Genomic DNA, 230,686 nt, shown 5'->3' with positions numbered 1-230,686 from the left:
CGCTCATCGCGCATTGCTCGGTGCGCGCGCTCGAACGCTCGGCCGGGCGCGTCTCGGGCGTGGTCACGAGCCGCGGACGCATCGCCTGCGATGCCGTGATTCTCGCGGGCGGCGCGTGGTCGAGTCTCTTCTGCGCGAACGAAGGCGTGCGCCTGCCGCAACTGAAAGTGCTCGGCACCGTGCTGCGCACCTCGCCCGTCGAGAACGGGCCGCCGACATGCGGCTGGCTCGGCGACATCGGTTATCGCAAGCGCGCGGACGGCGGCTACACGATCGGCTATAGCGGACATCGCTACACGCCGGTGAGCCCCGATGGCTTCAAATATCTGCGCGAATACACGCCGCTGCTCAAGCAGAACTGGCGCACGATCCGGCCGCGTTTCGATTCGGCGGCATGGCGCGAGTTTCGCGATCGTCCGGGCTGGAACGCCGAACAGACGAGCCCGTTCGAACGCACGCGCACGATGGACCCGTCGCCTTCGCAACGCGGCGTGCAGGCCGCGATGGCGAGCATGCGCCGGCTCTATCCCGCATTCAACGACGCGCGCATCGTGCAGGAATGGGCCTGTTATATGGACGTGACGCCCGACATCATTCCGTATATCGGCGCGGCGGCAAGCGTGCCGGGACTCACGGTGGCGACGGGTTTCTCGGGTCACGGATTCGGCATCGGACCCGCAGCGGGACGCGCGGCCGCCGACGTTGCCATCGGCCGCGATGCAGGCATCGACCTCGCGCCGTTCTCGCTCGACCGCTTCGCGCCGGGCATGCCAATCGTGCCAGGCGGAGAGATCTGAACGCGTGCGCGATTCGCACCACGCCATGCCATTCATTACATGAGATTGCATGGCCTTCCTTCGACGGCGTCGCTGCATGCGACGCCGTTTTTTTCCTGCGACAAATGCGCCATCTTCGCCCCGATGGCCGCATTCATCGAAAAGACCCTGAAAACACGATCTAAACGCAAATCGGCAAATCATACCCGCCCGCTTTATTTCGGCATCCAGATTAATTTCCCGATGTGACGCGTTGTGTCACTTTCATAGCCGTTTTGCAATCGAGCGTTTCGCGTTATGTGCGGCCACTATGGTGGACGCATTTAATTTATTGCTCTATACTCGGTTCGTCTTAATTACAAAACGCAACATCTCTTGCGATTCGCGCTGCAACGTCGTGCAAATTTCACGCTTGCAGCAGGCTCGCACCATCAAACGGAACCTCCGGTTCCAGCGGCACGCAAATTGCTACCGCACTCTTGCCGTTGCAAGCATCGAACGGCGCCCATGCTCTGGCACGCACAACGCGCAGCCGGGCTGAACATGACAACCAGACGAACGCCATAGCGTTCATTCGACGGCCGGCAGCGCACTGAACGCGCGCCGGTACAGACTGTTTCCGTCAGTTCAATCGCGGCCATGCCGGGATCACGAACTTCCTTCGCAGCGCCATTGCGGCGCTCTCGCGGCGTGCCTGCGCGCGCCGTTTCGTCTACAAGGAGGCGTATCTTCATGACTCGACGCACTGTCCAACTCGTGGGCAGCCTCATAGCGATAGCCGTCATTGCGTGGGCCCTCGCCCGCGGCATCGGCGCCGATACGTTCCGCAGCCATGCGGGCGATCTCGCGTACTACACGGGCCAGCACATGCTGCTCGTGGTCTGGTCGATGGCGCTCGCCATCCTCGTCGGCGTGCCCGCCGGCGTGCTGCTCAGCCGCCCGCGCTTTCAGCGCCAGGCCGAACGCTTCATGCAGATCTTCAACATCGGCAACACGATTCCTTCGCTCGCCGTGCTCGCGATCGCGCTCGGCATCTTCGGTATCGGCGATATTCCGGCCATCGTCGCGCTGTTTCTCGCCTCGCTGCTGCCGATCACGCGCAACACCTATGAAGGCGTGAAGAACGTGCCTGCCTCGCTGCGCGAAGCCGCAAAAGGCATCGGCATGACGGGCTGGCAATCGCTCACGCGCGTCGAACTGCCGAATGCGGTGCCGATCATCGTGGGCGGCGTGCGTACCGCGCTCGCCATCAACGTGGGCACGGCGCCGCTCGCCTACCTCATCGGCGCGGACAGCCTCGGCTCGCTGATCTTCCCCGGCATCTATCTCGACAATCAGCCCTTGCTGCTGCTGGGCGCCGCAATCACGGCGATTCTCGCGCTCGCGCTCGACGGCATTGTCGCGACGGGCAGCCGTCAATGGATGCTGCGCCACGGAGGTCTCGCATGATGTTTCGCAGTACGATACGACGTCTCGCGAGCGCCTTCGCCATCGGCACGCTGTGCTTCGCGGCCAGTACCTCCGCGTTCGCGGCCAGGATCGTGCTCGGCGCGAAGAACTTCACCGAGCAATACGTGCTGGCCGAAGTCACGGCGCAATATCTGCGCTCGCGCGGCTATGACGTGGAAGTGCGTTCGGGCCTCGGCAGCACGCTCATGCGCAGCGCGCTGGAGAACGGCCAGTTCGACATGGTGTGGGATTACACGGGCACGGCGGCGCTGGTCTACGACAAGCTTACCGACAAGCTCGGCCCCGAAGCCATGTACCAGCGCGTGAAGGAACTCGACGAACCGCGCGGGCTCATCTGGCTCAATGCGTCCACGCTCAACGACACCTACGCGCTCGGCCTGCCCAGCGAATTCGCGCAGCAGACGGGCATCAAGACCATCTCGCAGCTCGCCGATTATCTGAAGACGAATCCCAAGGCGAAGCACATGGTGTTCGGTATGGACGCCGAATTCGCGAATCGCCCCGACGGCCTGAAGCCGCTGCTCGACACCTACGACATGCACTTCAAGCGCTCGCAGATGAAGCAGATGGACCCCGGTCTCGTCTACACGGCGCTGCATAACAACCAGATCAAGATCGGTCTCGTCTACACGACCGATGGCCGCGTGAAGGGCTTCGGCATCATTCCGCTCGAAGACGACAAGCGTTTCTTCCCGCCGTACAACGCCGTGCCGATCGTGCGCAAGGCCACGCTCGAACACAATCCGAAGCTCGCGGCGCAACTCAACGCGCTCTCGGCGGCGCTCAATAACGACGTGATGCAGGACATGAACAAGGCGGTGGACCTCGACGGCAAGTCGCCGCGCGACGTAGCCGATGCGTTCCTGCGCGCCCACCCGTTGCCTTGAAGGAGCACGCATGAACCTATTCGACTATCTCGCGTCGAGCTGGCCCGACCTGCTCCAGCTCACGCTACAACACATCTGGCTCGTCGGCATCGCCGTGGGCTGCGCGATTATCGCGGGCGTGCCGCTCGGCGTGCTCGTGAGCCGTCACGAATGGCTCGCGGGACCGCTGCTCGGCCTCGCCACCGTCGTGCTCACGCTGCCGTCCATCGCGCTGTTCGGCCTGATGATCCCGTTCTTTTCGCGCTTCGGCCAAGGCATCGGCGCGGTGCCCGCGATCACGGCGGTGTTCCTCTACTCGCTGCTGCCGATCATGCGCAACACCTATCTCGCGCTGCGCAACGTGGAGCCGGGCATCAAGGAAGCCGGCACCGGCATCGGCATGACCTCGTGGCAGCGGCTGCGCCTCGTCGACCTGCCGCTCGCGGTGCCCGTGATTCTCGCGGGCGTGCGCACCGCGGTCGTGATGAACATCGGCGTGATGACGATCGCCGCCGTCATTGGCGCGGGCGGACTCGGCACGCTGATCCTGCGCGCCATCGGCCAGAGCAGCATGATGAAACTGCTGGTCGGCGCCGTGCTGGTCAGTATCGTGGCGATCGTCGCCGACCTGCTGTTGCAGGCCCTGCAACGCGCGCTCACACCGAAAGGAGTACAGAAGACATGATCGAACTCGACAAACTGACCAAGACCTTCGCACAGAAAGGCGGCCAGCCCGTGAAGGCCGTGGACTCCGTGAGCCTCTCGGTGCCTGAGGGCGAAATCTGCGTGTTTCTCGGCCCGTCGGGCTGCGGCAAGACCACCACGCTCAAGATGATCAACCGCCTGATCGAGCCGACTTCGGGGCGCGTGCTGATCAACGGCGAGGACACGACCGGCCTGAACGAAGTCGATCTGCGCCGCCATATCGGCTATGTGATTCAGCAGATCGGCCTGTTCCCGAACATGACGATCGAGGAAAACATCACGGTCGTGCCGCGTCTGCTCGGCTGGGACAAGAAGCGTTGCGCCGAGCGCGCGACCGAACTCATGTCGATGGTCGCGCTCGATCCGAAGCTGTATTTGAAGCGTTATCCGCGCGAATTGTCGGGCGGTCAGCAACAGCGTATCGGCGTGATTCGCGCGCTGGCCGCCGATCCGCCCGTGCTGCTGATGGACGAGCCGTTCGGCGCGGTCGATCCGATCAATCGCGAAACCATCCAGAACGAGTTCTTCCAGATGCAGCGGCAACTGAAGAAGACCGTGATCATGGTGAGTCACGACATCGACGAAGCGATCAAGCTCGGCGACCGCATCGCCGTGTTCCGTCGCGGCCAGCTCGTGCAATACGATCATCCCGATACGCTGCTCGCGCGGCCGCGCGACGAGTTCGTCGCACAGTTCGTGGGCCAGGACAGCACGCTCAAGCGCCTGCTGCTCGTGAAGGCCGGCGACGCCGCCACGCAGCCCGAAACGGCGCGCGTCGACACGCCGCTCACGCACGCCTTCTCGGTGATGGACGAAGCCGACACGCGCTATCTCACGGTGCTCGACGATGCGCGCCATGCGCTCGGCTATGTCACGCGCCGCGCGGCCCGTGGCGCCGATGGCGCGTGCGGCGAGCGCGTCACGCCGTTCGCGGCGTCGGTCTCGGCCGAAGACAATCTGCGCGTGGTGCTCTCGAAGATGTATCAGTTCAGCGCTTCGTGGATGCCGGTGCTCGACGCCGACGGCGGCTATGTCGGCGAGATCACGCAGGACTCGATCGCCGAATATCTCAGCTCGGGCCGTTCGCGCCAGCAAACGGGCCAGGCGCCGGGTTCGTCCGTCAAGGCCGCTGCCACGGCCTGACGCGACTGCGCTCGCGTTCGCGTTCGCGAGGCATCATGAAAAAGGGCTCGGTCGTGTCATGCGAACGAGCCCTTTCTTTTTTGGGGCGCTACAAAGCGAACGCGTTAGCGCGGGCCACCGCCGCCAGGACCACCGCCTGGGCCTCCGCCCGGTCCGCCGCCGGGACCGCCCGGGCCGCCGCCATAGCCGCCAGGGCCGCCGGGGCCGCCGCCTGGTGGCGGTCCCCACCAGCAGCCGCCAAGCGCGGCGGTGAGGAACAGCGCGGTCAACATCGTGATCAGCTTCTTCATGGGCTCTCCTGTGGCGAAGGTCGAGCGGCGCGCGCACGCCACGCATCGACCAGGGACAAGCGCATGAGCAACGCGCATGCCTGCCGCCTGGCCTCACACGCGATCAGCGATACGCGGCCGGCTCATTCGTACGACAAACATTCGACGCGCACGAAGGCCCAGCGTTCATTTTCTTAAGCGTTTCCTAAGCTCGTTGCCCGCACAATCGCGGCTCGCCCACCGCGCCGTCACGCGCGCCCGAGCCCTACGCATGCAACGCCTTTATCACCATCGCGGCCACGCCATCGACGTCAGCGTCGAAACCGTCTGCCGCACGCCGGACGGCGCCGCCACGGCGCTCGACCATATCGCCGTCCTCCTGATTTCCGCAGACGAATCGCGCGAGCTGCCGTTCGCGCGCTTGCGCATCGACCGCACGTCGGGCCGCGCGTTCGAGTCCGCGGCCGACGCGCTGATGGGCGGCTACAGCGTGGGCCGTGGCATCGTCGACAAACTCATCGACGACGGCGAACGCCACGCGCAAGACATCGCCAGCGACGCCACCTGAACGCCTACGCCACCAGATAGCGCTGCACCAGACGCACCCAGGCAGCCGCGCCGAGTGGCAAGACGCGATCGTTGAAATCGTAGCCGGGGTTGTGCACCATGCAGCCGCCGAACTCGCCTTCGCCGTTGCCGAGCAGCAGATAGCAGCCCGGCACCGCGTTGAGCATCCACGCGAAATCCTCGCTGCCGTTCAGGCCTTTCGGCGCCTGCACCACCACGTTTTCCGCGCCGACCAGCTCCGCGCAAACCTGTTGCGCGAGCAACGTTTCATCGGGCGTGTTCACCATCGGCGGCGTGAGCTGGCGATAGTCGATCTGCGCCTCCACGCCATGCGCCTGCGCCGTCAACGCGATGATCTCGCGCACGCGCTGCTCCACCAGTTCACGCGTGTCCGGGCGCGCCGCACGAATGTTCACGCCGAGCGTGACGGTTTCGGGAATCACGTTATGCGTGGCGCCGCCGCGAATGAAACCGACCGACACCACGGCCGTGTCGTCGGGCGCGACGTTGCGCGCGACCACGGTCTGCAAGGCCGTGATCAACGCGGCGGCGGCCACGACCGGGTCCTTCACGCGATGCGGCATCGCGCCGTGTCCGCCCACGCCCTTGAGCGTGACGTCGGCGACATCGGAAGACAAACTCACCGGCCCCGCCAGCACGCGGAACGTGCCCGCCGGCACGCCCGGCATGTTGTGCAGCGCGTACACGGCGTCGCAGGGAAAGCGCTCGAACAGGCCGTCGTCGATCATGGCCTTCGCGCCGCAGAGGTTCTCCTCGTCGGGCTGAAAGATCAGGTTCAGCGTGCCGTCGAAATCGCGCTTGTCGGCCAGCGCCTTCGCCGCTGCGAGCAGGATCGCCGTATGGCCGTCGTGGCCGCACGCGTGCATCTTGCCCGCGTTCTGGCTCGCATACGGCAGCCCCGTGTTCTCGACGATGGGCAAGGCGTCCATATCCGCGCGGATGCCCAGCCGCTTCGTGCCGTTGCCAAGCTTCAGTTGCCCGACCACGCCGCTGCGCCCGATGCCCGTATGCACCTCGTAGCCCCATTGTTCGAGCAGCATCGCCACGAGCTTCGCGGTCGATCCGACTTCGAAACCTAGTTCGGGCTGCGAATGAATCTGGCGTCGCATGCCGATGAAGGTTTCGGCGTCGATGTCGATCTCGGGCAGCAGCGTCGGCAAAAGCTGAAACGGCGTGAGTGTAGGTTCGCGCTTCATGTCGATGTCATCCTCTCTGGTTCTTTGGCCGTGTCGGCTCGGGTTGTATTGGATGTTGCGCGCTCAGGCAACGCGGCGCTCGCGGATGCGCCATACCGCGAACAGCGTCACGCATCCGCACGCGACCATGTACAGCGCCGGCGAAAGCGGATTGCCGGTCTTCGCGATCAGCCAGGTGACGATGAACTGCGAGCTGCCGCCGAACACCGTCACGCCCACGCTATAGATCACCGAAAGACCGCTCGCGCGCACAGACGCGGGCAGCATCTCCATGAGCACGAGCAGCATCGGCGTGGAGCCGAGGTTGGCGCAGGCCGTCATGACGACCGAGAGCAGCAGCACGAGCGGCACGCTCGGAAAGCGCGTCATCAGCCAGAATGCGGGCACCACGACGACGATGTTGAATACGATCGAAGCGATCACGAGCGGCTTGCGGCGCGTGAGGCGGTCGGCGAGACGTCCGGATACGAGCGACGCAATCAGCATCGTGATGCCCGTCGCGCAGCCCGAGAGCAGCGACAGCGACGGCGGCATCTTGAGCACGCGAATCATGTAGGTCGGCATGAAAAACACCACGAGATACATGCCGACCGTACCCGCCGTTACCGCGAGTATGCCGAGCCCCACCTTCGCGCCGTGCTCGCGCATGAGCGTGCCGAGCGGACTGGGCGCATCCGGTTCGGCTTCGTGCGTTTCGTCGAGTTTGGCGCGGATATAGAGCCCGACGGGCGCGATCGCGAGGCCGCCGAGAAACGGCAGGCGCCAGCCCCAGCTTTCGAGCGACGACGGCGTGAGCGTGGCGTACAGCGCGGCGCCCGTGAGCGCGCCGAGCAGTGCCGAGATCCCCTGGCTGCCCAGTTGCCAGCTCACGCGAAAGCCGCGCTGGTTGACCGCGCCCGACTCCATCAGCATCGATGTAGATGCGCCGACTTCACCGCCGAGCGAAAAGCCCTGCAACAAGCGGCCCGCAAGCAGCACCAGCGAACCCCACACGCCCGCCTGCGCGTAAGTGGGCGCGAGCGCGATGCAGAGCGTGCCGCCCACCATCAGCGCGATGGTGAGCGTCATGGCGGCCTTGCGGCCGCGCCGGTCGGCGTAGCTGCCGATAATGAGGCCGCCGAGCGGGCGCATCACGAAGCCGATGCCGAACGTGGCAACCGCGAGCAGCAGCGAACCGTAGGGACTATCGGAGGGGAAAAAGAGCCGGCCAATCAGCAGCGCAAAGAAACTGTAGACCGTGAAGTCGTACATTTCGAGCGCGTTGCCGATCGAGCAGGCGGCGATCAGGCGGAACTGGCTGGCGCGCGTTTGCGTGCGCGCGGGCGGCTGGAGGGCGGGCGCGTCGTCGGCGCTGCTGAGCGTTACGTCATTCATGGCGAATCTCCGCGGGCTGGACCGAACGGCGCGTTCGGGGCGGCGCGCTGTGCGCGCGGCCAGCCGCGCATCAGGCGATTCGATATTCAGCCCAAGCGGCTTTTTGAAAGAAGTGAGAAATTTTCATCGTGATAACCAGATGGAATCGATTGAATAACTGGTTTGGTGGCGGTGTGGTTGGGAACTGGTAATTGGTGAGCGATCGCGCGCAAGTCAATAGAGGCTTTTCTTCCAACGGCGATCCGCTGTTGTCGACACCGCACGTTCTGGAGAACGACCTCGTGATATTTTTTCTTCAGGCGCTTCACCTACAATATTATTTCGCGAACCGGCCACAACCCCCGATCTTCCCGGCTGCAAACGCAATATTTTTGCATTTTCACTGCACTTGATGGATTTCTCGATGGCTGCTCAACTCGACGACTATGACCGGAAATTGCTTGCAGAAGTCCAAAACGATGCGCGCATTCCACAAAACGAATTAGGCGCGCGCGTCAACCTGTCGACTGCGGCAGTCAATCGGCGTTTGAAGCGTCTGTCCGATGACAAGGTCATTGAGCGGTACACCGCAGTCGTCAAATCCGATGCGGTGGGTTATCCGCTGATGATTATCGTGACGGTTGAGATCGAGCGGGAACAGATCGACCTGCTCGATGCAATGAAGCGAACGTTCGGAGCCTGCCCGCAAATCCAGCAGTGTTATTACATTGCGGGCGAATGGGATTTCGTACTGGTGCTCGTCGTGCGCGATATGGACCAATACGACGAGCTGACTCGCGAACTGTTCTTCGGCAATAACAACGTGAAGCGCTTCAAGACGCTTGTCGTCATGGACCGGGTGAAGGCCGGACTTAATGTGCCGCTTGGTATCGAGCCCTAAGTTTGGCGCACAAGCGCGAGCGGGAAGCCATGTTGGCTGCACCGCCCCGCTCTACACGACGCAACGAGTTAGCGTGTGGTGGAAGAAGGCGGCAGCCACGCAGCCTGTCTCGCGAGGACCGACTCGGCAGCCTCGCCGACGCACGCCTCGTAGACCGAGGGTGCAGTCGCGCCTTCGGTGCTGATGAGCAACACGCGCGACTGCGCATCGAGTCCGGCTTCCGCCTTCAACGCGGGTTGACGTAGCAGCGCGTGGAGGCCGGCAAGGCCCGCCGCGCCAGATTCGCCGATGACGAGCGGAGGATCGAAAACGTTGCCGGCCGCGGCCACACGCATTGCCTGAACAGCCTCGGAGTCGTCGATCGTCATGAAATGATCGGCGCCCTTCTCCAGCATTTTCCACGCGAGCGGCGATGCTTCGCCGCACGCGAGTCCCGCCATAATCGAGTCGACGGAGCCCGTTGCCTTTTTCAGTCGACCCGCGACGGCGCTTTGATACAGACAGTCCGCCTCCTGCGGCTCGACGACGACAAAGCGCGGGCGCCTGAGTTGATGAAACTCCCAAAGCTGTCCCACGATGCCGGCCGCGAGACCACCGACACCTCCTTGCACGAAAACATGCGTGAATGCGCAGTGGTCCGGGGTGCACTTCGCCTGTTCGATGACTTCCGCCGCGATGATCCCGTAGCCCTGCATCACGTCGCGCGGGACGTCCTCGTATCCCTCGTATGACGTGTCGGATACGACATGCCAGCCATTCTGTGCAGCCAGTCGTGCGGCTTCTTCGACCGATTGATCGTAGTTGCCCGCACTACGCACGATCCGTGCGCCGTACGCGGCGATAGCCTGCTCACGCTCGGCAATGACGTTCGCATGAATCACGATTACGCATCCACATCCTATGGCTTGCGCGGCGGCGGCGAGTGCTTTGCCGTGGTTGCCGTCAGTTGCACTAATCACCGTGAAGTGCGCAAGCAAATCACGGTGTCGCCCCGCGAACAGATCATCTGCGCTCAACGCATGCTCCGGCCAGCGACGTTTGATCAACCGTACCAGCGCGATCGGCGCGCCGAGCGCCTTGAAGCTCCCGAGCGGTGAACGGGTCGATTCATCTTTGAGGCTGATATGTGCAACGCCGAACTGCTGCGCGAGTCCCGGCAGCGTCCACAAGGGCGTGCCGGCCATGTTGATACCGGGCCAAAAGGCAAGCCACTCCCGACTTTCATTGACCGCTGCGATATTCAATATCTCCTTCAGTCGATCAGGATAAGGCGAATGTGCAATGTGTCTGTTCGATGTAAACATCATAAAGCTCTTTATCTAAAAGATTAGATGGGCTGGTGATCGAAACGATCGTTCAGTGTTCCGGCGAAGACCATCCGAACGGCATACGTAAATGGTAATGCGCCCAGCTCTCTCGTTTTTATCGAAACAGAAACAGACAATGCAAATTCGTATCGAATGGCGGACGAAATGCGAGATTTCTTTCAGCGGTGAAGGAATGCAGTTATGGAGCAGTCCGATGCCGGCTTGCCGCAGGCGGACCCGCGTCGCCCGAGGTGAATAAATTTGCAGCAGCGAGCGCTATTTAGAGAAAAATTCGCGAAATCACCTTTGACGCCCATATTGGATATCAGGACGCATCGATAGACTTCTTCCACGCCTCGTAAAGCGCTCGCGAGTAGTTCTTCGCTTTACCCTGGGTCGATCGGAAGTCAACCATCACTGAACCTCAAGTGGAGATCAATATGATTGTTGTGCGTGGCAAGTCAAGTCTGGTCGCCGTCGTGGCGCTTATGTTCTCGGCGATCGCGACGACGTCGAATGCCGATGAAATTGTCAGGATTGGACACTTCGCTCCATTGACCGGCATGAGCGCCCATGTGGGCAAGGACGACCAAAATGGTGCGCGTCTCGCGATCGAGGAGATCAACGCGAAGCAACTGGTGATCGCAGGCAAGAAGGTCAAATTCGAACTCGATGCTCAGGACGACGCAGCGGACCCCAAGACGGGCACCGTCGTTGCCCAGAAGCTGGTCGACGACGGTGTGGTCGCGGTCATTGGCAGCGACATGTCGAGCACAACCATTCCCGCCGCCAAGATCTTTAGCGATGCAGGAATCGTTCAAATTTCACCGGGCGCAACCAATCCGGCCTATACCTTGCTCGGTTACAAGACTGCGTTCCGCGTGGTCGGTACTGATGCGCAGCAGGGACCGGCACTCGCGAACTACGCGTTGACGGCGCTGAAAGCGCGGACTGTGGCAATCGTGGACGACTCGACGGCCTATGGCCAAGGGCTCGCCAGCGAGTTTGAGAAAGGAGCGAGGAAGCAAGGCGCGACCGTGCTTTCGCACGACGCGACGAACGACAAGGCCGTGGACTTCCGCTCGATCCTCACCAGGATCAAGGGCGAGCATCCTGACGTCATCATGTACGGCGGCGAAGACGCAACGGGCGGCCCGTTCGCGAAGCAAGCGGCGAAACTCGGCATTCACGCGCGAATTCTCGCGGGCGATGGCGTGTGTACGGAGTCGCTGGCAGAACTGGCCGGTACGGCAACCGATAACGTTATCTGCTCTGAAGCCGGAATGGCGCTTTCGAAGATGCCGGGAGGGGCGGCATTTAGCGAGAAATACAAAAAGCGCTACGGGCAACCTATCCAGATTTACGCACCGTATTCATACGACTCCGTGTACATCCTTGTGGACGCGATGAAACGCGCCAACTCGACCGCCCCCGCAAAGATTCTTGCTGCAATGCCATCGACCGATTACGAGGGTGTGATCGGCCAAACGGCATTCGACTCGAAAGGTGATTTGGAGCATGGTGTGATCTCGCTCTTTTACTACAAGAAGGGCGAAAAAACACTCATCGACATTATGAAAATGTAAGGACGGCGCTGTTTCGGATTCGCTGCGATATCGTCGCGCAGAACGCGGCGAACTCGCTCAGCCGGAAACTGATGTCGCTCAGGCCACTTCTTCGCCGAGCGTAAACTGCGCTGCCGTCGCTGCGAGCATGCGTGCCTGGTCTTCAAGCGAACTCGCAGCGGCGGCGGCTTCTTCGACCAAGGCCGCATTCTGTTGAGTGGCGTTGTCCATGTTATTCACCGCGATGCTGACCTGACTCAGCCCGTGACTCTGCTCCTGCGTGGCCGCGGCGATTTCCGACATGATCGCGTTCGTACGCGCGACCGCATCGATCAATTCGGTCATGGTGTCGCCAGCTTCGTTGACCTGTTTCGCACCATCGTCGATACGCGTCGTCGACTTTGCGATCAACTCGCGAATTTCCTTCGCGGCTGCGGAAGATCGCTGGGCGAGCGTGCGGACTTCGCCCGCCACGACCGCGAAGCCACGCCCCTGATCGCCGGCACGCGCGGCTTCGACTGCGGCGTTGAGCGCGAGAATATTGGTCTGGAAGGCAATGCCTTCGATGATCGCGGTGATTTCAGCCACCGACGCGGAACTTTGGCTGATGTCGCCCATTGTCTTGACGACGCGCGACACAACCTCATGCCCGCGCCGCGCAATGTTCGATGCCGTCGACGACAGCTCGCTTGCGCGCTGCACGTTGTCGGCGTTTTGACGGACCGTGCTCGTCAACTCATCGGTGCTCGTTGCCGTTTCCTGAAGCGATGCCGCTTGCGACTCCGTGCGCGCCGAAAGGTCCGCGTTGCCGGCGGCGATCTGACGCGTTGCGCTTGCGATCGCGTTGCTGCCTTCGCTCAGCGTGCGTACCGTCTGCCGAAGATTCGTCTGCATTTCCACGAGACCGCCGAGCATACGCCCCATTTCGTCGTGCGTGCGGACCTCGATCTTGCGGCTGAGATTGCCTTGCGCAATCTGTCCGAAATGCGCCACCGCATCGTTCACCGGGACGAGAATTGCCTTGCGCAGAAAATACCAGCTACCGACCGCAGCGCACAGGCCCGCGAGGATCGCGCCAATGCTGGCCGCGACGAATAGATGATAGTGACGCTCCGTGGTCTCGTACTCTTCCTTCGACTGCTTGAACTGATAAGTCTTCAGCGCGTTCGCCGCCTCCTGCATGGTCGTGTAGATCTTGCCCACACTGAACATCAGCTTGAGGATTTCGTCGCGATCGCCGCGCTGCGTGGCGTCGCGAAAACGTGCGAGTTCGGCTTCCGTTGCCTGGTATTGCTGCGTGACGCTCGATGCCAGTTGGTCCTCTTCTGCATCGCGCGGCAAAGAAAGATATTTTTGCCAGGCGGCTTCCGCGGCGTCCCGAACTTCCTTTTCCTTGCCGTACATGTTCTGTGCGTCTTGCGAGCCGGGATTGATCGCCGCGCGATCGAGCGACGTGCGCTGACGGCCCACCATGATCGTCATCTCACCCACGGCGATCGACTTCGGCAGTTGTTCGGAGTACGTATGCCGGTTCGCGTTGTTGCTGGCGACCATGCCAACAAGCCCAAACGCGCCGATGACAATCAGCAGAACGCCAAGAAAGGACATCGCCGCAATGAGGCGGCCATTAATCGAAAGATGGGTGCGTAGCATCGTCATGAGAGGACTGTCGTTGGTCTGTCAATCAGGCAGGGTCAGTTCGGTACATTCTTAATGAATATCGGCAACATCACACACACCTTTAGTCGTTTTACAGATTAATTCGGTGTCGCCAGCGACATTTCCACCACAACTTAATACGCATACCTGATTAAATGGTTGAGCACGAGAAGTCTGCACCATGATCTATCATTTGACCCGTGACGGCACTGTGTCGTCACGGGTCAAAAGTCGGTGAGCGCATGTCGCTCTCACCGGGTCAAACGCTTTCGCAAACGCGTTACGGGTTCTCCGCGCGTATGGGCTGCGCTGATGCCTTGACCGCTTCGCGTACCTTCGCGACCTGATCCGCCGTGACCGCCGGCGCGTGATTGCCCCAGCTCGATCGCACGAAAGTCAGCACGTCGGCGACATCGCGGTTAGTCAACCGATCCGAGAAGCCCGGCATGCCGTAGTGTGTCGGCGCCGATTTAGTCCACGGCATTTCGCCACCTTGCAGCACGAGATGAATCAACGAAGTCGGATCATCCGAATTCACCGCCGACGAAAGCGCAAGTGCCGGGAAAGTGCCCGAATATCCCACGCCGGTCGTGCGATGGCACGCAGCACAGTTGTCAACGTAGGTCAGCGCGCCATTGCTGCGATCGGTGCCCGCGCGCAACGCGGTGGCGGCGGCCGGATTGGGCAGCAACGCACTGCCTGCGGCGTCAGCCGGCGCGAGCGTCTTCAGATACGCGGCAATCGCGAAGAGATCCGCATCGCTCATATGCTGCGTGCTGTTCTCGACCACTTCCGTCATGCCGCCGAAGGCCGCCGAATGCGCCGTGCGTCCGCCCTTCAGGAACGCGACGATATCCGCCTCGCTCCACGTGCCGAGACCGTCCTTGCTGTCGCCGCGCAGGTTCTTCGCGAGATAGCCGTCGATCACGCCGCCCGAGAGGAACGTGTGGCCGTCGTCAGTCAGCGACTTCTCCTGCAAGCCAACGCCGCGCGGCGTGTGGCACGCGCTGCAATGCGCGAGACCTTCCACCAGATAGCGGCCGCGTACGATCGGATCGTTCGGCAGCGGGCGGTCGTCCGTGATCGCGTCCGGCGCGAACGCCATGCGCCAGAAACGCAGCGGCCAGCGCATCGAAAGCGGCCACATGATATCGGTCGACCGGTTCGGCTGCGCGACCGGCTGCACGCCATGCATGAAGTACGCGTAGAGCGCCTTCACGTCCGAGGGCTTGACCTTCGCGTAGGAGACGTACGGCATGGCGGGATAAAGCGACGAGCCATTCTTCGCCACGCCGCGACGCACGGCATCGTCGAACTCCTGGAACGTGTAGTCGCCAATGCCCGTCGCCTTGTCCGGCGTGATATTGGTCGAATAGATCTTGCCGATCGGCGAATCGATACCCAGACCGCCCGCGAAGGGCTTGCCGTTCTTCGCGGTGTGGCACGCGATACAGTCCGCCGCCGCCGCGAGATAGCGGCCCTTCTCGATGAGCGCCTTGTCGGCGTCGCTCATCGCGGCCGTCGCTTGCGGTTGCGCGGCCTGCGTTGCCACGCGCGGCGCTGAAGCCGGCTCCTGTGCGAACGCGTAAGCGGCCCACGCCGCGCCCGCGACCATCGCCGAGGACAGCGCGGCCATCGTGATTTTCTTCATCGTCATCGCGCGCTCCTCAAGCCTGAACCAGCGGAGCCGGATTCTTCAGATACTGCTCACGGATCGCCTTCGCCGAGTGATACGCGAGCGCCGCCACGATGCCAGTCGGGTTGTAACCCATGTTCTGCGGGAACGCCGAAGCGCCCAGCACGAACACGTTGTGCACGTCCCAGCTTTGCAGATACTTGTTGACCACACTGGTCGCCGGCGACGAGCCCATCACCGCGCCGCCCGTCGTGTGCGTCGACTGATACACGCGCGTGTCGTAGTGCTGCCCCTTCTTGCGGATCGCGCGGTAATGCTTCTCGGGGTTCATCGCCTTCGCGACTTCTTCCATGCGCGTGCCGATGTAGTCGAGCATGTTGTACTCGTTGTCGTGCCAGTCGAATGTCATGCGCAGCAGCGGCAGGCCGTGCGCGTCGCGATACGTGGGATCGAGGTCGAGATAGGCGTCGCGATACGGCATCACCGAACCCGAAATGCCGATCGTCATGTAGCGCTGATACGCGTCGCTCACGCCCGCCTTCCAGCCGCTGCCCCACGTGGGCGTGCCCGGCACCGTCGCGGCCTGATTGATCGGCCGGCCGCCCGTGCGCACGTGGCGAATGCTCGCGCCGCCCACGAAGCCGAGCGGGCCATGATCGAACTGGTCGCCGTTGAAGTCGTCCATACCCACGCCGCCCGCGCCGGTCCCGATAAACGGATTGAGCTGCGTGCCCTTCGGCAGCAGCACGTTGATGCCGCCGTTCATCTGGTACGCGTAGTTGCGGCCCACGACGCCTTCGCCCGTCTTCGGGTCGTACGGCTTGCCGATACCCGAGAGCAGCAGCAGACGCACGTTGTGCATCTGGAACGCCGCGACGATCACGATGTCCGCAGGCTGCTCGACTTCGCGGCCTTGTGCGTCGATGTAGGTCACGCCCGTCGCGCGCTTGCCTTCGGAATCGAGCAGCACCTTCGTCACGTACGACTTGGTACGGAGTTCGAAGTTATTTTTCTTCAGCAGCACAGGCAGAATGGTGGTCTGCGGCGAGGCCTTCGAATACATGTAGCAGCCGAAGTCTTCGCAGAAGCCGCAGAAGTTGCACGGTCCGAGACGCACGCCATACGGGTTCGTGTACGGCGTGGACGCGTTCGCCGCCGGCGCCGGATACGGATGGAAACCGAGATCGCGCGCGGCCTTCTCGAACAACGTCGCGCCCAGACCGTTCTTCAGCGCGGGCGTCGGGAATTCGTTCTTGCGCGCGCCTTCGAGCGGATTGCCGCCCGGCTGGATCTTGCCGTTGAGATTACCCGCCGTGCCCGACGTGCCGAACACCTTCTCCGCGAAGTCGAAGAACGGCTCCATCTCGTCGTAAGTCACGCCGAAGTCCTGCACCTGCATGCCTTCGGGAATGAACTTCTTGCCGTAGCGCTCCTCGTAGCGCGTACGCAGTTCCAGTTCCTCAGGCAGCATGCGGTAGTGCATGCCGTTCCAGTGGAAGCCCGCGCCGCCCACGCCATTGCCGAGCAGAAACGAGTGATGCTGACGATACGGCACCGCGAGATCGTCCACGCCGTGACGGATCGTGACGGTTTCCTTCGACAGATCCTGGAACAGCTCGCCGCGCACGGCGTACTTGAGTTCGTCGACGACTTTCGGATACGCCGCATCGGTGGGCGTGTCGCGCATCGCGCCGCGTTCGAGCGCGACCACGTCGAGGCCCGCGTCCGTGAGTTCCTGCGCCATGATCGCGCCGGTCCAGCCGAAGCCGACGATCACGCAATCGACCTTGTTCTTCTTGATCGTCATGACTTACCCCCGACGGCCGTTGATCGAAACGGGACCGTACGGGTACTTGACGCCCGGCTGATCGATCCAGTCCATGAAGTCCGCGCGCGCGCCAGGAAAACCAACCATCTTCCAGCCGACCATGCCCTGATTGCCGCCGTAGATCGGATCGGCCAGAAAGCCTTCCTTGGTGTTGCCGAGCAGTGTCGCGAAGAAGGTCTTCGAGGGCACGCTGTCAAATGCGGGTTTACCGTGTTCCAGTTCGTGGAGCACGGCTTCCTGGGTCGCGACGTCGAGCTCTGCGAAGACCTTTCCGCCGTGCTGCTGCTTGCAATACGCGTTGCAGGCTTCGATGCCGTGACGATAGACCTCGCGCGGCGACAGGTTGATCTGATAGCCCATCTCGGGCACGGAGTCGGGATGAAACGGCCCTTGCATGTACCAAAGCTTGCCGTGACCGTAGGGCGTGTCCATCTGCTTGTCGATGTATTCGGGCACGCCGGCTTGCAACGCCCCCGCTCCGAGGCCGTCCGCGGGAATCAGCCGATCGACGGCAGCGCCGATAAAGCGCCATTCGTCCTCGGTGAAATATTGCGGGGCGTAAGGCGCCGCTGCGCCTTGTGACGAAACTGTGCCCGACGAGGGTGCGTCACCACAGGCCGACTCGGAGAGCGCCGTGGCCGTCGCGACGGAAGTGACCGGGACAACCGCCAGCATCTGCCGCAAGAAGCGGCGACGCGGTTCGTGATTATTTGACATCTGTGATTCCTGCTTATTGGAATGCCAGCATCGGACAAGCAAATGCGGCTGTGGGGACGTACCAGGCTGAGTTTTGCGCGCTCATCCCCAACACAATTTTTTCGGACTACTGATTACACGCGCGCGTAGCGCCGACCCAACAGATGTCGGCCGAGGAGACAAATACAACGAATCCGCGAGATGCCGGGTCGATTGACCGAACGACCGAAGGCATCTGCTCCATTGTTAATTGTTAACAATGGAGCAGATGGTAGCGCGACGCTAGGTCGCAGGTCAATTAAGCGTCCCAGATTTCGTGTACATTTTTGTTAATTGTTGACAATTCGCCGACTCAGGACCTAGACTCCCGACACGGGAAGGAGCGCCGCGTGCAAAAAATCGCCGGTATTAACAAAAAAGCATTGGGGCACCAGGCGGCCGACTGGATCCGCAACGCGATTGCGGCGGGTAGCATCGCGCCCGGAACACGACTGACGGAGATCGGCCTTGCCGAACAGATCGGGCTCTCGCGCTCGACCGTGCGCTCCGCGATGGAGCGCCTTTCCGGCGAAGGCCTGCTCGTGCAACATCCGTATTCCGGCTGGGAGGTCATGTCTCTGACCGTGAAGGATGCGGAGGATCTCTACGCCGTTCGCAGCACACTAGAGGCGTTGGCCGCACGTCTTGCGGCCGAAAACCTGGACGACGCGGGCCGCGAGGTACTCGAGAATTCACTGGCGGCACTCCTCGCCGCCGTGGAATCCGGCGACCGCGACGCCATCGCGCATGCGGATCTCGAAGTGCATACCGTCATTGTCGATTTGTCGGGCAATGCACGCCTCAGCAACCACTATGCGCAGGTAGTCGATCTCGCGCGCGTCTACATCCGCTGGACGAACACCATGCATGCCGGAAGCCTGGACCGCATGCTCAGAGATCACCGCGAACTGGTCGCGCTGATCGTCGCTCGCGATGCGGCTGCAGCAGAGAAACTCGCCTTCGAACACGTGTCTCGCAGCGGCAAGTCTCTCGTTGAGGCCATGAACGGTTCGCCCGAGTTTTCGATCAACTACGATTGATAAGCGACCTTCAAGGGATTCCAGCGGCCCGGAGTTCGTCGAATGTCTATCAGCCACATGTGCATCGGCCACGGGGCGCACTAATCACACTCTGCCAGCCGCCCTGCTTTCGATGCTGGCTCGGTTCATGGAAAGCGCATCGGGCGGCAGAGTCTTTGGCGCACAATGACACCCTCTACATTCAAGCCGCGATCTCATCGAGCTTGCGTCCACGTGTTTCGAGCGCGAATACACCGACCACCATCGCGCCGAGCAGCGAGACCAGCGCGAAGTAACCAAACACCGCTTCGACACGCAGATACGTTAGCAACGCGCCAATCACCAGCGGTCCGATCACCGACGCAATGCGCGTAATCGCCGATGCCGCGCCCGCGCCGGTCGCGCGAATGCGAGTGGGATAGACCTCGGGCGCATAAACGTAGATACCGCACTGCACGATCGCAATCATCGCGACGCTCACCGAGGCCAGCACAAGCACCTCGACAGCGCTCACGCGCGTGCCGCTCAGGGCCAGCCAGAACATGGGCAGCGCCGCGCCCAGGAAAGCGATCGCGAACGTCTTCCTGCGGCCGAGCCAGTCGATCGCGAAAGTGCCGATGAACGTCCCGAGCAGCGTCGCGATCATGCTCACCATGCCGTAGCGCAGCGCGACCTCCAGCGGCAAGTGATAAACGGTGCGATACAGCGACGGCAGCCACACCAGAATCCCGTAAGTCGTCAGGCTGCCGCAGCCCGCCATCAGCCAGACCACCAGCGTGCGTCGCGCCAAGCCGCGCGCGAACAGCGCCCGGAACGATTCCTTGCGCTCGGGCGTGCCGGTCACGGCGATGTCGAGCGTGCTTGCGTCCAGCCGCTGCGCGCCGGATGCGGTGCGCTCCATCGCGTCGACGATGACGCGCGCTTCGTCGGCGCGGCCGTTGATCGCGAGCCAGCGCGGCGACTCCGGCGCCACGCGCGGCAGGATCGCCGCCAGCACGATCGGCAAGCCGCCCACGAGAAACATCACCTGCCAGCCGTAGGCCGGAATCAGCCAGAGCGCCGCGACGGCTGCCACGAGATTGCCGAGCGCGAACGTGGATTGCAGCACGAAGATCACGCGTCCGCGAATGCGCGCGGGACACACTTCGTTCATGTAGGTCGCCGAAACCGGCGACTCGCCGCCCAGGCCGATGCCCTGCAGAAAGCGCAGCGCAATGAACACCGCATAGCCGGGCGCGAAGGCCGACGCCACGCTGCCGAGCGCCAGCAGCACGAGCAGCCAGCGCAGCACGCGCAGGCGTCCGAAACGCTCGGCGGCGGCGCTGAACAGCAGTGCGCCGATCGTCTGCCCCACATAGCCGCTCGACACCAGCAAGCCCGCTTCGGTGGGCGTGAGATGCCAGAGGCCCATCAGGACCGGCATCACGAACGCGATAGTCAGCGCGTCGAAGGCGTCGGTCATATGCACGAGGCCGATCATGCCGAGCACGCGCGTATGCCAGCGCGTGAACGGCAGACGTTCGATGCGCGCGGAGATCAGCGCGGCTTCATGCCGACCGGCGACGTGCGCGTCGTCGATCGTCTCGTACTCATTCGCAAGACGTGTCAGTTCCATCGTGTCCTCGAAGGAAACGTTTCTGGGTGAAAGGGACAGGAAACAACGGGGAAACAGCAGGAAAACAGCGGGACATCGCGCGCATCAGCGCGCGATGCGTGAAGGGTCAGACGTGATCAGGCGAGATCGAGCACCAGCGTGCCGCTTTGCGCCCCTGACACGCAGATCATCATCGCGTCGTTCGCGGCGCGTTCGGACTGCGTGAGCACGCTGTCGCGATGATCGACACAGCCGCCGAGCACGCGCGTCTGGCACGCGCCGCAAAGCCCTTCGCGACAGCTGTATTCGACGTCGACATCGGCGTCGAGCAACGCGTCGAGCAAGGGCTTGCCAGCCGGTACGAACAACGTCCGGCCGCTGCGCGCGAGTTCCACCGTGTAGCCGGTGCGCTGCGCGCTCTCGACCGGCGCGCTTGCCGCGAAGCGCTCGATGTGCACGTTGTCGATGCCCGCCTCGGCGCACGCCGACTGGAACGCATCGAGCATCGCGCCGGGACCGCAGCAATACGCGTGCACGTCGCTGGGCTGGCGCGCGAGGCAAGCGGCGAGATCGAACGGACGGCCGCCGTGTTCGTCGTCGAAATGCAGCTGCACGTCGCCGCCCAGCGCGGCCAGTTCGTCGAGAAACGCGGCTTGTGCACGGCTGCGCGCGCAATAGACGAACTGCACCGCGCGCCCGCGTTCACGCAACTTGCGGTACATGCACAGCATCGGGGTCACGCCGATGCCGCCCGCAACCAGCAGCGTCGATGACGCCGCTTCGTCGAGCGCGAAGTTGTTGCGCGGCGCGCCAATCGACAGCGTCGCGCCGCAGCGCAGTTCCTCGTGCAGCCAGCGCGAACCGCCGCGGCTCTTTTCGTCGTGCAGCACGCCGATCACATAGCGGCCTTGATCCTCGGGCGCGTTGACGAGCGAGTAGCTGCGCGTGAGGCCGTTGGGCAAATGCACGTCGAGATGCGCGCCGGGCGTGAAAGGCGGAAAAACCTCGCCTTCCACGGGCACCAGTTCGATGCTCGCAATGCGCTGCGCCTCGTGGCGCAGCGTGCGCACGCGCGCCTGCAAGCGCGCGTTCGTGCCCGTGCCCGCGCCGTGAGTGGAGTCGTTCATCATGTGACGAGGCTTCCGGAGAATCACAAAGGGAGCGGCGTCAGGCCGCTTCGCTGTTCGGAGCGGCGTCGGCGTCCGCGTCGGCAGCGGCGGCGTCTGCGTTGGCGCGCACGCCATGCACGGAGAAGAACCGCGCGCGCTCGACCTTCTGCCCGATCGCCGCTTCATACGCCTCGCGCACGGCCTCCGGCTGACCATACTGGCCGATGAAGTCGCGCAGATACGCACCCAGCAGCGGATGCGCGGCCAGCGCCTCGCGCGTCAAGCCGTTCATCATTTCGTCACGGCACGCCGACGGCAAAAATACGTTGTGGTTCGCCTGCGGATCGGTGATGAGCCCCTTCGGCGTCTTGCCCTCGGCCACCGCTTCGAGTTCCTCGAAAAAGCGCCGACGCAGCATCACGATGCCGCGATCGCTCGCGCCGAGCGTTTCCTTCGTGCGGTCGGTGATCGCGCCCTGCCCGACCCACGCAGCGAAATCCTGATTCGCAACATGCGTGGTGATCCACTCGCCCTGCTCGTCGTACAGCGGCCCGTACCACGCGGGAATATGTTCCTGCACGTAGGGCTCGCGCTCCTTCGGCACCTTGTTGAGCACCCAGAGAATGCTGAGCGTGTTCGTGTCGTCGATAGGCACGCGCCATTCGAAGTGATGCCCGAGATAGAAAGCATTCGGCCAGAGCGTCACGCGGCCCGTGGTCCACATCGGGTTCGCTTCGTTTTCATGCGCACGCAGCCGCTTGTAGACGAAGCCGTGCTCGAACTCCTCGTACAGCGTGCGCAGATGCGTCGGCACGTGTTCGGCGTGGCTGTCCTGCTGGCGCGAGGTCCAGTTGTTGTGAGTCCACTCGAAATGGATCGGGTCGATGGAGTTTTCCTGGCACTGGAACCAGTTGCACGGAATCTCGGCCATCACGACCTGGGCGAAACCGTTCGCGTAGTTGAACGGCTCCCAGTCGGGCAATTCCGGTGCGGGCGCGGCGCCCATGTACGCCCAGATCATGCCCGCCTTCGCGCGCACTTCGTAGGCCGTGATCTTCGTTTTCTGGCGCAGGCGCGCGTCGACGTCGACGATTTCCTCGAACGGCTGATGCGTGCATTGCCCGCTCGCATCGAATTCCCAGCCGTGATACGCGCAGCGCAAGCCGCACTGCTCGACGAAGCCGAATGCGAGATCGGCATTGCGATGCGGGCAGCGGCGCTGCACCAGCCCGAACGTGCCGCTCAGATCCTTGAACAGCACGAGGTCTTCGCCGAAGAGACGAATGGGGCGAACCGCCTTGTCGTCGAATTCCGCCACGCCGGCGATCGGATGCCAGTAGCGGCGCAGGTAGTCGCCCATCGGCGTGCCCGGTCCCACCTCGGTCAGCAAGCGGTTTTTTTCAGCGCTCAACATGTCTTGTGTCCTCACTCGTTGGAAACGCGGCGTCATGCGAAAGCAGTGCATGGCCGTCGATGAATGCATTTTTCGCGACGCCCTCCACGCCCACAACTGCCTCAAAATCCAAAAAAGTCGCCGATCGTCTCAACCGTCATCGCGAGGCCCGGGTCGCGCCGAGTCCTGTCGGCGGATGCATTTTTTGCTTGATGTCAAAAAACTCTCGCCGCAGAATATCGGTTCATTTATGTTCTATATGTTCATTTTTGAACACATCAACGAGCCCGACGGACGAGACAGACATGCTGAAAATTGGAGTGGTGGGTGGCGGAATTGGCGGACTGGCGGCGGCGATCGCCCTGCACCGCGCGGGACATCGCGTGACGGTGTTCGAGCAGGCGGAGCGCTTTGGGCGCGTGGGCGCCGACATCAATCTCACGCCGAACGCGGTGCGCGCGCTCGACGGGCTCGGCGTGGGCGAGCAGTTGCGCGAGACCGCCGCGCGGCCCAATGCCCGCATCAGCCGCACGTGGGACACCGGCGAGGAAACCTCGCGGCTCGCCATGTCGGACGAAGCCGAGCGCCAGTACGGCGCGCCGCAATTGACGATGCACCGCGCCGACGTGATGAGCGCGCTCGAAGCCGCGCTCGCGCCCGGCGTGCTGCACCTTGGCCAGCGCACGGTCTCGTTCGCGCAGGACGCCGACGCGGCCACGATCACGCTCGCGGACGGCACGTCGCACGCATTCGACCTCGTGATCGGCGCGGACGGCATCCACTCGGGCGTGCGCCGCCATCTGTTCGGTGCGGAGCATCCGCAGTTCACGGGCATCGTCTCGTATCGCGCGGTCGTGCCCGCCGAGCGCCTGAGCGGCATCGACACCGGTGCGTTCGTGAAATGGTGGGGACCGAGCGACGACTTGCAGATCGTCACGTTCCCGCTCAACCGGGGCCGCGACGTATTCATTTTCGCGACCACGTCGCAAAGCGACTGGACCAACGAGTCGTGGACGCTGCCCGGCGACCCCGACGCGCTGCGCCGCGCCTATGCCGCGTTTCACCCCGAAGCGCGCGCGCTGCTCGACGCCTGCGACACGGTTCTCGCCTCGGCGTTGTATATTCGCGATCCGTTGCCGCAGTGGAGCGGTGCGCGCATGACGCTGCTCGGCGACGCCTGCCACCCGATGATGCCGTTCATGGCGCAAGGCGCGGGCATGGCGATCGAGGATGCCGTGGTGCTCTCGCGCGCGTTGACCGACGTGGCGCCCGCCGGACTCGACGACGCGCTCGCGCGCTACGCGCGTGCGCGGCAGGAACGCACGGCGCGCGTGCAGATCGGCTCGCGCGGCAACAACTGGCTCAAGACCGGCGGCAACGCCGACTGGGTCTATGGTTACGACGCGTGGACGGTGCCGCTGCATTGAGCCAATAGCCGCCACGCCTTTCAACAGGATCAGATGAATACGGATACGTCTTCACCCCCGTCCGCCGATGCGGCCAGTTCACCCGTCGAGCGGGCGTTTCGCCTGCTGCGCTACATCGCGGAAGGCGGCTCGACCGCCAACCTCAGCGACGTCGCGCGGCAGATCGGCGTGAACCGGGTGACCGTGATGCGGCTCATCGAGTCGCTCAAGGCCGCGGAACTGATCCAGGAGCATCCGGCGGGCGGCTCGCATCGGCTCGGAATGCCGTTCCTGACGCTCGCCGCGAGCGCGCTCGGCGCCTCGGATCTCACGGCGCGCGCGCGGCAGATCCTGCCGGTGCTCGTCGAACAGACCGGGCTTTCGGCGTTTCTCGCGGTGCTCGAAGGCGCGGAGATCGTCTATCTGCTTTGCGAAACGCCCGATACGCCGCTCGTGACCCGCATTCGCGCGGGCAGCCGCATTCCCGCGCATCACGCGACGCCGGGGCTCGCCATGCTCGCGTGTCTGCCCAAGGGCGCGGTGCAAGCGCGCTATGAACAACATCCGTCCAACGAGCGCCCTGCTGACTGGGCGACGCTGGACGCCACGCTCGACGTCATCCGCACGAACGGCTGCGCCTGGAGCTTTTCCGGGCTCGAAGCAGGCGTCGACTCCTGCGCGGCAGCCGTGTGCGACAGCCGCGGCGGAGTGCTTGCCGCACTCAGCATCGCGGGACCCAATACCGCATTCTCCGTCGATGAAAGCCTGCGCATGCGCGTGGAAACCAGCGTGAAGAATGCTGCACTCACGCTTTCTCGTTCCTGCCTTTAACTCGCACGGCCGCCCTTTCTTCATGATTGCAGACCCGCCCGCACGGGATGCCGATAGAACGCGCTCATGAGGCGCAAACGCAACCTGCTAAACTAGCTGATTGCCGGCCTTTATGTCTTTTTGTGCATGTCTATCGTCAAGAGCAGTTCGAAGGGTGGCCTCGTCTACTCCACAGATGGCGGACGGATGTGTCCCGAGTGCCGGCGCACGGTCGCGCAATGTGTATGCAAGACGATTGCCCAGACACAAGCACCGGGGGACAGCGTCGCGCGGGTACTTCGCGAGACCAAAGGCCGAGGCGGAAAGTGCGTGACGGTCGTGAGAGGATTGGCGCTCGACCCCGTTGCCCTCGCGTCGCTCGGCAAACAATTGCGCACCGCCTGCGGTTCGGGCGGAACGGTCAAGGATGGCGTGATCGAGGTGCAGGGCGACCACTGTGACCGTATTATCGAAGCGCTCAAAAAGTCCGGTCATCGGGTGAAGCGCGCCGGGGGCTAATTCCTTCGGTTGACGCAGGCGAAAATCACAATCGACCACGCTCAAGCGGTAACACGCCAACATCGTCTATCCGCGAACGTCATCGCGCAATCGAGCGCTGCCCGTCACTGTCATCCGATTCACCATGGATCGATCGCACCACGCTTTCGGCGCATGGATGACGACACACGCCGCGCCATGCGCTTCGACGTCGCCGCGAACTAGCGAACCCGCGAATAGCCCCAGACAAGATCACTCGCCCGCTCAACAACGCGTGCCTTCGGTTGTCGGGGTCCGGGTATTCGCGAGACATCAATCATGCTGGAGAGAGGCAAATGAAGAAAGGAAAGGCGAAACTCACACGTCTTGATGCTGAACGACTCTTCGAGGGACTTCCCGCGTCGAACGCACGCGTGTCAAGTCGGCCCGAGAACCCATTCGACACAGGGATGTTCACCGAGAGCAAACGCATCGACGACGAAGCCAAGCTCTGGAAAGACAACCTCATCACGCTCCCGCTAGCCATCACATTGCCTGCTGGATACGCGTCGGTATCCGCCTTGCGCGAGGCGATGGTGCGCGCATGGCGCGTGAGGTGGGTGCGGGAAGAGGGAAAGCTCGTTGTCGCCGAATTTCCCGAGGGATGGACAGCCGTTCGTCCGCAGAGTGGCCCGATAGAGTTGCGCGACGCCACGGGTGTGGTCCGCGCCCTTTTTGGATGGGCCGAGGACGCCGAAGTCCGGATTCTGCCGAGGTATCTGGTTGAGTCGCAGACGAACAGTTCAAGTGGACTGGGCAGCCTCGTTGTCCGAGATAGAGGAAACGGCCAGATCCTCGAGAGATCGTCAATCTGGTCCGCGAAAACGGGTACCCATCATCCGGATTGGGGCAAGCTGTCACTGTGGCTCAGTTCACGTTACCCACAACATGGCGATCCGCTGCGCTATTGGAGCGATTGCGAGGAAAACATCAAAAATTAGGCGACTTCTGCGAGCCTGGTTCCTCGTGCGCACACTACCGTAATTGGCGTTACGGGTTGGCCAGCGCGGCGGCGCTTCATTCAGTTTCCGCGTTCGGCACCAGGGTCGGATTCGCTCGTCTTGTTCGCTATGCGCCTTTCAGCCAGGGCATTTCCACAGGCGACACCACCAGTTGCCGGGACTCACGCTGCAGTTCAAAGATGAACCCGACCAGGATCATGGAGTCGGCATAGGGAATCGGAAATACGTGAGGATTTTCTGCGGCACGTAGCGGGCGCGTGGGCGTGTCCGCCGTCGTTGCGGCGTTTTCGCGGACGCTTTCCAGTTCGTCGGCCATCGACTGCCCACTGACTTTCATAACGCGGCTACGCAGGTCGCTGAAGGGTTCAATGCGCGCCCCATCTTCATTGTATTCGGGCACTTCATAGATAAACCAGGACACTTTTTTCTCCCTGAAAAAGGCCGTTATTCTAACAGCGGGAGTCAGTGGTCGCCCCAAGCGACCCAATGCTGCTGACTCGATTATTCGCGGCAAGTGATGCAATGCAACGGGTTAGATCGGGGAACGGCATCGCGAGACAGTTACTCCGTAGCATAGGCGCTCGCATTGGCGCGGACCTGCCATCTGTAATGAATCGGGTTGTGCCTTCCCGGCATGAGCATCGCGCCCTAGACGATGATCGCGCCCGGTCGGGCGGTATGGCGAGGCGGCAGCACCTTACCGACGACCGGGTCCCAGCCAAAGCCGGTCACCGCTGCGAACACCACTGCATGTCCGAGCAGGGTCGACATGCGCCCCAGCCTCCTTACTCCGACACGCTAGATACCGCCAATTTTTAATTCGCATTCCCAATCTTTTAAATTGAGTCATCCACGTAACGCCCTACCCCACAATTGACGAATCGCTACCATGCAGGTACACTGCGCGCCGCGGGGTGGAGCAGTCTGGCAGCTCGTCGGGCTCATAACCCGAAGGTCACAGGTTCAAATCCTGTCCCCGCAACCAGAAACCCATAGAGATTTCCGCCATTCAAGAAGTTGGGGGCTGTTCTGTGATGAAACAGGTATTCGCGCAGCTTGCGTTCGCCACAGCCGCGATCGGCCTGACCAGCGCCACCCACGCAGCGGACGTCAACGTTGGCATTAACGTGGGTGCTCCTGTGATGGTCGCACCGCCGCCGCCCGCCGCCGTTGTCATTACGCCGGGCTGGCATGGCGACCGCTATTGGGATGGCCACCGTTACTGGGAACACGACGACTGGGAGAGGCATCATCATCACGACAAGGGTTGGCATTGCCCGCCCGGACACGCCAAAAAAGGCGAGTGCTGATCCACCTCCCGCATGAACAAACCCGGCATCCTGGCCGGGTTTCGCATTTCTGGCTGCCGCGATTCGCAGCCTTGTCGGCGACGCCCGTCGGCACAACATCCGCGCCGGGAAGAAAGCACACGATAGCGTCGATAGCGCAGCGTGCCAGTCTGAAAGCGCCCAAACAATCTCCCCAAATCCCGATCGCGTCACGCCCAGTTCGCTACGACCGACGCCCCCTCCTTCTCTTCCTGTCACGCGTCCGCTCCACAAAGTCGAAACAAGTGTAATCAACTGTTATCCGCAGGCACGCGGGCCTGATTTGCGGCCAGAAATACATCTCCCCTTTGGTACGATCCGGGCTTTTCGTCCAAAGCGCAGCCGCCGTGAAACACCCGTATGTGTCGCTATTTCGTGAATTCTGCACACGCTGGGTGAGCCGTGCCCGCTCGCTCGCCGCGGCGATCGGCGCGAAGCAATACCGTCTAATCCGTGTGGCGCTGCATGGCGTTCGCCACCCGACGCGTCGCGGCCTCGCATTGGCACTCGCCGCGCCGCCACTGTTTTGCGCAGCCTACGCACTGGCGCTTGTTCCGTTCACACCGCATCTCGGTGACATCCGCAAAGCCCGCGTCGATCGTCCCGCGCTGATCATTTCCGACGATGGCAAGGTGCTCACCGAGTTCAAGCCGGTTAACCGCGAGTGGGTCGCGCTTAACCAGATTTCCCCTCATGTGGTCGACGCCCTCGTCGCGACAGAAGATCACCGTTTCTACCAGCACCACGGCATCGATCTCCAGCGCGTTGCAGCAGCGGCGTTGCATACGTTCACCGGCAGTCGCCAGGGTGGCTCGACGATCACGCAGCAGCTCGCGCGCAATCTGTATCCGGAAGAGATCGGCCGGGCACCAACATTGACGCGCAAGCTCAAGGAAGCGATTACGGCGCTCAAGATCGAATCCGTGTACAGCAAGGACGAGATCCTGACGACGTACCTGAACACGGTGCCGTTTCTCTACAATGCGTACGGCGTGGAAATGGCTGCGCGTACGTACTTCGGCAAAACCGCAGCCGAACTCAACATCCTCGAAAGTGCAACGCTTGTCGGGATGCTGAAGGCGAATAGCGCGTACAACCCGGTGATCAATCCAGATCGCGCACTCGAACGTCGCAACACCGTACTCGCGCAGATGGTGAAGTTCGGCAAACTTGACCCGAACGCATACGCCCGGCTCCAGCGCCAACCGTTGCGCGTTAATTTTGAGCCGCAAGCGGAGGCTGTGGGTGCTGCGCCGCACTTCACGGCACAGTTGCGCCGATGGCTGACCGCATGGGCAGATCACAACGGCTACAGCATTTATTCCGACGGTCTCGTTGTTCATACAACGATCGATTCACGGCTTCAGGCAATGGCGGCGCAGGCGGTTGCCTGGCAAATGAGCCAGTTGCAGTGGATTGCCAATAACGCGTGGAACGAACGTACAGGCTGCTGGCCGGGCAATGCCTTGTTTCAGTCGTTCATCCGGCAGACTGCCGAGTATCGGGCTGCACGTGACGCCGGCCTGTCTGACGATGCTGCCATCAAGAAGCTGGCGAGGGACGCGTCGTTTGTCGAGGGACTTTGCCATAGCAAGACACAGATTCAGGCCGGGTTCGTCGCCATGGATCCCCGTAACGGGGATATCAAGGCCTGGGTCGGCAGCCGCGACTTTCAGGACGAACCGTTCGATCACGTGCAGCAGGCGCGACGACAGCCCGGCTCCACGTTCAAGGCCTTTGTCTATGGCGCCGCCTTTGCAGATGGCGCGCAGCCGGGCGACACAATTGTCGATCGCAATGTCGCGATCGCCTTGAAGGGCAACGCGGTATGGAAGCCGACTGATCCGGAGCCCGCCACCGGCCGGCCGATGACACTGCGTAACGCCCTCGCATTTTCGCGTAACCGCGTCACGGCCCAACTCATGCAACGGGAAGGGCCCGGGAAAGTGGCCGCACTCGCTCGCGCCATGGGCGTGCGCGAAAGCCCCCTTGATGCGGTGCCGTCGCTCGCCCTCGGCACCAGTCCGGTCACGCTCAGGGAGATGGTCTCGGCGTATTGCACTATCGCGAACCGCGGGGCCTATGTTGAGCCTCGCATGGTGACTCGAATCGAAGACCGCAACGGCAAGGTGCTCGCAGCGTTTCCTGCGACGGCCCAGGAGCAGGCACTGCCGACAGCGGCCGCGCTCAAACTGGTCGATGTGATGCGCGACGTTGTCGATCGTGGTACCGGCGAGGATATCCGCACGCGTTTCGGAATTCACGCCGATGTGGCGGGCAAAACAGGCACGTCGCAGGACAATACGGATAGCTGGTTCATCCTGATGCATCCCCAGCTTGTCGCGGGCGCGTGGGTAGGATTCGACGATGCGCGTGTGACGCTGCGCAACGACTACTGGGGAGAAGGCGCCCACAGTGCCCTGCCGGTGGTTGGAGCGTTCTATGACATGGCGCTGCGTGCGCGGGTCATTGATGCACACGCACAGCTCCCGTCCGGCGGCAGCACGCCGCGAACAGGTCGTGCGCACAAGCGTCATCACTTTCTTTTCTGGAACTTTTGACAGAGCGGATGCTGCGACGAAAACGCAGGATCCTCCGGGCTGGCCAGATGCCCTTTGCCATCGCTCACGAGCGGCATATCGGGCATATCGGGCGATCTGGGAGCCCGCATGGAGTACGACTCTCAACTGCCCGCGTTGCGTGCGTCACGCGACCAACGCAGGCACGAGCAGTAGCGGCACTGACGTCAATCTCACTTCCCGCTCCGCGACGCTGCCTAGCAGCCAGCGCGTCAACCCGCGTCGTCCATGCGTTCCCAGCACGACGAGCTGTGCCTTCCAGTGGCGCGCTTCACGATCGATGGCATGAGGCACGTCATCAAATGTATTCCGGGTCTTGATGACAGCCGTCTCCACTTCCCATGCCTTCTGCTGCCCGCAAATGGCGAGTTCGTTGGCCGCCAACGCGACGACATTTTGTCCGATCGCGGTCTGGCAGTCTTCGAACTGCTTCTCGAATGGCCCCGTCCCCGGCGCAAGAAGCCGGTCGACGATATAGACGACACGGCACTCCGCCCGTGGTGCCACCAGCCGCGCGCCCACGCGCAAGGCCGCGACGGACCCGTCACTGCCGTCGGTCGCAAACAGGACGCGCGACACGGGCGCGTTCGTGTCGGGCTCATGGTCAACCGGGACGATCAAGGTTGGCCAGCGGAGTAATCGCGCAAGCGGCGCGGAAACCTCGCCTTCCACCCAGCGCATCAGCGCCCTGCTATGGCGTGTTCCGAGGACAACCAGATCGGGCGACCATTCCGATAACGCGTCAGCAAGCGCATGAACAAGGTCTCCGCTCTCCTTGCTCAAGTCGACGAGTTGTCCGTCAAGGTGCGCACCGCAGCCATCCAGCGCGGATTGAGCGGCCTGGATGGCCTCTCCGGCGTCATGCCGCAGTTCCTCCCGCGCGGCTTCGAGCTGCGACCCAACCCACCTTCCGAGCGGCACGAGCGTGCGCGGATTCTCGGCAACCGAGACGACACGCACCGCATTGTCGGGATGCAGCAGTTGCCTCAGATATCGGAGCGCCGCGGTTGATGCGGGTGTGGAATCGACAGCGACCATGATTCTTGCAAAGGGCATGCAAGTATTGGCGTCGGATTTCTGGGCCATTTCGCACCTCACCACCACACAACGATCGTGATTGAGAGCAGTCTCCTGGCGCAATGCAAGAACTGCAATTCGGGCTGATTAACCTACACATTAAACATCGAAAGGCTTTGCGATATCGGACTTTAGTCCGACTCGCAGAGAGCGAGGGTAAAGGGAGTCGATCAGGGCATGCAGGTATGTAAACGATAAACGAAGCCGTACAACCCATCACGCTTCCCGCTTCGGCGATGAATACCGTCAGCGGCACCGCCACGGCTTCGGCGGACGCGAGCCTGCGCGCTTCAGACGACGCCGTCTGGGGTCTACGAAATCGCAAGGGTAGAAATCCTGAGTGCCTCGTCGAGCATCTCGGCCTGTACGAAAGACTCTGGGCGGTTGCGGCACCCCGCTCGACCAGCGCTGCGTTTTGCTGGGCTCGCTTTATCACGAGTCGCCATCCACGTCTATATTTAACTAAATTGACAATTGTTAACATTGCCTCTGTATGTGCGCGCCGAAGCCTGCATGGTTGCACGTCGCAATAGTCATAAATAACGTGTTTTTCACAGAACAGGCATCTCACAACGGCTAAAAATCGTTAAAACCCGCTTTCAGGCTGTTTCACTTTCCCATACTGCTTACAGTCATTCGCAATCAGCTGTCTCCCTCCTGTTCCATTAGCGAACAACAGCCCAAATCGGCAAGCCTGCTATCCCGCTGTATCTAAAGGATTTCAGCAGGAAATTTCACCGTTTTCTCCGAAGCACACTCATTGCGCATCGAATGTTGCGCGGCCGCTGCATGGCCATTTCCTCACCCAGGACTTACCAGTGCTTCTGATATCTTTCGCGCCGAAATATTTAAACAATTAACGCAGTCATTGCGCGAGGTGGCGAATTGAAATTTCGTGAAACACGAAGTGACGTCAATGCGGCTGTATCAGGAGATGGCATCGGCAGTTATTCGCCGGTCGAGGCAAGCCGCCGCGCCGCGCGAGATGAACGCTTCGCGCTCGTGCGCAGCCGGGTTTCCATCGCGGTCATGCTGGCCGTTGCAGGTAGTTTTTCGATGGCGAGCAATTCGGCCAGTGCAAACGGAGGAGCTGGCGTCAGCGTGCTTGGTGGCGGCGCGGGTGGCCCCGGTGGCACCGACGGTAGTCAGTCGAGCGCAACGGGACAGAACGGCGGCACGGGTTCGAACAGCTCGAGCGCCGGCTCCGGCGGCGGCGGTGCGCTCAATCAGACTACCGGCAACGGCGCTGCGGGTGGCGCATCGGGCATCTACGCCGCGGGCATGGTCTACGGTACGGCCGGTGCCACCGGCAGTGTAGGCCTGATCGTCACCACGCAAACGAGCATTTCGACCGCTATCACGGGTGGCGCCGGTCAGGCTGGCCAGATCGCAGTAACCAACGTGAGATCCGCAGGCGGCGGCGGGGGCGGTGGTGCCGGTGTGCAGGCAACTGCCGACGTGACCGTCACGAGCACGGGCGATGTCACAGGGGGCTCGGGTGCCAGACACACGGGTGCGGGCGGCGGCGGTAGCGGCGCGGGCATCTTTTCCTCGGCCAACGTCACGATCGATGCGGGAGGCCAGGTTAGCGGCGGGTCGGGCAGTCAAGTGGTCATTCCCGGCAGCGGTGGCGGCGGTGAAGGTGGTGCGGCGATCGTTCTGGTGGGCACGGGCACTGTGACGAACAGCGGCACCCTGACCGGTGGCACTGGCGAATATAGCCTCTCGGGTGGAGGGGGCGATGGCGGCGCCGGTGTAGAGATTGTGTCCGGTGGCACCGTCATTAACGAGTCGGGTGGAACGATCACGGGCGGAACCGGAGGCGCAGGCCTTTTGAGGACCTCTTATGGCACCCCCAGCACGCCCGGCGCAGGCGGCGCAGGCATCACGGGCTCCAACGTCACCGTCATCAACGCCGGCACGATTACAGGCGGCACAGGCGCGACTCGCGCCGGATGGACCCCGGTCAACGGCGATGCCATCCAGTTCACCGGCGGCGTCAACTCGCTGGAAATCTGGTCCACCTCGCTCATCAACGGCAACGTCGTCGCGTACAGCGCAGCGGACAAGCTCAAGCTCGGCGGCAGCACCAATGCGAGCTTCGATGTCTCGCAGATCGGCTCGGCCGCGCAATACCAGGGCTTCGGCGTCTTCGAGAAAGTCAGCACGAGCACATGGACGCTGACCGGCACGACATCCGCCGTCACGCCGTGGACCTTGAGCGCGGGCATTCTGCAAATTTCATCCGACAGCAATCTCGGCGACGCATCGGGCGGCCTGACGTTCAACGGCGGCACGCTCGAAAACACCGCCGATATCACCAGCGCGCGCAACGTCACGATGCAGGTGAGCGGCACGGTGCTGACCGATGTCGGCACGACCTTCACGCTGAATGGCGCGATCGCGGGCGCAGGCGCGCTGACGAAAGCTGGCACCGGCACGCTGGTGCTCAACGGCGACGACACCTACACCGGCGGCACGACAATCAGCGCCGGCACGTTGCAGATCGGCAGTGGCGGCACGAGCGGCAGCATCGTCGGCGACATCGCGAATAACGGCGCGCTGGTGCTGGACCGCGCCGGTACGCTGACGTTGAACGGGACGATCTCCGGCAGCGGCAGCGTCAGCCAGATCGGAACCGGCACGACCGTACTCGCCGCCGATAACACCTACACCGGCGGCACGACGATCGCGAACGGCACGCTGCAACTCGGCAGTGGCGGCACGAGCGGCAGCGTCGTCGGCAACATCACCGACAACGGCACGCTCGCGCTCGATCGCAGTGACACGTTCACGCTCGACGGCCTGATCAGCGGCACGGGCACGCTGAGCCAGATCGGTGCGGGCACATCGATCCTCAACGCTTCGAACACCTATGCCGGGAACACGCAAGTGCTGGCCGGCACGCTCGCGGTCGGCGACGCGGCGCATACCAACGCGTCCATCGCCTCGGGCCTCACGACCGTCGCGGACGGTGCGACGCTCGGCGGTTACGGCAGCGTGTCGGGCTCGGTCGACAACAGCGGCACGGTCGCGGTTGCCAATGCGTTGTCTGCGTTTGCATCCGCGAATACCGGCACGTTCACGATTGACGGCGACCTCGCCAACGCAGGTGTGATCGATCTGGCCGCCGCATCGGGAAGCATCGGCAACACGCTAAACGTCGCGGGGAATTACTCGGCCACGAACGGATCGCTCGTGCTGAACACCCTGCTCAACGCGGGCGGCGCGGCGTCGCAGACCGACCGGCTCGTCGTTGGCGGCAACGTCAGCGGCACGACGGCCATCACGGTGAACGGCTCGGGCAACGGCGCGACGACGACCGGCGACGGCATCGAACTCGTGCAGGTCAATGGCACGTCGGCGGCGAACAGCTTCCACCTTGCTACGCCCGTTCAGGGCGGCGCCTATCAATACCTGCTGTATCAAGGCGGCGCAACGGACGCCAATAGCTGGTATCTGCGCTCGCGGCTTGAAGCAGCCGACCCGACAGCTGCGTCGGCCACCGGTGCTTCGGCATCGGCGCCCGTTGCCTATCGTCCCGCCGTGGTCGGCTATTCCGTCACGCCGCTGCTCAACGCGGACTATGGCTTCAGCATTCTCGGACGTCTGCATGAACGCGTCGGCGATGTGGCGAATCTCGATGCCGCGCAACCGGCGCACGCGAACGGTATCTGGGGTCGCCTCGGCGGACAGAACCTCGATGCCGACGTCGGCGACCGCTTCTCTACCGACGAGCACACATTCTTCGCGCAGTTCGGCAAGGACTGGACGCTGTCGAGCAACGTCAACGGCGGCAGCACGCATGCAGGCGCAACGATCACGATCGGCTCGACGTCGGCGAACTTCGCCGATAGCGCACGCAGTATTGCAGCCATGTCTGTTTCAACTGGCACCGTCGAAACACAGGCGCAATCGTTCGGCGGCTACTGGACGAAATTTCTGCCCGACGGCACCTATTTCGATGGCGTGGGCCAGTTGACGCACTATCACAACCGCTATGGCGATATCTATGGCGGCAGCGCGAGCCAGAACGGCATCGGCGCGGGTATCTCGGGCGAGGTGGGCAAGCCGTTCGCGCTCGGCTCGACGGGCGTGGCGATCGAACCTCAAGCACAACTGCTCTATCAATATCTGCACCTGAACGGCTTCGACGACGGTATTGCGAACGTCAGTTCGAACACGACGAACGGAATGCGCGGCCGCCTCGGCTTCAGGATCTTCAAGGCCAATTTGAGCAACGATTCGAAGACGTCGAGCATCACGCCGTATTTCACCGCAGACGTGCTGCACGACTTTTTCTCGCCGGGCCAAACCACAGTCGGCGATACGCCGTTCGACAACGCGATGCAGAAGACCTGGTATGACGTCGGCTTTGGCATCACGGGCAGCTTCGGCAAGCGCTCGGCGATTTACGCGAGCGTGAAATACGAACACAGCCTCGGCGGCGAATATCGTCGCAATGTGTTCGGTCAGGCTGGTTACCGGTTTAGCTGGTAACGCCGGACACGCTGCGTTTCGCGGAGAAGTAGCCCCGTCACCGCCGCATGTGGTGACGGGGCTTGAGCGCAGGTTCCGCATCAATTACGCGCGGCCGGACATCGATCATCCATGTCAATCGAGCCATTGCTCCAGAAGCCGACGCAACTCACCCGCGAAGCGCGTTTCTTCAGCATCGTTCGGCCCACCCGCGATTCCGATTGCCCCGATAACGACGCCTCGATAACGCAACACGTCGCCCGCAACCGCGGGAACGATACCGGGGATCGCCCCGATGCCGGGGTTGGTGTCGTGCGCGAGCTTCAGCAGAACCTCGGTATCCACCCCGTTGCTCGCCGCACTTTTTGCCTTCGCAATGGCAGCATCGACGCAGCCCGGATGCGCGCCGTCGTGCCGGTCGAAATCGAGCAGATTGCCGCTGGCGTCGGCGATGGCAACGCAGAGCCGGTAGCCGCGCCTGTCGCCCATCTCGATCGCCTGTGCAAGCAGCTTGCGCGCGGCCGCGCTCGACAAGGTCGGCTGCGTGCTTACCCAAACGCTATCGGGCGCATTGGCTGGCGCGGCCATGACGGTCACGTCCGCAAAGGACAACGCAACCAGCAAGGCGGCAATGGCGCTTTTCATCAACGAGTCTCCGGTGATCATGCTCAAAACGCCGTGCTCGCGCGCGTAGCGATATCGACTTCGTTCTGGATAGTCGAGCCCGCCACGCCTACCGCGCCGTAGAACTGACCGTTTTTGACGACCGGAATGCCGCCACCGATTGCGATCATCTCGGGCAGCGCCGCCACGGCGGGCTGGCCGCCGTTCACCATGTCCATGAAGACGCCCGTGGGCGCGCGATAGATGGCTGACGCGTGCGCCTTGCCGATGGCGGACGCCGTGCAGCCAGGCGCCGCGCCATCCATGCGATCGAACGCGAGCAGCGTCCCGCCCGCATCGGCGATAGCGATGCAGACGGGCGCGTTCAAAGTCTTCGCGCTGCGCGTCGCGGCTTCGACAAGCGCGTGCGCGCGGGCCAGCGAGAGATTTGCCGCCACGGGCGCAGACTCGTCGGCATGCGCGTACGTCATGCATGTGGTCGCGGCGGCCAGAGCTGCGAATGCGCGCAGGCGTGCGAACGGTCGAAGATCATTCATGGTGTGTACTCCGAATTAGCGTGAATGGAATGACGAGCCGCTTGATCGATGCGCGCGCGACGCGCCCGCTGCCATCGCCAGCGCACGATGGAAATCAGCAAGGCGATGGCCACCAGGCCAACGAGCGCGCTGAAGCCGATCAGCGGTTTGATGTTGTCGAGAAGCCAGGGTGTCCGGCCCCCGTTGCGCGTGACGCGCACCTGCGAGGCGTCCACCGTGACCGCGGGATTGCCGAAGCGTTTCGTCACGAAGTTGACGAGCGCTGCGATCTGTTCGTCCGACATATCGCGGCCGAACGCGGGCATTACCGTCTGGCCCGTCGCATCGTGGCGGTCGATGCCCTGCACGACCGTCATGATCAGATTCGATGCATCGCTTGCTCCCACCGTCGTCGACGACGTGAGCGACGGATAGACGCCCGCCTTTCCCTCGCCGCGATCGCCGTGGCAACTCGCGCAGGCCGCGCCATAGAGCACCGCGCCAGAGCTTACGTGCCGATATTCGGCAATCTCATCGGGCGTCGAGCCCGTACCTGTTTCGTCGTTTTCCTGTGCCAGCGGCCGGGCCTGCGTCCACGCGAAATCGGCCCGTTGCACGCCCGCGTTAGTTGAAGGCGATGCAGGAACACGCTGCAAATAGGCCGCGATTGCGCGCAAATCGGTTTGCGGCATCTGCGAAAACGAATGCTCGATGGCTTCGGCCATCGGGCCGGCGGCGCTCGCGCGACCTTGAGCATGACCATTGCGCAGATAATCGACGAGTTGCTGTTCGCTCCATCCGCCGACACCGCGCACGGGATCGGATGTGATATCCGGCGCTTTCCAGCCGCCCACGCTACCGCCCGTGAGGTACGCGAAGCCCTGCTCGTTCATCAACGCACCGCGCGGCGTGTGACAGCTTGAACAGTGCCCGGCGACATCGACGAGATAACGTCCGCGCTGCTCCTGCGCGGTCAGTCCGGTATCGTTGCCATGTGGGCCAACGCCATAAAGCAGATTCCATCCGGCCATCAGCCAGCGCTGGTTAAACGGGAAACCCAGCGACGTTTTAATCGCAGGCCGTGTATCGACGGGAGCGATGCCCTTCGTCATGTACGCGTAAAGCGCCGCAACGTCTTCATCGCGCATGCCCGCGTAGGACGGGTAAGGCATCGCGGGATAGAGATGCGTGCCGTCACGCGCGATGCCCTTGCGCAAGGCGTCCGCGAATTGCGCGAGCGTATAGCCGCCCATGCCTGCCGTCTTCGACGGCGTGATATTGGGCGCAACGATCGCGCCGAGCGGGCTTTCGATTGCGCGGCCGCCTGAAAACGGCGCGCCACCCACGGCGGTATGGCAGGCGGCGCAATCCGCTTCGATGGCGACGGCCTTGCCGCGCGCGATCATCGCCGCGTCGGCGGATTGCGTTTGCGCGTGCGCCGCGAAAGACAGCGCCCACACACACAATGCCAACCGCACACGGACGCGCCTCATCCGACTCGCCTTGAACGATCCGGTCATCGCCTAGACCTCCGTAGCGATGCGGTCGGCCGCGCGAATGGCGAGCGCGATGCCGGTGAGCGTCGGGTTCACTGCCGAGCAGGCGGGAATATTGCCCGTGCCGACCACGAACAAATTCTCGTGATCCCAGCTACGGCAATCCTTGTCGACAACCGACGTCTTCGGGTCGTCGCCCATGATGACGGTGCCCATGATGTGATCGACCGCCACGATCTCTTCGCCGCGCGCCATCACATCGGTACCGCCCATCGCCTTGATGAACTGCTCGAAATCCTGACGCACGACCGGCGCGGTATTGCGGCTGTAATCGTCGAGATCGTAGTGCACCGACATGGTTGGCAAACCGATGGCCGTTCTTCCCTGCCCCAACGTGACGCGATTCGATGCTTGCGGCAACGTTTCCCAGAAACCGAACATCTCCACGAAGCGTGCGGAATCATGGCGAATCCGCTGATCGAGTTCGGAGCCGAGGACGCCCTGTTGCAACAGGCGCGTCGTGATGAATTCATTGGCCACCGGCATCGACAACTGATACTTATTCGACGCCTGATGCCGACGAAAATCGCCGTCGCGCAAATTCATGATCGCATTGCCCTGAATCGGCCCGCGACCGGGCCATAGCGGTTCGTCCGCGAGAAAGCGCAGTATCAGCGCAAGATGCGGCATCAGATTGCGCCCGACCTGATCGCTCGAATTACCGACATCGGACATCAGCAGCAATTTCGCCGATTCATAGGCATGCGCCGCCACGACGAAAGTACGCGCGGTCAGGCGTGTGTCTTCGCCCTTCGAATTCCGGTAGTGCACGGCGGCGATTTTGCCGTTGGGCCCTTTTTCGAGCTTGAATGCAGTGGCGTCCGTCAGGAGGCGCGCGCCGGCCTGCTCGGCCAGTTCCGCGTGAATAAAGCCCGAGTAATTCGCGCCGATAGGACACACCGGCAGGCAATTGTTATTGCCCACGCAAGCGGGCCGCCCGCGATAACCGGCGCTTGCACGCGTCGATGGCTCCGTAATCACGCGATAACCATGCGGCTCGATGCGCTTCGCAATGCGTTGGGCGTAATACGTGTCGACTTCGCGCGGCAACGGATACGGCGTCGAGCGCGGCGGCCACGCGCGCCCCATATTGCCCGCCTGGTCCTCGCTGTTATCGCCCGCCACCCCGATTTCTGCTTCCGCGCGTGCGTAATATCGTTCGAGATCGTCGTAATCGACAGGCCAGTCGCGGCCCACGCCATAAAGCGACTTCAATTTGAAGTCGCTCGGAATCAGCCGCCAGGCCGCGCCGCCCCAATGCCACGTCGTACCGCCCACCAGTTTCAACTGGCCCGGCGTCATGACCTGATTGCCGGTATTGACGATATAGCCGTCATAAGCCGAAGTGGGCGCCCAGGGCTTGTTGGGAAACGGCGCGATATTGTCCTTGCGCCGCGAGGTATTGTGAAAATTCTGGATCAGTTTCCAGCGCGGCATCCGCTCGCCCGCTTCGAGCAGGATCACCGACTTGCCCTGCTTCGCCAGTCCATAGGCCGCGTTCGATCCCACCGCGCCCGAACCGATCACGATCACATCCGCATCAAAACCTGTACTCATGTTTCCCGTCTCCCTGTTTTTACAGGTTCTTCAATCGGTCGCCAGCGTGGCGGGCGGCTCATGCCAGAAGCCATTTTTGCCGCGCGAGAACGTGGGAATGATCGAGACGTCGAGCGTAGGCGCGAACATCAGCGCCTCGCGATACGTCACGAAGCGCGAAGCATCGGCCATCTTCGAGAGATCGGGTGTGCCGGTGTAGCCCAGATACCAGGCCGACACGATCGTCGTTGCCGTGGCGCGATTGCGCGCGCCCGCTTCGGTCGCGAGAAAATCGTCCATCGTTTTCGCGCGCGATACGGCGATTGCCTCGGATAACGCGGAGAGCTTGCCGTCGAAACCGGGATCGAGCGCACGCAATTGCGTGAGTGCCCGTGCCGCGAGCGTCGTGTCGAGTTGCGTTTTACCCGTTAAAAACCCGCTCAAACTGGCAAACGTGTCGGCCTGCATGACCGCGGGTGCTTGCGCAGGCAGACTGCCCGCGCGCAGCTCGGTGTCTAGTGCAAACGCTCCGGTCAGCGCGATGCCGATCTGCAGGAAGCTGCGGCGCGTCACGCCGCTCGTTGTGCTTTTCTCTCGCGATTGCGACATGGATGACGTCTCCTCCATCGATGTGGCGTGCTCCGCTTCAGGCGGATGCCGCCGGTACGATCGCCTTGTCGCGCACGCGCTGGCTGGCGAACAACACAAGCAACCCGCGCGGCACGAATCCACGCGCCAGCAACCAGCCGTCAAACGAGAAACGGCCTGCGCCCGACAAAGCGAAGCTCAGATAGAAAATCGCCATCAACATCGGATATTCCCAGCCGCCATCGGGACCATTCGCCCACGTGAAGCCGTTGTCGAAATGCGCGCCATAGTGATTGGCAATGGCGAAATAAAGCGTCGCACCCAATGCGGCGAGACGCGACAACACGCCAATGCCGATACCAATCGCAATCGCGAGTTCGCACAGCCCGCCCATGATGACGAACGGCTCCGGCGTCGCGATGCCAAAGCCGCCGAACACCGTGCTCATGTGATGAAACGAAGCGCTGCCCGCAAACAGCTTTTCAGTGAAGTGACCGACCATGTCGAAGCCGAAATAAATCCGCACGACCGTCATTTGCCATTCGAGTCCGCTCAGGCGTTCTCCAGGAGCGGCCTGATTCCAGTTGCTTTGCAGACAATCGAGAAACATCGCGACATAGATCACCGCGATAACAGCGGAAACGATCATCACCGGCCAGATATTCATCATGGCGGCGACGCGCCAGTTGGTCAGCCACAGCAAGGTGGAAACGAGAAAGCCCACAGCGAAGTTACGCGGCATGACCCAGTGCGCGGCAGCAACGGCCAGCACGCACATGGCGACGCAGAAATAATTGGCGCTGTCGTGCAACGCGCCGCCGATCACGCCGTAATACACGGTCGCAATCAGGCCAACGATCAATGCCAGCGTAGCGAGCGGAAGCGGAACGCGAGCCGGTCGAAGCGAAGAATAGAAGTTTTCGGACATAAGCATGTGTGTGTGCAGCCCAGCAGGCTGCACGGTCAGTGATAAAAGCGTTAGACGTTGTGATTAGCCGGGCCGCCGTATTCGTCCGGCAATTTGAAGCGCCAGATCTTGAACGGATAGGTCACGAGGCTCTTTCCGCCGGGGCCGCGCACGAGTTGCAGATTCACGGACTGCGAAATCGGAATGTAGAGATAGCGGTCGGCGGTAATGAACAGGCCGTCGCCGCCCCAGAGGTTTTCGTCTTCGATCAGCACGCGCACGTCGCCATTGGGCAGCAGCACGGAAATGCACGGGCGGCTCGCTTCGGCCATGAAGAGATTGCCCTTGCTGTCGATCGCTGTGCCACCCAGCGTCGGCGTGTCGTAGACGTATTCGACGGCCTGGCGCACATCGGCCTCGCTAATCGAGCGATCGCGTAGCACACGCGTCGGCACGCGGTACAGCGGACCTTCGGCAGTCTGGTAATAGAACCATTCGCCGTCAGGACTGATTTCGAGTTGATCGGCGTGCACGGTATGCGGCTTGCCGTCGGGATGCACCATCGGCACGTTGTCGCGCGCAATGCCCGCGCGCTGCATCGTCGTACTGGTGTGGCCCGCAAGACGGCGGAGCCCTTCACCGGTTTTCAGATTGACCACGACAATCGCGCCCGCGCCCGAATCGGTCAAATAGGCGTAGTTACCGTAAATGCGGATATCGTTGAATGCGGCTCCCGGCGGCAAGACGTCGGTGCCAAATTCATATTTGCGCACGATCTTGTTCGTGCGCGTATCGATCTGCACGAACTTGCCCGCGCCCGGCATGAAGGCGTCATGGCCCGGCACCGTGCCCTGATCGACGGCCCAGATCGTCACGCCGTCGAAGCAGTTGACGGCATTCACCCCGACGAAACTGTCCGTGCCGGAATCGCCCGGCTTCCACTCATTCCACGCGCCGCCGGGATACGGCACCAGCGAGCCGTCCTTCATCACTTCGACTAGCGCGGGCGTTTGCTCGAAACCTGGCCAGCGCGGCATCGAAGCAAACATGCGGCCATTCGCGGTGAGCGTTACGCCATTCCAGAGATGCGTCGGCGACGTCGCGACCAGCTCCAGCTTCACGCTGCTTTTCGGATACGCGAACGCGCGGGTGGCCATACCGCCCGCAAGCGGTGCAAGCATCAACGCCCTGAGGCAATTCCTTCGCAATGCGAAATGCCGTTGATCGACATTCGTCATGATGTGTCTCCGTTTCGATTTATTGTCAGAAAAGTTGGCGCAGGCCGGCGGTGACGAGCACCTGAGAAGGCTTGCCCGCATCGACCATCGCTGCGCCGATGACGGCTTGCGCTGGCCCCGAACCGTTCGAACCGTTTGCGTGGCCGTATCCGCCTTCGATATAGATCGCCGTGCGCTTGCTCAAGTCATAGAGCGCGCCGAGCGTGACCGTCTGATAGACCGCCGATGAGTCGCCCGTCGAATGCATGTAGTTATAAGCAAGCTGCGTTTCGACGACCGGCGTGACCTGCCAATGCACGTACGCGGAACCGATGTGGTAATGCTCGGTTTTCGTGAATTGCGACCAGCCGTCGGGCACATATTCGGCATAGCTGTAATAGCCGCCGAACGTGAACGTGTCGAGCTTGTAGCTGGCTGCCACGCGGCCGATATTGATCGCGCTAGCCGACGCATACGCGCTATTAATCGACGTGAAGAAAAGCGATTCGGCGGCCGTGGTCTGACGCGCGGAGATCGCAGGATTGCCGTTGTCGATGTGCATGCCGCCCGCGCCGATCGAGAACGGCCCCGTGTGCCACGACACCGCCCCGCCGAACGCCTGCCCCGACGCCACCGAACCCGCCACACCGCCAAACGCGTAACTCGCACCAATACGCAGGCCGTTCCATTCGCTGCTCAGCCATTTCACGGAGTTATTGAAGCGCGCGTTCGAATCGGCGTTATCGACGTCGCCGGGTGTCGTGAACAAGCCGCCGAAATACGCGTCGGCCTGGTTCGGTTGCACCAGATCAGTCATCGGATCGTATTGGCGGCCGAGGGTCAGCGTGCCCCAGCGGGTGTCCGCCACGCCCACATACGCCTGGCGGCTGAATAGCGTTCCGCTCTTATCGAATGTGCCATCTGCGATCGAAAAACCGCTTTCGAGGGTGAATATGGCCTTCAACCCCGCTCCCAGGTCCTCGCTGCCGGTCAATCCCCATCGCGTGGCGTTGAGGCGGCCACTCGTCATCGAATACTGGTCGTGATCGCCGCCCGCATGATGAATATAGGTGATGCCCGCATCGGCGATGCCATACAGCGTCACCGAATTCTGCGCCTGTGCGCTGGCGCAGACCGCGCCCAATACGGCGCCCGTCACCGCCAGAATTGCCGTTTGCCTCATTCCTGCTCCTCCAGTCTTGTTTTCTTTATTCGACGAATGGCCGTCGCACCGTTTCACGTTTTTTACTGAACCAGTTTCACCCGTTCGATCTTTCCGACGATCACCAGATAACTAAAAATTGCGAGCAACGCATTCGCACCGACGAATAGCAATGCGCCATTGAATGACCCCGATCCGGCAATCAGGTAACCGATCACGATCGGCGTGACGATGCCCGCGAGGTTGCCGAACAGATTGAAGATCGAACCGCACAATCCCACGACCGCCTTTGGCGAAGCGTCAGCGAGCACGGCCCAGCCCAGCGCGCCGAAGCCTTTGCCGAAGAACGCCATCGACATCAGCACGATCACGAGCCCATCCGCCTTGACGTAATTGCAGCCGACGATCGAGAGCGACAGCAGCATGCCGAGCACGATCGGCAGCTTGCGCGCCGCGCTCAGCGAATAGCCGCGCCGCGCCAGCGCATCCGAAAACGCGCCCCCGAGCAAACCGCCGAGAAAACCGCAGATCGCGGGCAACGAAGCCGTCACGCCGGCCTGCATGATGGTCATGCCGCGTGCCTGCACGAGGTAGACCGGAAACCACGTGAGGAAGAAATACGTGAGTACGCTGATCGAAAACTGCCCGAGGTAAATGCCGAGCAGCATGCGGTTCGACAGCAGTTGACGCGCGCATGCCCATCCACCGAGCCGCATGAGTGCATCGACGGCTTCTTCGCGCCGCTCAGCCGTTGCGCTTTGGCCGATGTAATCGAGTTCGGCCTGATTCACGTGCGGATGGTCATGCGGCTCTTTCATCGCACGCATCCAGACGAAGGCCATCGTCACGCCGAGCACGCCCATCGTCACATAGACGTATTGCCAGCCGAACGTGTGCGTAATCCACGCCATCAGCGGCGTGAAGACAACGGCGGAGAAGTACTGCGCGGAATTGAATACCGCCGACGCCATGCCGCGCTCCGTGGCCGGGAACCAGGTCGAAACGATTTTCGCGTTGGCGGGAAATGCAGGTGCTTCGGCAATGCCCATAAAAAAGCGCAAAGCGAACAGGACGACGAGAATCGAAGCCGTCGCCAGTTCCAGACTCGCCACGCCTTGCAGCAGCGTGAAGCACGACCAGAGCAGAATACTGCCGCCATAAACACGTCGCGCGCCGAAGCGGTCGAGCAACCAGCCGCTCGGCAATTGCGAAAGCGTATAGGCCCAGCTGAATGCGGAAAACAGATAACCCATCTGCACCGCATTCAAACCGAGTTCGCCTTTCATCGCGGACGCCGTAATCGAAAGCGTCGCGCGGTCTCCGTAATTCAAGGCCGTGATCATGAAGATCATCGCGAGCACGACGTAGCGCACCTTGCTGCGCGACGCCTCTCTCGCGATGCACGCTATCGAATCGCGTTGCATGCCTGCTCCTGTTCCTGTTCCGGTAGTGCCCGGATGTCTCCGTTATTCATCGTCTGGCGTTTCATCCGCCCATCAACTGCACACGCTTTACGCGCGCTGCGGCACGCCGTCCACCCTGCGCCACAACGCCAGCGGATTGCTGTTTTTGAGCGCGTCGTGTTGCAGCGTGTCGGGCAGATCCTGGTAACAGACAGGCCGCAGAAAACGATCGATCGCCGATGCGCCGACCGACGTGTACATCGCATTCGACGTCGACGGGAATGGACCGCCGTGCACCATCGCGTGACTCACTTCGACGCCGGTGGGAAAACCGTTGACGAGAATACGGCCGGCCTTGCGTTCGAGCACCGTGAGGAGCGTGCGTGCGTCGACGTGATCGGCATCATCGAGTTGCAGCGTGGCAGTCAACTGCCCTTCGAAGCGCTCAGCGATTTCCAGCAGTTCGTTCAGGTCTTTCGCACGCACAAGCACGGAAGCGGGGCCGAACACTTCGTCCTGAAGCGCTGCATCGGCCAGGAAGCGCTTTGCATCCGTCACATAGAGCGCGGCTTGTGCCGCATTGCATTGCGCTTCGACGGCCGCGCCTTGAGCGATCTTTTGCACGCCGTCCAGCGCATCGAGCGCACGCGTGCCGTCCTGCCAGGCCGCGTGAATGCCCTGTGTGAGCATCGTCTGCGGCGGCTTTGCGGAAAGCGCCAGTGACGCCGCAATCAGGAAGCGTTGCAGGTCGGGCCCGTCAATGGCGAGCACGAGACCGGGGTTGGTGCAGAACTGCCCCGCGCCAAGCGTGAGCGAATCGGCAAAATCGCGGCCAATCGTTTCAGCGCGATGACGCAATGCGTCGGGCAACAGGAATACCGGATTGATGCTGCTCATTTCCGCGTAGACGGGAATCGGCTCAGGACGCGCGTTGGCGATACGCAGCAGCGCAAGGCCGCCCTGACGCGAACCCGTGAAGCCCACCGCCTTGATGGCGGCATGCGCGACCAGCGCCTCGCCGATCTTGCGACCCGCGCCGAACAGCAGCGAGAAGGTGCCATCCGGCATGCCGGTTTCCTTCGCAGCCGCCTGAATCGCGCGACCCGCGAGCTCCGAGGTACCCAGATGTGCGCCGTGCGCCTTCACGATCACCGGCGCACCCGCCGCGAGCGCCGATGCCGTATCGCCGCCCGCCACCGAAAACGCGAGCGGAAAATTGCTCGCGCCGAATACGGCCACGGGGCCGAGCGGCAGCTTCATCAAGCGCAGATCGGCGCGCGGCAGCGGCATGCGTTCCGGCAGCGCCGAATCGATCGTGGCACGCAGAAAATGGCCTTCGCGCACTTCATTGGCGAAGAGGCGCAACTGCCCCACTGTGCGCCCGAGTTCGCCTTGCAGGCGCGCACGCGGCAGACCCGTTTCCGCGTGAGCACGCGCGATCAACGCGTCCCCGCTCTCCAGCAGATGGCTGGCAATCGCTTCGAGAAATGCCGCGCGACGCGCGAGCGGCAGCGTGCGATAGGCGTCGAAAGCGCGCGCCGCGAGCGTCGCCGCGCGTTCCACTTCTGCTTCGTCGCCGAGGCCGAAGACGGGTGCGGCGATCTCCGCGTTCGCGGCGGGATCGAATGCGCGCTGCTCGCCCGCCTGCCCGCGCACCGCCGAGAAACCGATGAGCATTTCGCCCGTCAATGCAGTCATTTGTTTGCTCCTGAAAATATCGTCGTCACCATCGGATTGCGCGGATCGGTTTCAGCGGCCATTACGTGCGCGCCACACGGCGAACTTCTCGCGCGTCTCTTCGCGCGTCGCCGGATACAGGCCGATGATCGTGTTGCCTTCGCGCACTTCTTCCATCACGAAGTCTTCGAAGGCCGTCATTTCCGTGGCCTCGGCGGTGACTTCTTCGACCAGATGCGCCGGAATGACGATCACGCCGTCGTTGTCGCCGACCACCACGTCGCCCGGAAACACGGCAGCGTGGCCGCAACCGACGGGCACGTTGATATCGAGCGCTTCATGCAGCGTGAGGTTGGTCGGCGCGGAAGGACGCGTGTGGAACGCGGGCATGTCGATCTGCGCGATGTCGTCGGCGTCGCGAAAACCGCCGTCGGTCACGACACCTGCCACGCCGCGTTTCATCAGGCGCGTGACGAGAATGCCGCCCGCCGATGCCGCACGCGGGTCGTTGCGGCTATCCATCACGAGCACGGCGCCCGGCGGGCAGATTTCCACGGCCTTGCGCTGCGGATGATCGGGATTCCGAAACACTTCCAGGCCGTTCCGGTCTTCGCGCGCCGGAATGTAGCGCAGCGTGAACGCTTCGCCCACCATGCTTTTCGTGAGCCGCTTGAGCGGCGTGACACCCTGAATCACCTGCTGACGCAAGCCGCGCTTATAAAGCGCGGTGGCTAGCGTGGCGGTGCTGATCTTTTCCAGTTGGGCGCGCAGTTCGGCGGTAAGGACGGTCATACGAGTAGCCTTCTAAAGTGAGAGATCGATAACGGGATTCAATGCGCGGGGATTCAATGCGACTCACGCACGACGGCGTCGGCGCGCAGCTTCACTTCCGGCCGCAGCGCCGTACCGAGTCCCGGCACAACGGGCGCCTGTACCATGCCGCGCTCGATAACGGGCAGTTCGGTCACGAGATCGCGATACCAGGTCGAAAGCGTGGCGCGCACGACTTCCTGATAGATCGCCGTGGACGCATGCAAGGCAAGATGAAGCCCGGCCATCAAGGTGATCGGACCCGTACAGTCGTGCGGCGCGAGCGCGCGGCGATGCGACTCGGCGATGGCGGCGATCTTGCGTGCCTCCGTGAGGCCGCCGCACCAGGCGATGTCGACCATCACGACGTCCACCGCGTCGGCGGCCATCAACTCGCGGAACTGCGTGCTGCCCGAGAGCGTTTCGCTGCCGCAGATCGGCACACGCACCCGCGAGCGCAGATTGGCGAGCGCTTCGATGTCGTGCATCTTGTTGATGGGGTCTTCGGCCCAGAACACGCCGTAGTCTTCGAGTGCGCGGCAGATACGTTCGGCGGGCAATGCGCCCCACAGGCTGTGCATTTCACACATCACTTCGATGTCGTCACCCACGGCCGCGCGAATCTTCCTGAACGGCTCCAGCCCCTTCTTGAGATCGGCGAGAGAAATCGTCTGGCCGCCGGTCGCCGCCGCGAAGACGTCGAACGGCCAGATCTTCATTGCGCGATAACCTTCTTCGAGCAGACTCTGCGCGAGACGGCCCGCATCCTGATTGAACGCGACCTGATCGTCGTACGGACCTTGCGCCGCGTCGTTTTGCGAAATCACGCGGCGCGCCGTCTGATTGCTGTTATAGGCATAACCCGCGCACGTGTTGTACGCCTGGATCGTCAGGCGGTTTGCACCGCCCAGTGCTTCATGCACCGGAATGCCGTGACGTTTTCCAGCGATGTCCCACAACGCGATATCGACCGCGCTGGCCGCACGGATTTCCGCGCTTGCGCCTTGAAAGCCCACATACGGCGTATGCAACTGGCGCGAGATTGCGTCGATGCGGCGCGAGTCCTGCCCGATCAACAGCGGCGCGACCTGTTCGTGCAGCACGGCCTCGACGGCCTGCGCGCCACGAAACGTTTCACCCAGCCCGAGGAGCCCATCGTCGGTTTCGAGTTCGACCCAGATGAGATTGGGCCGCTCGGCGATACGGATAGTGCGAAGCTTCGTAATACTGGACATGGTTGCGTGCAAGTGAAGTTGAACGATGTGCTCATGCTCACAACCGGCCACGCGACCGTCAACAAATGGACGAGGCTGTATTACAGGTTTAAGATGCGCCCCACGATTACTTCGAGTCGCGTTCATGTCCATTTCTCCGCTGACCGACCTTGCGTATCAAGGCATCCTCGCCTTCATCGATCGCCATCGACTGGGCGGCGACGACAAACTGCCTGGGGAAAACACCATGGCCGAATTACTCGGCGTTTCACGCCCTGTCGTGCGTCAGGCGCTCGCGCAATTACGTTCGGAAGGCTGGATCGTGTCGCGCAAAGGTTCGGGCAATTACGTGGGCCGTCCGCAATTGCGCAGCATGCCGTTCGGGCCCATCGAAAACGTCGAAGAGGTGCGTGCATTTCTGGAGTTTCGCTGCGTAATCGAAGGAGAATGTGCGGCATGGGCCGCCACGCATGCGCAGCCCGATTTACTGCGTGAAATCAGCGCGCGCCGACGCCTGCTCGAAGTAGCCATTCATCGCGGCACCGAAAGCATCGAAGAAGACATCGCTTTTCACGAAGCGATCGCGCAGGCAAGCGGCAACAAGTTCTATGGCATGACGATGGCGGCCATTCGCGACCATCGCCGCATTGCCACGCGCATGATCCGCGAACTCTCGAATCAGCCGCGTCTGCGCCGCGTGCGCGATATCCGCGACGAACATCTACGTATCGACGAAGCGATTGCACGGGGCGATAGCGACGGCGCACGTCAGGCCATGGTCGAGCACATCCGCAGCGGCATTGCTCGCCTCTTTGGCTGAACGCCTCCCGCAAGCGTACAAAGCTTCGCCCCGACTGACACGCGCTCATTTGAATCGATCAATTCAAAATGTCGATTGCCTCGCGGTCGGGCTGAAACTATCCTTCGGCATCTCTCCCGTGTGACCAATTGGCGCAGCCCGGCAACTTGATTGCCCGACCCACCACGCACTGGAAATCACAACTAGAACGGAAAGCGTGCCGACCGCGAGTCGATTGCACGCTGCATTGTTTCGCCCAAAAAGAATTCGATGAAAAGACAGAGCCCTCTAATCTTGACCGCCGCCGCGCTGACATTTGCAGCGTGTCAGGCCAAAGCCCAAAGCAGCGTGACGCTTTATGGACGGCTCGATATGGGTTTCGATTACCTCTCGAATACGCGAGGCGGTGGCGCCGATTACCGCATGCAAAGCGCAAACTGGGGCGCCAGCTATTTTGGCTTTCGCGGCAAGGAAGATCTGGGCGGGCATACGCACGCGATCTTCAACCTCGAAGCCGGCATCGATATGGCGAGTGGCGAACAGGCTGATTCCGCGCGTTATTTCAACCGTATCGCGACCGTCGGCATCAGCGACGACGATTGGGGCACGCTGACGCTCGGGCGCACGCTCGGGCTCTCGAACTATCAGTGGGATTTCGATCCGTTCCAGCAGGAGCTGACCTCCTCGCAATCGCTCTCGCGCGGGCGGCTGGGGCCGGTCACGAGCAACACCGTGTCGTACATCTCGCCCAGTTATCGCGGTTTGTCGATGCAGGCGCAATACGCCTTCGGCAACGCATCGAGCGGATTCAATAACGGGCTGAGCGGCGACTACGGCCGCAGCGGCGGCGTGCAGATCAATTACGCGAGCGGGCCGTTCCGCGCAATGGGCATGTATGAAGAATTGCGCGATTCGAACGGTCGTTTCTCGAATGTGTTCGTGTCGTCGCGCGAGTGGTTCGGCGGTCTCTCGCTGCGCACGGGAAAGATGCTCTGGCAAGGCGCGGCGCTCCATCTGAGCGCGCCCGATACGCCAGCCGGGCTCGCGAGTTCGGCGAATGAATACTGGTTCGGCGGCAAATACACGCTTTCGCCTGCGCTCGAAATCGATGCGGCCGTGTTTCATGTCGACGTCGGTTCCGGCGCGGGCGACGCGACTCACGATGCAGGCGGCCACGCGACGATGTTCACGCTCGGCACGCTCTACCAACTCTCCAAACGCACCGTGCTTTACACCACGCTCGCGCACGTTCGCAACGGCGCGCACAGCAATTTCAGCGTGAACGCGAATAACCCCGGCAGCGACAACAGCAACAGCACCAATCCCGCGTTCGGTGCGTCGCAAACGGGCGCGTATTGCGGCGTGATTCATTACTTCTGATTGGCCGATTGACGATGAAGAATTCCCCCGAATACGGGCCGCGCGATCGCGTGACGGCGACCACATCCTGCGGCGCGCCCGATGGCGCGCGCCGCGTTTTCCTTGCGCAAGGGAGCGTGATGTTGAGCGCGCTCGCCATGTTTCCCGCACTCGCGATTGCACCGGCACACGCAGAGCCCGGCGCGCCGGTTGCCGCGATTTCGCAGCAGGACTTTCACCAGCTTGCGCAATTCCTCACGGGTAAGACGCTCGACGGCGCATTGGCGGTTCGCGCGCTCGACGCGCTCCTGAAAGTCGATGCGCAATTCGGCGCAAAGGCGGCCGCCATCTCGCGTTACATCGCGACGCATTCCCTTGCGGATGTCGACGCATTCAGTCAGTACGCCGCGCTGCCCGCGACGATCAAGGCCGACGCGCTCGCCATCATTTCGAGTTTCTATCTCGGCTACGCAGGCACCGCAAAGAGCGGCGCGGCACACGACGACACGCAATTCGTCACCTATACGCAGGCGCTGATGTACCGGCTGACCGAGCGCTATACGCCGATTCCCTCGTATTCGCGTTGGGGCACCGGCTATTGGACGACCGTGCCAACGTAACAAGGCACATTTGTCCGTCCGCTTCAGTCAGGGACATTCAGCAACTCATATCGCAGGGCAATACAGGCATGGCAACAGAATTCGATGCTGACGTGATCGTCGTCGGCTCAGGCGCGGTCGGCAGCAATATGGCCAACGAACTCGCAAAGCACGGCAAGTCCGTCATCATGCTCGAAGCCGGACGCAAGGTGCCGCGCTGGAAGCTGGTCGAGAACTTCCGCAATTCGCCGCGCAAATACGACTTCAACGAACCGTTTCCGAACTCGCCGTGGGCACATACGTCCTACGCTGAAGGCTACATCGAAAACACGGGTTCGTTTCGCATGCTGCCCGGCATGCTCAAGCTCGTAGGCGGCACGACGTGGCATTGGGGCGGCGCAACGTGGCGCTATCTGCCCAACGACATGAAGCTCAAGACGCTCTATGGCGTGGGGCGCGACTGGCCGATCGAATATAGCGACCTGGAGCCGTACTATCACCGCGCCGAAGTCGAACTCGGCGTTTCGGGCAGCGATGCCGACGACCAGAGCGGCCAGGGCGGCTCGTCTTTTCCGCCGCGCTCTGCACCCTATCCCGTCACACCCGAGCCGGAACTGTATCTGTATTCGCACTTCCGCAAAAAGCTCGAACCGCACGGCTATCGTTTCGCGCACGAACCGAACGTGCGTACGCACGTGCCTTACGACGAGCGTCCGGCTTGCCAGGGCAATAACAACTGCGCCCCCGTGTGCCCGATCGGCGCGCTCTATAACGGCAGCATTCACGCGGAGCGAGCGGAGCGTCGCGGCGTAAAGCTCATCACCGACGCCACCGCGTACAAGATCGAGAAAGGCGAGAAGAACCGCATCGTCGCCGTTCACTATCGTTCGTCGACGGGCGAAGACGTGCGGCTTACCGCACGCTATTTCGTCATTGCCGCGCATTCGTTCGAAACGTCGAAGCTGCTGCTGCTTTCCGACGTGGCGAATTCGTCGGATCAGGTTGGCCGCAATCTGATGGATCACATCGGCGTGAATATGCATTTTCTCGCCGAAGAACCCGTGTGGATGGGGCGAGGTCCTGTGCAGCAAGGCGGTATTTTCAACTGGCGTGACGGCGATTTCCGCAAGCAGCATTCCGCGCTCAAGCACACGATCACCAATCTGAATCCGCAATTGAGCCTCACGCAGCGCTTTCTTGGTGAAGGCATGATGGGCAAGCAGCTCGACGCGAACATCATGAAATACAGCGCGCGCTGGCTGGAGATCTCGACGTTCTTCGAGTCGCTGCCCTCGCCCACCAATCGCGTGCAGCCCAGCCGCACGCGCAAGGACGCGCTCGGCATTCCGATGATCGACGTGCATTTCGATGTCGACGATTACGTCAAAGCAGGTTATCGCGCGGCCCAGGATCATTACAAGGATATCGTCGCGAAGATGAACGGCACCTATATCGACACCACCGGCTTCCAGAATCACGATCACCTGATGGGCACGATGATCATGGGCGCGAACCCGAAAGATTCTGTGGTGGATGGCGATTGCCGCACGCACGATCACGAGAATCTGTTTATCGCCTCGGTGGGTGTGATTCCGGCCGCTGGCGTGGTCAATCCAACGCTCACGGCGATCGCACTGTCGATCCGTTCGGCGGACATCATTGCGCGCGAGGTCTGATGTGAAAGTAGTAAACACGACTTCCGCAAAATTGCTTTCACGCTTTATCGGCACGCTCGTTTTCTCGACGGCTTGCAGCATCGCCGCACACGCCGCATCGGCGCAAACCGATGCCGATGCCGCTTCGATCCAGCACGGACAATACCTCGCTATCGCGAGCGACTGTATTGCGTGTCACACAGCCAAGGATCACGGCAAGCCCTTCGCGGGCGGCTATCGCTTCGATACGCCGATGGGCACCATCGTGTCGAGCAATATCACGCCTTCAAAGACGGCAGGTATCGGCAATTACAGCGAAGCGGATTTCGCGCGTGCCGTGCGCGAAGGCAAGCGCCCGGACGGCTCGAATCTGTATCCCGCGATGCCCTACACCGAATATGCGCTGATGACCGACGACGACGTCAAGTCGCTCTACGCGTATTTCATGCAAGGCGTCGCGCCTGTGGACGAGGCACCCGCAGAAAAGACGGCGCTCAAGTTTCCATTCGGGCTGCCCGGCGTGATGTCGATCTGGAACGCGCTCTATCTGAACCACGACCGCTTCAAACCGGATGCGAATGTTTCGCTGCTCGTCAATCGTGGGCACTATCTGGTCGATGGACTCGCGCATTGCACGACCTGCCACACGGGCCGCAATACGATGATGGCGCTCGACCAGAGCGCGTACCTGGGCGGCGCGGTGGTGGGCGGCTGGTACGCGCCGAACATCACGTCGGACAAGGTTAGCGGCATTGGTGGATGGTCCGACGCGCAATTGACCGCGTATCTGCGCACGGGTCATGTTCGCGGCCTCGCGCAAGCAGGCGGCGGCATGGCTGAAGCGATCGAAAACAGCTTCCGCAAGCTCGACGACCACGACATCGACGCCATCGTCGCTTATCTGCGTACCGTCGCGCCGATCCGCACGCCGGGCCAGACGACGCCGTCTTATGCGGCCGATCCGAAGCGCGATGTCGCGTGGACCGACTTCGAGAAGCCGATTCCCGGCAACGATTCGGCGGAACGCTTCGCGACCACGGAATCGAACGGCGCAGCGCTCTATAGCGCCGCGTGCGCGGCCTGCCATGGCGTGCACGGTCACGGCACCGAGGACAGCACGTTCCCGCCGCTCACTCACAACAGCGCGGTGGGCGCGCTGGAGCCGAACAATGTCGTGATGGCGATTGCGCAAGGCGTCCATCGCAAAGGCGCGGACGGCGAAGTGTCGATGCCCGCCTTCTCCGCTGAAGACGAGCGCATCACGGATTCGTTGAGCGACGATCAGATCGCCGCCGTGACGAACTACGTGACGGAGCAGTTCGGGCGCGGCAACGCGCAACTCACGGGCGCAGACGTCAAGGTGATTCGCGAAGGCGGCCGTCCGTCGTTCCTGATTCGCAATGCGTCGACGCTTGCATTTGGCGGCATAATTGCTGGCGCGTTCGTTATCGTGCTCGCGGCGTGCGTCTTGCGTCGGCGACGCAGCAAGACCCGCGTGTAACGGGGCAGCCGCGCGCGCTGCAAGGCGCGCGGCTTTCACCGTGCTCGCGTGCGGGGCACCTGCCCATTCACGATAAGATGGGCGCAAAGTCCCGGTTCGTTTCTGTGCCATGACTGGCAGACGATCGCCACGCGAGGAATACCGATGAAGTCTCCTGCCCGTCCGCGTCGTGTCCGTTTCGAAGATATCGCCGCGTTGGCGGGCGTGAGCGTATCGACGGTCAACCGCGCAATCAATGAAATCGGCAGCGTTTCCGATCGCGCGAAAAAGAAAGTACTCGATGCCGCACGCCAGCTGGAAATCAACCGGATTCTGCCCGACGAACGCACACCGATACTCCATTTCGATGTGCTATTGCCCGTACACGCCAGCCCCCTGTTGCGCGGCATGGAACAGGCATTCGACTTCCTCAACCGCTCGCTAGGCACGAGCGTCCATATTCATCGCAAGTTCTTTTCCTGGGATGACGAGCGCTCATTTGCATCGGCAACGCGCAATCCGCGTTATCGGCGTTCGGGGCTCATCGTATTCGCGCCGGACCGCCCGCTGGTGCGGGAAGCGCTGCATGCCGTCATCGGTGCAGGTGAGCCCGTTGCGATGCTCATCTGCGATTTCGACAATCTCCCGCCGCACTACTATTGCGGCATCGATCATGTCACTGCGGGTCGGACGGCCGGATACTGGATGAGCCGGCTTGGCCCGCAAACGGGGCGTGTCCTCGTCGCGCTCGGGCTGACCCATAACTCTTGCCACGACCTGCGTGCAGAAGGGTTCGAAGCGGCGCTCAAGGAGTTCGCGCCGAACCTTGTTGCCGAGCGTCTTCCGCGCCACACCCAGGACAAGAACGACCTCGCGCGTCGCATGGTCAACGACGCGCTCAAGAAGGGACCCATCGCCGGCATCTACGACACCGGTTATTCGACGGACGGCATCGCGACCGCCCTCGCAAAAGCGGGCGAACAACACGTGGTGTGGATCGCGCACGAAATGCTCGATGAGCATAAGCAACTGCTCGAAAGCGGCCGCATCGACCTCGTCATCGATCAAGACCCTTCGGCGCAGGTGCTGACGGCACTGCGGCAACTGCTGCGCTTCAATGGGCGCGAGACACAGCTCACGCCCATTCCGCCGATTGAGTTTCGTTTGTATTCCGCGCCGAATGCGCCACGTTCAGCCTATCTTGAGCGATATCTGAAGTTTCCGGGCGAACTGATGGAGACGCAGTTGAAACGACGGCGTCTAGCTCCTTAATCGAGTCCAAGGTTTCGGTGACATCCGGCACCTGATACTTCGAATCTGAAACTCTGGGTCGCCCCACTGCGGCCAGTCCGATCCAGGCAAGACAGAATTCGAATCCACTGCTGAAACCGTATTTTCTCCCCGACCGGAAAGACTCGGGCATGCACGCTGCAAGCTAAGCGTCAGCTAAGCTTCGAAGCGTAGGCTTTATGTAAACGAAGCAGCCCGATTCTCTTTCCCCTTCGTCGTGGAGACGGATATGACATCCGCGTATTCAACGCCTTCCGTGAATAACCCGAACAAGGTGCCGGAAATCACACTCTCGTTCTGGGTCATCAAAATACTGTCGACGACCGTCGGCGAAACCGGCGCGGATTATCTGGCGGTCAATGCCGGATGGGGACAAGGCGTGACGCGCGCCGTCATGTGCACACTGCTCTGCGCGATTCTCGCGCTTCAAATGGGATCGCGCCGTTTCCGGCCGTGGCTTTATTGGCTTGCGGTCGTCCTGGTCAGTATTGTCGGCACGCAGATCACCGATCTCCTGACCGACAAATTCGATATCAGCCTTTATCTCAGCACGGCGATCTTTTTCGCCGCGCTCGTCGCAATCTTCGCGATCTGGTACGCGAGCGAACGCACGCTTTCGATTCACACGATCGTAACGCGCCGACGCGAAGGATTTTATTGGGCCGCCATTCTCTGCACCTTTGCATTGGGAACGGCGGCAGGCGATCTCGCGACGGAAGCCACGGGACTTGGCTTTGCGCGCGGCGTGCTGATTTTCGGCGCGCTGATTGCCGCGATCTGGCTGCTCTTTCGCGCAGGCGCCAATGCCGTCGCGACATTCTGGATCGCCTATGTGCTGACACGGCCATTCGGCGCCGCGCTCGGCGACCTGCTGACACAAGCACGCACTTACGGCGGATTTGGCTTCGGCGCGCAATGGACGAGCGCCCTCTTTCTGGCCGCGATTATCGGTCTGGTTGCGATGGTGGAATTCAACGCGCGCTCGCGTCGTGCGGAATCGCCGACGCATTGACGCGCATTGACACGCATTGACATACACGCACATCTTTCCCTGAGGAGCCGTCATGATCATTCGTTCTGCTACGCGGGTATCCGCCTGCGCCGCGCTCACATTCGCGCTCATACTCGCGACGAGCGCTTGTTCGCGATCCGCCGATTCGACCGCCGCTAATTCGGCCAGTGACACCGCCGTTCAGGCCGCTGCGCCAACGCCTGCCAGCGCATCGTCGGCGCTCGGCGATCTGGCGGCGTTTCGCTCCATCGCTACCGACGTCGCCGCGAAAGTCGAAAGCGGCGATCTACCCGCCGCCAAAGCGCGTATCAAGGATCTGGAAATTGCGTGGGATGAAGCCGAGGCCGGCATCAAGCCGCGTGCGCCGGCCGACTGGCATCGTCTCGACAAGGCCATCGACCGCGCACTGGACGCGCTGCGCGCGGCCACGCCTCAGCCGGCGGACTGCAAGGATGCGATGCACGCGCTACTAAATACATTCGATAGTTTGCAGCACAGCGCGTAATACGCGCCGACGTGAATGCGCGACGGCGCGATGCCGTCGCGCGCGGTTTCGCCTTTAGTGCCGCTTGATGGCGAATTCGCGTATCGCTTCGCAAAGGGCAGCGACCGCTTCCCCGGTGACTGCGTTATAAAGCGACGCGCGAATGCCGCCGAGCGAACGATGGCCTTCCAGCCCGGTCATATTCCGCTCACCCGCAAATTCGACGAAAGCGCGATCGAGCCGCTCGTCACCGAACGAAAACGCCACGTTCATGTGCGAGCGCCACGGCGCTTTTGCGTGAATGCGCACGGCGTCGCCCAACGATTCGAGCGTGCCGTAAATCATGGCCGATTTCTGCTCGTTGATGGCGCGCATGGCGTGCAAGCCACCGATTTCGTCGCGCAACCAACGCGAAACGAGCGTCAACACATAAATGGCGAATACCGGCGGCGTGTTGTAATTCGAGCGATGCGTGATATGCGTTCGATAATCGAGTATCGCAGGAAGACCGTCGGGAATGCGTTCGAGCAACGCACGCTTCACCAGTGCAACCGTCACGCCCGAAGGGCCGAGGTTTTTCTGCGCGTGCGCGTAGATCATCGAATATCGTTCGGTGTCGACGGGAGCCGAGAGAAAGTCCGATGACATATCGGCAATCAGCGCCACATTCGACGGGGCTTCCTGCGCGCCGAATTGCAGCCCTTCCACGGTTTCGTTCGAGACGTAATGCAAATAGGCCGCGCGCGGGTCGATATCGAGTTTCGCGAGATCGGGCAATTCGCTATAGCGCGTACGCTCGCCGTCCCACGCCACGCCGCATCGATAAACGCGTTGCGCTTCCGCGGTCGCGCGGCGGCTCCAATAGCCGGAACTGATGTATTGCGGCGGCGCCCAGCGCGCGCCCGCGAAATTCATCGGAATGGTCGCGAACTGCAGACTGCTGCCGCCCTGCATAAAGGCGATTTCGTAATCGTCGGAGAGGCCCAGCAAAGCCCGCAAATTCTGTGACGCTTCCTCGACCAGCGACAAAAACCATTCCGAACGATGGCTCATTCCAAGTACCGATAGCCCCGTCTCAGGCAGTGCCTCGATCGCACGCTGAGTTTGCAGGAGCACCGATGCGGGCAGCGCTCCGGGACCGCCCGAAAAATTAAGCTCGTTGCAGCGTGTGGTCATCGTGTTCTCGTTTCGTTGTTGCCTTGCGTACGACCATTGCGCAGAACGCGTCGAAAAAGCGCTGCATACGGGCCGGTTTATAGGGAAACGCCTGTGGGTCGTCCATGTCGTGCACCACCATCGCAGTGGCGATTTCGAAAATCACGAGGCGTCCGTCCGCCGTTTCCGCGCAATCGAGCCCGACATAATCGAGCCCGGTGAGCTTCGCGACCGTCGACAGTGCGTCTCGATGGCGCTGCGCGAAATCCGCATCGAATGTCGCCATGAAACGCGCCTCTTCGTCGCGACGCTCCGGGTGCGCGAGCATTTCCTCATACGGGTAATGCACCATCCAGTGGGCCGAAATCCCCATATGCGAGATATACGGCATGCCGTCGATTAGCGCGATCCGGTATTTTCTGAACAGCCCATCGGCGCTGCGGTAATCGATATAGGACGCAATATAGAATTCATTGCGATCCGACTGATTCACGTAATGCGTCAGTTCGTCCATCGTCAGGACGCGCGCCAGACCTTGCCCGGCGTGCGATCCCACCGGGCGAATAATCATCGGAAACGCCACGCCAAGGACATCGTCGCTGCGCTCTGTGGCGTTGATTCGCGCCACCAGTGCCGCGCGCCCGACGCGCACCGTGCGCGCCATGCAAATACCCGCTTCGCCACCGAGCAGATTCCACGCGCCATCGCGCGTCGTGCACGGAATGCGGTCTGGCCGATTGATAATTGGCGCAGGCGTGTGTTCGAGCAATGCCGCGATGCGCGCCAGAGCCGGACGGTTTCCATCCAGCGCGCAAGGGCCGACGAGAATGACGTCGTGCTCGGGCAAACGAAAATCCGCTTCGAGTGCCTCATTCACATACAGCACGTCGATCTGGAAATCCGCATGCGCGACGAGACATTCGAACGGCGTATTGGTCATGAGATCGCCCGCCGCCTTGAAAACCAGCAGTTTTACGGGCTCGCGCGAAGCGGCATGGCGAATGCGGTAAAGGCGCTGCATGCCGATCGCCAGTTGCTGGACCGACAGCGCCGAATCGCGCTCGAACTTCAATTCAAGCACCCATGCAAGATCCAGCAACGCCTGCGGGTCGTCGTGCGTCTGGTTATATTCGAGCAGTGTCGCGCCCAGTTGCGCAATATCGCCTCCCGTTGCCGCCAAACGTAGCAATGCGGAAAGACCTCGCGCTTGATAAGGCGCTTCCGAGTCCGATTGCGATTGCGATTGCGAATTCGCCATGTCAGCGGACCTCATCTTTCAACGCTCTATGGAGTGCGGGCGATTCGCCGATATAACCCACTTCATCCTCGAATACCGGCACCTGAACGGCGAATGTCGATTCCCGGTTTTGCGCTTGCGCGACCGATTCCTGCCTGGTGGCAGTGCAGTCGATCAGCACGAACGGATTTGCCTTGCGTGGCGGCTTGTTCACAATGCGTCCTTCGGATTGCGGTGCGATTTCGCACCGGTTCATCTGAAATGAACCGAACGGAACACAAGGCCGAACGGAACGGCACGGAGCCTAAGACAAGCCTGCTTATGAAATCCTTAACGCCATGAAATACCCGGAAAGAACTGGATAGCCATCATTTTTTATTTAACCGGATTGTCACAATCAGTTGAGTAACCAACGAATCGATCGCCTATTTCTTTCCAGCCAATTGCACGAACGAATTTTCCGAAGATGATTTCCCATCTAACCTTCTCTTAAGGAGCGTCGGTGCAAAATCGCGTGCGCGGGGTGAATTCCTTCGTGATCTGTCGAGATCGAACTCACGCCCTTTCCACCGTTCATCTTTCATCTCTCCGCTCATGACCCTTATTCAGCGCAGCGTTGTCGCAGCCATCAGTTTGCTCATTGGCGTTTCCGTTTGCGCGAAAACGCCGCAGCCTGAGGAAACGCTCGCCATTCCCGGTGCGCCGCTCGCAAGCTTCGATATTGGCTATGCAAGCCACGGTCTCTATGCGCTCGCGGACCGATCGAATGCGTCCATCGATCTGTTTGACACCCATACGCTTCGCTACACAGGCCGGTTGACCGGATTCTCCGGCGCGAAAGCGACCGACATGGGCGGGCCGAATGGCATCGTCATCGTCGGCAAGCAAATTTGGGCAGGCGACGGCAATAGCAACGTCAAGGTCATCGATATCGCGTCGAAGAAGATGCTCGCGACGGTCTCGACCGGCGGCATCAAGCGGGTCGACGAGTTGGCCTACGATTCGCAAGACCAGTTGATCGCCGCCGCCAATAATGCCGACGACCCGCCGTTCGTTTCGCTGATTTCCACGCGCGCGCCCTATGAAGTGAAGGCGAAACTCGTGCTGCCCCAGGCAACAGACGGCATCGAGCAGCCGGTTTGGGAACCGACAACGAAGAAGCTATTTCTTGCCGTACCGGTACTCGACGGACACAAGGAAGATGGCGGCATCGCGGTGATCGAGCCACGCAGCGCGAAACTGGAGCGCATGATTCACGTCGCGCGTTGCATGCCCGCGGGGCTCGCCGCTGGCCCCGACGGTCAGATCCTGGTCGGTTGCAGCAACGATGCGGTCGAAGCCGGATTTCCAGCGAAGTCGTTGTTGATCGATTCGCGTACCGGCGCGGAAACCGCTTCGTTCGACCAGGTGGGCGGTTCGGACGAGGTCTGGTACGACGCCGCTTCCGGGCGCTATGGTCTTGCCGCAGTCGCCAATCCCGGTGGCCCGGTGATCGGATTCATCGACGCGCACAGCAAGCGCTGGCTGCGCAATGTGCCGACGGGTAAAGCGGCGCACTCGATTGCGGCCGATGGCAATGCGTTTTTTGCACCGATTGCAGCGGGCGATGCGCATTGCGCCAGTGGGTGCGTGAAGGTGCTGCGCTGAGGGTTGGATGATTTGAGTTCACGGTCCGCGCGCGACGAGTTGCTCACTTCGATCCGCGCGACCGTCACTTACGCTACGAGATGACTGATAACTAACCTGATTCCGCACAATCTGTTCGATCGGATGCACACCTAATTAGGCCAGAAAAAATAGCTGAGGCGTAATCCTCCGGGTTTCATTATTTCTATTTAATGCGCATGGAACATATAAACCGGATTAGTTCGACGCTTGAATTGATCAGGCAAATCGCCTATCAATAAGACAGCATTTCGTCCGCTCCCGCAGCAGACGCGCTTTTCCAGCCGTTCGAAACCGGATGTTTTGATACGTGCATACCGTATCCGTCATGCGACGCGCCGTTGCGCGCGCCGCGTTGCTTCCGCATGCCTGAAATTCACCGGAATGCCCGCGCGAAATGGCTACATTCGATTGCAACGCGATCCACCGCCAGTTAATCGCGCCCTTTAGCGACGTGTTATCAAACGGCGCACTCGATTTCGTATGGGCACTCCATGATTCATTCGGCGCACGGCGCAATGCACTGCTGGCCGAACGCGAGACGTTATCGCAATCCACCAGCCGCGAATCATTCAACTTTCTCGCCGATACGGCAGGCATCCGCAACGACAACAGCTGGCGCGTTCCGCCCCCGCCCCCGGATCTCGTCGATCGCCGGGTGGAAATCGCGAGTCCCGCCGAGAACCGCAAGGTCGTCATCAACGCGCTCAACGCGGGCGCCCAGGTATGGATCGCGGACCTCGAAGACGCCATGTCGCCGACCTGGCACAACGCGATGATCAGCCAGCGCAATCTGCGCGAGGCCGTGGAAGGCACGATCGAGTATCACGACGTGTCGGGGCGCGATTATCGAATCGGCGCCGCGAAAACGGCCATCGTCGTGCGGCCGCGCGGCTGGCATCTTCCCGAGTGCCATTTGCGCATCGCGAATGCGCCGGCCTGCGCCAGCCTCGTCGACTTCGGACTGTATTTTTATCACTGCGCGCAGACGCTGATCGCGCGCGGCAGCGGACCCTATTTCTATCTACCCAAACTCGAGCGTGCCGCCGAAGCCAGGCTCTGGCACGACGTCTTCGAATTCGCGGAGAAGGCGCTGCCTGTACCACGCGGCAGCATTCGCGCGACCGCGATCATCGAGCATATCGGCGCGGCCTGGCAGATGGATGAAATCCTGCATGCGCTCGGTCCCTATGCAAGCGGACTCTCCGCAGGTCGCTGGGACTATTTATTTAGCATTGCCAAGGTGTTCAAGGAACGCGAGGCATGCGTCTTTCCCGATCGCTCGCAACTGAGCGCGTCGCAGCGCTTCTTGCGCGCTTATGCGGAGCGTCTGGTGCAGACCTGCCATCGGCGCAAAGCACATGCACTGGGCGGCGTATCCACGCAGATTCCCGACCGCCACGACCCCGTCGCGCGCGCGCGTGCGATCGATGCCGTGCGGCGCGACAAGGAGAGCGAGGCCGACGAGGGCTTCGACGGCACGTGGGTCGTTCATCCTGATCTCGTGCCGGTATGTCATGTCGCGTTCGGGCGCGTACTCGAAGGACGGCCGAATCAGATCGACCGGCCGTTGGGCGAAGCCACGATGCCGGCACAAACGCTCGTCGCCGTGGAGCGGCTGGGCACGGGCGTCACCGAGGCGGGTCTGCGGGCGAATATCGCGGTCGCGATCCGTTATCTGGACGCGTGGCTGCGCGGACGCGGCTCGGTGCGGCTGTTCGGCTTGATGGAGGGCGCGGCGACGGTCGAGATTGCGCGCATGCAGGTCTGGCAGTGGCTGCATCACGGCACCCGGCTCGTCGATGGACGCACGATCACTCACGCACTCGTCGCGGCGTTGCTCGACGATGAAATCGCGCAATACCGCGCGCAATCTTGCGCATCATCGAGCACGCCGCTCGACCCGCGCAACCTCGCACGCGCGCGCGTGCTGTTCGAGGATGTCACGATGCGCGCGTCGTGCCCGGCATTCATGACCTTGCGCGGTTACGCGATGCTGACCGAGCCCACCAATCCTGCGCCGTCGGGCACATCGTCCGCAAGCGGCGCGCAACACCTCACCCAGCCCACCGCGCCGCGCCGCCTCACGACATTGCGGCTCACCAGCAGCAGCGGCATGTTCACGCATCTGCAACTCAAGCCGCGCGCGGCCTTCTCGTTCGCCTTCATGGGCTGGTCGGCGTGGCTGATCGAACACGCCGTCGCGCATGCCGCGATGATCCGCGACCATGCAACTGGCTTCGTGCCGATCGCGCTCGACATCGACTACCTCGAACCCGCCACGTTTTTCGATTGCGAACAACTCGATGTCGTCACCGAGGTGCGGACGTGGAATCCGCGGCGCTTTCACACGCTTCAGGACGTCGACGTGGAGATCGCGTCGAGCCGGGGCCAGCGCATCGCGCGCATCCGGCTTCAGGAAGTGTGCGTGCGCATCGAATCGCCCGACACGCTGGCTGCGGAACCGGGGCGCATTCCCGAGAGCCTCGCGAGCCTGCTCGATACGCACGACGACATCGACGAGCGCCCCGTCTTGCGCAATCGCGATCTCTCGCAAAGCGATAACGACGACGCCGACGAAGCCCTCGCGCAAGCCCGCCATCCGTTCACCGTTCATCGGCACGCGTGCGAGCTGGCCGATCAGTGGTATTCGGAGCACGTCTGCGATTTCGTCGGCGACAGTCGCGAAGCGCTGGTCTTCGCGCGCCTCGCCGAACATCCGGCGCTGCTCGCGGGCCTCGCGCAGCGCGTCGAGCGGATTCACATCGGCTTGCGCCGTCCCTACATGCTGTTCGATCGCGGCGAAGTGCTCACGCGCGCGCGCCGGCAAGGCGACGCGCTTCAGTTCGTGCACCGTCTGCTCACGGCATCCGGCGAAAACGCGGGCGACGCCATCGAAACGTTCTACCCGGAAGGCGGTCGCGCAAGCGCGCCGCCGCCCGGCTGGAGGCCGCAATGAATTTCGTGTTTTCGGGCACGCTGCTGCGCTACGTGCAATACCGCCGCGATATCGGCTACGACGGCGGCACGCTCGCGCAGGCGCTGCGTTTCCTGTTCGACGACTACCCGGAACTGGAGCCTCTGTTGATGGACACGCCCGGGGCGCTGCGGCGCACCGTGCGGATCGCCGTCAATAACGAAGTCGTTCGCAGCGATCTCTCGCGGCCGCTCGCTTCGGGCGACGCCGTCCAGATCATGACAGCCATTTCGGGCGGCTAGCCCGGCGCGCCACCTCATCACGCTGGAGCCTGACATGTCACTCGAAGCCCGCCTGCGGCCCGTGTTCAACACCGTGCTCGAACTCGACGCATCGCAGCCCGACGAGACGTTGCGCTACCAGGAAACGCCGGGCTGGGATTCGCTCGGCGCGGTGCTGCTGGTCACCGCGATCGAAGACGAATTCAGTGTGGAGATCGACACCTCGCGCGCGCTGAAGATGGACAGCTTCGCGGCGGCCGTGTCCACGCTGCGCGAACTCGGCGTCGCGGGATGAATCGCGCCCGCTCCACCGCCTCTGCCTCGCTGCCGACGCGCTGATGCATTCGCCCATGAATCCGCCTGCCAACGTGCAACGCGAAGCCGCGTTGCTCGCGCAGTTGATCGAGCTGATCGCGCATCATCGCGGCGCGTGCGCGGGCTACGCGCGCGTGCTCGATGCGATCGGTCACACGGCGTCGCGGCGCTACGAGCGGCTGGCCGATCTGCCGTGGCTGCCGGTGCGCCTCTTCAAGACGCACCGGCTGAGCGCCAGCGGCGCGCAAACGGTCGCCACGCTCACGTCGTCGGGGACGACGGGCACGGGCGCGAGCCAGATCGCGCTCGATCGGGCCGCGATGGAACGTCAGCGGCACTTGCTCGCGCAGACGCTCGAAAACCTGATCGGTCCGCGGCGGCTGCCGATGCTGATCGTCGATACGCCCGCCTCGGTGCGCAGCGAACGCGCGTCGATTCGCGGCGCCACGGTGCTCGGCGTGATGCAGGCCGGACGCGATCACGTGTTCGCGCTCGACGCCGACCAGAACGTCGACGCCGACGCGCTCGACCGCTTCCTCGCCCGGCACGCTCACGCGCCGTTCCTGATCTTCGGCTTCACAGGGCCGGTCTGGACTCGGCTCTACGCGCACGCTGCGCGCCGCGCGCTCGATCTGTCGAACGGCGTGCTGCTGCACACCGGCGGATGGAAAAAGCTCGCCAGCCAGGCGGTCTCGCCCGAGCGGTTTCGCGCGGATTTTCGCGCCGCGTGCGGGCTCGCGCGCTGCCACAACTTCTACGGCATGGTCGAGCAAGGCGGCACCATCCACGTCGAATCGGCCTCGGGCGACGGCCTCTATTCGCCGCCGTTCGCCGACGTCATCGTGCGCGACCCGCAGACCTGGCGCGAGGCCGCGATCGGCGTGGCCGGCGTGCTCGAAGTCCTGAGCACCGCGCCGCGCACGCATCCCGGCCACATCCTGCTCACCGAGAATCTCGGCGTGATTCACGGCATCGACGACGGCGAATGGCCCGGCAAGCGCTTTTCGGTGCTCGGGCGGCTGCCGAAAGCCGAAGCGCGCGGCTGCTCCGACACGGCGCCGGACGCGCCCGCCAGCGCGGCGCGCGCGCCATGAGCGGGCTGCTCGACGGCAAGTGCGTGCTGATCACCGGCGTGATCAACCATGCCTCGATCGCGTTCGGCGTCGCGCAGCGCGCCCAGCACGAGGGCGCGCGGATCGTGCTCACCGGACACGGACGGCTGCACATGGTCGAACACGTTGCGCAGCGTCTGCCGAATCCGCCGCCCGTCATCGAACTCGACGTGACCGACGCCGCGCAACTCGCCTCGCTCGCCGAGCGCACGCGCGAGTTCGTGCCGCGCGTGGACGGCGTCGTCCATTCGATCGCGTGGGCGCCGCCGGGCGCGATCGGCGCGGACTTCGTCGCGGCGAACTGGGACGACGCGGCGCGCACATTGCAGGTGTCGACATGGTCGCTGCCGGCGCTCGCGCATGCGATCTCGCCGCTGATGCCGCCCGGCAGCGCCATCGTCGGGATCGATTTCGACGCCTCCGTGGCCTGGCCGGGCTACGACTGGATGGGCGTGGCGAAGGCCGGCCTCGAAGGCGCGGCGCGCTATCTCGCCTGCGCACTCGGACCACGCGGCATCCGCGTGAACCTCGTGGCGTCGGGGCCGCTGCGCACCGCCGCCGCGCGGGGCGAGCCGCGCTTCGACGAGATCGCCGCCGCGTGGCAGGCGCGCGCGCCGCTGGGCTGGGACACCGCCGATACCGGCAAGGTGGCGCGCACCTGCGTCGCGCTGCTGTCCGACTGGCTGCCCGCCACCACCGGCGAAATCGTGCATGCGGACGGCGGTTTTCATGTGACCGGCCTCTGACTTCGGCCCCACGCTGTGAGCGCCGCGCGCCAACCTCGGGAGCACCCCGCACCATGACCGGATCGAACGATTCATCGCCGCAACCGCAACCCCAACCTTCAAGCCGCGCCGAACGCGTCGCGCTGGTGATCGGCGGCACGCGCGGCATCGGCCTTGCGACGGCGCGCGAACTGGCCGCGGGCGGCGCGACCGTCGTGCTGACGGGCACGCGGCAGCAAGCCGCCGAGACGCAGGCGCGACGCATCGCCGACGACTACCGCGTACCGGTCGAAGGCATCGAACTCGACCTGCGCGACCTCGCCTCGGTGGGACCGGCCGTGCGCGCGGTGGCGACGCGGCACGGCGGCCTCGACGCACTCGTGATCAGCGCGGGCGTCATGAAAAGCACGCCGCTGGGCTTGATCGACGCGCCGGTTGCGCGCGAGATCGTCGATATCAATCTGCTCGGCGCTGTCGAAGCGCTTCAGGCGGCCGCGAAGGTCATGATGCGCCGCCGCCGTGGCGCGATGGTCCTGCTCGCCTCGCTCGTCGGCGAATGCGGCGCGGCCGGGCAAAGCGTCTACGCGGCCACCAAGGCGGCAATGGGCGCGCTCGCGCGCAGCGCCGCGCGCGAACTGGGCCCGCTGGGCATCCGCGTGAACGCGGTCGCGCCCGGGCTGATCGACACCGACCTGATCGCCGATCTGCCGCCCGCGCTGATCGAGGCTCGCTGCGCGCAGACGGCCTTGCGGCGCGTCGGCAGCGCCGCCGAAGTCGCGGCCGTGATCGCCTTTCTGCTCGGCGACCAGGCGTCGTTCGTCACGGGCCAGGTGCTCGGCATCGATGGAGGACTCGTCCTATGAACCCGTTCGGCGCCCAAGCCTGCCTGATCGACACCGCGAGCGGCGCGACCCTGCTCGGCGGCGACCTCGATGCGCGCATCGAGGCGATGAGCCGCGAGCTGCGCGGCTTTCCAGCGGGGCTGCTGCTGTTGCCCGTGGGCTGGGACATCGACAGCGTCTGCCGCTACCTCGCCGCGCTGCACGCGCATCGGCCCGTCGCCTTGCTCGCCCCCGACGCGGATGCGGGCACGATTGCCGAGTTGTGCGGGCGCTTCCAGCCCGCCGGTATCTGGCAAGACCATGCGCCGCCCGATCGCCCGCCCATCGGCTACGAACGCACGCTGCACGGCCTGCGCCGCATCGAACGCGCCGCGCCGACACACCCGGAACTGGCCTTGCTGATGACCACCTCGGGCTCGACCGGCGCCGCGCGCATGGTGCGCCTCTCGCGTGCGGGCGTGCTCGCCAACGCCCATGCGATCGTCGCCGCGCTCGACATCGGCGTGCACGACGTCGCGCCGACGAGCCTGCCGTTTCATCTCGGCTACGGGCTCTCGGTGCTGAACAGCCATCTCGCCGCTGGCGCGACGGTGCTGGTGACGGCGGAGCCTGTCATCAGCCCGGGATTCTGGAGCGCCGTCGACCGCCATCGCGCCACCTCTTTCGCCGCCGTGCCGCACACCTACGAGCTGCTGGCCCGCCTTCACTGGCGCCCCGGCGCGCACCCGTCGCTGCGCGTGCTCACGCAGTCGGGCAGCCGCATGCGCGCGGAACTCGCCGAACTCGTCGCGGGCGATATGGAGCGCGTCGGCGGCCGATTCCATCTGATGTACGGGCAGACCGAGGCGACCGCGCGCATGGCGGTGCTGCCCGCCGACCAGTTGCACGCGCGCAGCGCATCGGTGGGACTGGCCGTGCCGGGCGCGCGTCTGACGATCCGCACCGAAGACGGCGTCGAGACGCAGGCGCCCGACATCAGCGGCGAAGTGATTTTTCACGGGCCCAGCGTGATGATGGGCTACGCGGACGCCGCCGCCGCTCTCGCGCACGGCGACGAGCACCACGGCGTGCTGCAGACCGGCGACATCGGCCATTTCGACACGCACGGCTATCTGTTTCTCGAAGGCCGCCTCAAGCGGATGGCCAAGATCTTCGGCCTGCGCATCAATCTCGACGCGGTCGAGCGCTTCGCCTCGGAAGCGGGCGCGCCCGGCGCGAGCGCGGCGGTGTCGCGCGACGACGACGCCATCGTGCTGTGGTGCGAAGGCGAGCCGGACCCGGCCCGGCTCGATCGCCTCGCGCGCAACGTGGCCGAGCGGCTGCGTCTGAATCGCCGTGGCGTGGAAGCGCGCGCGATCGAGCATTTGCCGGTGCTGAGCAACGGCAAGGTCGATTACCGGATGCTCGCGGCGGCCGCGCATGCCGCGTTGGACACCTCCGTGGACACCGCTGTGGCCCAACCCAGCATCGACGGGACGGCCGCATGATCTCGGTGCTGTTCCCCTTCTCGCACGCGTGCGACGCCGACGCATTGCTCGCGCCGCTGCTGCGCGAGCGCGCCGCGCCGCCGCTCGCGACCGGCGACGCGCGCGTGCTCGATTTCCTCGATGAAGTCGGCCAGCGCCTGCGCCATCCCGCGCTCGCGCGCGCGTTTCCCGAACTCGCGCCGCTGGGCGCGTTCCTGCGGCGCAAGCGCCTTGAAACGGAACTGGCGCGGCTCGAATCAGGACCGCGCCAGTTGCGTTTTCCGCGCGGCCTGCTGTTTCATGTCGCGCCCGGGAACGCCGACACCGTGTTCATGTATTCATGGGCGCTGGCCGCGCTCGCGGGCAACTGCAACGTCGTGCGGATCTCCACGCGCGGCGGCGCGGTGCTCCAGCCCGTGCTCGACATCTTGAACGATACCGCGCGCGACGCCGCGCCCGTCATCGCCGCGACTCAGCGTATCGCCAGCTACGATCGCGCCGACGAGGCGACGACCGCCGCGCTGTCGTCGGCCTGCGATCTGCGCGTGCTCTGGGGCGGCGACGCGGCGATCCAGCAGATCCGCCGTGCACCGATCGCGCCTCACGCGCGCGATCTGACGTTCCCCAACCGCAGCTCCTTCGCCGTGATCGACGCAGCCGCCTATCTCGCCGACGACTCGCCCGCCCAACGCCGTGCCGCCGAATTTTTTCATACGGATGCCTATCTATTTGGTCAGGCGGCCTGTGCATCGCCGGGCACGACCTTCTGGATCGGCGCCGCGCCCGAGGTCGCGCGTGCGCAACACGCGTTTTTCGGCGCGCTCACCGAAGTCATCGAGACGCGCGGCCCGCAACTCGACGCCGCCATGGCCATCGAAAAGCAGGTCGCGACTTACGGCCTGGCCGTCGACGCGCAAGTGGACGCGATCCGCTTCTGCGGCAACGCCATTGCGCAAGTCGATCTCGCGCCCGGCGCCGCGCCGCCGCGCCGCTGGCTCGGTACAGGCAGCTTCGCGCAGCGCCGGCTCGACTCGCTCGACGAACTGGCCGCGCTGCTGCTGCGCCAGGACCAGACCTTGAGCTACTACGGCTTCACGGCGGCACGCATGAGCGACTTCGCGAAGCGGCTGGGCGGACGCGCGCTCGACCGCATCGTGCCGCTCGGCGGCGCGCTCGCCTTCGACCCGGTCTGGGACGGCTACGATCTGCTGCGCGAATTCACCCGACTCGTGAGCGTTGCCTGACCCCGACGCGGGCGGCGCACGGAGGAACACCATGCAGACCCCGATCGACGAATTGCTTCCCCAGGAAGCGCACGCGCGCCAGCGAACCGGCGCGGTCCTGATCGACGTGCGCGAGAGCGGCGAGCGCGCGGCGGGCATGGCCGAGGGCGCCATCGGCGTCAGCCGCGCCGAACTCGAAGCCGCGCCCGCGCAATGGCTCGCCGATCTCCACGCGCCCGTCATGCTGATCTGCGCGAGCGGCGTGCGCTCGCGTCAATGCGCCGAGGCGCTGCAACGATGCGGCTACACGCGGCTCGCATCGGTACGGGGCGGCACGCAGGCCTGGCAGGCGGCGCAACTGCCGATGAGCGCCGCGGCGGCCGACCCCGAATTTCTGGACCGCTATGCGCGGCACCTGCGCTTGCCGGAAATCGGACTCGAAGGCCAGCGCGCGCTCGGCGCGGCGCGAGTCGCCCTGATTGGCGCGGGCGGACTCGGATCGCCCGCGGCGCTCTACCTCGCCGCGGCGGGTGTCGGCCACATCACGCTGATCGACGACGACGTGGTCGAGCGTAGCAACCTCCAGCGCCAGATCCTGCATCGGGACGCCGACATCGGCGTGCCGAAAGTCGATTCGGCGACGCGCGCGCTCCTCGCGATCAATCCGCGCATCGCGATCTCGGCGCGACGCACGCGGCTCGATACGGACCATGCCATCGCGATGCTGAGCGATCACGACGTCGTCGTCGACGGTTCGGATAATTTCGCCACGCGCTATCTCGTCAACGATGCCTGCGCGGCACTGCAGATTCCACTCGTGTACGGCGCGGTGCAGTCGTTCGACGGGCAGGTCGCGGTGTTCTGGCCGGCGCGCGCGCGAGGCGGCTGTTATCGCTGCCTGTTTCCCGCGCCGCCCGCCGCCGCGCTCGCGCCCAATTGCTCGCAGGCGGGCGTGCTGGGCGTGCTGCCCGGTGTGATCGGCGTCTTGCAGGCGACGGAGGCCATCAAGCTGATTCTCGGAATCGGCGAGCCGCTAACGGGCACGCTTCTGGAACTCGACTTGCTCGGCATGCGCTTCAATCGCATCGCGCTTCAGAGGGATCCCGATTGTCCTTGTTGCGGCGAGCGCCTGAGTGACGCGGATGGTGGACAGTCGGATCGGCGTTGCGAGGCGGGGTCGCGATTCATTGGCCGTGGGACTGATGGCGTGGCGCGCTAAAAACGGCTACCGCACGCATACCGAACCGCAACACCATGCGAGACGAATAATGTTAGGAAGCGCTCAAAGTCTCAGGATAATCCCCGACAGACTCCACTCCCGCAGCGCCCTAGTCTGTGACTGCGCAATGACCTCGCATCGGTCTGGCGGAGCACAATCGCGCCGAATCAAGATGCGATCAGCACGCACGGACCGAATGGCAATGCTTGCACTTAACTATTAGTGAGAGACAGCCCGTCACGCAGCGTTTCGCCCCGGACGATCGCTGCCGCGGCCAGTCTCTTCATAGAAAAGAAGACAATCGGGGGAGTACCACATGTCCATCAAACACCATTGGCTGGATCGGGAGCGCTTCACGAATTACCCTCGCATCTTGCTGGGTATGTTCATACTCGCAGCCATTTGCTGGATCGTGATGTCGAAAGACATGGTGGACATGAAAGGCAAGCCACTCGGCTACGACTTCATCACGTTTTGGGCCGCATCGCATCTCGCACTTGCGGGACACGCAGCGGACGCCTACCAGATCCCGTTATTGTTCGCGGCTGAAAAGATCGGCGTACCGGCATCGCAATCGGTTTTCGTGTGGTATTACCCGCCGACTTTTTATTTACTCGTTTTGCCTTTGGCATTGCTGCCTTATATCGTTGCGTATTGGGCCTTCATCTTGCCGACGTTATGCCTGTATTTGCTGGCATTGCGCCGCGTCGTCTGGAATACGCATGCAAAGTGGTGCATAGCGGCCTTCCCTGGACTATGGATGAATATCTTTCATGGCCAGAATGCGTTTCTGACTGCGACCCTGGCGGCAGCGGCCGTGCTCTGCCTGAAGCGGCGCCCTGTTTTGGCCGGTGTGTTCATCGGCCTCCTCGCCATCAAGCCCCATCTCGCTCTGCTGTTTCCTGTCGCCTTGCTGGCGATTGGTGCGTGGCGCGCGATCATCGCGGCGGCGACGACGGCGGTGATTTCTCTGGCGCTCGGCTCGCTGACGCTAGGGACGTCCACGCTGACTGCCTGCCTCGGAAGTCTTCGTTATGCACGCGTATTTCTCGAGGGCGGCTTTCTGCCCTGGCCGAAGATGCCGACCGCTTTCGCCTTGATGCGCCTGCTCGGTGCGCCTGTCGGTAGCGCATACCTCGTCCATGCGATCGGCGCGGGATGCGCTGTTCTCGCTGTCTGGTTCGTGTGGCGGCGTTCCCAGGATTGGGGATTGCGCGGAGCGGCGTTGATGACGGCCACCTTCCTCGTGAGTCCGTATGTGTTCGACTACGACCTTGCGTGGCTGGCCTTTCCGATTGCCTGGTTGGCGCTGATCGGGTTGCGGGATGGCTGGTTGCGCGGCGAACGGGAGGTTCTCGTCGCCGCCTGGCTATTGCCGGTGGTCATGAGTCCGCTCGCCAGCGCCTTGCATCTTCAGGTCGCGCCGTTCGTCCTCGCATGCCTGCTCGGGATGAATGTGCGTCGGGTTGCACTCGTAGCGAAACGCAGTCAGGACCGCAGTTGCTCCGGGCACGACCTGCGCGGGAGCACAATTTAAGAGGACGAATTCGATCGCCTGGTGGCACTCAGGGATATGAGCGAGCGTCCGGCAACACGTCTTCACACGCGCTAATCAATCAACATCGCCACGTCACGGATCTTCCGCCCGGCGAGCATCGCACTGCGATCTCAGCCTCAAGGCCCGCCGCCAACGGGCCTTGTCCGCATCGCCCGGACTCGCAGCATTGGGCACAATCTCGCTCACCCCGCCAGCGCCGAAACCGCGTTCGCTGTCGAAGCACTGAAGACCTGGTGCACCAAAAAAAATACCTGCCTCGCATTATCGCCATTGCAATGTCTGCATTCGTTGAAAACGGAGCGCAAAACGCTATGCTTCAGGCTGATGTTGTCGAGACAGCGACATAAAGCGAATTCCCTGCCATCCCCCTCACCGATACGGCTTCGACATGATCAAGCGCCTCACGCTGATTTCGGCTTCGATTGCCCTCGGCTGTCTCGCGACGATCGGCCCGGTGCTCATCAGCGTCTATGTCGCCAGCAAGGACGCCGAGAGCCGCGACCGCGAGGAACTGCGTGAGTTTGCAAACAAGGCGGTCATGCGCGCGGAGCTCGTGACGTATCAGGCCTTCGCCGCGCTCTCCGATCTCGACCGCATTCCCGGTCCGGTCTGCTCGCCGGATCGGCTGCATCAGGCGGCGCGCGTGGTCTACAACTATCGCTACGTGCAGGACGCGGGCGCGTATGGCGACGGCCACTATCTCTGCTCGCCGCTGCTCGGCGACATCAGCACGAAAAACATCGCGCTGCCGCCGCCCGACTATCGCAGCGCCGATGGCTATCTCGTCTGGTTCCGCCAGAAGAGTCCGCTCAGCGACGTGCGCAAGGACATTCAGATCGGCCGCAATGGCAATTACGTGTCGGTCGATTCCGGTTCCTATGTCGATCTCATCGATCCGGCGCGGCGTCCGATCGCCGCGATCCAGATCACGACCGGCACGCTGATGGCGATTTCGCCCGGCGTCGATCCCGCCGAAATGCTCGATGCGTGGAAGCACGGCGGCGACGTGAAAAGTGATCAGTGGTACTACGCGGTGGCGCAATCGGCGACGCGTCCGCTCGGCGTCGTCGTCCGGTCGCCGCGCGGCAGCGTGCTCGGCGACTGGCCCAAGGTGCTCGCGACCTGGCTCGCCGTCGGCGTCGTCGTGGCGGCGGCGTTCGGCTGGCTGGTCTATCGGCGCATCACGCGGCAACTGTCGTTTCCCGCCACGCTCGAATGGGCCATCGCGCGACGCAAGATCGACGTGGTGTATCAGCCCGTCGTGCGGCTCGCCGACGGCGAATGCGTCGGCGTCGAAGCGCTGGTGCGCTGGACGCTCAATGGCCGCAGCATCTCGCCCGAAGTCTTCGTGCGCGTCGCCGAAGACAACCGTCTGATTCAGCCGCTGACCGATCTCGTGCTGGAAAAGACCCTCGCACAACTGGTTTCGCTGCTGGTCGCCAATCCGGCCTTCTATGTCACGATCAACGTCAGCGCCGAGGACCTGTCGAGCCTGCGTTTTCTGAACCGGCTCGATGCGTCGCTGGCCGGAACGGGCATCGCGCCGCAACAGATCCGCATCGAGGCCACCGAGCGCAGTTTCATGAATCACGACACCACGCGCGGCGTGATCGCCGCCTTCCGGGCAGCGGGCCATCCCGTCTATATCGACGATTTCGGCACCGGTTATTCGAGCCTCGCCTACCTGCAGACCTTCGAAGTCGATGTCCTGAAGATCGACAAATCGTTCGTCGATACGGTCGTCGAAGAGAGCGCGTCGAGCGTCGTGGCGCCGCATATCATCGCGATGGCGCACGAGCTGAATGTCGAGATCGTGGCCGAGGGCGTCGAGTCGGCGGCGCAGGCCGCGTGGCTGCGCGAACGAGGCGTGCAGTACGGGCAAGGCTGGTACTACGCGAAGGCGATGGCGGCGCAGGAGCTCGTGCGCTGGATCGGCCAGAATCGCGCGCAGGCGCACACACGCGCATCGGCGGATTCACAGCCGACGCTCTAGCCTGGTCGGGATATCGCCCGCTTCTCAGCGCCGACGAAAGACTTCACAATCCGTCTTTCGACTCCCAACAATCGGCCTGCCATGCATCACGAGCGCCCGCTGTATTCCCGATCGACCGGCATCGTCACCGCGCGCGAGGACGCCCGCCGATGAAACTGCATCAGTTGCGCGTCCTGCTCGCGCTTGCGCAGCACGGCAGCATGCACAACGCGTCGCGCAGCCTGCACGTCTCGCAGCCCGCGCTCTCGAAAGCCATCGCCGAACTCGAACGCGAACTCGGCGTGACGCTGATCTCGCGCTCCGTGCGCGGCGTGAGCCTCACGCCCTATGGCCGCGCGCTGGTCAAGCGCGCGAGCGTGGTCGAGCATGAATTGCGGCACGCGCTCGAAGACATCGAGTCGATGCGCGGCCACGCCGAAGCGCAGCTGAACATCGGCTTTTCCGCCGTCGCGTCGAGCGGCCCGTTGCCCGAGGCGATCGCCGCGTTTCGCGCGCGTTATCCGGGCGTGGCGATTCACGCCTATGAAATGCGCCCGCAGCAGATCCTCGAAGGCCTGCGCGAAGGCCATCTCGACATCGCGCTGATCTCCACCAACAGCGGCCCGGGCACAAACGCCTTCCAGTGGGAGCCGCTCTTTTCGGTGGGCATGCTGGTGGCCGCGCGGCCCGGCCATCCGCTCGGCCGCACCACGCGCATCCGCTCGCTGATGGACGCCGAATGGCTCTCGCTCGATCCGCTCGACGATCCCGGCAGCCCGCTCGCGAGTTTGATGCGCCTGCATCGGCTGGAAATGCCGCGCAACGTCGTGCTCAGCAGTTCGAATCTGCTCGGCTTGCAGCTCGCGACCTGCACCGACGTCATCAGCGTCTGGTCCGATTTCGTGTTTTACGGGCGCACCGGCCCGCTCGTGCTCAATCCCGACGCGCTCAAGCCGCTGCCGATCCGCGACGAATTGCCGGATTACGACGTCTATATGGTCTATCGCTCGACCGATCTGATGACGCAGACCTGCCTCGAATTCAGTAAGGAAGTCCGCCATCGCGGTAAGCAAATGGTGTCGCCGCGTCTGGCCGCCACGAGCGCGGGCGCTGCCGCCAGCACGCCGCGCGCGCGTAAATCGGCCAGCACGCAAAAATAAACACGCAATTAGAGCGTTGTTTCGATTCGCTATTCCGGCGCGGCTCAATCCGTTTAAAGCCTTTTCATGGCGCGGCTTTCGCCCTTTATCGCCGCCTTTCCGACTTTCAGATAGTGAACGGATTAACACTTACGAAATATTTCTGTAATTCGCGAGTAATGGGGCATGACCATAATCCGCCGCCGTTAACCACGACGACGGAGTTCCCTGATGTCCGCTTCACACCGCCGCGCTTCGCGCCGCCTTCTTCCCCTGCGCCTCGCGGTGCTGTCGAGCTTCGCCGCGCTGGCCGCCTGCGGCGGCAGTCACGACGCCGCGACGACCACGAGCGCGATTCCCGCCGCGCCCGCCGATCCCGGTTTCGTCGATAACGCGCCGATTCCCGACGTGCCCGCCTTCGTCGACAACATCGCGACGAACCAGCGCGGCGACGCGCGCTACGCGACGCTCGCGACCAACGCGGGCGTGCGCGTGGGCGCGCGCTTCCTCGACATCTGGCAGCCGCTGACGCTGCTCGTCGACGCGGGCGTGAGCGCCGCCGCGAACGGCTCGTTCCCCGCCGTCACGCAATCGACGTGGACCGGCCTGCCCAACGACGGCACGCCCGGCGGCGCCGTGCTCAACAACACCGTGCACACGGCGAACGTGCAGTACGTGGTCAACGCCACCACGCAGCGCACCCAGGCGCAGGCCGACGCGGCCTACTACGACGACCGTCGCGGCAAGGGCTACAGCGTGACCGACGGCATGGGCCCGCTCACGAGCGCCTGGCGCACGGCGGCGCAGCAGACCACCAGCATCACGTCGATTCCGTCCGACGCCACCACGACGCTCTACAACGACTCGGGCAACAACGTCGGCGTCGGCAGCACGACCAACGCCACCTTCGGCAAGGTCGTCGATCTGCTCACCACGATGGGCAACAACGCCTCGACGGAACCGGCCAAGCGCTTCTACAAGTACGCGCGCCCGTTCCGCTGGAGCACCGCCGTGGTGGTCGATCCGACGCTCGTGCCCGCGATCAGCACCACGCCGTCGACCGACGGCGGCTTCATCAGCGGCCACGAAGCCGAAGCGATGCGCGACGCGATGACGATGGCCTACGTCGTGCCCGAGCGCTTCCAGGAAATGGCGAGCCGCGGTCTCGAACTCGGCGAAAACCGCATTCTCGCGGGCATGCACTCGCCGCTCGACGTGATCGGCGGCCGCATGTTCGCGCTCGCCGCCACGGCCGCGAATCTCTACGATCCGGCCAACGCGACGCTCAAGAGCGCGGCCTACACGCAGGCGCACAGCGCGCTGATGCAGGCCACGGGCACCACCGCGACGAGCTTCTCCGCCTACGCGCATTCGGGCACGGCCACGACCGACCGTTTCGCCGACTACGCGACCAACAAGACCGAATTCGCGCGCCGCATGACCTTCGGTTTCTCGCCGATCGAGTCGACCGAAGCGCCGCCGGTCGTGCCCAAGGGCGCCGAAGTGCTGCTCGAAACGCGCTTCCCGTACCTGAGCGCCGACCAGCGCCGCGTCGTGCTCAAGACGACGGAACTCGCCTCGGGCTATCCGGTGATGGACGACGCCGAAGGTTGGGGCCGCCTGAACATGTTCGCGGCCGGCGACGGCTACGGCCAGTTCAACGGCAACGTGGTCGTGTCGATGGACGCCACCCAGGGCGGCTTCAACGCCGCCGACACGTGGCGCAACGACATCGGCGGCACGGGCAAGCTCACGCTGCAAGGCAGCGGCACGCTCACGCTCGCGGGCAACAACAGCTATAGCGGCGGCACGCAGATCAGCGGCGGCGTGCTCGCGGCCGGATCCGCGAACGCGTTCGGCAGCGGCGACGTCTACGTGGGCGCCGGCGGCGTGGCCGTGAGCGCCAGCGCGCCGGTCGCGGTGACGGGCAAGTACACGCAGCTCGCCAACACCACGCTCGAACTCGATATCGACGGCAACGGCGGCGGACGTCTGCGCGTGGGCGGCCAGCTCACGATCGCGGGCGGCGCGCTGCACGTGAAGTTCGTCAACGGCTACACGCCGAAGGCCGGCGACACGCTCGACCTGATCGAAGGCGGCGGCGCGACGAAGTCCTTCACGAGCGTGACCGTCGACGGCTTCAAGGCCACGCCGGTGTATACGTCGACGGGCGTGTCGGTGAAGCTGTCGTCGTGATGCGGCGCTGATTGATCGGCCGGTTTATCTGCCGATGCATCTGTCGATGCATCTGTCGCTTCATCGGCCGATTCAGCCTCGATGAACAAAAGCCCCGGCTTGCCGGGGCTTTTTGCATGGCGCGAGGCAAACCGCGGCGCGATCCATTACTATCGGACGATTCCCTTGCGAACCTGCCGGCCGCGCGCCGGCTTTCTGCTTTCTGAATTGCGCCGATGAATGAGCCGTTGAATCCGCTGCTGAATCCGTTATCGACCCTGCTGGACGCGTCCTCGCACGACGCCGCGCCGCGCTGGACGCCGCTGTGCGCGAGCGCCGACGTGGCGGACAACAGCGCGCGCGCCGCCACGCTCGACGGCGCGAAGCTCGTGGTCTGGCGCGACGGCGAAGGCGGCATCCACGTCTGGGACGACCGCTGCCCGCATCGCGGCGAGACCTTGTCGGACGGCGTGGTGACGGGCGGCCTGATCGCCTGCGCCTCGCACGGCTGGCGCTTCGACGTGAACGGCCAGCAGATCCGCCTCATCAGCAGCACGACTTCGGCGCGCTGCGATGCGGCGATTCACGCCACCGTCCACGAGGCGCACGAACGCGACGGCATCGTCTGGGTGCGCGTGCCGCTCGCGGGCGGCACACGCCGCGCCACGCATCAGGAGTGCGCGTAGATCGGGCCGAGACCGGGCACGTCCTGCTGCGCAGCAGGCGACACCGAAACGCCCTTCGCCCCGCTCGCCGATCCATTCGCCGCGCCGCCATATGCCGCATCCGCCGCGCCGTTCTGCGCGCTTTCACGCGCCAGCGCGGCCTGGATATTCTGCGGATACTGCGTGTAATCGGCGGCCGGGTTGTAGCCCGCCTGTTGCAGCTGCACGAGTTCCGCGCGCACTTGCGCCCGCGTGATCGGCGCATTCGACTGCGCGAACGCAGCGGCCGGAAGCGCAGCAGGAACGGCAACGACAGCGGCGACGATCAGGGATTGGATCAGCTTCATGGTATTCACCTCCAGGTTCGGTTGAATGAGCCGCGCGTCGGGCGCGGCGTCCAGTCCGCTTCGTTTCGCCGTGTTCGGCGTCGCTGACTGGCATGGAGGTATTTGACGCCCCGCACGTATCTGGCGTGTTTGCGCAGTGCGGCACTTTTGCAAGGCGCTGTGTCTGCGCGCGGCGTGGACACATGCCGATACAAACGCGCCCCGCAACACGCCTGAACGCGCTGCAGCGCGCCATGCCCCAAATTGCACGATCGGAGCGCGCGGCGCATGATCGACCTCCATGCGGCCGCTCGGGGCCGCCCGGAGGAAGCGCCTCATGAAATGCCTACGCATCTATGCCGACGCTCAGGGCGAGTCCCATTTCGAGGACATCGACATTGCGCTCACGCCGCTCGAACTCTTTCCCGGCATTCCGCCGATCTATCTTTCGACGTGGGAGCCCGCGAAAGCCGTGCGCTTCGGCTGGGTGCCCGCCGGGCTCAAGGAAGCCGACTGGCACACCACGCCCGTGCGGCAATTCGTGATCTGGATGACGGGTTGGGTCGAGTTCGAAACCAGCGACGGCGACAAGCGCCACTGCGAACCCGGCACGGTCGTGCTCTGCGAGGACACGACGGGCAAGGGTCATCGCTCGCGTCACCCCGACGAAGGCCAGTTCAACGTGTTCATCCCGCTGGCGTCGTGAATGGCGTCATGAGCGATGTCCTGAAGCGCGCGGCCTGACTATCGGCGGCTCACTCGCTGCGTTCGCGCTTCCCGCGCGAGCGCACGATCGACAGCAGCTTGCGGCCCACGCGTTTCGCGACGCGCGCCAGCAAGAGCGCTTCGATCAGCCGTCCGCGCGCCCGCAGCACCACGAGCCGCGATTCGTGGCGCGAGTGCCGGTCCGCCCAGCGCAGCTTGTAATCGCCGTGCAGCGGACGGAAATCGAAATCGCGCCTGTGCGCGTGCGCCCATTGCGCGATGAATTCGACCAGCAGATTGCCGACCGAATACGTCCCGAACGCTTCGTCGTAGGTCGTGATGAAATACTCGACCGACTGCGCGCCGACGAGATTCACCGACGCCGCCACGGGCCGCCCCTCCACCTTCACGCAGGCGACCAGCGGCGTGCGTGAGAGGTCGATGCGCTGCGCCAGTTCGATAAAGAAGTCGCGCACGCTGTCGTCCATCAGATACGGCGAATCGATGCCGCGCGCGAGCGCCCAGCGGCGCTTGTTCGCGAACAGCCAGGTGAGCACGTCATGCGCTTCCTCCGCGTTCGCGCACCAGTCGAAACTCACGTGACCGAGCTTGCCGAGCCGCTTGAGGCTCGCGCGCAGGGCCGCGCGCAAGGACGAATGACGCGTCGCGAGATAGTCGTCCCAGTCGGCGTAGGCGCGCAAACCGATCGCGTAGCCCGGCATCTCGCGCCAGCGCGCGGGCAGCCGGCGGCGCACCCACGATTGCGGCGCGGCGGCGAGCGCGAGCTGCAACGCGCTGCCCTCTTCGAGCATCGGCACGCTCAGCAGGTCGGCATGCAGGCGCCGGACCGCGCGCACGGCCGCGTCGTAGAACTCCGCGCGCCGCGTATCGGCGATCAGCGGGCCGCCGTATTCCTCGCCGCAACCGCTGCCGAGCGGCTGCGCGCAGCGCAGCACGCCCCGGCGCTCGATCGCGACCGGCCAGAGCACGCAGACATCGAGTTCCTCGTAGACGGCCGCGACTTCGACGACCGCGCCGTTCGCAAGCGCGCGTTCGGCGGCCAGCTCGGCATAGGCGAAATCGACGAACGGCGACACGGCCTCGCTTTTCGCCAGCAGCGCGCGCCATTGCGGCTGCAAGGCGCGAAACGCCTCGATCGTCGCGCAGGTCAGGACTTCGAAGCGAAACGGCGTCGTGGTGGCGGACGCGGCGGGCAGCGGGATCGTGGTGGTCGTCACGGGACTCCTCGTTGAGCGTTACCAGACGCAAATCAAGACGCGAAAACGGCAGTGAAAACAGCGGCAAAAACCGACGCGAAAAGCACGCGCTAATCGAGCGACGCGCTCATGCGGTCGCGGGACGTGATGCGGCGATGGCGGTCCGCGAACGCATCGGGACGCGCGCCGCGCACGCTTTGCCAGATCACCACGCCCTCGCGCTCCTCAGGCCCGAAACCCAGCTCGCCGCGGTCGTAGGCGAACATGCGCGCGAACCAGCGCCGCAGATGCGGCGAGCCGTCGAACACCTCGCCGCACACGGGGTTGTCGTAGACCACGAACAGATGCCCGATCGTGCCGCTCGCGAGCGCCGCTTCCAGCTTGGCGAGCAGCGTCGCCATCAGTTCGGGGCCAAACGGGTTGAACATGAACACGACCGCGTCGCCGGGCGGCAGCACGAGGTCGGCGACGTTGGCCGTCACCGCGCGAATCGGCGGCCGATGCGCGAAGCGGCCCGCGATCGCGAGCGCGTTGTCGTTGGCCGTTTTCACGAGGTCGGCGCTGATGTCGTAGCCGAGCACCCGCGCGAACGGATACTCGGACGCGACCACCAGCGGACGCCCCTTGCCGCAGCCGATATCGATGAAGGTGTAGCCCGCGATATCGCCGAGCGTGTCGATCGCGCGACGAATGATGGTGGGCTGCGAGCCCATGTACGGATTGAGTTGCGCGACGAGGCCGGGATCGCGCTGGAGCGCCTGCGCATCGACGAGCCCGCTCGTGTCGATGCCGTATTGCAGATCGAACGGATGGCGGCGCAGACAGCCCGAATAGACCGCCCGCAGCAGCGGCACACGGATGCAGATGCGGCGCATGCGCGGCGCGAACATGGCGCGCTGCACGCCGTCCGGCAGACGCGCGACGGCATTGAGCAACGGTTGCTTGAGCGCGCGGCGCAGCGTGTTGCGCGGTCCGCCGTGGGTCGTCGTGTGCATGAGGTCGTGGCCGGTTGCGTGCGCGCCGAGGCGGACAATGCTCACATCAATACCTCACGCGCACGCGCGCGAGCCGCCATAGTTCTGGTGGATTACGACACGCGGCGGCGCGGGCAGGCGTGGTGATCCACACCGTGATCTCGCAGCGATTCGCAAAAGCAAACGGCGCCGGGTCGCGGCGCCGTTTTTCAGCATGCACTTGCAGAACGCGGGCACGGCCCGCTCAAATGTTCAAGCGTTCCCATCCTTCTTCAACACCAGCCGCGCCTCCAGCCCGCCGCCGACGCGGTTGTGCAGCGTGAGCCGCGCGCCCATCGCCGAGGCCAGTTGACGCGCGATCGCGAGTCCGAGACCCGTGCCGCCCGTGCCGCGATTGCGCGACGTCTCCAGCCGGTAAAACGGCTCGAACACCTTCTCCAGCGACTCCTCCGGGATGCCCGGCCCGCGGTCGAGCACCGCGATGGTCACTTCGTTGCCGCCCGGCCCAGTGGTCAGTTCGATCTCGGCCGCGCCCGCGAACTTCAGCGCGTTATCGACAAAGTTGCCGACGATGCGCTTGAGCGCCTTGGCGCGCGTCACCACGGCCACGGCCGTGCGCGTGTCGTAGGCCACGTCGCTGCCCGCATCGACGTAATCGCACACGAGGCTGTCGAGCAGCGCGTCGAGATCGAGACGCACCGGCACTTCCGACGCGCCGTGCAGCGTGCGCGCGTAAGCCACGCCCTCCTTCACGAGTTGCTCCATCTCCTGCAGATCCTGACGCAGCTTCGCGCCCTGCTCGTCATCGTCCATGGTGTCGACGCGCAGACGCATGCGCGTGATCGGCGTCTGCAAGTCGTGCGAGATCGAGGCGAGAATCTGCATGCGCTCGGCCATATAACCCGCGATACGCGCCTGCATCGCGTTGAACGCCCGCGCCGCGCGCGCCACTTCCGAGGGACCGTGCTCGTCGAGATGTTCGGCCTTGAGGTCGGGACCGAGACCATCGGCCGCGCGAGCGAGCGCATCGAGCGGACGCGTCGCCACCCGTACCGCCAGCCAGCAGCACAGCGCCAGCACCACGAGTTGCCCGACCAGCACGAGCGGCAGCCAGCGCGACAGCGGCAGCGAGCTCATCGGATGCACGTCGATCGTCAGCGGCGAGCCGTCCGAGAGACGCAGATGCACCTGCAAATGCTCGTCGTCGCCGGGAATCGCATTGACCGTCAGCGCGTAATGCTTGCCGATGCCGCGCTCGATCGCCGTCTCGTAGCGCCGCGACAGCGCCGCATCGGGCGCGACGCCGGGCACGCCCGGATCGAGCAGGAACTGATAGCTGCGGCGCGCGAGACGCGGCAGCCAGGCCGCGCGCTCGGGCGGCGGCAGATTGTCGAGCAGCGCCACCGAACTGGCGACTTCGCGCTCGACGTAATCCATCATCATGTTCGCGGTGGTCTCGTCGCGTTCGGTGAGCGTGAGCCAGACCGAGAGCGTCTGCGCGAGCGCGAGGCCCACGCAGAGAATCAGCGCGAGACGCGCGAACAGCGAGCGCGGCCAGTGCAGCGGACCGCCGCCGCGCGTGCCGGACGGCGCCGCGCCAGCCGCATCGTGCGTGGCCGTGCTCATGCCGAACCTTCGATCACGTCGACGGACGACGAGAACACATAGCCCTCGTTGCGCAGCGTCTTGATGTAGCGCGGCTCGCGCGCGCCGTCGCGCAGACGCTGGCGCAGGCGGCTCACGAGCAGGTCGATCGAGCGGTCGAACGCATCGGCCTGACGGCCCTGGGTGAGATTGAGCAGCTGATCGCGCGTGAGCACGCGCTGCGGATGATCGAGAAACACGCGCAGCAGCCGGTATTCCGCGCCGCTCAGCGCGACCAGCGTGCCTTCCTCGTCGAGCAGATGGCGCGCCGTGGTGTCGAGACGCCATTCGCCGAAGCCGAGCATCGGCGCGGTTTCGGTCACCTGCATGCCGGGCGGCAGCATGCGCGTGCGGCGCAGCACCGAGCGGATGCGCGCGAGCAGTTCGCGCACGGCGAAGGGCTTCGGCACGTAGTCGTCGGCGCCCATTTCGAGCCCGACGATGCGATCGGTTTCCTCGCTGCGCGCCGTGAGCATGACGACGGGCACGGTGCGAAAACGGCTCGCGCGCAGATCGCGGCAGAGCACGAGACCGTCCTCGCCCGGCATCATCAGGTCGAGCACGATCAGATCGGGCGCGCCGTTCTCGAGCGCGGCGCGCATCTCGCGTCCGTTGGCCGCGACGCTCACGCGCATGCCGTTCTTTTCGAGGTAGCCCGCGATCAGTTCGCGGATGCCGCGATCGTCGTCGACGATCAGGATATGGTCGATTTTTTCCATGCGCCGATCATACTCCGGGCTGGGTTTGCCGACGCGCGCCGCGCCGGTCGGGATGGGCGATACCGCCGCTGCGGCCCTCGCGTTTTTCGCGCCGCGCGGGCGACATCAGCGTGCATGAGAGCGGATGCGCGACTTCGGTCGCGAGACCGCCCGCGAGCAGGGCGAACAGAGCGAGCAGGCGTTTCATGCGTCCTCCACGACGGACAGGCTCGCGCCGTTGTTCAGACCGGCTTCGAGCGCGTTGGCGTCGACACCGTCGAGGCAGCCGAGATTGACGCGCCAGCGCTTCGGGTCCAGACGCGTCTGATGAAACGGATAGATGCCGCAGTGCTTGCAGAAGTAATGCTTCGCGACGCGCGTGTTGAACTGATAGAGCGTGAGCGCATCCTCGCCCGCGACGATGATGAGATCGGCGGCGTCGAGCGGCGGCGACATCAGCGCGCCCTTGCGGCGGCACAGGCTGCAATTGCAGCGGGCGGCGGGCGCGAGCGCGGTGCGGACCTCGAAGCGCACGGCGCCGCAGTGACACGAGCCGGTGTGGCGGCTGGCTTCCATGATGCGGGCTCCTCGTTGCGTGTAATGGCGATGGATGCTTTATAGCGCAGCGGGAGACGGCGTTTGTATCGCAATGTATCTGTGTTTGGGGGCGACACAAAACATTGCACGGCGGGACGAATTTGGGGGGATTGGGGGTCAGGCCGCCCGGATTTCGTCGAGCAGATCCGGGTGACGATCGAGCAGTCTGAGCAGTTGCACCAGCGCGAGCGACGGCTTGGTCTTGCCGTTTTCGTAACGGGAAAACGCGTTGATGCCGCCGCCGAAAATCTCGGCGGCCTCGCGCTGATCGAGATTGAGCTTGCGGCGCACCGACGAGATGAAGCCGGGATCGACGTAAGCGGCGTTCACCTCGCGCTGAAACGCGGCGATGCGCCCGGCGTAACGGTCACCTTCGGCGCGTTCGAATACGGCCTCGCCGCACGCGGGACAATAGTCGCCCGTCACCGATGCAATGACGGTCGCCTCGCCCTTATAGGTGTAAGGCAGGTCGCGCGTCTCACGGACCAGATTCGCGCCGCCACAGGCCGGACATTTCACGATCACCACTCCTTGAACGAGACGACCAGCACGTCGTCGACGACGGTCAACTTGAGATACACGCCCCGCCCTTGCTCGACGGTCGTGCGATACACGTCTTGCCACACGCGATGATCGGCATGGGTCGTCATGCTCTTGTGGAAATCGCCGGGTACGAGGCGCAGCACGACCGCACACATGCCAGAGAGATCGTGAATGCCCAATTCGAGCGCGCCTTCGTAAGCGCTGCGTGTGGCGCGGACATGCCCTGCCCGCACCATTTCGTGAATCCGCGAAAGTTTGCAATGCGGTGTGCGCTTTTCCATCGGAATTTTAACCTACTCGGTTAATTTGGCAAGTAGGTTAATTCCGCGCCATCGCTTAAACACACGCACAGCGAAAGCAGGCCAATAACGTTTTTGCCGGATCGAGCAGCATGCCCGCCGGCGCGTCCTGAAATCGCTATCGCGCATGCCGGATCTTGATGTCGATCCTGTCTGGACATTCGGCCTATAGTCCAGAACGCGGGCGCGGCGCGCGCCGGGCAGAGACGGCCTCGCTAAGCCTGCCGCCCCGAATCGCCCGCCTTCTCCCGCCACATCACCCGCGCCGCCACCGCCGCGGCCGCGATCCCCGACGCCGCGCCCACCGCGAGCGCCCAGCGCGGCCCCAGATGATCGGCCACCCAGCCGACGATCGGCGCGCCGATCGGCGTGCCGCCCAGCGCCACCGCGAGCCGGATCGCCAGCACGCGTCCGCGCATCGACGGCTCGGTCGACAGCTGCATCAGGCTGTTGGTCTCGGTCGTGACCGTGAGCGCCGCCACGCCGATCAGCACGAGCGCCGCGCCGAACCAGCCGTAGCTCGGCGCAATCGCCGCGAGCGCGCAGCCGACGCCGAACACCGCCGACGCGATCAGCAGCGACTCGAAGCGCGGCCGGCTGCGATGCGCGCCGAACAGCGCGCCCGACACCGTGCCCACCGCCATCAGCGACGACAGCAGGCCGTAGCCGCCCGCATCGGCGTGAAAGACGCGCACGGCCATCGTCGAGATGAAGATCGGGAAGTTCAGGCCGAACGTGCCGATCAGGAACAGCATCACCACGATCGCCTTCAGGTCGGGTCGCGACCACACGTAGCGAAAGCCCGCCACGAGGCTGCCCTTCCTGGGCTTCGCGCGCGCGCGTTGACGCAGCTCCGAGGTGCGCAGCCGCGTGAGCGACACCAGCACGGCGATGAACGAGAGCCCGTTGAGCACGAACGCCCAGCCCACGCCCACCGAGGCGATCACCACGCCCGCCACGGCCGGCCCGATCATGCGCGCGGCGTTGAAGGAGGTGGAGTTGAGCGCGACCGCGTTGGCGAGATCGCCGTCGCGGACCAGTTCGGAGACGAAGGTCTGGCGCACCGGCGAATCGAACGCGGTGGTGCTGCCGAACAGAAACGCGAACACGTAGACGTGCCAGAGCTGCACCGTGCCCGTGATCGTGAGCAGGCCGAGCAGCAGCGCAAGCACGCCGAGCGCGGCCTGCGTGAACATCAGCAGACGGCGCTGATCGAAGTGATCGGCGGCATAGCCCGACCACGGCAGAAACAGCAATTGCGGCCCGAATTGCAGGCCCATGACGACACCCACGGCCGCCGCGCTGTGATGCGTGAGGCCGGTGAGCACGAGCCAGTCCTGCGCGGTGCGCTGCATCCACGTGCCGACGTTCGAGACCAGCGCGCCCGCCGACCACACGCGGTAATTGAAGCTGCGCAGCGAACGGAACATGCCGGTCGAGGCTTCGGAGGAATCGGAGGAATCGGAGGAATCGCCTGGCTGACTCATGCGGCGCGCCTCACTCGTCGACGAGGCGCTTGAGCAGCACGACCGCGCGCGCGAGCTGCGTCTGCTCGGTGCCCGACAGGCGCGCGTCGATCACGTGCGCGAGCCAGTCCTCGCGCGCCGCACGGCTCGCGCGCACCGAGCGCCGGAAGGTCTCGGTGAGCGACCAGAGCGTCTGGCGGCCGTCGGCGGGATCCGGCGCGCCTTCGATCTGCCCCAGCGCCTCCAGCCCGGCCACGATCGTGCCCATCGACTGCGGACGCATGCCTTCGGCGCGCGCGAGACTGGACACGGTGGCGGCGCCGTCGCGTTCGAGCCGCAGCAGCACGGCAATCTGCGACGGCGTGAAATCGCCCGCGCTGCCCTGCTCGCGCATGCGCCGGCGCAGTTTGCCGACCAGCGCGCGCAGGTCGCCCGCGAGCGCGCCGGCCAGTTCGGAAACGGGTTCGTCGTGTGAGGAAGTCATGCGCGCATTCTAGAAGATATGAAGTCAAACTGCAAAGCTAAACTTCATATCCAGGCGTGCATGGACGGCGCGATGCCGCCGTGTAATGCATTCGTAAAATGCGCGAACAGAATCGGCGCCCCAATGAAAAATGGCTCTCCTCGACCACGGAAAGCCATTTCGCCAGCGACAGCCGAAACGCTTACATCACGTATCGGATTTCAGCTTGCCGCCTACCGCCCACGCGTCTTTTTCGATTTCGCTGAAGACGATTTCGACGACCTCCGGCGGACACGCCAGTGTTTCCACGAACACCCGCGTGATGCCGCTCGCGAGTTCGCGCTTTTGTTCGAGCGTCTTGCCCGGATGCATTTCAATTCGAAGGATAGGCATAATGACTCCGTTTTTTACCGCGTTCCAGCGACGCGGATGCAGCCATTATCAGGAAGCGCAAAGCATGGATAAACAGGCCCTGAGTTGTGATACCCGGAACCGTGAGGTTTCGAGTGGAGTATTGAATGGCCGATAAACTGGCGGGGATGCAGATGTTCGTCCGCGTCGTCGAATCGGGGAGTTTTGCGGCCGCGGCCGCGTTGAGCAACGTCACCGCGACGATGGCCGCCAAACACGTGCGCGAGATCGAGGAAAGGCTCGGCGCGCGGCTGCTGCATCGAACCACGCGTCAACACAAGCTCACCGAAATCGGGGCGCTGTATTACGAGCGATGCAAACGCGCGCTGCACGAATTCGACCAGGCCGAAGCCAGCGCCGCCGAATTGCGCAGCAGTCCGCGCGGCCGATTGAAAATCGTCGCGCCGGTCAGCTTCGGCAGCGAGAAACTCGCACCGGTGCTCGCCGATTATCTCGAACAGCATCCTGAAGTCAGCGTCGATCTCACGCTCGATAATGCGCCCGTCGATCTGATGCGCGAGGGCTATCACCTCGCCATTCATATCGGCGAACTCGACAGCGCGGATCTCGTCGCGCATCCGCTGCATGCGTATCGGCGCGTGCTCGCCGCCGCGCCGTCCTATCTCGAACGCCACGGCCAGCCCGAAACGCCCGGGCAATTGCGCGATCACGCCTGCCTTGGCCTCGCGTACTGGAAAAAGAAGGAATTCTTCTGGGCGCTGGTCGGGCCGGAACAGCAGATCTGCCACGTGCCCGTCGACGGCCGCTTTACCGCGAACGATGGCCGCGCGTTGCGCGCGGCGGCGCTGCGCGGCACGGGCATCGTGCTGCAACCGGAATTGATGCTGGAAAACGATATCGCCGAAGGGCGTCTCGTTGCGGTGCTGCCGACGTGGAGCCACGTGCATACGCCGATGCATCTCGTCCACTCGCGCGAGCTGCGGCCCACGGCCATGCTACGGAGTGCGATCGATTTTCTCGTCAAGCGATTCGCCGCGGACTGATCACGACTGAGCGCGAGTGAGCGCGACTGACCAGGCCCGGCGTTCACGATGCGCATCGTGAACGCCGGGCGCCAGCGCCTGGGCCTTAGCGCTGCGGAACGCCGTCGCGCCACTCGCCCCAATGCTTGACGATATCCTGCACGAGCGGATTGCCGGCGAGATACAGATTCGCGATGGCAATCGTAAAGCCGCCTTGCGCCGCGTAGTTGAGGAGATTATCGGCGCTCGTTTGACCCGCATACGGCCGGTCGAAATCCGAACCGGCGCGCAGCACCGCAACACGATTCAGATCGACGCGATGCGTGGCCGCCGCGCGCTTCAGCGCCTCATACGTCGCGTTATCTTCCTGCTGCGTCGTGCAGTACGTGCCCTTGCCATCGGTCAGGATCCTGGTCCATTGACGCGCGCGCTCGCCGAGGTCGGTGCCCGACCACCAGGTATCGCCCGCGAGCGTATCGCACTGGATCACGGTCGGCGGACGATTCGCGGGCGCATAGCTGTATTTGGCGCGCGCCGCCTGCGCCTGCGCGTTATCGCTGAGCGTCACGGTGCGCGACAGCGCGAAGGCCGCCTTCGTGAGTGCCGGATTCAGCTGGAACACCTCGGTGCGGTAATCGAGCGGCGGCTTCTGCGTCGGATCTGTCGTGTTGATGCCGAGATAACCGGTGTTCCAGTTCGCGGGAATTTCGCGTCCGTCGATTTCCCATTGAATGCCGAAATCGACGAGCCAGTTCGCCCACGCGGCGGAACCGACGGTGCCCTGCTGCGGATCGATACCGGCGATCCCGGCCACCATGAAATACGTGCGGCGCAAATCGAAACGCGGCGAGAACGTCAGCGCCATGATCGACGCGGCGGCATTCGTGTGGCCCATGCCGGTGGTCATCACGCAGACGTCCTGACGATTGCAGTGCACGGCCGGATAATCGGGCGACAGACCCGCAACCGTGATGTCCTGCCACGGGCCGAGATTATCGAGCCACACCTGGCCTTCGGGGCCGAACATGGAAATGATCATGACCTTGACCGGACGGCCGTGCGAACCGCCGTCGTCCTGCGCGAAGCTGTCGTCGGCGCGCGCGATGGCCGGGGCAACGGCCGCGCCCGCCACGAGCAACGATGAAATCACTGCATAAAAAGCACGATTTAGCATAGAAGGCCCCCACCTGTCGGTGAATAACTGCGGTTGCGAAACGGGAATCGCGTGCCGTTTTTGTCGATTGAAGTCCTGTTATTTTTTGGCTTGCAGCGTGGGGCCCGAGGCGTGAGCCTTTCAGGCGACGCTCAGTATAAGCGGAGAAAATATTCCGCAGGCGGCCAGGTTCACAACCGGCCCGCCGCCATTATTCAACGCGCACCAACAATGCCCCGAACTAGTCCCGGTTCGCGCATCAATCGCCGTTCCACAGCGCGAACACAGCTTCCCATTCCCCGCCCGCCATGTTCGAGCGCCGATTCTGGTAATGTCACGCACATGCAAACGATCCTCTCCATCGAGAATCTCTCGAAAGTCTATGCATCGGGATTCCGCGCGCTTTCGCGCATCAACCTGGACATTCATCGCGGCGAAATCTTCGCGCTGCTCGGGCCGAACGGCGCGGGCAAGACGACGCTCATCAGCATCGTCTGCGGCATCGTCAATGCGAGTGAAGGTCAGGTGCGGGTCGCCGGTCACGATATCGTCACGGATTACCGCGCCGCGCGCTCGCTGATCGGCCTCGTGCCGCAAGAGCTCACGACCGACGCGTTCGAAACCGTCTGGGCCACCGTGTCGTTCAGCCGCGGCCTGTTCGGCAAGCCGGCCAATCCGGCCTATGTCGAGCGCGTGCTGCGCGACCTCTCGCTCTGGGAAAAGCGCAACAACAAGATCCTCACGCTCTCGGGCGGCATGAAGCGCCGCGTGCTGATTGCGAAGGCGCTCGCGCACGAGCCGCAGATTCTGTTTCTCGACGAGCCCACGGCGGGCGTGGACGTCGAACTGCGCCGCGACATGTGGGAACTCGTGCGCGGCCTCAAGGCCAACGGCGTGACCATCATCCTCACGACCCATTACATCGACGAAGCCGAGGAAATGGCCGACCGCATCGGCGTGATCAATGCGGGCGAAATCATGCTCGTCGAGCGCAAGGACGCGCTGATGCGCAAGCTGGGCCGCAAGCAACTGACCTTGCAGCTCGACACGCCGCTGAACGCCATTCCGCCCGCGCTCGCCGCGTGGCGTCTGGAACTCGGCAATGGCGGCGCCGAACTCATCTACACCTACGACGCCGAAAACGAGCGCAACGACATTCTCGCGCTGCTCAAGAGCCTGAGCGAATCGGGCATCGGCTTCACGGATCTGCAAACGAGCCAGAGTTCGCTGGAGGATATCTTCGTGAGTCTCGTCGGCAAGGACGCGGCGGCAGCCGCCGCGCGCACGGCGGAAAACGATCCTCGAAAGGAGACCTCACGATGAACATCTACGCGATCCGCGCGATCTACCGCTTCGAGATGGCGCGCACGCGGCGCACGCTGATGCAGAGCATCGTCGCGCCGGTTATTTCGACTTCACTCTATTTCATCGTATTCGGCTCGGCGATCGGCTCGCGCATCAAGGAAGTGAACGGCGTGAGTTATGGCGCGTTCATCGTGCCGGGTCTGATCATGCTTTCGCTGCTGTCGCAGAGCATTTCGAATGCGTCGTTCGGCATTTATTTCCCGCGCTTTACGGGTACGATTTACGAATTGCTCTCCGCGCCCGTGTCGTATTTCGAAATCGTCATTGCCTATGTCGGCGCGGCGGCGACCAAGTCGATTCTGCTCGGCGTCATCATTCTCGCGACCGCCGCGCTGTTCGTGCCGATCCAGATTCAGCATCCGTTCTGGATGCTGCTGTTTCTGCTGCTCACGGCGGTCACCTTCAGTTTGCTCGGCTTCATCATCGGCATCTGGGCGGACAACTTCGAGAAACTGCAAATCGTGCCGCTGCTGGTCATCACGCCATTGACGTTTCTCGGCGGCAGTTTTTATTCGGTCGATATGCTGCCGCCCGCGTGGCGCGTGATCACGCTGTTCAATCCGATCGTCTATCTGATCAGCGGTTTTCGCTGGAGTTTTTACGGGCTCGCCGATGTGGCGGTCGGCGTGAGTCTCGGCATGACCGCCGCGTTTCTCGGGCTGTTTCTCGCGATCACCGCGTGGATCTTCAAGACCGGTTATCGCCTGAAAAGCTAGGCCCGCGATCTCCAGAAAAAACGCCAGCCGCTCGCGCGCGCTGGCGTTTTTTTATGCCTGTGTCCTGAACGTCTCGACCGCGTCGCAGAGCTTGCGCGCTTCGTCGCGCAGGCAGGCCGCCGCCGCAGCCGCCTCTTCAACGAGCGCGGCGTTCTGCTGCGTGCCCTGATCCATTTGCGTGACGGCCTGATTGATCTGATCGATGCCGCGGCTCTGCTCGTGCGAAGCCGAAGCGATTTCGCCGATCAGCGTCGCGACGCGTTCGATCGACGTATGCGCGCGCTCCATTGCATCGCCCGCAACGGCCACCGACGCGTTACCTTGCTGCACGTTCGCCGCCGATAACTCGATCACGCCGCGCACGTCCTTCGCCGCCGCCGACGAGCGCTGCGCGAGCGAGCGCACTTCCGCCGCCACGACCGCGAATCCGCGTCCCTCCTCGCCCGCGCGCGCCGCCTCGACGGCCGCGTTGAGCGCGAGAATATTGGTCTGAAACGCGATGGCTTCGATCATGCCGATGATCTCGCCGATCCGCAGCCCGCTGTCGTCGATGCGCGTCATGGCTTCGACCACGCTCGACACCGCCGCGCTGCATTCCCGCGCGATCTGCTGCGCCTGCGAGGCGACTTCGCTGGCGGTTTCGGCGTTGCCCGAATTCTGCCGCACGGCCGAGGTCAGTTCTTCCATGCTCGCCGCCGTTTGTTCGAGCGCGGCGGCCTGGGCTTCGGTGCGCGCGGAAAGATCGGCGTTGCCGGTGGCGATTTCGTTGGTGGCGCCGGCAATCGAACCCGCCGACTGCTTGACCGCGTCGATGGCGAGCCGCAAGCGCTGCTGCATCGCGCGCACGGACGCCATCAAGCTATGCGCCTGATCGGGCCGCACGTCGAGGCGCACGGTGAGATCGCCTTGCGCAATGCGCTCGCATACGCCCGCCACGAATTGCGGATCGCCGCCGAGTTGACCATTCACGCGGCGAATGATCAGACCGAACACCAGCGTGACCATGAGACCGACCGCGCAGACGATCGCCGCGCCATACGACAGGTGCCAATAAAACTCGCGGTCGATATCGTCGACGTAAGCGCCCGTGTAGACGTGCCAGTCCCACGCCTGCACATATTCGCCATACGCGATCTTGGGTTGCGTGCGCGTCTCGCCCGGTTTGGGAAAACGATAAGTCGTCGTATGCGTGCCGTCGCGATCGTGCTGAATGATTTCGGCAGTGAAATGCTTGCCCGTTTCGTCGACGAGATCGTTGATTTTATTTTCGAACTCGGGCTTGACCGGATTCAGCAATTGCAGCATCGACGAATCCACCACGAGCAAATAACCGCTCGTGCCATATCGGATGAAACGCAATTGCGCGAGCGCGCGGCTTTGCGCCTCGGCCACCGGCATCTTGCCTTCGCGCGCGGCCTTTTCGTAACCCTCGACGATACTCACCGCCGATTGCACCTGCTCGCGCAGCGAGGTCACGCGGTCGTCCATCATCAGATTGCGGGTCGCGATCGAATTGATGACCGAAAGCGTGAGCAGGCTGAACCACACCACGGCAACGGTGCTCCACAACGTCGCCTTGAAGCTGAGATTACGCATGTCTCTCGATGTCTCCCTGTATTTATCGTGCGGAGCCGATCTGATTCCGCTCCATGCCGGGGATATCGACCGCGGCGGCAGGCGCTGAAGGGAATGAAAGCGACGCCGCGCCCGCTGCCGCGCGGTCTTGTGCGTGCCTCATCGCGCGAAATCCTTGATGGGCCGACAGGTCAGCGAACCGGCGACGCGGCAACCCGATAAACAACTCGCATTGCCGCGCGAGCCGATCAGATGGACAGGCTCCCGCCATTTGCGCACGGCCGTTCTTTTCATAAGTTCATGCTTATCAATATTGACGGTCCATGTATATCGATCTTTGGTATCGCAAACTGCATACTTTTCTCCACGGAAGGACGCAGCAGTCCACGTGTCCAGCACAACCCGCCATTCTGGAGAAACGATCATGAGCGAACCGACTCTCACCGCCGCCAACGTCACCGACCTGCGCTCCGCCATCGACCTGCTCAAGCAGCACGAAGGCGAATACGTCGAAACGAACGAACCTGTCGATCCCGAAGCCGAACTCTCGGGCGTCTATCGCTACGTCGGCGCGGGCGGCACGACCGCGCGCCCGACCAAACGCGGCGGCCCCGCGATGATGTTCAACAACGTGAAGGGCTTTCCGGCGTTTCGCGTCGCCATCGGCATGCTGGGTTCGCGCAAGCGGGTTGCGCGACTGCTCGGCGCCGAACCCGAAAAGCTCGGCTTTTTGCTGAAGGATTCGGTCCAGCATCCGATCGAGCCGGTGCTCGCCGAGCCGGGCCGCGCGCTCTGCCAGGAAATCGTGCATCGCGCCGACGAACCCGGCTTCGATCTGCGCACGCTGCTGCCCGCGCCGACCAACACGCCCGAAGACGCCGGTCCTTATCTGACGATGGGCCTGTGCTACGCGGCCGATCCCGAAACCGGCGAGCACGACGTGACGATTCACCGTCTGTGCGTGCAGAGCAAGGACGAACTGACGATGTGGCTCACGCCGGGCCGCCATATCGACGCCTTCCGCATGAAGGCCGAAGCGGCCGGCAAGCCGCTGCCGATTTCGGTGAGCATCGGCGTCGATCCGGCGATTTATGTGGCCGCGTGTTTCGAGCCGCCGACCACGCCGCTCGGCTACGACGAACTCAAGATCGCGGGCGCGCTGCGCGGCCGTCCGGTCGAGCTCTCGCAGTGCCTGACGATCAATGCGCGCGCCATCGCGCACGCCGAAATCGTCATCGAAGGCGAGCTGCTGCCGAACGTGCGCCAGCGCGAGGACCAGAACACCGACACCGGCAAGGCGATGCCCGAATTCCCCGGCTACACGGGTGAGTCGAAGGACGAGTTGCCGGTCATCAAGGTCAAGGCCGTCACGCACCGCCTCAACCCGATTCTGCAGACCACCATGGGCCCCGGCGAGGAGCACGTGAACATGGCGGGCATTCCGACCGAGGCGAGCATTCTGCAGATGGTCGAGCGCGCGATGCCGGGCAAGCTGCTCAACGTCTACGCGCACAACTCGGGCGGCGGCAAGCTGCTCGCGGTGATGCAGTTCAAGAAGTCGTCGGCCGTCGACGAGGGCCGACAGCGCCAGGCCGCGATTCTCGCGTTCGCGGCGTTCCCGGAACTCAAGCACGTGATGCTCGTCGATGAAGACGTCGACATCTTCGACACCGACGACGTGCTGTGGGCCATGCAGACGCGCTTCCAGGGCGACATCGACACCATCACCATTCCGGGCGTGCGCTGCCATCCGCTCGATCCGTCGCAGACGCCCGCGTTCAGCCCGAGCATCCCGGAAGTGGGCACGAGCTGCAAGACGATCTTCGACTGCACGGTGCCGTTCAAGCTCAAGCACGAATTCGAGCGCTCGAAGTTCCTCGAAGTCGATGTGAACCGCTTCCTGCCGGGCTTCGACGGACGCTAACCCGCACCTTAAAGCGCGCGCTGAAACGCGCGCCCACCCCCTCTTGTCGTATCCTGACCGGGCGCTGTCCGGCCGGGACCGACGATCCTCCGATCGAACGACGCATCGAACGGCGGCTGTGCACGCGCAGCCGCCCTCATCGTGACCGGCGCACGACTGAACAAGGTCGATCTCATGCAGACTCCCTCACCCTCAGGCATCGCCGCCCTGCTACGCCAGCCCTTCGTCGCGCTGCGCGCGTTGCTTGCCCTGCTCGCTTCGCCCGCAGCGAAGCGGCGTTTCCCTTTCGCCGTGCGCGCCGGACTGTGCTGCGGCATCCCTGTGATGGCCGGCTGGTTCGCCGGCGACATCCATGCCGGGCTGCTCGCCACCATCGGCTCCTTCACCGCGCTCTACGGCAGCGACCGTCCTTATCGCAACCGCGCCGTGCATCTGGCCTTGATCGCCTTCGCACTGGCCGCCGTGGTCGCGCTCGGCATCTGCATCGCGCCTCATGCGATCCTGGCGGTCGTGTTCGTTGCGCTGATCGCCGCGCTCGCCACCTTCGCCTGCAATTCGCTGCACGTCGGGCCGCCCGGCGCCTATATGTTCGCGCTGGCCTGCGCGAGCGGCACGGGCATGGCCGCCAGCGGCGCCGATCCGCTGCGCAGCGGCCTTTACGTGCTGTGCGGCGGCATCGTCTCCTGGCTCGCCCACATGGCCGGTGCGCTGATCGACCGGCGCGGACCGGAACGCGCGGCCATCGCCACAGCGGCCGAAGCGGTCGCCGCCTTCGCGGAGAGCAGCGGTTCGGCGAAAGGCGTCGTGGCCCGTCACCGCGCCGCCCACGCGCTCGACGAAGCATGGACCACGCTGATTACCTGGCAATCCTTTTCATCCTCGCGCGCGGCAAGCGATCCCGTGCTCGACGCCTTGCGCCGTCAAGGCCACCGCTTGCACCGGATCTTTTCCGAGCTGCTGACCGAGACCGGCCCACAAGACGCGCACCGCGCCGAATTCGCGCAGCTGGCGCGCGAAGCACGCCGTCTCGGCGACGAAGCGCGGCATGCATCCGTGCCCGCCGCGCCGGAAGACGCCGTGTCGTTTCCGCTGAGCCGCCGCACGGCTTTCGCAGCGCTGCGCGAGAGCGTCGTGCCGTGGTCGAATCCGCTGCTGCTCGCGGCGCGCGTGGGCGTGGCCACGCTGATCGCAGGCGGCATCGGCGTGGCGCTCGGGCTCGATCGCGCGTACTGGGGCATGGCGGCTGTCGTCGTCGTGCTCAATCAGGCCTATGGCTGGCCGGGCACGTTCCGGCGCGCCTGCTATCGCGTGCTCGGCACGCTCGCGGGCCTGATCCTCGCGTGGGCCGTGCTCGCCGCGCATCCGCAAGGTCTCTGGATCGCGGCGGCCGTCGGCCTGCTGCAATTCGCCATCGAGATCTGGGTCGTGTTGCAGTACGCGGTCGCCGCGATCTTCATCACTTCGAACGCGCTGACCATCGCGGCGGGCGGCCAGGGCTTTCCGGCCATCACGCATCTGTTCACCGCGCGCGCGCTCGATACCGCCATCGGCTGCGCCGTCGCGCTCGCGGTGTTTCACTTCACGGTGCGGCGCTCGGCGCATCATCAGTTGCGCAGCGAAATGGCACGCACGCTCGCCGCCGCGCAGCGCGTGCTGCGTTGTCTCTCGCATGGCGCGGCCACCGCGCCCGAGGCGCTCGAAGCGCGGCGCGATCTGCAACATCAGACCATTACGCTCCAGCAGGTTTTCGAAGCCGATGCGCCCGCGCTGAAAGGCGACGCGCCGCTCTCGCGCACCTTGAGCCGCGCCGCCGCGAGCACGCAGCGGCTCGCCTACCGGCTGTTGAATGCGTGCTGGGAGCAGGAAGCGGCGTGCGAACGAGACGCGACGGAAGCGGCCCGCTGCACGAAGCGCTTCGAGGACTACGTGCTCGCGCAGGAATGGCTCGACGTGCTCCGGCACCACGTGGGCGGCCACGCGGCGGAGCGCTGGCCGCAGCATCCGCCCGTGTTCATGCGCGAGGAAATCGACGCGCTGAGCCGCGCGATTCGCGAGCCGCAATGATCTGATTCGGGCGCGGCACACAAGACACGGCGGCACGGCGTGACCCACACGCCGTGCCGCCGTTACACATTTCAGGGCGATCCCGCGCGCGAAATTCATACGTTTTAACTTATTAAATTCGCGTGTTCGAGTGTATCGATCTTCTGCTTGAGAACTCGCATACTTGATTCATCGACGGATGCAGTCCAGCCGCCACGCGGCAAGACCGGATTCCGCACTCACATCACGCACACTGGAGAATCACATCATGCAAAAGCCACGAGTCGTAGTCGGAATCAGCGGCGCCACCGGATTCATGTATGGCGTCAAGGTGTTGCAGCTTCTGCGCGAACTGGGCGCGGAATCGCACCTCGTCATGTCGAAGGCGGCCGGACTCACGCGCGAACACGAAACCACGCTCTCGCGTCAGGACGTGATCGACATGGCCGATGTGTTCTATCCGACCGGCGCGGTCGGCGCGGCGATTTCGAGCGGCTCGTTCCGCACGGCCGGCATGATCGTCGCGCCCTGCTCGATGAACACGCTCGCCTGCATCGCGAACGGCGTGACCGAGAACCTCGTCACGCGCGCCGCCGACGTCACGCTCAAGGAACGCCGCCGTCTCGTGCTGATGGTGCGCGAAACGCCGCTGCATCTGGGTCAGATCCGCAATATGGCGGCGGTGACGGAATACGGCGCGATCGTGTTTCCGCCCGTGCCCGCGCTCTATGCCGGTCCGCAGACGGTCGACGCGATCATCACGCACAGCGCCGCGCGCGCGGTCGGCCTGCTCGGCTTCGAACCGAAGGCGCAGCCGCGCTGGGGCGAAACCGTCGCGGCGCTCGACGCCGAACAGGAACTGGCGTGGTAAGCCGCGCCGAGCCATCGGAGCCCGCCCGCATGAACGCCTTGCCGCCCGCCATCGCCGATGTCCTGAACGCGCATCACGTGCTGTCGCTGGCCGTGTGCAGCCACGACGTGCCGTGGGCCGCGAACGCCTTCTTCGCCTTCGACGAAGCGTCCGCAAGCCTCGCCGTGCTCGGCCATCTCGACACCCAGCACGCGCGCATGCTGCTCGCCAATTGCCATGTCGCGGGCACGGTCGCGGGCCAGCCCGCCGCCGTGGACGAGATCGTCGGCGTGCAGTTCTACGGCCTCGCGCGCGTGGTCGAGGACGAAGCCGAACGACGCGCGGGGCTCGCGCTCTATCACGCGCGCTTTCCGTTTGCGCAGGGCATGGCGGCGCCGTTGTGGCGCATTCATCTGCTGCGCCTGAAGCTCACCGACAACCGCACCGCGTTCGGCAGCAAGACGACGTGGGAGCGCCATAGCGGCGACGCGAGCGCTCCCCCTAGCCCTAGCTCAGGCTCAACTTCAAGCTGACGCGCCCGAAATCCGCCGCGCCAGCGAGCGCGCGCTTTCGAGCAGCGCCTGGGCGATGGCCTCGCGCTCGGCCGCGAAACGCCCCGTCGGCAGCGTGACGGTGATCGAGTACGGCTTGCCGCCCATTTCGAGCGCGATGGCGAGCGCGGAAATGCCTTCGAACGGCACGTCCTCCTCGATCGCGTAGCCGTCGCGGCGCGCCTGCGCGAGTTCCGCGTCCAGCGCCGCGCGATCGACGGCGTTCGGCGCGGCGGCGATCTGCGCCTCGCGCGGGCCGTTGGCGAGGATCGCGAGCATGGCCTTGCCCGGCGCGCTCGTGAACATATCGACTTCGAGCACCTTGGGCAGCACCACGCGCAGCGGTCTCGGCGAACTGAACGCTTCGAGCACGAGCACGCGGCCGTTGGCGAGCGTGGTGAGCACGACCGATTCGTCGAGTTCGGCGAGCAGCCGGTTCATCTCGCTGCGGAACGCCTCGACCGGATCGGCGTCGAGCCCGCGCGCCAGCACGCTCATCGTCGGGCCGAGGCAAAAGCCGCCGCCGGACGGCGCGGGCGCGACCATGCCTTCGTCCTCCAGCGCGCCGACGATGCGCTGCACCGTCGAGCGCGGCAGCTCCACGCGCGTGGCGATCGCGCCGAGGCTCAGGCCGTTGTGCCCCTGCTCGGCCAGCACGCGCAGCACGCCCACGGCGCGGCGGATCACCTGAATGCCCGAGCGCGCGTCGTCGCCGCGTTCCTCCTGGGCCGCTCCTGTCACTTCGTTTTTCTTGACCATGTTCTCACTGAGGTGTCATCGCACCGAATAACCATATTGTGATACATTGCACCGCAATGCGGTTACGCAAATTATCGACGCGAGGCGTGGCAGCGCCAACGCGTGTTGTTAGAAGGAAATGATTTTGGACAAAAAACCCTTGATTGGGCTCGGCGGCGTCATCGTGGCAGCAATGTCCGCCGAATTCAACGATCAGGTGGGATCGGCGGCGATGATCGACGTGCGCGGCGCGCTCGGCATCGGCCACGATCCGGGCATCTGGATCGAGAGCCTCTATCTCTCGGGCATGGTGATCGGCATGGCGCTGTCGCCGTGCTGGTCGGCGGCGGTCACGCTCAAACGCATGGTGCTGTTCGCGATCGCGCTGAACTGCGTGGCGACCGCGCTGCTGCCGCTCGCGCCCAACGAAGCCTGCTTCTATGCGCTGCGCGCCGTCGAAGGCTTCGCGCACGGCCTCACAATCCCGCTCCTGATGACGACGGCGCTCAAGTACCTCACGCCGAACATCCGCCTCTGGGGGCTCGCGTGCTACGCGCTCACCGCGACCTTCTTCCCGAACCTGAGCGCGGCCGTGTCCGCGCTGTGGACCGACGTGGTCGGCTGGCAGTTCGTGTTCTTCGAAGCGATCCCGCTCTGCACGATCGCCGCGCTGTGCGTCTGGTACGGGATGCCGCAAGATCCGCCGCATTACGAGCGCCTGCGCCAGTACGACTGGCCCGGCACGCTGCTCGTGGTCGTGGGCCTCGGCGCGCTGACGACGATGCTCCAGCACGGCAGCCGCCTCGACTGGTTCCAGTCGAAGTTCATCTGCACGCTGGCGCTGATCAGCGCGATCGCGTTGCCGCTGCTGGTGATCAACGAATGCAGGCAGACCATTCCGCTGTTCCGGCCGCAGCTGCTCAAGCGCCGCAACTTCGCGTATGGCGTGTTCACGCTGTTCTGCTTCGTGATCGTGGCGATGTCGAGTTCGACCGTGCCCTCCGAGTATCTCGCCGATGTGCAGGGCTTCCGGCCCATGCAGATCTGGACCGTGATGGCCGAAGTCGCCGCGCTGCAACTGATCTTTCTGCCGCTCGTCGTGAATCTGCTCGATATCGAATGGATCGACGCGCGCTGGATCAACGGACTCGGCCTGCTGTGCCTGATTAGCGCGTGCATCGGATCGAGCCAGCTCGATTCCACCTGGAGCCGCGAGCAGTTCTATCTGTGGCAGGCGGTTTCCGGCTTCGGCCAGGCCTGCGTGGTGCTCTCACTGCTGATGATGGCGACCAACGCGCTCGTGCCGCAGGAAGGGCCGTTCGCCTCGTCGCTCGTGAACATGCCGCGCGGCTTGAGCGAAGTGATCGGCGCGTGTTTGCTCACGCTGATGGCGCGTTTTCGCGGCCAGCTGCACGCGACGCGTCTGCTCGAAAGCGCCGGCACGCATCGCTTTTCGACCGTGCAGGCCACGGGCGGACTCGATCCGCAGCATCTGCCGCCGCTGCTCGCCAACGGCGCGCAACGCGGCGCGGACAGTCTCGCGGGCTTCGCGCACGCCATCGACGTGCAGCGCGCCGTGATGGTCGTCAGCGACGACTATCTGCTGCTCGCGGGCGTCGCCACGCTGATTTTCGTCGTGCTGCTGGTGCTGCCCGAACGCACGTGGCCGCCGCGCATCGCACTCCTGAAGAAATAACGACGAGTCGAACCCACTCGTCACAAGCTACAGAAACGCTACCGATTTGCTTATGAACGATATGACCCAACCCGCCGCCGCTGCCGCGGCCAAGCCGTCCGCACCGCAGCCCGTGCACAAGGAAACCCCGCCGAAAAAGAGCCGCGTGCCGCTCGTCATCGGCATCGCCGTCGTGGTGCTGTTTGCCGGTGTCGCCGGCTGGAAGATCTACGCGCCGAGCGCCAACGTCTGGACCGACGACGCGCGCATCACCGCGCACTACACGACGATCGCGCCGCGCGTGGCCGGACAGATCGCGAGCGTGAACGTCGAAGATAACCAGACCGTGCACGCGGGCCAGTTGCTCGCGACGCTCGACGACCGCGACTACCGCACCGCCGTCGAGCGCGCGCAATCGCAACTCGACCGCGACCGCGCGCAGGTCGACGACGCATCGGCATCGGTCGCGCGTCAGCCCGACGTGATCGCGCAAAACAGCGCGCAAGTCCAGCAGATCGAGGCGCGCCTCGCACTCGCGCAATCGAACGCCACGCGCTATCGCAACCTCGCGGCGTTCGGCTCGGGCTCGAAGCAGGACACCGAAGCCGCCGACGCCACCTTGCGCGAACAAAGCGCGCAACTCGCCCAGGCGCGCGCGGCCGTGAGCGCGGCGCAACATCAACTCGATCTGCTCAAGGCGCAGCACGAAGCGGCCATCGCCACCGTGCACGCCGACGAAGCCGCGCTCGCGCAGGCGCAACTGAACCTGAGCTACACGCGCATCGTCGCGCCGATGGACGGCGTGGTGGGCGAGCGCGCCGTCGAGCCCGGCAATTACGTGAGCCCCGGCGCGGCGCTGATGGCGCTCGTGCCCGCGAAGGGCATGTACGTGGAGGCGCAGTATCGCGAGGTCGCGCTCAAGCATATGCAGCCGGGCCAGCACGTGCGCGTGCATGTGGATGCCTACGATATCGACCTCGATGGCGTGGTCGACAGCGTGCCGCCTTCGACGGGCGCCGTGTTCGCGCCCATCGCGCCCGACAACGCCACCGGCAACTTCACGAAGATCGTGCAGCGTCTGCCCGTGAAGATCGTGTTCGCGGCGGATCAGCCGAAGGCGTCGCTGCTGCGTCTGGGCATGTCGGTGGAGACCACCGTGCTGACCGGTAACGCGGATGTCGTGGGCAAGCTGCGCGATACCTATCACGCCGGCGACGCGAGCAACGCGGACGGAGCGGGAGCATGAGCATGGCGTTCGACAAGCTCAAGACGCGCGCGCAGCCGATTTCGCGCGTGATGGGTGGGATCGGCGTGATCGCGATGATCGGCGCGCTCGTCAGCGGCTGCACGGTCGGACCGCGCTTCGAGCCGCCCAAACTGGCCACGCCCTCGCCCTCGGTCTGGCACGTCACGCCCGGCGACGGCACGAGCGACGTGACCACGGGCGCCATCGACGAAACCTGGTGGACGCGCTTCCAGGACCCCGAACTCGACAGCCTCGTGCAGCGTCTCGTGAAGCAGAACCTCGACCTCGCGAGCGCGAGCGAACGCGTGATCGAGGCGCAGGCGGCGCGGCGCGTGACGGCGTCGGCGGGCATGCCGAGCGTGGGCGCGTCGGCGTCGCAGTCGCACGAACGCATCAGCTCGACGGGCACCTCGACGCTCGTCACGCATCCGCCCGGCGCGCCGCTCGAATACGACGACTGGGGCGCGGGCCTCTCCGCGTCGTGGGAACTCGATCTGTTCGGCCGCGTGCGCCGCGCCGTGGAAGCCGCCGACGCGGGCACCGCCGCCGCCGAGGAAGCGCGACGCGGCGTGGCGCTCGATGCGCTCGCCGAACTCGCGTCCGACTACATGACGCTGCGCGGCGCGCAACAACGCGAAGCCATCGCGCGCCGCAATCTCGACAGCGCCACGCACGCGCTCTCGCTGGTCGAAAACCAGTACGAGAACGGCATCGGCAACACGCTCGACGTGGCGCGCGCGAAAGCCACGCGCGAATCGATCGCCGCGCGTTTGCCCGATCTGCAAACCACCGAGCAGCAGAGCATCAACGCCATCGGCCTGCTGCTCGCGCAGCCGCCGCGCGCGTTGCAGGACGAACTCGCGCCGGTCGCGGACCTGCCGCTGCTGCCGCCGCAAGTGCCCGCGGGTTTGCCGTCCGCGCTGCTGCGCCGCCGCCCGGACATCCGCGAAGCCGAGGCGCGTCTGCATCAGGCGACCGCCGAAACGGGCGTGGCCGTCGCGTCGTTTTATCCCGATGTGAGCCTCACGGGCAGCGTGGGCACCGAGGGCCTGCAATTCGGCAATCTGTTCAGCCTCGCGAGCCGTGCGTTTTCGATCGGGCCGAGCGTCGAAATTCCGATCTTCGAAGGCGGACGTCTGCGCGGCACGCTCAAGCTGCGCCGCGCGCAACAGCGCGAAGCCGCCATCGCGTATCAGAAGACCGTGCTGCAAGCGTGGCGCGACGTCGATAACGCGATGACCGCTTACGGCAACACGCAGCGCCGCCGCAACGAACTCGCGCAGGCCGTCGATCACGAACGCGCCGCGCTCACGGCCGCGACGCAGCGTTATCAGCAAGGCAGTTCGAGCTATCTGCAAGTGGATACGGCGCAGGACGCGCTGCTCGGCGGCGAGGACGCGCTCGCGCAGGCCGATATGGCGCTGCGCGAGCAACTCGTGGCGCTGTACAAGGCGCTGGGCGGCGGGTGGTCGGCGGTGGGCTGACCCGTCAAACGACACTTCAAGCGAGACGAAAGACTTCACACACCCAGGTGTGATAGCCGAGGCGCCAGCCTCGTTTTTAGCCCCGGCGACCGGAACCCGCCGGGGCTTTTTTTTCGATGCCTTATCTATGCCTTATCGATATGGTGGCAATGCCTTATCCATGCGATTCAGCTTTCAGGTAACGAATCGAAAGCATTATTTTCAAAAAAATCTGAAGAATCTTTCAATGACGGGGCACATTCCCGAATTCACGCGCGTGCCCGAAAATAGCAGGCTGCTATGAATACGCGCGATGAATTCACGCTCATCGCATGCTCACTCTTTCTCTCTTCGTCACGCCAATCAACAAGAATGAAAGTGCTTCGACAATTCATGCCGCTGGCCCTGATTGCGGCTTTCGCCGTTTCCGCCAGCCATTACGCATTCGCTGAGGACAGCGCCGCCGCATCCAGCGCCGCCGACACGCAGGACGGCCCCGTGTACGGCTCCGAGCTTCAAGGCTTCGACTACCCTTATCCGGTCAAGACCTTCACGTTCACCTCGCAGCGCCAGACGCTCAATATGGCGTATATGGACGTGCCGCCCAACGCGGGCAAAGCCAATGGCCGCACCGCCGTCCTGCTGCACGGCAAGAACTATTGCGCGGCGACCTGGGCGCCGACCATCAAGGTGCTCAGCGAAGCGGGCTATCGCGTGATTGCCGTCGATCAGATCGGTTTCTGCAAATCGAGCAAACCGCAGAGTTATCAATTCACGTTCCAGCAACTCGCGCTCAATACGCACGCGCTGCTGGAATCGCTTGGCATCGAGCACGCGATCATGATCGGCCATTCCACGGGCGGCATGCTGGCGATCCGCTATGCGCTCACGTGGCCGAAAGAGACGCAGCAACTCGTACTCGTCGATCCGATCGGTCTCGAAGACTGGCGCGCGAAAGGCGTGCCGCCGGTTTCCGTCGATCAATGGTACGAGCGCGAATTGCATACCTCGGCCGCGCGCATTCGGAACTACGAGAAAAGCACCTATTTCGCGGGCCAATGGAAAGACGCTTACGAGCCTTCGGTGCAAATGCTCGCAGGGATGTATCGCGGCCCGCAACGCGCGGAAGTCGCGTGGGATTCGGCGCTGCTTTACGACATGATTCTCACGCAGCCTGTGGTTTACGAACTCTCGCAAATCCAGCCGCCTACGCTGCTGATGATCGGCGATAAGGACACCACGGCGATCGGCAAGGAATACGCGCCGGCGGAGATTCGTCCGACACTCGGCAATTACCCCGCGCTCGCGCATCACGCGGCGAGCGTAATTCCGCATGTTCAGCTCGTGGAATTTCCCGACGCCGGTCACGCGCCGCAAATGCAGATTCCCGATCGCTTTCACGCCGCCCTGTTGCGCGGACTCAGCGAAGCCAACGCGGCCCATTGATATCGATGATTTTCTGGCACCGTACGTTGCGGTGCCAGCCTGAAATACGCTGGATTCCCGTACGTCAATGAAATTCACTTTATTTGCCGCTATTTCCTCGTTGGCGGTTGTCGCGATCTATTCGAATGCCGCGTGCGCCACGCAAGCCGATACGCCCACCAGCGATGCCATTTACGCCGTCGTTCACGTCGATATCGAACCGCCCAAGGTGCCTGAAGCGCTGCCTGCACTGCGCGCTTTCGAGGCGCAGGCAAAACAGGACCCGGCCGTGGCAAGCATCGAAGTGCTTCAGCAGATCGGCGCGGAAAACCACTTCACGCTCGTGGAAGTGCTGAAGTCGAAAGCGGCTTATGATGCCTTCGTTTCGCGGCCTTACGTGCGCAGCCTGCGCGAAACGCTGCAACCGATTCTTGGCGGTCCGTTCGACGAGCGTCTGCACCATGCGATGCCGTGAGTTGCGCCATGCTCAGTGAGATCAAACGATGAACGCTTATCAAGCTGCTGGCTTAGTTCGTTCGCGCGCGCGTTTCCGATGGATCGGCGGCGCGTCGTTGATCGCCGCACTACTCGGCTTCGGCAACACGATGGCCGTCGCGGCATCGGACAACGCGAGCGTTTGCCCGGCCGCCGCCAGCACATTGGCGCCCGACGGCACCTTGCGCGCCTCGATCAACATCGGCAATCCGGTGCTCGCCTCGCTCGACGCGAGCACGCATGAACCTATCGGCGTGTCTGTCGATCTGGCCACCGAACTCGCGCGGCGTCTGGGCGCGCGCGTGCAACTCGTCACGGCGACGAGCGCGGCGGCGTCGCTCGACAACGTCGTGAACGGACGCGCCAATCTGGGCTTCTTCGCCGTCGATCCTAAACGCGGCGAGGACGTCCGCTTCACCGCGCCCTATGTGCTGATCGAAGGCGCGTATGCGGTGCGCGACGGCTCGCCCATCGCGCGCCGCGACGACGTCGACCAACCCGGCGTGAGCATCGCGGTCAGCCGGGGCAGCGCCTACGATCTCTATCTCTCGCGCACGCTGAAGCACGCGACGCTCGTGCGCATCTCGCCCTCGTCAGCGGTCTTCGACGCGTTTCAGAAGCAGCATATCGACGTGCTCGCAGGCGTGAAGCCGCAACTCGCCCAGCAAGCCTCGCCGGGCAGCGGACTGCATCTGATCGACGGCCGCTTCATGGTCATCCGCCAGGCGATGGGCGTGCGCAAGAACGAAGGCGACGCCGCCGCCGACTGCATCGCGCAGTTCGCGGGCGAGATGGTCCAGTCGGGTTTCGTGGCCGACGCGCTCGCGCGGCATCACATCGATGGCGCGATCGTCGCGCAGCCGGGCGACTAGGCGCATCGCGTCTTGTTTGCGTCCTGAGCGAGTTTTGAAGCAGCGCGAACGGCTAAAAACCGTCGCGCTGTTTTCTCATCGACGCACGCTCAATGGCCGAACACGTCGGCGTCCAGCATGTCCGTCTCGCCGCGCTTGAGCGCGCTCACCGCCGTCATTTCCTCGTCGCTCAGGCGGAAATCGAAGATGTCGAGATTCTGCGCCTGACGCGCCGGGTCCGCCGATTTCGGCACCGGCACGAAGCCGCGCTGCGTATGCCAGCGCAGCACGATCTGCGCGGGCGTGCGTCCATATTGCCGCGCGATGGAAACGATCGTCTCTTCGGCCAGCAGGTCGCCGCCTCGCCCGATCGGGCTCCACGTTTCCGTGACGATGCCGCGCTCCGCGTGGATCGCCACGATATCGTCGCGCGCGTGCCAGGGATCGAGCTGGATCTGATTCACGTGCGGCACGAAGCCCGCGTCGAACAGGCGCTGCAAATGCTCGGGCTTGAAGTTCGAGGTGCCGATCGCGCGCACCTTGCCCGCCTCCAGCAGCCGCGCGAGTCCTTCGAACGCCTCCACATAGCGGTTCTGGTCGGGATTCGGCCAATGCACGAGCAGCAGGTCCAGATAGTCGAGCCCGAGCCGCTTGAGGCTCGCCTCGCAGGCCTCGCGCGCGCCCTCCACGCTATGCCATTGGCGATTGAACTTGCTGGTGACGAAGATCGATTCGCGCGCGACGCCCGACGCGCGAATGCCCGCGCCCACGCCCGCTTCGTTGCCGTAGTTTTCCGCCGTATCGATGAGCCGATAGCCGGTTTGCAGCGCGCTCGCCACGGCTTGCGCCGCGCCGGCGTCGTCGAGCGGCCAGGTGCCGAGGCCGGTTTGCGGCATCTCCACGCCGTTGGCCAGTTTGATGAGAGGCGCCGGATTGACAGTCATGAAAGTTCCTCGAAATGTTCTGGGTAAAATACGCGCAGCCAGCCGCGCGGACCGCACGTCTCGCGTGCCGAAAACAAAACCGCTACCGTGATGCCTGATGGTATGCGGATACTCATCAGTATCTGCATACCGGTCCAACGAGCGCACCCGCGAAGGAATCCGCCCATGCCCCGCATGACCCGTGAAGCCAGCCAGGCGCAGACGCGCGAGAAACTCATCGACGTCGCGCAGACGCTGTTCGCGCGCGACGGCTACGCCGCCACGTCGCTCGAACGCATCGCCGACGAAGCCGGCTTCAGCAAAGGCGCCGTCTACTCGAATTTCGACGGCAAGGAAGCCCTGTTTCTCGACGTGCTCAACGCGCACGGCAAGACCAGCCTCGCCACGATCCTCGCGGCGCTGCATGACGCGCAGAGCCTCGGCGACGCCATCGAGTGCCTCGCGCGCTGGTCCGACAAGCATTCGCGCACCGGCAACTGGCCCTCGCTGATCGTCGAGTACGCGCGCCACGCCAAACCGGGCAGCGCCTTCCGCAAGGCTCAGGAAAAAGTGTTGCGGACGCAATGGCGCGCGCTCGGCGAACGTCTGCTCGCCATCGCGCCGGACACTCCGGCCGCCACGCTCTCGCCCGAGACCGTCGGTGCGCTCGTGTTCGAGTTGACCTACGCGCCCGCGATGAGTTTCGTCAGCCAGCCCACCTCGGGCGATTTGTTGCGCGTGGCGCTGCAAGGCGTGTTCGGCGCAAGCGCCGCGCCCGCTCCGGCGCGCAAGCGCGCGAAGCGCTGAACGCCGGAACGCGGAGCGGCAGGTACGCGGAACGCGCAGGCTAAACAGAAACTCAGGAAACGAGCGTCACGCCTCCGTCGACGGCAATCGTCTGGCCCGTCACGAAGCCGTTGCTCATGAGGAACAGATAGGCGGCGGCCACTTCCTCCACCTTCGCGGTGCGGCCGAGCGGAATCAGCGCATTGAAGCGCTGCTCGATCGCGTCCACATCGCTCGCGGGCATCGCGCGCCATAGCGGCGTGCGCGTCCACGTAGGCGCGACCGCATTCACGCGCGCACGCGGTGCGAGTTCCACCGCGAGCCCTTCGACCAGCGTGCGGATCGCATCGTTGCCGACGATCGCACCCGAAGCGTTATGCGGACGTCCGCCCGATCCCGCCGTGAACACGAGACTGCCGCCTTCGCGCACGTGAGGCGCGGCCTGCCGCGCGAGCCGCAGATTGGCGAAAAATTTCTCTTCCACGGCCTGGCGAATGGTCTCGAGCGGCGCTTCGAGAAAGCCGCCGCCCATCGCGCCGCCCGCCATCGAGACGAGGTGATCGAACGGTCCGATGTGCGCGAAAAAGTCCGTTAGCGCGGCTTCGTCGGCGATATCGAGCGCTAGCGCGCTCACCGTCACTTCGCCCGCCGCCTTATCCACCGCGCCGAGCGCGGCCAGCGCTGCGTCGCGCCGCTGCGCATCGCGGCCCGTGATGACGACTTGCGCGCCCGCGTCGCGCGCCATGCGCGCCACTTCGAAACCGAATCCCGATGTGCCGCCGACGATCACCACCCGCCGGCCCTTGAGTTCCGCTGCCATATTCCACTCCCGATTCAGGCCGCGTGCCCGCATTGCGCGAGCACGCGTTCATTTCAGATTCCAACGAGTATCTGAATACTACACCGAATTCCAGAACCGGATCGGACGCCAAACCCGCCCAACGTTACGGCTCGACGGCCACCGACGCGTTCCGCGCCCTCGCCGATCAATGGGCCAGGACGTTTCGCGCCGAAGACGGTCCGGTCGTGCGTTTCGAAGGCTCCTGGCCGTTCAACGTGAGCGCGGCTTTTCGCGCGAGCGACGAAGGCATGCGCACGTGGCAGGCGTGGCACGCGATCGCGGCCATGTCGGATGGCGCGTCGCTCGCGTGGGTCGCGCAAGGTGTGGTGGGTTATGACGCGAGCGCCCGGCTCACGGAGATCGCGCAGCCGACACTGATCGTCGCGGGCAGCGAGGACCGCGTCTCGCCGCCCGCGATCGGCCAGGCGATGTGCGCGCAGATTCGCGGCGCGCGATTCGTGGAGATTTCAGGCGCGGCGCATATCGGCAACGTCGATTCGGCGGCCGCTTTCAACGAGGCGTTGATGGCGTTTCTGGCCGACTGACGCGCGCTTCACGCCTCGCTCTGTGCGCGCGCATCGAAGGCCGCACGCGCCACATCGACGGCTTCGAGGTTGTGCAGCGTCCACGCATAAAGCGCCCTGAACGGCCCTTGCAGCGAGCGCCCCAATTGCGTGATCTCGTACTCGACCGCAACGGGCGACACGGGAATCACCTTGCGCGACACGAGGCCATTGCGCTCCAGACGGCGCAGACATTGCGTCAGCGCCTTTTGCGTGACGCCTTCCAGATGGCGCTTGATCGCGTTGAAGCGCATCGGGCCCGCGTCGAGCACGGTCAGGATCATCATCGACCACTTGTCCGCGATCTGATCGATCAGCAAGCGGCTCGGGCAATCGACGGAAAAATGTTGGCGGCAATCGAGCTTCGAAGGCAGGGGCATGGTTTCCTCGAGGATACCTAGGCGAAACAAAGTGCGTTCTTGACGCCAGGTATCCAGAATATACCATTCGGGTTCGGCGGAATTCAGCCGCGCGCTCACGGCGGGCGGTCCGGACTTCGGTCCGGCTTTCGGATCGTCCTGAGCATGCCTTTGATTACTACGGAGCCCCACCCGATGTCTTCGTCTGCAACCGATATCCTGTTTCAACCTTTCTCGGTCGGCTCGCTGTCGCTGCCGAACCGCATCGTCATGGCGCCGATGACGCGCTCGTTCACGGCCGGCGGCATTCCCGGCGAGGCGAACGCGGCCTACTACCGCCGCCGCGCGGAAGGCGGCGTGGGCCTGATCCTCTCGGAAGGCACCGTCGTGAACCGGCCCGCGTCGCGCAACGATCCCGGCATTCCGTTCTTCCACGGCGAGGCGGCGCTGTCGGGCTGGCAGCACGTGATCGACGAAGTGCACGCAGCCGGCGGCCGCATGGGTCCGCAGCTCTGGCACACGGGCGCGGTCAAGAGCTTCCTCTCCGACTGGACGCCGGACGCGCCGGTCGAGAGCCCGTCGGGACTCGATGCGCCGGGCGTGGAACGCGGCGTCGCCATGACGGACGCCGATATCGCCGATACCATCGCCGCGTTCGCGCAGGCGGCCGCCGATGCCAAACGGCTCGGCTTCGACACGGTCGAACTGCATGGCGCGCACGGCTATCTGATCGACCAGTTCTTCTGGTCCGGCACGAACCGCCGCGACGACCGTTACGGCGGCCCGGGCATCGGCGAGCGCGCGCGTTTCGCGGCGGAGATCATCGCCGCCGTGCGCGCCGCCGTCGGCCCCGACTATCCGATCGTGATCCGCCTGAGCCAGTGGAAACAGCAGGACTACAAGGCGCGTCTCGCGCCGACGCCGCAGGAGATGGCGCAATGGCTCGAACCGCTTGTCGCGGCGGGCGCGAACGTGCTGCATTGCTCGCAGCGCCGCTTCTGGGAGCCGGAGTTTCCCGAAATCGACGGCGAAAACGGCCTGAATTTCGCGGGCTGGGCCAAGAAGCTGACGGGCGCGGCAACTATCAGCGTCGGCTCGGTCGGCCTCTCGGGCGACTTCATGGCGGCGTTCGGCGGCGAAGGCTCGACGAGCGTCGGGCTCGACCGTCTGATCGAGCGGATGGAACGCGACGAGTTCGATCTGATCGCCGTGGGCCGCGCGCTGATCACCGATGCGGCCTGGGCCGAGAAAGTGCGCTCGGGCGATAGCGACAGTCTGCGCGGTTTCGAACCGGCTTCGCTGCGCGAACTGGTTTAAGTCGCGGGTTTCAGTCCCAGCGATGAGCGTGCGTCCGCGTTGCCCGATGCAGTCGATTGCGGGCGCACGCCATCGGCATCACGCCACTTCATCGATAAAACGCCGACGGCGCCCTGCCGAAACGGCGCTTGAACATCGCGGCAAACGCGCTCTGGCTCGTGTAGCCGTGATCGAGCGCGACCGCGACGGTATCTTCGCCGCTCGCGAGACGCTCCAGCGCAAGAAAACACCGCGCATGCTGCCGCCAGCGTCGCGCGTTTAAAGCCCCAGTTTCAAAGCTCAACCCCCATCTGCGCGCGGCCCAGTTCGCTAAGATCGTCGAGCGTCGCGCGTCCGGCGAAATCCACTTCGAAATGGTCCGCCGGAAAATCGGGCGGACTTCTTCCGTCGATAAAGCTCGGTAATTGCCTCCGCAAATAGGCGTCGTTTTTCGCACACGCGGGCAGCGAGGCGATATACATGACGTTGCTGTAACCGTTGCCGCGATGCGCGTCCTCGACCGCGTGAATCACATCGCTGTGCCAGAACACGGTGTCGCCCGGCTGCATCAACGGTATCGACGAGAGCGCCCGGAACAGCGGCGCGTGATACGCCTCCTTGATCGACAGCGCGCGGCCCGGCATGGCGCCGCACAGATCGTCGGCGGCGATATCGTCCTGCAGCGCGCGCAGCAGGATATACACCATCGCGTTGGCGATCGGCACGAGTTGCAGCGTGCCGTCGCCGGGACCTTGCTGCGTCAGCGCGGTCCAGCCCTGAAACGTGCGGAACATCGAGCAGACCGCGGGCGAGGCGATTTCCTCGACCTCCGTGCGCCACGCCGCGTCGAACGGATCGTAGGCGCGCCAGTTGCCGGAAAACACCTCGCGGTAGACCTTGCGGAAATTCGCCTCGATCCAGCGCTCCACCGAGCCGCCGTCGCAATGCGCCGACAGGCCGAGCGACGCCGAACCCGGCGGACGCCGCCGCAGACGATCTGCATAAACGGGCACGCGCTCGGGATCGAAATGCACGCGCCCTTCGCTTTCGCTGCGCCAGAGCCGGTTCAGAAACACGCGCGCCTGCGTGAGTTCCGGCGACTGGCGCGCGAGCACTTGCGGCTTCGACCAGTACACGCCGTAAATCTGAGGCTTGCTGGAATCCAGTTGTCCGAAGTATTTATCCTCGGCGCGGTTTTCCAGTTTCTGGTCGAGCCGGTTGCGCTCGACATAGTCGGCGATATCGCGGTCCCATTGCTCGACGCGCGCGCGATCGAACACGCTGCGGATCACGCACGCGCCACGTGCTTTCACGGCCGCGATCTGCTGCGCGCTCACGCGATTCGCCGCGATATCGTCGAAGCGGATTTCGGGGATCACCGGCTCGCCGCGCTCGCGCAGCGCCGCGATGTGCTCCGCCTGCGCGATCATGTCCGCCTCGACTTCCGCGCATATCTCGCGATAGTTGGGCAGCCGCTCGCGCAACTCGCGCTTCGCCGCGCGGATGGCGGCAGGAAGGTCGTCGATCTGCAGGGACATGCGCGTCTCCGTGTTGTGTCTTTGATCCCATCAGATTAGGCGAGGCGCGCGTGGCGCGAAAGTCCGCCACGGTCAGTGACCGGATGTCAGCAATCGTCCACCCGGGCATGCCGCGAAGATCGTCGGCGTTCTCGCCGTTCGACTGCGCGCGCGGTAGGATCACGGACCGACGAAGTGCCGCGAATCGGCGTCCGATGAGCGGCGCACTCAACGATGAGAGATAACATGACCACGACATTCGACGCGGCCACCACGGCGGCGATCGCCGCATTTGCCCAACTGGATATCTACACGGCCGTGCAGGCGATGCGCGCCGAGGCGGACTACGACCGCGAGCGCGACCAATGGATCACGCGCTACATCGACGAGCACGGCGGCGGCGCGGACGATGCCGAATACGACGCCTTGCACGCGCAGGCCCAGGCAAGCCCGGAGTACGCGCAGTTCATCGATGCGGTGCGCCAGGAACTCCAGGACTATTTCGGCGTGACCGGCGATCAGCTGGACGGGATCATCGTGCTGCGCGACGACGACAGCGACGAACTCTGGGCCGAGGTCAACCGCCAGCGCAACGCGCTGGGCACGGGCGAAGTGCGCGGCGATCTCTGAACCTCGTGGCGTCCCCAAACGCGGCCGCATTGCACCCCACATCGCATCCCACATCGTGAAATAACATGCCCGCGCGGTAAATATCCTTTCCGGATTCCGATCTAGAATCGCGCGCAAACCCCTTCACGAAGGGCGCTCCGCGTTCATCGCCGTTCATCCAGATCGCAAAAAACACCTTATACAACAACGCCCTACCCCAACCCGGCCGTTTCCCTCAAGATCACCCGGCGATTCAGCAGACTTCATCGCGCCCGACTGCTCCGCTCATCAACTCTTATATAAGACATAAGACATTTGACGATAGACGGCTCAAGGATTAGAATCGCGGTCAAAGTAGTGGTAGTGCCCGGAATAGCCTCGGCGTGTCTGGAACGCCTTCCCCTGAAACGCAATACAGCAGGTCCCCCATGCTTGAAAACTTTCGTGCTCACGTAGCCGCACGCGCCGCGCTCGGCATCCCCCCCCTGCCTCTCACGGCTCAGCAAACCGCCGAGCTGGTGGAACTGCTGACGAATCCGCCCGCAGGCGAAGAAGAGACGCTGGTCGATCTGATCACCAACCGCGTGCCGGCTGGCGTGGACGAAGCAGCGCGCGTGAAGGCCGGCTTCCTGGCCGCCGTCGCCAAGGGTGAAACCGCCTGCGCGCTGATCTCGCGCGAGCGCGCCACCGAACTGCTCGGCACGATGCTCGGCGGCTACAACATCGCCCCGCTGATCGAACTGCTGGCCGACGCCGCCGTGGGCACCGTCGCAGCCGACGCGCTCAAGAAAACCCTGCTGATGTTCGACCAGTTCCACGACGTCAAGGAACTCGCCGACAAGGGCAACGCCAACGCAAAGTCCGTCCTGCAAAGCTGGGCCGACGCCGAGTGGTTCACGAGCCGCCCGGAAGTCCCGCAAAGCCTGACCATCACGGTCTTCAAGGTCACGGGCGAAACCAACACCGACGACCTGTCGCCGGCTCCCGACGCCACCACGCGCCCGGACATCCCGCTGCACGCGCTCGCGATGCTCAAGAACGCGCGTCCCGGCATCACGCCGGAAGAAGACGGCAAGCGCGGCCCGGTCAAGTTCATCGAATCGCTGAAGGAAAAGGGTCACCTGGTCGCCTACGTCGGCGACGTGGTCGGCACGGGTTCGTCGCGTAAATCGGCCACCAACTCGGTGCTCTGGTTCACGGGCGAAGACATCCCCTTCATCCCGAACAAGCGCTTCGGCGGTGTGTGCCTCGGCGGCAAGATCGCTCCGATCTTCTACAACACGATGGAAGACGCCGGCGCGCTGCCGATCGAACTCGACGTGTCGCAGATGGAAATGGGCGACGTGGTCGAACTGCGCCCGTACGAAGGCAAGGCACTGAAGAACGGCGCCGTGATCGCCGAATTCCAGGTCAAGTCCGACGTGCTGTTCGACGAAGTGCGCGCCGGCGGCCGCATTCCGCTGATCATCGGCCGCGGCCTGACCGCCAAGGCGCGTGAAGCGCTCGGCCTCGCGCCGTCGACGCTGTTCCGCCTGCCGCAGCAACCGGCCGACAGCGGCCGTGGCTTCTCGCTCGCGCAGAAGATGGTTGGCCGCGCGTGCGGTCTGCCGGAAGGCCAGGGCGTGCGCCCGGGCACGTACTGCGAACCGAAGATGACCTCGGTCGGCTCGCAAGACACCACGGGCCCGATGACCCGCGACGAACTGAAGGATCTGGCGTGCCTCGGCTTCTCGGCCGACCTCGTCATGCAATCGTTCTGCCACACGGCCGCTTATCCGAAGCCCGTCGACGTCAAGACGCACCAGACGCTGCCGAACTTCATCAGCACGCGCGGCGGTATCGCGCTGCGTCCGGGCGACGGCGTGATCCACTCGTGGCTGAACCGCATGCTGCTGCCCGACACCGTCGGCACCGGCGGCGACTCGCACACGCGTTTCCCGATCGGCATCAGCTTCCCGGCAGGTTCGGGTCTGGTCGCCTTCGCGGCCGCCACCGGCACGATGCCGCTGGACATGCCGGAATCGGTGCTGGTCCGCTTCAAGGGCAAGATGCAGCCGGGCGTCACGCTGCGCGACCTCGTCAACGCGATTCCGCTGTGGGCCATCAAGGAAGGCACGCTGACGGTCGCCAAGCAAGGCAAGAAGAACATTTTCTCGGGCCGTATCCTCGAAATCGAAGGCCTGCCCGACCTGAAGGTCGAGCAAGCGTTCGAACTGTCGGATGCGTCGGCTGAGCGTTCGGCTGCCGGTTGCACGGTGCACCTGAACAAGGAACCGATCATCGAGTACCTCAACAGCAACATCACGCTGCTGAAGTGGATGATCGCGCAAGGCTATCAAGACCCGCGCAGCCTCGAACGCCGTATCAAGGCGATGGAAGCGTGGCTGGCCGACCCGCAACTGCTCCAGCCGGACGCAGACGCGGAATACGCCGCCGTCATCGAAATCGACCTGGCCGACGTGCATGAGCCGATCGTGGCCTGCCCGAACGACCCGGACGACGTGAAGACGCTGTCGGACGTCGCAGGCGCGAAGATCGACGAAGTGTTCATCGGTTCGTGCATGACCAACATCGGTCACTTCCGCGCCGCGTCGAAGCTGCTCGAAGGCAAGCGTGACATCCCCGTGAAGCTGTGGGTTGCGCCGCCGACCAAGATGGACCAGAAGCAGCTGACCGAAGAAGGCCACTACGGCGTGTTCGGCACGGCTGGCGCGCGTACCGAAATGCCGGGCTGCTCGCTGTGCATGGGTAACCAGGCACAGGTGCGCGAAGGCGCGACGGTCATGTCGACGTCGACGCGTAACTTCCCGAACCGTCTGGGCAAGAACACGAACGTGTATCTGGGCTCGGCGGAACTGGCGGCGATCTGCTCGCGTCTGGGCAAGATCCCGACCAAGGAAGAGTACATGGCCGACATGGGCGTGCTGACCGCCAACGGCGACAAGATCTATCAGTACATGAACTTCGACAAGATCGAAGACTTCAAGGAAGTCGCCGACAGCGTGCAGATCTAAGCGCGATGAGCGGAAACGGCGCGATCACGGCAACGTAGATTCGCGCCGTTGTTCTGCTTCCAGCTTCGCGTTTTAGCGGCATGCCCATAGCGCCGCAGGCTCCATGCCTGCGGCGCTATTTTTTTGTGCCTCGCGTCCATCAAGCGACGCATTACGCCCGCTCGCGCGCGACCGCCGCGTGCGCGTTCGCCGACGGCATCAGCAGCATCGCCACGACGAGCGAGATCACACATCCGGCCAGCACTTCCTCGATGCGCAAGCGCGCCAGCGGCACGATCGCAAAACCCAGTTGCCCATACACGAGGCCCACCAGCATCGTGATGAAAAACACGCCGCGCGCGTAGGCGTGAAGAATGTAATACGCCCAGCCGAACACCGACAAAGCCATCGCGGCCACGAGCAGCCAGGGCGCGTGCCCGCATGCGCCGATGAGCAGCACGCTCGCCGCCGCGCCCGTGAGCGTGCCCGCGATGCGCTTCATCACGCGCGCGCGCGTGCCCTGATGCGAGGTCGTGCCGAGAAACACCACGAAGGTGCTGATGACCGCCCACATCGCGCGGTCCTCCGAGAGTTCGCTGCCCGCCAGCATCGCGAGCAGCGCCGCGACGGTCGCCACCAGCGCCGGACGCCACGCGAGCCGGTGCAGCCGATGCGCGAGCAATTCGCCGAGCGGCCGTTGCGAGGGGCGCCCGGTGACGATCACATCGGCGGCGAGACGCAGCGCAGCTTCGATCCGCGCTTGCACCGCCGCGACGCTCGCGGGCAAGCCGCGCACGAACGATGAGGTCGGCGACGAAGGCAACGGCCGCTCCCCGGCACGCTCCACCGGAAACACCACCCGCCCCACGAACGTCACGACGAGCGACGCCAGCGCCATGCCGCCCAGCATCTCGACGAGCCGCGCGTCCACGGGATGCAGATACAAGCCGAGATAGAACGCCACCAGCGTGAGCAGCGCCGCGCCCACCGCGCGCGCGCCGAGCGTCTGGCACAACATCCCGAAGAACACGACGAGCAGCGAGCCCGCATCGCGCAGCATCGGCTGCGAAGCGACCGTCGCCGCGGCGGCGAAGGCCGCGCAGGCGCAGAACTCCAGCATCAGCAGCGACACCAGCCAGCCGGACAGGCGCGCCTCGCGCAGAAATAGCGGCGCAATCATCGCGAATAGCGCGGCGGGCACGGCGAGCGTCGCCGTCTGATGATGTTGAAGCGCCCACGGCACGCCGAGGCCGGCCGTGAGCAGGCTCGCGAGCGTCGAGCGCGCGGCGCCGCGCAGACGCGCGAATTCGGGGTCGTGGAGCAGCGCGCGGTTGAAGGCGCGTGAACAGGCGGCGGCGATCATGGTCGACGATATCCGTGCGTGTCGGCATCCGGCTTGTGGCCGTATCCGACGTCCGGGCGCGAAGCCCGGCAATGAGAGGACGCCGGATGCGCCGCCATGCCGGGATCTCCGGTCCAGCGTGCGCCCGGCGAGGCGTACGTCCGGGCCGCGTCCACCTGCGTCGAGGGTACGACGCGCGGCGAACGGCCCGGGTTTTCCCGGATGATAGCTGGTCAAAATTAGGGCGACGTCATTTCACGATGGCAGTGCGCCGCCGCGCACGGGACGCACACGGGACGCATTTGCCGCAGCTCCATCCTTTAACCGGCTTGCGCGAGATCATCGGGTGACCGCCCCTGCCTTGCTATCTTGATAATTTCCCCGAGACAGCCGTTGCGCTCGCTTCGCCGCACTTCATGACCCCGCCCGTCGCGCCCACTCCCACGCCTTTGCCTCCCGAGCTGCAACTCGGCGAGCCCGTCACCGACGCCATGCACACCGAATTCGTGCGCCTGCTCGACCTCGCGCACGACGCGCCCGACCCTGAACTCGTCGCCGCGCTCGACGTCTGGATCGACCACACGCGCGAACACTTTGCGCAGGAAGAACGCTGGATGGAGGCGCTCGATTTCGGGCCGCGCCATTGCCATGCGGGCCAGCATCGCCATGTGTTGCAAATCGCCAGCCTCGTGCGCGCCGAAATCGCCGACAACGCCCGCTTCGATCTCGGCCGCCGCCTGATCGGCGAATTGCGCGAGTGGTTCGCGTTTCACGTCAAAACGATGGACTCGATGATGATCGGCCACATGCGCGAGACCGGCGTCGCGCCGGTCGTCTGAAGCGCCGTTGCGCCCTCGTTGCCGGTTTCCCTTCCACATTTTCCGCTCACTCCCTCCGCACAACAGGTCCATGAATCACGACGTCATCATCGTCGGGGGCGGCCCCGCCGGTCTGTGTCTCGCGCGTGCGCTCAGCGGGCGCGGCCTGCGCATCGCTCTCGTCGAGCAACAGCCGCGCGACGCCATCGCGGCGCCCGCGTTCGACGGCCGCGAAATCGCGCTCACGCAAAAATCCGTGCGCCTGCTGCGCGAACTCGGCGTGTGGGAGCGCATCGACGCCGACGCGCGCTCGCCGATGCGCGCCGCGAAAATCTTCAACGGCCTCTCCACGCATGCGCTCGAAATCGGCAGCGACTCGCGCGAGCACGCGGAACTGGGCTGGCTCGTCGCCAATCAGGTGATCCGCCAGGCGGCCTTCGACGCGCTCCAGGCGAGCATCGCCACGCACGGCGACGTCACGCTGATCGCGGGCGAAACGGTCGGCGCCGTGCAGACCGACGCCGAATCGGCGCGCGTGACGCTCGACAGCGGCGCTGTCTTGACGGGCGCGCTGGCCGTGGCCGCCGACAGCCGCTTTTCGCCGACGCGCCGCATGATGGGCATCGCCGCCGATCTGCACGACTTCGGCAAGACCATGCTCGTGTGCCGCATGACGCACGAACTGCCGCATCGCGAGGCCGCGTGGGAATGGTTCGGCTACGGCCAGACGCTCGCGCTGCTGCCGATGAACGCGCATGCGCCGAGCGGCGCGCATCAGTCGTCGGTGGTGCTCACACTGCCCGCGCACGAGATCGGCGCGCTCGCGGCGCTGAGCCCCGAGGCGTTCGGCGCGAATCTCGAACGGCGTTTCGCGCGGCGGCTCGGCGCGATGCGCCTCGTGAGCACGCGGCATCTGTATCCGCTCGTTTCGGTGTACGCGGAGCGCTTCGCGGCGACGCGCTTCGCCACGGTCGGCGACGCCGCGGTGGGCATGCATCCGGTCACGGCGCACGGCTTCAACTTCGGCCTCGCGAGCGTCGAAACGCTGCGCGAATGCATCATGGCCGCGCAGCGTCAGGGCGGCGATATCGGCGCGTTCGACGTCTTGCGCGGCTACGAGAACCGCCATCGGCGCTCGACGCGGCCACTCTTCATGGCGACGCGCCTGATCACCGAGATCTACACCAATGGCACGCTGCCCGCGCGGCTCGCCCGCAACGTCATGCTGCGCGCGGCTTCGCATCTCGCGCCGTTCCGCAAGGCCGTCGCTGCGTCGCTGACCGGATAGGCCGATCACTGGATAACGAAAAATTACCGGCGCTCACGCACGCGCCGGTTTCAAAACCGGCAACGATCCGCGCGCATCAGAAGCGCAATGAAACCCATCAGAAACGCGATTGAAATATTTCAATCAATTAATAACAGAATTTTTACGATTTATTTCAGCGTCGGATTAGTCAATTCGGACAGTCATATCAAAGAGTTAATTCCCGATCGCGCGACCATCGTTCACCGAATCGCGTTTTTCACGCTGTAAACCCCGCCTCTCAAGCCTTCCGTCGCCTGCTTTCAATTCCCTGCGCCATGCCCGGCGCAAGCCACGTCCATTACCTTTATCGCGCGCAATAATCGCCGACAACCGCCTACAGGATATTCGGAATTCTTTATAAAAGTTTCACACTCGAATGTTTCAATGCGGCCACTTTGACGGCGCCTCAAAGCATTTCGATTGCGATTATTGCAATTGACCCACTCTCTGCTTTCAACCCAATAAGACGAAGCGCCATACTAAAATCCAGGAGCGCGCGATATGCATCCCAGAAAAGCCTTGCTATCCATTTCGTTCGCAGCGGCGGTCGCCACGATCGCGGCCTGCGGCAGCAGCAACAACACGCCGTCCAGTTCGACCACGGCCGCGTCGCCGCAAGATGCGCTTGCGACGGCCACGCCGATCAAGCACCTCGTGGTGATCTTCGGCGAGAACGAGTCCTTCGACCATTACTTCGGCACCTATCCGAACGCGCAGAACCCCGAAGGCGAGCCGACGTTCACCGCGGCGGCGGGCACGCCGACCGTCAACGGTCTCACGTCCGCACTGCTGACGAACAACCCGACGGTGGCGAACACGAAGAACGCGACGGGCACCAACATCAACCCGTTCCGTCTCGACCGTTCGCAGGCCGCCACGGAAAGCCAGAACCACAACTACACGCCGGAACAGCTCGCCGCCGACGACGGCAAGATGGACCTGTATCCGCTGAACACCGGCAATAACGCGGTGGGTTCGGCGAACACGTTCGGCGAGCCGGGCCTCGTGATGGGCTATTTCGACGGCAACACCGTGACCGCGCTGTGGAACTACGCGCAGCACTTCGCGATGAGCGACAACGCGTACACGGACACCTACGGTCCGTCGACGCCGGGCGCGATCTCGGTGGTCTCGGGCCAGCACAACGGCGCCGTGGTGACGTCGAGCGGCGCGGTGGTCACGGGCAGCGCGACGACGAGCCCGTCGACCGACGTGGTGTACGACCTGCAAGGCGGCTGGACGCTGGTGGGCGACCTCGACCCGACCGGCGACGCCTGCACGCTCGCGGCCGGTTCGAGCACGACGGCGGGGATGACCTCGAAGAACATCGGCGATCTGCTGAATTCGAGCGGCGTCACGTGGGGCGGCTTCATGGGCGGCTTCAATCTGCAGACCGTGAACGCGAACGGCACGACGGGCTGCAGCCGCTCGACGTATTCGTCGGTGCTCGGCGCGAGCGAAAACGACTACGTGCAGCATCACGCGTGGTTCCAGTACTACACGACTACGCAGAACCTCGCGCATACGCGTCCGTCGTCGGTGGCGGCGATCGGCTACACCGATCCGCTCGACAACACGGCCACGCCGGTGCATCACCAGTACGACGTGAATGACTTCTTCACGGCGGTCAAGGCGGGCAATTTCCCGTCGGTGAGCTTCCTGAAGGCACCGGCGGTCGCCGACGCCCACCCGGGCAACTCCGATCCGCTCGACGAGCAATCGTTCGTCACCAGCGTCGTGAACTTCCTCCAGCAGCAGCCCGACTGGAAGAACACCGCGGTCATCGTGACCTACGACGACTCGGACGGCTGGTACGACCATCAGTACATCGCGCCGACCACCTCCTCGTTCGACTCGACCTCGGCGGAAACGACGGGCCAGACGACCAAGACGGCCGTGACGGGCGCCGACCAGCTCAACGGCGCGGGCGTCTGCAACGCCACGGGCGCGGTGCAGGGCGCGGGCGTGAACGGCGGCGCCGTCAACGGCCGCTGCGGTCCGGGCACGCGCATTCCGTTCCTCGTGATCTCGCCGTACGCCAAGGCGAACTTCGTCGACGGCACCACCGTGGTCACGCAGTCCTCGGTCGTGCGCTTCATCGAGGACAACTGGCTCGGCGGCGCGCGCATCGGCCAGGGCTCGAACGACGCCAACGCGGGCAGCATCATGAACCTGTTCAACTTCGCGAGCACGTCGCCGATCGCGCCGCTGTATCTCGACTCGAACAAGGGCACGCAGCTCTCGTCGGCGCCCGCCGCCATCACGGGGCCGTCACTCTAGGCGCGCAGCACGTCTGAACGCGCGCAACGTTCGACCATCGACGCGCGTCCCGGCATTCCTGCATCGCCTGAAGCAGCGTTGGGACGCGCTTGCGCATCGGTCCGGCCACGGTCGGACCGATGCTTTTTTACCCGATTCATCGCCCGGCTTTCGCTTCAACTCGCCGCAACTTGCAGCAACTCGCCGGGCCTCGCGGGCATCGCTCATCACTCGCCAATGTCGACGCAATCAACGCAACCGTACCGACCGTCCCCTTCCGCCGATTCCCCCGCGCCCAAGGGGCCGCCCGGAGCCAGCCGCTCACGCGTGCGCCGACGCCTGCTGGCCGGCTGCGCGGTCGTGCTCGCCGCGACGGGCACGATCGCCGGTTATGCCCTCGCTTATCCCGAACGCATGCCCGCCGCCGTGGGCGACGCCGTGGAAGACCTCACCGGCGCGAATCCGCATCCCGTGCAACTCGTCTTGCCGCCGCAGGCGCCGCTGAGCGCGGTCGCGAAACTCGGCAAGCAGATCTTTTACGACACGTCGCTGTCCGCGTCGGGCAAGCAGTCGTGCGCGTCCTGCCATAGCGCGACGCGCGGCTATGGTCCGCCGAACGATCTCGACACGCAGCTCGGCGGCCCGAATCTCGATCGCCAGAGCTACCGTCCGCCGCCCTCGCTCGCCTATCTGTATCGCCAGGCGCCGTTCAGCATCGGCCCCGATGCCGCCGACGCCGCCGCGCCGCCCGACTTCAACGCGCTCGCGCAAGCCGCGAAGGGCACGCAGCGCGCCGACAAGGTCGCGGGCGCGACGCCCGCGACCGTCGCGATGGTGCCGGTGGGCGGCCTGTTCTGGGACGGTCGCGCGGATTCGTACCAGCGCCAGGCGCTCGGGCCGCTGCTCAATCCGACCGAAATGGCGAATCCCGATGCCGCCACGGTCGCCGACAAGCTCGCGCACGCGTCCTACGCGGACGTGTTCCGCAAGCTGTTCGGCCCGCGCATTTTCGACAATCCGAGCCTGCTGACCGCCGAAGCGATGTTCGCGGTCGGCCGCTACGAATTCGAGGAGCCGGACTTCCACGCCTTCACCAGCAAGTACGACGACTGGCTGCAAGGCAAGGCGCGCCTCACGCACGCCGAGCTGCGCGGGCTGCGCCTGTTCAACGATCCGAAAAAGGCCAATTGCGCCGGCTGCCACCTGAGCCAGCCGACCTCCGACGGCCTGCCGCCGCTCTTTACCGACACGCAATACGAAGCGCTCGGCGTGCCGCGCAATCCGCGCCTGGAGGTCAATCGCGATCCGAAGTTCTTCGACCTCGGGCTGTGCGGGCCGATCCGCCAGGACCTCGCGAAGCAGACGCAATACTGCGGCATGTTCCTCACGCCGACGCTGCGCAACAGCGCGAATCGCCACGTGTATTTCCACAACGGCGTCTATCACGATCTCAAGCAGGTGATGGACTTCTACAACCTGCGCAATACCGATCCGGGCAAGATCTATCCGCGCGATGCCTCGGGCAAGGTGCAGGTCTACAACGACATTCCGAAGGCGTGGCAAGGCAACGTCGATTACGCCGATGCGCCGTTCGACCGCAAGCCCACCGATCAGCCCGCGATGTCCGATCAGGATATTCAGGACATCATCGCGTTCATCGGCACGCTCACGGACGGCTACAAGGCGAAGTAGACGCGGCGGCCGCGTTCGAGCGGCTGAATTCGAGCGGCTGCGTTTCAACGAGACGAAAAAAAACGCGCGGAGCAATCCGCGCGTTTTTCGTCGATGGGCGAGTTACCGCCTCACGATCATGCCGTTGCGTTCTCGGCGTTCAGCTTCGTGACCGTGCCCGTCGATGCGTCGTAGCGATAGCCCTGCGCCTCGAGTTGCGCGCTGATCGCCTCGACGATCACGCGCTGCTGGAACTCCTTGCGCAGCAGTTCGTGCTCGGGCTTGAACTGGCTGAGTTCACCGGCAAGACGGCGGCTCAGCGACGCTTCGCCCACGCCACGCGCGTGAATCAGCATCATCTGCTCGTTGGACTGGATCAGCTGCTGCTTCAGGCCGTTCGCGTAGTCGGCCCACTTCTTCAGGTTGTCGCGCGCTTCGTTGATCGCGGTGGCGTGCGTTTGCGCTTCCTGCGCGACCTGCGCCTTCAGCGTTTCGAGCGCCTCGACCGCTGCCGTGTCCTGCTGCGCCGCCGATGCGGCTTCCTGCACTTCCTGTTCGGCCTTGACGATCGCAGCCGCGTTGGCCGCCGCTTCGGCTGCCGCGGATTCCGCGAGCTGCGAGAGTTCGGCCGCGCGCTCTTGCGCTTCCGTCACGCTCGCCGACAGACGCGCGATTTCGGTCGCGCCCGCGTCGCGTTCTTCGGTCAGGCTCGCGACCTGCGTCTGCACGTTGTGCAGTTCGCTGGCGGCGGCATCGCGCTCGGCTTGTGCGCTGCTGACTTCGTCGCGGCGCGCGGCGTGCGCATCCTGCTCGGCTTGCAGCGCGGCGCGGATCGATTCGAGTTCGCTTTCCAGACGCGCGACCTTTTCCGCATGCTCCGCTTCCAGCGCCGCACGTTCGGCTTCGTGATCGACGGCGGGTTCGGCTGCGGCCTGTTCCGCTGCTTGCTCCGCTGCGGCTTGTTCGGCTGCGGCTTGCGCGGCGGCTTCTTCCGCTGCGGCCTGCTCGGCTGCTGCCTGCTCCGCTTCGGCCTGCGCTGCGGCTTGTTCCGCCGCCGCTTGCTCAGCTGCGGCCTGCTCAGCGGCTTGTTCGGCTGCCGCTTGTTCCGCTGCGGCCTGCTCGGCTGCGGCCTGCTCTGCCGCCGCCTGGTCCGCCGCCGCCTTTTCCGCTGCAGCCTGTTCCGCCGCCGCTTGCGCCGCCGCCTGTTCAGCCGCCGCGCGTTCCGCTGCCGCTGCATGTTCCGCCACGATCTGCTGCGCAGCGGCCGTAGCGGCTGCGGCGATCTCGGCCTGGCGCACGGCCTCGGCCTCGGCGGCTTCGCGCGCCGCGCGCTCCGCCGACAACTCCGAAACGGCCTGCTCCAGCTCGGCTTCGAGCGTCGTGACGCGCTCGGTCAGTTCCTGCACGCGCTTTTCGGCAGCATCGGTGCGCTGCACGGCCAGTGCGATGTCTTCGTCCAGACCGCTGCCGGCGTCGACCTTCGCTTCGTAGGCGCTCGTCATCCGATCCAGCTGGACTTGCAGCGAATCCAGTTCCTGCACGGTGTTCTGCAATTCGGCCAGCGCGTCGTCGCGCTCGCTGCACGCATCCTCGACGCGCTCGCGCATCGACACCAGACGGCGCGCCACCGCGCGCTCCGCTTCATCCTGCGCCGACGTCCACAGACGGTCGAGCGCGTCGCGCATCGTTTCGGTGACGGCGTCGGGCAAGGTCGGACGCTCGCTGACCTGCGGCACGCGCGGCGCACGCGCCTCGCGCCACTTGCGCAGCGACGCGGCGACAGAGACCACCGAACCGGTATGCACTTCCGACCAGATGGCCACGGGCGACACCGTCTGGCCATCTTCAGCCATCCGGTCCGCGATTTCAGCGACGAGTTCATCGGTGATCGCAATGCTGCTGCTAGACATATCCGCCTCGATAACGCTAAGAAAAGTTGACGATCGACGAAGACCGCTCGCCGATCGGTGGTGAGCCGAGCTCCCCGCAATATGAAAATTGTCGGCGCTCGACCCCAAAGTTAATTGGCGGAAAAGCCGGGGGAACGGGGACGTATTCACGCAATTGAATGACGTCGCCGCAGATAGTGGGGCCGCATTTTATAAAGCGCTCCCGCGATCTTCAAGGCGTAATTTCGACGCGTTTGACGTGCCGGCCGGCCCGCTTTTGTCTGTCGAATCGCCGACAAAAACGCCATCCGGCGCGTGCACGACTCGCTATCATGAATCATCGCCGCCCCGTTTCTACACCCGCTTTATCCTGCTTTACCCCGCTTCCTCGCGCCTCGCCGCAGTGCTCCACTTCGCCGTGCCCTGCATGGCAGCGGCACGCAGGCCGGCGCGCGATCCCCCGGAAGCATACCGGACTCACGCAGCCCATGAACTCGACCTTCGCGCGCAAACGGCCCGCGCCACCCGAACGGCCCGGGCTGCGCCAACGCGCGCCGCGCCTGCCGGGCGCCGTCGGCACCATCGCCATCGCGCAGCTGTTCGGCACTTCGCTGTGGTTCAGCGCGAACAGCACCGCGGCCGACCTCATGCGCATCTGGCATGCCACTGCCGCCGATATCGGCTGGCTCACGAGCGCGGTGCAGATCGGCTTCATCCTCGGCACGCTGACGATCTCCTCGACCGGCGCGGCCGACCGCTACCCCGCCAGCCGCATCTTCGTGCTGAGCGCGGTGGCCGGCGCGGGCTTCAATCTCGCGTTCGCGTGGCTCGCGGGCGGGCTCGTGAGCGGCGGTGCGCTGCGCTTTTGCGTGGGCGTGTGCCTCGCGGGGATCTACCCGATGGGCATGAAGCTGATCGTGAGCTGGGCGCCCGACAAAACCGGCCAGGCGCTCGCGCAACTCGTCGCCATGCTGACGCTCGGCACGGCGCTGCCGCACGCGATGCGCCTCGTCGGCGCGGGCTTTCCGTGGCAGCTCGTGATCACGGCGTCGTCGGCGCTCGCGCTGCTCGGCGCGGCGCTCGTCGGCTCGCTCGGCGACGGGCCGCACACGCGCGTACGCGCGCTCGCTGCGTCCCCCGATGACCATGCGGCCCGCGCGCCAGCCGCTGCGAGCGCGTGGTCGATGTTCCGCATTCGCCCGTTTCGCGCGGCGACGTTCGGCTATTTCGGCCACATGTGGGAGCTTTACGCGTTCTGGACGACGGTGCCGCTGCTGGTCTCGCGCACCGCGCTCGCGGCGGCGTTTCCACGGCTCGGCGTGTCGGGTGTGGCGTTCTGCATCATCGGTATCGGGTCGATCGGCACGTTGATCGGCGGGTCGTTATCGAGGCGCGCGGGCAGCGCACGCATCGCACTGGGCGCGCTCGCGATTTCCGGTTCGTGCGCGCTGACGTTCTCGCTCGCGTGGCGTCATCTGCCGCCCGCCGCGCTCGGCGCGCTGCTGTTGTTGTGGGGCGCAACGGTGGTAGCCGATTCGCCGCAGTTCTCGGCGCTCGCCGCGAAGGCGTGCCCGCCCGGCTCCGTGGGCGGCGCGCTGGCGATCCAGAATTCGATCGGCTTCGCGATCACGGTCGTGTCCATCGCGGCCACAACCGCGCTGTTCGGCCATATCGGACTCGACGCGACCTGGCTGCTCGTGCCCGGCCCCGTTCTGGGCTTGCTCGGTTATACGGCGACGATACGTGGGGGACGCGGCGAGCGCGGCTGATCGCGAGTCTTGCACAACACTCAGCATGGCTAAGTAATTTCACGCGCCGCGACCGTCGCCGTTGCGCCGAAGGTTCGATTCCAACTGTAGACATCGACCACGCCTTCGCGTTGTGAACGGCAACTCGTTGGCCGCAAGCGAAAGATTCTGTTCAAGATCCGCCAGCGTCACAACCGCGACAATCTTTTCGCGCGCTAAAGAAACTATGGCACGCACGCCTTCGCGCATTGCCTGCATCACCCGCATCGCCCGCGCCGCATTCGGCGATGCCATGCTTTCTGCTTATCCTGTCATCGATTGTCATGATCGGGCCGCCGAACCCGCGCCATCGAAACGAAAAAGATGCTAAGAACACGGTTCCGAAATCGCGGCGGGCCGTCCGCCGCGCCCGCTTTTTTTCCCGCTTTTTTCCCGTCTCTTTCGATGAACGCCATGTCCTTACCTTTACTTACCCGTCGCGCGGGCGCGTTCGCCGTTGCGCTCGTCCTGCTCGCGGGGCTCGCGCTGCTGCGCGCGGCGCCCGCCCTCGCCGATCCCGGCACGGCATTGCCCGTGGTCGCGCCGGTGCTGAGCTGCGAAGCGCTCGCCCAAACGAAGCTCGATGCCGCCGTCGGCGCCGCCGTCGCGATCGAAACGAAACGCGTGAACACCGCGCAAGGCGAGTTCTGCGAAGTGAGCGGCACGATCGCGCCGTCGATCGGCTTCAAGCTCGACCTGCCGACGCAAAAGTGGACGCAACGCTATCTCCAGGCCGGTTGCGGCGGCCTGTGCGGCCAGATCAACGCGAGCATCGGCAATGCGGGCGATTGCCGTCCCGCACTCGACGGCGAATTCGCCGTCGCCGCCACCGACATGGGCCACACGGGCCGCATGGGTTCGCCCGACGAAAGCGCGTTCGCCGCCGATCCGCAAAAGCGCATCGATTTCGCTTATCGCGCGAATCACGTGACGGCGCTGGCGTCGAAAGCGCTGATGCGCGCGTTTTACGGCGTCGCGCCGCGTTATGCGTATTTCTCCGGCTGTTCCGATGGCGGCCGCGAAGCGCTGATGGAAGCGCAGCGTTATCCCGAGGACTTCGACGGCATTTCAGCGGGCGCGCCCGCGATGCTGTTCCAGATCCAGAATTCGTTCTTCCACGCGTGGACCGTGGCGGCCAATCGCGACCGCAACGGCAAGCCGATCCTGCTCGCGCCGAAGCTGCGCGTGCTGCACGACGCGGTGATCGCGCATTGCGACACGCTCGACGGCGTCAAGGACGGCCTGCTGAGCGATCCGCGCGCGTGCCGCGTTCAACAAAGCTGGGTCGCGTGCAAGAGCGGCGCGGCCGATACCGCGCACTGCCTCACGCCCGCCGAATGGTCGGTGGCGCAGAAGATCTACGCGGGACCGACCGACGCCGCCGGTCATCGCTTCCTGCCGGGCGGCCTCGAACCCGGCTCGGAACTCATGTGGGGCTCGTTCGTGCCGCGCGACGCCAACGCGCACGTGATGTCCGAAGCGCTTTACACGAGCATGGTGCCGGTGGTCAATCTCGCGCCCTCGCAGGCCGAATCGAGCGCCACGACCTTCCCGTTCACGACGGCGCAATTCACGCGCATGCAGGAACTGCATCCGCTCAACGACGCGACCAATCCCGATCTGCGGGCGTTCTCGGCGCGCGGCGGCAAGCTCATCATGTGGCACGGCTGGGCCGACTTCTCGATCGCGCCGATGATCTCCATCGCCTACTATCGCGCCGTGCAGGCCGAGCTGGGCGCCGCCGCGACCGACCGTTTCCTGCGCCTCTTCATGATTCCGGGCGTGGGCCATTGCGGCGGCGGCGACGGCTTCGCGCAAGTCGATACGCTGAGCCCGCTGATGTCGTGGGTCGAGCGCGGCACGGCGCCCGCGAGTTTGCACGCGGATCGCATCGCGTCGAGCGCGGGCGGCTTCGGGCCGCCGCCGGGCGCCGCTGGTGCCTCTGGTGCCGCGGGGGCTTCCAGTGCGAGCGCCGCGCACGGCGCGCCGCCGATGGACGGCCCGCAAGGCGGCAGTGACGGACGTGGTAGCGGCATGGGCTCGCACGCGGCGCTGCCGCCCGCGGCGATCCCGAATCAGCCGGCACTCGCGAGCCGCCCGATCTATCCGTTCCCGCAGATCGCGCACTATCTCGGCAAGGGCGATCCGAAACTCGCGTCGAGCTACGGCCCCGCGGCGAGCCCCGTGAAGGAACCCGCGTCGATCGACTGGTACGGCGCGTTCATGCTGCGCCCGGGCTTCCAGAAACAATACGTCGTGCGCGACGACACGCTGTTCCCGTTGCCGCAGCAATAACGCCATGACAGTACGCGACGTGCACGGCTTGCACGTCGCGCGACATCATTCATCCTCGAAGGAAAACATCACCATGACGCAACCCGCTTCCGCCACGCCCGCCTGGCGCGCCGATCCGCTCACCTGGGGCCACGGCCCGCGCGTGTTCGAAGTCTTTCTCGAACCGACCTGCCCGTACTCGGTGCGCGCGTTCGGCAAGCTCGACGCCCTGCTCGAAGCGGCCGGCGCTGACAACATCACCGTCAAGATCCGCCTGCAATCGCAGCCGTGGCACATGTATTCGGGTGTGATCGTGCGCTGCATCCTGGCGGCGTCGACGCTGCCGGGCGGCAAGGAAAACGCTAAAGCCGTGCTGGCCGCAGTGGCCGCGCATCGCGAGGAATTCGAATTCGAGCGTCATGGCGGCGGCCCGAACATGGACGCGACGCCCAACGACATCATCGCGCGTATCGAACGCTATAGCGGCCTCGCGCTGCGCGAAGCATTCGCGATTCCCGGACTCGACAGCGAAGTGAAATGGCACGCGAAATACGCGCGTCAGAACGGCATCCACGTGTCGCCGACTTTCATGATCGACGGGCTCGTCGATCCGAAGATCAGCAGCGGCGATGAGGTTGCCGCGTGGGCCGAGCGTCTGCGTTAAGGCGCCAAGGCTTAACGCACTGTGAACATCGACCGCGCTCGCGGTCGATGTCTAACGCACTGAACGCACCGCTGTTGCTTGCCGTGCGTTCGATAAACCTGTCGGTTGACGTCGGTGCTAATTGGGCAACGCTCGCCGCGCTGGGCAGTTAGTTGCAGATGTAGCGCAAAAAAATCGGCGACCGACTTGAATCGATCGCCGATCTTCGCGTCGCCCGTCACGGTGCACCGAGACGCGCGAGCTTCAGAAAGCGGTAATAGACGGTTTCGGCGTTATACACCGCGATCACGAGCCCCGCGCGGCCGTCGAGAAAACCCCGGCGCAGCAGATACGTGCGGACGAACGCCCACAGGCCACGCCCGAGCGCCTTGCTCACGCTGCTGCGCTTCGCGCTCGCGCGGCGCTGCTCCGCGCCGAGCGTCGAGTACAGATCCATCTTGCGCAGCACGGTCCCGACGTCATCGTACGAGTAGTGCATCAGCTTGCCCGTGAGGCGGCGCGACGGTGCGTCGTAGACCACGCGCTCGTGCACGAGGTCGGTCGAAAAGCGCGCCACGTCGCGCGGAAACAGGCGCGGAATCCAGTCGGGATACCAGCCCGAGTGATAGATCCATTGGCCGCAAAAACTCGACAGCCGGTCGACGGCATAGACCACTTGATCGGGCTGGGCAATCGCCTCGCGAATCGATTGTGCGAGTTCGGGCGACACCTCTTCATCGGCGTCGATGGACAAAATCCACGGCGTGGACAACGCCTCGATCGCGCGATTCTTCTGCGCGCCGAAACCGGGCCAGTCGGTTTCGATCACGCGCGCGCCATACTGCCGCGCGATATCCAGGGTGTCGTCGGTGCTGCCGCTGTCGAGCACGACGATTTCGTCGGCGAAGCGCACGGATTGCAGGCATTTCGCCAGATGCTTTCCGGCGTTCAGGGTGATGATCGCTACGCCTAGCTGCGATGCTTTCAAGTTGTCCTCAACATCCTGCGTGACTGCAACATCGGAAGATGCGCGCACGGCGAACCGCCACGTTTCCGTGACCGATTCGCCGTGCGCGCGTCAGGTCGATCAGGCAACGCGGTTCGCGTTCGGCACGACGATCGCGCCGTGAGGGCCACCGCCACCACCGCCGCCAGGGCCGCCGCCGAAACCACCACCGCCACCGCCGCCAGGACCACCGCCCGGACCCCAGGCACCCGGGCCACAAAACGGCCACACGCAGCAACCGCCGAGCGCGGCCGCCACTGCAATCGCGCCTGCCAGCGCCAGCAACTTCTTCATGGAAACTCTCTTCATCAGGCAATCAAACAAAAACAACAAGCTGATTCCTATGCTTGCAGAATTCATCCGCAGCTTGTTTACGCAGCGTTACGGGTTCTTTCCGCATCTGACTCTGAAGATTTGTAATACCAGGGAAGTTATGGAAAGCATTCTCCTGAACGCGCATGCCGTCGCGCGCCGCGCACGCCGAATCGGCACGGCGCGCCTGAAAATTCAGCCGCCGACCTCAAGACAATCGATAAGCATGCCGAATCATCATGAAGTCGTTACCGCATTCCTCATACGTATTGCAGCCCAACTCTCCGTTACACGAATCGCGCTTCGTCGAGATCGGCGATCAGCGTCGGGCCGACCGGCTGCCAGCCGAGCCGCGCGCGCGTAAGGGCGCTCGACGCAGGCATGTCCATGCCGACGAACATTCCCATCCAGCCGAAATGCGCCGCCGCCTCGGCGGGCGCGATCGACACAGCCGGCAGTCCGAGCGCGCGCGACAGCGACTCGGCGATCGCGCGGCTCGTCACGCCCTCTTCGCCCACGGCGTGATAGCGCGCGCCCGGCGCGCCTTTTTCGAGCGCGAGCCGATACAGGCGCACCACGTCGGAAAGATGACCGGCCGGCCAGCGGTTCTGGCCCTCGCCCACATAGCCGCACACGCCCTTCTCGCGCGCCACGGCGACGAGCGGCGTGATGAGCCCTTGCCGATACGGGTTGTGAACCTGCGGCAGACGCAGCACGCGCACGTCGAGGCCCGCGTCGAGCAGTTCCTGCCCCGTCATTTCGGATGCGATACGCGGATTCGGATGGCTCGTGTTGTAGACGTCCTCGCTGGCCGGCTCGCCATGATGACCGCCGCCGATGCCCGTGCCCGAGGTGATGATGAGCGGACGGTTCGAGCCCGCGAGCGCCGAGCCGAGCGCGCGGATCGCGAGACGATCCTTCTCGCAGTTCTCGACGAAGCGCGAAAAATCGTGATCGAACGCCGTGTGAATCACCGCGTCCGCTTGCGCCGCGCCGTTGCGCAGGCTATCCAGATCCTCGAGCGTGCCGCGATGCACCTGCGCGCCCGCTTCGACGAGCGCTTGCGCGCCCGCATCGGAACGCGTCATGCCGAGCACGTCGTGGCCCGCGTCGATGAGTTCGCGCGTGAGTGCCGAGCCGATGAAACCGGTCGCGCCGGTCAGAAAGATACGCATGTGCTACTCCTTGGTCGTGGAGCGCGTACTATCTGCCGTTTCGCTATACCGTTAAAGTAGTGAGATCATCATATTAAGATGGTTAACAGGATAGCCCCCAAGCTAGCCCCAGGATAGCCAATATGCCTTCCACCGCTGCCTCGGTCGCCTCGCTCGGCGACTTTCTCAAGCGCTGCCGCACGCGGCTCGATCCCGCGAGCTTCGGCTTCAGCGGCCGCCGCCGCACGCCCGGCCTGCGCCGCGAGGAAGTCGCGCAGCGCGCCCATATCAGCCCCACCTGGTACACGTGGCTCGAACAAGGGCGCGGCGGCGCGCCTTCGCCCGAGGTGCTCGATCGCATCGCGGGCGCGCTGATGCTCACCGATCCCGAGCGCGAGCACCTCTTCATGCTCGGTCTCGGACGGCCGCCGGAAGTGCGTTACCGGCCCGTCGAGGGCGTCAATCCGCGCCTGCAACGGCTGCTCGATTCGCTGCAATACAGCCCGGCCATCATCAAGACGGCCACCTGGGACGTGGTGGCGTGGAACCGCGCCGCCGCCATCGTGCTGACCGATTACAGCAAGCTGCCGCCCGGCCAGCGCAACATTCTGCGCTTCCTGTTCTGCAATCCCGACGTGCGCGCCAAGCAGCACGACTGGGACGCGGTGGCGCGTTTCGTGGTCGGTGCGTTCCGGGCCGACGTCGCGCGCGCCGGGCTCGTCTCCGCCGTCGGCGAACTGGTTGACGAGCTTTGCAGCCTGAGCCCGGAATTCGACGCGCTGTGGCGCAGCCATGAAGTGCACGATCATGGCGAGGCCCACGGCGTGAAGCGGCTGCACCATCCCACGCTCGGGCTGGTGGAACTGGAGCAGTCGGCGTTTTCCGTCGATGGCCGCCCGGACCTGCATATGCTCGTGTACAACCCGCTCGGCGCGGAAACGGCCGCGCGCATCCGGGTGCTGATCGAGGCGGCCGCGTCGGACGATTCAGCGGGCGATTCAGCGGGCGGTTCAGTGGCCGATTCAGAGATTGAACGCGTCGCGCACGAGCCCGCCGTGCGATAAGCTAGGCCTATGGATATCCGGCAACTCAAGTACTTCGTCGCCATCGTCGATTGCGGCAGTCTCTCCAAAGCGGCCAAGCGCCTGTGCGTCGCGCAGCCGTCGCTGAGCCAGCAGGTCGCGAACCTCGAAGGCGAGCTCAAGAGCCAGTTGCTGCTGCGCAGCCATCAGGGCGTGCAGCCCACCGAGGCGGGCCGCGCGCTCTATCTGCGTGCGCGCGACGTGCTGCGCCAGGTCGAGGAAATCCCGCTCGCCGTGCAGGTGAAGGGCACCGAATCGGGCCAGGTCGCCATCGGCCTGCCGACCAGCGTCGCCGTGGTGTTCGCGCTACCGCTCTACGACTACGTGCGGCGTCACTACCCGGGCATCCGCCTGCATATCGTCGAGGGCATGAGCGGCTATCTCGCCGAGCTGATGGCGAACGGCCGCCTCGACATGGCGATCCTGTTTCGCGAAGCCGAAACGCGCGGCATCGCCGTGCGGCCGTTATTCGAGGAAAACCTGTACGCGTTCGGCGACATCGAAGGCATCGACGCGGGCGCCGACGTGCCATTGCGGCGACTCGCCGACGTCCCGCTGGTGCTGCCGAGCGCCGCGAACGGCCTGCGCCTGCTGATCGAACGCGCCTTCGCGCGCGAAGGCATCGAGCCCAGAGTGGTCGCCGATATCGACTCGCTGCCCACCATGCTCGCCATCGCGCGCCAGGGCGGCGGCGTCACGCTGGTCTCGTCCGACGCGTTCGGCCATTCCGCCGACCAGCATCTGATCCACCGCCTCGTCGAGCCCGAGATCTCGCGGGCCGTGGCGCTGTGCGTGCCCAACGCGCTGCCGACCAGCGCGGCCTCGCTGGCGATCCAGAAAGTGGTCGAGCAACTCGTTGCCGAACTCGTGGAAAGCGGCGTCTGGGCGGGCGTGCTGCCCGGCCGTTCCTCCCCGCGCGCGCGGCGCTGAACGCGCCCCTGACAGAAACGCTATAGGTTCCACCTATACCCGATAGCCGCAATCGGTATTTCACGGCGCGCGCGCCGCCGGTTAGATTGTCTCCTTCGATTCGATAGAAAACGTCCGTGAGGCGTTCGAAGGAGACGCATGTACACCCAGATATTCGATCCGGTCGCGCATTCCGTCGCGGCTTCCGCCGCGTTCGCGGCTCTCCCGCTGCTCACCCTGTTCGTGTTGCTCGGCGTGCTGCGCCTGCCCGCACGCTGGGCCGCGCTCGCCTCGCTGATCGTTTCGATGATCGTCGCCGCGCTCGTCTACGGCATGCCCGGCGGCCAGGTCGTGAGCGGCGCGCTCGAAGGCGCGGCCATCGGCTTCTTCCCGATCATCTGGATCGGCATCAACGCGATCTGGCTGTTCAAGCTCACCCAGGCGAGCGGCCACGCCGACGTGCTGCGCCGCGCGCTCGCCCATGTGAGCCCCGACCAGCGCGTGCAGGCCGTGCTGATCGCGTTCTGCTTCGGCGCACTGCTCGAAGCGCTCGCGGGCGGCGGCGCGCCGGTCGCGATCTGCGCCGTGCTGCTGATCTCGCTGGGCGTCGAGCCGATCAAGGCCGCCACCGTCTGCCTGCTCGCCGACACCAGCCCGGTCGCGTTCGGCGCGCTCGGCCTGCCGATCACCGTGCTCGCCAAAATCACGCGCCTGCCGGTGCACGACATCAGCGTGATGGTCGGACGCCAGGCGCCGCTGCTCTCGCTGTTCATTCCGCTCATGCTCGTGTTCATTCTCGACGGCCGGCGCGGACTCAAGGAAGTCTGGCCGCTCGCAGCGGTCGCCGGGTTCGCCTTTGCGTTCGCGCAGTTCGCGGGCTCGATGGTGCTGCCGGTGGAACTCGTCGATATCGTCGCGGCGCTGTTCTGTGCGGGCGCGTCGATTGCCTTTCTGCGCGCATGGTCGCCGGCCGTGCTGCGCAGCGATCTCGCTGCGGCCAGCGGCGGCGCACGCAACAAGTCTGACGCACGCGGCGAAAACGCCGGCGGCGCAGGCCTGCAAGGCGGCGCGCTCGCGATGCCGATGACGGGCGGCGGCGCGTCGTTCGAAGCCGCCGCAAAGCGTGATGCGCGTGACGCACGTAACGCACAACGCCACGCCTTTACCGACACTCCGCGCGACTCCACCGCCGAAGTCCTGCGCGCGCTCGCCCCTTACGCCGCCGTGATTCTCGTCGTCGCGGCGACGCAGATCGGCTTCGTCGCGCACGCCATGGGCGCGCTGACCTCGGCGTTCGCGTGGCCGGGTCTGCATGTCGTCGATCCGAAGGGCGCGGCGGTGTCCGCCGTCAACGCGAAGTTCGAATGGCTGCTCTCCGCAGGCTCGATCGTGCTGATCGCGGGCGCACTCTCGGTGCCGCTGCTCAAGCTCGACGTGCGCACCGCCGCCCGCACTTACGTGAAGAATCTGCACGAACTGCGCTGGGCCGTGTTCACGGTCTGCTGCGTGGTGGGCGTCGCGTACATCATGAATCTCTCCGGGCAAATCGTGACGCTCGGCATCTGGGCGGCGCGCGCGGGCACGGCCTTCGCGCCGGTCTCGCCGGTGCTCGGCTGGTTCGCGACGGCGCTCACGGGCTCCGACACCTCGGCCAACGCACTGTTCGGCATGCTGCAGCTGACGACCGCGCATCACACCGGCCTCTCCGACATTCTGCTGACCGCCGCCAACACCTCGGGCGGCGTGGTAGGCAAGGCGATCTCGCCGCAGAACCTCGCCGTGGGCGCGGTCGCGGTGGGCCTCGTGGGCCGCGAAGGCATGCTGTTCCGCCGCGTGGCGGGCTGGACCGTGCTGATGATCGCCGCGCTCAGCCTGCTCGTCTGGGCGCAGTCCACGCCGCTGCTCGGCTGGATGGTGCCGTAAGCAATGTTGTCCTAACTATTTTTATCGCCGTAAAGTCAGACCCGTATTTCGCGTCGCGCGGCCCGCACGATTCATTCAAGTGCAGGCCGCCGCGCCGCAAACCCGCAAGGAAACCCGACGTCATGCACAACTCCGCTCTCCCGCTCGCCGACATCACGGTCGTCTCGATCGAACAGGCCATCGCCGCGCCGCTCGCCAGCCGTCATCTCGCCGACTGGGGCGCGCGCGTCATCAAGATCGAGCGACCGGGCGCGGGCGACTTCGCGCGCGGCTACGACACGGCGATGGACGGCCTGTCGAGCCAGTTCGTCTGGACCAACCGATCGAAGGAGAGCCTCGCGCTCGACATCAAGGATGAGCAAGGCCAGGAAACGCTAGAAGCGCTGCTCGCGCGCGCCGACGTGTTTATCCAGAACCTCGCGCCGGGCGCCGCGAAGCGTCAGGGCCTCGACGCGAAGTCGCTGGTCGAGCGCTTCCCGCGCCTGATCGCCTGCGATATTTCGGGCTACGGCAGCGGCGGCCCGTACAGCGAGAAGAAGGCCTACGACCTGCTCGTGCAGTGCGAAACCGGCTTTCTCTCGATTAACGGCACGCCCGAGACGCCCTCGAAATGCGGACTCGCGATCGCCGATATCGCCACGGGCATGTACACGCTCAACGGCATCCTGATGGGCCTGCACCAGCGCGCGCGCACGGGCCGCGGCATGGCGTTCGAAGTCTCGCTGTTCGACGCGATGACCGAGTGGATGAGCTATCCCGCCTACTACACGCGCGGACGCGGCGAACCCGTGCCGCGCAGCGGCGCGCGCCACGCGACCATCGCGCCGTATGGCCCGTTCGCGGCCGGCGACGGCAAGACGGTGTTCTTCGGCATACAGAACGAACGCGAATGGCGCAGTTTCTGCGAGGTCGTGCTCGGCGACGCCAGCGTGGCGACCGATCCGCGTTACGTGACGAACTCGCTGCGCCTCGCGAACCGCGACGCGCTCGAGCGCGGCATCACCGAGCGCTTCGCCGCGTGGACCAGCGACGAAGTGCTCGCGCGCCTCGACCGCGCCGCCATCGCCAACGGCAAGATGAACGATGTCGACGCGCTGCTCGAACACCCGCAACTCGTCGAGCGCGAGCGTTATCGCAGCGTGGGCACCGAGCGCGGCGCGATGGACATGTTCCTGCCAGCCGTGACGATCGCGGGCGTGGAGCCGGTGATGGGGCCGGTGCCAGCCGTTGGTCAGCATACCGAATCGATTCTCGCGGAAATCGCCGAATACACCGAACACGCCGAACGTGCCACGCAACGGAGCGAAGCATGAACGCGCCGCGCGTCACCCGCACCGTGCTCGCGGTGCCCGGGCATCGGGAAAACATGCTGCAATCGTCGGCCGCGAGCGAAGCGGATGCGGTGTTCATCGACCTCGAAGACGCCGTGCCGCTCGACAAGAAACGCGAAGCGCTCGACGGCGCCGTGCACGCGCTCAACACGCTCGACTGGGGCGGCAAATGGGTGTCGGTGCGGATCAACACGTCGGCGCATGGCATCGCCGTGCATGAAGTGGAAACGCTCGTGCGCGACGCAGCACGGCTCGACGCCGTGCTCGTGCCGAAGGTGGAAAACATCGCGACGGTGCACGAAGTCGAGCGGCTGCTGCGCGCGCGGCCCGCGAAGCTGGCGCCCATCGCGATCGAAGCGCTGATCGAAACGGCACGCGGGCTCGTCTGCGTCGACGACATCGCAGCATCGAGCGAGCGGCTCGTGGCGCTGCATTTCGGCGTCGGCGATTTCGCGGCGTCGATCGGCGCGCGCACAGTGGAGATCGGCGGCACGCACGCCGGTTACGCACACACGCTCAAGAACGAAGTGGGCAACTACGACACGAGCGCGCTCGACCTCTGGGCCTATCCGATGATGCGCTTGCTGGTGGCCGCACGTGCGTTCGGCCTGCGCGCCATCGACGGTCCGTGCGGAGCGTTCCGCGACGCCGTGCTCACGCGCGCGTGGGCGCTGAAGGCGGCGGCGATGGGTTACGACGGCAAGCAGGTCATTCACCCCTCGCAGATCGCGCCGACCCGCGCGGCCTTCTCGCCGACCGACAACGAAGTGCGAGACGCGCGGCGCACGATCGAGGCGCTGGAGGAGGCACAAGCCGCCGGACTCGCCGCTGTATCGCTCGACGGCAAGCTCGTCGATTTCGCCAATGTGCGCATGGCGCAGCGCGTGCTGGCGATGGCGGGTGCTTGATCAACGCTCCAGCTCCGCGCACTTTCACCACGTCACATCACCAGCTCACGCCGCCCGCGCCTCGCGCCGCACCGCTTGCGGCGGCACGCCGAAACCGCGCATGAACGCCTCACGCATATGGCGCCGGTCGCGAAAGCCGGTTTCGCGCGCGATCACATCGAGCGGATGCGCGCTCTGCTCGATCATCAATCGCGCCGCTTCGAGCCGCAGCCCCTCGATCGCGCGCGCGGGCGACTGTCCCGTTTCCGCCGTAAACACGCGGCTAAACTGACGCGGACTCAGATGCACGGCCTCGGCCAGCGTCTCCACCGTGAGCGGCGTGCCGAGATTGCGCCGCGCATACTCCAGCGCGTTTTGAATGCGGTCCGACTTGGGCGCGAGATCGAGCATTTCCGAATGCTGCGACTGCCCGCCCGAGCGGCGCTGATGCATCACGAGCTTGTGCGCGACCGAACGCGCCACGTCCGCGCCCAGATCCTTCTCCACCATCGCGAGCGCGAGATCGAGCCCGGCGGTCATGCCCGCCGACGTCCACACCGGCCCATCGACGATATAGATGCGGTCCTCCTCCACGCGCACCGCCGGATGGCGCGCCTGCATTTCGCGGGCGACCGCCCAGTGCGTGGTGGCGCGCCGCCCGTCGAGCAGCCCCGCCTCGGCCAGCACGAAGCCGCCTGTGCAGATGCCCGCCACGCGCCGCGCGCGCGTGCTCGCGCGGCGCAGGTACGCCAGTTCCTCCTCCGATGCGGGCATGGCGACGGGATCGATCACGCCGGCCACCATCCACGTATCCATCTGCCGACGCGGCGGCGCCGGCAGCGTTCGCACGCTCATGCCGAACGACGAGCGCACTTCGCCGCCCGCGATCGAATAGTTTTCTAACGTGTAGAACGCATCGCCGGCCGCTTCGTTGGCGAATTCGAAAACGGTCTGCGTCGCGATCGCCATCACCTGAAAACCGTCGCACAGCAGATAACCGATGCGATGCATGACGCGCTCCTTGCAAGTTGTCCGACGAAAGGCCGCTTTTCGGCCCATGTCCCGAATCACTACCCTATACGTCATTTCGGCCACGGTCAATCGGGACCAGAATGGCTCCACGCATTCAACGCATCCAACCGGATCGACGGATCAGCGGACTACACAAGGAGCCATCGTCATGAACACAGCAACGCAAGCCAGCGCCGAATACCGCGGTACGGCGCTCGTCACGGGCGCGTCGTCGGGCATCGGCGCGATCTACGCGCAGCGTCTCGCGCAACGCGGCTACGACCTCGTGCTGGTCGCCCGCGACCGCACGCGTCTGGACGCGCTCGCCGAACGCATCACCAACGAGACGCAGCGCAGCGTGGAAGTGCTCGACGCCGATCTCGGCGAACGCGCGTCGCTCGCCCGCGTCGAGACCAAACTGCGCGAGGACGCCAGCATCACGCTGCTGGTCAACAACGCGGGGATCGGCACGCATACGCCGCTGATCGCGAGCGACGTCGATCACATGACGCGCATGATCGACCTGAACGTGACCGCGCTCACGCGTCTGACCTATGCCGCCGTGCCCGGCTTCGTGGCGCGCGGACACGGCGCGGTCATCAATATCTCGTCGATCGTCGGCATCGCGCCGGAGATCCTCAACGGCGTCTACGGCGGCACCAAGGCCTTCGTGCTCGCGTTCAGCCAGTCGCTGCATCACGAACTCGCGAGCCAGGGCGTGCGCGTCCAGGCCGTGCTGCCGGGCGCGACCGCCACCGACTTCTGGGAAACGGGCGGCCTGCCGCTCGCGCAACTCGACAGCGCGATCGTCATGTCGGCGCCCGACATGGTCGATGCTGCGCTCGCCGGTTTCGAGAACCGCGAACTCGTGACGATTCCCTCGCTGCACGACGTCGCGCAATGGGACGCGTTCGAAAGCGCACGCCGCGCGATGTCCTCGCATCTTTCCAGCAACACGCCCGCCGCGCGCTATCACGTGACGTCGCGCTAACACCTCGCCCATCAATCAGGAGTCTTGATCATGAAAACCACCGGCAATACGATCTTCATCACGGGCGGCACCTCGGGCATCGGACGCGGTCTCGCCGAAGCCTTCCATCGGCTCGGCAACCAGGTCATCATCGCGGGACGCCGCCAGGCGCTGCTCGACGACGTCGCGCGCGCAAATCCGGGCATCGACACCGTGCAGCTCGATATCAACGACGCCGCGCAGATCCGCGCCGTGGCGCAGCAGGTGATCGCACGCCATCCCTCGCTGAACGTGGTGATCAACAACGCGGGCATCATGCCGTTCGACGACGCGGGCGGCGCGCTCGACGACGTCCAGGCCGTGCGCATGATCGAAACCAATCTGCTCGGCCCGGTGCGCGTGAGCGCCGCCTTCGTCGAGCATCTGAAGCAGCAGCCCGAGGCGACGATCATCAACAACAGTTCGGTGCTCGCCTATGTGCCGCTCGCGGCCACCGCGCTCTATTCGGCGACCAAGGCGGCGATCCATTCGTACACGCTCTCGCAGCGCTTCGTGCTGCGCGACACCAGCGTGCGCGTGCTCGAAATCGCGCCGCCGTGGGTGGACACCGATCTGATCCGCAAGAGCGGCGACCCGCGCGCGATGCAGCTCGACGCCTTCATCGCCGAAACCCTGGCCGCGCTGCCCGGCGCGCAAACCGAAGTGCTGGTGGAGTCCGCGAAGGCGTTTCGCGCGAACCCCGGCGTGAACGAACACGGCTTCATCGCGCAGTTCAACCAGGCCGTGATCGACGATCCGCTGCCGGTCTGATCCCCTTCCGTTCCGAGCTCCTCCCTCGCGCCGCGCAGCGCCCCGTCACCGCACGTGGCGCGCTGCGCGCAGCGCATCATTTCTCGCCGAAAGTCCGCCATTTTCGCGCGCCTTACCGCTTCTTTCCCCTTTGCCGCACCGCACCCCACGTTTCCCCCAGGGTGACACTTTCCGTACGACCGTACAAAAATGCTCCCGTCTGACATCCCTGAGGACGACGTTGCAAGCCCATCGGGTTACGGAGAGGCAATCGGTGAACGAGCAGCCGCATCAACCTGCATTCCGACACAGTTCCGCGCCGCGCCGACACAATCGCGCCCGCTCAACTGGCCTCGCCGACACGGCGTCCCTCCCCGCTTCACCGCAACAATCCCCGTGATGCCGTCCGCGTGACGCGTCGCCGGCGGCGCCCTCGCGGGCATTCACCGCCACCCGCATGGACAGCGCAGACGCGCCGCCTCCGTGTGCCCAGCCGTACCGCGAAGAAGTCGTTCGAATCCCGCTGTTTTGCCGCATTCAAAAACACATCCAGACAATCAGGATTCCAAAATGTCTAAACGCAATACGCTACGCAAAAATCTGCTTGCGACCGGGCTCGCGGCAACGGGTCTGCTGGGCATGACGGGCGCCGCGCAGGCGCAGAGCAGCGTGACGCTGTACGGTATCGTCGACGGCTCGCTGCTTTACACGAGCCACACGCTGAACACGACGACCGGGCAAAACATGGGGCACCAGTTCTCCTTCACCGACAGCGGCATGACGGGATCGAGCTTCGGCTTGCGCGGCTCGGAAGATCTGGGCGGCGGCATGCGCGCGATCTTCACGTTGGAAAGCGGTATCAGCGTGGCCAACGGCGGGTTCGACAATTCGAACGGCAACATGTTCGGCCGCCAGGCATGGGTCGGCGTGAGCAGCGGCTACGGCACGGTCAAGGCCGGTCTGCAATTCTCGCCGTTCTTCCTCTCGCTCTACGACACCGACCCGCGCGGCATGTCGTATTTCGGCAGCGGTCTCGTGAGTTATGTGAACAACGTCTACGTCACGGGCCTCTTCAACAGCAATTCGCTCACGTACACCTCGCCGGAAATCTACGGCCTGCAAGCGGCCGGCATGCTCGCACTCGGCGGCACGGCGGGCGACTTCCAGGCGGGCCGCCAGTATTCGGCGAGCCTGCGCTATCACCTCGGCGGCCTCACGCTGACCGGCGCGCTCTACAACGGCAACGCGGGCGGCAGCGCGGCCAGCACGCCGGTGCCCAGCACCGTCGAATTCGTGGGCCGCACGCTCGGCGCGAGCTATCGCTTCGACAACAGCCTGAGCCTGTTCGCCTCGTATGCGCTCTACAAGGTCGCGGGCTCGTTCAGCAACAGCGTGTATTCGGGCGGCGCCAGCTACTTCTTCACGCCGTATCTGAGCGTCAACGCGGGCGTCTGGTACACGCACGACGGCAACGAAGGCTCGAATCACTCGCTCCTCGCCGCGACCGGCGTGCAGTATTTCCTCTCGAAGCGCACCACGCTCTACGGCCAGGTGGGCTACGTGAACAATCACGGCAACATGCACACGGGCCTGTCGATCAACAACGCGCTCAACGAAGTGACCGGCTCGACGCTGGGCACGAGCATCGGTATCCGCCATATGTTCTGATCGCGGCGCGCTCCGCGACACGCAGGATCGCGGAGCGCGCAACGCCTGAGCACCGGCGCTCAGACCTTCATGCCGGGCAGATTCAGCGAAGCCGTGTTGCCGCCGTCGACGGGCAGCGCCTGGCCGGTGATATAGCTGGCGTCGTCGCTGGCGAGAAACGCGATCGCCGCGGCCACTTCTTCGGCGCGCCCCGGACGACGCAGCTCGCAACGGTAGCCCAGGCGATCGCTCTTGTTGAGCTCGCGCGCGCGTTCGAACACGGGCGCGGTCATGCCGGTCTCGATCAAGCCAGGGCAGACGGCGTTCACGCGGATCGCCCACGGCGCGAGATCGCAGGCGCTCGTCATCGTGAGGTTGATGACGGCGGCTTTCGAGGCGCTATAGGCGTTGCCGCCCGCGCCCGAACGCACGCCGGCCACCGACGCCACGTTGACGACCGCCCCTTGCCCGCGCGCGATCATCGCCTGCGCGGCCCACTTGGTGAAATGCACGACGCCCATGAGATTCACGCCGATGATCTTTTGCCAGACCGCCGTATCCGTCTCGGCGACGATCGAATAGTCGCCGCCCGCGATGCCTGCGATATTGCACAGCGCGTCGATCTCGCCGAAGCGCTCGCGCACCTGCCCGACGCACGCGGCCACCTCGTCCTCGCGCGCGACGTCGAGCGCGCCGTGCCAGACACGCGCCGCATCGAAGCGCGCGGCGGACTCGGCCAGCGCATCGCGGTTCCAGTCGACGAGCGCGACGCGCGCGCCTTCGTCATACAGCCGTTGTGCCGTCGCGCGCCCGATACCGCTGGCCGCGCCGGTCACGAGGGCCACCTTGTCCTTGAATCGCATCGTCGTTTTCCTCTCGAAGTGAGCGTTGTCGTTTGTGCTGTGTTGCTCGATATGCAGAATTGTTGTCTGCATTGCAGAATTTATAGAGATGAACCCTGAGCGTCAATCCGGCCTATTGCGCCTGTTTTTACGATGCCGCATCGCCGCATTTATCTATTAGAGATAGGAACATGGCGTATCGGCGCGCCAGGAACGTCGGTCTGGTAGTTTCCCCAGGCTGACTGCATTGCAGAATTCATTGCCAAATGAGCGCTCACGAAGCGCTAGCGATCGACGCACACGGAGGTCACGGTGGATCTGTTTTTGCAGCAGGTGCTCAACGGTTTGACGCTCGGAGGCATCTACAGCCTCGTCGCGCTGGGCCTCACGCTCGTGTACGGCATCATGGCCGTGCCGAACTTCGCGCACGGCGCGTTCTACATGGTCGGCGCGTTCGCGGCGTTCTACCTCACCACGCGCTTCGGCCTCGGCTACTGGAGCGCGATGGTGGCCGCCGCGATCTGCGTGGGCATCGTCGCCGTGCTCGCGGAACGCCTCGTGTTCCATCCGCTGCGCAACGCGCCCGAACTCGCGCCGATGATCGCCGCCATCGGCCTCATGCTGTTTCTCGAAGCGGCCGCGCAGGCGCTCTGGGGCACCGACTTCCACCGCATGTCGCCGCCGTGGTCCGGCGTGCTCGAATGGGGCGGCGTGATCGCCCCGATCCAGCGCCTGCTGATCATCGCGGGCGCATTCGGCCTCGTGCTCGCGCTGCAACTGTTCCTGCATCACACCGTGGCCGGCTCGACGATTCTCGCCGTCGCGCAGAACCGCGAAGGCGCGGCGCTCATGGGCATCGACCCGCGCAAGGTGGGCATGGCCACTTTCGCGCTCTCGGGCGTGCTGGCCGCCGTGGCCGCCGCGCTCTACGCGCCCATCAACCTGATCTATCCGGCAATGGGTCAGTTAGTGATCCTGAAGGCCTTCGTCATCATCATTCTCGGCGGCATGGGCAGCGTGCCCGGTGCCGTCGTGGGCGGCCTGATCATCGGCCTCGCCGAAAGCTTCGGCGCCTTCTACGTCTCGCCCGACTACCAGGACCTGATCGCCTTCGTCCTGCTCGTGGCGATCCTGTCGCTGCGCCCGCAAGGGCTTTTCTCAAGGGAGATGCGCGCATCATGATGCCAACGCGCCACCTGGGCTGGCTCGCGCTGTTCGTGATTGGCCTCGCCCTGCCGTTTCTCGTGCGCTCCGATTATTCGCTCACGGTGATGTCCACGGCCTTCATCTTCGCGCTGGCGACGATCGGCCTCAACCTGCTCACTGGCTATACCGGCCAGTTCAATCTCGCGCACGGCGGCTTCATGGCCGTGGGCGCGTACACGGTGGGCATCCTCACCGTGGACTACCAGGTGCCGTTCTGGATTGCGTTCGCGCTCGCGGGCGTGGTGAGCGTCGTGCTCGGTTTCTTCGTGGGCCTCGTTTCGCTGCGACTGAAGGGCAATTACTTCGCGATCTTCACGCTCTGCGTGGGCTACATCATCTTTCTCGGCATCGAGAAATGGGACAGCCTCACGCATGGCGTGGTGGGCATCATCGGCATCGCGGCGCCGCCTTCGATCGGCTCGATTTCGTTCGAGAATCCGCGCGCGCTCTATTACCTCACGTTCGCGTTTCTTGCCGCGGGCATGTGGATCATGCATCGCATCGTGAATTCGCTCGTCGGCCACACCTTCGTGGCGATCCGCAACAGCGAGCATCTCGCGCAGGCGCTCGGCATCGATCTCATGCGCAACAAGATGCTCGCGTTCCTGATCTCCACGTGCTATGCGGGCATCGCGGGCGGCCTCTACGCGGGCTTCGTGCGCTTTCTCGGACCCGATCTCGCGAACATCGGCCATACCTTCGACATGACGATGTACGTGGTGGTCGGCGGCATCGGCACGCTGGCCGGTCCGCTGCTCGGCGCGATTGCGCTGCCGTGGCTCACGCAGTCGCTGCAGTTCATGCAGGACTATCGCTTTCTCGTGTTCGGCCCCTTGCTGATCGTGCTGCTGATCTTCCTGCCGCGCGGTCTGGTCGGCCTTTATCAGAGCCTGCGCAGCCGCGTGGGAACGCGTAATGTCGCGCCGCCGCCCACGCGCCGCGCCACGTCGAGCGGAGACGGCCATGCTTGAAATCGCGTCGCTATCGAAACACTTCGGAGGCCTGACTGCCGTCAGCGATGTCAGCACGCGCATCGACGAAGCGCGCATCAACGCGATCATCGGTCCGAACGGCGCGGGCAAGACCACCTTCTTTAATCTGATCAGCGGCATGTACCGGCCCAGCACGGGCAGCATCAAGTTGCGCGGCCAGGACGTCACCGGTTTGCGCGCCGATCAGATGGCGCGGCTCGGCGTGGCGCGCACGTTCCAGGCCACGGCGCTGTTCGAAACGGCGTCGGTGCTGGAGAACCTGATCGTGGGCCATCGGCTGCGCACGCGCTCCGGTCTCTGGGACGCCCTGCTGCGCACCGCGCGCTGCAAGCACGAAGAACGCCTGTGCCGCGACAAGGCGCGCGAATCGCTCGATTTCGTGGGGCTCGCGCATCTGGAAGCGAAGCCCGCGGGCGGCATCACGCAGGAAGAACGCAAGCGCGTGGCGATCGCACTCGCGCTGGCGACCGACCCGACCGTGCTGTTGCTCGACGAACCGGCGGGCGGCGTGAATCCCGAGGAAACCGACGGGCTCGCCACGCTGATCCGCAAGATCGCGCGGCGCGGCATGACGGTGTGCCTCGTCGAACACAAGATGAGCATGATCATGAATCTCGCGGACAAGATCATGGTGCTCGACCACGGCGAAAAAATCGCCGAGGGCACGCCCGACGAAATCCGCAGGAACCAGGCGGTGATCGACGCCTATCTCGGGAGCGAACATGCTGACGTTCAATGACGTGAGCCTCGATTACGGCAGTTTTCGTGCGCTGCACGGCATCAACCTGCGCGCCGACGAAGGCGAACTCGTGGTGCTGCTCGGCGCGAACGGCGCGGGCAAGAGTTCGATCTTTCGCGCGGCCAGTGCGCTCACGCGTGCGAGCGCCGGGCGCATTCGGCTCAAGGACGTCGATCTCGTCGGCAAGCGTCCCGCCGAGGTCGTGCGCGCGGGCGTGATCCATTGCCCCGAAGGCCGCAAGCTGTTTCCCGCGATGTCCGTGCTGAAAAATCTGATGCTGGGCGCGTACCCGCATCGGCGCGACCGCACGGGCAACCGCACGCGGCTCGACGACGTGTTCGGCCTCTTTCCCGACCTCGTCAAACGCAAGGACGATCCCGCCGGTGCGTTGAGCGGCGGTCAGCAGCAGATGGTCGCGATCGGCCGCGCGCTGATGAGCCGGCCGCGCGTGCTGCTGCTCGACGAGCCGTCGCTCGGCCTCGCGCCGCTCGTCGTCAAGCAGACCTTCGAGGTGATCCAGCGTATCAACCGCGCGGGCACCACGGTGCTGCTCGCGGAGCAGAACGCGCACGCCGCGCTAAAGATCGCGCATCGCGCCTATGTCGTGGAGTCGGGTCGCATCGTGCTCGAAGGCGACTACGACAGCCTCGCGGGCAATGAAGCCGTGCGCCGCGCCTATGTCGGCGGTTGAGGCCGCGCTGCGCGCGCGCTCACGCCACGCAATCCATACAAGCCACTCCATCAAGGACACGTTCATGATCGTCAAGAAGCTGTGCCTCGCGCTTTCCGCCGCGTTTGCCTCCTCGCTGATCGCCGCCTCGCCCGTCATGGCGCAGGAGAACGCCGTGCATATCGGCTTTTCCGGGCCGCTCAGCGGCGGCGCCGCGAAATACGGCCAGAACGTGCTCGAAGGCATGCAGATGGCCGTGGCCGAAATCAATCAGGCCGGTCTCGTGGTGGGCGGCAAGCCCCTGAAGCTCGACGTGGTCGCGCTCGACGATCAGTACAACCCGAGCGAAACGGCGATCAACGCGCGCCGTCTCTCGCAGGAGTACAAGGCGCCCATCGTGCTGGTGCCGCACTCAGGAGGTTGCTACGCAGTCCAGACGATCAACGCCCAGCAGAATCTCTTGCTGCTCGCCTACACGAGCGTGCCGCAGCTCGCCGCGCGCGGCAATCCGCTCACGATCCGCATCCCGCCGGAATTCACCTCGTACACGCCTGCGTTCGTGAAGTACGAGATGAGCAAGTACGGCAAGGAAGTGGCCATCGCGAGCACCGACACCGACTACGGCAAAGCCTGGACCGCCGCGTTCAAGCCCGCGTGGCAGGCTGCGGGCGGCACCGTGGTCGCCGACACGCCGCTCTCGTACAACCGCGCCACCGACTTCTATAGCGGCGTGAGCCGCGTGCTCGCCGCGAAGCCGAAGGTCATCTTCGTAGGTGGGCCGTCCGAACCCACGGGCCTCATCATTCGCCAGGCGCGCGAACTGGGCTTCAAAGGCGGCTTCGCGGTGATGGATCAGGCCAAGCTCGACGAAGTCGCGAAGATCGCAGGCGGTTATGGCGCGCTCGAAGGCTCGATTGGCGTGATGCCGATCGGCGACGATCCCTCGCCCGACGCCAAGTCCTTCGTCGCGCGCTTCACGAAGACGCACGCGGGCCGCCTGCCGACGCAGGAAGCGTCGCTGAACTACACCGCCGTGTGGGCGACCGCGCAAGCCATGAAGATCGCCGGCACGACGACCGACGCCGCCGCGATCCGCAAGGCCTACGATCAGGCCTTGAAAGCGCTCTCGCCGCAGAACAATCCGCATGGCCTGACCGGCGTCGATGCGCGCGGCGGCATCACGATGGGCCGCGCCGTGGTGGCCGTGGTCGAGAACGGCAATATCAAGGCGCTGCCCGATTCGGTCGCTTCCGCGAAGTGATCGCATTGGATCGAGTTGAATCGACTCGACCGGCATGAAGCAACGGCGTCGCGCTAGCGCGGCGCCGGGTTTTTTTCTCGCGAGGATGGCATGACGCAAGCAAGAACGCCCGAAGTATTCGTCGAAGGTCTGTGCTTTGCCGAGGCGCCGCGCTGGCACGCGGGCAAGCTCTGGTTCTCCGATTTCTTTCGCCACGAAGTGCTGTGCGCCGATGCAGACGGCAAGCTCGAAACCGTCGCGCACGTGCCGCATTCTCCCAGCGGACTCGGCTGGCTGCCGGACGGCACGATGCTGGCCGTATCGATGCACGACTGCACGGTGCTCGCGATCGGCAACGAAAACGGGAACGGGAACGGCGCGCCGCGCGTCTACGCCGACCTCTCCCGGCACGTGCCGGGACCGTGCAACGACATGCTCGTCGATACGGCCGGGCGCGCGTATGTCGGCAATTTCGGCTTCAATCTCTATGCGGACGAGCCGGAGCGCGCGACCGATCTGCTCTGCGTGCTGCCCGACGGCCGCGTGCGCGTGGCGGCGCGCGAATTGCGCTTCCCGAACGGCATGGCGCTCACGCCCGATGGCCGCACGCTGATCGTCGCGGAGACGTTCGGGCAGCGCATCACGGCATTCGATGTCGATGCGGAAGGCGACGGCGCGCTGTCACGTCGCCGTGTGTTCGCGGACCTCGCGGGCAGCTATCCCGACGGCCTCTGTCTCGATGCCGAAGGCGCGGTCTGGGTCGCGGACGCGCGCGGCAATCGCGTGCTGCGCGTGAAGGAAGGCGCGGGGATCGTCGACAGCATCGCCATGGGCGACGAACAAGGCTACGCGTGCATGCTCGGCGGCGACGATGGCCGCACGCTGTTTCTGTGCGCCGCGCCCGGCATTGGCGCCGAGAACGGCGCGCGCCGTGCGGGCCGCATCCTCGCCGTGCGCGTGGAGGTGCCGCACGCCGGTTTGCCCTGAACCCCTGCAGCGATCCGGGCATTCGACGCCTGCGGCACGCAATCGCTCAAGCCGAAGACGGCCTGAACGCGTCGCGCAATTCGCGCTTGAGCACCTTGCCGATCGCGCTGCGCGGCAAGGCCTCGACCACCACGACTTCAGCGAGCCGCTGCATTTTGCCGAGGCGCTCGTTGGCCCAGTCCGCGATGGCGTGCGCCGTTTCATCGCGGCCCGAACGCACCGTGACGAAGGCGACCGGCGTCTCGCCCCAGCGCTCCGAATTCACGCCGACCACCGCCGCTTCCGCCACCGCCGGATGCCCGAGCAGCACCTGCTCCAGATCGCTCGGATAGATATTGAAGCCGCCCGAAATGATCATGTCCTTCTTGCGGTCCATGAGCACGAGAAAACCCTCTTCATCGAAGCGGCCAATGTCGCCCGTGCGGATGAAGCGCTGGCCGTCGCGGTCGTGCCACTCGGCTTCGGCGGTCTTCTCCGGCTGACGATAGTAGCCCGTCATCATGGTCGGCGAACGCCCGACGATTTCGCCGATGCTGCCGGGCGGCAGTTCCTCGCCCGCCGCGTCGATCATACGCATTTCATGCCCCGGCATGGGCTTGCCGACCGTATGCAGCTTGGCGGGAAACTCATCGGCGCACAGTTCGCACGATGCGCCGCCCTCGGTCATGCCGTAGAACTCCGTGAGGCTGCCGGGCCAACGGCGCACCACGTCGGCCTTCAACGCGGCATTGAACGGCGCACTCGTGCAGGACTTCGAAATAAAACTCGACAGATCGTAACGATCGAAATCCGGCTCCGCGAGCAGACGCTGATATTGCACCGGCACCAGCATCGTATGCGTGGCGCGATGCTGCTGCGCGAGTTCGAGATAGCGCTTCGTGTCGAACTTCGGCATCAGCACGACGGTGCCGCCGAGCGCGAAGGTCGGAAAGAAACTCACGAGCGTGGTGTTCGAATAAAGCGGCGTGGAGATGAGCGTGACCGCTTCGGGGCCGTAGCCGCGCGAAACGCTGCGCAGCGCGTAGGCGAAGCGCATTGCGTGCGACTGCACGATGCCCTTGGGCATGCCCGTCGTGCCCGACGAATAGATGATATTGAACGCCCACTGCGGCTCGATGCGCACCTCGCGCGGCGCCACGCCACGCGGCGCGAGCCAGGCGTCGAGGCCCGTGAATGGCGCGGTGCCAGCCTGAGTCGTTTCCTGCGCGTCGAGACGCACGCACCGCACAGCGGGCGCGTGCGCCGCGCCGTCCAGCGCGCGCTGCACCGGCTCATCGAGAAACAGCACGCGCGCGCCCGCGTTGCCGATCATGCCCGCGAGGCTGTCGGGATGCGAAGCCGGCGAGAGCGGCGCGACCGCCGCGCCCGCGCGCAACGCGCCGAGAAACACCGCCGCGTACCACGGCGACGCGCCCGCGCAAATCGCCACCACGTCTTCGGGCACCACGCCGTCGCGCTGCAGGGCGCTCGCGCACTGGTCGATCATCGCGTCGAATTCGGCGTAGCTGTAGAGCGTGCCGTCGCAAACGAGCGCCGCATGATCGCCCTGCTCGCGCGCCCATTTGCGGATCTGCTCGCCGATGCTTTCGAATGGCGGCAGGTCGAGCGCTGCTGTGGAAGTCATGTCGTCGTGCTCCGCTGATCAGAGATAGCTCGCGAGTTCCATCTTGGCGATGGCGTTGCGATGCACTTCGTCCGGGCCGTCCGCGAGACGGATCGTGCGCGCGCTCGCATACGCGCGCGCGAGGCCGAAATCGTCGCTCACGCCCCCGCCGCCATGCGCCTGGATCGCCCAGTCGATCACCTGGCAGGCCATTGCGGGCGCGGCCACCTTGATCATCGCAATCTCCTTGCGCGCGGCCTTGTTGCCGACGGAATCCATTTTCCATGCCGCGTGCAGCACGAGAAAACGCGCCTGATCGATCAGAATGCGCGCGTTGGCGATGCGTTCGCGCGTGACGCCCTGATCCGCAATCGCACGGCCGAACGCGGTGCGTTTCGTGGTGCGTCGGCACATCGCTTCGAGCGCGCGTTCGGCGCGGCCGATCAAGCGCATGCAGTGGTGAATGCGGCCCGGCCCGAGACGCCCTTGCGCGATCTCGAAGCCGCGCCCCTCGCCGAGCAGCACGTTCGTGACCGGCACGCGCACGTTTTCGAACAGCACTTCGGCATGACCGTGCGGCGCGTCGTCGTAACCGAACACGGGCAGATGGCGCAGCACCGTGACGCCGGGCGTGTCGAGCGGCACCAGCACCATCGACTGGCGCTGATGGCGATTCTCTCCGTGCGGATCGGTTTTACCCATGAAAACAAGGATCTTGCAGCGCGGATCGTTCGCGCCCGAGGTCCACCATTTGCGCGCATTGATGACGTAATGATCGCCGTCGCGCTCGATACGCGCTTCGATATTGGTCGCATCCGACGAGGCCACGGCGGGCTCGGTCATCGCGAAGGCCGAACGGATCGTGCCGTCGAGCAGCGGCGCGAGCCACTCGCGCTTTTGCGCCTCGCTGCCGTAGCGCAGCAGCGTTTCCATATTGCCGGTGTCGGGCGCCGAGCAATTGAACGGCTCCGCACCGATCGCCGAGCGCCCCATGATTTCGCACAGCGGCGCGTATTCCAGATTCGTAAGACCGTCCTGCGATTCGTGCGCGGGCAGAAACAGATTCCACAGTCCCGCGCCGCGCGCCTTGTCCTTGAGCTTTTCCATCACGGGCGCGGGCTGCCACGGATTGCCCGCGCGCCGCGCCGCATCCATTTCGGCGGCGAACTGTTCCTCCGCCGGATACACATGCTGATCCATGAATGCCGTGAGCCGGGCCTGCAGATCCTTCACCTTGCTCGAATGTTCGAAGTTCATAAGCTGATTTCCGCTGAATTGACCGGTTGAATGTCGCGTGGCACGTGTGGCACGTGTGGCGCGTGGCCCGCAGCGCGCGCTAGCGCATCGCGTCCACTTCGCGTGCGAGCGCCCACGCCTGCTCCGCGAGCGGACGCGTGCGCTTGCCCGTTTCGAGCGCGAGCGCGCTCGACGCGTTGCCTTGCAGCGCGCGCGCCATCACGCCCTGCAAAATACCCACGAGCCGGAACATGTTGAAGACGAGGTAATAGCCCCAATCGACTTCGGACACGTCGTCGCGCGAAGCACGTGCGACTCGCTGCAAATAGCGCTGCAAATAAGCCTTTTCGCCGGGAATGCCGAGTGCGTCGAGATCGAGTCCGACCAGGCCGCGCCGCGCGCCCGCCTGCATATGCCAGATCATGCAGTGATAAGCGAAGTCGACAAGCGGATGGCCGAGCGTGGACAGTTCCCAATCGAGCACGGCGAGAATGCGCGGTTCGCGCGCGTCGAAAATCACGTTGTCGAGCCGGTAATCGCCATGCACGATGCGGCGTTCGTCGCCGGCCGGCAAATGCTTCGGCAGCCAGTCGATCAATTGGTCGGCAGCTTCGATGCGCTCCGTTTCCGACGCGCGATATTGTTTGGTCCAGCGCGCCACCTGACGCTCGATGTAATTGCCCGCACGGCCGTAATCGCCGAGACCGATCGCATCGGGATCGACCGAATGCAAGGCGGCAATCACGCGATTCATCTCGTCGTAGATGTCACCGCGCGCCTCGGGCGTCATGCCCGGCAGCGCCGCGTCCCAGAAGATGCGCCCCTCCACATACTCCATCAGATAGAACGGCGAGCCGATCACCGCCGCGTCCTCGCAGAGCGCGTAGGCTTTCGCGACCGGCACATCGGTCTGCGCGAGCGCGCGAATCACGCGATATTCGCGGTCCACCGCATGCGCCGACGGCAGCAGCACGCCCGGCGGCTTGCGGCGCAACACGTAGCGCGCGCCGCCCGCATTGAGCAGAAAAGTGGGATTCGACTGGCCGCCCTTGAATTGCTCGACGTGCACGCCGCCCGCGAAATCGTGCAGATGCTCGCGCATCCACGCGGCGAGACGCGCGATGTCGAAGGCATGCGCGTCGGCGACGGGACGCGTGCCGCTGAAGCTCGACTGGAGATCGATACTCATGGATTCGGGCAGCCTCCATTGACGGCGCGTGGACGCGCGACTGCGCCCGATTTACGCCGCTAGAATATTCTGCAAAGCAGGTGTGAATTCTGCATTGCAGAAATGCTAGCGTGTGCGGGGGACGTGTGTAAAGGTCTATGAAGCACGATGAGATTGGGACAAACCCCAGTGGAAAGCCCCTGATTCAGGCGCGATGCTGACGCTCGATTGACCAAACAAAGGCGCTCAGGCAATTCGTCCTGCATTGAATTTCGCTGCAAATGATGTCTGCCGTGCAGGCGTTCCATTTGGCGAATCGGTCGCTTGCCGTGAAGATAATCCGCGCCCTTTTAGTCAGGATGTCGAATTATCCAGACGAAAAAAAAACGCAGGCCGCTGATCGCGCCTGCGTTTTTCCTGCCGACTGCGCCGCCTTTATCGCCCCGCCACGGCCGCCTCAATCTGCCCGATCATCTGCAACAGACGCGGTTTCACTTCATTGAGCAGAAATTCGGGCGTCAGCGAAAACGACGGCCCGCCCACGTTGATCGCCATGACCGGCAAGCCGCCGCCCGGTTCGAACGCGCGCGCGATGCCGTTCACGTCCTTCTGCCACTCGCCGAACGAACACGTGACGCCGAGCGTGGCGTGATCGCGCACGCCCTGCTCGATGCCGCGGCGCACGTTCGGCCACGCCACGTCGTCGAGTTCGCGGATCTGCTCCATCACGTCGTCGCGTTCGCGCGGCGCGACGGCCGCGAGCCACGCGCGTCCGATCGCCGAAGTCGCCAGCGGAATGCGCGAGCCCACGTCGAGCGTGAGCGCCAACGCCGCCGTGCTGCGGCAGCTTTCGATATAGAGCATCGAGAGCCGGTCGCGCACGCCGAGCGAGACCGTGCCGCCCGAGAACTCCGAAAGCTCCTGCATCATCGGCCGCGCGATCTTGCGCACGTCCAGGCGCGCGAGCATCGAACTGCCGAGCGCGAGACAGGCGGTGCCGAGGCGGTAGCGCCCGGTGTCTTCGAGGTGGATCAGGTAGCCGATCTTCGTGAGCGTCATGGTCAGACGCGAGACCGTCGAGCGCGGCAGCTTGCAGCGTTGGGCGATTTCCTGATTGGTCAGCGTCGTGTCGCCGCCGCGAAAGCAGGCGAGGACCTCGAGCCCCCGGGCCAGCGCGGTCACGAAATGGCGATCTTCCTTGTGGGCGCTTTTGCGAGCCGGCTTCGGCGCGGTATCAGACATTGCGATAAGGGTGAAGTTGACGCGAGTGCCGCGAGCACGGGCACGATTTTGGGTTCGCGGAATTATATGCTGTATCGCAGGATCGACGCCGCGCGTCAATGGGTGGGGAACCCTGGCGGACAGTTTCCCGGCCGGGCGTGGCCCGGGAAACTATGCGGGAAGGCGAGACGGGCGCGCAAGTTTCTTGCCGCGCCGCGCGCGGATCTACCTCGCCTGGAAATTAGTTAGCCATCCTAGTTATTGAGCCGGTTTCAGCACGACGCGAAAGCGCGCCTTGCCGCTCATCATGCGTTCGTAAGCTTCGGCGGCACGCTCCAGCGGATACTCCTCGATCATCGGCTTGACGCCGGAAAGTGCGCTGAATGCGAGCGTTTCCTGCGAATCCGCTGCCGTGCCCGACGGCCAGCCCTGCACCGAATGGCGTCCCATGATGAACTGCGTAATCGGCACTTCGACGGGTTCTTCCGATACACCCACCATGATCAGCTTGCCGTTCAGACCGAGCCCGCCGAGCGCCGCGCTCATCGCCTTGCCGCTCGTGACCGTCGCGAGCATCACGCGCGCGCCGCCGAGCGCGAGCAAGGCTTCGGCGACGTTCTGCGCCTGACTGTCGATGTAATGATGCGCGCCCAGTTGCTTCGCGAGCGGCGCCTTGTCCTGCCCGCGCGCGATGGCGACGGTGACGAAACCCATCTTGCGCGCAAACTGCACGCCCAGATGACCGAGGCCGCCGATGCCGAGAATCGCGACCACGTCGCCCGCGCGTGCGCCGCTATTGCGCAGCGCATTGAAGGTGGTGATGCCCGCACACAGCAGCGGCGCGGCATCGACGTCGGAGAGATCGTCGGGCATGCGCGCGAGCGCCTCCTGCGGCGCGACCATGTATTGCGCGTAACCGCCGTCGTAGCTGATGCCCGGCACCTGGGCGGCCGTGCACAGCACGAAGTCGCCGTGGCGGCAACGCTCGCAATGGCCGCAATGCCCGCCGTGCCAGCCCACGCCCACGCGCTGCCCGGCTTGCCAGCCGTCCACGCCCGCGCCGAGCGTGTCGATCACGCCCGCGATCTCGTGACCCGGCACGCGCGGATAAGCGAGGCCCGGCCACAGGCCGTCTTTCGTCATCGAATCGCTATGGCAGATGCCGCACGCCTGCACCTTGATCAGCACATGGCCCTCGGGCGGCTCGGGAACCTCGCGCTCGACGAGTTCGAGCGGACCGCCCGCTTTCGTCACCTGCACTGCCTGCATCGTTCGCATACGTTGCTCCTCGATCGGGAAGGAATGGGCCGATGTGCCGCGATGGCGTTGTGCCTGATCGGCAAGTGTTCGAGGATACGCGGGTCGTGTGGCACAGGCTGCGCGCGTGGCCGCGGCGGCGGTGTTTTTGGCGTCCGGGCGGAGGATGGCGGCGGATTCGCACGCGGATTAACGCCAAATTTGGCGAATATCTCCACGTGGAGAATGGAATGGGGCACGATCAAAGCGGCCTCGGCGCGAGCCGCGAGGCCATCGATAATCATCAGGATTCCGATCTATTTATCAGAGATCGCGCGGCGGGATCTCTATAGCATTGAAGCGCGTATTCGTCGAGGAAGCGGTTTGATGCGGCCTCCGCGACCGCATCCGTCAATGCATCGAAGCGAGCCCTAAGCCAGCGCCTCCTCCGACACCTCGTCCGCGAACTCCGCCGCCTCGCTCGCACGCCGATCCGCCCACCGGTCCGCCTGCGTATTCGCCGCGCCGTCCGTGCGCAAACGGAACGTCGCCACCGCGTCGGCCATCAAATTCGCCTGCTGCTCCAGCGAACCGGCCGCCGCGGCCGCCTCTTCCACGAGCGCCGCGTTCTGCTGCGTGACCTGATCCATCTGGCTCACGGCCTGCTCGACCTGCTCGATGCCCGCGCTCTGCTCGACGGTCGCCGACGCGATCTCCTTCATCAGCCCCGACACGCGCTCGATCGACGACACCACTTCCGCCATCGTCGCGCCCGCCTCGGTCACGCGCGCGCGGCCGCCGCGCACGTCTTCGACCGATTCGTCGATCAGCGACTTGATTTCGCGCGCCGCCGCCGCGCTGCGCTGCGCGAGGTTGCGCACTTCGCCCGCGACCACGGCGAAGCCGCGTCCCTGCTCGCCCGCGCGCGCCGCTTCCACCGACGCGTTGAGCGCGAGAATATTGGTCTGAAACGCGATGCCGTCGATGATGCCGGTGATATCGGCGATCTTGCCCGAGCTGCGCGTGATCGCTTCCATCGTCTCCATCGCTTCTTCGACGACGCGTCCGCCGCGCTGCGCGACCTCGGCCGACCGGGCCGCCAGCGTGCTCGCCTCGTTCGCGTGTTCGGCGTTCTGGCGCACCGTCGCGGTCAGTTGCTCGGTGCTCGCCGCCGTCTGTTCGAGCGACGCCGATTGCTGCTCGGTGCGGCTCGACAGATCGAGATTGCCCGCCGCGATTTCGCGCGCGCCCGTGTTGATCGCATCGCAGCACGCGCGCACGTTGCCCACGGTCAGCGTCAGGCCGTCCTGCATGCGGCGCATCGCGTCGAGCAACTGGCCGATTTCGTTGCGCCCGCCCGTGGCGATCGGCACCGCGAGATCGTTGGCCGCGATCTGGTTGAGCGCGCTGACCGCGACCGCCAGCGGCGCGGTCACGAGACGGCGCAGCGCGAGATGCGTGACGACGACGAGCGCGAGCGCGCCCGTGAGCCCGACCGCCACCATCGCCATGACCCAGTCGTGTTCGCGCTCGCCTTGCGCGAGCGTGGCGCGCACGGCGGCGTCCTTGTCGGCGTGGAAGGCGGCGATGCTCGCGGCGAGCTGCGTGCCGGTCTGCGCCATCTCGCCGGTCGCGAGCGTGGCGTAGGCGGCCGTGTCGCCGTTCTGCAGCGCGTCGGCGGCGCGAGCGAGCACGGCGTTCATCGCGGCCTGCGCGTCGAGCACGGCGGCGCGGCGCGACGGTTGGGCGTTCGCGGCGGCATCTGATGCGGCATCTGATGCGGCGCCCGATGCCGTATTCGATGCCGAGGTCGACGCAGAATTTGCTAAGGAATCCGATGTAGCATTCGATGGCGAATTCAACACCACACTCGCAGATGCATCCGCGCGCAGCGTATCGGCGTCGTGCGCCGCCTGCGTCGTGAGATCACGGGCTGCGCCGAGCGCGGCATCGCGCGACGACGCATCGTTTTGCTCCTTGAGCGCCGCGTAGGCACGCGCCAAAGTCGCCTGCGCGCGCGCCGAATGGGCGCCGATCGCATCGGCCAGCGCGCCCGCGCCCGCCGCTTCGTGTACGCGGCGCGCGGCGTCGTCGGCGCGGCCGATCATGCCGACGCCCACCACCGCGCCGATCACCAGCATCGCCGCGAACGTGCAGAGCACCGCGAGCAGGCCCGCGCGTATCGTCAGATTGCGCATGACGTCTCCTTCAATGCGACGCCGCGGCATTGCCGCCGAGCCGGTTCAACAGCACGTTGCTCTGTTCGAGCAGCGTGGCGCGATAGTCGCCGGGCAGCACGGCGTTGTCCGCCACGGCCAGCGCCTCGCCAATCAGCATGCGGAACGCTTCGACAGTGCGCTCGACCTGTTGCGTGGACAGTTGCGGCAGCACGGCTTCCGCGAACTTGCTCATCACGACCACACTCGCGCCGAAGCGCGAAATGGCCTTGCCATGCGAACTGACGAGCGCCGTCATCGAGCGCAGCAGCATCTCATCGTTGGTGGTCACGGTCATTCTCCAATCAAAATTGCGCCTCAACGAGGCATGGTCGGCATCGATCACGCGGGCAGCGCACGCGGCATCCGCGCGGCCGGCGCGGGGCGCGCGAGCAGAAAACCCTGTGCGCGCTCGCAGCCGATCTCGCGCAGAAAGCGCAACTGGTTCGGCGTTTCCACGCCCTCGGCGACAACCGACACGCCCAGCGACTTCGCCATCGCCACGATCGCGCGCACGATCGAGCCGTTGCCCTCGTCGCTCATGAGCGGAATGTTGTCGCCGACATGCGCGAGAAACGAGCGGTCGACCTTGAGCGTGTCGACGGGCAGCGACTGCAAATAGCGGAACGACGAATAGCCGGTGCCGAAGTCGTCGATCGCGAGACTGATGCCGCGCGCCGCGAGTTCGTGCAGCAGCGCCTCGGTGCCGCCGTGGCTGGAGGTCATCGCCATGCTCTCGACGAGTTCGAGTTGCAGCCGGTTCACGGGCAAGCCGGTCTCGCCGAGAATATTGGCGAGCTGCGCGAGAAAGCCGTCGTGCAGGCACTGGCGCGCGGAAAGATTCACGCAGATGCGCCCGAATTCGAAGCCTTCGTCGAGCCACGCGCGCGCCTGGCGGCACGCTTCGCGCAAGACCCAGGCGCCAATCGGCACGATCAACGCGGATTCCTCGGCAATCGGTATGAACTGGTCGGGCGGCACGAGCCCGCGCTGCGGATGCTGCCAGCGGATCAGCGCCTCGACGTTCGAGAGGCGGCCGCTGCGCACGTCGAATTCGGGCTGGTAATGCAGCAGGAATTCGTTGCTGTCGAGCGCGCGATGCAATTCCGATTCGAGCTGGATGCGCTCCATCGCGCTCGACGTCATCGGCGCGGCGAAAAACTGGAAGTTGTTCTTGCCCGCGCTTTTCGCTTCGTACATCGCGCGGTCGGCCTGCATCAGCAGACGGCCGGAGTCCTGCGCGTCGTCGGGAAACATGCTGATGCCGATGCTCGGCGTGACGAACAGCGTCTGCTCGCCCGTGCGGATCGGCGCGCCCACGCCAAGGAGCAGCGTTTCGGCGATGCGGCCCACGTGGCGGATGTCGTCGATATCCTCGATCAGCAGCGTGAATTCGTCGCCGCCGAGCCGCGCCACCGTGTCGGTCTCGCGCACCGATTCGCGCAGACGCCGCGCAATCACCGCGAGCGCTTCGTCGCCGACGCCGTGGCCCATCGTGTCGTTGATGAGCTTGAATCGGTCGAGGTCGAGAAACATCACCGCAACGCGCTTGCTCGAACGGCGCGCGCGCGCGAGCGCCAATGCGATGCGCTCGGTGAACAGCGTGCGATTGGGCAGACCGGTGAGCGCATCGTGAGTCGCGAGATAACTTAGGCGTGCTTCGTTTTCGCGGCGCTGCGTAATATCGGCGAAAATCGCGGCGTAATGCGTGCAGCGGCCTTTCGCGTCGCGGATGCTGGAGATCGTCAGGTATTCGAGGTAGAGCGTGCCGTCCTTGCGGCGATTCCAGATTTCGCCCTTCCAGTGGCCCGTGGTTTCGATGCTCTCCCACAGCGCCGCGTAGAACGCCGCGCCCTGGCGACCCGAACTGAGCAGGCGCGCGTTGCGGCCGAGCGCGTCGGCTTCGGTGTAGCCGGTCAGGCGCGTGAAGGCCGGATTGATGCGCTCGATCGTGCCTTGCAGATCGGTGATCATCACGCCGTCGAGCGTGGATTCCACCACCTGATCGGCGAGACGCAAATTCGCGCGCGAAGCGAGCAGCGCGTCGTCGCGTTCGCGCAGCGCCGCCTGCAATTCGCGCACGTATTCGTGCTCCATGTCGCGCAGGATATCGGCGAGACCGAGCAGGCCGCTGAGTTCGCCCGCGTCGTCGAGCACGCCGACGTGGCGCATGCGGTTGTCGAGCAGATATTGACGCGCCGAATAGAGGCTGCGCGTGTGCGGCAGCGAGCGCAGCGGCCAGCTCGCGAAGGTGCCCGCCGTGGCGCCGTCCTCGCGCGCGCCTTCGCCGAGCGCGCGCACTACATCACGTTCGGTGAGGATGCCGAGGCCGCCGTCGGCGGCGCGCACGACGATCGCGCTCAGCCGCTCCGCGCGCATGCGCGCGAGCGCCTGTGCGAACGGCGCGGCGGCGTCGATGGTCTGCACCTTCGACGGCTTCGCGCAGCCGAGCGTGCGCAGTTGCAGAAAGCACTCGGGGCCCTGGCTCATGACCAGATCGGTCTGCGTGACGAGACCGAGCGCATGGCCGTCTTCGTCGTCGATCACGAGACCGTGGCGAATGCCCTCGCGCACGAAGTACGCCGCCGCTTCGCGCGCGGGCGTGCGCGCGGACAGCGTGCGCACGGGCTGGCTCATGACGGTGCGGATCGGCCGGTTCGCGGGTTCGTCGCCGGGTCCGCCGGCCGGCTCGGGCAGCGGTTCGTCGATCAGTTCGTTGATGAGGCGCGCGTCGGCCGAATGCGCGCGATGCGCAATGCTCGCGAGCGCGTCGTGCTCGGTCCAGATGCCGATCGGCAGCCCGCGTTCCATCACGACGATCGCGCTGCAACGGTGCTCGGCCATGCGGCGCGCGGCTTCGCGGATCGGCACGTCGGGGCCGCAAGCGAGCAGCGGCCCGGAAAGAAGACGCCCGATTTCGACGTCCAGCGTGTGGTGTTGCATGTCGCGCCCCGTACCGCGTTTGGTTTGTTTGTTGTCTTTTTAAGATGTATTGCGACCGTAGCAGGCGGGCGGGGGAATTGACTTGACCTGGATCAAAGTCACGGGGTTGAGCGAAGATTAGGACGGTCGTGCGGGAAGGATGGGCGCCGGGTGTTGATGGACCGGCCGCCCCGCTGACGCGCTGAAGCGCTGACACAATCAAGCGCCTACGCGCCGCAAACTTCCCATCGGCCGTGTATCAGCGCGCGAAGCGAATATCGAGCGAACGCAAATACGTCTGCAGCCCCGCATCCTGAAGCGGAATCACATACGCGGGCGAATCCGACTCATTGAAATGAGCATGCCAATAACCGGGCGGCGTCACGAAGGCCATGCCCGGCGTCCAGTCGACGCGCACGGGATCGACAATCTGCCCCTGTTCGTCGATCTCGGTGCCGACGAGCGTATAGACGCCCGGCTCGCACGCGGGAATGAAGTCGAGCGCAATCGACTGATGACGATGCGGCTTCTGCACGCTGTGCGGCGCGATTGTGCCGAACATCGCCCACATCGAATGCGTGACGGTGCGCGTCTGCGGGAAATGACGATTGCCGAGCAGCACGCTCACACGATTGCGCTGTGCCGCGCCCGGCGCATTCGCCACTTTCGCGAGTTCGGCCTGGGCCTGCGCGGCCGGATAAAGCGTCGGCGCAAAGCGGGCCGTGCCGATTTTCGCGCCGAGATAATCGAGCAGCGGCGCATCGTTCACGTAGTAAATGCGCGCCGTCGCCTGCGCCGACAACACGGCCTCGCCGCCGCCCGGCAGCGAAAAGAAATCGCCTTGTCCAAATGAAAAGACCGTGCCGTTTTGCGCAACACGCCCCGCGCCTTCGAGCACGTAAAACACCTGCGAAGTCGCATTCGGATCGACCGCAATCGTGTCGCCCGCCACGATGCGCAGAAAACTCGCCATCAAACCTGGACCGGTGGCCGGATAATCGCAGCCCAATTCCGCCGATAAATCGAGCGGCACGCTGCGCGTCGGACCGTCGTCATAGAGCGAAGCGGGAAACGAGCGATACGGTACGCGCGAAATCAGCTTCGCGCCGATCGGATTCGCGGACGAGGTGTATTCGAAATATTGCGCATCGCGCGTGACGATGTCGTCGTCGAGTGCGAGAGAAGAATGCGCGGTTTTATCCAGCATGATGCGGCTCCTGAAAATGACGCTCGCCCGGTGGGCAAGTCGCGCCATCGCGATCGACGATCCTGCGCCAATCGCTGGCGTCGAATGGACTTTAGGCGCCGGGGCCGCACGCGGGAATTGCGCACACGGGAAATGAGCTTTGCAGAAAAGGGATCACTGATGTGCGAGGCGCGGCCGCGTTTTCTCGTACACTGCACGACAACGCCCGCATTCACGCCATCGACACGCCTGCTCGCTTATGGATTATTTCGGCGCGATCCGCGCATTCCTTTCGTCCGCCGAACTCGGTAGTTTCAGCAAGGCGGCGGCCCGCATCGAAGTCAAAACCTCGACGGTATCGCGCTATATCACCCAACTCGAACGCGATCTCGGCATTGCGCTATTCAATCGCTCGACGCGCGGCCTCGTGCTCACCGAAGGCGGCCGCGTATTTCGCGAGCACGCGATTGGCGTAATCCGCCATCTCGACGAAGCGCGCGACGTGGCATCGTCGCTGAATCGTTCGCCGCGCGGATTGCTGCGCGTGACGATGCCGCGCTCGTTCGGCCGGCGTCATATCGTGCGCCATTTTCCGGAATTCATGGACCGCTATCCGAAGATCGACGTCGATATCGTCATGACCGACGCCGTGCTCAATATCATCGACACGGGTATCGATCTCGCGATTCGCATCGGCGCATTACCGGATTCGCAATTGATGGCGCGCCAGTTGACGGCGCATCGGCGCATTGTCTGCGCGAGCCCCGCTTATCTCGCGCAATGCGGCGCGCCCGTCATGCCCGAGGAACTTGCGGCGCACACGGCACTGCGTTTTTCACTCGCGGCGGACGATCGCTGGCTGTTCGTCAAGCACGAACCGGCGTCAATAAAGGCAAAGAGTGAGCGTGAAGAAGCGGTGACGGTGGCATTGCGCGGCAGGCTGCGCGTGGACGACACGGAAGCGCTGCTCGATCTCGCCATCGCGGGACGCGGCATTGCCTTGCTGCCGACGTGGGCCGTAGGCGACGCATTGCGCGACGGAAAACTGATTCGTCTGTTGCCGGAATGGGAAGCGCAGCCGACGAAACACGCGCCGGCGGTCTGGGCGGTCTATCCGCGCAAACGGACGGTGTCGTCGAAAGTGCGCGCCTTTATCGACTTTTATTCGGCCATTTTCAATCGCGAAGGCGACTGGGACGGCCAGGACACGGCCGCAAAACCACGCGCTGCGCCGCGCGATTAAGCGAATGGCCGCGATACGTTAGCGTTTGATTCCTTTGCGCTTGCGCGATTCGATCTTTTTACAAAGATCGGTCAATAGCCAGCGAGCGATTTGCTCGGGTCGATTCGCACCGTGCGGCGCGAATTTGATTTCATTGGCGAAATAGACAATGACCGAGCCGGTCATTACGCGCCACCTGCCGGTGTAATCAACACCATCCACATTCACGCTCATCGCGTGCGAGATTTCATAGTCTGCGGAAGCCAAGGGTGAAACGAAGAATGTCTAAAGTATGACAATATCGTCTCAATCGTGTGTCAGTCAATGAAATATGCGTTTTGTTTCATATTTCCGCTGCGCGCCTTCATGCGGCGCGAAATGCGGGCGCCATTTGCCTGCAATTCGCTCTGCAATTCGCCCGCCATCCGCTAGACAAATCGACTCGAATCGGCCGATGAAACCCGTATAGCCGTGCGCGTAAATCCGGTACTTGTCAGTGGCGTTATTCGATTCATCGCGCGTTCACCCACCGCGCCGCTCCACGCATTGACCCAGCGCCGCGCCATCATGCGGTCGACGTCGTCGTTCGCGTGAATGAGCCGCTGCATCGCGCGTGTCAGGCGGCGCATGGCGTACTGTTTGCGGCGTGTTTCCCTGTCATCACGCGGATTCATACGATTCTCCCGTCACCGGATTTCAGTGTAGAACGGTCCGCGCATTAAGGCATGAACGAAAATGCCGCAGTACCAGGGAGACTATCGAGAGCGCGATTGCCGTCGCGGCGAGCCTCGGTCTCGCCGTCGAATGAATTTTCACTATAAGCAATGAGCTTGAAGCCACTGCCCGCCGACCTGGGTACCGTAATGCCCCAATGCCAGCCTCCTTCCTGCTCGAATACATGCAGTCTGGGCGACGCTTCCAGCGTTGCCGAGTGTGACGTGATCATTCCACGCCCTCCTTTCGAAAACTTCCGAATCCATAGGCGGTCTTGCTCAGTGTAGGCAGCATTTTGCTGCGCTGCAATAAGCATTAACCTTTATTTCGCCTAATGTAAAAGGGACAGTTTTCGAATTGGTGCGGCATGGTACTGTGCGTAAACACGGAAATGCGCCGCATTGCAGCAAATGTAATGCCTCTTTATTGGATGATCAATTACATCAATTAACGGTACCGACCATTACATGACGTAAGAAGCGAGTAAAAGGGCAAAAAAGGCGAACGGCGCGCGAATTCCGGCTTGCGCGCGCCGGCTCGTCATTGTCAGTCGAAGAGTTTCATCACGTCGCGATAGAGCGCGCCAGGAATGCGCACGCCATGGCGTTCGCTGCGCTCGCGCGCCTCGAAACGGCGTTGCGAGGGCAAGCGCGCGCCCTGCTCGACCACGGCGGCGAACAGCCGCTCGGCGCGCGCCTCGCCCGCCGCGTGATCGGCGCCCAGAAAACGGCGCGGATCGATCGCGATCACCAGTTCGCCGTGGCAAGGGCTCGCGCCCGCGCCGTCGTCGAAAGTCTGCGACTCCATGCTCGTGAGGTCGCCGATCAGCGCGCCCGCGAGCAGTTCGACCATCGCCGCGAGCGCCGAACCCTTGTGGCCGCCGAACGTCTGCATCGCGCCGTCGAGCGCCGCGCGTGCGTCCGTGGTCGGCTGGCCCGCGCTGTCGATGGCCCAATGATCGGGAATCGGCTTGCCCTCGCGCGCGTGCAGCTCGATATCGCCACGCGCGATCGCGCTGGTCGCGAAGTCGAACACGAACGGATGCCCTTCCGCGCGCGGCCACGCGAACGCAATCGGATTGGTGCCGAACACGCCGCGCGTGCCGCCCGCGGGCGCGACCCAGCTATGGCTCGGATTCATCGCGAGCCCGACGAGCCCACGCGCGGCAATCGCCTCCACCTCGGGCCACAACGCCGAAAAATGGAAGCAGCGATTGATCGCCATCGCGGCGAGACCCTGCGTGCGCGCTTTTTCCGCGAGCACGGGCAGGCCCGTTTCGAAGGCCAGCAGCGAAAAACCATAATGCGCATCGACGGCGAGCACGCCGGGCGCCACATCGCGCAAGGTCGGCTCGGCGCACGGATCGACCTTGCCGCCTTTCACCGAGCGCACGCAGCCGAGCAGGCGATAGATGCCGTGCGAATGGCACTCGTCGCGCTGACCTTGCATGATCACGCGCGCGATAGCGTCTGCATGCGCTTCGGACACGCCGTGGTGCATCAGCGCCTTGCGCGCGAGCGAAAAGAGCGCGTCGAGCGACAGTACGACGTCGTCGTGTTGATCAGTCATCCTGATGTTCCTCGCGATGAAGAGTACCGTCGATACGCCGCGCGAGCGCCAGCGGATTGCCGTCGCGCAGTGCGTCGGGCAGCAGATCGTCGGGCAGATCCTGATACGAAACCGGCCGCAGGAAGCGCTCGATCGCGCGGCTGCCGACCGAGGTCGTGCGCGCATCCGAAGTCGCCGGGAACGGTCCGCCATGCACCATCGCATGACCGACTTCCACGCCCGTGCCGAAACCGTTCGCCAGTATACGGCCTGCCTTGCGTTCGAGCGTCGGCAGCAGCGCGCGGCAGGCGGCGCGGTCGTCGTCGTGCAGATGCACGGCCACCGTCAGCTGTCCTTCGAGCGATTTCAGCGCGCCATGCAAGGCGTCGAGATCGCGGCAACGCACGATCAGCGAGGCAGAGCCGAACACTTCCTCGCGCAATGCGGGATCGGCGAGGAACGCTTGCGCCGTGGTCGCGAACAACGCGGCCTGCGCGTCGAACGGACCGCCCGTCTTGCCGCTCGCGAGACGCTCGACATCGGCGTGCGCCGCGAGCCGCTCGACGCCCTTCACGTAATTCGCGTGAATGCCGGGCGTGAGCATCGTCGATGCGGGGGCTTGCGCGAGCGCGTCGCTGGCCGTGCGTTCGAAGGCGCGCAACGCGTCGTCCTCCACGGCGAGCACGAGGCCAGGATTCGTGCAGAACTGTCCCGCGCCCAAAGTCAGCGATGCCGCGAACTGTTGTGCAATCGTTTCACCACGCGCGGCCAGTGCGTGCGGCAGCAACACGACCGGATTAATCGAGCTCATCTCCGCATAGACGGGCACCGGCTCCGCGCGCGCGTTCGCGATCTTCATGAGCGCCACGCCACCCGCGCGCGAACCCGTGAAGCCCACCGCCTTGATGCGCGCATCGGCCACGAGCGCCTGGCCAATCGAAAGACCGCTGTCGAACAGCAGCGAAAACACGCCTTCGGGCTGCGCGCACTGCTGCACGGCCTGCTGAATCGCACGGCCCACGAGTTCCGAAGTGCCCGGATGCGCGCCGTGCGCCTTCACGATCACGGGACAACCGGCCGCGAGCGCCGACGCCGTATCGCCGCCCGCCACCGAAAACGCGAGCGGAAAATTCGACGCGCCGAATACCGCGACCGGCCCGATCGCCACATTACGCAGACGCAGGTCCACGCGCGGCATCGGCTTGCGATCCGGTTGCGCGGGATCGATACGCGCATCGACGAAATCGCCGTTACGCAGCACGTTGGCAAACAGACGCAACTGACCGACCGTGCGTGCGCGCTCGCCTTCGAGCCGCGCGCGCGGCAGGCCGGTTTCGGCCATGCAGCGTTCGATCAGCGCGTCGCCGATCGCCATGATCTGTTCGCCGATGGTTTCCAGAAAACGCGCGCGCGTGTCGAGCGGCGTTTCGCGGAAGGTGTCGAAGGCCGCTTCCGCGAGCGCACACGCGCGTTCGAGATCGTCTTGCGTCGCGCCGCCGAATGCGGGTTCGAGCGCCGCGCCCGTGCGGGCATCGACGCCATGCAACACGCCGTGCGTGCCGCGCACGCTCGTCGCGCCGATCAGCGACTGGCCGGTAATCGTCATCTTGGTCCCTGCAAAAAAAACAACCGGGCCGGCATGGCCCGGTTTTGAATCGATGGAAATGGCGCGTTGCCTGTGCATACGCACAGGCGCACGCTTATTCACGCGTATTCACGCTTATTGATCGTCGGCGTCGAGCCGCAGCTTGTGGCCCGGCACGCCCGTATTCGCGCCCCAGTAGTAAATGCCGAGACTCGCGAGCGCCACGGCCAGCGTGTCATACGGATGCGCGAGCGTGCCCGTGCCGCCGAAACTGCCTTGCCACGACAGCACGATCATCACGGCATAAAACGCGATCAGCCACGCCGACGAACGCACCTGCTCGCGCAGGCTCAATTCGCGCGTCGGGACGAAACGCCCTGCCGCGAGATAGATCACGAACATCACGATCTGCAAACCGAGCAGCCAGGACACCGTGCTCCAGCCCGACCAGTAGACGATCAGCGCGGCGATCACGAACGACACCGGCCCGACGAGGCCGAAGCGGCTCACGCGGAACGGACGCGGCATATCGGGCGCATTGCGGCGCAGCGCGGCGACGGAAATGGGCGCGACGGCATAGCTCAACACCAGCGCCGCCGATACGACGTTGATCAGCGCTTCCCACGACGGAAACGGCAGCGTCCAGAACACCGCGAGCGCGAACGTGAGCCACAAGCCCGCGCGCGGAATGCCCGAGGCTTCGTCCACGCGCGTGAACACGCGGAAGAACGTGCCGGTTTTCGCCCACGCATAGACCACGCGCGGCGTCGCGTTCATATAGATATTGCCGCAGCCGCTCGGCGAAATAGCCGCGTCCGCGACCACCATGTAGGCGAGCCAGCCCACGCCCAGCGCGAGCGCGATATCGCGGTACGGCAGCGAAAATGCCTTGCTCACGCCATCCCAGCCGCTCTTGAGCATCTCGGTCGGAATGCTGCCGATAAACGCCAGTTGCAGCAGCACGTAAATCAGCGTGGAAAGCAGCACAGAAAGAATCAGCGCGATGGGAATCGTGCGTTGCGGATTGCGTACTTCGCTCGCGACCGAAATGATCGGCGTGAGACCGAGATACGCGAAAATGATGCCGCCCGCCGACACCGCCATTTCAATACCCGACATACCGAACGGCGCGAAGCCATGCACGCTCAGATTGGCCGGTTTGAAAAACGTGAACAGCACGCCAATCACCGCAAGCGGCACGATGAATTTGAAAATGCTGATGAGATTATTCGCGCGCGCAAAGGTCTTCACGCTTTTGTAATTGAGCCGGAAAAACAGGCCCAACAGCGCGAGTTGCACGAGCCAGCCGATCGTGGTCGGATTGCCCGAACCCGGTTGACTCAGCATCGGAAACCACGCGGCCGCATATTGGCGCGCGGCGACCACTTCGATGGCGATCAGGCTCGAAAACGCGATCAGCGTGACGAAACCCATCAAATAACCGAGCAGCGGGCCGTGCGAGAACACCGGATAACGCACCACGCCACCCGCGCGCGGCAAGGCCGCGCCGAGTTCGCAATAGACGATGCCGAGCAGCAAGACCGCGAAGCCGCCGATGAGCCAGGAAACGATGCCCGCCGGCCCCGCGATGGCCGAGACGTGACTCGCGGCGAACAGCCAGCCCGAGCCGAAGATGGCGCCAAGGCCGATGAACGTGAGGTCAGTGAGCGAAAGCTGCTTCTTGAAGCGCCCTTCGCCGGTTTGCTCGCGCGTTGCGTCGCTCATGGGCAGCGCGCCGCGCAGCTTGCCTTGAGTGGACATAGCCGTGTCTCCTTCTTAAGGGATGAGGCGCAGCGCCGGCGTGCCATTCTTCTTGTGTGGGCACGGCGGCGCGGTCGGTGCCGCGCGCGCGGAACTCGCTATCTGCATAGAAACCAGGCAATCCGAAATAATCGGATTCGATCAGAGGCGAGTGGCGCGCGGGAAAAGAAAGCGCGCCCACGCGGCGCGCAAGGGGATTTACAGACCGACGTCCGGCAGTTGCGGACGCGTGGCGAGCGCCTGTTGCATGACGGCCTTCACGTGCGCGAGCGCATCGCCTTCGAGCGCGAGGCGCGGAGGACGCGTGAGCGCGCTGCCGCGATCGACGAGTTCCTCGCACAGCTTGATGCATTGCACGAGATCGGGGCGCGCGTCGAGGTGCAGCAGCGGCATGAACCAGCGATAGAGCGCGAGCGCTTCGTCGAAACGCTTTTGCTTCGCGAGGCGGAACAGCGTCTCGCCTTCTTTCGGGAACACATTCGACATGCCCGAGACCCAGCCTTCCGCGCCCACGGCCACGCTTTCGACCACCACGTCGTCGAGGCCCGCGAACAGCACGAAGCGGTCGCCCACGGCGTTGCGCAGATCGATGAAGCGGCGCGTGTCGCCCGACGAATCCTTGAAGCAGACGATGTTTTCGCAATCCTGCAGCGCGATCAGCACGTCGGGCGTGACGTCGTTCTTGTAGATCGGCGGATTGTTGTAGACCATCACCGGCAGGTCAGTGCTCGACGCCACGGCGCGGAAATGCGCAGCCGTTTCATGCGGCTTCGCCGAGTAGACCAGTGCGGGCATCACCATCACGCCGTCCACGCCCACGCGCTGCGCTTCGCGCACGGTCTGACGTGCGAACTCGGTGGTGAATTCGGCCACGCCCGCGATCACGGGCACCTTGCCGCCGGCGGCGTCGCGCGCGGCTTCGATCACGGCCAGTTTCTCGGACGTGCTGAGCGAGGTGTTTTCGCCGACCGTGCCGCACACCACGAGGCCCGAGACGCCGTCCTTCACGAGGTTGCTCACCACGCGGTGCGTCGCTTCGATATCGACGGAGAAGTCCGCCTTGAATTGCGTGCTGACGGCGGGAAACACACCGCTCCATTGGATAGCGTTACGGCTCACAGTGACAATCTCCTTCGTTTGAAAAATCGCGCCAACCCGTGTGGCGATGCGAAGAAGTATCGCTATCCAGAATGATCGAGGCTTGAGACCTTTCGCGACTCAAAGAGACGAAATCGGCACAATCGCTTTATTGTGCAAAGGCGCCTCATTCAGGTGCATTCGCGCTATCCGGGACTACCCGTAGATTTTCGCGCGAGCGCCTTTTACCGATGCGAGGTTTGCTAATTTTTTTATGTATTTCGCGCGATGCCGGGATCGACCTTCTCGCCTATTCGGCCGCTTCGGTTTGCGTCGCTTGCGGATGCAGCAGCGCACGATACTGGCTCGGTGTGAGGCCCACGGTGGCCTTGAATTGACGCGTAAACGCACTGTGATCGTTATAGCCGCAACGCGTGGCGATATCGGTGATGCTCAGGTCGCTCGCGAGCAATTCGGAAGCCGCGTCGAGCCGCGTTTTCAGCAGCATCTGGCGCGGCGTGAGATGGAAAATCTTGTGGAAATAACGCTCGATCTGCGCCACCGACATATTGATGAGCGTGGCCAGATGCGAGAGTTTGAGCGGCTGCGCGTAATTGTCCTGAATGTATTTCGCAGCAATCGCCAGGCGCTGATAAGCCGGATGCGTGCCTTCGGCCGCCTGCAGATCGCGCGAAATACCGGCCACGCCCAGCACGCGGCCCTGCGCATCGTGCAGCGGCACCTTCGAGGTGAGGCACCAGCCCGGTTGACGGCCCGGATAAAGATGCAATTCGAGTTGATCGATAAAGCGGCTGTTCAGGCGCACCACAGCCTCGTCCTGCGCCGTGTAGCTGTTGCCGAAACGCGCGGGAAACACCTGCGCCGCCGTCTTGCCGAGCAACGAGCGTTTGTCCTTGAAACCGCAGCGCGCGGCGAGCGTGGCGTTGGCGATCACATAGCGTGCGTCGTGGTCCTTCACGAAGAAGACCACGTCGGGCATGGCATCGAACAGCGGTTCGAGCAGCGCGAAATGCGCCACCATCTGCGGCAGCGTCGTGTTTTCGAGGGCGGCGGGCAGAACGAGTTCGGGCATTGCGATGAGCGGCGAGTCGTGATCCGCACGATTATGCCCTTCTCATGCACGCTTGCGCATCTGAAACGAAAATCGGGCGGCGCCTGTGCGTGCGCCGCCCGTCAAACCCCATCGCGTCGAATGGCGAGTTACGCCTGCGACGGCACTTCCAGCAAGGTGCCGATACGCGCGGGCGAAAACGGCGGACGTTGGCCGTTGCGCGGCCAGCCGAGGCAGAACGCCGCCGCTTCGCCGCAGATCTTGCCCTGACACGGTCCCATGCCGCAACGCGTGTGCAATTTCGCGTCGCGCCACGAACGATGCTGCGCGGCTTCGCCGAACCTCACGTCCTCGCAGCGGCACAGCACGGTGTCGGGCGTCGCGAGCGTGCGCAGATGCGGCGCGAGCGCGAACGCTTCGTGAAGTCGCGCGGCGAACGCGCGATAGCGCGCGCGCTCGCCGAACAACGCACGCGCCTTGTCGCGCTCGCCCACGGCCGCATGCGCCGCGATGCGCCCTTCGAGCGCCGCGAGTTCCATGCCGCCCACGCCCGTGCATTCGCCCGCCGCATAGACATCGGGCAGCGAGGTCGCCTGCCACTCGTCGACGGTGAGCGCGGCCATGCCATGCGCGTCTTCGGTCGCGCAACCGAGCGCCGCGCCCACGTGCGTGTTCGGCACGAGGCCGTATGCGCAGGCGAGCCGGTCGCAATCGATCGACATTTCCTTGTCGCCGTGCTGGATGCGCACGCGCGTCAGCATCGTATCGCCGATCGCTTCGATCACGTGTGCGCCGCATAAATACGGCGTCGCGCGCAGATCGAAACGCATGCGCAGCGCCTGCACGAGTTTCGCGGGCATCTGCACGAGTCCCGCCGCGAAGCGCCTGACCGAAGTCGGCGGCGCCTGCTCGACGATCGCCACCACGCGCGCGCCATGCTCGCGCGCCGTGACGGCAGCGGCCCACAGCAGCGGCCCCGTGCCTGCGATCACGATGCGCTCGCCGCGTATCGGCAAGCCGCCCTTCACAAGCGCCTGCAAGCCGCCCGCGCCGGTCACGCCCGGCAGCGTCCAGCCCGGATACGGCAAGAAGCGCTCGCGCGCGCCGGTCGCGACGATCAGCTTGCCGTAAGTGATCGTGTGGCCGCGTTGCGCGTCCTCCACCAGCAACTGGCGCTCTCCGAGCGCCTGCACGACGCGCGTGCCGCTCAGACGCGCGATGCTGCCGCGCTGCACGAAAGTCTCGACCGCATCGATGGCCGCGCGCGCCTCACCCGTCGGCGGATGCTCGGGGCCTTGACGCCAGATCTGACCACCAGGCCGCGCGTTATCGTCGACGATGCCCACGCGCTGGCCTGCCTCGGCGGCCACGCGCGCGGCGTGCAAACCAGCCGGTCCCGCGCCAATAATCAGGATATCGAAATTCATTGCGCGCCTCTCGCCGTCACCACGTTCATTCCCTCGGCGCAGACGGTCTGACACGCGAGCCGATGCGCGACGCCGTCGATCGTCACGCGGCATTCCTGGCACACGCCCATGCCGCACAACGGCCCGCGCAGCGCGCCGGTCACCGATCGGCGCGTCGCGAGACCCGCGTCGCCCGTGGCATGCGCGATCGCTGCGACCACCGAGCTGCCCGCCGCCACGCGCACGCTGCGGCCATCCACTTCGAGCATGACGAAATCAGGCATGTGCGGCTCCCTGCGTCGCACAACGCGCGGGCCAGTACGGCGCAGCGTCGATCGGCAACGGATCGCGCGAGGCGAGCATCTGCGCGGCGATCAGCTTGCCGGTCGCGAGCGCCGTGGTCACGCCGAGCCCTTCGTGACCGGTTGCCAGCCATGTCTGCGGATGACCATCGGCGCGCGCGAACGGACCCGCCGGGCCGATCAGCGGCAAGCCATCGAGCGTCGCGGGGCGGAAACCGGTCCACGCGCGAATCGCGTTCAGCGACGGCAATTGCGGCAGATATTCCGCGGCGCGGCGCAACATGCGCGCGAGTATCGCCGGTTCGATCGCCGGATCTTCGCTGTCGAATTGGCGCGACGAGCCGATCAGCAATTGCCCGGTCGGGCGCGGCTGCACGTTGAACGCCACCGACGTGCCGGTCGCGTTGTGCGCGCTCTTGATATAGCCGAGTTCGAGAATCTGGTGACGCACGGTGCCGGGATAACGATCGGTGATCAGCAGATGGCCCTTCTTCGCCTGCATCGGCAAACCGGGCAGCAGTTCGGCCGCTTGCAGACCGTTGGCGAGCAGCACCGCGCCGGTGGCGATCACTTCGCCGTCCGCGAGCACCACGCCCTGGCGGTTCACCTGCGCGACGCGCGTATCGAGGCGGCACGTGATGCGCCCTTTCACGGGCTGCGCGAGCAGCCAGGCGGCGGCGGACGGCGCGTAGACCACGGCGTCGTCGGGGACCATCATGCCGCCGCGCAAGCCTTCGCGCAGCGCGGGTTCGGCTTCGCGCACCTGCTGCGCGTCGAGCATGTGGCAGGCCACGCCTTGTTGCATCAGCGTCTGCTGGCGCGATTGGGCTAGTTCGCATTCCTCATCGTCAGTGGCGACCCAGAGCGTGCCGCAACGCACGAACGCCTGGCGCGCATCGAGACGCGGCGCGAGGTCGAGCCACAACTGGCGCGACCACATGGAGAGCGCGAACTCGGCGGGCGTATCGTCCATCACGACCAGATGGCCCATGCCCGCCGCCGTCACGCCGCCGCCGATGCCCGCGCGGTCGAGCACGAGCACGTTCGCGCCTTGCTGCGCGAGTTCGTGCGCGCACGCGGCGCCGACGATGCCCGCGCCGACTACGATCACATCGGGACGCGATACTGCCATGTTCATCACGCGCTGATGCCCCATGCGAACGGATCGTCGTCGGCGAAGATGAGCTGCGCCTGCGCGCTCACGTGCGCCGTGCCGCGAATGCTCGGACGCACGTAGCCGGGCGCGAGATCGCCGCCGGTTTCGTAGCTCGCGTCGAACACGCTGCCGACGATGCTTTCCTGCTTCCACACCGCGCCCGGCTCAAGCGCCGCGTCGGCGGCGAGACACGCGATCTTCGCGCTCGTGCCCGTGCCGCACGGCGAGCGGTCGTAGGCCTTGCCCGGACACAGCACGAAGTTGCGGCTATCGAGTCCCGGCGTGGTCGAGCCGGCGAACAGTTCGATATGGTCGATCAGCGCGCCGCCCTCGCCCGTGATGCCGTTCGCTTCGAGTGCCTGGCGGATCGCCCACGAGACGTTGGTCAGCGTTTCGACGTTGGCGAATTCGAGCGACTGGCCGTGATCGGCAACGAGGAAGAACCAGTTGCCGCCCCACGCGATATCGCCATGAATGCGGCCGAGGCCCGGCACGTCGACGGGCACATTCGTGCGATAGCGATACGCGGGCACGTTGCGCACGGTGACGCTGCCGTCCGCGTGCAATTCGGCTTCCACGTTGCCCACCGGCGTTTCGATGCGATGCACGCCGGGCGCGATGCGGCCCATATGCGCGAGCGACACGATCAGGCCGATCGTGCCGTGTCCGCACATGCCGAGGAAGCCCACGTTATTGAAGAAGATCACGCCCGCCGAACAGGCCGGATCGTGCGGCTCGCACAGCAGCGCGCCGACCATCACGTCGGAGCCGCGCGGCTCGCAGACGATGCCCGCGCGCAGGCGGTCGAAGTCGCGGCGGAAGATGTCGAGCCGCTCGGCGAGCGGTCCGCGGCCCAGCTCGGGGCCGCCTTCGGTCACGAGCCGCGTGGGCTCGCCGCCGGTATGGGAATCGATGACGGAGAGGGTTTTCATGCCGACAATCGTAGGTGCCGCCCGCGTGGCCGTCTTGTCGCAACGGACCCTCGGCAATGACGATTTCGGCATAGCGCGCGGCGGCCGATCGGACGCCGCGCGGCGCACGCGCGGTCAAGCCAGGCACAACCCTGGCGCTATCCACACACGATCCGGCCACCAGGCAGGCGCACGCCTCACCGCGCACCGGGCCGTTCAGTGCCGCTTCAAACGCCCGCGCGCGCCCGCGAGCCGCGCCCGAACATCTGGCGCAGCCACGCCTGGCTGTTCACGACCAGCAGACCGGTCAGCACGAGCATCGAGCCCGCGACGAACGCCGCGTCCACGTGTTCGTGCAGCACCACCACGCCGAGCACGACGCCGAACAGCGGCGTCATGAACGACAGCACGCCGAGCCGCGCGGCGAAGTAGCGGCGCAGCAGCCAGAACCACGTGAGATAGCTCGCGAAGGTGACGACCACGGTCTGGAAGCCAAGGCTCGCGAGCGCGAACGGCGTGCCATGAAACGCGGTCTGCCCGGTGAGCAGCGCGAACGGCATCAGCAGCACGAACGCATAAGCGAGCTGATAAAACAGCGTCTGCGAAGCGGGCGCCTCGCTCAGCCGCGTGGTGCGCACGCCCACCGTGGTCATGCCCCACGCCGCGCCGCCGAGCAGGCCCATCAGATCGCCGAGCAGCCAGTCAGGATTGGCCGGTGTGCCCGGCGCGGACAGTCCGCCGCCCAGCAGCGCCGGGCCGAGAAACGCGATGGCGATGCCCGCGAACGCGAGCGCGATGCCGGCCCACTGGAGCGGCGCGAGCCGTTCGTCGGGCAGCTTGAGATGCAGGCCGATGGCCGCGAACATCGGCGCGGTGTAAAGCAGCACGGCGATATGCGAGGCGTTGGTCAGGCGCAGCCCTTCGGCGACGCACAAAAATTCGAACGCGAACAGCAGGCCCACCACGAGACCCGAGCGCAGCGCCACGCCCGGCAGCCAGCGCTCGCGCAGCACGAAGCGGTTGAACAGCCACACCAGCGCCGCCGCGCCGCCCGAACGCACGCCCACTTGCATCATCGGCGCGATGTCGCCGGCCACGGCCTTGATCGCGACCTGTTGCGTGCCCCAGATGAAGCACAGCGTCACCATGATGGCGACGGCCGCCCCATCGACATGCTTTCTCATTCCTGTCTCGTCCATGCATTATTTTTCCGACGCGCGTATCTTAACGCGCCGGGTCATACGCACATAGAGCCAGTGGCCGCGCAAAGCAGCAGGCCACCCGCGACGCAGCCGGTAAGTCCGGTTGCGTGGCGGGTGGCCTGCGGTTGCGATGGCGAGGTGCCGCCGCTATCCATTCAAAACGATGAACCCGAGGGCGCGATCAGAAGTCGATCTTCGCGTTCAGGCTGACCGTGCGCGGGTCGCCCGGCGCGATGTAGCTGTCGTACTGGAACATCCAGTAGCGGCGGTTCGTGATGTTGTCGATCGCCGCGCGGAACGTAACGTCGTGCCCGCCGATGCGGGTCGCGTAGTTCGCGCCCAGATTCACGAGCATATAGCCGCCCGTTTCCAGATCGCCGGCCGGACGCACTTCGGTGTTGCCCGTGTACTTCGCATCGACGCCCAGTTGCAGCCCCGGCACGTACGGCACGTCGTAGGTCACGCGCGCGGCGGCCGTGAATTGCGGCGCGCCTGCAACGCGCTTGCCGTTATACGTCTGGCCCTTCGCGTACCACGTATCGAGCAGCATGATGTCGCCCGCGACTTGCCAGCTACGGCCCAGACGTACGCTGCCGCCCGCTTCGAGACCTTCGTAGATCGAGTTGCCGTCCTGCAGCAGCACGTTCTGGTCGTTCGCATACGACGCGCCGCGCTCGATGCGGAACAGCGCCGCGTTCGCGCTCCAGCGCGCATGCTCGCTCTTGATGCCCAGTTCATACTGGCGCGAGCGCAGCGGATTGAGCACCGATCCGCCATTTGCATAGATGTCCGAAACAACCTGACCCGCTTCGAGCGATTCCACATAGCTCGCGTACAGCGTGGTCTCCGGTTCGAGCTTGTACATCAGCGCGAAGGTCGGCGTGACGACGCCGTTCTTGCCGTAAGACGACGACGTAGCGCCCGATTCCGAGAAGCTTTCCTGATCGTAGTTCGTGTAGCGCAGGCCCGCGAGCAGCGACCAGCGGCTCGTGATCTGCATCGTATCGCTCAGGAACAGCGCCTTCTGGTTGATCTCGCTCGCGCGGTATTTGTCGAGCCCGCTGCCCGAGTAGAACGCATACGGGTTCTGCACGTACAGATTGCCCGTGCCGAGCGTGCCGCCCGCCGTGCCCGCCGCCGTGCTGTAATCGTTGGTCTGATGCTGGATCGACGCGCCCGCCACGATCTGATGCGTGAACGGTCCGGTCTTCACCTTGCCTTCGAACGTGCCTTGCCAGTAGATGTCCTGGTGGCCTTCGTCGCCGTTCCAGCGATAGTCGGAATAGTCGCCCGCCTGGTTGAGCAGCGTGAGCGTGCTCTCGTTACGGTCGCGCGCCGACTTGCTGTAGCTCGCCGAGGTATTGAAGCTCCAGTCCGGCGTGATCTGATACTTCGCGCCCGCCGTGTAGAGCTGCAGATTCGTGTTCAGATGCTGACCGGCGCTGTTCAGCAGATTCGAGCCGCCGCTGATGGTCGCGGGCAGACTCGTGCCCACATAGCTGCTCGGAATGTAGATCGCCGGCGTCTGACCGCTCGAACGGCTCGTCTGGTAGATCGCGTTGAAGTAGACGTCGAGGTCGCGCGTGAGCTGACCGTCGAGCGCGAGCGCCACTGAATTGCGGTTGATATCGCCCGCGTTATAGGTCTTGCCCGCTTCGTGCGTGTAGTTGATGCGCGCGCCGAACATGCCGTCCGGGCCGAAGCGGCGGCTCAGGTCGGCGTGCTGGCTGAGCACGCCGTCCATGCGATAGCCGACGTCGAAACTCGTCACCGGATCCGTGCCCGGCTTCTTGGTCACGTAGTTGACCACGCCGCCCGGCTGCGCAAAACCGTACATGAAACCGCCCGCGCCCTTGAGCAGTTCGACGCGTTCGAGGTTTTCATACGGCATCGTGATGCCATACGAAATGAACGGATTGCCGTCGATCTTGAAACCGTTCTGCCAGTCGATCGGCAGGCCGCGCACCGTGATGTAGGTCGCCCACGCGCTATAGGCGTTGCTGTTGTCGGTGACCGAGGCGTCGCCCGCGAACACGTCGCCGAGCTTGTTGGCCTGGCGGTCGGCGAGATCCTCGCCCGTCACGACCGTCGTCGAGAACGGCGTGTCGAGCTGCGAACGCGTGCCGAGCGCGCCGTTCGAAACCGGCGTCGCCAGATGCAGCGGCGAGTCGCTCACGGTGGACGCGCTCACGTTCACGGCCGGCAGCGCCTTGTCGGCGGCGGTCGTGGACGCGGCAGCGCCGCTGGCCGCGGTGGCTGGCGCGGCAGCGCTGTCCCCGGCGGTCGTAACGGTCTGGGCGAATGCGGATTGCGCTGCGGCGGCAAACGTCAGCCAGGCGGCGATCTGCAAAGGACGGGGGAGCTTTTGCCCCTTACGGCGTGCGGTTTCGTGATTGTTCATATCGGCCAGTGGTCGAGGCGCCTCCCGCCCCGGTTCAAGTATTTGAACGTCAATGAGACTTATTCTCATTTCATAAGGGGCGCATCTTAGCAAAGCCTTTTTGCTTTTGAAAGTTCTTTACGAAAAACCAACACTTGCGCTTGGCTGTAATGCGTTTTGCATGTAAACGCGCGTGGATCTTGCGTGTTTTGTGCGTATTGCTCAGCGTTTACCCTTAGGCCACCTCTCTAAAAATCGCGCGCGCACGCCGCCAGCGCGCACGCGGGTGCCCGCGCGCTCCCGATTGCCACATCGGCGCCGTTGCGGCGCAATCCCCCAATCGGCTCAGGGTTTTCGGTCCCGCGAATTTTGGCGAAAAGCGCGGGACGGCATGACCTCATCGCGCATTTTTTTCACCCTGCGCGTTTCGCGTGCCATCCCGTTAGCTCTCCGATGCAGCCGGACTTTGCCGAGATTCGCGCCTCGCAGCGTTTCATGCAGGCTGGATCGGCGCATTAGTTCGTCATCCTGAGCAATACGTTTTCCACCCTTGCCATGTGCGAACGAGTTTCCTATGATCCACCAAACGCGAATCACTCTCATTCGCACATCACCGCGCAAACGATTCACTTTGAATCGCTGGCGCTTGCCACAGCGAGCGCATCAGTCATGCGCGGTGACAGATGTGTCAGCTTCGTGACCATCCACCCGTTTTCGTCCATCGATGAGGTCTCAACATGGTCCTGCCGGCCAAAGAGGAAGCTCAATCATGAGTACAACTAACATCCATTCCGATTCGGGAACGCGTCTTGCACGCGCGGCGTCGAGCCACGAGGTGCTCGACTTCGTCGCGATCGGTCTCGGCCCGTTCAACCTGAGCCTCGCGTGTCTCGCCGATCCGATCCGCGATCTGCGCGGCCTCTTTCTCGAACGCAACGAGGACTTCGACTGGCATCCGGGCATGCTGATCGACGACACCACGCTGCAAAACCCGTTTCTCGCGGACCTGGTGAGTCTCGCCGATCCGAAAAGCAAGTTCAGCTTCCTGAACTATTGCAAGCAGGAAGGCAAGCTCTACGCGTATTACATTCGTGAACGTTTCTATCTGAGCCGCGCCGAATACAACCGCTACTGCAAGTGGGCGATCAAGCAGCTATCGAGCATTGCGTTCGGCTCCCACGTGGAGCGCGTGGACTACGATGCCGACGCCGGCCACTACGTCATCAGCGGACGCCACGTGCGCACGGGTCAGCCGTTCACGCATCGCGCGGCGCGCCTTGTGATCGGCGTGGGCTCGGTGCCGCAACTGCCGTCGTGCTGCGACGACGTGCGCGAGCATTGCCTGCACAGCGCGCAATACGTCGCCAACAAATCCGCCTTGCAGCAGAAGCGTTCGATCGCCGTGATCGGCAGCGGCCAGAGCGCCGCCGAGATCTTCTACGACCTGCTCAAGGAAAGCGACGAGCACGACTACGCGCTCACGTGGATCACGCGCTCGCCGCGATTCTTCCAGATGGAGAACACCAAGCTCACGCTGGAAATGATCTCGCCCGATTACATCGATTACTTCTACAACCTGCCGGACAGCGTGCGCGAAGGCATCATCGCGAAGCAGGACAGCCTCTATAAAGGCGTGAACGCCTCGCTGATCAACCAGATCTACGATCTGCTCGACGACCGCCGCAGCCGGGGCGGCAACAACGCGCGGCTCATCACCAATTCGGAACTCACGGGCTGTCACCACGACCGCATCGACGACCGCTTCCATCTGCGTTTCGTGCAGCGCGACGAAGGCGTGCAGTACACGCACGTCACCGACGGCGCGATCTTCGCGACCGGCTACGGCCAGAACGTGCCCGCCTTCATCGACGGCATCCGCGAGCGCATCAGTTGGGACGCGCGGGGACGCTACAAGCTCTCGCGCAACTATGCGATCGACGTGAACGGCGGCGAAGTGTTCGTGCAGAACGCGGGCCTCTACAGTCACGGCCTCACCAATCCCGACCTCGGCATGAGCTGCTATCGCAACTCGTGCATCCTGCGCGAACTGACCGGCGTGGAGCACTACAAGATCGAGCGGCGCATCGCGCTGCAGGATTTTTCGGTGCCCGACACGGAGGCGTTCGTGAAGGCGCCGCTGGAGGCGCAATGAATCTGCGCAACACCATCATCACGATGACGACCTTCGCCGTCATCAGCGATGCGATCCTGATTCCGTTCTACCCGCAGTTCTTCGCGGCGCGCTACGGCGTGACGAGTCCCGTGCACGCGGGCGCTTACGTGGCGTTCATCTCCATCGTCGTGATGCTCACGCTGCCGCTGTGGGCGCGCGTCGCGAAGCGGCTCGACGCCATGCATCTGCTCGTCTACACGCAGTGCGCGGCGGGCCTGCTCTCGGTCGCGAGTTATTTCGCGCCCACGGTGCCGCTGTTCTGGGTGCTGTCGCTCGCGATGTTCATGTGCAAAAGCAGCTATCTGCTGATGTATCCGTACATGATGCGGCTCGAACCGAAGGAGTCGCACGCGCATACGATCGGTGTGCTTTCGGTGGTCGTGCACTTCGGCGCGATCGCAGGCGCCGTGGCGGGCGGTCTCGTGATGCAGGTGTGGAATGCGCACGACTGCATCTTCGCGATGGCCGCGGGCGACTTCATCCAGATGGCGATCTGCATGAGCCTGATCCGTACGCATCGCATCGCCAGGCGCTGCCGTTTCGCCGACGAACATCAGGCGCAGACGGTCCGCCCGAGTCTGCGCCAGCGCTTGCCGATCCTGCGCCTCGCACTGCTGATGCTCGCATTCGACTTCTGCGTGTATCTGATCCGTCCGTTCATGTCGTCGTACTGGCAGGACGTGAGCGGCTCGCCGAGCGAGCTCGTTTCCGGCCTCGTGTTCGCGATTCCGGGCATGGTCGCGCTGGCCGCGCTGCGCATCAACAAGCGTCTCGCCGGGCAAGGCAAAAAGCTGCCCGATCACACCGTCGCGAACCTGCTGCTGTGCACCGCGGGCATGCTGCTGCAAGGCGTGGAAGCGCCGCTGTGGATCGTGGTGGGCCGCGTGATGTTCGGCTGGGCGCTGTTCCAGATCGTCGTGAAGCTCGACGTGACGATGTTCTCGCTGAGCACGCCCGCTTCGTATGCCGCCGATTACAGCGTGATCAACTTCTTCCAGAACCTCGGCGTGCTGCTCGCCTCGTTCGCGGCCGGGGCGATCGTCGATGTGACCGGACTGCGTGCGCCCTTCTTCATCGCCGCTGCCGGGCTCGTGCTGACCGCGCTCTTGAGCGTGTGGCTGCTCGACCGTTCGCGCCGCGCCGCCAGCGCCCCGGCAAACGATGCGCTGCTCGAAACCGATCTTGCCAAAACAGGAGTCACCGCCCGTGCGAACTGATATTGCCGCCGACGAAATCGCCTTGCGTCATCGCGGCGCGCCGCCCGCGCTGCAACGCGAGACGCTCGCCGCCACGCTCGGCGGCTTCCATATCCGCCAGCTCGACGTGCCGCGCGACGCGCCCACGCTGCACGGCTGGTTCGCCGAGGAGCGCGCCGCATTCTGGAACATGCGCGACTGGAGCGTGGCGCAGGTGGCCGCGTTCTATCAGGCCATCGAGGATTCCGGGCACGCGCAATCCTGGCTCGCTTCGCAGCATGGCGCGCCCGCGTTCCTGATCGAGACCTACGATCCCGCGCACGAGGAAGCGGGCGAGCATTACGACGTGCAGCCCGGCGATCTGGGCATGCATCTCTTCGTGGGACCGGCGGCCACGCCGCAACCCGGCTATACGCGCCATGTGTTCAAGACGCTCATGACCTTCTTGTTCGAACGTCTGGACGCCGCGCGCATCGTCGTCGAACCGGATGCGCGCAACACGCGCATTCACGCACTGAACCGCGCGATGGGCTTCGTCTATGCGAAGGACGTCGCGTTCCGCGAGAAAACCGCGTCGCTCGCGTTTTGCAACCGAGCCGATTTTTACGCCGCTATTCAGCAGGATAACTAAGGAACTCATCATCATGAACTCGATCGATTTCAACGCCATCGCCCCGCAATCGATGCAGCACACGCTGCTCTCCCCGCCCGAAGCCGCCGCGCATCTCACGCCTGAAATCTGGCAGCGCGCGAACCGGATGCTGGTGCGCAAGGCGATTGCCGAATACGCGCACGAGCTGATCGTCGAACCGCAACGCCTCGGCGACGCCGAGCCCGACGCGGCCGGCAACGCGTTCGCGCGCTACGAACTGAAATCCGACGACGGCTCGCGCGCCTACACCTTCGAAGCGCGCCTGCTCGCGCTGCGCCACTGGAGCATTCGCCCCGAGTCGATCGTCTGCACGCAGGACGGCGTGGAGCAGCCGCTCGACGCGCTCTCGTTCATTCTCGATGTGAAGGCGCGCCTCGGCATCAAGGAAGAAATGCTGCCGATCTATCTCGACGAAATCAGCAGCACGCTCTATGGCGCCGCGTATAAATCGGTCAAGCAAGGACCGGACACGCCCGATCTGCTGACCGCCGATTTCCAGGCCGTGGAAACGGCGATGAGCGAAGGCCATCCGGGCTTCGTCGCCAACAACGGGCGGCTCGGTTTCGATGCAGGCGACTATCGCGCCTTCGCGCCGGAAGCGGCCTCGGTCATCCAGGTCGTCTGGCTCGCGGTGCACAAGGACAACGCCGCCTTCCATCACGCCGACGACCTCGACTACGACCGCCTGATGGACGAGGAACTGGGCGCAGCCGCCATCGCCCGCTTCAAGGCCGTCGTCGAAGCGCGCGGCTGCAACTTCGACGACTACCGCCTGATGCCCGCGCATCCGTGGCAATGGTTCAACAAGCTGTCGATCGCGTTCGCCGCCTACGTGGCCACGAACCGCATCATCTGCGTCGGCTACGGCGACGACCGCTATCTCGCGCAGCAATCGATCCGCACGTTCTTCAATGTCTCGGACCGCTCGAAGCGCTATGTGAAAACCTCGCTGTCGATCCTCAACATGGGCTTCATGCGCGGGCTCTCGCCGTACTACATGTCGGGCACGCCCGCCATCAACGACTTCATCAAGGGGCTGGTCGCGAGCGATCCGTATCTGCGCGACAAGGGCTTCACGATCCTGCGCGAAGTGGCGTCGATGGGTTTCCGCAACCGCTATTACGAAGCCGCCGTGCAAGCCGATACGCCGTACAAGAAGATGTTTTCCGCGCTGTGGCGCGAGAACCCGCTCTCGCTCGCGGGCGACGGTCAGCGCCTCATGACGATGGCCGCGCTGCTGCACACCGACCGTCATGGCCGCGCGCTGCTGCCCGCGCTGATCGAGGCGTCGGGCCTGAGCACGCAGGCGTGGCTCGAACGCTATATGGAAGCGTATCTCGCGCCGCTCGTGCACTGCTTCTACACGCACGATCTCGTCTTCATGCCGCACGGCGAGAACCTGATTCTCGTGCTGGAAAATCACGTGCCGGTGCGCGCGATCATGAAGGACATCGCCGAGGAATCGGCGATTCTCAACAAGGACGCGCAGCTGCCCGAGAACGTCAAGCGACTCGCCGTGGATGTGCCCGAGCGCGTGAAGCTGCTGGCGATTTTCATCGACGTGTTCGACGGGTTCTTCCGCTACGTGAACCAGATTCTGGTCGAGCACGGCTGCGCCACCGAGGATCTGTTCTGGAACACCGTGGCGCGTTGCGTCGCGCGCTATCAGGCCGAGCACCCGGAACTCGCCGACAAGTTCGCGCAATACGATATGTTCGCGCCGGAGTTCCTGCACTCGTGCCTGAACCGTCTGCAACTGGGCAACAACCTGCAGATGGTCAATCTCGCCGATCCCGCGGGCAACCTCAAGATGGCGGGCAATCTGCAGAACCCGCTTGCGGGTCGGCGCGAGGCTTATCGCGACGATGCGGGTCGTACGGCCGGCACGGTCGATCGCGCGCGCGCGGAAACCGTCGAGGCCTGAGCATGGCGGCGAACCGCACGCTGGAAGATCTGCTGCGGCTCGCCGCGCGTCTCGTGCCTGGGTTGAATGGCGTGGTCGCCTCGCAGGAAGGACAAGCAGCGCAAGCAGCGCAGGAAACGCACGGCGCCCACAGCATGCCCGCGCATGTGCGTCCCGCGCCTGAATCAAGCCGCAACCGCGCCGCGCTCGACGCCCTGCTCGCGCACTGGACCGGCAACTGGCCGGAAGCCGGGCGGCCGTACTGGGCCGCGCGCTGCTGGGGCATCCTGATCTGGCAGCCGCTCTATCTGAGCGTGATCGGCGTGCATGCGTCGCGTGCGTCGATCTCGCTCGAACGCATCGTGCAGCCGGTCGCGAACGGCTGGACGACCGAAGTGCGGCTCGCCGATCACGCGCCCGCGCAAGGCGATACCGACGCGCTCATCGCGCACGCCGCGCGCGAGATCCGCGCGTGCTGCGCGCAGATGCACGACGAGCTGCTGCCGGTGATCCGCCTGAATCCGGCCGCCGTGCGCGGCACCCAGGCCGACGTCGTGCTCGCGGCGCTGCTCGCCGCACGCAAGGCCCGGCCCGACTGGCGCGACGAACAGGTGCAGGCGCTCGGCGAGCAATGGCTCGCGGCGCTCGGTCTGCAAGGCGACGGCGGCTACTTCGCATTCGCGCGCACGGACGGCGCGTGCGCGCTCGCGCTCGAACGTCGGACCTGCTGCTACCACTATCGCCGCCGCGACGGCGAATTGTGCAGCACCTGCCCGCGCCTCGCGAAACACGAACGCATCGTGCGTCTGAACACGGAACGGGACGCCGCGCTCGAAGCATGACGCTCGAAGCGCGGCGCCCAACCGAAAGGAATCGATCGATGAACGACATCAGCAACCTGACGCATCTGGCGCTGCCCGCCGATGCGCAGGACGCGCAATTTCAGCTGCCCGCCAGCGCGTATTTCGACGACGTGCTGTTCGAGCGTGAGATGACGCGCATCTTCGCGCACTCGGCGCGCTACGTGGGCCACGAGCAGTCGGTGCCCGAGCCCGGCGACTGGCGGCGTCTGCCGCAGGACGAAGGCGGACGCGTGCTGGTGCGCAACGCCGAAGGCGTGCAGCTGCTCTCGAACGTGTGCCGCCATCGCCAGGCGCTGATGCTCGGCGGCGAAGCGGGCAACGTCGGCGCAGTGGATCACGGTCATGCCGGTGGAGAGACGAAGACCATCGCGCTCACGCGCGGCAATCTCGCGGCCACGGGCGGCAATATCGTCTGTCCGCTGCATCGCTGGACTTACGACGGTCAGGGCGAACTGATCGGCGCGCCCGAATTCGACAAGAAGCCCTGCCGCAATCTCGAACGTTTTCCGCTGCGCCATTGCCACGGCCTGCTTTACGAAGGCCCGCGCGAACCGGCGCAGGACATGGCGAGCGTCTTCGCGCGGCCCGAGTTCGATTTTTCCGGCTACGTGCTCGATCACGTCGAAACGCACACGTGCCATTACAACTGGAAGACCTTTATCGAGGTCTATCTGGAGGATTATCACGTGGCGCCGTTCCATCCGGGGCTCGGGCGCTTCGTGAGCTGCGAGGATCTCGACTGGGAATTCGCGCAGACCTACAGCATGCAGCGCGTGGGCGTGAATAACGCGCTCGCGCAGGCGGGCTCGGAGATCTATCGCGCGTGGCACGATCGTCTGCTCGATTATCGCGGCGGCGATGCGCCCGACTTCGGCGCAATCTGGCTCGCGTATTTCCCGACGCAGATGATCGAGCTGTATCCGCACGTGCTGGTGGTGTCCACGCTGTATCCGAAAGGGCCGCAGGAAACGCTCAACGTGGTGGAGTTTTATTACCCCGAGGAAATCGCGGCGTTCGAGCGCGAGTTCATCGAGGCGCAGCGCGCCGCGTATCTGGAAACCATGATCGAGGACGACGAGATCGCCGAGCGCATGGATGCGGGACGCTTGCGGCTGCATCGTCGCGGGGTGAGCGATGCCGGGCCGTATCAAACGCCGCTTGAAGATGGCATGCGGCACTTTCATGCGTGGTATCGGCGCGCGCTTGCGGGTGGGATGGGGCAGGGAGAACCGCTCGCGTGTGCGGTGATGGATAGCGTTTGTTGAGCGCGAAGTTCGCGTTCAGACGACGAATGCGAAAACGCCCGGGCACAGCCCGGGCGTTTTTCATTTGCAATCCGCATCGAGCGAAGGATGCGTCGATCAGAACGTTTCCCAGTCGTCATCCGACTTCGCGGCGACGGCGACCGGCTCCGCGCGCGGCGCGCTTTGACGCGGCGCGGCCTCACTCATCGGCGCACTTGCCGGAGCGCTAACCTGCGCACTCACCGCCGCACGCGGCGCGGGCGTCGCGCGGCGCTTCGCGGCATTCGCGCTCGCGGACTTCGACGCGGACGCGACCACAGCCCCCGTCCGCATCGGCACCGAAGAAACCGACGAAACCGAAGAAGCCGAAGAACCCGACGACGACACCTTGAACACCGACACCAGTTCACGCAACGCCCCGGCCTGCGTCGACAGCGACTGCGCCGCCGCCGAAGCTTCCTCGACGAGCGCCGTGCCGTTGTTCACGCGCTCGACCGACGTCGCGATCAGATCCTTGATCTCCTTGGCCGCCGTCGCGCTGCGCTGCGCGAGCGTGCGGACCTCGCCCGCGACCACCGCGAAGCCGCGACCCTGCTCGCCCGCGCGCGCGGCTTCGACCGCCGCGTTCAGCGCGAGGATGTTGGTCTGGAACGCGATGCCCTCGATCACCGAAATGATCTGCGCGACCTGTTCCGAGCTCTGCGAAATCTCGCGCATCGTGTCGACCACGCGGCCCACGACTTCGCCGCCGCGCGTGGCCGTGCTCGACGCCTGGCCCGCCAGCGTGTTGCCCTGGGTGGCGTTGTCGGCGTTCTGCTTCACCGTCGCCGTGAGCTGCTCCATGCTCGCCGCCGTTTCTTCGAGCGACGCGGCCTGTTCCTCGGTGCGCTGGCTCAGATCGGTGTTGCCCGCCGCGATCTGCGCGGCCGCCGTCGCGATGCCTTCGCTGCCCGTGCGCACGCGGCCCACGAGATCGACGAGACGCTCATTCATATGACGCAGCGCGCCCAGCAACTGGCTCGCCTCGTCGCTGCCCGTGACCTCGATGCGCGCCGTGAGATCGCCGCGCGCCACCGTTTCCGCCACGCCCACCGCGCGCGCGAGCGGCGCCGTGATCGAACGCGTGATGGAGAGTGCGATGACCACGCCCAGCGCGATCGCCACCGCGAGCAGCCCGAGCGTCCACGCGAACGCGCCCGCGTAGGCCGACTTGGCGCGCTCGACTTCGGCCTCGGCGCCGTCGTGATTGAGCTTGATATCGTCGTTGATCAGCGATTGCGCGGCCGCGAAGGTTTTCGCCGACGGGCCGGACGCCAGCGCGCGCGCGTCGTTGAGGCCGGCGTCGCCTGCGTCGGCGAGCGTCTGCAATTGCTTGTCGTGATCGAGATAGGCCGTCCACGCGGCGCTGATCTGATCGTAGAAACGGCGTTCGTCGGCGGACGAAACCAGCTTCGAATACGCGTCGAGCGTCGTGGCGAAATCCGTGACGAATTGCGCGTGCTGCGTGCGCAACGCGTCCTTGTCGGCGGCATCGGTCGCGAGCAGCGAGCGCAGCGAGGTGCGGCGCACGTCATCGGCGACGGCGCGCAGCTTGCCGAGCATTTGCACGCTCGGCAGCCAGTCGCCGCCGAGCGCGTGCGTGCCGTCATAGATGCGCGACGCCTGAAGCAATCCAATGCCGCCGACGGCGGCGAGCAGCAACAGCACAACCGCGAAGCCCGCCGCGAGACGCGGGCCGATTTTCAGATGAGAGAGAAATGACATATCAAGCCGATTGGGGAAACCGACTGTATTTCGACCCTCTTACGCAATAATTAAGCCCTTGTTGCAAAAATAACCGGAAACAAACAATTGGCTTTCGGTAGCGGGCGAGAAAAATTCACGGTTTTCGGCAGAAATCGGCGGAAATCGGCCTTCGGTGAGACGCGCGGTCAAGCCCGCGCGCGTGCATCCGCTAAGCTGCCTGCAGTCCCGCGCCGAACGGCGCGGGGTGCAAGAACGGGGGACGCTTCGGCGTTCGCGCCCAAGCGATGCGAAGGCGGACCGCCACGTCCGCGCCGGCCTGACAGGGGAGCCGGCGCGGCCATGCCGGTCGCCGCGCCGGCTTGAGCGTCGCGCGTCACGACAACACCACCGAGGGCCTTGACCGGCGAGCCGCAGCGGCTCGACCGGCGGACGCGCAACCTCGCCGGCCGCCGCCCAGGCGGCGCGAGCGCTCCGGGGCGTCCTCCTGTTCGCATTCACTGCCCGCGAAGCTGCGACTTTTACGAGTTCGCGTCGCCGGCCTCCCGGCACGGCCAGACGCGTGCGCGCGGCTTCGGCGTATCCGCTTCCTCGGCCACCTCGCGCCACCAGCGCTCGCCGCGCTGCGGATCGGCGAGATCCAGACGCTCGCCCATGCGCGGCGTCGCCAGCATCACGCCGCGCGCGGCCGCCAGTCCCATCACACGCTCGAACGGCTCCTGCCAGCGATGCATCGCGAGGTCGAAGGTGCCGTTGTGGATCGGCACGAGCCAGCGCCCGCGCACGTCCAGGTGCGCCTGCACGGTTTCCTCGGGCTGCATGTGGACATACGGCCAATTCGGGTCGTACGCGCCCGTTTCGATCAGCGTGACGTCGAACGGCCCCATGCGCTCGCCGATCTCGCGGAAACCGTCGAAGTAACCCGTATCGCCGCTGAAGAACACGCGCAGATCGTCGGTCGCGATCGACCACGAACACCACAGCGTGGTGTTGCCGTCGAACAGGCTGCGCCCCGAAAAATGCTGCGCGGGCGTCGATGTGAAAGCCACGCCCGCGATGCTCACGCTTTGCCACCAGTCGAGCTGGCGCACCTTCGCGGCGTCGATGCCCCACTCGATCAGGCGGTCGCCGACACCCAGCGGCGTGAGAAACACGCCCGTCGTCGCGGCCAGCGCGAGCACGGTTTCGCGGTCGAGATGGTCGTAGTGATCGTGCGAGAGGATCACGCCGCGCAACGGCGGCAGGTCGGCGAGCGCGATGGGCGGCGCGTGAAAGCGCTTCGGGCCGAGCCGTTTGAACGGCGAGGCGCGTTCGCCGAACACCGGATCGGTCAGCCAGAATTCGCCGCGCAATTTCATCAGCATCGTGGAGTGGCCGAGACGCCAGAGGCTGCCCTCGGGCGCGGCGTGCAGATCGGCTGCGCTCAGGGCGTCGACGGGCAGCGCCGCCGACGGCACGGTGCCGCGCGGCTTGCGGAACAGCACGTTCCAGATGATGCGCAGACTCTTCGCGAGACCTTCCTGCGGACGCGGACGCACATTGCGAAAGCGCGCGCCGTCGTGCTGCGTGGAACCGTTCGCGAGCGTGCGCGAACGCTTCGCGGCGGCGAAGCCCAGCGTGCGGCCGAGAAAATCGGGGATCGAAGCCATGTCGGCGTCCTGAGACAAAAGTAGACTGGCTAGTGTAGTTTATTCGGGAGAAAAGTAAACTACACGGTGTAAAATTAGCAGATGAGCACCGCCGACACCCCGCAACGCCTGACCGACCGGAAACGCGCCGCCATTCTGGAAGCGGCCATCGAGGAATTTCTCGCCGCCGGTTACGACGCCACCAGCATGGACCGCATCGCCGCGCGCGCGAGCGTCTCGAAGCGCACCGTCTACAACCATTTCCCGAGCAAGGAAGCGCTGTTCGCGGCCATCCTGCATCGGCTCTGGGACGCCGCACTGACCGGCGCCGCGCCCGCCTATCGCGCCGACGCGCCCTTGCGCGCGCAATTGCTCGACCTGCTGCAACGCAAGCTACGTCTGATGAGCGACGAGTCGTTTCTCGCGCTCGCGCGCGTGGCGATCGCGGCGGGCATCCACTCGCCGGAGCGCGCGCGGGACATGGTCGCGCGCATCGGCGAGCGCGAGGAGGACGTGACGGTCTGGATACGCGCGGCGGCCGCCGATGGGCGTCTGGCCGATGCGAACGGCACAAACGGCGCGAACGGCGCGCCCTTCGATCCGCTGTTCGCCGCGCATCAGCTGCATGCGCTGGTGAAGGCGTTCGCGTTCTGGCCGCAGGTGACGATGGGCCAGCCGACGCTCAGCGAGGCCGAACAACACAACGTCGCGCAGAGTGCCGCCGATATGTTTCTCGCGCGCTATGCGCGTGGCGAGCGCGACTGACTGGTGCGCACAATGGTGCGCACAGGCACGCGGCATCGTCATCGGCCATCGACGGCGACGGGCAAACGTCCGCTCGCCACATGCCCGTGCGCCGGATCGCGCCAGAAGCGCCACGCGAGCAGGCCCGCGATCGCCTGCGCCGCCACCACGAACGCCACGCAGCCCGCCCAGCCCCACTGCCGCCACGCGGGCACCGGCAGGATCGAGCCGAGACTGCCGCCGAGGTAATAGCACGACAGATACACGCCGATGGCCGTCGATCGCGCCGCGCCTGCGGTCTGCGAAATGAAGGCGTTCGCGGCGGCCTGCTCGACGAACACCGCCGTCGAGCCGAGCGCGAGGCCGCAAAGGATCGGCAGCAAGCCGTGCGCGAGCGTGAGTCCCGCGCCCGGCAGCGCGAGCAGTGCCGCGTAGACGGCGAGTTCGCGCGGCGAGCGATGGCGCGCGAAGCGGCCCGCGAGCGGCGTGACCACCACGGCGAGCAGGAACACCGCGTAGATCGCGCCGATCTGCGCCGTGCCGAAATCGTAGGGCGGCTGCGCGAGCCGCAAGCCGACGAACGTGAACGTCGCCACTTGCGAAGCGAGCACGCAGGCGCCGAAACCGAACGCAGCAAGTAGCGGACGGCGCGTGAGCATGGCGAGGCGCGAAGTGTCGCCATCTGCGTCATGGGTGCGAGTCGTAGCGTTCACATGCCTGCTTACCGGAACGCGCGGCAAACACAGAAAGATCGCCACGCCCACGCACAAACTCAGCGCCGCCACGACATCGAGCGCGTGACGCCAACCGAGCGCCGCCGCGCACGCATTCGTGACGAAGCGCCCCGCGAAGCCGCCGAGCGTGGTGCCCGCGACGAACAGCGCGCTCACTTCCGCCGATTGCTCGCGCGTGAACAGCTCGCCGATGAACGTCACCGAGATCGCGAACACGAACGGCATCAGCAGGCCCACCGCAAAGCGCGCCGCGAGAAACGACGTGAAGCTGCCCGCGTGAGCGGCCCACAGCGCGGGCAGCATCGAAGCCAGCGCCGCGAACCCGATCGCCGTGCGGCGCGCGAACGGCGCGGCAACGGTCCCCACGAATGGCGCGATAATGGCGACGGCCAGCGTGGTCGCGCTCACGCCCTGCCCCGCGCGCTCGGCGCTTACGCCGAACGTCGCGGCGAGTTCGCGCAGGATGCCCTGGGTCGCGTAGAGATTGAGGAAGGCCGCGCAGCCGCAGAGAAAAAACGCCGCGCGCAAGGACTTGCCGTGTGGGCCATTCATGAACGACGACCGCTCCCGCGTGAAAAAGAGAGCGTTCAGTCTCGCAAGCCCGCGCCGCGCGCACCAATACCGATTTCGTCTTGATTGATACCGGAAGATTCAGCATGCTCGATCTGCGCCGCCTGCGCTACTTCGTGACCGTCGCCGACGAACTGCATTTCGGACGCGCCGCCGAGCGTCTGCATATCGCCCAGCCGCCGCTCACGCGGCACATCGCTTCGCTCGAAAGCGAGCTGGGCATGCGCGTGTTCGAACGCTCGACGCGCGCGGTCACGCTCACGCCCGAGGGCGCGCAATTTCTTGAACACGCGCGTCAGGTGATCGATGCCGCCGACCACGCCGAAGCCTCCGCGCAGCGGCTCGCGCAAGGCACGGCGGGGCGCCTGGCGATCGGCTATACGAGTTCGATTCCGATGTCGCCCGCGTTCAGCGCCCTCGTGCGCGGCTTCAGCGGCGAAGCGCCCGAGGTGGCGCTCACGTTCCGCGAAGTGGCGGGCACGGCGCAGCCTGCTCAGATCGCGGCGGGCCTGCTCGATATCGCGTTTGGTTGGGCCGCGCCCGATCATGCCGATGACGTCGATAACGCCGATGACACCGATAACGCGATCGCGCAATGGACCGTGGCGCGCGAGCCGCTGGTCGCCGCCGTACCCGCCTCCAGCGAGCACGCCGCGCGCGCGGCCATCGCGTTCGAGTCCATCGCGCACGAATGCTTTATCGCCTGGCCGACGGGTCAGGGCTCCGCGCTCAACACGGCCTTGCATCGGCTGTGCGCCCAGGCGGGCGTCGAGCCGCGCCTCGGTCCGCGCGCGAGCCAGGTCGCCGCGCTCGTGGCGCTGGTTGCGGCGGGCCAGGGCGTGGCGATCGTGCCCGCGTTCGCGGCGTCGTTGCGGATGGCCGACGTGGCCTATGTGCCGTTGATCGATGCGCCCGTGCTCGAACAGACCATCACGTGGCGTACGCAAGATCCTTCGCGTTGCGCGCTGCGTTTCGCGGCGTTCGCGCGCACGGCGGCGGGTGTGTCGCCGGATATCCGCATCGGCAATATTATTTCGTGATCCATATTGATTTCGCGGATCACCGTGACGCGCCTCACGACGCGCGCCGCGCCTCCGAAGGCCGCATACCGAACATGCGGCGGTAATCGGTCGCGAACTGGCTCAGATGCCAGAAGCCCCACGCGGCCGCCACGTCCTGCACCGAACCGGCCTCGCGTCCGCACAGATCGCGACGCGCGCCGTTCAAACGCACCGCGCGCAGATAGGTCGCGGGCGCCATCCCCAGCACATCCTGGAAGCAGTATTGCAGCGTGCGGCGGCTCACAAGCAGTTGCTCGCACAGCTCGGGCACGCCCACCGGACGCGAGCGGTGCGCGAGCACATACTCGCGCGCCTGCGCGACGATCCAGCGTCGCCGCGACGCCTGTTCCGGCGTCTGGCGCGCGCTCTCGCCATCGCGATCGTTGCCGTGCTGCACACAGGCGTCGAACAGCGCGGCGAGCATTTCGGCCTGCACGTCGTTGCGTTCGGCATCGGAGAGCGGCGAACGGGCGCTGCGCGCAACTTCGCCATCGACGTGATCGTCGTCATCGTCGTCGAGACGCTGTTCGAGCACGCCGCACAGATGCGCGAGGCGCGCCGCGCCCGCGCGCACGATCGGCGTCTGCGGCAAACGCGCGTCGAGCGCAACGCCTTCCACGGTCTGCGCGTAGTGGCGCAGCACTTCGCCGCGCACCACCACGCCGTAGATCGAGAACTGCGCGGGCGTGAGCAATTCGAATTCGACGTTGCCGGGCCGCATCGCGAAGGCCTCGGCGCCGAACGGCTGCGCGTCGATGCGCGCTTCCTGTCCGCGCGTGGCCGGAATGCCGAACCAGTACGCGTCGCCGCGCACTTCACAGGCCTGGCGCAGCGTGTGGCTCGTGGTCTCGCAGAAGACCTTCATGGTGTCGAGCGGAATCTCGGTGAGCGTGCCGACGAAGCGGCCCGCCGCGAGCTGATCGTAGGTCTGCCGCCAGCCGACCAGATTGCGCGCCTGCTCGTCGGCGTCGTGCGCGACGCTCACGACCGCGCGCCCCGCGGGCGCGTCGGCGCCTTGCGCGGAGCAGCGCGTATCTTCTGCCGTGTGTTCGGCCGTCTGTTCGGCCGTATGTTCGGCGGATTGCATTGCGGTGCGCTGCGCTCGTGGCTCGTGCCCGGCTGCGTCGAGCCGCTCGGTTCGCGTGGCCGCGTGGTTCATGGGTGCCTCCTTGCGCGCACTGTCTGTCAAAACGATCGGCTAACCATGCAAAACCCGCGCCAGATAATCGGCGACGTGTGGATGCGCGTCGGCACGCGCCGCGCGGGCGCCCGACCGATCCGCCGGGATGGGAAAGAAAGCGCGCATGTAGGCCGCACGTAAGCCGCGCGTATGCGCGAATGGACCGCGCCTGCGCCCAGGCGGCACACCGCGCGTGCAGCCTTGTTCATGGACTGTTCATTATTGGCACGGCGGGCGACATGCACCAACCAGGTGCAACCACGAGCGGACGCACGATTCTGGCGAGTTCCCGCGCGTGCTCGCGTATCGACAAAACCCGACGACTCAAGCCCTCACGCCGATTCAATCCGCCCCGCCTCGTCGGCTTCGGGCAGCAACGCGTCGCTATCGTCCTTGAGACCGACGCCCGTGAGTTGCAGGCGGCGCGCGTGCGTCATCAGATAGTGGAGCTTGTGCGCAGCGGCTTCGTGCGGCAGGCCCTCGGGCCGCACGTTGGAGATGCAGTTGCGCTGCGCGTCGTGGCAGCCCACCTTCGGCGCCCACGTGAGATACACGCCGAGGCTGTCCGGCGAACTGAGGCCGGGCCGCTCGCCGATCAGCATCGCCACGAGTTTCGCGCCGAGCAATTCGCCGATTTCGTCGCCGAGCGCGACGCGCGCCTGGCTCGCCACCACCACCGGCCCGATGCGCCAGCCGCGCGCGGCGTCGCGGTCCGCGTCGAGACGCGCGCGCATCGCGTTGAGCAGCGGCAGCGCCTGCTTCGCCGCCGCGAACGCCGAGAGCCCGTCGCCGACCACGAACACGACGTCGGGTTTTTCATTGTCATCGCTGCCCGCCTGCGCGAGCGCCGCGCGGCTCTCGTCGGACAGCCGCCGACCGAGATCTGGACGCCGCAAATAATGCTGACGATCGGGTGCCGCACTCGACGCGCCGAGCGTCGCGAAGCCCGCGGCTTCGAGTTCGCGGCGCAGCGCGTCGGCGTCGAGCGGCTGATGCACCGCGTCACGCGCCTGCGCATGCGAGAGATTGAACGCAAGCAACGGCGCCGTGGGCAGCGCATTACCCGCGCGGCCAAGCGCGATGCGCGCGTTCGTGAACGCCTTCAGCCCGCTCCACGGATTCTTTTCGACGGCATCGCTCATGCGCCCAGCTCCGTGCCTGCGCCGATCCATTCGTGTGCGCCCGCGAGCAGCGGCACGCGCGCCGACGCGGGCAGCAACGCGCCCTTCGCATCGGCGATTTCCATCGTTTCGAGCCACTCCTCGAACTCGGGCGCGCGGCGCAGACCGAGCAGATCGCGCACGTAAAGCGCGTCGTGAAACGAGGTGCTCTGATAGTTGAGCATCACATCGTCGGCGCCCGGAATGCCCATGATGAAGTTGATGCCCGCCGCGCCCAGCAGCGTGAGCAGCGCGTCCATGTCGTCCTGATCGGCTTCCGCGTGATTCGTGTAGCAGATATCGCAACCCATTGGGACGCCTAACAACTTGCCGCAGAAATGATCTTCGAGACCCGCGCGGATGATCTGCTTGCCGTCGTAGAGATATTCGGGGCCGATGAAACCCACCACCGTGTTCACGAGGAACGGATCGAAGCGGCGCGCGACCGCATACGCGCGCACCTCGCAGGTCTGCTGATCGACGCCGAAATGCGCATTCGCCGACAACGCGCTGCCCTGCCCCGTCTCGAAGTACATCAGGTTGTTGCCGACCGTGCCGCGCTTGAGCGAGAGCGCCGCCTCGCGCGCCTCGCCGAGCAGCGCGAGCGAAATGCCGAAACTCGCGTTAGCTTTCTCGGTGCCCGCAATCGACTGAAACACGAGATCGACGGGTGCGCCCTTTTCGATCGCCGCGATCGTGTTGGTGACGTGCGTGAGCACGCACGATTGCGTCGGCACGCGATAGCGCTCGCGAAAGCCGTCGATCATCGTGAGCAGCTTGACGATGGCCGCGAGGCTGTCGGTGGCGGGATTAATGCCGATCATCGCATCGCCGCAGCCATACATCAGGCCGTCGAGCATCGAAGCGGCGATGCCCTTCACGTCATCGGTCGGATGATTGGGCTGCAGACGCACCGACATGCGCCCGGGCAGGCCCACCGTGTTGCGAAAACGCGTGATCACGGGACGCTTCTTCGCGACCGCGATCAGGTCCTGATTGCGCATCAGCTTCGAGACCGCCGCCACCATTTCCGGCGTGAGTCCCGGGCCGATGCGTTCGAGCGCCGCGCTATCGGCCTCGCGCGAGAGCAGCCAGTTGCGGAAGTCGCCGACACTCAGGTGCGAGACAGGCGCGAACGCCTGCGCATCGTGCGTATCGACGATCAGGCGCGTGACCTCGTCGCTCTCGTAGGGAATCAGCGCCTCGTTCAGGAAGGTCTTGAGCGGCACGTTCGCGAGCGCCATCTTCGCGGCCACGCGCTCCTCCTCGCTCGCCGCCGCCACGCCGGCGAGCTGGTCGCCGCTGCGCAGCGGACTCGCCTTGGCGAGCAGGGTCTTGAGATCCGCGAACCGATACGTGCGCGGACCGATCGTCTCCGTGTACGACATCTGCGTGATTCCTCCGCTGTCACTCTTCGAGCAGCGCGCCCGACGCTTCGGTTTCCATCGCCGGGCCCGCTTCCGAGGCCGCCGCGCGCTGCGCGCCAGTCATCAGGAAATAAGCATAGCCCAGCGCGAGGAACACGACGAACACGAGTGCCACGAGCTGGTTGTAATAGACCATCGCGCCGAGGCAGACGAGCGCCGCGAGCAGCGCGAACGCCGGGAAGAACGGATACAGCGGCGCACGGAACGGACGCGCCATGCGCGGCTGCTGACGGCGCAGCTTGAACAGCGCGGCCATGCTGATGATATACATGACGATCGCGCCGAACACCGACATCGTGACGATATTGGCCGTGAGCGTCTGGCCCGCGAACTGGATCAGTTCGTCGCTGTAGATGGCCGCGATGCCGATCACGCCACCCGCGATGATCGCGCGATACGGCGTCTTGAAGCGCGGATGCACCTTGGCGAGCCACGCGGGCAGATAGCCTTCGCGGGCCAGCGCGAAAATCTGCCGCGAATAGCCGAGGATGATGCCGTGGAACGACGCGACGAGGCCAAACAGGCCGAGCCACACGAGCATGTGCATCCAGCCGCTATGTTCGCCGACGATGTATTTCATCGCTTGCGGCAGCGGGTCGTTGATGTTCGAGAGCTTGGTCCAGTCGCCCGCACCGCCCGCGAACACCATCACGCCGATGGCGAGCGCGACGAGCGTGAGAATGCCGGCCACGTAGGCGATCGGAATCGAGCGCTTGGGATTTTTCGCTTCTTCGGCGGCCATCGCCACGCCTTCGATGGCGAGGAAGAACCAGATCGCGAACGGGATCGCCGCGAACATGCCGTGGAAGGAACCCATCGAGAAATGATCGGCGCCCGACCAGCCGCCCTTCAGGAAGTGATCCCACGAGAAGCCCGGCGACACCACGCCCATGAACACGAGCAGCTCGAAAATCGCGAGCAGCGTGACGACGAGTTCGAAGGTCGCCGCGATCTGCACGCCGACGATATTGAGCGCCATGAAGACGAGATACGCGCCCATGGCCGCGTGCTTCGGTTCGAGCCCCGGAAACTGCACGTGCAGATAGGCGCCGATGGCGAGCGCGATGGCCGGCGGCGCGAACACGAACTCGACCAGCGTGGCGGCGCCCGCCAGGAAGCCGCCCGCCGGGCCGAAGGCGCGGCGCGCGTAGGCGAACGGGCCGCCCGCGTGCGGAATCGAGGTGGTCAGCTCGGTGAAGCTGAAGATGAAGGTGGTGTACATCGCCGCGACGAACAGCGCGGTGACGACGAAGCCGAGCGTGCCGGCGCTAGCCCAGCCGTAGCTCCAGCCGAAATACTCGCCGGAGATCACGAGCCCGACCGCGATCCCCCAAAGCTGCCAGGTGCCGAGCGTCTGCTTGAGCGCGGGCGCGCCCGCACTGCTTTTCGACTCTGCCTGCATGGTGTTTTCTCCTCGTGAAGGCCGGGCGGGCGCGCCCGCGACCGGCAAAGCAGGCCGCCCGTGCGACCTGATTCGAGCCATGCTAGAGAGTCATAAATCGACGTGTTATCGAAATTCGGCAATCTGTAATTATTACAAAATGCCTACTTTCTTATCTGTGTGCTCCAGCCCTTAAGGCGGCGCTAAGGGTTTCCCCTCCAGAATCCCTCCATCCTGCCGCGCCACCGCCTCATGGCGCGCCGCATCCCGAACACCCGCACCGCTCGCCACTGGCGACGCGACCGCGACGATTCCCCGAGAACCCCATGCCGTCTCGCCCGCCATTCCGCGCAACGCCGCTGCGCACGAGTTGTCTGTTTGCCGTTGCCGCGCTGTGCGCGGGCGCGCTGGGCGGCTGCACCTTCTATCACGCTCAGCCGCTGCCCACGGCAAGCGCCCTGACGACGCAGGACTCGCTCGCCCGCATCCAGATCGACCCGGCGAAGATGCCGCTGCCCGAACTGGCCGCGCATCGGTTCGATCCGTCCGATGGCTTCGACATGGAAGAAGTCGCGATGCTCGCCGTCGCGAACAATCCCGATCTGAAGCTCGCGCGCGACGATCTCGGCATCGCGCAGGCGCAGGCTTTTTCCGCAGGACTGCTGCCCGATCCGCAGGTCGCCGTGTCGAGCGACTATCCGGGCGCGCTCGGTCTGTCGCGCGCGTTCAGTTACGGCCTGAGCATGGACGTGATGGCGATCGTCACGCGCGGCGCCAACAAAAAATCCGCTGACGCCACCGTGCGCAAAACCGACCTCGGCCTGCTCTGGCAGGAATGGCAGGTGATCGCGCAGGCGAAGCAGCTTTACGTGAAAACGCGCTTCCAGGACGAGGCCCTGCCGCTGCTCGCGCAGCAGACCGAACTCACGCGCACGCGCTACGAACGCACCGCGCACGCCGCGAGCGAGCACAACGTGACGGCCGATAGCGCCACCGCCGCGCTCACCGCCTACGAGGACGCGCGCAAGCAATACGCCGATCTGCTGCACGCGCGCGAGCAGACGCATCACGATCTGAACGCGCTGCTCGGCCTCGCGCCCGGCGTCACGCTGCCGCTCGCCGATGCCACGCGCGACAGCGCCATCGAACCGCTCGCCGACGCCACGCTCGACGACGCCGTCGCCGCGCTGCCGCAGCGCCGCCCCGATCTCATCGCGCTGCAAGCCGGTTACGAAGCGCAGGAGCAAAAGTACCGCGCGGCGATCCTCAATCAGTTTCCGAGCCTTTCCGTGGGCTTCACGCGTCAGCGCGATACTTCGGAGATCTACACGAGCGGTTTCGCGATCAATCTCACGCTGCCCGTGTTCAATCGCAATCGCGGCAATATCGCCATCGAGCAGGCCACGCGTCAGCGTCTCGCCGACGAATACCAGACGCGCCTGAACACCGCGTCCGCCGATATCGCGCATCTGCGTGCCGACGATGCGATCGCCGCGCAACAACTCGCGCAGGACGAAGCCGCGCTGCCCGAACTCGACCGCGCCGCCGCGCACGCGCACGATGCCTACGCGCGCCGCGATATCGCGCTCGGCCAGTACGTCGATGCGCAGAGCGCAGCGCTCACGCGGCGTCTCGATGCCGCCACCGCGCGCGAAGCGCTCGCCGAACAGCGCATCGGGCTTCAGGCGCTGCTCGGCAGCGCGATTCCCGATCCGTACGGCGCACAGGCGTCGACACAAGCGCAGACGCAAGCGCAAACACGCGCGCAAACACAACGCGCCGCGCAGCAAACCGGCAGTGCCCCGACCACCCTCACCGTTGCCCGTTGATCCTCATGGCCGACCGTCGATTTTTCTCCCGCACGCCGCTGCGTGCCGCCGTTCCCGCGTGCTGCGCCGTTGCCGTGCTGGCCGCTGCCGCCGCGCTGTTCGCCTCCCACGCCGCTCACGCCGGTAACACCGGTAACACCGCCGCCAGCGACACGCCCGCGCCCTCCGCCGCCGTGCAGACCGTGCGCGTCTCGCGCGGCGCGGTCTCGCAAACGCTCGTCGCCTACGGCACGGTCGCCTCGGCGGCCGCGAACGCCACCACGGTCAGCCTGCCGTATCTCGCGCGCGTGACGCGCGTGCTCGTGCAGCCCGGGCAGACGGTCGCGCGCGGCGCGCCGCTGTTCGTCGTGCAGGCCGATCCGAACGCGGTGATCGCGTACACGCAGGCGCAAAGCTCGGCCACGCTCGCGCGCGGCGAACTCGCGCGCACGCAGTCGCTCTATCGCGACGGCCTCGCCACGCAATCGCAACTGGCCGCCGCGCAAAAAGCGCTCGACGACGCGCAACAGGCACTCGCCGCGCAGCACGCCACGGGCATCGCCGCGGGCGCGAACACGGTGACGGCGCCGGTCGCCGGCGTCGTCGCGCAACTCACTGCGGCGCCAGGCGATCAGGTGCAGGCGGGCACAGCGCTCGCGCAACTCGTCGCCGACAACACGGCCAACGCCCACGCGGCGAACGTCTCGCTCGGCATCGAACCCGCCGACGCGCTCACGCTGCACGCGGGCGACCGCGTCGTGCTGCATCCGCTCGCGCCCGCGCTCGACGGCTTGCAGGCGCAAGGGCGCATCGTGCTCGTAGGCGCGGCCGTCGACGCACAAAGCCAGCTCGTCAACGTCGGCGCCAACGTGCCGCTCGCGGGCACCGCCTTCCTGCCCGGCACGCGCGTGCGCGCCGACATCGACACGCAAACCGGCATCTGGTGGAACGTGCCACGCGCGGCCGTGCTACAGGACGATCGCGGCCACTACGTCTATCAGATCGCGCCCGGCAACAAGGCGCAGCGCGTGAACGTGACGGTCAAGGTCGAGCACGGCAACGCCTACGGCGTGGACGGCGCGCTCGACGCCACGCGCCCGCTCGTCGTGAGCGGCAACGACGAACTCGAAGACGGCATGGCCGTGCGCCTCGCCCCGGCGAAGCAAGGCGGCGCGCAATGACGTTCAGCCAATGGATGCAGCGGCATCGCCGCTCGCTGCTGTTCGTGATCGCGCTCGCTGCGGTCGCTGGCGCGCTGACCGCGCTGCGTCTGCCGATCTCGCTGTTCCCCAACGTGTCGTTTCCGCGTGCCGTGATTTCGCTCGATGCGGGCGACCGCCCCGCCGAACAGATGGCGACGCTCGTGACGATGCCCGTCGAAGAAGCGCTGCGCCGCGTGCCCAACGTGCGCGACGTCGAATCGCGCACGAGTCGCGGCGCGGCCGAAATCTCGCTGAATTTCGACTGGGGCACCGACATGGCGCAGGCCACGCTGCAGGCGCAGTCGGCCATCGCCGAAATTCTCGCGACGCTGCCGCCCGGCACCTCCATGCAGGTGCGCCGCATGGACCCGACCGTGTTTCCGGTGCTCGCGTACAGCCTCACCTCGCACAAGCAGACGCTCGCGCAACTCTACGATCTCGCGCAGTTCCAGTTGCGTCCGCTGCTGTCGTCGGTGGCGGGCGTGGCGCGCGTGGACGTGACGGGCGGCGCGCGCGACGAGCTCGAAGTGGCCGTCGATCCGCAGCGCCTCGCGGCCTACAAGCTCTCGGTCGCCGACGTCTCGCGCGCCATCGGCGCAGGCAACGTGCTGATGGCGACGGGCCGTATCGAGGATCACGACAAGCTCTATCTCGTCGTCGCCAATTCGGCGCTCGGCGGACTCGACGCGCTGAAGAACGTCGTGGTGTCCACGAGCGGCGCGAACCAGATCCGTCTCGGCGACGTCGCCACCGTGACGCAAGGCACCGTGCCGCAATGGATCCGCGTGACCGCCGATGGTCAGGATGCCGTACTAGTCAACGTCTATCAGCAACCGGGCGCGAACAGCGTGGCGATGGCGCAGGCGATCCGCGACCGGCTCGCGTCGTTCGACAAGCAGATGCCCGCAGGCGTGAAGCTCGCGAACTGGTACGACCAGAGCGAACTCGTGATCGCCTCGGCCACCAGCGTGCGCGACGCGATCATGATCGGCGTCGTGCTTGCCGCGCTCACACTGTTCGTCTTCCTGCGCAATGTGAAGATCACGCTGATCGCCGTGGCGCTCGTGCCGATCGTGATGGCCGCGACCATCCTGCTGCTCGACGTGTTCGGCATGGGCTTCAACATCATGACGCTCGGCGGCATGGCGGCGGCCGTCGGCCTCGTGATCGACGACGCCATCGTGATGATCGAGCACATCGCGCGGCGCATGCGCGAAGCGGGCGCGCACGCGTTCCATGGCCGCGTGATGAGCGCCGCGCTCGAATTCACGCGTCCGCTCGCGGGTTCGTCGGCGGCCACGCTCATTATCTTCGTGCCGCTCGCGTTTCTCTCGGGCGTGACGGGCGCCTTTTTCAAGGCCCTTTCGGTGACGATGGCGAGCGCCCTCTTCATCTCCTTCCTCGTCACGTGGCTCGCGATTCCGATTCTGTGCGACCGCTGGCTCACCGCGAAAGACGCGGAGGAACATCGCGAGACGCGTTTCGCCGCGTGGCTCAACCGCGTGTATGCGCGCCTCGTCGCGCGCGTGAGCCTGCGTCCGGTCTGGGTGCTCGCGCTGATCGTGCCGCTCGCGGCGATGTCCGCGCTCGCGTTCACGCGCGTCGGCAGCGGCTTCATGCCGTCGATGGACGAAGGCGGCTTCGTGCTCGACTACCACACGCGCCCCGGTACCTCGATCACCGAAACCGACCGCCTGATGCAGCAGATCGAGGCGATCATCCGCGCGAATCCGAACGTGGCGACTTATTCGCGGCGCACGGGCGCGGGCCTCGGCGGCGACCTCAACGAGCCGAACAAGGGCGACTTCTTCGTGCGCCTGAAGTCGGGCAATCGCGAGCCGATCGACACGGTGATGGAGGAAATCCGCTCGAAGATCGAAACGCAGGTGCCGGGCGTGAGCGTCGAACTCGCGCAATTAATGGAAGATCTGATCGGCGACCTGACCGCCGTGCCGCAGCCCGTGCAGATCAAGATCTATTCCGACGACCAGACCGTGCTCGACGCCACCGCGCAAAAAGTGGCCGCGCGCATCGGCAAGATCAGCGGCATCGTCGATGTGAACGACGGGATCAATCCGGCCGGCGACGCGCTCGATCTGCGCATTCGTCCCGACGCGGCCGCCGCGCAGGGCATGGACCCGCAGGCCGTCGCGCAGCAGGTCGCCGACCTGCTCGACGGCAACGTGGCCACGCAGTACCAGAACGGGCCGAAGACCATCGGCGTGCGCGTGCGGGCGCAAGGCGCGCTGCACATGACCGACACCGAACTCGCGCGCCTGCCGCTGCGCGCGCCGGACGGCCATATGTTCGCGCTCTCGCGCGTCGCCGCGCCCGTGCACGTGAGCGGCCAGCCCGAAATCAGCCGCGACAATCTCAAGCGCATGGTGGCCGTGACGGCGCGTATCGACGGCCGCGATCTCGGCTCGACGATCGCCGACGTGCAGCACGCGCTCGCCGATTCCGCGCTGCTGCCGCAAGGCGTCTATTACGAACTCGGCGGCCTGTATCAGCAGCAGCAGATTGCGTTCAAGGGGCTGATGGCCGTGTTCGGCGCGGCCGTCGCGCTGGTGTTCGGACTGCTGCTGTTCCTCTACGAGCGCTTTCGCGTGGCGCTCGCCGTGATGGCGATGCCGCTGCTCGCAACCGGCGCGGTGTTCGTCGGCCTGTGGATCACGGGCATCGAACTCAATATTTCGGCGATGATGGGCATGACGATGATCATCGGCATCGTGACCGAAGTGGCGATCTTCTATGTCTCCGAGTTCCAGGGCCTCTTGCGCGACGAAGGCCTGCCGCTCGACGAGGCATTGCAAGCCGCCGGACGCAACCGCCTGCGCCCGATCGCAATGACAACCATCGCCGCGATTCTCGCGCTGCTGCCGCTCGCCTTCGCGCTCGGTCAGGGTTCCGCGATGCAGCAACCGCTGGCCGTCGCGATCATTTCGGGGCTGATCGTGCAGATGCCGCTCGTGCTGCTGGTGCTGCCCGCGCTGCTGCGCCTGCTGCTCGGCGGCGGCAAGGCCGATGGCAAAGCGGGCGGCGCGAACATCGGCACGAAGCCTGGGCGCGAATGAGCGGCGAATGAGCGACAATTGCACATCGCGTTGCACGACACCTCGCGCCGCGCACCGTACCCTGATGCGAACTGGAGCCCCACGATGCGTCTGCTACTGATCGAAGACGACGAAATGATCGGCGAACCCGTGTTCGACACGCTGCGGCGCGAAGGCCACGCCGTCGACTGGGCGAAGGACGGCCGCGAGGCCGAGCTTTCGCTCGCCAACGATGTCTACGACCTCGTGCTGCTCGACCTGGGCTTGCCGAAGAAGGACGGCGTGACCGTGCTCGCCGCCTACCGCAAGCGCGGCGGCGAAGCGCCCGTGCTGATCCTCACCGCGCGCGACAGCGTAACCGACCGCGTGGCCGGACTCGACGCGGGCGCCGACGACTACCTCGTCAAGCCCTTCGATCTCGACGAACTCGCCGCCCGCGTGCGCGCGCTGCTGCGCCGGCGCACCGGACGCAAGCAGCCCGTCTACGCGCACGGCGATCTCTCGCTCGACCCCGCCGCGCACGAAGTCACCCAGGCCGGCCAGCCGGTCGCGCTCGTGCCGCGCGAATTCGCGCTGCTGCACGTGCTGATCGAAGAACCCGCGCGCGTGTTCACCAAGGCGGAACTCGAAGAACGCATGTACGGCTGGGGCGAGGAAGTGGGCAGCAACACCATCGAAGTGCATGTGCACAGTTTGCGCCGCAAGATCGGCGCGGAGCAGATCGTGACGGTGCGCGGCGTCGGCTATCGCCTCAAGAGGGCTGAATGAGATCGATCCGGCGGCGGCTGCTGGGCTGGCTGATCTGCGGTTTCGCCGCGGCGTCGGCGATCGCCGGGCTCGCCATTTTCCACACGGCGCGCAACGAGGCCAGCGAACTGTTCGACTACGAACTGCGCGCGGTCGCGCTCTCGCTGCCGCTGAACCTGCATTCGGGCCGCGGCGCCGAGCCGAGCCAGCAGCCCGACATGCAGGGCATCGCCGACGACCGCATCCTGATCGACATCTGGGACCGCAACGGCGCGCCCATCTATCACTCGACGCAAGACCCGCCGCTGCCGCGCAACCCCGTCGGCTTCCACGTGTTCGAGCGCGCCGAAACGCACTGGCGCACCTTCGGCGTGCAGCAGGCCGACCGTTTCGTGCAGGTCGCGCAGCCGATCTCCGTGCGCGAGCAGCTCGCGCTGCAACTGGCGCTGCATACGCTGTGGCCGCTCGCGCTGCTGGTGCCGGTGGCGATCGTGCTTGTGCTGCTGGTGGTCGCGCGCGGACTCGCACCGGTCGGCGCGCTGTCCGCGTTGCTGAGCGCGCGTTCGTCGACCATGCTCGGGCCGCTCAAGCTCGACGGCTCGGTGCCGATCGAATTGCGCCCGCTCGTGGAAGCGCTCAACGATCTGCTCGCGCGCCTGAACACGGCCTCGCAGGCGCAGCGCACCTTCATCGCCGATGCCGCGCACGAACTGCGCTCGCCGCTCGCGGCGCTCAAGCTGCAACTCCAGGCCGCGCTGCGCGACGGCACGCTCACGGGCGAGCCGCACACGACCGAGCGCATCGAAACGCGACTGAACCGCCTGATCCGCCTCGTGCAGCAATTGCTCACGCTCGCGCGCGAAGACGCGCAGCCGGAACTGGCGGTGGCGTCCGTGAGCCTGCGCCGCCTGAGCGAGCAGGCGATCGGCGACTTCTCGCTGCTCGCCGAGGACAAGCAGATCGATCTCGGGCTCGAAGTGCGCGCGCCCGTGACCGAGGACGACGCCTGCAACGTGGCCGCCGATTCGCACGGCCTCGCCACGCTGCTGAACAATCTCATCGACAATGCGATCCGCTACACGCCGCCCGGCGGGCGCATCGACCTCGTGCTCACGCGCACGGGCGAGCGCGTGGGCTTCGAGGTCATCGACAACGGGCCGGGCATTCCCGAGGAACATCTGGGCCGCGTGCTCGACCGCTTCTATCGCGGCAATCATGTGCCCGGCACCGGCAGCGGACTCGGCCTCTCGATCGCGATGCGCATCGCGCAGCGTCACGACCTGACGCTCGTGCTGCGCAACAACTCCGGCGGCCGCGGCCTGACTGCCGCCGTCGAGGGCTTGCGCGCGCAGGAGCGCGAGGCCGCTGCGCGCGCGTAGTGCGTGCGTAATGCGTGCGTCGTGTGCATGTAGCACGACGCGCGCGCGTCAGAAGGTCGAACGCAATCCCACCATCACGCTGCGCCCGCCTTCCGGCGCGATGTCGCGCACGACCGAACTCGCGTAACGCACCTCCTGATTGGTCAGGTTGTCGCCGCGCACATAGGCGAGCCAGTTCGTCGGACCGACGCGGAACTTGTACGTGAAGATCAGCCCGAGCGTCGTGTAGCCGTCGGTCGGCAGATCGTCCTCGGGCACGCGATGCTGCGCCCACGCATGCACGAGTTCCGCGCGCGCGTCGAACGGACCGTAGCCGTAATCGGCCGCCAGCGTCGCGCGCAGCGGCGCGATGCGCGGCAGCGGCTCGCCCGTATCGACGTTGCGCGCGTGCGTGTAGTCGCCCGTGAACGACACGTCCACGCGATGCGCGCCCTTCGCGAACACGCGCCACTTGCCGTCCAGTTCCACGCCGTAGAACTCCGCGCGCACGCCGCGATAGACGGCTTCGTTGAGCGCGTCGTCGGTGCCGGCGGGCACGACTTCGTCGTCATCGTTGACGAGACGGCCCGTGTTGTACTCGGTCAGATAGTTGCGGAAGCGGCTGTAGAACACGCCCGCGCTCGCCTTGTTCGGGCCGCGCTCGAAACGCAGCGACAGATCCGTCGAGACCGCCTTTTCTTTCTGCGCATCGGGATTGCCGATCAGATACTGGCCGGTCGCGTCGTGCGGCCCGTTCGCGTATAGCTCGTAAAACGTGGGCGCGCGCTCCGTGTACGCGACGTTGCCCGCCAGTGACCACGCCGGCGCAAGCTTGTAGAGCGCGCCCGCCGAGACGCTGCCCGCGTTGAAATCGCGGCCCTGCGCGCTGGCGAACTTGTCGTTGCCGTCGGGCGTGGGATCGAGCTTCACGTGCTCGAGACGCGCGCCCGCGCTCAGTTTCAGGCGCGGCGTCACGTTCCATTCCTCCAGACCGAACAGCGCGATATTGGTGGTCTGCGTGGTCGGCACGAGCGCTTCGTCGCCGAGCGCCGAGAACGTGTTCTGGCTCACCTGCACGCCAATCGAGCCTTCGAACGGGCCGATTTTCTTGTGACGCGCTTCGAGCCGCGCTTCGTAGCCGTGATTGCGGAACGTCGTGCCCACTTCGCCGTTGTCGATCTCGCGATGCTCGTAATCGGTGTAGCCGAAGTCGAACTTGAGCTGGCTGAACGGCCCGCTCAGATTGCGGATTTCCGAGGCGACGGCGACGTGATCCTGATGCATTTTCAGACGCACGTCGTCTTCGGCGACCGAGCCGTAGTCGCTCTGGAAACCGTTGTACGAGATGCCCGCATAGCCGTCGGCCCACGTGTACGAGGTGCCGACCGCGCCGCCGTGCCAGCGGCCGTCGCTGTTCGGGATGCTGCCGTAGGGCTCGTCGGCGCCGCCATCGGCCGCGCGCTGAGCCGCCGAATGCGCGTAACCGGGAATGCGCTGATTGCTGGTGTCGCGGTCGAAGGCATCGACGTGGAACGCGAACTGGCCGTTGCCGCCCTCGACCTGCGCCGCGCCCGCGCGCGCGTCGTTGGCGCCGCCGTAGCTCGCATCGACGGCGCCGGTCACGCCCTGGATCGGCTCGCGCGGAATGCGGTTGTCGATGGTGTTGACGACGCCGCCGATCGCGTTGCCGCCGTACAGCAGCGCCGCCGGGCCGCGCACGATTTCCACGCGCTCGATCGAGAGCGGGTCCTGCGGCACGGCGTGATCGTACGAGAGCGACGAAGCGTCGTAAGCGGCGACGCCGTTTTGCAGCAGACGGATGCGGTCGCCATCCATGCCGCGGATGATCGGGCGGCCGACCATCGGTCCGTAGGTGGTCGTCGAGACGCCGGGCAGGCCGTTGAGCGTTTCGCCGAGCGAGTTGGCCGCGCGCAGCGTGAGATCGTCGCCGCCGACCGAGGTCGCGGGCGAGATCAGGTCGCTGTCGCCGAGCGGATTGGCGGTGACGAACACCGGCGCGAGCGTGCTCGTGGACGTGACAGGCGTGGTCGAAGCGGCTGACGCGGCAGCATCGCCGCTCGACGACTGCGCGTGGACGAGCGCGCTCACGAGCGCCAGCGAAAGCGGCGTGAGGCGCGTGAAGTGCGTCAGCTGCGTGAAATTCGTGAAATGCGCGAAGCCGGCGAAGCGGCGCAGACGCGCGAGGCGCGCAAGCCGCTCGGCGAGCGGTTCCACGCGCGAGGGGCAAGCGAAAGCGCCGCGTGGCTGGGCGCGCAGGCGCGCCGAACGCGGCTTCGAGGGCGAGTCGGACTGGATGATGGTGGCCACGATGGTTCTTGTTTGCGTCGTTGTCGGGTCGTTGAAATTGGGCGCTGAATCCGGCGCGGAATGAGGCTGATTCGGTGGTTGATTCAGATGCAGATTCGGAATCCGATACGCGCCGGATGCGGATGCGGAACCCCGTGGTCCGCATCCGCCGCACCGCGAAGACAATCGGAAGTGCGGTGAAAGTCGATGCGAATGTTACGTTATAACATTGCCGATTGTGAAGAAATATTTCGACAGGCGGGCGAAAGACGGGCGTGAATTCATGCCGTGCGCTTCGGCACGATTACCGCATAAATGCGCGATCAAGCAGTGACAATGGGAGACGATACGAGACGTTCGCAACATGAACACAAGCTTGCAAGGACGTCGTCACGCGCGCATAGTGGCGCCAGCGGGCCGCTGACGCGCCCCGAGGAGACCGCCATGAACCACCGCGACCGCCTGCGCTACTTGCGCATCGCGTTGCTCGTCACGGGTGCGATTGCGATATTCGGGTTCTATCCGCTGATGATCGTCTGGCCCGCAGGTTGGGCCTGGCACTCGGGGCATTCCGACTATCCGGCGATGATCGTCGGCATTTACGCGACGCTCGGCGTGTTCCTCGTGCGCGCCGCGCGCGATCCGCTCGCGCATCTGAGCCTGATCTGGTTCACCGTGTGGTCGAGCGTGGTGCATGGCGCGATCATGACCGCGCAGTCGCTGATGGCGCCGGAACATCGGGGGCATCTGTTCGGTGACGTGCCCGCGCTGTTCGTCGTCGCTGCCGTGCTGGCCTGGCTGACGCCGCGCGCCGCGCCGTCCGGCACGTGCGGCGTGGCTGGCGAACCGGTTTGAAGCGCGCCGCTGCCCGCGACGCGCAAGACGAGCGCTGCGAATTGCCGCAGCGCTCAACTTTCGAGCCGCCCTGCCGACAAACAGATAGATGCCGTTCCAGCGCAGCGTGGCAGCGCGCGGCCTCTCGCGCCGCCGCGCATCGAGTCGCCAGGGCGCGCATCGTCCGATCGTTTCCGAACATGTCCCGCTTTTTTTGCCTTCGGTCCGCGCTGGGTTTTGGCCTCGCGATTGGCTGCGCTTTGCTTGCTTCTGGTAGTGGTGCTGAGCCTGTTCCGGCTTCCAGTATGGTCGTGAGCCTTGTCGTGCAGCAGAGTTGTCTGGTTACTGCGAGCGAGGGCGTGAGTGCTGTTGCGCCTGCTGTCAGTTGTTTGCATGGCGAGCCGTATCTTGTCTCGCAGTCCGAAGCGCAGTCCATGCAGATGACGTCGGCGGTGCAGTTTGATTCGCAGCGGACGTCGCGGGGGTTTTGGACTGTGACTTTTTAGGTTGTGGTACTTGTGGGGCGGTGAATCAGCCGAGTGAGCAACCTCCCCCGCCCACCACACTCAACCCCTCAAAAATAAATCGTCGCCGTAATCGTGTCGCTATAACTCCCCGGCGCGGGCGTGGTCTGCGAAGGCACGCGTCCATACACCGTGAACACCTGTTGAAGGCCGGAGCCCGTGCCCGTCGCCGTCGATGTCCCTCGCGTTCCGTCACCCCACGCGCTGCTGTAGCCCGCATCCAGATAAAGCTGATAGCTCACCGACCCGCCGCCGCCCGAGCGCGCCATCGTGCGCGCGGAGACGTTGCCGCTCGCACCGCTATTGAGCTCGATCTTGAAGGCGTCGCCGTTCGTGCATCGCGCGGTGATCGACCCGCTCGAACTCAACGCCGAACTGAGCACGGACGTCGAACCGAACGTCACGTTCGTCGCGGTGATATCGCAATTGTTAATGACGGTGGCCGTCGACGAAAACGCAAACGTGCCTTGCGTCGAGGTCAGCGAGGCGCAGGTCGGCGCAATCAGCGTATAGAAACCGTAGTTGATCGACGTCGTATTGCCGCCGAAGCTCTGCGTATAAACGGTGCTCACATTGTTGACGGTCGGCACCGTGGGCTGCGCGGCCGCGATCTGCCCGTACACGGTCACGGTCGCACTCAACGACGTGCCGCTCGGTTTAGCCATCGTGAGCGAGATCGGCGTGCCGTTCGAATAAATCGAGCCCCAGATCTGCGTATGCCCGGCGTCGCGATAGAGATCGTAGTTCATCGAATTCGAGCCGTTCGTCATCGTCCGCGGACTCGTGCCGCCGAGATTGAGGCACACGAGCACATCGGGCGTGAGCGTGATGGCCGACCACGTGCACGTCACGCTGATGGTGCTGGTCGTCGTGAAGGTCGTGCCCGCGATCGGGCTCACGTTGCCGAACGACACCGGCGTGGCCGTCGCCGTGCACGCTTCCGCATGTGCGCCGCGCGCCGCGAAACACAGCGTCAGACACAGCGCGAGCATGAACAGCACGCGCCTCATGGCGGCGTTCCTCCACCCGACGCGGGCGACAGCGGGCACACCAGCGGCCCGATGGTTTGCAGCGTATCGCCCTTCCCAGGATGCCACGCGAACGATATTTCGCAATGCTTATCACCACTTCGAATCTGCAGATGGTTTTGCGGCGCGAGTCCGTCGACGAACGTGATGCCGTCGTAGCCCACGATCGTGTCGTGACCGCTTTCCACGTGATGCACGCGCGCGCCCGCGGCCAGGGGCTTGCCGTCGGCGTCGTGAACGATGATCGACGCCGCGCGATAACGCGTCACCGCGAAATGCGCGAGCACGCCCGACTGCGATTGCGGCACGATGTCCTTCGAGGTATCGGCGATCCGCGCATCGGCGGGCAGATTCATCGTGTCGATCGCAAGCTGGTTGTGCTGATACGCGTTGAGATCGGGAATCAGCAGATGGCCGCCGCCGTCCGTCATGCCGATCACGCGGTTCTCGTGCAGCACCGGAATGCCCGCGACGCCATCGGTCGACACGAGCGCGAAGCCGTCGTCGATACGGCGCGCGGGCTGCACCGTGCCGTCCATCAGCACGAGCGAGCCGGTCAGATCGAGCGAGCCGATGGTCTGGCCGCCCACCTGCTGCACGGCGGCCGTGGCCTCGCCGTAGCGGCCGAGATATTGCAGCTGGCCCTGGTGGAATTGCGTCGGGCCCGTGCCGCCTGCCTGCACGCCCCAGCCCCAGCCGCCGCTGTAATCGGGCGGCCGCAGCGCGTTGACGTTCCAGGTGGACTGGCCGTCCTGGCGTCCCACGGTCGCGTTGATCGAGGTGTTGTGACCGAGGCCGATGCTCGCGGAGAGCAGCACGCCGCGCGATTCGCGCTGGCGAAAATCCTGGTACGCGCTCAGGTTCAGCGACACCAGATTGCCGAAGTTGAAGGTCCACGATACCGAGCCGATCTGCGAAACCGGCGCCGAAGGAATCTTGTAGCCGATATAGCTCAGCGAAAACGTCTGGTTGCGCAGAAACGGAATCGCGAGCGTCACGCGGTCGGTCGTGGTGGGAATCGGCGTGCCGTCGCGCGCGGCCAGATCGCCGTAATTGCCGAACGCGCGTATCGATTGCGCGTCGATCGAAAAGCGCGGCGAGACGAACTGATAGCCGATGCTCAACTGCGTGCCCGTGAGCTTGCCGACGCTGCCCGACACCGAGCCGTTGATCACGCCCGCCGTGCCGAGTCCGAACAACACGCCGCCGCCCGCGTTGAAGAGGCCCGGCGTGGTTTCGCCGTGCGCTTCGAGCGTGAGGCGATCGTTCACGCCGTGCCGCCACGACGCGCTCACGGCGGGCCGCGAATCGTAGTCGAACGAATCGAGCCCGTAATTGCGGCGTAAAAAGCCCGCTTCGAACGAATAGCTCGACAGGCCCGTCGCCATCAGCCGCGTATCGACGTAGAGCGGCACCGAGGCAGCGATCGTGCGCCCGAGCGCATCGTGCGTGATGACCGTCGCCTGGCCCGCGCCCGTGATGCCCGGCACGCCGTTGATGATGAACGGCCCGCTCGGCACGCTGCCCGAATACTGGCGCACGCTGTTGATGTACAGATCGACCGAAGTCGGCACCACGGCGCTGCCCGGCAGCGCGGGAATGGGAAACGTCACGAGGTCGGGGCGCAGCGCGAAGTTGCTGCGCCACTGAAAACCCGCCATGCGGATCGAGCGCGTCCACGCGAGCGACGAGTTGATCGTATCGCCGATCTGCGTGGTGCTCAGGTTCGCCGGATTCGACATGCTCCACGAGGTGTCGTAGCGCACGTACTCGTCGCGGTCGTGATAGAAGTACGCCACGCCGGTGTTGCTGAACACGCCATGCGGATCGAAGTAGCGCTCCTCGCTCCAGAGCGCGAACTCGTTGGCCGAGCCGCTCTGCGCGAAGGCGTCGTAGTTGAACACGAGGCCGCGCGACGAGGTGGCGTTCGGCGTCGCCACGACTTCGCGCGTGTCGAATTCGAAGGGCTTGCGGATGGCGTCGGGAATCTGCAGATCGAGGCTCTGGCGCGCGGGATCGTAGCGGTAACGCAGGCCGGGCAGCGTGTCGAGATCGACGTTCGCATCGGGCGCGATGTGCAGCTGCGCGGTATCCACGCCCACGGTGCCCAGGTCCTGGCCGGTCGCGAACAGATGCCCGCCCAGTTGCTGGAAATGAATGATCTGGTTTGTGCGCTGGCCGTTCACATCGACTTCGAGATAGAGGTCACGCGTGTCCTGCGCGCCCGCGTTGATCAACTGCCCCTGCGCGTGCGCAGCGGCGCTGAGGAACGCGAAACCCACGGCGACCGCCACGACCGCCATGCGCCTCACGCGGCCATGCCGGGACGCGCCTCGAATTCGTTTCATTCTGCGTCGTTCGTTTCATGTCTTCCGGCCCGCGCCTTGCGGCGACATGCGGCCACCTCCTCGTTCACTGCGGCTCGCGCGCCCCTCCCGAACGGCGCGCGGCCGTTCCCTGCCCTGTACCCTGCGCTGAGCTTGCCTGTCGCGGTCATCCACCTTGCTCGATGGCCACCGCGCCTTCCACCGGCTGCGTGTTGACCGTCGCGCGCACTTTCATGCGGCCGGGTTTCGCGTCGGGCGGGACCGGCACGTTCCACTGCCGCCCCTGATGTCCGAGCGCGTAGCCGAGCAGGCCGCGCGTGACGTCCCAGCTATGGCCCGCGTCGTCGTAGAGCTGCACCGCCGATATCTGCGCGCGCCGCTGGCCCGCGTTGTCGGCGCGCAGCGCGTAACCGTGCGCGCCGCGCACGAGCCGCCAGGTCAGCTGAGGCGGCGCGATGCCGTCGCCGCGCGGCTCGACGAACACCGGCACCGAGTAGCGCAGGCGGATCGTCACGCCGTCCGCGCTGGCCGTGCCGGGCGCGGGCAGTTCGTCGATCAGCAGGCGGTAGCTCCGTTCGCCGCCGTCCGCCGACGCAGGCGCACTCGCGCCGTCCGCCGCGGTCGATGCGCCCGATGTGTTGACACGCACGAGCCGCACGAGCTGATCGCCGTGCGGCGCGATTTCGATAAGCGGCGGACTCGCGATGACATCGGCGGTAGGCGTGAGCACATCGTCGCCGCCGGCCTGCGCCCAATGGAACACGCGCACCTGGCCGTAGAGCGGCGTATCGCCGGGATTGCGCAGCGTGAGCCCGGTCGCGTTCTCGCTCGCCGAGAACTCGATCGTCACCGGCGAGATCTGCAAGGTGGCCGCGAACGCGCCGCCCGCGAGCGCCCACAGAGACGCCGCCGCGACTGCCCGCGCGGCTCGACCCGCCAGGCGCGCGCTCAAAAGTAGACCGTCGCGGTAACCGTGGTCTGGTAGGTGTCCGGCTTCGGCGTCGTCTGCGCCGGCACCTGGCCGTACACCGTGAGCGTCTGCGCGGAGCCGGTGCCCGTGCCGGCCACCGTGTTGGTGCCCTGCGTGTTGCCCCAGATCGTCGTGCGGCCCGCATCCTGATAGAGCTGGAAGCCGACGGTGGTGGTCGTGTTGCCGGTAGCCGTGCCCGCCATCAGCCGGCTCGCGACCGTGCTGCCGGTGACGTTGCCGCCGTCGAGACCCACGTTATAGGGCGTCGTGTTGGTGCAGGTGACGCTCAGCGTGGTCTGCTGGTTGATGGCCGTGCCCAGCACGCCATTCGTGCCGAAGGCCAGCGGGTTCGCGGAGATCGCGCAGTTTGCCTGCAACGTGAGCGTGACGTTGAAGGTGGCCGTGGCGGTGCCGTTCGAATACACAGCCGCGTCGGCGAGCGGCACGAGTGGCATCACGGGCAAAACTGCAATCGATACCCCGAGTACTGCGGACGTTAGATATTGGCGTTTCATCGACCTTGCTCCTGCATGTCGTTCCGCTTGTACGGACCACATCGGAAAACGGGGAAGAAAAACGAACTAGACAAGGAATTTATACGAAGAATGTCACTTTACCTTTAATGGAATTACATTTTGTTACAGATTGCGGATGCAACGAGAATAAAGCCAGTAAGAGCTGCCTGACACGATGCGATTTAAATCGAATTCAGTAGTTATTACGCGCGAAGTCATGCGGAATCGATGCACAGGCGGCGCGGCGCAGTGTTCATGGCGATGCATTCCGCAAGGGGTTTTGCGTATACATCCGGGAATACGGATTGCTCGCTTAAAGCGGTTATTCTCCGATATTCTTTAAAACCTCACGCACGATCTTAATGAAGCAATGCTCAATGCGAGTTAAATCGCATTGAGCATTGCGTTAAAGCGAACCAGCATCGGCATTAGCCAATTTCGCCTCGCGACGACTTGCCGTTATTTCCCCACCGCCCCACCGCGCCAACCTGCTGCAAGAACGTGAGGTTATCTTCGAGATGCCAGTTATCGGTGATCTTGCCGTCGCGAATGCGGTAGATATCCGTCGCGATGAAATCCACCGGCTGGCCCTTGCCCTGCACGCCGTTGAACGTGCCGGTGAAATGCCCCGTGAAGTGCAGATGCGTCACCACGCGGTCGCCGGCCACCACCATCTGCTCGATGTCGGCGTGCACGTCGGGCACCGCTGCATGAAAAACCTTCGACGCCGCGAGCGGACCCGCCACGCCTTGCGGACGTCCGGCGGGCAGCGTGCGGTCCGTGAAGTCCGGCGCCAGCGCGGCGCGCGCCTGGGCTTCGTCGCCGGTGCTCCAGAACGTGTCGTAGAGACGCGCGGCATGAATCTGCTGCTCGCGCTGTTGCGCGGGCAAGCTGCCGTCGACGATCAGTTCGTGCGGCTGCGCGAGTTCGCCGGTCGCGGCGAAGGCGGGCGTAGCGGCACCGAGCGAAGCGGCAACGGCAGCAGCAACAAGCGCAGCGGAAGCAAAGCGAAGGGACGTTTTCATGATGGGCTCCAGAGTCGGCGGATAGAGGTCGGTGGCTGAGCCGCGAGGCGTTTCTCGCGCTGCCATGACGTCATTCTGCGTACCCCTGCAGCCTTTGATAATTGGCGCTCTCGTTGAAGGATTTTCAAATCTTTCAGAAAGATAGCGAAAGACTCGGCAAGACCTGCACGACCATTCGCCAACGTTTGCACCGTCTGGAAGCCTTGCCCGGCGTGCCACGGTCGTTCCCCGCATTTCCTTACAGCCTGATTTCAAAGGGATTTCAGTAGTTCCTTAAAAATATTTTAGATTTGCCCTAAATATGGTCAGACGAATGTCGATAAGGAGGAGACGCCCGCGACAGATCAGCCGCCGCATCCCTAGCTCGTCGCGCCACGTCTTCCCTGGTCAAATCGGTACAGACGCATGACACTAACGATAAGAGCGCGTATCGCGCTAACCTTCGCACTTCTCGCCGCCCTGCTCACCGTTTCCGGCGTGCTGGGCTTCATCAGCACGGAAAAGGCGAACAGCGCGAACCGTGACACCTACCGCAACAAGCTCGCCGAATCCACGGCGATCGACAACGCGGAGATCTACATCGCGCGCACGCGTCTCGTGCTCGACCGCGTGGCGCTGCATCCGGAAGCGCCCACGGTCCCCGACCAGCTGCAACGCGCGGCGGGCTTCTTCAAGAACTCCGACGAGTGGTGGACCAAGTTCCAGCAGATGCCGCACGAGCCGGACGAGCTGCCGCTGATCGAGAAGACCACCGAGCGCCGCACCAACATGCGCGACGCCGTCTCGGCCTTCACGAAGGCGCTGCAATCGGGCGACAAGGCAACGGCGGACAACATCGCGATGACGCAGCTCTCCGACCTCTACAGCGCGATGAGCGCGGCGAACAACGAGGTCAAGAAGCATCTCTACGAGAACGCGAAAACGCGCTACGAGCAGGCTGAATCGAACTTCTACATGTTCTCGACGATCAGCGCCGTGATGGTCGTGCTCGGCCTCGTGGCCGCCGGTCTCGGCTGGATCATGCTGAGCCGCGCGATCATGACGCCGCTGAACTACGCGCTCGACAGCCTCGCGCAGATCTCGGGCGGCAATCTGAGCCAGACCGTGCGCGCCAACCGCAACGACGAAATGGGCACGCTGCTCGAAAGCATCGAAAAGACCCGCAAGGAACTCGGCGGCGTGACGGGCGCGGTGCGCTCGGGCAGCGAGTCGGTGTCGGTGGCGACGCGCCAGATCGCGGCAGGCATGATCGATCTGTCCGCGCGTACCGAAGAACAGGCGGCGTCGCTGCAGGAAACGGCCGCCAGCATGAACGAACTGACCTCGGCGGTGAAGCAGAACACCGACAACGCCCGCACCGGCAGCGACCTCGCGCAGACCGCCGCCAGCGTCGCGGCGCGCGGCACCGAAGTCGTGCAGCAGGTCGTGACCACGATGGACGAGATCGAAGGCAGCTCGCGCAAGATCTCCGACATCACGGCGATGATCGAAGGCATCGCGTTCCAGACCAACATTCTCGCGCTCAACGCAGCCGTGGAAGCGGCGCGCGCCGGCGAACAGGGCCGCGGCTTCGCGGTCGTGGCGAGCGAAGTGCGCTCGCTCGCACAGCGTTCGGCGGCGGCGGCGAAGGAAATCAAGGATCTGATCGCCAACTCGGTCGAGACGGTTTCGCACGGCACGAACCTCGTGTCGTCGGCGGGCGCGACGATGTCGGAACTGCACACGGCCGTCGAGCGTGTCACCGCGATCATGAACGAGATCGCCTCGGCTTCGGAGCAGCAGCAAAGCGGCATCGAGCAGGTGGACACCGCCGTCACGCAGATGGACGAAGTCACGCAGCAGAACGCCGCGCTCGTCGAGCAGGTCACCGCCGCCGCACAGGCGCTCGACACGCAGTCGACCAAGCTCAGCAGCACCGTGCAGATCTTCCGCGTCGCTTGACGCGTTCAGGCGGGCGCGTTTTCGAGGGATGGGAAACGCGCGCCGCCGGATCGGCCGGATTCAACGCATCCGCTTCGTTTTAACCAGGCAACACCCACGCAGTAACCAGGCAGCACCCACTAGCAACACACGCGCGTCATCGCGGCCTGCGCAGCGCTGCACCGCCACGCCGCCGACTGCACGCACCCCACACGCCACTCGCTGGAGTCCCCCTCTCATGACATCGCCTGACAAGGCGGGCCGCCGCTCGTTCCTCAAAGGATCGATTGCGATCGTGCCCGTCGCCGCCGTCGGCACGGCCTCCGCCGTGCTGCGTCCCACCGCGGACGACATCAAGCGCTCCGCGCCTCCGCCCGACACCCCCGCGCAGGAAAACTATCAGCCCGGCTATTTCACGCCCGACGAATGGGCCTTCGTGAACGCCGCGTGCGACTGCCTGATCCCGAAGGATCACAACGGTCCCGGCGCCGTCGAACTGGGCGTGCCGCAATACATCGACCGTCAACTGCAAACCGGTTACGGCGACGCTTCGCGCTGGTACATGCAAGGCCCCTTCCAGAAGGGCGCGCCCGAGTTCGGCTATCAGTCGAAGCTCACGCCGAAGGAACAATATCGCCTCGGCATCCGCGCGATCGACGCCTATTGCAAGGCCCATTTCGGCGGCAAGACCTTCGCGCAGCTGGACAAGGAAAAACAGATCGCATTCCTGAAGGATGTCGAAGGCGGCAAGATCGAGGACGACTTCAACGTCAAGTCGTTCTTCAGCGGCTTCCTGCTCAAGAACACCATGGAAGGCTTCTTCGGCGACCCGATGTACGGCGGCAACAAGGACATGGCCGCGTGGAAGATGATCGGCTATCCGGGCGCGCGCGCGGATTACGTCGAGTGGGTCACCGAATCGAAACCGTATCCGTACGGCCCGGTCAGCCAATACGGAAAGCGAGGTTAAAAGAATATGGCAACAGTGAAAAAGAAGGCCGTGGATGCCGTGATCGTCGGCTTCGGCTGGACCGGCTCGATCATGGCGATGGAGTTGTGCAGCGCAGGCCTCGATGTGGTCGCGCTCGAACGCGGCGACGGCCGCGACACGATTCCGAATTTCGCGTATCCGCAGATCGTCGACGAAATCAAGTATTCGGCGCGCAATGCGCTGCTGCAGAATCTCGCGAAGACCACCGTCACCACGCGTCACACGAAGAACGACACCGCCCTGCCCTATCGTCAGATCGGCTCGTTCAAGCCGGGCGAAGGCGTCGGCGGCGCGGGCACGCACTGGTCCGGCGTGCAGTCGCGCGTGACGGCGGAAGAACTGCGTCTCTATAGCCGCGTGAAGGAACGCTACGGCGAGAAGTTCATCCCCGAAGGCATGCAGCTGCAAGACTGGGGCGTGACCTACGACGAACTCGAACCCCACTTCGACCGCTGGGAATATGTGTGCGGCACCTCGGGCCGCGCCGGCAACATCAAGGGCAAGCCGCAGGAAGGCGGCAATCCGTTCGAAGCGTATCGCTCGCGTGAATTCCCGCTGCCGCCGCTGCCCGATCATCCGACCGGACGTCTGTTCGCCAAGGCCGCGCGCGAACTCGGCTACAAGCCGTTCGCGCTGCCCGCGGGCAACGCTTCGGGCGCGTACACGAACGAGTACGGCTGCCAGCTCGGCCCGTGCAACTTCTGCGGCTTCTGCAGCGACTATGGCTGCCTGAACTACTCGAAGGCCTCGCCGCAAACCGCGATCATTCCGGCGCTGCTGCGCAAGCCCAATTTCGAACTGCGCGTGAATTCGCACGTGCTGCGCGTCGAACTCGACAAGGACGGCAAGCAGGCCACCGGCGTCACCTATATCGATGCTCAGGGTAACGAAGTATTCCAGCCGGCCAACATGGTCGTGCTCGGTGCGTTCCAGCTGCACAACATCCGCCTGATGCTGTCGTCGAAGATCGGCACGCCGTACAACGTCGATACCGGCGAAGGCACCGTGGGCCGCAACTTCTGCTACCAGGTGCTCAACAGCGTCAACATGTTCTGGGACAAGGACGTCTACATCAACCAGTTCATGGGCGCGGGCGGCGGCGGCCAGGCCATCGAAGAGTTCAACGCGGACAACTTCGATCACGGCTCGCTCGGCTTCATCGGCGGCGGCATCATCTGGGGTCGTCAGACCGGCAACGGTCCGGTGCGCGGCATTCCGTTGCCCAAGGGCACGCCCAAGTGGGGCGGCGAATGGAAACAGGCCGTGGCGGATAACTTCCTGCACACGGGCCGTATCGAATCGCAGATCAGCAACATGGCGTATCGCGGCTGCTTCGCCGACCTTGATCCGACCTACAAGGACGCTTACGGCGAACCGCTGCTGCGCATCACGCTCGACTGGCAGGACAACGACCTGCGCGCTTCGGAATACGTGGCCGGCAAGATGATGGAGATCGGCAGGCAGATGAACCCGAAGAGCATCTCGGGCCGCATCCTGAAGCCGGGCGCGCACTGGGATACCCGCGCGTATCAGAGCACGCACGTGAACGGCGGCACGTCGATGGGCGCCGACCCGAAGACCTCGGTGGTCAACAAGTACCTGCAAAGCTGGGACGTGTCGAACGTGTTCGTGCTCGGCGCGAGCGTGTTCGCGCACGGCATCGGCTACAACCCGACCGGCCTCGTCGGCGGTCTGGCGTACTGGGCCGCCGCGAATATCCGCGAGCGTTATTTGAAGAACCCCGGCCCGATGGTCCAGGTTTGAGGAGCCACACGACATGCGCAAACTTTCTGTAGCACTCGTCGCGGTCGTGGTGGTCGTGGGCGGCCTGTGGGCCGGCAGCCACTCGAAGCCCGCCGTGACCATCGACCCGCAGGCGCTCGCCGCGCCGGGCAACGCCGCACGCGGCGAATACCTCGCCCGCGCGGGCGACTGTATGGCCTGCCACACCGCCAAGGGCGGCGCGCCGTTCGCGGGCGGCGTGCCGCTCGCGACGCCGCTGGGCGCCGTGTATTCGACCAACATCACGCCCGATAAGGAACACGGCATCGGCGACTGGAGCTTCGACGACTTCGTGCTGGCGATGCGCGAAGGCGTGACGCCGAAGGGCCGCCATCTGTATCCGGCGATGCCGTACACGTCGTATGCGAAGGTCAGCGACACGGATCTGAAGGACCTGTACGCGTACTTCACGAACCAGGTCGCCGCCTCGCCGCAGCCGAACACGCCCTCGGACATTCCGTGGCCGCTGAACGCGCGCTGGCCGCTCGCGTACTGGAACCGCGTCTTCCACGACGACACACGCTTCAAGTCCGACGACGCGCACAGCGTCGAATGGAATCGCGGCGCGTACCTCGTGCAAGGCCTCGCGCACTGCGGCACCTGCCACACGCCGCGCGGCGTGGGCTTCCAGGAAGTGGACCTGAGCGGCCTGGGCGCACGCTACCTGAGCGGCGCGAAGATCGACGGCAGCGCGCCGGTCAATCTGCGCGGCGACAAGGGCGCGGGCCTCGGCGACTGGAAGGAAGAGGACATCGTGGCGCTGCTGAAGACGGGCCGCAACGCACATTCGGCCGTCACGGGCCCGATGGGCGAAGTGGTCGAGCACAGCACGCAGCATCTGACCGATGCCGACCTGCACGCGATCGCGGTGTACCTCAAGAGCCTGACGCCGGCTTCGACGGACGCTTCCGCGCCCGCGTACAAGGCCGACGACGCGACGCTCACGGCGATCATGACGGGCCATGCGAACGACATCGGTTCGCGCATCTACATCGATAGCTGCGCGGCGTGCCACCGCCAGAACGGTGAAGGCGCGGCACGCGTGTTCCCGTCGCTCGCGGGTAACCCGTCGGTGCTCGCCGAGCATCCCGACTCGCTGATCGCGGTGATCCTCGCGGGCTCGCGCCTGCCGTCGACGGCATCGGCTCCGGCCCCGCTGGCGATGCCGCCGTTCGCATGGCGCTACGACGACGACGAAATCGCGCAACTCGCGACCTTCGTGCGCTCGGCGTGGGGCAATCATGCGAGCGCGGTCAGCGCGGACGATGTGAAGCGCGTTCGGGCGCAGATGGGTATTGAGGCGAAGCGGTAAGGGCTGAGTCGTAAAACGAGCAGCAAACACCGGCAAACCCCAGGGGTTTGCCGGTTCCGCCACAGCGCCCCACGCGCAATGAACCGCGCAGCCAATCAGGGCCACATTCCCCGCCACCAAACCCGCCACTCAGCGTCCGCATAACAAAACAGTTACAAATCAAATCTTGACGCCGACCCACCCGCACGGTTAGTGTGGCGGTCGAAGGTCAAGAAGTTCGATTGCTGTTCATCAATTGCTCGCTTCCCAGCGGTATTCGTGGTCCATTCCCTCCTTGTCGCTTCGCACACGCTCTCTTTAAAAGAGTGAATCTTCGTATTTTTTCCTCAAGGGTAATTTCATGGAAACCGGTACCGTTAAGTGGTTCAACGACAGCAAGGGCTTTGGCTTCATCACCCCGGACAAGGGTGGCGACGATCTCTTCGCACATTTCTCCGAGATCAAGACCGACGGCTTCAAGACGCTCGCTGAAAACCAGAAAGTGAGCTTCGAAACCAAGCAAGGTCCGAAGGGCCTGCAAGCGGCGAACATCAAGCCGATCTAAAGTTTGAAGGACCCGGCGTCCGACACGGACGCCGGGTTGCAGCGACACCCTCGCGGAGCACAGTCTCCCCAAGTTGGCGCGATCGCATCTGGCTGCCCCTTATATCCGGCAGCTTGCCCGACGCCACACGCCTCGTTGCACCTCATTCTCCCCTTCGGCGACTACGCCTTTTTAGCTTTCCGACTGCTTTAGATTCGGCTCGCAATGGCTTGAATCGGCTCGCCTGTGCACGTTCTCACGGCACACGCGCGTTCGGACATCAATAAAATTAAAATGCAAGACAAACACATTCATCAATACAACGGCTATGCCGTCCAACCGTCCGCACATCGTTTGCCCGACGGCTGCTTTTCCTCCAATCTGCTGCTCGAGCGCACCAACAGCGCGCAAGCCGAAACCAGCTACCGGTTCTATTCGCTCGACTACTTCGCGACTGAAGAACAGGCGCTGGAGCATTCGACACGCTGGGCACGCCACTGGGTCGACACGCGCGGATAAAGCCGCGTCCCCGTGGCCCGTGATTAGCGCCCAGGCGAGCGCAATCGCCTAAGCGCCAATCAAATTTCACCCCGCGTGTGGTGAAAATGCAAAATCCGGCGTGCGCATTTTTGAAATGGATTTTTAGAGAGCCATCATTGGGCAACGAACGTTGAATCAGGTTTGTAGCCAAATGGGGGCAAGTTATGGGCAGTGCGCTGGTTTGGGCTGCAATCCCTCACAACAGTGACGGGGTCGTGTTTCAGGTTCGCGTGATTCGCGGACTTCAGCGTTTTCATCTCCCACGCCGGGCGCTCGAGGCTGTTTTCGGCCTGGCGCCTCATGCATCGGATGCGCGGCAACTCGAACTCTTTTACCGGCACACGGCTCACATCCTGAGTCAGGCCATGCGCAAACGCCCGATTGCCGGTGCGGACACCGCGGCGCTTCAAACCACCGATTTCACGTCCGTCGTGGAAGCAGAGTGGGATGAGGCCGCGTATCGGCCGCAAATGCCGGGCTATCTGGCTTTGGACTGAGGAATAAGCTCAGCCGGCTGGGCGCCGCACAACGCGGACGACGCAAAAAAGACGGCCCCGCACGCCTGGTCGGCTATCATGCCATTCCTCTCCGAAGTAGCTTCTTATGATTTCCGTCCGTAATGTCACGCTGCGCCGCGGCGTCAAGGTCGTGCTCGACAGCGCGTCCGTCACCTTCACCCCAGGCGAAAAGATCGGTCTTGTCGGCCGCAACGGCGCCGGCAAGTCGTCCTTCTTTGCCCTTCTCAACGGCACGCTGCACGAAGACAGCGGCGAATTCTCGATTCCCGCTGCCTGGCGAATGGGCCAGGTCGCGCAGGACATGCCGGAGACCGAGCAGGGCGCGACCGACTTCGTGGTCGAGGGTGACACGGCCCTGCTGGCTGCCCAGGCCGAAGTCGCCGCCGCCGAAGCCAGCGACGACGGCATGCGCATGGCGCACGCCTACATGGCCCTGCACGACGCCGGCGCGCACGACGCCCCCGCGCGTGCCCAGGCGCTGATCCTCGGACTCGGCTTTACCGCCGCGCAGCTCGATCAGCCGGTCAACAGCTTCTCCGGCGGCTGGCGCATGCGACTCCAGCTGGCGCGCGCGCTGATGTGCCCGTCCGATCTGTTGCTGCTCGACGAACCGACCAATCACCTGGACCTCGACGCGCTGGTCTGGCTCGAAGCGTGGCTCAAGCGCTATCAGGGAACGCTGGTCGTGATCAGCCATGACCGCGAATTCCTCGATGCGGTGACGCAGGTGACGGTGCACGTCGACAACGCCAAGCTCGTGCGCTACGGCGGCAACTACAGCAAGTTCGAAGACATGCGCGCCGAGCAGCTCGAGTTGCAGCAGGCCGCGCTCGCCAGACAGGCGGACAAGATCGCCCATCTGCAGAAGTTCATCGACCGTTTCAAGGCCAAGGCCTCGAAGGCGAAGCAGGCGCAGAGCCGCGTCAAGGCGCTCGAACGCATGGAGAAGATCGCGCCGGTGCTGGCGGAAGCGGAGTTCACCTTCGAGTTCAAGGAACCGCTCAACGTGCCGAACCCGTTGCTGTCGATGCTGGACGCGAGCTTCGGTTATCCCGCGCCGGACGACGCCGTGCCGGGCACGCCGCCCACGGTCATCGTGCAGGGCATCAATCGTTCCGTGCTGGCCGGCCAGCGCATCGGCATTCTCGGCGCGAACGGTCAGGGCAAGTCCACGCTGGTGAAGACGATCGCGCACGCGCTGACGCCGATTACCGGCGAAATCAGCGAAGGCAAGGGCCTGAACATCGGCTATTTCGCGCAGCAGGAGCTGGACGTGCTGCGTCCGCAAGACACGCCGATGGAACACATGATCCGCCTCGCCCGGGACACGCCGCCGCACATGCGCGCGCCCGGCCAGAGCGGCACCGAACAATCGCTGCGCACCTTCCTCGGCACGTTCAATTTCAGCGGCGACACGGTCCATCAGGCGGTGCACACGATGAGCGGCGGCGAAAAGGCGCGCCTCGTGTTGTGCATGATCGTGTGGCAGCGCCCCAACCTGCTGCTGCTCGACGAGCCGACCAACCACCTCGACCTGGCCACGCGCGAAGCGCTCGCCATGGCGCTCAACGAATTCGAAGGCACGGTCATGCTGGTCAGTCACGACCGGGCCCTGCTTCGCGCCGTCTGCGACGAATTCTGGCTGGTCACCAAGGGCGGCGTCGAACCCTTCGACGGCGATCTCGACGATTACCAGCAGTTCCTGCGCGACGAAGCGCGTCGTATGCGCGAGCAGGCCGACGCGGCGTAAACATCGTCATCTGAGATTCCGCGCGGGATTTCGATCGTCAGTATCCGATGTGCCTGTTTTTCTCTGTCGCTGCAGGGAAAAACAGGCCCGGTCATGCAACAGCGCCCCGCCTCCTCACAACCCTATAATCGAAAAGGCACACCCAACCCAAAACCGAGGAGCCCGCCTCATGTACATCGCCATGAACCGCTTCAAAGTCGCGCCCGGTTCCGAATCCGCCTTTGAAGAAGTCTGGAAAAACCGCGACACGCATCTGAAAACCGTCCCGGGCTTCATCGAGTTCCATCTGCTCAAAGGCCCGCAACGCGACGACCACACGCTCTACGCGAGCCACACGATCTGGGCGAACCACGCAGCGTTCGAAGCCTGGACCCGCTCGGACGCCTTCCGCGCCGCGCACCGCAACGCGGGCAATGCAGGCGAGAGCCGCCCGCTGTACCTGAGCCACCCGGAATTCGAAGGCTTCGACGTCATCCAGACCGTGAAGTAAGGCGAGCGCCGCCTCGCACGCGCCCGGAAAAATCGGGTGAAAACTTCACAGCCACCCGGCCAAACTTACACAAAGCGGGGCCACACACGCGCGAACACTGCGCCGAACTCCCCGCCCACACGCGCCACGCCGCCTTGTCCACCTGGGCCCGGACCTTGCTTCCCTCACTGCGCCCCTCCCGCGCCCCCTCCACGAGAGCCCATGAGCAAGAAGACCGCCACTGCCATCGCCGAAGGCCAGCCGTTCCCGCTCGGCGCGACCTGGACCGGACGCGGCGTGAACTTCGCACTGTTCTCCGCGAACGCGACCCGGGTCGAACTCTGCCTGTTCGATGTCACCGGCCTGCGCGAAATCGAACGCATCGTGCTGCCCGAATACACGGACGAGGTCTGGCACGTCTTCGTCCCCGACCTGCAGCCGGGCGCGATCTACGGCTACCGCGTGCACGGTCCCTACGAACCGCAGGCGGGCCATCGCTTCAATCCGCACAAGCTGCTGCTCGATCCCTACGCGAAGGCGCACGTGGGCGCGCTCAAATGGCATCCGTCCGTGTTCGGCTACACACTCGATCACCCCGACGCCGACCTCTCCTTCGACACACGCGATAGCGCGCGCTACGTGCCGCGCTGCCGCGTCGTCGATCAGACCTTCAGCTGGCACCATCCGTTGCGCGAGCGCGTGCCGCGCGAACGCGCGGTCGTCTACGAAACGCACGTGCGCGGCTACACGATCCGCCACCCCGACGTGCCCGAAGACGATCGCGGCACCTTCGCGGGCCTCGCGCATCCGAAGGTGCTCGAACACATCCGCGAACTCGGCGTGACCTCGGTCGAACTGATGCCGATCCACACCTTCGTGAACGACTCGCATCTGCTCGAACGCGGCCTCACGAACTACTGGGGCTACAACACGATCGGCTTCTTCGCGCCCGACCCGCGCTATTCGGTCGGCGCGCACGGCTCGATCGACGAGTTCAAGAACATGGTCGATCGCCTGCATCAGACGGGGCTCGAAGTGCTGCTCGACGTGGTCTACAACCACACCGCCGAAGGCAGCGAACTCGGTCCCACGCTGTCGTTTCGCGGCATCGACAACGCCTCGTACTACCGCCTGCTGCCCGACGAGCCGCGCTATCACATCAACGACACGGGCACCGGCAACACACTCAATCTCTCGCATCCGCGCGTCCTGCAGATGGTCACGGACAGCCTGCGCTACTGGGTGCTCGAAATGGGCGTCGACGGCTTTCGCTTCGACCTCGCGACCATTCTCGGGCGCGAACCGTATGGCTTCGACGAAGGCGGCGGCTTTCTCGACAGCTGCCGCCAGGACCCGATTCTCGCGAGCGTGAAGCTGATCGCCGAGCCGTGGGACTGCGGCCCGGGCGGCTATCAGGTTGGCGGCTTTCCGCCGGGCTGGGCCGAGTGGAACGACCGCTTCCGCGACACCGTGCGCGCCTGGTGGAAAGGCGACGAAGGCCAGGCCGCCGAGCTCGCCACGCGCCTCGCCGCTTCGGGCGACAAGTTCAACCGGCGCGGCCGCCGTCCGTGGTCGAGCGTCAACTTCGTGACCGCGCACGACGGCTTCACGCTGCACGATCTGGTCTCGTACAACGAGCGCCACAACGAGGCCAACGGCGAAGAGAACCGCGACGGCCACGGCGACAATCTCTCGTGGAATTGCGGCGTGGAAGGCCCGACCGACGACGCGGAAATCCGCGCGCTGCGCGAGCGCCAGAAACGCAATTTCCTCGCCACGCTGCTGCTGTCGCAAGGCACGCCGATGCTGCTGGCCGGCGACGAATTCGGCCGCACGCAGCAGGGCAACAACAACGCCTACTGCCAGGACAACGCGATCAGCTGGGTCGACTGGAACGGCATCGGCGACGAAGGCCGCGCGCTCGCCGAATTCGTGCGCAAGCTGACCACGCTGCGCCACGCGCTGCCGGTGCTGCGCCGCAACCGCTTTCTCACGGGCGAGCACAACGAAATGCTCGGCGTCACCGACGTCGAATGGCTCTCGCCCGCGGGCGTGCCGCTCACAGCGGAACAATGGAGCGATGCGCAGATGCGATGCTTCGGCATGCTGATCGATGGACGTTCGCAGACGAGCGGCATCATGCGGCTCGCCTCCGACGCGACCATGCTCATCGTGCTCAACGCCTATCACGACGTGGTGGATTTCACGCTGCCCTCGGTGCCCGGCAACGACCAGTGGAGCTGCCTCATCGACACCAACATGCCCGTGCGCGACGAGCTACCCGAATTTGAGGCCGGCGACGTCTATCAGGTCACGGGCCGCTCGCTGCTGCTGTTCGCGCTGCACGCGCGCGGCGCGACCAGACGCGTGTTCGAGCGGCTCGAAGAGGACCTCACCGCATGAGCGTGAATCCGCAGACCGATTGCGCACGCGAACCGATCCACGTTCCCGGCAGCATCCAGCCGCACGGCTATCTCGCGAGCCTCGACGACGCGGGCCGCATCGTGCAGCTCAGCGCCAATTGCGGCGCGCTCGCGGGCACCACCGCCGACGCGCTGCTCGGCGCGCCGCTCGCGCGCCTCGTC

At 64.9% G+C, this 230,686-nt stretch carries 199 protein-coding genes and 1 tRNA gene (1 of these 200 cut by a window edge); 107 read left to right on the top strand and 93 right to left on the bottom strand.

What is annotated here, in order from left to right; all coding sequences use genetic code 11:
- The 5 genes from LDO54_RS03085 to LDO54_RS03065 all read left to right on the top strand — a co-directional run.
- A protein-coding gene (locus LDO54_RS03085) for an NAD(P)/FAD-dependent oxidoreductase (protein WP_224006087.1) crosses the window boundary here: on the top strand, window positions 1-797 show its 3' portion. 628 nt of this gene lie to the left of the window's left edge; the window shows 797 of its 1,425 coding nt (coding positions 629-1,425); the start codon falls outside the window, past its left edge; the stop codon is at window positions 795-797.
- A 711-nt stretch (window positions 798-1,508) separates the two neighbouring features.
- The gene (locus LDO54_RS03080) at window positions 1,509-2,225 is read left to right on the top strand and encodes an ABC transporter permease (RefSeq protein ID WP_224006084.1); all 717 of its coding nucleotides are present in this window, start codon (window positions 1,509-1,511) and stop codon (window positions 2,223-2,225) included.
- Complete coding sequence (locus LDO54_RS03075; RefSeq protein ID WP_224006081.1) at window positions 2,222-3,133, top strand: glycine betaine ABC transporter substrate-binding protein; 912 nt, start codon at window positions 2,222-2,224, stop codon at window positions 3,131-3,133. The genes LDO54_RS03080 and LDO54_RS03075 overlap by 4 nt, the downstream gene beginning before the upstream one ends.
- Before the next feature lie 10 nt (window positions 3,134-3,143).
- Window positions 3,144-3,797, top strand: a complete 654-nt coding sequence (locus LDO54_RS03070) for an ABC transporter permease (protein ID WP_224006078.1) — start codon at window positions 3,144-3,146, stop codon at window positions 3,795-3,797.
- The gene (locus tag LDO54_RS03065; protein ID WP_224006075.1) at window positions 3,794-4,960 is read left to right on the top strand and encodes an osmoprotectant ABC transporter ATP-binding protein OsmV; all 1,167 of its coding nucleotides are present in this window, start codon (window positions 3,794-3,796) and stop codon (window positions 4,958-4,960) included. The genes LDO54_RS03070 and LDO54_RS03065 overlap by 4 nt, the downstream gene beginning before the upstream one ends.
- Before the next feature lie 104 nt (window positions 4,961-5,064).
- Here LDO54_RS03065 and LDO54_RS38870 read toward each other — a convergent pair whose 3' ends face one another.
- Complete coding sequence (locus LDO54_RS38870) at window positions 5,065-5,250, bottom strand: hypothetical protein (RefSeq protein ID WP_290371058.1); 186 nt, start codon at window positions 5,248-5,250, stop codon at window positions 5,065-5,067.
- Window positions 5,251-5,500: 250 nt separating this feature from the next.
- Between LDO54_RS38870 and LDO54_RS03055 the strand changes: the two genes are divergently transcribed.
- Entirely contained in the window at window positions 5,501-5,797 is a 297-nt protein-coding gene (locus LDO54_RS03055) for a hypothetical protein (RefSeq protein ID WP_224006072.1), read from the top strand.
- A 4-nt stretch (window positions 5,798-5,801) separates the two neighbouring features.
- Here LDO54_RS03055 and LDO54_RS03050 read toward each other — a convergent pair whose 3' ends face one another.
- The 3 genes from LDO54_RS03050 to LDO54_RS03040 all read right to left on the bottom strand — a co-directional run bounded on the left by LDO54_RS03050 (window position 5,802) and on the right by LDO54_RS03040 (window position 8,695).
- Window positions 5,802-7,013 carry a M20 aminoacylase family protein gene (locus LDO54_RS03050; protein WP_224006069.1) on the bottom strand — a complete coding sequence of 404 codons (1,212 nt, stop codon included), beginning with the start codon at window positions 7,011-7,013 and terminating at the stop codon, window positions 5,802-5,804.
- Between the two features lie 63 nt (window positions 7,014-7,076).
- On the bottom strand, window positions 7,077-8,387 hold the full coding sequence (locus tag LDO54_RS03045; protein ID WP_224006067.1) for an MFS transporter: 1,311 nt from the start codon (window positions 8,385-8,387) through the stop codon (window positions 7,077-7,079).
- Window positions 8,388-8,473: 86 nt separating this feature from the next.
- Window positions 8,474-8,695, bottom strand: a complete 222-nt coding sequence (locus LDO54_RS03040) for a hypothetical protein (RefSeq protein ID WP_224006064.1) — start codon at window positions 8,693-8,695, stop codon at window positions 8,474-8,476.
- Window positions 8,696-8,790: 95 nt separating this feature from the next.
- Here LDO54_RS03040 and LDO54_RS03035 point away from each other — a divergent pair, with 95 nt between their 5' ends.
- Window positions 8,791-9,267, top strand: coding sequence for an Lrp/AsnC family transcriptional regulator (locus LDO54_RS03035; protein ID WP_224006061.1), 477 nt, complete (start codon window positions 8,791-8,793; stop codon window positions 9,265-9,267).
- Window positions 9,268-9,335: 68 nt separating this feature from the next.
- On the opposite strand, the gene LDO54_RS03030 is transcribed toward LDO54_RS03035, so the two are convergent.
- Window positions 9,336-10,571 (bottom strand): diaminopropionate ammonia-lyase, encoded by a 1,236-nt coding sequence (locus tag LDO54_RS03030; RefSeq protein WP_224006058.1) that lies wholly within the window; start codon window positions 10,569-10,571, stop codon window positions 9,336-9,338.
- Window positions 10,572-11,062: 491 nt separating this feature from the next.
- Here LDO54_RS03030 and LDO54_RS03025 point away from each other — a divergent pair, with 491 nt between their 5' ends.
- The gene (locus LDO54_RS03025; protein ID WP_436975489.1) at window positions 11,063-12,160 is read left to right on the top strand and encodes a branched-chain amino acid ABC transporter substrate-binding protein; all 1,098 of its coding nucleotides are present in this window, start codon (window positions 11,063-11,065) and stop codon (window positions 12,158-12,160) included.
- Window positions 12,161-12,238: 78 nt separating this feature from the next.
- Here the strand turns inward: LDO54_RS03025 and LDO54_RS03020 are convergent, their stop codons facing one another.
- The 4 genes from LDO54_RS03020 to LDO54_RS03005 form a co-directional block, all read right to left on the bottom strand.
- Window positions 12,239-13,798 carry a methyl-accepting chemotaxis protein gene (locus LDO54_RS03020; RefSeq protein ID WP_224006052.1) on the bottom strand — a complete coding sequence of 520 codons (1,560 nt, stop codon included), beginning with the start codon at window positions 13,796-13,798 and terminating at the stop codon, window positions 12,239-12,241.
- 280 nt (window positions 13,799-14,078) lie between these two features.
- Window positions 14,079-15,449: a c-type cytochrome gene (locus tag LDO54_RS03015; RefSeq protein ID WP_224006277.1), complete on the bottom strand. Its 1,371-nt coding sequence runs from the start codon at window positions 15,447-15,449 to the stop codon at window positions 14,079-14,081.
- Between the two features lie 16 nt (window positions 15,450-15,465).
- The gene (locus tag LDO54_RS03010; protein ID WP_224006049.1) at window positions 15,466-17,241 is read right to left on the bottom strand and encodes a GMC family oxidoreductase; all 1,776 of its coding nucleotides are present in this window, start codon (window positions 17,239-17,241) and stop codon (window positions 15,466-15,468) included.
- Between the two features lie 3 nt (window positions 17,242-17,244).
- Window positions 17,245-17,979: a gluconate 2-dehydrogenase subunit 3 family protein gene (locus tag LDO54_RS03005; RefSeq protein WP_224006046.1), complete on the bottom strand. Its 735-nt coding sequence runs from the start codon at window positions 17,977-17,979 to the stop codon at window positions 17,245-17,247.
- 368 nt (window positions 17,980-18,347) lie between these two features.
- Between LDO54_RS03005 and LDO54_RS03000 the strand changes: the two genes are divergently transcribed.
- Window positions 18,348-19,037, top strand: a complete 690-nt coding sequence (locus LDO54_RS03000) for a GntR family transcriptional regulator (protein WP_224006043.1) — start codon at window positions 18,348-18,350, stop codon at window positions 19,035-19,037.
- A gap of 181 nt (window positions 19,038-19,218) precedes the next feature.
- Here the strand turns inward: LDO54_RS03000 and LDO54_RS02995 are convergent, their stop codons facing one another.
- The 3 genes from LDO54_RS02995 to LDO54_RS02985 all read right to left on the bottom strand — a co-directional run bounded on the left by LDO54_RS02995 (window position 19,219) and on the right by LDO54_RS02985 (window position 23,133).
- Window positions 19,219-20,631 carry an MFS transporter gene (locus LDO54_RS02995; RefSeq protein WP_224006040.1) on the bottom strand — a complete coding sequence of 471 codons (1,413 nt, stop codon included), beginning with the start codon at window positions 20,629-20,631 and terminating at the stop codon, window positions 19,219-19,221.
- A gap of 116 nt (window positions 20,632-20,747) precedes the next feature.
- A complete protein-coding gene (locus tag LDO54_RS02990) occupies window positions 20,748-21,740 on the bottom strand; it encodes a PDR/VanB family oxidoreductase (RefSeq protein WP_224006037.1) in 993 nt (330 codons plus the stop codon).
- A gap of 37 nt (window positions 21,741-21,777) precedes the next feature.
- The gene (locus LDO54_RS02985) at window positions 21,778-23,133 is read right to left on the bottom strand and encodes an aromatic ring-hydroxylating dioxygenase subunit alpha (protein WP_224006034.1); all 1,356 of its coding nucleotides are present in this window, start codon (window positions 23,131-23,133) and stop codon (window positions 21,778-21,780) included.
- A 284-nt stretch (window positions 23,134-23,417) separates the two neighbouring features.
- Between LDO54_RS02985 and LDO54_RS02980 the strand changes: the two genes are divergently transcribed.
- The 4 genes from LDO54_RS02980 (at window position 23,418) to LDO54_RS02965 (ending at window position 26,806) form a co-directional block, all read left to right on the top strand.
- Window positions 23,418-24,539: an FAD-dependent monooxygenase gene (locus LDO54_RS02980; protein WP_224006031.1), complete on the top strand. Its 1,122-nt coding sequence runs from the start codon at window positions 23,418-23,420 to the stop codon at window positions 24,537-24,539.
- A gap of 33 nt (window positions 24,540-24,572) precedes the next feature.
- Window positions 24,573-25,349 (top strand): IclR family transcriptional regulator, encoded by a 777-nt coding sequence (locus LDO54_RS02975; RefSeq protein ID WP_224006028.1) that lies wholly within the window; start codon window positions 24,573-24,575, stop codon window positions 25,347-25,349.
- A gap of 126 nt (window positions 25,350-25,475) precedes the next feature.
- Window positions 25,476-25,847, top strand: coding sequence for a translation initiation factor Sui1 (locus LDO54_RS02970; protein ID WP_224006025.1), 372 nt, complete (start codon window positions 25,476-25,478; stop codon window positions 25,845-25,847).
- Between the two features lie 314 nt (window positions 25,848-26,161).
- A complete protein-coding gene (locus LDO54_RS02965; protein WP_224006022.1) occupies window positions 26,162-26,806 on the top strand; it encodes a hypothetical protein in 645 nt (214 codons plus the stop codon).
- 127 nt (window positions 26,807-26,933) lie between these two features.
- On the opposite strand, the gene LDO54_RS02960 is transcribed toward LDO54_RS02965, so the two are convergent.
- Both LDO54_RS02960 and LDO54_RS38865 read right to left on the bottom strand, forming a co-directional pair.
- A complete protein-coding gene (locus LDO54_RS02960; protein WP_224006019.1) occupies window positions 26,934-27,248 on the bottom strand; it encodes a helicase in 315 nt (104 codons plus the stop codon).
- 227 nt (window positions 27,249-27,475) lie between these two features.
- A complete protein-coding gene (locus tag LDO54_RS38865) occupies window positions 27,476-27,598 on the bottom strand; it encodes a hypothetical protein (RefSeq protein WP_290371057.1) in 123 nt (40 codons plus the stop codon).
- A 137-nt stretch (window positions 27,599-27,735) separates the two neighbouring features.
- On the opposite strand from LDO54_RS38865, the gene LDO54_RS02955 reads away from it, so the two are divergent.
- From LDO54_RS02955 to LDO54_RS02945, 3 genes are all read left to right on the top strand, one after another.
- Window positions 27,736-27,812 (top strand) — tRNA-Met (locus tag LDO54_RS02955).
- Window positions 27,813-27,861: 49 nt separating this feature from the next.
- Window positions 27,862-28,137: a hypothetical protein gene (locus LDO54_RS02950; RefSeq protein ID WP_224006017.1), complete on the top strand. Its 276-nt coding sequence runs from the start codon at window positions 27,862-27,864 to the stop codon at window positions 28,135-28,137.
- A gap of 365 nt (window positions 28,138-28,502) precedes the next feature.
- Window positions 28,503-30,716, top strand: coding sequence for a penicillin-binding protein 1A (locus LDO54_RS02945; RefSeq protein ID WP_224006014.1), 2,214 nt, complete (start codon window positions 28,503-28,505; stop codon window positions 30,714-30,716).
- 144 nt (window positions 30,717-30,860) lie between these two features.
- On the opposite strand, the gene LDO54_RS02940 is transcribed toward LDO54_RS02945, so the two are convergent.
- Window positions 30,861-31,820, bottom strand: coding sequence for a universal stress protein (locus LDO54_RS02940; RefSeq protein WP_224006012.1), 960 nt, complete (start codon window positions 31,818-31,820; stop codon window positions 30,861-30,863).
- Between the two features lie 1,092 nt (window positions 31,821-32,912).
- Between LDO54_RS02940 and LDO54_RS02935 the strand changes: the two genes are divergently transcribed.
- On the top strand, window positions 32,913-36,311 hold the full coding sequence (locus LDO54_RS02935) for an autotransporter outer membrane beta-barrel domain-containing protein (protein WP_436975479.1): 3,399 nt from the start codon (window positions 32,913-32,915) through the stop codon (window positions 36,309-36,311).
- A 114-nt stretch (window positions 36,312-36,425) separates the two neighbouring features.
- On the opposite strand, the gene LDO54_RS02930 is transcribed toward LDO54_RS02935, so the two are convergent.
- The 12 genes from LDO54_RS02930 to LDO54_RS02875 all read right to left on the bottom strand — a co-directional run bounded on the left by LDO54_RS02930 (window position 36,426) and on the right by LDO54_RS02875 (window position 49,520).
- Window positions 36,426-36,956 (bottom strand): GlcG/HbpS family heme-binding protein, encoded by a 531-nt coding sequence (locus LDO54_RS02930; protein ID WP_224006006.1) that lies wholly within the window; start codon window positions 36,954-36,956, stop codon window positions 36,426-36,428.
- A gap of 2 nt (window positions 36,957-36,958) precedes the next feature.
- Window positions 36,959-37,450 (bottom strand): GlcG/HbpS family heme-binding protein, encoded by a 492-nt coding sequence (locus LDO54_RS02925; RefSeq protein WP_224006003.1) that lies wholly within the window; start codon window positions 37,448-37,450, stop codon window positions 36,959-36,961.
- Window positions 37,447-38,889 (bottom strand): cytochrome c, encoded by a 1,443-nt coding sequence (locus tag LDO54_RS02920; protein ID WP_224006000.1) that lies wholly within the window; start codon window positions 38,887-38,889, stop codon window positions 37,447-37,449. Before LDO54_RS02920 ends, LDO54_RS02925 begins: the two co-directional genes overlap by 4 nt.
- 63 nt (window positions 38,890-38,952) lie before the next feature.
- Window positions 38,953-40,542: a GMC family oxidoreductase gene (locus tag LDO54_RS02915; RefSeq protein WP_224005998.1), complete on the bottom strand. Its 1,590-nt coding sequence runs from the start codon at window positions 40,540-40,542 to the stop codon at window positions 38,953-38,955.
- A 30-nt stretch (window positions 40,543-40,572) separates the two neighbouring features.
- On the bottom strand, window positions 40,573-41,130 hold the full coding sequence (locus tag LDO54_RS02910; protein WP_224005996.1) for a sorbitol dehydrogenase family protein: 558 nt from the start codon (window positions 41,128-41,130) through the stop codon (window positions 40,573-40,575).
- Between the two features lie 37 nt (window positions 41,131-41,167).
- On the bottom strand, window positions 41,168-41,971 hold the full coding sequence (locus LDO54_RS02905; protein ID WP_224005993.1) for a DoxX family protein: 804 nt from the start codon (window positions 41,969-41,971) through the stop codon (window positions 41,168-41,170).
- A 116-nt stretch (window positions 41,972-42,087) separates the two neighbouring features.
- Window positions 42,088-43,173, bottom strand: a complete 1,086-nt coding sequence (locus LDO54_RS02900; RefSeq protein WP_224005990.1) for a major royal jelly family protein — start codon at window positions 43,171-43,173, stop codon at window positions 42,088-42,090.
- A gap of 106 nt (window positions 43,174-43,279) precedes the next feature.
- Window positions 43,280-44,416, bottom strand: coding sequence for a porin (locus tag LDO54_RS02895; RefSeq protein ID WP_224005987.1), 1,137 nt, complete (start codon window positions 44,414-44,416; stop codon window positions 43,280-43,282).
- 62 nt (window positions 44,417-44,478) lie between these two features.
- Entirely contained in the window at window positions 44,479-45,819 is a 1,341-nt protein-coding gene (locus LDO54_RS02890) for an MFS transporter (RefSeq protein WP_224005984.1), read from the bottom strand.
- A gap of 87 nt (window positions 45,820-45,906) precedes the next feature.
- On the bottom strand, window positions 45,907-47,496 hold the full coding sequence (locus tag LDO54_RS02885) for an aldehyde dehydrogenase (NADP(+)) (RefSeq protein WP_224005981.1): 1,590 nt from the start codon (window positions 47,494-47,496) through the stop codon (window positions 45,907-45,909).
- Window positions 47,497-47,547: 51 nt separating this feature from the next.
- Window positions 47,548-48,267 (bottom strand): ribonuclease activity regulator RraA, encoded by a 720-nt coding sequence (locus tag LDO54_RS02880; protein WP_224005978.1) that lies wholly within the window; start codon window positions 48,265-48,267, stop codon window positions 47,548-47,550.
- 53 nt (window positions 48,268-48,320) lie between these two features.
- On the bottom strand, window positions 48,321-49,520 hold the full coding sequence (locus LDO54_RS02875; protein ID WP_224005975.1) for a mandelate racemase/muconate lactonizing enzyme family protein: 1,200 nt from the start codon (window positions 49,518-49,520) through the stop codon (window positions 48,321-48,323).
- Window positions 49,521-49,644: 124 nt separating this feature from the next.
- Here LDO54_RS02875 and LDO54_RS02870 point away from each other — a divergent pair, with 124 nt between their 5' ends.
- The 8 genes from LDO54_RS02870 (at window position 49,645) to LDO54_RS02835 (ending at window position 58,198) form a co-directional block, all read left to right on the top strand.
- The gene (locus LDO54_RS02870) at window positions 49,645-50,319 is read left to right on the top strand and encodes a FadR/GntR family transcriptional regulator (RefSeq protein ID WP_224005971.1); all 675 of its coding nucleotides are present in this window, start codon (window positions 49,645-49,647) and stop codon (window positions 50,317-50,319) included.
- A 249-nt stretch (window positions 50,320-50,568) separates the two neighbouring features.
- The gene (locus LDO54_RS02865) at window positions 50,569-51,678 is read left to right on the top strand and encodes a porin (protein WP_224005968.1); all 1,110 of its coding nucleotides are present in this window, start codon (window positions 50,569-50,571) and stop codon (window positions 51,676-51,678) included.
- Window positions 51,679-51,692: 14 nt separating this feature from the next.
- The gene (locus LDO54_RS02860) at window positions 51,693-52,277 is read left to right on the top strand and encodes a sorbitol dehydrogenase family protein (protein ID WP_224005966.1); all 585 of its coding nucleotides are present in this window, start codon (window positions 51,693-51,695) and stop codon (window positions 52,275-52,277) included.
- Between the two features lie 68 nt (window positions 52,278-52,345).
- Window positions 52,346-53,932, top strand: a complete 1,587-nt coding sequence (locus LDO54_RS02855) for a GMC family oxidoreductase (protein ID WP_224005963.1) — start codon at window positions 52,346-52,348, stop codon at window positions 53,930-53,932.
- A 31-nt stretch (window positions 53,933-53,963) separates the two neighbouring features.
- A complete protein-coding gene (locus LDO54_RS02850) occupies window positions 53,964-55,412 on the top strand; it encodes a c-type cytochrome (RefSeq protein ID WP_224005961.1) in 1,449 nt (482 codons plus the stop codon).
- A 144-nt stretch (window positions 55,413-55,556) separates the two neighbouring features.
- On the top strand, window positions 55,557-56,663 hold the full coding sequence (locus LDO54_RS02845; protein WP_224005958.1) for a LacI family DNA-binding transcriptional regulator: 1,107 nt from the start codon (window positions 55,557-55,559) through the stop codon (window positions 56,661-56,663).
- A gap of 247 nt (window positions 56,664-56,910) precedes the next feature.
- On the top strand, window positions 56,911-57,693 hold the full coding sequence (locus tag LDO54_RS02840; RefSeq protein WP_224005955.1) for a COG4705 family protein: 783 nt from the start codon (window positions 56,911-56,913) through the stop codon (window positions 57,691-57,693).
- A gap of 52 nt (window positions 57,694-57,745) precedes the next feature.
- Window positions 57,746-58,198, top strand: a complete 453-nt coding sequence (locus LDO54_RS02835) for a hypothetical protein (protein ID WP_224005952.1) — start codon at window positions 57,746-57,748, stop codon at window positions 58,196-58,198.
- Window positions 58,199-58,252: 54 nt separating this feature from the next.
- Here LDO54_RS02835 and serC read toward each other — a convergent pair whose 3' ends face one another.
- On the bottom strand, window positions 58,253-59,353 hold the full coding sequence (serC, locus tag LDO54_RS02830; RefSeq protein ID WP_224005949.1) for a 3-phosphoserine/phosphohydroxythreonine transaminase: 1,101 nt from the start codon (window positions 59,351-59,353) through the stop codon (window positions 58,253-58,255).
- Window positions 59,328-59,996, bottom strand: a complete 669-nt coding sequence (locus tag LDO54_RS02825) for a hypothetical protein (protein ID WP_224005946.1) — start codon at window positions 59,994-59,996, stop codon at window positions 59,328-59,330. The genes serC and LDO54_RS02825 overlap by 26 nt, the downstream gene beginning before the upstream one ends.
- A 93-nt stretch (window positions 59,997-60,089) precedes the next feature.
- Here LDO54_RS02825 and LDO54_RS02820 point away from each other — a divergent pair, with 93 nt between their 5' ends.
- Entirely contained in the window at window positions 60,090-60,518 is a 429-nt protein-coding gene (locus tag LDO54_RS02820) for a hypothetical protein (protein WP_224005944.1), read from the top strand.
- Window positions 60,519-60,591: 73 nt separating this feature from the next.
- Here LDO54_RS02820 and LDO54_RS02815 read toward each other — a convergent pair whose 3' ends face one another.
- Entirely contained in the window at window positions 60,592-60,783 is a 192-nt protein-coding gene (locus LDO54_RS02815) for a hypothetical protein (RefSeq protein ID WP_224005941.1), read from the bottom strand.
- A 380-nt stretch (window positions 60,784-61,163) separates the two neighbouring features.
- Between LDO54_RS02815 and LDO54_RS02810 the strand changes: the two genes are divergently transcribed.
- The 15 genes from LDO54_RS02810 (at window position 61,164) to LDO54_RS02740 (ending at window position 79,864) form a co-directional block, all read left to right on the top strand.
- Window positions 61,164-62,216: a YncE family protein gene (locus tag LDO54_RS02810; RefSeq protein ID WP_224005938.1), complete on the top strand. Its 1,053-nt coding sequence runs from the start codon at window positions 61,164-61,166 to the stop codon at window positions 62,214-62,216.
- A 415-nt stretch (window positions 62,217-62,631) separates the two neighbouring features.
- A complete protein-coding gene (aceB, locus tag LDO54_RS02805; protein WP_224005935.1) occupies window positions 62,632-65,193 on the top strand; it encodes a malate synthase A in 2,562 nt (853 codons plus the stop codon).
- Complete coding sequence (locus tag LDO54_RS02800; RefSeq protein WP_224005918.1) at window positions 65,190-65,453, top strand: MoaD/ThiS family protein; 264 nt, start codon at window positions 65,190-65,192, stop codon at window positions 65,451-65,453. Before aceB ends, LDO54_RS02800 begins: the two co-directional genes overlap by 4 nt.
- Window positions 65,454-65,487: 34 nt before the next feature.
- Complete coding sequence (locus LDO54_RS02795; RefSeq protein ID WP_224005915.1) at window positions 65,488-65,727, top strand: acyl carrier protein; 240 nt, start codon at window positions 65,488-65,490, stop codon at window positions 65,725-65,727.
- 55 nt (window positions 65,728-65,782) lie between these two features.
- Window positions 65,783-66,841, top strand: coding sequence for an acyl-protein synthetase (locus tag LDO54_RS02790; protein WP_224005912.1), 1,059 nt, complete (start codon window positions 65,783-65,785; stop codon window positions 66,839-66,841).
- Window positions 66,838-67,605 (top strand): enoyl-ACP reductase FabI, encoded by a 768-nt coding sequence (gene fabI / locus LDO54_RS02785; RefSeq protein ID WP_224005909.1) that lies wholly within the window; start codon window positions 66,838-66,840, stop codon window positions 67,603-67,605. The genes LDO54_RS02790 and fabI overlap by 4 nt, the downstream gene beginning before the upstream one ends.
- Window positions 67,606-67,658: 53 nt before the next feature.
- On the top strand, window positions 67,659-68,447 hold the full coding sequence (locus LDO54_RS02780; protein ID WP_224005906.1) for an SDR family NAD(P)-dependent oxidoreductase: 789 nt from the start codon (window positions 67,659-67,661) through the stop codon (window positions 68,445-68,447).
- The gene (locus LDO54_RS02775; protein WP_224005903.1) at window positions 68,444-69,913 is read left to right on the top strand and encodes an AMP-binding protein; all 1,470 of its coding nucleotides are present in this window, start codon (window positions 68,444-68,446) and stop codon (window positions 69,911-69,913) included. The genes LDO54_RS02780 and LDO54_RS02775 overlap by 4 nt, the downstream gene beginning before the upstream one ends.
- Window positions 69,910-71,136, top strand: a complete 1,227-nt coding sequence (locus tag LDO54_RS02770) for an acyl-CoA reductase (RefSeq protein WP_224005900.1) — start codon at window positions 69,910-69,912, stop codon at window positions 71,134-71,136. The genes LDO54_RS02775 and LDO54_RS02770 overlap by 4 nt, the downstream gene beginning before the upstream one ends.
- A gap of 31 nt (window positions 71,137-71,167) precedes the next feature.
- Entirely contained in the window at window positions 71,168-72,334 is a 1,167-nt protein-coding gene (gene moeB / locus LDO54_RS02765; protein ID WP_224005897.1) for a molybdopterin-synthase adenylyltransferase MoeB, read from the top strand.
- Between the two features lie 316 nt (window positions 72,335-72,650).
- On the top strand, window positions 72,651-73,871 hold the full coding sequence (locus LDO54_RS02760) for a glycosyltransferase family 87 protein (protein WP_224005894.1): 1,221 nt from the start codon (window positions 72,651-72,653) through the stop codon (window positions 73,869-73,871).
- A gap of 409 nt (window positions 73,872-74,280) precedes the next feature.
- The gene (locus LDO54_RS02755) at window positions 74,281-75,885 is read left to right on the top strand and encodes an EAL domain-containing protein (RefSeq protein ID WP_224005891.1); all 1,605 of its coding nucleotides are present in this window, start codon (window positions 74,281-74,283) and stop codon (window positions 75,883-75,885) included.
- A gap of 149 nt (window positions 75,886-76,034) precedes the next feature.
- Complete coding sequence (locus LDO54_RS02750; protein WP_224005888.1) at window positions 76,035-77,024, top strand: LysR family transcriptional regulator; 990 nt, start codon at window positions 76,035-76,037, stop codon at window positions 77,022-77,024.
- Between the two features lie 210 nt (window positions 77,025-77,234).
- Window positions 77,235-79,199 carry an acid phosphatase gene (locus LDO54_RS02745; RefSeq protein WP_224005886.1) on the top strand — a complete coding sequence of 655 codons (1,965 nt, stop codon included), beginning with the start codon at window positions 77,235-77,237 and terminating at the stop codon, window positions 79,197-79,199.
- Window positions 79,200-79,414: 215 nt separating this feature from the next.
- Window positions 79,415-79,864 (top strand): Rieske 2Fe-2S domain-containing protein, encoded by a 450-nt coding sequence (locus LDO54_RS02740; protein ID WP_224005882.1) that lies wholly within the window; start codon window positions 79,415-79,417, stop codon window positions 79,862-79,864.
- Here the strand turns inward: LDO54_RS02740 and LDO54_RS02735 are convergent.
- The gene (locus LDO54_RS02735) at window positions 79,849-80,190 is read right to left on the bottom strand and encodes a DUF4148 domain-containing protein (RefSeq protein WP_224005865.1); all 342 of its coding nucleotides are present in this window, start codon (window positions 80,188-80,190) and stop codon (window positions 79,849-79,851) included. The genes LDO54_RS02740 and LDO54_RS02735 overlap by 16 nt on opposite strands.
- 316 nt (window positions 80,191-80,506) lie before the next feature.
- Between LDO54_RS02735 and LDO54_RS02730 the strand changes: the two genes are divergently transcribed.
- Entirely contained in the window at window positions 80,507-80,875 is a 369-nt protein-coding gene (locus LDO54_RS02730; protein ID WP_224005862.1) for a cupin domain-containing protein, read from the top strand.
- A 49-nt stretch (window positions 80,876-80,924) separates the two neighbouring features.
- On the opposite strand, the gene LDO54_RS02725 is transcribed toward LDO54_RS02730, so the two are convergent.
- The 11 genes from LDO54_RS02725 to LDO54_RS02675 all read right to left on the bottom strand — a co-directional run bounded on the left by LDO54_RS02725 (window position 80,925) and on the right by LDO54_RS02675 (window position 89,168).
- Window positions 80,925-82,112 carry a GNAT family N-acetyltransferase gene (locus LDO54_RS02725; protein WP_224005859.1) on the bottom strand — a complete coding sequence of 396 codons (1,188 nt, stop codon included), beginning with the start codon at window positions 82,110-82,112 and terminating at the stop codon, window positions 80,925-80,927.
- An 89-nt stretch (window positions 82,113-82,201) separates the two neighbouring features.
- Window positions 82,202-83,131, bottom strand: coding sequence for a methyltransferase domain-containing protein (locus LDO54_RS02720; RefSeq protein WP_224005856.1), 930 nt, complete (start codon window positions 83,129-83,131; stop codon window positions 82,202-82,204).
- Between the two features lie 186 nt (window positions 83,132-83,317).
- Window positions 83,318-84,691, bottom strand: a complete 1,374-nt coding sequence (locus LDO54_RS02715) for an ATP-binding protein (RefSeq protein WP_224005853.1) — start codon at window positions 84,689-84,691, stop codon at window positions 83,318-83,320.
- Window positions 84,688-85,428: a response regulator gene (locus tag LDO54_RS02710; RefSeq protein ID WP_224005850.1), complete on the bottom strand. Its 741-nt coding sequence runs from the start codon at window positions 85,426-85,428 to the stop codon at window positions 84,688-84,690. Before LDO54_RS02710 ends, LDO54_RS02715 begins: the two co-directional genes overlap by 4 nt.
- Window positions 85,429-85,435: 7 nt before the next feature.
- A complete protein-coding gene (locus LDO54_RS02705) occupies window positions 85,436-85,615 on the bottom strand; it encodes a hypothetical protein (protein WP_224005847.1) in 180 nt (59 codons plus the stop codon).
- Window positions 85,612-85,983: a GFA family protein gene (locus LDO54_RS02700; RefSeq protein ID WP_224005844.1), complete on the bottom strand. Its 372-nt coding sequence runs from the start codon at window positions 85,981-85,983 to the stop codon at window positions 85,612-85,614. Before LDO54_RS02700 ends, LDO54_RS02705 begins: the two co-directional genes overlap by 4 nt.
- A 138-nt stretch (window positions 85,984-86,121) precedes the next feature.
- Entirely contained in the window at window positions 86,122-86,523 is a 402-nt protein-coding gene (locus LDO54_RS02695; RefSeq protein ID WP_224005841.1) for a type II toxin-antitoxin system MqsA family antitoxin, read from the bottom strand.
- 2 nt (window positions 86,524-86,525) lie between these two features.
- Entirely contained in the window at window positions 86,526-86,828 is a 303-nt protein-coding gene (locus LDO54_RS02690) for a type II toxin-antitoxin system MqsR family toxin (protein ID WP_224005838.1), read from the bottom strand.
- A gap of 233 nt (window positions 86,829-87,061) precedes the next feature.
- Window positions 87,062-88,333: an MFS transporter gene (locus tag LDO54_RS02685; protein ID WP_224005835.1), complete on the bottom strand. Its 1,272-nt coding sequence runs from the start codon at window positions 88,331-88,333 to the stop codon at window positions 87,062-87,064.
- A 10-nt stretch (window positions 88,334-88,343) separates the two neighbouring features.
- Entirely contained in the window at window positions 88,344-88,796 is a 453-nt protein-coding gene (locus tag LDO54_RS02680; RefSeq protein WP_224005832.1) for a MarR family winged helix-turn-helix transcriptional regulator, read from the bottom strand.
- Window positions 88,797-88,982: 186 nt separating this feature from the next.
- The gene (locus LDO54_RS02675; protein WP_224005828.1) at window positions 88,983-89,168 is read right to left on the bottom strand and encodes a 4-oxalocrotonate tautomerase; all 186 of its coding nucleotides are present in this window, start codon (window positions 89,166-89,168) and stop codon (window positions 88,983-88,985) included.
- A 125-nt stretch (window positions 89,169-89,293) separates the two neighbouring features.
- Between LDO54_RS02675 and LDO54_RS02670 the strand changes: the two genes are divergently transcribed.
- A complete protein-coding gene (locus LDO54_RS02670) occupies window positions 89,294-90,190 on the top strand; it encodes a LysR family transcriptional regulator (RefSeq protein WP_224005824.1) in 897 nt (298 codons plus the stop codon).
- Between the two features lie 85 nt (window positions 90,191-90,275).
- Here LDO54_RS02670 and LDO54_RS02665 read toward each other — a convergent pair whose 3' ends face one another.
- Window positions 90,276-91,343 (bottom strand): purine-nucleoside phosphorylase, encoded by a 1,068-nt coding sequence (locus LDO54_RS02665; protein ID WP_224005821.1) that lies wholly within the window; start codon window positions 91,341-91,343, stop codon window positions 90,276-90,278.
- A 321-nt stretch (window positions 91,344-91,664) separates the two neighbouring features.
- On the opposite strand from LDO54_RS02665, the gene LDO54_RS02660 reads away from it, so the two are divergent.
- Together LDO54_RS02660 and LDO54_RS02655 are read left to right on the top strand one after the other, a co-directional pair.
- On the top strand, window positions 91,665-92,645 hold the full coding sequence (locus LDO54_RS02660) for an ABC transporter ATP-binding protein (RefSeq protein WP_224005818.1): 981 nt from the start codon (window positions 91,665-91,667) through the stop codon (window positions 92,643-92,645).
- Window positions 92,642-93,403 (top strand): ABC transporter permease, encoded by a 762-nt coding sequence (locus LDO54_RS02655; RefSeq protein WP_224005815.1) that lies wholly within the window; start codon window positions 92,642-92,644, stop codon window positions 93,401-93,403. The genes LDO54_RS02660 and LDO54_RS02655 overlap by 4 nt, the downstream gene beginning before the upstream one ends.
- 51 nt (window positions 93,404-93,454) lie before the next feature.
- On the opposite strand, the gene LDO54_RS02650 is transcribed toward LDO54_RS02655, so the two are convergent.
- Window positions 93,455-94,999, bottom strand: a complete 1,545-nt coding sequence (locus LDO54_RS02650) for a methyl-accepting chemotaxis protein (protein ID WP_224005812.1) — start codon at window positions 94,997-94,999, stop codon at window positions 93,455-93,457.
- 403 nt (window positions 95,000-95,402) lie between these two features.
- On the opposite strand from LDO54_RS02650, the gene LDO54_RS02640 reads away from it, so the two are divergent.
- The 4 genes from LDO54_RS02640 (at window position 95,403) to LDO54_RS02625 (ending at window position 100,328) form a co-directional block, all read left to right on the top strand.
- Complete coding sequence (locus LDO54_RS02640; protein ID WP_224005805.1) at window positions 95,403-96,902, top strand: UbiD family decarboxylase; 1,500 nt, start codon at window positions 95,403-95,405, stop codon at window positions 96,900-96,902.
- A gap of 174 nt (window positions 96,903-97,076) precedes the next feature.
- Window positions 97,077-98,966, top strand: coding sequence for an FUSC family protein (locus LDO54_RS02635; protein ID WP_224005802.1), 1,890 nt, complete (start codon window positions 97,077-97,079; stop codon window positions 98,964-98,966).
- Between the two features lie 247 nt (window positions 98,967-99,213).
- Window positions 99,214-99,816, top strand: a complete 603-nt coding sequence (locus LDO54_RS02630) for a UbiX family flavin prenyltransferase (RefSeq protein ID WP_224005800.1) — start codon at window positions 99,214-99,216, stop codon at window positions 99,814-99,816.
- Between the two features lie 29 nt (window positions 99,817-99,845).
- A complete protein-coding gene (locus LDO54_RS02625) occupies window positions 99,846-100,328 on the top strand; it encodes a pyridoxamine 5'-phosphate oxidase family protein (protein ID WP_224005797.1) in 483 nt (160 codons plus the stop codon).
- On the opposite strand, the gene LDO54_RS02620 is transcribed toward LDO54_RS02625, so the two are convergent.
- On the bottom strand, window positions 100,320-101,105 hold the full coding sequence (locus LDO54_RS02620) for an IclR family transcriptional regulator (RefSeq protein WP_224005794.1): 786 nt from the start codon (window positions 101,103-101,105) through the stop codon (window positions 100,320-100,322). The two genes, LDO54_RS02625 and LDO54_RS02620, sit on opposite strands and share 9 nt — an antisense overlap.
- Window positions 101,106-101,277: 172 nt before the next feature.
- Between LDO54_RS02620 and LDO54_RS02615 the strand changes: the two genes are divergently transcribed.
- The 6 genes from LDO54_RS02615 to LDO54_RS02590 all read left to right on the top strand — a co-directional run bounded on the left by LDO54_RS02615 (window position 101,278) and on the right by LDO54_RS02590 (window position 108,260).
- On the top strand, window positions 101,278-102,780 hold the full coding sequence (locus tag LDO54_RS02615; protein WP_224006270.1) for an MFS transporter: 1,503 nt from the start codon (window positions 101,278-101,280) through the stop codon (window positions 102,778-102,780).
- A gap of 52 nt (window positions 102,781-102,832) precedes the next feature.
- Window positions 102,833-104,005, top strand: coding sequence for an HlyD family secretion protein (locus tag LDO54_RS02610; RefSeq protein WP_224005791.1), 1,173 nt, complete (start codon window positions 102,833-102,835; stop codon window positions 104,003-104,005).
- The gene (locus LDO54_RS02605) at window positions 104,002-105,489 is read left to right on the top strand and encodes an efflux transporter outer membrane subunit (RefSeq protein WP_224005788.1); all 1,488 of its coding nucleotides are present in this window, start codon (window positions 104,002-104,004) and stop codon (window positions 105,487-105,489) included. Before LDO54_RS02610 ends, LDO54_RS02605 begins: the two co-directional genes overlap by 4 nt.
- Window positions 105,490-105,861: 372 nt before the next feature.
- A complete protein-coding gene (locus tag LDO54_RS02600) occupies window positions 105,862-106,914 on the top strand; it encodes an alpha/beta fold hydrolase (protein ID WP_224005785.1) in 1,053 nt (350 codons plus the stop codon).
- Between the two features lie 67 nt (window positions 106,915-106,981).
- Window positions 106,982-107,368: a putative quinol monooxygenase gene (locus LDO54_RS02595; RefSeq protein WP_224005782.1), complete on the top strand. Its 387-nt coding sequence runs from the start codon at window positions 106,982-106,984 to the stop codon at window positions 107,366-107,368.
- A gap of 97 nt (window positions 107,369-107,465) precedes the next feature.
- Window positions 107,466-108,260, top strand: coding sequence for a transporter substrate-binding domain-containing protein (locus LDO54_RS02590; protein ID WP_356788388.1), 795 nt, complete (start codon window positions 107,466-107,468; stop codon window positions 108,258-108,260).
- An 89-nt stretch (window positions 108,261-108,349) separates the two neighbouring features.
- Here LDO54_RS02590 and LDO54_RS02585 read toward each other — a convergent pair whose 3' ends face one another.
- Window positions 108,350-109,183, bottom strand: coding sequence for an aldo/keto reductase (locus LDO54_RS02585; RefSeq protein WP_224005779.1), 834 nt, complete (start codon window positions 109,181-109,183; stop codon window positions 108,350-108,352).
- Window positions 109,184-109,348: 165 nt separating this feature from the next.
- Here LDO54_RS02585 and LDO54_RS02580 point away from each other — a divergent pair, with 165 nt between their 5' ends.
- Window positions 109,349-109,969 carry a TetR/AcrR family transcriptional regulator gene (locus LDO54_RS02580; protein ID WP_224005776.1) on the top strand — a complete coding sequence of 207 codons (621 nt, stop codon included), beginning with the start codon at window positions 109,349-109,351 and terminating at the stop codon, window positions 109,967-109,969.
- Between the two features lie 52 nt (window positions 109,970-110,021).
- Here the strand turns inward: LDO54_RS02580 and LDO54_RS02575 are convergent, their stop codons facing one another.
- Window positions 110,022-110,768 carry an SDR family oxidoreductase gene (locus LDO54_RS02575; protein ID WP_224005773.1) on the bottom strand — a complete coding sequence of 249 codons (747 nt, stop codon included), beginning with the start codon at window positions 110,766-110,768 and terminating at the stop codon, window positions 110,022-110,024.
- A gap of 23 nt (window positions 110,769-110,791) precedes the next feature.
- On the opposite strand from LDO54_RS02575, the gene LDO54_RS02570 reads away from it, so the two are divergent.
- On the top strand, window positions 110,792-111,334 hold the full coding sequence (locus tag LDO54_RS02570; protein WP_224005770.1) for an alpha/beta fold hydrolase: 543 nt from the start codon (window positions 110,792-110,794) through the stop codon (window positions 111,332-111,334).
- An 8-nt stretch (window positions 111,335-111,342) separates the two neighbouring features.
- Here LDO54_RS02570 and LDO54_RS02565 read toward each other — a convergent pair whose 3' ends face one another.
- Window positions 111,343-111,732: a winged helix-turn-helix transcriptional regulator gene (locus LDO54_RS02565; protein ID WP_224005767.1), complete on the bottom strand. Its 390-nt coding sequence runs from the start codon at window positions 111,730-111,732 to the stop codon at window positions 111,343-111,345.
- Between the two features lie 174 nt (window positions 111,733-111,906).
- Here LDO54_RS02565 and LDO54_RS02560 point away from each other — a divergent pair, with 174 nt between their 5' ends.
- Window positions 111,907-113,028, top strand: a complete 1,122-nt coding sequence (locus LDO54_RS02560) for an NADH:flavin oxidoreductase (protein WP_224005764.1) — start codon at window positions 111,907-111,909, stop codon at window positions 113,026-113,028.
- A gap of 88 nt (window positions 113,029-113,116) precedes the next feature.
- Here the strand turns inward: LDO54_RS02560 and LDO54_RS02555 are convergent, their stop codons facing one another.
- Window positions 113,117-113,311: a helix-turn-helix domain-containing protein gene (locus LDO54_RS02555; protein ID WP_436975478.1), complete on the bottom strand. Its 195-nt coding sequence runs from the start codon at window positions 113,309-113,311 to the stop codon at window positions 113,117-113,119.
- Window positions 113,301-114,545, bottom strand: coding sequence for a DUF1479 domain-containing protein (locus LDO54_RS02550; protein ID WP_224005761.1), 1,245 nt, complete (start codon window positions 114,543-114,545; stop codon window positions 113,301-113,303). The genes LDO54_RS02555 and LDO54_RS02550 overlap by 11 nt, the downstream gene beginning before the upstream one ends.
- A 225-nt stretch (window positions 114,546-114,770) precedes the next feature.
- On the opposite strand from LDO54_RS02550, the gene LDO54_RS02545 reads away from it, so the two are divergent.
- Both LDO54_RS02545 and acnB read left to right on the top strand, forming a co-directional pair.
- The gene (locus tag LDO54_RS02545) at window positions 114,771-115,154 is read left to right on the top strand and encodes an ATP-dependent protease (RefSeq protein ID WP_224005758.1); all 384 of its coding nucleotides are present in this window, start codon (window positions 114,771-114,773) and stop codon (window positions 115,152-115,154) included.
- A 407-nt stretch (window positions 115,155-115,561) separates the two neighbouring features.
- Window positions 115,562-118,147 (top strand): bifunctional aconitate hydratase 2/2-methylisocitrate dehydratase, encoded by a 2,586-nt coding sequence (gene acnB, locus LDO54_RS02540; RefSeq protein ID WP_224005755.1) that lies wholly within the window; start codon window positions 115,562-115,564, stop codon window positions 118,145-118,147.
- Between the two features lie 151 nt (window positions 118,148-118,298).
- Here acnB and LDO54_RS02535 read toward each other — a convergent pair whose 3' ends face one another.
- Window positions 118,299-119,489, bottom strand: a complete 1,191-nt coding sequence (locus LDO54_RS02535) for an FUSC family protein (protein WP_224005738.1) — start codon at window positions 119,487-119,489, stop codon at window positions 118,299-118,301.
- A 395-nt stretch (window positions 119,490-119,884) separates the two neighbouring features.
- On the opposite strand from LDO54_RS02535, the gene LDO54_RS02530 reads away from it, so the two are divergent.
- From LDO54_RS02530 to LDO54_RS02515, 4 genes are all read left to right on the top strand, one after another.
- Window positions 119,885-120,307: a hemerythrin domain-containing protein gene (locus LDO54_RS02530; RefSeq protein ID WP_224005735.1), complete on the top strand. Its 423-nt coding sequence runs from the start codon at window positions 119,885-119,887 to the stop codon at window positions 120,305-120,307.
- A gap of 70 nt (window positions 120,308-120,377) precedes the next feature.
- The gene (gene ubiM / locus LDO54_RS02525; RefSeq protein ID WP_224005732.1) at window positions 120,378-121,574 is read left to right on the top strand and encodes a 5-demethoxyubiquinol-8 5-hydroxylase UbiM; all 1,197 of its coding nucleotides are present in this window, start codon (window positions 120,378-120,380) and stop codon (window positions 121,572-121,574) included.
- 522 nt (window positions 121,575-122,096) lie between these two features.
- Complete coding sequence (locus LDO54_RS02520) at window positions 122,097-123,875, top strand: phospholipase C (protein WP_224005729.1); 1,779 nt, start codon at window positions 122,097-122,099, stop codon at window positions 123,873-123,875.
- Window positions 123,876-124,091: 216 nt separating this feature from the next.
- On the top strand, window positions 124,092-125,546 hold the full coding sequence (locus LDO54_RS02515; RefSeq protein ID WP_436975477.1) for a cytochrome-c peroxidase: 1,455 nt from the start codon (window positions 124,092-124,094) through the stop codon (window positions 125,544-125,546).
- A 116-nt stretch (window positions 125,547-125,662) separates the two neighbouring features.
- Here LDO54_RS02515 and LDO54_RS02510 read toward each other — a convergent pair whose 3' ends face one another.
- Window positions 125,663-127,435: a DNA-binding protein gene (locus LDO54_RS02510; protein ID WP_224005726.1), complete on the bottom strand. Its 1,773-nt coding sequence runs from the start codon at window positions 127,433-127,435 to the stop codon at window positions 125,663-125,665.
- A gap of 467 nt (window positions 127,436-127,902) precedes the next feature.
- On the opposite strand from LDO54_RS02510, the gene LDO54_RS02505 reads away from it, so the two are divergent.
- Complete coding sequence (locus tag LDO54_RS02505; protein WP_224005723.1) at window positions 127,903-129,183, top strand: MFS transporter; 1,281 nt, start codon at window positions 127,903-127,905, stop codon at window positions 129,181-129,183.
- Window positions 129,184-129,222: 39 nt separating this feature from the next.
- Here the strand turns inward: LDO54_RS02505 and LDO54_RS02500 are convergent, their stop codons facing one another.
- On the bottom strand, window positions 129,223-129,456 hold the full coding sequence (locus LDO54_RS02500; protein ID WP_224005720.1) for a hypothetical protein: 234 nt from the start codon (window positions 129,454-129,456) through the stop codon (window positions 129,223-129,225).
- A 159-nt stretch (window positions 129,457-129,615) separates the two neighbouring features.
- On the opposite strand from LDO54_RS02500, the gene LDO54_RS02495 reads away from it, so the two are divergent.
- Window positions 129,616-131,496 (top strand): tannase/feruloyl esterase family alpha/beta hydrolase, encoded by a 1,881-nt coding sequence (locus LDO54_RS02495; protein WP_224005717.1) that lies wholly within the window; start codon window positions 129,616-129,618, stop codon window positions 131,494-131,496.
- Between the two features lie 73 nt (window positions 131,497-131,569).
- A complete protein-coding gene (locus tag LDO54_RS02490; RefSeq protein WP_224005698.1) occupies window positions 131,570-132,139 on the top strand; it encodes a DsbA family protein in 570 nt (189 codons plus the stop codon).
- 217 nt (window positions 132,140-132,356) lie between these two features.
- Here the strand turns inward: LDO54_RS02490 and LDO54_RS02485 are convergent, their stop codons facing one another.
- The 3 genes from LDO54_RS02485 to LDO54_RS02475 all read right to left on the bottom strand — a co-directional run bounded on the left by LDO54_RS02485 (window position 132,357) and on the right by LDO54_RS02475 (window position 134,611).
- Window positions 132,357-133,106 (bottom strand): glycosyltransferase family 2 protein, encoded by a 750-nt coding sequence (locus LDO54_RS02485; RefSeq protein ID WP_224005695.1) that lies wholly within the window; start codon window positions 133,104-133,106, stop codon window positions 132,357-132,359.
- A 99-nt stretch (window positions 133,107-133,205) separates the two neighbouring features.
- A complete protein-coding gene (locus tag LDO54_RS02480; RefSeq protein ID WP_224005693.1) occupies window positions 133,206-133,418 on the bottom strand; it encodes a hypothetical protein in 213 nt (70 codons plus the stop codon).
- A 305-nt stretch (window positions 133,419-133,723) separates the two neighbouring features.
- The gene (locus LDO54_RS02475; protein ID WP_224005691.1) at window positions 133,724-134,611 is read right to left on the bottom strand and encodes an SDR family oxidoreductase; all 888 of its coding nucleotides are present in this window, start codon (window positions 134,609-134,611) and stop codon (window positions 133,724-133,726) included.
- A gap of 122 nt (window positions 134,612-134,733) precedes the next feature.
- Between LDO54_RS02475 and LDO54_RS02470 the strand changes: the two genes are divergently transcribed.
- The 5 genes from LDO54_RS02470 (at window position 134,734) to LDO54_RS02450 (ending at window position 140,743) form a co-directional block, all read left to right on the top strand.
- A complete protein-coding gene (locus LDO54_RS02470; protein WP_224005688.1) occupies window positions 134,734-135,654 on the top strand; it encodes a helix-turn-helix transcriptional regulator in 921 nt (306 codons plus the stop codon).
- A gap of 9 nt (window positions 135,655-135,663) precedes the next feature.
- On the top strand, window positions 135,664-136,602 hold the full coding sequence (locus LDO54_RS02465; protein ID WP_224005685.1) for a LysR substrate-binding domain-containing protein: 939 nt from the start codon (window positions 135,664-135,666) through the stop codon (window positions 136,600-136,602).
- Window positions 136,603-136,740: 138 nt separating this feature from the next.
- Window positions 136,741-138,504: an L-lactate permease gene (locus LDO54_RS02460; RefSeq protein ID WP_224005682.1), complete on the top strand. Its 1,764-nt coding sequence runs from the start codon at window positions 136,741-136,743 to the stop codon at window positions 138,502-138,504.
- Between the two features lie 122 nt (window positions 138,505-138,626).
- Complete coding sequence (locus LDO54_RS02455; protein WP_224005680.1) at window positions 138,627-139,817, top strand: CaiB/BaiF CoA transferase family protein; 1,191 nt, start codon at window positions 138,627-138,629, stop codon at window positions 139,815-139,817.
- Complete coding sequence (locus LDO54_RS02450; RefSeq protein ID WP_224005677.1) at window positions 139,814-140,743, top strand: HpcH/HpaI aldolase/citrate lyase family protein; 930 nt, start codon at window positions 139,814-139,816, stop codon at window positions 140,741-140,743. The genes LDO54_RS02455 and LDO54_RS02450 overlap by 4 nt, the downstream gene beginning before the upstream one ends.
- A gap of 45 nt (window positions 140,744-140,788) precedes the next feature.
- Here LDO54_RS02450 and LDO54_RS02445 read toward each other — a convergent pair whose 3' ends face one another.
- Entirely contained in the window at window positions 140,789-141,733 is a 945-nt protein-coding gene (locus LDO54_RS02445) for a GlxA family transcriptional regulator (protein WP_224005675.1), read from the bottom strand.
- A gap of 169 nt (window positions 141,734-141,902) precedes the next feature.
- Between LDO54_RS02445 and LDO54_RS02440 the strand changes: the two genes are divergently transcribed.
- The 3 genes from LDO54_RS02440 (at window position 141,903) to LDO54_RS02430 (ending at window position 145,160) form a co-directional block, all read left to right on the top strand.
- Complete coding sequence (locus LDO54_RS02440) at window positions 141,903-142,724, top strand: SDR family NAD(P)-dependent oxidoreductase (RefSeq protein ID WP_224005672.1); 822 nt, start codon at window positions 141,903-141,905, stop codon at window positions 142,722-142,724.
- A gap of 30 nt (window positions 142,725-142,754) precedes the next feature.
- Window positions 142,755-143,513 (top strand): SDR family oxidoreductase, encoded by a 759-nt coding sequence (locus tag LDO54_RS02435; protein WP_224005669.1) that lies wholly within the window; start codon window positions 142,755-142,757, stop codon window positions 143,511-143,513.
- Window positions 143,514-144,062: 549 nt separating this feature from the next.
- Window positions 144,063-145,160, top strand: a complete 1,098-nt coding sequence (locus LDO54_RS02430; protein WP_224005666.1) for a porin — start codon at window positions 144,063-144,065, stop codon at window positions 145,158-145,160.
- Window positions 145,161-145,219: 59 nt separating this feature from the next.
- On the opposite strand, the gene LDO54_RS02425 is transcribed toward LDO54_RS02430, so the two are convergent.
- Window positions 145,220-146,002: an SDR family NAD(P)-dependent oxidoreductase gene (locus tag LDO54_RS02425; RefSeq protein ID WP_224005663.1), complete on the bottom strand. Its 783-nt coding sequence runs from the start codon at window positions 146,000-146,002 to the stop codon at window positions 145,220-145,222.
- Between the two features lie 291 nt (window positions 146,003-146,293).
- Between LDO54_RS02425 and LDO54_RS02420 the strand changes: the two genes are divergently transcribed.
- From LDO54_RS02420 to LDO54_RS02395, 6 genes are all read left to right on the top strand, one after another.
- On the top strand, window positions 146,294-147,163 hold the full coding sequence (locus tag LDO54_RS02420; protein ID WP_224005660.1) for a branched-chain amino acid ABC transporter permease: 870 nt from the start codon (window positions 146,294-146,296) through the stop codon (window positions 147,161-147,163).
- Window positions 147,160-148,158, top strand: coding sequence for a branched-chain amino acid ABC transporter permease (locus LDO54_RS02415; protein ID WP_224005644.1), 999 nt, complete (start codon window positions 147,160-147,162; stop codon window positions 148,156-148,158). The genes LDO54_RS02420 and LDO54_RS02415 overlap by 4 nt, the downstream gene beginning before the upstream one ends.
- Window positions 148,151-148,918: an ABC transporter ATP-binding protein gene (locus tag LDO54_RS02410; RefSeq protein WP_224005641.1), complete on the top strand. Its 768-nt coding sequence runs from the start codon at window positions 148,151-148,153 to the stop codon at window positions 148,916-148,918. The genes LDO54_RS02415 and LDO54_RS02410 overlap by 8 nt, the downstream gene beginning before the upstream one ends.
- Window positions 148,902-149,609: an ABC transporter ATP-binding protein gene (locus LDO54_RS02405; protein ID WP_224005638.1), complete on the top strand. Its 708-nt coding sequence runs from the start codon at window positions 148,902-148,904 to the stop codon at window positions 149,607-149,609. The genes LDO54_RS02410 and LDO54_RS02405 overlap by 17 nt, the downstream gene beginning before the upstream one ends.
- Before the next feature lie 64 nt (window positions 149,610-149,673).
- Window positions 149,674-150,849 carry an ABC transporter substrate-binding protein gene (locus LDO54_RS02400; RefSeq protein WP_224005635.1) on the top strand — a complete coding sequence of 392 codons (1,176 nt, stop codon included), beginning with the start codon at window positions 149,674-149,676 and terminating at the stop codon, window positions 150,847-150,849.
- A 90-nt stretch (window positions 150,850-150,939) separates the two neighbouring features.
- Window positions 150,940-151,815, top strand: coding sequence for an SMP-30/gluconolactonase/LRE family protein (locus LDO54_RS02395; RefSeq protein ID WP_224005632.1), 876 nt, complete (start codon window positions 150,940-150,942; stop codon window positions 151,813-151,815).
- Window positions 151,816-151,861: 46 nt separating this feature from the next.
- Here the strand turns inward: LDO54_RS02395 and LDO54_RS02390 are convergent, their stop codons facing one another.
- The 9 genes from LDO54_RS02390 to LDO54_RS02350 form a co-directional block, all read right to left on the bottom strand.
- A complete protein-coding gene (locus tag LDO54_RS02390) occupies window positions 151,862-153,439 on the bottom strand; it encodes a class I adenylate-forming enzyme family protein (protein WP_224005629.1) in 1,578 nt (525 codons plus the stop codon).
- A gap of 18 nt (window positions 153,440-153,457) precedes the next feature.
- On the bottom strand, window positions 153,458-154,675 hold the full coding sequence (locus tag LDO54_RS02385) for an acyl-CoA dehydrogenase family protein (protein ID WP_224005627.1): 1,218 nt from the start codon (window positions 154,673-154,675) through the stop codon (window positions 153,458-153,460).
- Window positions 154,676-154,754: 79 nt separating this feature from the next.
- A complete protein-coding gene (locus LDO54_RS02380) occupies window positions 154,755-155,843 on the bottom strand; it encodes a phosphotransferase (protein ID WP_224005624.1) in 1,089 nt (362 codons plus the stop codon).
- A gap of 414 nt (window positions 155,844-156,257) precedes the next feature.
- Window positions 156,258-157,064: an IclR family transcriptional regulator gene (locus tag LDO54_RS02375; protein WP_224005621.1), complete on the bottom strand. Its 807-nt coding sequence runs from the start codon at window positions 157,062-157,064 to the stop codon at window positions 156,258-156,260.
- Window positions 157,065-157,301: 237 nt separating this feature from the next.
- Window positions 157,302-158,321, bottom strand: coding sequence for an alcohol dehydrogenase (locus LDO54_RS02370; RefSeq protein WP_224005618.1), 1,020 nt, complete (start codon window positions 158,319-158,321; stop codon window positions 157,302-157,304).
- Window positions 158,322-158,710: 389 nt separating this feature from the next.
- On the bottom strand, window positions 158,711-160,477 hold the full coding sequence (locus LDO54_RS02365; protein ID WP_224005615.1) for a methyl-accepting chemotaxis protein: 1,767 nt from the start codon (window positions 160,475-160,477) through the stop codon (window positions 158,711-158,713).
- A 10-nt stretch (window positions 160,478-160,487) separates the two neighbouring features.
- Window positions 160,488-160,787, bottom strand: a complete 300-nt coding sequence (locus LDO54_RS02360) for a hypothetical protein (RefSeq protein WP_224005612.1) — start codon at window positions 160,785-160,787, stop codon at window positions 160,488-160,490.
- A 50-nt stretch (window positions 160,788-160,837) separates the two neighbouring features.
- Window positions 160,838-163,438 carry an EAL domain-containing protein gene (locus LDO54_RS02355; protein WP_224005609.1) on the bottom strand — a complete coding sequence of 867 codons (2,601 nt, stop codon included), beginning with the start codon at window positions 163,436-163,438 and terminating at the stop codon, window positions 160,838-160,840.
- 238 nt (window positions 163,439-163,676) lie between these two features.
- Complete coding sequence (locus LDO54_RS02350) at window positions 163,677-164,624, bottom strand: cupin domain-containing protein (RefSeq protein ID WP_224005606.1); 948 nt, start codon at window positions 164,622-164,624, stop codon at window positions 163,677-163,679.
- A gap of 238 nt (window positions 164,625-164,862) precedes the next feature.
- Here LDO54_RS02350 and LDO54_RS02345 point away from each other — a divergent pair, with 238 nt between their 5' ends.
- On the top strand, window positions 164,863-165,846 hold the full coding sequence (locus tag LDO54_RS02345; RefSeq protein WP_224005603.1) for a LysR family transcriptional regulator: 984 nt from the start codon (window positions 164,863-164,865) through the stop codon (window positions 165,844-165,846).
- An 18-nt stretch (window positions 165,847-165,864) separates the two neighbouring features.
- Here the strand turns inward: LDO54_RS02345 and LDO54_RS02340 are convergent, their stop codons facing one another.
- The 13 genes from LDO54_RS02340 to LDO54_RS02275 all read right to left on the bottom strand — a co-directional run bounded on the left by LDO54_RS02340 (window position 165,865) and on the right by LDO54_RS02275 (window position 180,960).
- The gene (locus tag LDO54_RS02340; protein WP_224005600.1) at window positions 165,865-166,092 is read right to left on the bottom strand and encodes a hypothetical protein; all 228 of its coding nucleotides are present in this window, start codon (window positions 166,090-166,092) and stop codon (window positions 165,865-165,867) included.
- Between the two features lie 161 nt (window positions 166,093-166,253).
- Window positions 166,254-166,499, bottom strand: a complete 246-nt coding sequence (locus LDO54_RS02335) for a hypothetical protein (protein WP_224005597.1) — start codon at window positions 166,497-166,499, stop codon at window positions 166,254-166,256.
- 586 nt (window positions 166,500-167,085) lie between these two features.
- Window positions 167,086-168,108: an Ldh family oxidoreductase gene (locus tag LDO54_RS02325; RefSeq protein ID WP_224005591.1), complete on the bottom strand. Its 1,023-nt coding sequence runs from the start codon at window positions 168,106-168,108 to the stop codon at window positions 167,086-167,088.
- Window positions 168,101-169,693 carry an aldehyde dehydrogenase (NADP(+)) gene (locus tag LDO54_RS02320; protein WP_224005588.1) on the bottom strand — a complete coding sequence of 531 codons (1,593 nt, stop codon included), beginning with the start codon at window positions 169,691-169,693 and terminating at the stop codon, window positions 168,101-168,103. The genes LDO54_RS02325 and LDO54_RS02320 overlap by 8 nt, the downstream gene beginning before the upstream one ends.
- Window positions 169,694-169,807: 114 nt before the next feature.
- A complete protein-coding gene (locus LDO54_RS02315) occupies window positions 169,808-171,397 on the bottom strand; it encodes an APC family permease (protein WP_224006253.1) in 1,590 nt (529 codons plus the stop codon).
- Between the two features lie 234 nt (window positions 171,398-171,631).
- Window positions 171,632-172,552 carry a dihydrodipicolinate synthase family protein gene (locus tag LDO54_RS02310; protein WP_224005585.1) on the bottom strand — a complete coding sequence of 307 codons (921 nt, stop codon included), beginning with the start codon at window positions 172,550-172,552 and terminating at the stop codon, window positions 171,632-171,634.
- A 268-nt stretch (window positions 172,553-172,820) separates the two neighbouring features.
- A complete protein-coding gene (locus LDO54_RS02305; RefSeq protein WP_224005582.1) occupies window positions 172,821-173,603 on the bottom strand; it encodes an AraC family transcriptional regulator in 783 nt (260 codons plus the stop codon).
- Between the two features lie 128 nt (window positions 173,604-173,731).
- Complete coding sequence (locus tag LDO54_RS02300; RefSeq protein ID WP_224005580.1) at window positions 173,732-175,009, bottom strand: FAD-dependent oxidoreductase; 1,278 nt, start codon at window positions 175,007-175,009, stop codon at window positions 173,732-173,734.
- Complete coding sequence (locus tag LDO54_RS02295; RefSeq protein ID WP_224005577.1) at window positions 175,006-175,272, bottom strand: 2Fe-2S iron-sulfur cluster-binding protein; 267 nt, start codon at window positions 175,270-175,272, stop codon at window positions 175,006-175,008. Before LDO54_RS02295 ends, LDO54_RS02300 begins: the two co-directional genes overlap by 4 nt.
- Window positions 175,265-176,422, bottom strand: coding sequence for an NAD(P)/FAD-dependent oxidoreductase (locus LDO54_RS02290; protein ID WP_224005575.1), 1,158 nt, complete (start codon window positions 176,420-176,422; stop codon window positions 175,265-175,267). The genes LDO54_RS02295 and LDO54_RS02290 overlap by 8 nt, the downstream gene beginning before the upstream one ends.
- Before the next feature lie 5 nt (window positions 176,423-176,427).
- The gene (locus LDO54_RS02285; RefSeq protein WP_290371059.1) at window positions 176,428-177,387 is read right to left on the bottom strand and encodes a 4-hydroxyproline epimerase; all 960 of its coding nucleotides are present in this window, start codon (window positions 177,385-177,387) and stop codon (window positions 176,428-176,430) included.
- A 197-nt stretch (window positions 177,388-177,584) separates the two neighbouring features.
- Window positions 177,585-178,541 carry a DMT family transporter gene (locus LDO54_RS02280; protein WP_224005571.1) on the bottom strand — a complete coding sequence of 319 codons (957 nt, stop codon included), beginning with the start codon at window positions 178,539-178,541 and terminating at the stop codon, window positions 177,585-177,587.
- A 199-nt stretch (window positions 178,542-178,740) separates the two neighbouring features.
- On the bottom strand, window positions 178,741-180,960 hold the full coding sequence (locus LDO54_RS02275) for a TonB-dependent siderophore receptor (RefSeq protein ID WP_224005568.1): 2,220 nt from the start codon (window positions 180,958-180,960) through the stop codon (window positions 178,741-178,743).
- 748 nt (window positions 180,961-181,708) lie between these two features.
- Here LDO54_RS02275 and LDO54_RS02270 point away from each other — a divergent pair.
- The 6 genes from LDO54_RS02270 to LDO54_RS02245 are packed head-to-tail and all read left to right on the top strand — an operon-like array spanning window position 181,709 to window position 188,991.
- A complete protein-coding gene (locus LDO54_RS02270) occupies window positions 181,709-183,091 on the top strand; it encodes a lysine N(6)-hydroxylase/L-ornithine N(5)-oxygenase family protein (RefSeq protein WP_224005565.1) in 1,383 nt (460 codons plus the stop codon).
- Window positions 183,088-184,329, top strand: coding sequence for an MFS transporter (locus LDO54_RS02265; protein WP_224005549.1), 1,242 nt, complete (start codon window positions 183,088-183,090; stop codon window positions 184,327-184,329). The genes LDO54_RS02270 and LDO54_RS02265 overlap by 4 nt, the downstream gene beginning before the upstream one ends.
- Window positions 184,319-184,939, top strand: a complete 621-nt coding sequence (locus tag LDO54_RS02260; RefSeq protein WP_224005546.1) for a GNAT family N-acetyltransferase — start codon at window positions 184,319-184,321, stop codon at window positions 184,937-184,939. The genes LDO54_RS02265 and LDO54_RS02260 overlap by 11 nt, the downstream gene beginning before the upstream one ends.
- Window positions 184,940-184,952: 13 nt before the next feature.
- Window positions 184,953-186,884: an IucA/IucC family protein gene (locus tag LDO54_RS02255; RefSeq protein ID WP_436975476.1), complete on the top strand. Its 1,932-nt coding sequence runs from the start codon at window positions 184,953-184,955 to the stop codon at window positions 186,882-186,884.
- Window positions 186,885-186,886: 2 nt separating this feature from the next.
- Complete coding sequence (locus tag LDO54_RS02250; RefSeq protein ID WP_224005543.1) at window positions 186,887-187,705, top strand: siderophore ferric iron reductase; 819 nt, start codon at window positions 186,887-186,889, stop codon at window positions 187,703-187,705.
- 38 nt (window positions 187,706-187,743) lie between these two features.
- On the top strand, window positions 187,744-188,991 hold the full coding sequence (locus LDO54_RS02245; RefSeq protein ID WP_224005541.1) for an aromatic ring-hydroxylating oxygenase subunit alpha: 1,248 nt from the start codon (window positions 187,744-187,746) through the stop codon (window positions 188,989-188,991).
- A gap of 96 nt (window positions 188,992-189,087) precedes the next feature.
- On the opposite strand, the gene LDO54_RS02240 is transcribed toward LDO54_RS02245, so the two are convergent.
- Both LDO54_RS02240 and LDO54_RS02235 read right to left on the bottom strand, forming a co-directional pair.
- Complete coding sequence (locus LDO54_RS02240) at window positions 189,088-190,734, bottom strand: methyl-accepting chemotaxis protein (protein WP_224005538.1); 1,647 nt, start codon at window positions 190,732-190,734, stop codon at window positions 189,088-189,090.
- A gap of 500 nt (window positions 190,735-191,234) precedes the next feature.
- A complete protein-coding gene (locus LDO54_RS02235) occupies window positions 191,235-192,362 on the bottom strand; it encodes an MBL fold metallo-hydrolase (protein ID WP_224005534.1) in 1,128 nt (375 codons plus the stop codon).
- A gap of 81 nt (window positions 192,363-192,443) precedes the next feature.
- Here LDO54_RS02235 and LDO54_RS02230 point away from each other — a divergent pair, with 81 nt between their 5' ends.
- On the top strand, window positions 192,444-193,106 hold the full coding sequence (locus LDO54_RS02230; protein WP_224005531.1) for a TetR/AcrR family transcriptional regulator: 663 nt from the start codon (window positions 192,444-192,446) through the stop codon (window positions 193,104-193,106).
- A 38-nt stretch (window positions 193,107-193,144) separates the two neighbouring features.
- Here the strand turns inward: LDO54_RS02230 and LDO54_RS02225 are convergent, their stop codons facing one another.
- The gene (locus LDO54_RS02225; protein ID WP_224005528.1) at window positions 193,145-194,371 is read right to left on the bottom strand and encodes an MFS transporter; all 1,227 of its coding nucleotides are present in this window, start codon (window positions 194,369-194,371) and stop codon (window positions 193,145-193,147) included.
- Between the two features lie 104 nt (window positions 194,372-194,475).
- On the opposite strand from LDO54_RS02225, the gene LDO54_RS02220 reads away from it, so the two are divergent.
- Window positions 194,476-195,429, top strand: a complete 954-nt coding sequence (locus LDO54_RS02220) for a LysR substrate-binding domain-containing protein (RefSeq protein ID WP_224005525.1) — start codon at window positions 194,476-194,478, stop codon at window positions 195,427-195,429.
- Between the two features lie 34 nt (window positions 195,430-195,463).
- On the opposite strand, the gene LDO54_RS02215 is transcribed toward LDO54_RS02220, so the two are convergent.
- From LDO54_RS02215 to eat, 4 genes are all read right to left on the bottom strand, one after another.
- A complete protein-coding gene (locus LDO54_RS02215) occupies window positions 195,464-196,537 on the bottom strand; it encodes a helix-turn-helix domain-containing protein (RefSeq protein WP_224006244.1) in 1,074 nt (357 codons plus the stop codon).
- 425 nt (window positions 196,538-196,962) lie between these two features.
- The gene (gene eutC / locus LDO54_RS02210) at window positions 196,963-197,772 is read right to left on the bottom strand and encodes an ethanolamine ammonia-lyase subunit EutC (RefSeq protein ID WP_224005522.1); all 810 of its coding nucleotides are present in this window, start codon (window positions 197,770-197,772) and stop codon (window positions 196,963-196,965) included.
- Entirely contained in the window at window positions 197,769-199,178 is a 1,410-nt protein-coding gene (locus tag LDO54_RS02205; protein WP_224005519.1) for an ethanolamine ammonia-lyase subunit EutB, read from the bottom strand. Before LDO54_RS02205 ends, eutC begins: the two co-directional genes overlap by 4 nt.
- A gap of 19 nt (window positions 199,179-199,197) precedes the next feature.
- Window positions 199,198-200,619 (bottom strand): ethanolamine permease, encoded by a 1,422-nt coding sequence (gene eat / locus LDO54_RS02200; RefSeq protein ID WP_224005516.1) that lies wholly within the window; start codon window positions 200,617-200,619, stop codon window positions 199,198-199,200.
- A 305-nt stretch (window positions 200,620-200,924) separates the two neighbouring features.
- Here eat and LDO54_RS02195 point away from each other — a divergent pair, with 305 nt between their 5' ends.
- From LDO54_RS02195 to LDO54_RS02175, 5 genes are all read left to right on the top strand, one after another.
- Complete coding sequence (locus LDO54_RS02195; RefSeq protein WP_224005513.1) at window positions 200,925-202,427, top strand: TolC family protein; 1,503 nt, start codon at window positions 200,925-200,927, stop codon at window positions 202,425-202,427.
- A 5-nt stretch (window positions 202,428-202,432) separates the two neighbouring features.
- Window positions 202,433-203,587: an efflux RND transporter periplasmic adaptor subunit gene (locus LDO54_RS02190; RefSeq protein WP_224005510.1), complete on the top strand. Its 1,155-nt coding sequence runs from the start codon at window positions 202,433-202,435 to the stop codon at window positions 203,585-203,587.
- Window positions 203,584-206,682: an efflux RND transporter permease subunit gene (locus LDO54_RS02185; protein WP_224005507.1), complete on the top strand. Its 3,099-nt coding sequence runs from the start codon at window positions 203,584-203,586 to the stop codon at window positions 206,680-206,682. Before LDO54_RS02190 ends, LDO54_RS02185 begins: the two co-directional genes overlap by 4 nt.
- A gap of 84 nt (window positions 206,683-206,766) precedes the next feature.
- A complete protein-coding gene (locus tag LDO54_RS02180) occupies window positions 206,767-207,429 on the top strand; it encodes a response regulator (protein ID WP_224005505.1) in 663 nt (220 codons plus the stop codon).
- The gene (locus LDO54_RS02175; protein ID WP_224005502.1) at window positions 207,426-208,787 is read left to right on the top strand and encodes an ATP-binding protein; all 1,362 of its coding nucleotides are present in this window, start codon (window positions 207,426-207,428) and stop codon (window positions 208,785-208,787) included. The genes LDO54_RS02180 and LDO54_RS02175 overlap by 4 nt, the downstream gene beginning before the upstream one ends.
- 48 nt (window positions 208,788-208,835) lie before the next feature.
- Here LDO54_RS02175 and LDO54_RS02170 read toward each other — a convergent pair whose 3' ends face one another.
- Entirely contained in the window at window positions 208,836-210,917 is a 2,082-nt protein-coding gene (locus LDO54_RS02170; protein WP_405044995.1) for a TonB-dependent receptor, read from the bottom strand.
- Window positions 210,918-211,517: 600 nt separating this feature from the next.
- On the opposite strand from LDO54_RS02170, the gene LDO54_RS02165 reads away from it, so the two are divergent.
- Window positions 211,518-211,928: a DUF6632 domain-containing protein gene (locus LDO54_RS02165; RefSeq protein WP_224005498.1), complete on the top strand. Its 411-nt coding sequence runs from the start codon at window positions 211,518-211,520 to the stop codon at window positions 211,926-211,928.
- A 553-nt stretch (window positions 211,929-212,481) separates the two neighbouring features.
- On the opposite strand, the gene LDO54_RS02160 is transcribed toward LDO54_RS02165, so the two are convergent.
- The 5 genes from LDO54_RS02160 to LDO54_RS02140 form a co-directional block, all read right to left on the bottom strand.
- Complete coding sequence (locus LDO54_RS02160) at window positions 212,482-213,441, bottom strand: Csu type fimbrial protein (protein WP_224005496.1); 960 nt, start codon at window positions 213,439-213,441, stop codon at window positions 212,482-212,484.
- A complete protein-coding gene (locus LDO54_RS02155) occupies window positions 213,438-215,807 on the bottom strand; it encodes a fimbria/pilus outer membrane usher protein (RefSeq protein ID WP_224005493.1) in 2,370 nt (789 codons plus the stop codon). The genes LDO54_RS02160 and LDO54_RS02155 overlap by 4 nt, the downstream gene beginning before the upstream one ends.
- Window positions 215,808-215,952: 145 nt before the next feature.
- Window positions 215,953-216,738, bottom strand: coding sequence for a fimbrial biogenesis chaperone (locus LDO54_RS02150; RefSeq protein ID WP_224005490.1), 786 nt, complete (start codon window positions 216,736-216,738; stop codon window positions 215,953-215,955).
- Window positions 216,735-217,211 (bottom strand): Csu type fimbrial protein, encoded by a 477-nt coding sequence (locus LDO54_RS02145; RefSeq protein ID WP_224006238.1) that lies wholly within the window; start codon window positions 217,209-217,211, stop codon window positions 216,735-216,737. Before LDO54_RS02145 ends, LDO54_RS02150 begins: the two co-directional genes overlap by 4 nt.
- A gap of 488 nt (window positions 217,212-217,699) precedes the next feature.
- Entirely contained in the window at window positions 217,700-218,296 is a 597-nt protein-coding gene (locus tag LDO54_RS02140) for an ester cyclase (RefSeq protein ID WP_224005487.1), read from the bottom strand.
- A gap of 405 nt (window positions 218,297-218,701) precedes the next feature.
- Between LDO54_RS02140 and LDO54_RS02135 the strand changes: the two genes are divergently transcribed.
- The 11 genes from LDO54_RS02135 to LDO54_RS02085 form a co-directional block, all read left to right on the top strand.
- Window positions 218,702-220,237 (top strand): methyl-accepting chemotaxis protein, encoded by a 1,536-nt coding sequence (locus LDO54_RS02135; protein ID WP_224005484.1) that lies wholly within the window; start codon window positions 218,702-218,704, stop codon window positions 220,235-220,237.
- A gap of 217 nt (window positions 220,238-220,454) precedes the next feature.
- Window positions 220,455-221,186: a gluconate 2-dehydrogenase subunit 3 family protein gene (locus tag LDO54_RS02130; RefSeq protein WP_224005482.1), complete on the top strand. Its 732-nt coding sequence runs from the start codon at window positions 220,455-220,457 to the stop codon at window positions 221,184-221,186.
- Window positions 221,187-221,192: 6 nt separating this feature from the next.
- Complete coding sequence (locus LDO54_RS02125) at window positions 221,193-222,971, top strand: GMC family oxidoreductase (protein WP_224005479.1); 1,779 nt, start codon at window positions 221,193-221,195, stop codon at window positions 222,969-222,971.
- A 13-nt stretch (window positions 222,972-222,984) separates the two neighbouring features.
- Window positions 222,985-224,301, top strand: coding sequence for a c-type cytochrome (locus LDO54_RS02120; RefSeq protein ID WP_224005476.1), 1,317 nt, complete (start codon window positions 222,985-222,987; stop codon window positions 224,299-224,301).
- Window positions 224,302-224,641: 340 nt separating this feature from the next.
- Window positions 224,642-224,845: a cold-shock protein gene (locus tag LDO54_RS02115; protein ID WP_224005473.1), complete on the top strand. Its 204-nt coding sequence runs from the start codon at window positions 224,642-224,644 to the stop codon at window positions 224,843-224,845.
- A 273-nt stretch (window positions 224,846-225,118) separates the two neighbouring features.
- A complete protein-coding gene (locus LDO54_RS02110) occupies window positions 225,119-225,343 on the top strand; it encodes a hypothetical protein (protein ID WP_224005470.1) in 225 nt (74 codons plus the stop codon).
- Window positions 225,344-225,528: 185 nt separating this feature from the next.
- Window positions 225,529-225,861, top strand: coding sequence for a hypothetical protein (locus tag LDO54_RS02105; RefSeq protein ID WP_224005467.1), 333 nt, complete (start codon window positions 225,529-225,531; stop codon window positions 225,859-225,861).
- A 106-nt stretch (window positions 225,862-225,967) separates the two neighbouring features.
- Entirely contained in the window at window positions 225,968-227,632 is a 1,665-nt protein-coding gene (locus tag LDO54_RS02100; protein ID WP_224005464.1) for an ABC-F family ATP-binding cassette domain-containing protein, read from the top strand.
- A gap of 169 nt (window positions 227,633-227,801) precedes the next feature.
- Complete coding sequence (locus tag LDO54_RS02095) at window positions 227,802-228,122, top strand: antibiotic biosynthesis monooxygenase family protein (RefSeq protein ID WP_224005461.1); 321 nt, start codon at window positions 227,802-227,804, stop codon at window positions 228,120-228,122.
- 201 nt (window positions 228,123-228,323) lie between these two features.
- Entirely contained in the window at window positions 228,324-230,504 is a 2,181-nt protein-coding gene (gene glgX / locus LDO54_RS02090) for a glycogen debranching protein GlgX (RefSeq protein WP_224005458.1), read from the top strand.
- A partial coding sequence (locus LDO54_RS02085) for a hypothetical protein (RefSeq protein WP_224005455.1) occupies window positions 230,501-230,686 on the top strand: 186 nt, incomplete at its 3' end. The genes glgX and LDO54_RS02085, both read left to right, overlap by 4 nt.

Source organism: Paraburkholderia tropica (assembly GCF_914484835.1).
Lineage (GTDB): Bacteria > Pseudomonadota > Gammaproteobacteria > Burkholderiales > Burkholderiaceae > Paraburkholderia > Paraburkholderia tropica_A.
Note: the sequence above shows the minus strand (reverse complement) of the source record. Positions and strands in the feature narration are given on the sequence as shown.

Coding starts and splice junctions, on each gene's coding strand:
- LDO54_RS03080 (WP_224006084.1), top strand. CDS start 1,509: ATGACTCGACGCACTGTCCAACTCGTGGGCAGCCTCATAGCGATAGCC.
- LDO54_RS03075 (WP_224006081.1), top strand. CDS start 2,222: ATGATGTTTCGCAGTACGATACGACGTCTCGCGAGCGCCTTCGCCATC.
- LDO54_RS03070 (WP_224006078.1), top strand. CDS start 3,144: ATGAACCTATTCGACTATCTCGCGTCGAGCTGGCCCGACCTGCTCCAG.
- LDO54_RS03065 (WP_224006075.1), top strand. CDS start 3,794: ATGATCGAACTCGACAAACTGACCAAGACCTTCGCACAGAAAGGCGGC.
- LDO54_RS38870 (WP_290371058.1), bottom strand. CDS start 5,250: ATGAAGAAGCTGATCACGATGTTGACCGCGCTGTTCCTCACCGCCGCG.
- LDO54_RS03055 (WP_224006072.1), top strand. CDS start 5,501: ATGCAACGCCTTTATCACCATCGCGGCCACGCCATCGACGTCAGCGTC.
- LDO54_RS03050 (WP_224006069.1), bottom strand. CDS start 7,013: ATGAAGCGCGAACCTACACTCACGCCGTTTCAGCTTTTGCCGACGCTG.
- LDO54_RS03045 (WP_224006067.1), bottom strand. CDS start 8,387: ATGAATGACGTAACGCTCAGCAGCGCCGACGACGCGCCCGCCCTCCAG.
- LDO54_RS03035 (WP_224006061.1), top strand. CDS start 8,791: ATGGCTGCTCAACTCGACGACTATGACCGGAAATTGCTTGCAGAAGTC.
- LDO54_RS03030 (WP_224006058.1), bottom strand. CDS start 10,571: ATGTTTACATCGAACAGACACATTGCACATTCGCCTTATCCTGATCGA.
- LDO54_RS03025 (WP_436975489.1), top strand. CDS start 11,063: ATGTTCTCGGCGATCGCGACGACGTCGAATGCCGATGAAATTGTCAGG.
- LDO54_RS03020 (WP_224006052.1), bottom strand. CDS start 13,798: ATGACGATGCTACGCACCCATCTTTCGATTAATGGCCGCCTCATTGCG.
- LDO54_RS03015 (WP_224006277.1), bottom strand. CDS start 15,449: ATGAAGAAAATCACGATGGCCGCGCTGTCCTCGGCGATGGTCGCGGGC.
- LDO54_RS03010 (WP_224006049.1), bottom strand. CDS start 17,241: ATGACGATCAAGAAGAACAAGGTCGATTGCGTGATCGTCGGCTTCGGC.
- LDO54_RS03005 (WP_224006046.1), bottom strand. CDS start 17,979: ATGTCAAATAATCACGAACCGCGTCGCCGCTTCTTGCGGCAGATGCTG.
- LDO54_RS02995 (WP_224006040.1), bottom strand. CDS start 20,631: ATGGAACTGACACGTCTTGCGAATGAGTACGAGACGATCGACGACGCG.
- LDO54_RS02990 (WP_224006037.1), bottom strand. CDS start 21,740: ATGATGAACGACTCCACTCACGGCGCGGGCACGGGCACGAACGCGCGC.
- LDO54_RS02985 (WP_224006034.1), bottom strand. CDS start 23,133: ATGTTGAGCGCTGAAAAAAACCGCTTGCTGACCGAGGTGGGACCGGGC.
- LDO54_RS02980 (WP_224006031.1), top strand. CDS start 23,418: ATGCTGAAAATTGGAGTGGTGGGTGGCGGAATTGGCGGACTGGCGGCG.
- LDO54_RS02975 (WP_224006028.1), top strand. CDS start 24,573: ATGAATACGGATACGTCTTCACCCCCGTCCGCCGATGCGGCCAGTTCA.
- LDO54_RS02970 (WP_224006025.1), top strand. CDS start 25,476: ATGTCTATCGTCAAGAGCAGTTCGAAGGGTGGCCTCGTCTACTCCACA.
- LDO54_RS02965 (WP_224006022.1), top strand. CDS start 26,162: ATGAAGAAAGGAAAGGCGAAACTCACACGTCTTGATGCTGAACGACTC.
- LDO54_RS38865 (WP_290371057.1), bottom strand. CDS start 27,598: ATGTCGACCCTGCTCGGACATGCAGTGGTGTTCGCAGCGGTGACCGGC.
- LDO54_RS02950 (WP_224006017.1), top strand. CDS start 27,862: ATGAAACAGGTATTCGCGCAGCTTGCGTTCGCCACAGCCGCGATCGGC.
- LDO54_RS02940 (WP_224006012.1), bottom strand. CDS start 31,820: ATGGCCCAGAAATCCGACGCCAATACTTGCATGCCCTTTGCAAGAATC.
- LDO54_RS02930 (WP_224006006.1), bottom strand. CDS start 36,956: ATGATCACCGGAGACTCGTTGATGAAAAGCGCCATTGCCGCCTTGCTG.
- LDO54_RS02925 (WP_224006003.1), bottom strand. CDS start 37,450: ATGAATGATCTTCGACCGTTCGCACGCCTGCGCGCATTCGCAGCTCTG.
- LDO54_RS02915 (WP_224005998.1), bottom strand. CDS start 40,542: ATGAGTACAGGTTTTGATGCGGATGTGATCGTGATCGGTTCGGGCGCG.
- LDO54_RS02910 (WP_224005996.1), bottom strand. CDS start 41,130: ATGTCGCAATCGCGAGAGAAAAGCACAACGAGCGGCGTGACGCGCCGC.
- LDO54_RS02900 (WP_224005990.1), bottom strand. CDS start 43,173: ATGGCCACCCGCGCGTTCGCGTATCCGAAAAGCAGCGTGAAGCTGGAG.
- LDO54_RS02895 (WP_224005987.1), bottom strand. CDS start 44,416: ATGAGGCAAACGGCAATTCTGGCGGTGACGGGCGCCGTATTGGGCGCG.
- LDO54_RS02890 (WP_224005984.1), bottom strand. CDS start 45,819: ATGCAACGCGATTCGATAGCGTGCATCGCGAGAGAGGCGTCGCGCAGC.
- LDO54_RS02885 (WP_224005981.1), bottom strand. CDS start 47,496: ATGACTGCATTGACGGGCGAAATGCTCATCGGTTTCTCGGCGGTGCGC.
- LDO54_RS02880 (WP_224005978.1), bottom strand. CDS start 48,267: ATGACCGTCCTTACCGCCGAACTGCGCGCCCAACTGGAAAAGATCAGC.
- LDO54_RS02875 (WP_224005975.1), bottom strand. CDS start 49,520: ATGTCCAGTATTACGAAGCTTCGCACTATCCGTATCGCCGAGCGGCCC.
- LDO54_RS02870 (WP_224005971.1), top strand. CDS start 49,645: ATGTCCATTTCTCCGCTGACCGACCTTGCGTATCAAGGCATCCTCGCC.
- LDO54_RS02865 (WP_224005968.1), top strand. CDS start 50,569: ATGAAAAGACAGAGCCCTCTAATCTTGACCGCCGCCGCGCTGACATTT.
- LDO54_RS02860 (WP_224005966.1), top strand. CDS start 51,693: ATGAAGAATTCCCCCGAATACGGGCCGCGCGATCGCGTGACGGCGACC.
- LDO54_RS02855 (WP_224005963.1), top strand. CDS start 52,346: ATGGCAACAGAATTCGATGCTGACGTGATCGTCGTCGGCTCAGGCGCG.
- LDO54_RS02845 (WP_224005958.1), top strand. CDS start 55,557: ATGAAGTCTCCTGCCCGTCCGCGTCGTGTCCGTTTCGAAGATATCGCC.
- LDO54_RS02840 (WP_224005955.1), top strand. CDS start 56,911: ATGACATCCGCGTATTCAACGCCTTCCGTGAATAACCCGAACAAGGTG.
- LDO54_RS02835 (WP_224005952.1), top strand. CDS start 57,746: ATGATCATTCGTTCTGCTACGCGGGTATCCGCCTGCGCCGCGCTCACA.
- serC (WP_224005949.1), bottom strand. CDS start 59,353: ATGACCACACGCTGCAACGAGCTTAATTTTTCGGGCGGTCCCGGAGCG.
- LDO54_RS02825 (WP_224005946.1), bottom strand. CDS start 59,996: ATGGCGCGCACGGTGCGCGTCGGGCGCGCGGCACTGGTGGCGCGAATC.
- LDO54_RS02810 (WP_224005938.1), top strand. CDS start 61,164: ATGACCCTTATTCAGCGCAGCGTTGTCGCAGCCATCAGTTTGCTCATT.
- aceB (WP_224005935.1), top strand. CDS start 62,632: ATGGCTACATTCGATTGCAACGCGATCCACCGCCAGTTAATCGCGCCC.
- LDO54_RS02800 (WP_224005918.1), top strand. CDS start 65,190: ATGAATTTCGTGTTTTCGGGCACGCTGCTGCGCTACGTGCAATACCGC.
- LDO54_RS02795 (WP_224005915.1), top strand. CDS start 65,488: ATGTCACTCGAAGCCCGCCTGCGGCCCGTGTTCAACACCGTGCTCGAA.
- LDO54_RS02790 (WP_224005912.1), top strand. CDS start 65,783: ATGAATCCGCCTGCCAACGTGCAACGCGAAGCCGCGTTGCTCGCGCAG.
- fabI (WP_224005909.1), top strand. CDS start 66,838: ATGAGCGGGCTGCTCGACGGCAAGTGCGTGCTGATCACCGGCGTGATC.
- LDO54_RS02780 (WP_224005906.1), top strand. CDS start 67,659: ATGACCGGATCGAACGATTCATCGCCGCAACCGCAACCCCAACCTTCA.
- LDO54_RS02775 (WP_224005903.1), top strand. CDS start 68,444: ATGAACCCGTTCGGCGCCCAAGCCTGCCTGATCGACACCGCGAGCGGC.
- LDO54_RS02770 (WP_224005900.1), top strand. CDS start 69,910: ATGATCTCGGTGCTGTTCCCCTTCTCGCACGCGTGCGACGCCGACGCA.
- moeB (WP_224005897.1), top strand. CDS start 71,168: ATGCAGACCCCGATCGACGAATTGCTTCCCCAGGAAGCGCACGCGCGC.
- LDO54_RS02760 (WP_224005894.1), top strand. CDS start 72,651: ATGTCCATCAAACACCATTGGCTGGATCGGGAGCGCTTCACGAATTAC.
- LDO54_RS02755 (WP_224005891.1), top strand. CDS start 74,281: ATGATCAAGCGCCTCACGCTGATTTCGGCTTCGATTGCCCTCGGCTGT.
- LDO54_RS02750 (WP_224005888.1), top strand. CDS start 76,035: ATGAAACTGCATCAGTTGCGCGTCCTGCTCGCGCTTGCGCAGCACGGC.
- LDO54_RS02745 (WP_224005886.1), top strand. CDS start 77,235: ATGTCCGCTTCACACCGCCGCGCTTCGCGCCGCCTTCTTCCCCTGCGC.
- LDO54_RS02740 (WP_224005882.1), top strand. CDS start 79,415: ATGAATGAGCCGTTGAATCCGCTGCTGAATCCGTTATCGACCCTGCTG.
- LDO54_RS02735 (WP_224005865.1), bottom strand. CDS start 80,190: ATGAAGCTGATCCAATCCCTGATCGTCGCCGCTGTCGTTGCCGTTCCT.
- LDO54_RS02730 (WP_224005862.1), top strand. CDS start 80,507: ATGAAATGCCTACGCATCTATGCCGACGCTCAGGGCGAGTCCCATTTC.
- LDO54_RS02715 (WP_224005853.1), bottom strand. CDS start 84,691: ATGAGCACGGCCACGCACGATGCGGCTGGCGCGGCGCCGTCCGGCACG.
- LDO54_RS02710 (WP_224005850.1), bottom strand. CDS start 85,428: ATGGAAAAAATCGACCATATCCTGATCGTCGACGACGATCGCGGCATC.
- LDO54_RS02705 (WP_224005847.1), bottom strand. CDS start 85,615: ATGAAACGCCTGCTCGCTCTGTTCGCCCTGCTCGCGGGCGGTCTCGCG.
- LDO54_RS02700 (WP_224005844.1), bottom strand. CDS start 85,983: ATGGAAGCCAGCCGCCACACCGGCTCGTGTCACTGCGGCGCCGTGCGC.
- LDO54_RS02690 (WP_224005838.1), bottom strand. CDS start 86,828: ATGGAAAAGCGCACACCGCATTGCAAACTTTCGCGGATTCACGAAATG.
- LDO54_RS02685 (WP_224005835.1), bottom strand. CDS start 88,333: ATGAGTCAGCCAGGCGATTCCTCCGATTCCTCCGATTCCTCCGAAGCC.
- LDO54_RS02680 (WP_224005832.1), bottom strand. CDS start 88,796: ATGACTTCCTCACACGACGAACCCGTTTCCGAACTGGCCGGCGCGCTC.
- LDO54_RS02675 (WP_224005828.1), bottom strand. CDS start 89,168: ATGCCTATCCTTCGAATTGAAATGCATCCGGGCAAGACGCTCGAACAA.
- LDO54_RS02670 (WP_224005824.1), top strand. CDS start 89,294: ATGGCCGATAAACTGGCGGGGATGCAGATGTTCGTCCGCGTCGTCGAA.
- LDO54_RS02665 (WP_224005821.1), bottom strand. CDS start 91,343: ATGCTAAATCGTGCTTTTTATGCAGTGATTTCATCGTTGCTCGTGGCG.
- LDO54_RS02660 (WP_224005818.1), top strand. CDS start 91,665: ATGCAAACGATCCTCTCCATCGAGAATCTCTCGAAAGTCTATGCATCG.
- LDO54_RS02655 (WP_224005815.1), top strand. CDS start 92,642: ATGAACATCTACGCGATCCGCGCGATCTACCGCTTCGAGATGGCGCGC.
- LDO54_RS02650 (WP_224005812.1), bottom strand. CDS start 94,999: ATGCGTAATCTCAGCTTCAAGGCGACGTTGTGGAGCACCGTTGCCGTG.
- LDO54_RS02640 (WP_224005805.1), top strand. CDS start 95,403: ATGAGCGAACCGACTCTCACCGCCGCCAACGTCACCGACCTGCGCTCC.
- LDO54_RS02635 (WP_224005802.1), top strand. CDS start 97,077: ATGCAGACTCCCTCACCCTCAGGCATCGCCGCCCTGCTACGCCAGCCC.
- LDO54_RS02630 (WP_224005800.1), top strand. CDS start 99,214: ATGCAAAAGCCACGAGTCGTAGTCGGAATCAGCGGCGCCACCGGATTC.
- LDO54_RS02625 (WP_224005797.1), top strand. CDS start 99,846: ATGAACGCCTTGCCGCCCGCCATCGCCGATGTCCTGAACGCGCATCAC.
- LDO54_RS02620 (WP_224005794.1), bottom strand. CDS start 101,105: ATGGTCAAGAAAAACGAAGTGACAGGAGCGGCCCAGGAGGAACGCGGC.
- LDO54_RS02615 (WP_224006270.1), top strand. CDS start 101,278: ATGTCCGCCGAATTCAACGATCAGGTGGGATCGGCGGCGATGATCGAC.
- LDO54_RS02610 (WP_224005791.1), top strand. CDS start 102,833: ATGAACGATATGACCCAACCCGCCGCCGCTGCCGCGGCCAAGCCGTCC.
- LDO54_RS02605 (WP_224005788.1), top strand. CDS start 104,002: ATGAGCATGGCGTTCGACAAGCTCAAGACGCGCGCGCAGCCGATTTCG.
- LDO54_RS02600 (WP_224005785.1), top strand. CDS start 105,862: ATGCCGCTGGCCCTGATTGCGGCTTTCGCCGTTTCCGCCAGCCATTAC.
- LDO54_RS02595 (WP_224005782.1), top strand. CDS start 106,982: ATGAAATTCACTTTATTTGCCGCTATTTCCTCGTTGGCGGTTGTCGCG.
- LDO54_RS02585 (WP_224005779.1), bottom strand. CDS start 109,183: ATGACTGTCAATCCGGCGCCTCTCATCAAACTGGCCAACGGCGTGGAG.
- LDO54_RS02580 (WP_224005776.1), top strand. CDS start 109,349: ATGCCCCGCATGACCCGTGAAGCCAGCCAGGCGCAGACGCGCGAGAAA.
- LDO54_RS02575 (WP_224005773.1), bottom strand. CDS start 110,768: ATGGCAGCGGAACTCAAGGGCCGGCGGGTGGTGATCGTCGGCGGCACA.
- LDO54_RS02565 (WP_224005767.1), bottom strand. CDS start 111,732: ATGCCCCTGCCTTCGAAGCTCGATTGCCGCCAACATTTTTCCGTCGAT.
- LDO54_RS02560 (WP_224005764.1), top strand. CDS start 111,907: ATGTCTTCGTCTGCAACCGATATCCTGTTTCAACCTTTCTCGGTCGGC.
- LDO54_RS02550 (WP_224005761.1), bottom strand. CDS start 114,545: ATGTCCCTGCAGATCGACGACCTTCCTGCCGCCATCCGCGCGGCGAAG.
- LDO54_RS02545 (WP_224005758.1), top strand. CDS start 114,771: ATGACCACGACATTCGACGCGGCCACCACGGCGGCGATCGCCGCATTT.
- acnB (WP_224005755.1), top strand. CDS start 115,562: ATGCTTGAAAACTTTCGTGCTCACGTAGCCGCACGCGCCGCGCTCGGC.
- LDO54_RS02535 (WP_224005738.1), bottom strand. CDS start 119,489: ATGATCGCCGCCGCCTGTTCACGCGCCTTCAACCGCGCGCTGCTCCAC.
- LDO54_RS02530 (WP_224005735.1), top strand. CDS start 119,885: ATGACCCCGCCCGTCGCGCCCACTCCCACGCCTTTGCCTCCCGAGCTG.
- ubiM (WP_224005732.1), top strand. CDS start 120,378: ATGAATCACGACGTCATCATCGTCGGGGGCGGCCCCGCCGGTCTGTGT.
- LDO54_RS02520 (WP_224005729.1), top strand. CDS start 122,097: ATGCATCCCAGAAAAGCCTTGCTATCCATTTCGTTCGCAGCGGCGGTC.
- LDO54_RS02515 (WP_436975477.1), top strand. CDS start 124,092: ATGTCGACGCAATCAACGCAACCGTACCGACCGTCCCCTTCCGCCGAT.
- LDO54_RS02510 (WP_224005726.1), bottom strand. CDS start 127,435: ATGTCTAGCAGCAGCATTGCGATCACCGATGAACTCGTCGCTGAAATC.
- LDO54_RS02505 (WP_224005723.1), top strand. CDS start 127,903: ATGAACTCGACCTTCGCGCGCAAACGGCCCGCGCCACCCGAACGGCCC.
- LDO54_RS02500 (WP_224005720.1), bottom strand. CDS start 129,456: ATGGCATCGCCGAATGCGGCGCGGGCGATGCGGGTGATGCAGGCAATG.
- LDO54_RS02495 (WP_224005717.1), top strand. CDS start 129,616: ATGTCCTTACCTTTACTTACCCGTCGCGCGGGCGCGTTCGCCGTTGCG.
- LDO54_RS02490 (WP_224005698.1), top strand. CDS start 131,570: ATGACGCAACCCGCTTCCGCCACGCCCGCCTGGCGCGCCGATCCGCTC.
- LDO54_RS02480 (WP_224005693.1), bottom strand. CDS start 133,418: ATGAAGAAGTTGCTGGCGCTGGCAGGCGCGATTGCAGTGGCGGCCGCG.
- LDO54_RS02475 (WP_224005691.1), bottom strand. CDS start 134,611: ATGCGTATCTTTCTGACCGGCGCGACCGGTTTCATCGGCTCGGCACTC.
- LDO54_RS02470 (WP_224005688.1), top strand. CDS start 134,734: ATGCCTTCCACCGCTGCCTCGGTCGCCTCGCTCGGCGACTTTCTCAAG.
- LDO54_RS02465 (WP_224005685.1), top strand. CDS start 135,664: ATGGATATCCGGCAACTCAAGTACTTCGTCGCCATCGTCGATTGCGGC.
- LDO54_RS02460 (WP_224005682.1), top strand. CDS start 136,741: ATGTACACCCAGATATTCGATCCGGTCGCGCATTCCGTCGCGGCTTCC.
- LDO54_RS02455 (WP_224005680.1), top strand. CDS start 138,627: ATGCACAACTCCGCTCTCCCGCTCGCCGACATCACGGTCGTCTCGATC.
- LDO54_RS02450 (WP_224005677.1), top strand. CDS start 139,814: ATGAACGCGCCGCGCGTCACCCGCACCGTGCTCGCGGTGCCCGGGCAT.
- LDO54_RS02445 (WP_224005675.1), bottom strand. CDS start 141,733: ATGCATCGCATCGGTTATCTGCTGTGCGACGGTTTTCAGGTGATGGCG.
- LDO54_RS02440 (WP_224005672.1), top strand. CDS start 141,903: ATGAACACAGCAACGCAAGCCAGCGCCGAATACCGCGGTACGGCGCTC.
- LDO54_RS02435 (WP_224005669.1), top strand. CDS start 142,755: ATGAAAACCACCGGCAATACGATCTTCATCACGGGCGGCACCTCGGGC.
- LDO54_RS02430 (WP_224005666.1), top strand. CDS start 144,063: ATGTCTAAACGCAATACGCTACGCAAAAATCTGCTTGCGACCGGGCTC.
- LDO54_RS02425 (WP_224005663.1), bottom strand. CDS start 146,002: ATGCGATTCAAGGACAAGGTGGCCCTCGTGACCGGCGCGGCCAGCGGT.
- LDO54_RS02415 (WP_224005644.1), top strand. CDS start 147,160: ATGATGCCAACGCGCCACCTGGGCTGGCTCGCGCTGTTCGTGATTGGC.
- LDO54_RS02410 (WP_224005641.1), top strand. CDS start 148,151: ATGCTTGAAATCGCGTCGCTATCGAAACACTTCGGAGGCCTGACTGCC.
- LDO54_RS02405 (WP_224005638.1), top strand. CDS start 148,902: ATGCTGACGTTCAATGACGTGAGCCTCGATTACGGCAGTTTTCGTGCG.
- LDO54_RS02400 (WP_224005635.1), top strand. CDS start 149,674: ATGATCGTCAAGAAGCTGTGCCTCGCGCTTTCCGCCGCGTTTGCCTCC.
- LDO54_RS02395 (WP_224005632.1), top strand. CDS start 150,940: ATGACGCAAGCAAGAACGCCCGAAGTATTCGTCGAAGGTCTGTGCTTT.
- LDO54_RS02390 (WP_224005629.1), bottom strand. CDS start 153,439: ATGACTTCCACAGCAGCGCTCGACCTGCCGCCATTCGAAAGCATCGGC.
- LDO54_RS02385 (WP_224005627.1), bottom strand. CDS start 154,675: ATGAACTTCGAACATTCGAGCAAGGTGAAGGATCTGCAGGCCCGGCTC.
- LDO54_RS02380 (WP_224005624.1), bottom strand. CDS start 155,843: ATGAGTATCGATCTCCAGTCGAGCTTCAGCGGCACGCGTCCCGTCGCC.
- LDO54_RS02375 (WP_224005621.1), bottom strand. CDS start 157,064: ATGTCTGATACCGCGCCGAAGCCGGCTCGCAAAAGCGCCCACAAGGAA.
- LDO54_RS02370 (WP_224005618.1), bottom strand. CDS start 158,321: ATGCGAACGATGCAGGCAGTGCAGGTGACGAAAGCGGGCGGTCCGCTC.
- LDO54_RS02365 (WP_224005615.1), bottom strand. CDS start 160,477: ATGCGCAATCTGACGATACGCGCGGGCCTGCTCGCGGTGCTCTGCACG.
- LDO54_RS02355 (WP_224005609.1), bottom strand. CDS start 163,438: ATGCAACACCACACGCTGGACGTCGAAATCGGGCGTCTTCTTTCCGGG.
- LDO54_RS02350 (WP_224005606.1), bottom strand. CDS start 164,624: ATGCTGGATAAAACCGCGCATTCTTCTCTCGCACTCGACGACGACATC.
- LDO54_RS02345 (WP_224005603.1), top strand. CDS start 164,863: ATGGATTATTTCGGCGCGATCCGCGCATTCCTTTCGTCCGCCGAACTC.
- LDO54_RS02335 (WP_224005597.1), bottom strand. CDS start 166,499: ATGAATCCGCGTGATGACAGGGAAACACGCCGCAAACAGTACGCCATG.
- LDO54_RS02325 (WP_224005591.1), bottom strand. CDS start 168,108: ATGACTGATCAACACGACGACGTCGTACTGTCGCTCGACGCGCTCTTT.
- LDO54_RS02320 (WP_224005588.1), bottom strand. CDS start 169,693: ATGACGATTACCGGCCAGTCGCTGATCGGCGCGACGAGCGTGCGCGGC.
- LDO54_RS02315 (WP_224006253.1), bottom strand. CDS start 171,397: ATGAGCGACGCAACGCGCGAGCAAACCGGCGAAGGGCGCTTCAAGAAG.
- LDO54_RS02305 (WP_224005582.1), bottom strand. CDS start 173,603: ATGCCCGAACTCGTTCTGCCCGCCGCCCTCGAAAACACGACGCTGCCG.
- LDO54_RS02300 (WP_224005580.1), bottom strand. CDS start 175,009: ATGAATTTCGATATCCTGATTATTGGCGCGGGACCGGCTGGTTTGCAC.
- LDO54_RS02295 (WP_224005577.1), bottom strand. CDS start 175,272: ATGCCTGATTTCGTCATGCTCGAAGTGGATGGCCGCAGCGTGCGCGTG.
- LDO54_RS02290 (WP_224005575.1), bottom strand. CDS start 176,422: ATGGCAGTATCGCGTCCCGATGTGATCGTAGTCGGCGCGGGCATCGTC.
- LDO54_RS02280 (WP_224005571.1), bottom strand. CDS start 178,541: ATGAGAAAGCATGTCGATGGGGCGGCCGTCGCCATCATGGTGACGCTG.
- LDO54_RS02275 (WP_224005568.1), bottom strand. CDS start 180,960: ATGAACAATCACGAAACCGCACGCCGTAAGGGGCAAAAGCTCCCCCGT.
- LDO54_RS02270 (WP_224005565.1), top strand. CDS start 181,709: ATGAGTACAACTAACATCCATTCCGATTCGGGAACGCGTCTTGCACGC.
- LDO54_RS02265 (WP_224005549.1), top strand. CDS start 183,088: ATGAATCTGCGCAACACCATCATCACGATGACGACCTTCGCCGTCATC.
- LDO54_RS02255 (WP_436975476.1), top strand. CDS start 184,953: ATGAACTCGATCGATTTCAACGCCATCGCCCCGCAATCGATGCAGCAC.
- LDO54_RS02250 (WP_224005543.1), top strand. CDS start 186,887: ATGGCGGCGAACCGCACGCTGGAAGATCTGCTGCGGCTCGCCGCGCGT.
- LDO54_RS02245 (WP_224005541.1), top strand. CDS start 187,744: ATGAACGACATCAGCAACCTGACGCATCTGGCGCTGCCCGCCGATGCG.
- LDO54_RS02240 (WP_224005538.1), bottom strand. CDS start 190,734: ATGTCATTTCTCTCTCATCTGAAAATCGGCCCGCGTCTCGCGGCGGGC.
- LDO54_RS02235 (WP_224005534.1), bottom strand. CDS start 192,362: ATGGCTTCGATCCCCGATTTTCTCGGCCGCACGCTGGGCTTCGCCGCC.
- LDO54_RS02230 (WP_224005531.1), top strand. CDS start 192,444: ATGAGCACCGCCGACACCCCGCAACGCCTGACCGACCGGAAACGCGCC.
- LDO54_RS02225 (WP_224005528.1), bottom strand. CDS start 194,371: ATGAATGGCCCACACGGCAAGTCCTTGCGCGCGGCGTTTTTTCTCTGC.
- LDO54_RS02220 (WP_224005525.1), top strand. CDS start 194,476: ATGCTCGATCTGCGCCGCCTGCGCTACTTCGTGACCGTCGCCGACGAA.
- LDO54_RS02215 (WP_224006244.1), bottom strand. CDS start 196,537: ATGCAATCCGCCGAACATACGGCCGAACAGACGGCCGAACACACGGCA.
- eutC (WP_224005522.1), bottom strand. CDS start 197,772: ATGAGCGATGCCGTCGAAAAGAATCCGTGGAGCGGGCTGAAGGCGTTC.
- LDO54_RS02205 (WP_224005519.1), bottom strand. CDS start 199,178: ATGTCGTACACGGAGACGATCGGTCCGCGCACGTATCGGTTCGCGGAT.
- eat (WP_224005516.1), bottom strand. CDS start 200,619: ATGCAGGCAGAGTCGAAAAGCAGTGCGGGCGCGCCCGCGCTCAAGCAG.
- LDO54_RS02195 (WP_224005513.1), top strand. CDS start 200,925: ATGCCGTCTCGCCCGCCATTCCGCGCAACGCCGCTGCGCACGAGTTGT.
- LDO54_RS02190 (WP_224005510.1), top strand. CDS start 202,433: ATGGCCGACCGTCGATTTTTCTCCCGCACGCCGCTGCGTGCCGCCGTT.
- LDO54_RS02185 (WP_224005507.1), top strand. CDS start 203,584: ATGACGTTCAGCCAATGGATGCAGCGGCATCGCCGCTCGCTGCTGTTC.
- LDO54_RS02180 (WP_224005505.1), top strand. CDS start 206,767: ATGCGTCTGCTACTGATCGAAGACGACGAAATGATCGGCGAACCCGTG.
- LDO54_RS02175 (WP_224005502.1), top strand. CDS start 207,426: ATGAGATCGATCCGGCGGCGGCTGCTGGGCTGGCTGATCTGCGGTTTC.
- LDO54_RS02165 (WP_224005498.1), top strand. CDS start 211,518: ATGAACCACCGCGACCGCCTGCGCTACTTGCGCATCGCGTTGCTCGTC.
- LDO54_RS02160 (WP_224005496.1), bottom strand. CDS start 213,441: ATGAGGCGCGTGCTGTTCATGCTCGCGCTGTGTCTGACGCTGTGTTTC.
- LDO54_RS02155 (WP_224005493.1), bottom strand. CDS start 215,807: ATGAAACGAATTCGAGGCGCGTCCCGGCATGGCCGCGTGAGGCGCATG.
- LDO54_RS02145 (WP_224006238.1), bottom strand. CDS start 217,211: ATGCCACTCGTGCCGCTCGCCGACGCGGCTGTGTATTCGAACGGCACC.
- LDO54_RS02140 (WP_224005487.1), bottom strand. CDS start 218,296: ATGAAAACGTCCCTTCGCTTTGCTTCCGCTGCGCTTGTTGCTGCTGCC.
- LDO54_RS02135 (WP_224005484.1), top strand. CDS start 218,702: ATGACACTAACGATAAGAGCGCGTATCGCGCTAACCTTCGCACTTCTC.
- LDO54_RS02130 (WP_224005482.1), top strand. CDS start 220,455: ATGACATCGCCTGACAAGGCGGGCCGCCGCTCGTTCCTCAAAGGATCG.
- LDO54_RS02125 (WP_224005479.1), top strand. CDS start 221,193: ATGGCAACAGTGAAAAAGAAGGCCGTGGATGCCGTGATCGTCGGCTTC.
- LDO54_RS02120 (WP_224005476.1), top strand. CDS start 222,985: ATGCGCAAACTTTCTGTAGCACTCGTCGCGGTCGTGGTGGTCGTGGGC.
- LDO54_RS02115 (WP_224005473.1), top strand. CDS start 224,642: ATGGAAACCGGTACCGTTAAGTGGTTCAACGACAGCAAGGGCTTTGGC.
- LDO54_RS02110 (WP_224005470.1), top strand. CDS start 225,119: ATGCAAGACAAACACATTCATCAATACAACGGCTATGCCGTCCAACCG.
- LDO54_RS02105 (WP_224005467.1), top strand. CDS start 225,529: ATGGGCAGTGCGCTGGTTTGGGCTGCAATCCCTCACAACAGTGACGGG.
- LDO54_RS02100 (WP_224005464.1), top strand. CDS start 225,968: ATGATTTCCGTCCGTAATGTCACGCTGCGCCGCGGCGTCAAGGTCGTG.
- LDO54_RS02095 (WP_224005461.1), top strand. CDS start 227,802: ATGTACATCGCCATGAACCGCTTCAAAGTCGCGCCCGGTTCCGAATCC.
- glgX (WP_224005458.1), top strand. CDS start 228,324: ATGAGCAAGAAGACCGCCACTGCCATCGCCGAAGGCCAGCCGTTCCCG.